Source organism: Streptomyces sp. NBC_01669 (assembly GCF_026339735.1).
GTDB classification, from domain to species: Bacteria; Actinomycetota; Actinomycetes; order Streptomycetales; family Streptomycetaceae; genus Streptomyces; species Streptomyces yanii.
On sequence record NZ_JAPEQG010000001.1, the window covers coordinates 4247417 to 4478102 of the forward strand.

210 protein-coding genes, 3 tRNA genes, 3 rRNA genes, 2 pseudogenes and 3 riboswitches (1 of these 221 only partly in view) are annotated in these 230686 nt (G+C 70.1%); of the genes and pseudogenes, 104 read left to right on the top strand and 114 right to left on the bottom strand.

The features are described from left to right. Positions 1-91: 91 nt before the first annotated feature. Together OG972_RS18900 and thrC are read right to left on the bottom strand one after the other, a co-directional pair. Positions 92-370 (bottom strand): MoaD/ThiS family protein, encoded by a 279-nt coding sequence (locus OG972_RS18900; RefSeq protein WP_072487929.1) that lies wholly within the window; start codon positions 368-370, stop codon positions 92-94. 33 nt (positions 371-403) lie between these two features. Then, positions 404-1705, bottom strand: a complete 1302-nt coding sequence (gene thrC, locus OG972_RS18905; protein ID WP_266983048.1) for a threonine synthase — start codon at positions 1703-1705, stop codon at positions 404-406. 17 nt (positions 1706-1722) lie between these two features. After that, positions 1723-1849, bottom strand: a riboswitch (SAM riboswitch). A 152-nt stretch (positions 1850-2001) separates the two neighbouring features. On the opposite strand from thrC, the gene OG972_RS18910 reads away from it, so the two are divergent. Both OG972_RS18910 and OG972_RS18915 read left to right on the top strand, forming a co-directional pair. Continuing rightward, positions 2002-2952: a glucosyl-3-phosphoglycerate synthase gene (locus tag OG972_RS18910; protein WP_266983050.1), complete on the top strand. Its 951-nt coding sequence runs from the start codon at positions 2002-2004 to the stop codon at positions 2950-2952. A gap of 44 nt (positions 2953-2996) precedes the next feature. Continuing rightward, positions 2997-4391, top strand: a complete 1395-nt coding sequence (locus tag OG972_RS18915; protein ID WP_266983052.1) for a trehalose-6-phosphate synthase — start codon at positions 2997-2999, stop codon at positions 4389-4391. Between the two features lie 9 nt (positions 4392-4400). Here the strand turns inward: OG972_RS18915 and otsB are convergent, their stop codons facing one another. Together otsB and OG972_RS18925 are read right to left on the bottom strand one after the other, a co-directional pair. Further along, positions 4401-5276, bottom strand: coding sequence for a trehalose-phosphatase (otsB, locus tag OG972_RS18920; protein WP_266983054.1), 876 nt, complete (start codon positions 5274-5276; stop codon positions 4401-4403). Positions 5277-5421: 145 nt separating this feature from the next. Next, entirely contained in the window at positions 5422-5715 is a 294-nt protein-coding gene (locus OG972_RS18925; protein WP_037692825.1) for a DUF3263 domain-containing protein, read from the bottom strand. Between the two features lie 468 nt (positions 5716-6183). On the opposite strand from OG972_RS18925, the gene OG972_RS18930 reads away from it, so the two are divergent. The 4 genes from OG972_RS18930 to OG972_RS18945 all read left to right on the top strand — a co-directional run bounded on the left by OG972_RS18930 (position 6184) and on the right by OG972_RS18945 (position 10303). Continuing rightward, entirely contained in the window at positions 6184-7116 is a 933-nt protein-coding gene (locus OG972_RS18930; RefSeq protein WP_266983059.1) for an ROK family protein, read from the top strand. After that, complete coding sequence (gene nagA / locus OG972_RS18935) at positions 7116-8270, top strand: N-acetylglucosamine-6-phosphate deacetylase (protein WP_266983061.1); 1155 nt, start codon at positions 7116-7118, stop codon at positions 8268-8270. The genes OG972_RS18930 and nagA overlap by 1 nt, the downstream gene beginning before the upstream one ends. Before the next feature lie 168 nt (positions 8271-8438). Beyond that, positions 8439-9365 (top strand): 1-phosphofructokinase family hexose kinase, encoded by a 927-nt coding sequence (locus OG972_RS18940; RefSeq protein ID WP_266990574.1) that lies wholly within the window; start codon positions 8439-8441, stop codon positions 9363-9365. An 89-nt stretch (positions 9366-9454) separates the two neighbouring features. Further along, on the top strand, positions 9455-10303 hold the full coding sequence (locus OG972_RS18945; protein ID WP_266983063.1) for a class II fructose-bisphosphate aldolase: 849 nt from the start codon (positions 9455-9457) through the stop codon (positions 10301-10303). A 70-nt stretch (positions 10304-10373) separates the two neighbouring features. Here the strand turns inward: OG972_RS18945 and OG972_RS18950 are convergent, their stop codons facing one another. Continuing rightward, positions 10374-11354 (bottom strand): carbohydrate-binding protein, encoded by a 981-nt coding sequence (locus OG972_RS18950; RefSeq protein ID WP_266983065.1) that lies wholly within the window; start codon positions 11352-11354, stop codon positions 10374-10376. Between the two features lie 163 nt (positions 11355-11517). After that, positions 11518-13182: a diguanylate cyclase CdgB gene (gene cdgB / locus OG972_RS18955; protein ID WP_266983067.1), complete on the bottom strand. Its 1665-nt coding sequence runs from the start codon at positions 13180-13182 to the stop codon at positions 11518-11520. A 394-nt stretch (positions 13183-13576) separates the two neighbouring features. Between cdgB and OG972_RS18960 the strand changes: the two genes are divergently transcribed. Further along, complete coding sequence (locus OG972_RS18960; protein ID WP_266983069.1) at positions 13577-14083, top strand: flavin reductase family protein; 507 nt, start codon at positions 13577-13579, stop codon at positions 14081-14083. Positions 14084-14171: 88 nt separating this feature from the next. Here the strand turns inward: OG972_RS18960 and arfB are convergent, their stop codons facing one another. After that, the gene (gene arfB, locus OG972_RS18965; protein WP_266983071.1) at positions 14172-14597 is read right to left on the bottom strand and encodes an alternative ribosome rescue aminoacyl-tRNA hydrolase ArfB; all 426 of its coding nucleotides are present in this window, start codon (positions 14595-14597) and stop codon (positions 14172-14174) included. Positions 14598-14788: 191 nt separating this feature from the next. On the opposite strand from arfB, the gene OG972_RS18970 reads away from it, so the two are divergent. Both OG972_RS18970 and OG972_RS18975 read left to right on the top strand, forming a co-directional pair. Beyond that, a complete protein-coding gene (locus OG972_RS18970) occupies positions 14789-15364 on the top strand; it encodes a TerD family protein (protein ID WP_037692840.1) in 576 nt (191 codons plus the stop codon). A gap of 304 nt (positions 15365-15668) precedes the next feature. Continuing rightward, positions 15669-17171, top strand: a complete 1503-nt coding sequence (locus OG972_RS18975; protein WP_266990576.1) for a M4 family metallopeptidase — start codon at positions 15669-15671, stop codon at positions 17169-17171. A 28-nt stretch (positions 17172-17199) separates the two neighbouring features. On the opposite strand, the gene OG972_RS18980 is transcribed toward OG972_RS18975, so the two are convergent. The 3 genes from OG972_RS18980 to OG972_RS18990 all read right to left on the bottom strand — a co-directional run bounded on the left by OG972_RS18980 (position 17200) and on the right by OG972_RS18990 (position 19835). Beyond that, the gene (locus OG972_RS18980) at positions 17200-18579 is read right to left on the bottom strand and encodes a M1 family metallopeptidase (protein ID WP_266990578.1); all 1380 of its coding nucleotides are present in this window, start codon (positions 18577-18579) and stop codon (positions 17200-17202) included. Positions 18580-18642: 63 nt separating this feature from the next. After that, positions 18643-19245, bottom strand: a complete 603-nt coding sequence (locus tag OG972_RS18985) for an ankyrin repeat domain-containing protein (protein ID WP_266983075.1) — start codon at positions 19243-19245, stop codon at positions 18643-18645. Positions 19246-19277: 32 nt separating this feature from the next. Beyond that, entirely contained in the window at positions 19278-19835 is a 558-nt protein-coding gene (locus OG972_RS18990) for a heme-binding protein (protein ID WP_266983077.1), read from the bottom strand. Between the two features lie 328 nt (positions 19836-20163). Here OG972_RS18990 and OG972_RS18995 point away from each other — a divergent pair, with 328 nt between their 5' ends. The 3 genes from OG972_RS18995 to OG972_RS19005 all read left to right on the top strand — a co-directional run bounded on the left by OG972_RS18995 (position 20164) and on the right by OG972_RS19005 (position 22584). Beyond that, positions 20164-21342 carry a sensor histidine kinase gene (locus tag OG972_RS18995; protein WP_266990580.1) on the top strand — a complete coding sequence of 393 codons (1179 nt, stop codon included), beginning with the start codon at positions 20164-20166 and terminating at the stop codon, positions 21340-21342. Beyond that, positions 21339-21965 (top strand): response regulator transcription factor, encoded by a 627-nt coding sequence (locus OG972_RS19000; protein WP_266983079.1) that lies wholly within the window; start codon positions 21339-21341, stop codon positions 21963-21965. Before OG972_RS18995 ends, OG972_RS19000 begins: the two co-directional genes overlap by 4 nt. A 121-nt stretch (positions 21966-22086) precedes the next feature. Next, positions 22087-22584 carry a hypothetical protein gene (locus OG972_RS19005; RefSeq protein WP_037692856.1) on the top strand — a complete coding sequence of 166 codons (498 nt, stop codon included), beginning with the start codon at positions 22087-22089 and terminating at the stop codon, positions 22582-22584. A gap of 22 nt (positions 22585-22606) precedes the next feature. On the opposite strand, the gene OG972_RS19010 is transcribed toward OG972_RS19005, so the two are convergent. After that, positions 22607-23293, bottom strand: a complete 687-nt coding sequence (locus tag OG972_RS19010; RefSeq protein WP_266983082.1) for a pentapeptide repeat-containing protein — start codon at positions 23291-23293, stop codon at positions 22607-22609. Between the two features lie 113 nt (positions 23294-23406). Here OG972_RS19010 and OG972_RS19015 point away from each other — a divergent pair, with 113 nt between their 5' ends. Next, a complete protein-coding gene (locus tag OG972_RS19015) occupies positions 23407-24636 on the top strand; it encodes an NAD(P)-binding protein (protein ID WP_266983084.1) in 1230 nt (409 codons plus the stop codon). A gap of 46 nt (positions 24637-24682) precedes the next feature. After that, positions 24683-25684: a zinc-binding dehydrogenase gene (locus OG972_RS19020; protein ID WP_266983086.1), complete on the top strand. Its 1002-nt coding sequence runs from the start codon at positions 24683-24685 to the stop codon at positions 25682-25684. Positions 25685-25954: 270 nt separating this feature from the next. On the opposite strand, the gene OG972_RS19025 is transcribed toward OG972_RS19020, so the two are convergent. Both OG972_RS19025 and OG972_RS19030 read right to left on the bottom strand, forming a co-directional pair. After that, entirely contained in the window at positions 25955-26428 is a 474-nt protein-coding gene (locus OG972_RS19025) for a GNAT family N-acetyltransferase (protein ID WP_266983088.1), read from the bottom strand. A 37-nt stretch (positions 26429-26465) separates the two neighbouring features. Beyond that, positions 26466-27377: an aminoglycoside phosphotransferase family protein gene (locus OG972_RS19030; protein WP_266983090.1), complete on the bottom strand. Its 912-nt coding sequence runs from the start codon at positions 27375-27377 to the stop codon at positions 26466-26468. Positions 27378-27410: 33 nt separating this feature from the next. Here OG972_RS19030 and OG972_RS19035 point away from each other — a divergent pair, with 33 nt between their 5' ends. The 17 genes from OG972_RS19035 (at position 27411) to OG972_RS19115 (ending at position 47978) form a co-directional block, all read left to right on the top strand. Next, positions 27411-28130: a rhomboid-like protein gene (locus OG972_RS19035; protein WP_266990582.1), complete on the top strand. Its 720-nt coding sequence runs from the start codon at positions 27411-27413 to the stop codon at positions 28128-28130. Further along, positions 28127-29536: an FAD-binding oxidoreductase gene (locus tag OG972_RS19040; protein ID WP_266983092.1), complete on the top strand. Its 1410-nt coding sequence runs from the start codon at positions 28127-28129 to the stop codon at positions 29534-29536. Before OG972_RS19035 ends, OG972_RS19040 begins: the two co-directional genes overlap by 4 nt. Positions 29537-29692: 156 nt before the next feature. Further along, positions 29693-30025, top strand: a complete 333-nt coding sequence (locus OG972_RS19045) for a hypothetical protein (protein ID WP_266983094.1) — start codon at positions 29693-29695, stop codon at positions 30023-30025. Between the two features lie 24 nt (positions 30026-30049). After that, positions 30050-30361: a pore-forming ESAT-6 family protein gene (locus tag OG972_RS19050; RefSeq protein ID WP_266983096.1), complete on the top strand. Its 312-nt coding sequence runs from the start codon at positions 30050-30052 to the stop codon at positions 30359-30361. A 43-nt stretch (positions 30362-30404) separates the two neighbouring features. Beyond that, positions 30405-30806 carry a DUF6507 family protein gene (locus OG972_RS19055; RefSeq protein ID WP_266983097.1) on the top strand — a complete coding sequence of 134 codons (402 nt, stop codon included), beginning with the start codon at positions 30405-30407 and terminating at the stop codon, positions 30804-30806. Next, positions 30803-33412, top strand: a complete 2610-nt coding sequence (locus tag OG972_RS19060; RefSeq protein ID WP_266983098.1) for an ADP-ribosyltransferase — start codon at positions 30803-30805, stop codon at positions 33410-33412. Before OG972_RS19055 ends, OG972_RS19060 begins: the two co-directional genes overlap by 4 nt. Positions 33413-33426: 14 nt before the next feature. Further along, positions 33427-33825: a hypothetical protein gene (locus OG972_RS19065; RefSeq protein ID WP_266983099.1), complete on the top strand. Its 399-nt coding sequence runs from the start codon at positions 33427-33429 to the stop codon at positions 33823-33825. 40 nt (positions 33826-33865) lie between these two features. Then, positions 33866-34237, top strand: coding sequence for a hypothetical protein (locus OG972_RS19070; protein WP_266983101.1), 372 nt, complete (start codon positions 33866-33868; stop codon positions 34235-34237). Positions 34238-34437: 200 nt separating this feature from the next. Then, the gene (locus OG972_RS19075; protein WP_266983094.1) at positions 34438-34770 is read left to right on the top strand and encodes a hypothetical protein; all 333 of its coding nucleotides are present in this window, start codon (positions 34438-34440) and stop codon (positions 34768-34770) included. Positions 34771-34857: 87 nt separating this feature from the next. After that, on the top strand, positions 34858-35169 hold the full coding sequence (locus OG972_RS19080) for a pore-forming ESAT-6 family protein (protein WP_266983096.1): 312 nt from the start codon (positions 34858-34860) through the stop codon (positions 35167-35169). 173 nt (positions 35170-35342) lie between these two features. Then, positions 35343-37865 (top strand): hypothetical protein, encoded by a 2523-nt coding sequence (locus OG972_RS19085; protein ID WP_266983102.1) that lies wholly within the window; start codon positions 35343-35345, stop codon positions 37863-37865. Further along, entirely contained in the window at positions 37831-38496 is a 666-nt protein-coding gene (locus OG972_RS19090) for a pentapeptide repeat-containing protein (RefSeq protein WP_266983104.1), read from the top strand. Before OG972_RS19085 ends, OG972_RS19090 begins: the two co-directional genes overlap by 35 nt. A 777-nt stretch (positions 38497-39273) precedes the next feature. Further along, positions 39274-39585: a hypothetical protein gene (locus tag OG972_RS19095; protein ID WP_266983106.1), complete on the top strand. Its 312-nt coding sequence runs from the start codon at positions 39274-39276 to the stop codon at positions 39583-39585. Positions 39586-39690: 105 nt separating this feature from the next. Then, positions 39691-41031 carry a type VII secretion integral membrane protein EccD gene (gene eccD / locus OG972_RS19100; RefSeq protein WP_266983108.1) on the top strand — a complete coding sequence of 447 codons (1341 nt, stop codon included), beginning with the start codon at positions 39691-39693 and terminating at the stop codon, positions 41029-41031. 54 nt (positions 41032-41085) lie between these two features. Further along, a complete protein-coding gene (locus tag OG972_RS19105; protein WP_266983110.1) occupies positions 41086-42465 on the top strand; it encodes a MinD/ParA family protein in 1380 nt (459 codons plus the stop codon). 37 nt (positions 42466-42502) lie between these two features. After that, the gene (gene eccCa, locus OG972_RS19110) at positions 42503-46477 is read left to right on the top strand and encodes a type VII secretion protein EccCa (protein WP_266983112.1); all 3975 of its coding nucleotides are present in this window, start codon (positions 42503-42505) and stop codon (positions 46475-46477) included. Positions 46478-46559: 82 nt separating this feature from the next. Then, positions 46560-47978, top strand: coding sequence for a DUF6177 family protein (locus OG972_RS19115; RefSeq protein ID WP_266983113.1), 1419 nt, complete (start codon positions 46560-46562; stop codon positions 47976-47978). Positions 47979-48081: 103 nt separating this feature from the next. Here OG972_RS19115 and OG972_RS19120 read toward each other — a convergent pair whose 3' ends face one another. Then, a complete protein-coding gene (locus OG972_RS19120; protein ID WP_266983115.1) occupies positions 48082-49665 on the bottom strand; it encodes an ABC transporter substrate-binding protein in 1584 nt (527 codons plus the stop codon). Positions 49666-50289: 624 nt separating this feature from the next. After that, positions 50290-50363: transfer RNA gene (locus tag OG972_RS19125), tRNA-Thr, on the bottom strand. Positions 50364-50788: 425 nt separating this feature from the next. Between OG972_RS19125 and OG972_RS19130 the strand changes: the two genes are divergently transcribed. The 3 genes from OG972_RS19130 (at position 50789) to OG972_RS19140 (ending at position 53316) form a co-directional block, all read left to right on the top strand. Further along, positions 50789-51925, top strand: a complete 1137-nt coding sequence (locus tag OG972_RS19130; protein ID WP_037692867.1) for an ABC transporter ATP-binding protein — start codon at positions 50789-50791, stop codon at positions 51923-51925. Between the two features lie 231 nt (positions 51926-52156). Beyond that, positions 52157-52570, top strand: a complete 414-nt coding sequence (locus OG972_RS19135) for a hypothetical protein (RefSeq protein ID WP_266983118.1) — start codon at positions 52157-52159, stop codon at positions 52568-52570. 35 nt (positions 52571-52605) lie between these two features. Further along, positions 52606-53316 (top strand): nucleotidyltransferase family protein, encoded by a 711-nt coding sequence (locus OG972_RS19140; protein WP_266983120.1) that lies wholly within the window; start codon positions 52606-52608, stop codon positions 53314-53316. A gap of 82 nt (positions 53317-53398) precedes the next feature. Here the strand turns inward: OG972_RS19140 and OG972_RS19145 are convergent, their stop codons facing one another. From OG972_RS19145 to OG972_RS19170, 6 genes are all read right to left on the bottom strand, one after another. Then, positions 53399-55021 carry a DoxX family protein gene (locus OG972_RS19145; protein WP_266983122.1) on the bottom strand — a complete coding sequence of 541 codons (1623 nt, stop codon included), beginning with the start codon at positions 55019-55021 and terminating at the stop codon, positions 53399-53401. 204 nt (positions 55022-55225) lie between these two features. Next, positions 55226-56182 (bottom strand): 23S rRNA (guanosine(2251)-2'-O)-methyltransferase RlmB, encoded by a 957-nt coding sequence (gene rlmB, locus OG972_RS19150; protein ID WP_266983124.1) that lies wholly within the window; start codon positions 56180-56182, stop codon positions 55226-55228. A gap of 81 nt (positions 56183-56263) precedes the next feature. After that, entirely contained in the window at positions 56264-57667 is a 1404-nt protein-coding gene (cysS, locus tag OG972_RS19155; RefSeq protein WP_266983126.1) for a cysteine--tRNA ligase, read from the bottom strand. A gap of 296 nt (positions 57668-57963) precedes the next feature. After that, entirely contained in the window at positions 57964-58461 is a 498-nt protein-coding gene (gene ispF, locus OG972_RS19160; protein WP_266983128.1) for a 2-C-methyl-D-erythritol 2,4-cyclodiphosphate synthase, read from the bottom strand. Beyond that, positions 58451-59197, bottom strand: coding sequence for a 2-C-methyl-D-erythritol 4-phosphate cytidylyltransferase (gene ispD, locus OG972_RS19165; RefSeq protein WP_266983130.1), 747 nt, complete (start codon positions 59195-59197; stop codon positions 58451-58453). Before ispD ends, ispF begins: the two co-directional genes overlap by 11 nt. 289 nt (positions 59198-59486) lie before the next feature. Further along, positions 59487-59969: a CarD family transcriptional regulator gene (locus OG972_RS19170; protein WP_006380568.1), complete on the bottom strand. Its 483-nt coding sequence runs from the start codon at positions 59967-59969 to the stop codon at positions 59487-59489. Between the two features lie 611 nt (positions 59970-60580). Between OG972_RS19170 and OG972_RS19175 the strand changes: the two genes are divergently transcribed. Further along, positions 60581-61222: a DUF461 domain-containing protein gene (locus OG972_RS19175; RefSeq protein ID WP_266983132.1), complete on the top strand. Its 642-nt coding sequence runs from the start codon at positions 60581-60583 to the stop codon at positions 61220-61222. Between the two features lie 94 nt (positions 61223-61316). Here the strand turns inward: OG972_RS19175 and OG972_RS19180 are convergent, their stop codons facing one another. Together OG972_RS19180 and OG972_RS19185 are read right to left on the bottom strand one after the other, a co-directional pair. Next, positions 61317-61997 (bottom strand): response regulator transcription factor, encoded by a 681-nt coding sequence (locus OG972_RS19180; RefSeq protein ID WP_030977814.1) that lies wholly within the window; start codon positions 61995-61997, stop codon positions 61317-61319. After that, the gene (locus OG972_RS19185; RefSeq protein WP_266983134.1) at positions 61994-63268 is read right to left on the bottom strand and encodes a cell wall metabolism sensor histidine kinase WalK; all 1275 of its coding nucleotides are present in this window, start codon (positions 63266-63268) and stop codon (positions 61994-61996) included. Before OG972_RS19185 ends, OG972_RS19180 begins: the two co-directional genes overlap by 4 nt. 196 nt (positions 63269-63464) lie before the next feature. Here OG972_RS19185 and phoU point away from each other — a divergent pair, with 196 nt between their 5' ends. Beyond that, positions 63465-64142, top strand: a complete 678-nt coding sequence (gene phoU / locus OG972_RS19190; RefSeq protein ID WP_266983136.1) for a phosphate signaling complex protein PhoU — start codon at positions 63465-63467, stop codon at positions 64140-64142. 193 nt (positions 64143-64335) lie between these two features. Next, complete coding sequence (locus OG972_RS19195) at positions 64336-64476, top strand: hypothetical protein (protein ID WP_266983138.1); 141 nt, start codon at positions 64336-64338, stop codon at positions 64474-64476. Positions 64477-64719: 243 nt separating this feature from the next. On the opposite strand, the gene OG972_RS19200 is transcribed toward OG972_RS19195, so the two are convergent. From OG972_RS19200 to OG972_RS19220, 5 genes are all read right to left on the bottom strand, one after another. Further along, positions 64720-66201, bottom strand: coding sequence for an APC family permease (locus OG972_RS19200; protein ID WP_266983139.1), 1482 nt, complete (start codon positions 66199-66201; stop codon positions 64720-64722). A gap of 145 nt (positions 66202-66346) precedes the next feature. Beyond that, positions 66347-67696, bottom strand: coding sequence for an aspartate aminotransferase family protein (locus tag OG972_RS19205; protein WP_266983141.1), 1350 nt, complete (start codon positions 67694-67696; stop codon positions 66347-66349). A 12-nt stretch (positions 67697-67708) separates the two neighbouring features. Beyond that, positions 67709-69076, bottom strand: coding sequence for an ArgE/DapE family deacylase (locus tag OG972_RS19210; RefSeq protein ID WP_266983143.1), 1368 nt, complete (start codon positions 69074-69076; stop codon positions 67709-67711). Further along, on the bottom strand, positions 69073-70551 hold the full coding sequence (locus OG972_RS19215; RefSeq protein ID WP_266983145.1) for an aldehyde dehydrogenase: 1479 nt from the start codon (positions 70549-70551) through the stop codon (positions 69073-69075). Before OG972_RS19215 ends, OG972_RS19210 begins: the two co-directional genes overlap by 4 nt. After that, positions 70548-71981, bottom strand: a complete 1434-nt coding sequence (locus OG972_RS19220) for a cytosine permease (RefSeq protein ID WP_266983147.1) — start codon at positions 71979-71981, stop codon at positions 70548-70550. Before OG972_RS19220 ends, OG972_RS19215 begins: the two co-directional genes overlap by 4 nt. A gap of 115 nt (positions 71982-72096) precedes the next feature. On the opposite strand from OG972_RS19220, the gene OG972_RS19225 reads away from it, so the two are divergent. Continuing rightward, positions 72097-72699 (top strand): TetR/AcrR family transcriptional regulator, encoded by a 603-nt coding sequence (locus tag OG972_RS19225; RefSeq protein ID WP_266983148.1) that lies wholly within the window; start codon positions 72097-72099, stop codon positions 72697-72699. Between the two features lie 114 nt (positions 72700-72813). On the opposite strand, the gene OG972_RS19230 is transcribed toward OG972_RS19225, so the two are convergent. From OG972_RS19230 to OG972_RS19255, 6 genes are all read right to left on the bottom strand, one after another. After that, entirely contained in the window at positions 72814-73965 is a 1152-nt protein-coding gene (locus OG972_RS19230) for a M20 family metallopeptidase (protein ID WP_266983150.1), read from the bottom strand. Continuing rightward, on the bottom strand, positions 73962-74639 hold the full coding sequence (locus OG972_RS19235; protein WP_266983152.1) for a DUF1028 domain-containing protein: 678 nt from the start codon (positions 74637-74639) through the stop codon (positions 73962-73964). The genes OG972_RS19230 and OG972_RS19235 overlap by 4 nt, the downstream gene beginning before the upstream one ends. Beyond that, the gene (locus tag OG972_RS19240) at positions 74636-75097 is read right to left on the bottom strand and encodes a RidA family protein (RefSeq protein WP_266983154.1); all 462 of its coding nucleotides are present in this window, start codon (positions 75095-75097) and stop codon (positions 74636-74638) included. Before OG972_RS19240 ends, OG972_RS19235 begins: the two co-directional genes overlap by 4 nt. Continuing rightward, positions 75094-76566: a 4-hydroxyphenylacetate 3-hydroxylase family protein gene (locus OG972_RS19245; RefSeq protein ID WP_266983155.1), complete on the bottom strand. Its 1473-nt coding sequence runs from the start codon at positions 76564-76566 to the stop codon at positions 75094-75096. Before OG972_RS19245 ends, OG972_RS19240 begins: the two co-directional genes overlap by 4 nt. Positions 76567-76594: 28 nt before the next feature. Continuing rightward, entirely contained in the window at positions 76595-77125 is a 531-nt protein-coding gene (locus tag OG972_RS19250) for a flavin reductase family protein (RefSeq protein WP_266983156.1), read from the bottom strand. Positions 77126-77253: 128 nt separating this feature from the next. Next, entirely contained in the window at positions 77254-78162 is a 909-nt protein-coding gene (locus OG972_RS19255; RefSeq protein ID WP_266983158.1) for a LysR family transcriptional regulator, read from the bottom strand. 179 nt (positions 78163-78341) lie between these two features. Here OG972_RS19255 and OG972_RS19260 point away from each other — a divergent pair, with 179 nt between their 5' ends. Beyond that, positions 78342-79781 carry a cytosine permease gene (locus OG972_RS19260; RefSeq protein ID WP_266983160.1) on the top strand — a complete coding sequence of 480 codons (1440 nt, stop codon included), beginning with the start codon at positions 78342-78344 and terminating at the stop codon, positions 79779-79781. A 42-nt stretch (positions 79782-79823) separates the two neighbouring features. On the opposite strand, the gene OG972_RS19265 is transcribed toward OG972_RS19260, so the two are convergent. Next, on the bottom strand, positions 79824-81131 hold the full coding sequence (locus OG972_RS19265; protein ID WP_266983162.1) for an MFS transporter: 1308 nt from the start codon (positions 81129-81131) through the stop codon (positions 79824-79826). A 207-nt stretch (positions 81132-81338) separates the two neighbouring features. Here OG972_RS19265 and OG972_RS19270 point away from each other — a divergent pair, with 207 nt between their 5' ends. Then, positions 81339-82100 (top strand): phosphoglyceromutase, encoded by a 762-nt coding sequence (locus OG972_RS19270; RefSeq protein ID WP_266983164.1) that lies wholly within the window; start codon positions 81339-81341, stop codon positions 82098-82100. Positions 82101-82226: 126 nt separating this feature from the next. Here the strand turns inward: OG972_RS19270 and OG972_RS19275 are convergent, their stop codons facing one another. Together OG972_RS19275 and OG972_RS19280 are read right to left on the bottom strand one after the other, a co-directional pair. After that, positions 82227-83225: an IPT/TIG domain-containing protein gene (locus OG972_RS19275; RefSeq protein ID WP_266983166.1), complete on the bottom strand. Its 999-nt coding sequence runs from the start codon at positions 83223-83225 to the stop codon at positions 82227-82229. A 152-nt stretch (positions 83226-83377) separates the two neighbouring features. Continuing rightward, positions 83378-84166, bottom strand: coding sequence for an IPT/TIG domain-containing protein (locus OG972_RS19280; RefSeq protein ID WP_266983168.1), 789 nt, complete (start codon positions 84164-84166; stop codon positions 83378-83380). A gap of 747 nt (positions 84167-84913) precedes the next feature. On the opposite strand from OG972_RS19280, the gene OG972_RS19285 reads away from it, so the two are divergent. Genes OG972_RS19285 through OG972_RS19295 form a run of 3 tightly spaced genes read left to right on the top strand, consistent with a single transcriptional unit; the run spans position 84914 to position 86253 of the window. Next, the gene (locus tag OG972_RS19285; RefSeq protein WP_266983170.1) at positions 84914-85705 is read left to right on the top strand and encodes a hypothetical protein; all 792 of its coding nucleotides are present in this window, start codon (positions 84914-84916) and stop codon (positions 85703-85705) included. 60 nt (positions 85706-85765) lie between these two features. Next, positions 85766-86014, top strand: coding sequence for a hypothetical protein (locus tag OG972_RS19290; RefSeq protein ID WP_266983172.1), 249 nt, complete (start codon positions 85766-85768; stop codon positions 86012-86014). Then, complete coding sequence (locus tag OG972_RS19295) at positions 86011-86253, top strand: hypothetical protein (RefSeq protein ID WP_266983174.1); 243 nt, start codon at positions 86011-86013, stop codon at positions 86251-86253. The genes OG972_RS19290 and OG972_RS19295 overlap by 4 nt, the downstream gene beginning before the upstream one ends. A gap of 10 nt (positions 86254-86263) precedes the next feature. Here OG972_RS19295 and OG972_RS19300 read toward each other — a convergent pair whose 3' ends face one another. After that, entirely contained in the window at positions 86264-87052 is a 789-nt protein-coding gene (locus OG972_RS19300) for a hypothetical protein (RefSeq protein ID WP_266983176.1), read from the bottom strand. A 102-nt stretch (positions 87053-87154) separates the two neighbouring features. Here OG972_RS19300 and OG972_RS19305 point away from each other — a divergent pair, with 102 nt between their 5' ends. Next, positions 87155-88147 carry a phosphotransferase family protein gene (locus OG972_RS19305; RefSeq protein WP_266983178.1) on the top strand — a complete coding sequence of 331 codons (993 nt, stop codon included), beginning with the start codon at positions 87155-87157 and terminating at the stop codon, positions 88145-88147. A 35-nt stretch (positions 88148-88182) separates the two neighbouring features. Here the strand turns inward: OG972_RS19305 and OG972_RS19310 are convergent, their stop codons facing one another. From OG972_RS19310 to mshA, 3 genes are all read right to left on the bottom strand, one after another. Next, positions 88183-89883 carry a glycosyl hydrolase family 28-related protein gene (locus tag OG972_RS19310; protein ID WP_266983180.1) on the bottom strand — a complete coding sequence of 567 codons (1701 nt, stop codon included), beginning with the start codon at positions 89881-89883 and terminating at the stop codon, positions 88183-88185. A 120-nt stretch (positions 89884-90003) separates the two neighbouring features. After that, entirely contained in the window at positions 90004-90513 is a 510-nt protein-coding gene (locus OG972_RS19315) for a YbjN domain-containing protein (RefSeq protein ID WP_266983182.1), read from the bottom strand. 79 nt (positions 90514-90592) lie between these two features. Next, entirely contained in the window at positions 90593-91945 is a 1353-nt protein-coding gene (mshA, locus tag OG972_RS19320) for a D-inositol-3-phosphate glycosyltransferase (RefSeq protein WP_266983184.1), read from the bottom strand. Positions 91946-92138: 193 nt separating this feature from the next. Between mshA and OG972_RS19325 the strand changes: the two genes are divergently transcribed. From OG972_RS19325 to OG972_RS19335, 3 genes are all read left to right on the top strand, one after another. Further along, positions 92139-92924, top strand: a complete 786-nt coding sequence (locus tag OG972_RS19325; protein WP_266983186.1) for a class I SAM-dependent methyltransferase — start codon at positions 92139-92141, stop codon at positions 92922-92924. A 218-nt stretch (positions 92925-93142) separates the two neighbouring features. After that, positions 93143-94204: a C40 family peptidase gene (locus OG972_RS19330; protein ID WP_266983188.1), complete on the top strand. Its 1062-nt coding sequence runs from the start codon at positions 93143-93145 to the stop codon at positions 94202-94204. 337 nt (positions 94205-94541) lie between these two features. Next, complete coding sequence (locus tag OG972_RS19335; protein WP_266983189.1) at positions 94542-95882, top strand: PP2C family protein-serine/threonine phosphatase; 1341 nt, start codon at positions 94542-94544, stop codon at positions 95880-95882. On the opposite strand, the gene OG972_RS19340 is transcribed toward OG972_RS19335, so the two are convergent. From OG972_RS19340 to OG972_RS19390, 11 genes are all read right to left on the bottom strand, one after another. Then, complete coding sequence (locus OG972_RS19340; protein ID WP_266983191.1) at positions 95864-96199, bottom strand: DUF2516 family protein; 336 nt, start codon at positions 96197-96199, stop codon at positions 95864-95866. The genes OG972_RS19335 and OG972_RS19340 overlap by 19 nt on opposite strands. A gap of 113 nt (positions 96200-96312) precedes the next feature. Continuing rightward, positions 96313-96951 carry a hypothetical protein gene (locus OG972_RS19345; RefSeq protein WP_266983193.1) on the bottom strand — a complete coding sequence of 213 codons (639 nt, stop codon included), beginning with the start codon at positions 96949-96951 and terminating at the stop codon, positions 96313-96315. 27 nt (positions 96952-96978) lie between these two features. After that, entirely contained in the window at positions 96979-97419 is a 441-nt protein-coding gene (locus tag OG972_RS19350) for a helix-turn-helix domain-containing protein (RefSeq protein ID WP_266983195.1), read from the bottom strand. A gap of 200 nt (positions 97420-97619) precedes the next feature. Further along, entirely contained in the window at positions 97620-98096 is a 477-nt protein-coding gene (locus OG972_RS19355) for an iron chaperone (protein ID WP_266983197.1), read from the bottom strand. Between the two features lie 221 nt (positions 98097-98317). Beyond that, positions 98318-98770, bottom strand: coding sequence for a pyridoxamine 5'-phosphate oxidase family protein (locus OG972_RS19360; RefSeq protein WP_266983199.1), 453 nt, complete (start codon positions 98768-98770; stop codon positions 98318-98320). A gap of 211 nt (positions 98771-98981) precedes the next feature. Then, a complete protein-coding gene (locus tag OG972_RS19365) occupies positions 98982-99605 on the bottom strand; it encodes a glyoxalase (RefSeq protein WP_266983201.1) in 624 nt (207 codons plus the stop codon). 5 nt (positions 99606-99610) lie between these two features. Next, a complete protein-coding gene (locus OG972_RS19370; protein ID WP_266983202.1) occupies positions 99611-100075 on the bottom strand; it encodes a helix-turn-helix transcriptional regulator in 465 nt (154 codons plus the stop codon). Between the two features lie 183 nt (positions 100076-100258). Next, positions 100259-100669, bottom strand: coding sequence for a VOC family protein (locus OG972_RS19375; protein ID WP_266983203.1), 411 nt, complete (start codon positions 100667-100669; stop codon positions 100259-100261). A 315-nt stretch (positions 100670-100984) separates the two neighbouring features. Beyond that, positions 100985-101401, bottom strand: a complete 417-nt coding sequence (locus OG972_RS19380; RefSeq protein WP_266983205.1) for a VOC family protein — start codon at positions 101399-101401, stop codon at positions 100985-100987. Positions 101402-101411: 10 nt separating this feature from the next. Then, complete coding sequence (locus tag OG972_RS19385; RefSeq protein ID WP_266983207.1) at positions 101412-101846, bottom strand: helix-turn-helix domain-containing protein; 435 nt, start codon at positions 101844-101846, stop codon at positions 101412-101414. A gap of 519 nt (positions 101847-102365) precedes the next feature. After that, positions 102366-103250 carry a sigma-70 family RNA polymerase sigma factor gene (locus OG972_RS19390; protein WP_266983209.1) on the bottom strand — a complete coding sequence of 295 codons (885 nt, stop codon included), beginning with the start codon at positions 103248-103250 and terminating at the stop codon, positions 102366-102368. Positions 103251-103354: 104 nt separating this feature from the next. Here OG972_RS19390 and OG972_RS19395 point away from each other — a divergent pair, with 104 nt between their 5' ends. The 4 genes and pseudogenes from OG972_RS19395 to OG972_RS19410 form a co-directional block, all read left to right on the top strand. Continuing rightward, complete coding sequence (locus OG972_RS19395) at positions 103355-104122, top strand: SDR family oxidoreductase (RefSeq protein ID WP_266983211.1); 768 nt, start codon at positions 103355-103357, stop codon at positions 104120-104122. 200 nt (positions 104123-104322) lie between these two features. Then, positions 104323-104931, top strand: coding sequence for a hypothetical protein (locus OG972_RS19400; protein WP_266983213.1), 609 nt, complete (start codon positions 104323-104325; stop codon positions 104929-104931). A gap of 332 nt (positions 104932-105263) precedes the next feature. Then, a complete protein-coding gene (gene galE, locus OG972_RS19405) occupies positions 105264-106265 on the top strand; it encodes a UDP-glucose 4-epimerase GalE (protein ID WP_266983215.1) in 1002 nt (333 codons plus the stop codon). Positions 106266-106268: 3 nt separating this feature from the next. Further along, positions 106269-106562: pseudogene (locus tag OG972_RS19410) on the top strand (DUF2199 domain-containing protein); the annotation flags it as partial. Between the two features lie 56 nt (positions 106563-106618). Here the strand turns inward: OG972_RS19410 and OG972_RS19415 are convergent. Continuing rightward, complete coding sequence (locus OG972_RS19415; protein ID WP_266983216.1) at positions 106619-107269, bottom strand: TetR family transcriptional regulator; 651 nt, start codon at positions 107267-107269, stop codon at positions 106619-106621. Between the two features lie 104 nt (positions 107270-107373). Here OG972_RS19415 and OG972_RS19420 point away from each other — a divergent pair, with 104 nt between their 5' ends. Next, positions 107374-108399, top strand: coding sequence for a zinc-binding dehydrogenase (locus OG972_RS19420; RefSeq protein ID WP_266983218.1), 1026 nt, complete (start codon positions 107374-107376; stop codon positions 108397-108399). Here OG972_RS19420 and OG972_RS19425 read toward each other — a convergent pair. The 4 genes from OG972_RS19425 to OG972_RS19440 form a co-directional block, all read right to left on the bottom strand. Further along, the gene (locus OG972_RS19425; RefSeq protein WP_266983220.1) at positions 108341-109186 is read right to left on the bottom strand and encodes a TetR/AcrR family transcriptional regulator; all 846 of its coding nucleotides are present in this window, start codon (positions 109184-109186) and stop codon (positions 108341-108343) included. The genes OG972_RS19420 and OG972_RS19425 overlap by 59 nt on opposite strands. Positions 109187-109299: 113 nt before the next feature. Continuing rightward, a complete protein-coding gene (locus OG972_RS19430; RefSeq protein WP_266983222.1) occupies positions 109300-110550 on the bottom strand; it encodes a GNAT family N-acetyltransferase in 1251 nt (416 codons plus the stop codon). Positions 110551-110622: 72 nt separating this feature from the next. Next, positions 110623-111597: an asparaginase gene (locus OG972_RS19435; RefSeq protein WP_266983224.1), complete on the bottom strand. Its 975-nt coding sequence runs from the start codon at positions 111595-111597 to the stop codon at positions 110623-110625. A gap of 50 nt (positions 111598-111647) precedes the next feature. Then, entirely contained in the window at positions 111648-112268 is a 621-nt protein-coding gene (locus OG972_RS19440) for an ABC transporter substrate-binding protein (RefSeq protein ID WP_266983226.1), read from the bottom strand. A gap of 117 nt (positions 112269-112385) precedes the next feature. On the opposite strand from OG972_RS19440, the gene dtd reads away from it, so the two are divergent. Next, positions 112386-112835: a D-aminoacyl-tRNA deacylase gene (gene dtd / locus OG972_RS19445; RefSeq protein ID WP_266983228.1), complete on the top strand. Its 450-nt coding sequence runs from the start codon at positions 112386-112388 to the stop codon at positions 112833-112835. A gap of 46 nt (positions 112836-112881) precedes the next feature. On the opposite strand, the gene OG972_RS19450 is transcribed toward dtd, so the two are convergent. The 6 genes from OG972_RS19450 to OG972_RS19475 all read right to left on the bottom strand — a co-directional run bounded on the left by OG972_RS19450 (position 112882) and on the right by OG972_RS19475 (position 117894). Next, positions 112882-113847, bottom strand: a complete 966-nt coding sequence (locus OG972_RS19450) for a folate-binding protein YgfZ (protein ID WP_266983230.1) — start codon at positions 113845-113847, stop codon at positions 112882-112884. A gap of 21 nt (positions 113848-113868) precedes the next feature. Further along, positions 113869-114351 carry a Fur family transcriptional regulator gene (locus tag OG972_RS19455; RefSeq protein WP_266983232.1) on the bottom strand — a complete coding sequence of 161 codons (483 nt, stop codon included), beginning with the start codon at positions 114349-114351 and terminating at the stop codon, positions 113869-113871. A 64-nt stretch (positions 114352-114415) separates the two neighbouring features. Further along, positions 114416-114988, bottom strand: coding sequence for an FABP family protein (locus tag OG972_RS19460; protein ID WP_266983234.1), 573 nt, complete (start codon positions 114986-114988; stop codon positions 114416-114418). A gap of 280 nt (positions 114989-115268) precedes the next feature. Next, positions 115269-116216, bottom strand: coding sequence for a hypothetical protein (locus tag OG972_RS19465; protein ID WP_266983236.1), 948 nt, complete (start codon positions 116214-116216; stop codon positions 115269-115271). Then, positions 116213-117013, bottom strand: a complete 801-nt coding sequence (locus OG972_RS19470) for a hypothetical protein (RefSeq protein ID WP_266983238.1) — start codon at positions 117011-117013, stop codon at positions 116213-116215. The genes OG972_RS19465 and OG972_RS19470 overlap by 4 nt, the downstream gene beginning before the upstream one ends. Further along, positions 117010-117894 carry a hypothetical protein gene (locus OG972_RS19475; RefSeq protein WP_266983240.1) on the bottom strand — a complete coding sequence of 295 codons (885 nt, stop codon included), beginning with the start codon at positions 117892-117894 and terminating at the stop codon, positions 117010-117012. Before OG972_RS19475 ends, OG972_RS19470 begins: the two co-directional genes overlap by 4 nt. Positions 117895-118000: 106 nt before the next feature. Here OG972_RS19475 and OG972_RS19480 point away from each other — a divergent pair, with 106 nt between their 5' ends. Further along, a complete protein-coding gene (locus OG972_RS19480) occupies positions 118001-118363 on the top strand; it encodes a DsrE family protein (protein WP_266983242.1) in 363 nt (120 codons plus the stop codon). Positions 118364-118394: 31 nt separating this feature from the next. Here OG972_RS19480 and OG972_RS19485 read toward each other — a convergent pair whose 3' ends face one another. From OG972_RS19485 to OG972_RS19515, 8 genes are all read right to left on the bottom strand, one after another. Then, entirely contained in the window at positions 118395-118655 is a 261-nt protein-coding gene (locus OG972_RS19485; protein WP_266983244.1) for a DUF3099 domain-containing protein, read from the bottom strand. Positions 118656-118801: 146 nt separating this feature from the next. Continuing rightward, positions 118802-119089: a DUF1416 domain-containing protein gene (locus tag OG972_RS19490; RefSeq protein ID WP_018490348.1), complete on the bottom strand. Its 288-nt coding sequence runs from the start codon at positions 119087-119089 to the stop codon at positions 118802-118804. Between the two features lie 49 nt (positions 119090-119138). Further along, positions 119139-119984 (bottom strand): sulfurtransferase, encoded by an 846-nt coding sequence (locus OG972_RS19495; RefSeq protein ID WP_266983246.1) that lies wholly within the window; start codon positions 119982-119984, stop codon positions 119139-119141. 144 nt (positions 119985-120128) lie between these two features. Then, complete coding sequence (locus tag OG972_RS49580; protein ID WP_353961645.1) at positions 120129-120236, bottom strand: putative leader peptide; 108 nt, start codon at positions 120234-120236, stop codon at positions 120129-120131. A 216-nt stretch (positions 120237-120452) separates the two neighbouring features. Continuing rightward, the gene (locus OG972_RS19500; RefSeq protein WP_266983248.1) at positions 120453-121142 is read right to left on the bottom strand and encodes a DUF2993 domain-containing protein; all 690 of its coding nucleotides are present in this window, start codon (positions 121140-121142) and stop codon (positions 120453-120455) included. 136 nt (positions 121143-121278) lie between these two features. After that, positions 121279-122649: a hypothetical protein gene (locus OG972_RS19505; protein ID WP_266983250.1), complete on the bottom strand. Its 1371-nt coding sequence runs from the start codon at positions 122647-122649 to the stop codon at positions 121279-121281. 10 nt (positions 122650-122659) lie between these two features. Continuing rightward, positions 122660-122914 carry a MoaD/ThiS family protein gene (locus tag OG972_RS19510; protein WP_266983252.1) on the bottom strand — a complete coding sequence of 85 codons (255 nt, stop codon included), beginning with the start codon at positions 122912-122914 and terminating at the stop codon, positions 122660-122662. Between the two features lie 41 nt (positions 122915-122955). After that, a complete protein-coding gene (locus OG972_RS19515) occupies positions 122956-123849 on the bottom strand; it encodes a S9 family peptidase (protein ID WP_266983254.1) in 894 nt (297 codons plus the stop codon). A 311-nt stretch (positions 123850-124160) separates the two neighbouring features. On the opposite strand from OG972_RS19515, the gene OG972_RS19520 reads away from it, so the two are divergent. The 6 genes from OG972_RS19520 (at position 124161) to OG972_RS19545 (ending at position 129692) form a co-directional block, all read left to right on the top strand. Further along, positions 124161-124964: a response regulator transcription factor gene (locus tag OG972_RS19520; protein WP_266983256.1), complete on the top strand. Its 804-nt coding sequence runs from the start codon at positions 124161-124163 to the stop codon at positions 124962-124964. Positions 124965-124988: 24 nt separating this feature from the next. After that, a complete protein-coding gene (locus OG972_RS19525; RefSeq protein WP_266983258.1) occupies positions 124989-126032 on the top strand; it encodes a LacI family DNA-binding transcriptional regulator in 1044 nt (347 codons plus the stop codon). Between the two features lie 147 nt (positions 126033-126179). Next, a complete protein-coding gene (locus OG972_RS19530) occupies positions 126180-127313 on the top strand; it encodes a S1C family serine protease (protein ID WP_266983260.1) in 1134 nt (377 codons plus the stop codon). Between the two features lie 11 nt (positions 127314-127324). Continuing rightward, positions 127325-127498 carry a hypothetical protein gene (locus tag OG972_RS19535; RefSeq protein WP_266983262.1) on the top strand — a complete coding sequence of 58 codons (174 nt, stop codon included), beginning with the start codon at positions 127325-127327 and terminating at the stop codon, positions 127496-127498. Positions 127499-127542: 44 nt separating this feature from the next. Beyond that, on the top strand, positions 127543-128274 hold the full coding sequence (locus OG972_RS19540; protein WP_266983264.1) for a response regulator transcription factor: 732 nt from the start codon (positions 127543-127545) through the stop codon (positions 128272-128274). Then, positions 128271-129692, top strand: coding sequence for a cell wall metabolism sensor histidine kinase WalK (locus OG972_RS19545; RefSeq protein WP_266983266.1), 1422 nt, complete (start codon positions 128271-128273; stop codon positions 129690-129692). Before OG972_RS19540 ends, OG972_RS19545 begins: the two co-directional genes overlap by 4 nt. Positions 129693-129815: 123 nt before the next feature. Here OG972_RS19545 and OG972_RS19550 read toward each other — a convergent pair whose 3' ends face one another. Then, the gene (locus tag OG972_RS19550) at positions 129816-130241 is read right to left on the bottom strand and encodes a DUF302 domain-containing protein (RefSeq protein WP_266983268.1); all 426 of its coding nucleotides are present in this window, start codon (positions 130239-130241) and stop codon (positions 129816-129818) included. A 117-nt stretch (positions 130242-130358) separates the two neighbouring features. Next, positions 130359-132194, bottom strand: coding sequence for a bifunctional UDP-sugar hydrolase/5'-nucleotidase (locus tag OG972_RS19555; protein ID WP_266983270.1), 1836 nt, complete (start codon positions 132192-132194; stop codon positions 130359-130361). A 332-nt stretch (positions 132195-132526) separates the two neighbouring features. Here OG972_RS19555 and mshD point away from each other — a divergent pair, with 332 nt between their 5' ends. The 9 genes from mshD to pstB all read left to right on the top strand — a co-directional run bounded on the left by mshD (position 132527) and on the right by pstB (position 142516). After that, the gene (mshD, locus tag OG972_RS19560) at positions 132527-133462 is read left to right on the top strand and encodes a mycothiol synthase (RefSeq protein WP_266983272.1); all 936 of its coding nucleotides are present in this window, start codon (positions 132527-132529) and stop codon (positions 133460-133462) included. Between the two features lie 89 nt (positions 133463-133551). Beyond that, positions 133552-133959, top strand: coding sequence for a GntR family transcriptional regulator (locus OG972_RS19565; RefSeq protein ID WP_266983274.1), 408 nt, complete (start codon positions 133552-133554; stop codon positions 133957-133959). Between the two features lie 308 nt (positions 133960-134267). After that, complete coding sequence (locus tag OG972_RS19570) at positions 134268-136523, top strand: RNA degradosome polyphosphate kinase (RefSeq protein ID WP_266983276.1); 2256 nt, start codon at positions 134268-134270, stop codon at positions 136521-136523. After that, a complete protein-coding gene (locus OG972_RS19575; protein ID WP_266983278.1) occupies positions 136510-137541 on the top strand; it encodes a CHAD domain-containing protein in 1032 nt (343 codons plus the stop codon). Before OG972_RS19570 ends, OG972_RS19575 begins: the two co-directional genes overlap by 14 nt. Further along, a complete protein-coding gene (locus OG972_RS19580) occupies positions 137538-137942 on the top strand; it encodes an NUDIX hydrolase (RefSeq protein WP_266983280.1) in 405 nt (134 codons plus the stop codon). Before OG972_RS19575 ends, OG972_RS19580 begins: the two co-directional genes overlap by 4 nt. A gap of 391 nt (positions 137943-138333) precedes the next feature. Further along, positions 138334-139470, top strand: a complete 1137-nt coding sequence (gene pstS, locus OG972_RS19585; protein ID WP_266983282.1) for a phosphate ABC transporter substrate-binding protein PstS — start codon at positions 138334-138336, stop codon at positions 139468-139470. A 161-nt stretch (positions 139471-139631) separates the two neighbouring features. Then, positions 139632-140630, top strand: coding sequence for a phosphate ABC transporter permease subunit PstC (gene pstC / locus OG972_RS19590; protein ID WP_266983284.1), 999 nt, complete (start codon positions 139632-139634; stop codon positions 140628-140630). Continuing rightward, positions 140627-141712, top strand: coding sequence for a phosphate ABC transporter permease PstA (pstA, locus tag OG972_RS19595; protein ID WP_266983286.1), 1086 nt, complete (start codon positions 140627-140629; stop codon positions 141710-141712). The genes pstC and pstA overlap by 4 nt, the downstream gene beginning before the upstream one ends. 27 nt (positions 141713-141739) lie before the next feature. Further along, on the top strand, positions 141740-142516 hold the full coding sequence (pstB, locus tag OG972_RS19600) for a phosphate ABC transporter ATP-binding protein PstB (RefSeq protein ID WP_266983288.1): 777 nt from the start codon (positions 141740-141742) through the stop codon (positions 142514-142516). A 182-nt stretch (positions 142517-142698) separates the two neighbouring features. Here the strand turns inward: pstB and OG972_RS19605 are convergent, their stop codons facing one another. Further along, on the bottom strand, positions 142699-143697 hold the full coding sequence (locus OG972_RS19605; protein ID WP_266983290.1) for an inorganic phosphate transporter: 999 nt from the start codon (positions 143695-143697) through the stop codon (positions 142699-142701). Positions 143698-143702: 5 nt separating this feature from the next. Further along, positions 143703-144323: a DUF47 domain-containing protein gene (locus OG972_RS19610; RefSeq protein WP_266983291.1), complete on the bottom strand. Its 621-nt coding sequence runs from the start codon at positions 144321-144323 to the stop codon at positions 143703-143705. 200 nt (positions 144324-144523) lie between these two features. Here OG972_RS19610 and OG972_RS19615 point away from each other — a divergent pair, with 200 nt between their 5' ends. Further along, the gene (locus OG972_RS19615; RefSeq protein ID WP_266983293.1) at positions 144524-144883 is read left to right on the top strand and encodes a metal-sensitive transcriptional regulator; all 360 of its coding nucleotides are present in this window, start codon (positions 144524-144526) and stop codon (positions 144881-144883) included. An 85-nt stretch (positions 144884-144968) separates the two neighbouring features. Here the strand turns inward: OG972_RS19615 and OG972_RS19620 are convergent, their stop codons facing one another. Then, positions 144969-145163 (bottom strand): hypothetical protein, encoded by a 195-nt coding sequence (locus OG972_RS19620; RefSeq protein ID WP_266983295.1) that lies wholly within the window; start codon positions 145161-145163, stop codon positions 144969-144971. A 129-nt stretch (positions 145164-145292) separates the two neighbouring features. After that, the gene (locus tag OG972_RS19625) at positions 145293-146201 is read right to left on the bottom strand and encodes a hypothetical protein (RefSeq protein WP_266983297.1); all 909 of its coding nucleotides are present in this window, start codon (positions 146199-146201) and stop codon (positions 145293-145295) included. A 133-nt stretch (positions 146202-146334) separates the two neighbouring features. Here OG972_RS19625 and OG972_RS19630 point away from each other — a divergent pair, with 133 nt between their 5' ends. Next, on the top strand, positions 146335-146529 hold the full coding sequence (locus OG972_RS19630; RefSeq protein ID WP_266991053.1) for a hypothetical protein: 195 nt from the start codon (positions 146335-146337) through the stop codon (positions 146527-146529). Positions 146530-146619: 90 nt separating this feature from the next. Further along, on the top strand, positions 146620-148209 hold the full coding sequence (locus OG972_RS19635; protein ID WP_266983299.1) for an FAD-binding oxidoreductase: 1590 nt from the start codon (positions 146620-146622) through the stop codon (positions 148207-148209). A gap of 63 nt (positions 148210-148272) precedes the next feature. Here the strand turns inward: OG972_RS19635 and OG972_RS19640 are convergent, their stop codons facing one another. The 8 genes from OG972_RS19640 to OG972_RS19675 form a co-directional block, all read right to left on the bottom strand. Beyond that, entirely contained in the window at positions 148273-148992 is a 720-nt protein-coding gene (locus OG972_RS19640) for a phosphatase PAP2 family protein (protein ID WP_266983301.1), read from the bottom strand. A gap of 308 nt (positions 148993-149300) precedes the next feature. Continuing rightward, positions 149301-150311 carry a bifunctional lytic transglycosylase/C40 family peptidase gene (locus OG972_RS19645; RefSeq protein ID WP_323135877.1) on the bottom strand — a complete coding sequence of 337 codons (1011 nt, stop codon included), beginning with the start codon at positions 150309-150311 and terminating at the stop codon, positions 149301-149303. Positions 150312-150445: 134 nt separating this feature from the next. Continuing rightward, a complete protein-coding gene (locus OG972_RS19650) occupies positions 150446-151012 on the bottom strand; it encodes a hypothetical protein (protein ID WP_266983303.1) in 567 nt (188 codons plus the stop codon). Beyond that, complete coding sequence (locus OG972_RS19655) at positions 151009-153354, bottom strand: alpha/beta hydrolase (protein WP_266983305.1); 2346 nt, start codon at positions 153352-153354, stop codon at positions 151009-151011. The genes OG972_RS19650 and OG972_RS19655 overlap by 4 nt, the downstream gene beginning before the upstream one ends. Before the next feature lie 265 nt (positions 153355-153619). Further along, positions 153620-154075, bottom strand: a complete 456-nt coding sequence (locus OG972_RS19660) for a hypothetical protein (protein WP_266990586.1) — start codon at positions 154073-154075, stop codon at positions 153620-153622. 83 nt (positions 154076-154158) lie between these two features. After that, positions 154159-155949, bottom strand: coding sequence for an alpha/beta hydrolase (locus OG972_RS19665; protein ID WP_266983307.1), 1791 nt, complete (start codon positions 155947-155949; stop codon positions 154159-154161). After that, a complete protein-coding gene (locus tag OG972_RS19670) occupies positions 155946-156350 on the bottom strand; it encodes a hypothetical protein (protein ID WP_266983309.1) in 405 nt (134 codons plus the stop codon). The genes OG972_RS19665 and OG972_RS19670 overlap by 4 nt, the downstream gene beginning before the upstream one ends. Positions 156351-156514: 164 nt before the next feature. Next, positions 156515-156949: an SgcJ/EcaC family oxidoreductase gene (locus OG972_RS19675; RefSeq protein ID WP_266983311.1), complete on the bottom strand. Its 435-nt coding sequence runs from the start codon at positions 156947-156949 to the stop codon at positions 156515-156517. A gap of 98 nt (positions 156950-157047) precedes the next feature. On the opposite strand from OG972_RS19675, the gene OG972_RS19680 reads away from it, so the two are divergent. Beyond that, entirely contained in the window at positions 157048-158052 is a 1005-nt protein-coding gene (locus OG972_RS19680; RefSeq protein WP_266983313.1) for a sigma-70 family RNA polymerase sigma factor, read from the top strand. A gap of 58 nt (positions 158053-158110) precedes the next feature. Here OG972_RS19680 and OG972_RS19685 read toward each other — a convergent pair whose 3' ends face one another. Further along, a complete protein-coding gene (locus OG972_RS19685; RefSeq protein ID WP_266990588.1) occupies positions 158111-158905 on the bottom strand; it encodes a hypothetical protein in 795 nt (264 codons plus the stop codon). A 215-nt stretch (positions 158906-159120) separates the two neighbouring features. Between OG972_RS19685 and OG972_RS19690 the strand changes: the two genes are divergently transcribed. From OG972_RS19690 to OG972_RS19705, 4 genes are all read left to right on the top strand, one after another. After that, entirely contained in the window at positions 159121-160152 is a 1032-nt protein-coding gene (locus OG972_RS19690; RefSeq protein WP_266983315.1) for a DUF1259 domain-containing protein, read from the top strand. A gap of 199 nt (positions 160153-160351) precedes the next feature. Continuing rightward, a complete protein-coding gene (locus OG972_RS19695) occupies positions 160352-161557 on the top strand; it encodes a cytochrome P450 (protein ID WP_266983317.1) in 1206 nt (401 codons plus the stop codon). A 744-nt stretch (positions 161558-162301) separates the two neighbouring features. Further along, positions 162302-163366 carry a type III polyketide synthase gene (locus OG972_RS19700; RefSeq protein WP_266983319.1) on the top strand — a complete coding sequence of 355 codons (1065 nt, stop codon included), beginning with the start codon at positions 162302-162304 and terminating at the stop codon, positions 163364-163366. Positions 163367-163581: 215 nt separating this feature from the next. Then, positions 163582-164088, top strand: coding sequence for a GNAT family N-acetyltransferase (locus OG972_RS19705; protein WP_266983321.1), 507 nt, complete (start codon positions 163582-163584; stop codon positions 164086-164088). A gap of 13 nt (positions 164089-164101) precedes the next feature. Here OG972_RS19705 and OG972_RS19710 read toward each other — a convergent pair whose 3' ends face one another. After that, positions 164102-164578, bottom strand: a complete 477-nt coding sequence (locus OG972_RS19710; protein WP_266983323.1) for an ATP-binding protein — start codon at positions 164576-164578, stop codon at positions 164102-164104. Positions 164579-164791: 213 nt separating this feature from the next. On the opposite strand from OG972_RS19710, the gene OG972_RS19715 reads away from it, so the two are divergent. The 10 genes from OG972_RS19715 (at position 164792) to OG972_RS19760 (ending at position 174486) form a co-directional block, all read left to right on the top strand. Next, positions 164792-165643: a Scr1 family TA system antitoxin-like transcriptional regulator gene (locus OG972_RS19715; protein WP_266983325.1), complete on the top strand. Its 852-nt coding sequence runs from the start codon at positions 164792-164794 to the stop codon at positions 165641-165643. Between the two features lie 11 nt (positions 165644-165654). Next, the gene (locus tag OG972_RS19720; RefSeq protein WP_266983327.1) at positions 165655-165843 is read left to right on the top strand and encodes a DUF397 domain-containing protein; all 189 of its coding nucleotides are present in this window, start codon (positions 165655-165657) and stop codon (positions 165841-165843) included. Then, on the top strand, positions 165836-166087 hold the full coding sequence (locus OG972_RS19725; RefSeq protein WP_266983329.1) for a DUF397 domain-containing protein: 252 nt from the start codon (positions 165836-165838) through the stop codon (positions 166085-166087). The genes OG972_RS19720 and OG972_RS19725 overlap by 8 nt, the downstream gene beginning before the upstream one ends. A 176-nt stretch (positions 166088-166263) precedes the next feature. Next, positions 166264-166920 (top strand): DUF402 domain-containing protein, encoded by a 657-nt coding sequence (locus OG972_RS19730; RefSeq protein WP_266983331.1) that lies wholly within the window; start codon positions 166264-166266, stop codon positions 166918-166920. A 303-nt stretch (positions 166921-167223) separates the two neighbouring features. Further along, complete coding sequence (locus OG972_RS19735; RefSeq protein ID WP_030924923.1) at positions 167224-167538, top strand: hypothetical protein; 315 nt, start codon at positions 167224-167226, stop codon at positions 167536-167538. A 187-nt stretch (positions 167539-167725) separates the two neighbouring features. Further along, entirely contained in the window at positions 167726-168601 is an 876-nt protein-coding gene (locus OG972_RS19740) for a hypothetical protein (RefSeq protein WP_266983335.1), read from the top strand. After that, on the top strand, positions 168591-169970 hold the full coding sequence (locus OG972_RS19745) for a hypothetical protein (RefSeq protein ID WP_266983337.1): 1380 nt from the start codon (positions 168591-168593) through the stop codon (positions 169968-169970). The genes OG972_RS19740 and OG972_RS19745 overlap by 11 nt, the downstream gene beginning before the upstream one ends. Next, positions 169967-171517 (top strand): SCO6880 family protein, encoded by a 1551-nt coding sequence (locus OG972_RS19750; RefSeq protein WP_266983339.1) that lies wholly within the window; start codon positions 169967-169969, stop codon positions 171515-171517. Before OG972_RS19745 ends, OG972_RS19750 begins: the two co-directional genes overlap by 4 nt. Before the next feature lie 19 nt (positions 171518-171536). Next, positions 171537-172955, top strand: coding sequence for an ATP-binding protein (locus tag OG972_RS19755; protein ID WP_266983341.1), 1419 nt, complete (start codon positions 171537-171539; stop codon positions 172953-172955). Between the two features lies 1 nt (position 172956). Beyond that, a complete protein-coding gene (locus OG972_RS19760) occupies positions 172957-174486 on the top strand; it encodes a type IV secretory system conjugative DNA transfer family protein (protein ID WP_266983343.1) in 1530 nt (509 codons plus the stop codon). A gap of 81 nt (positions 174487-174567) precedes the next feature. Here OG972_RS19760 and OG972_RS19765 read toward each other — a convergent pair whose 3' ends face one another. Next, complete coding sequence (locus tag OG972_RS19765; RefSeq protein ID WP_266983345.1) at positions 174568-175128, bottom strand: GNAT family N-acetyltransferase; 561 nt, start codon at positions 175126-175128, stop codon at positions 174568-174570. 83 nt (positions 175129-175211) lie between these two features. On the opposite strand from OG972_RS19765, the gene OG972_RS19770 reads away from it, so the two are divergent. Next, positions 175212-176000, top strand: a complete 789-nt coding sequence (locus tag OG972_RS19770) for a GNAT family N-acetyltransferase (protein ID WP_266983347.1) — start codon at positions 175212-175214, stop codon at positions 175998-176000. Positions 176001-176059: 59 nt separating this feature from the next. Here the strand turns inward: OG972_RS19770 and rrf are convergent. The 4 genes from rrf to OG972_RS19790 form a co-directional block, all read right to left on the bottom strand. Then, positions 176060-176176, bottom strand: a 5S ribosomal RNA gene (gene rrf, locus OG972_RS19775). Between the two features lie 79 nt (positions 176177-176255). Next, positions 176256-179380 (bottom strand): 23S ribosomal RNA (locus tag OG972_RS19780). A gap of 299 nt (positions 179381-179679) precedes the next feature. After that, positions 179680-181205, bottom strand: a 16S ribosomal RNA gene (locus OG972_RS19785). The 16S, 23S and 5S rRNA genes sit together here, the layout of an rRNA operon. Before the next feature lie 722 nt (positions 181206-181927). Further along, entirely contained in the window at positions 181928-182485 is a 558-nt protein-coding gene (locus tag OG972_RS19790; protein ID WP_266983348.1) for a MarR family winged helix-turn-helix transcriptional regulator, read from the bottom strand. 133 nt (positions 182486-182618) lie between these two features. Between OG972_RS19790 and OG972_RS19795 the strand changes: the two genes are divergently transcribed. Next, entirely contained in the window at positions 182619-183986 is a 1368-nt protein-coding gene (locus OG972_RS19795) for an MFS transporter (protein WP_266990590.1), read from the top strand. Here the strand turns inward: OG972_RS19795 and OG972_RS19800 are convergent. Both OG972_RS19800 and OG972_RS19805 read right to left on the bottom strand, forming a co-directional pair. Further along, positions 183980-185695, bottom strand: coding sequence for a SpoIIE family protein phosphatase (locus OG972_RS19800; protein ID WP_266983349.1), 1716 nt, complete (start codon positions 185693-185695; stop codon positions 183980-183982). The two genes, OG972_RS19795 and OG972_RS19800, sit on opposite strands and share 7 nt — an antisense overlap. Positions 185696-185913: 218 nt before the next feature. Beyond that, positions 185914-187320, bottom strand: a complete 1407-nt coding sequence (locus tag OG972_RS19805) for an NAD(P)/FAD-dependent oxidoreductase (RefSeq protein ID WP_266983351.1) — start codon at positions 187318-187320, stop codon at positions 185914-185916. A gap of 340 nt (positions 187321-187660) precedes the next feature. Here OG972_RS19805 and OG972_RS19810 point away from each other — a divergent pair, with 340 nt between their 5' ends. Beyond that, positions 187661-188527 carry a TetR/AcrR family transcriptional regulator gene (locus OG972_RS19810; RefSeq protein ID WP_266983353.1) on the top strand — a complete coding sequence of 289 codons (867 nt, stop codon included), beginning with the start codon at positions 187661-187663 and terminating at the stop codon, positions 188525-188527. A 463-nt stretch (positions 188528-188990) separates the two neighbouring features. Beyond that, on the top strand, positions 188991-190955 hold the full coding sequence (locus tag OG972_RS19815; RefSeq protein ID WP_266983355.1) for a sigma-70 family RNA polymerase sigma factor: 1965 nt from the start codon (positions 188991-188993) through the stop codon (positions 190953-190955). Here the strand turns inward: OG972_RS19815 and OG972_RS19820 are convergent. Next, complete coding sequence (locus OG972_RS19820) at positions 190942-191205, bottom strand: hypothetical protein (protein WP_266983357.1); 264 nt, start codon at positions 191203-191205, stop codon at positions 190942-190944. The two genes, OG972_RS19815 and OG972_RS19820, sit on opposite strands and share 14 nt — an antisense overlap. Positions 191206-191352: 147 nt before the next feature. Then, a complete protein-coding gene (locus OG972_RS19825; RefSeq protein WP_266983359.1) occupies positions 191353-193464 on the bottom strand; it encodes an asparagine synthase-related protein in 2112 nt (703 codons plus the stop codon). Between the two features lie 1064 nt (positions 193465-194528). Here OG972_RS19825 and OG972_RS19830 point away from each other — a divergent pair. The 4 genes from OG972_RS19830 to OG972_RS19845 all read left to right on the top strand — a co-directional run bounded on the left by OG972_RS19830 (position 194529) and on the right by OG972_RS19845 (position 200042). Next, positions 194529-196055 (top strand): sporulation protein, encoded by a 1527-nt coding sequence (locus tag OG972_RS19830; protein WP_266983361.1) that lies wholly within the window; start codon positions 194529-194531, stop codon positions 196053-196055. A gap of 161 nt (positions 196056-196216) precedes the next feature. After that, positions 196217-197473 (top strand): L-2-hydroxyglutarate oxidase, encoded by a 1257-nt coding sequence (gene lhgO / locus OG972_RS19835; RefSeq protein ID WP_266983363.1) that lies wholly within the window; start codon positions 196217-196219, stop codon positions 197471-197473. Continuing rightward, on the top strand, positions 197466-198275 hold the full coding sequence (gene trmB, locus OG972_RS19840; protein ID WP_266983365.1) for a tRNA (guanosine(46)-N7)-methyltransferase TrmB: 810 nt from the start codon (positions 197466-197468) through the stop codon (positions 198273-198275). The genes lhgO and trmB overlap by 8 nt, the downstream gene beginning before the upstream one ends. A 117-nt stretch (positions 198276-198392) precedes the next feature. Then, positions 198393-200042 (top strand): PrsW family intramembrane metalloprotease, encoded by a 1650-nt coding sequence (locus OG972_RS19845; RefSeq protein ID WP_266983367.1) that lies wholly within the window; start codon positions 198393-198395, stop codon positions 200040-200042. Here OG972_RS19845 and OG972_RS19850 read toward each other — a convergent pair. The 6 genes from OG972_RS19850 to OG972_RS19875 all read right to left on the bottom strand — a co-directional run bounded on the left by OG972_RS19850 (position 199961) and on the right by OG972_RS19875 (position 206076). Beyond that, positions 199961-200905, bottom strand: a complete 945-nt coding sequence (locus OG972_RS19850) for an aldo/keto reductase (protein ID WP_266983369.1) — start codon at positions 200903-200905, stop codon at positions 199961-199963. The two genes, OG972_RS19845 and OG972_RS19850, sit on opposite strands and share 82 nt — an antisense overlap. Before the next feature lie 155 nt (positions 200906-201060). Continuing rightward, complete coding sequence (locus OG972_RS19855; RefSeq protein ID WP_266983371.1) at positions 201061-202167, bottom strand: M23 family metallopeptidase; 1107 nt, start codon at positions 202165-202167, stop codon at positions 201061-201063. A gap of 11 nt (positions 202168-202178) precedes the next feature. After that, positions 202179-202331: riboswitch (cyclic di-AMP (ydaO/yuaA leader) on the bottom strand. Between the two features lie 261 nt (positions 202332-202592). Then, positions 202593-203747 carry a PP2C family protein-serine/threonine phosphatase gene (locus tag OG972_RS19860; RefSeq protein ID WP_266983373.1) on the bottom strand — a complete coding sequence of 385 codons (1155 nt, stop codon included), beginning with the start codon at positions 203745-203747 and terminating at the stop codon, positions 202593-202595. A gap of 225 nt (positions 203748-203972) precedes the next feature. Continuing rightward, positions 203973-204046 (bottom strand) — tRNA-Met (locus tag OG972_RS19865). A 512-nt stretch (positions 204047-204558) separates the two neighbouring features. After that, complete coding sequence (locus OG972_RS19870) at positions 204559-205755, bottom strand: flotillin family protein (RefSeq protein ID WP_266983375.1); 1197 nt, start codon at positions 205753-205755, stop codon at positions 204559-204561. Positions 205756-205854: 99 nt separating this feature from the next. Continuing rightward, a complete protein-coding gene (locus OG972_RS19875; RefSeq protein WP_266983377.1) occupies positions 205855-206076 on the bottom strand; it encodes a hypothetical protein in 222 nt (73 codons plus the stop codon). Between the two features lie 196 nt (positions 206077-206272). Here OG972_RS19875 and OG972_RS19880 point away from each other — a divergent pair, with 196 nt between their 5' ends. Further along, on the top strand, positions 206273-206689 hold the full coding sequence (locus tag OG972_RS19880) for an SHOCT domain-containing protein (RefSeq protein ID WP_266983379.1): 417 nt from the start codon (positions 206273-206275) through the stop codon (positions 206687-206689). Here the strand turns inward: OG972_RS19880 and OG972_RS19885 are convergent. Continuing rightward, positions 206643-207835, bottom strand: a pseudogene (locus OG972_RS19885) (sulfite oxidase). The gene OG972_RS19880 and the pseudogene OG972_RS19885 overlap by 47 nt on opposite strands. Positions 207836-207991: 156 nt before the next feature. On the opposite strand from OG972_RS19885, the gene OG972_RS19890 reads away from it, so the two are divergent. Further along, positions 207992-209377 carry an FAD-binding oxidoreductase gene (locus OG972_RS19890; RefSeq protein ID WP_266983381.1) on the top strand — a complete coding sequence of 462 codons (1386 nt, stop codon included), beginning with the start codon at positions 207992-207994 and terminating at the stop codon, positions 209375-209377. 73 nt (positions 209378-209450) lie between these two features. Continuing rightward, a complete protein-coding gene (locus OG972_RS19895; protein ID WP_266983383.1) occupies positions 209451-209699 on the top strand; it encodes a hypothetical protein in 249 nt (82 codons plus the stop codon). Positions 209700-209831: 132 nt separating this feature from the next. Here the strand turns inward: OG972_RS19895 and OG972_RS19900 are convergent, their stop codons facing one another. Together OG972_RS19900 and OG972_RS19905 are read right to left on the bottom strand one after the other, a co-directional pair. Further along, positions 209832-210335 carry a DUF5994 family protein gene (locus OG972_RS19900; RefSeq protein WP_266983386.1) on the bottom strand — a complete coding sequence of 168 codons (504 nt, stop codon included), beginning with the start codon at positions 210333-210335 and terminating at the stop codon, positions 209832-209834. Positions 210336-210380: 45 nt separating this feature from the next. Next, entirely contained in the window at positions 210381-210983 is a 603-nt protein-coding gene (locus OG972_RS19905) for a DUF5994 family protein (RefSeq protein WP_266983388.1), read from the bottom strand. Between the two features lie 257 nt (positions 210984-211240). Here OG972_RS19905 and OG972_RS19910 point away from each other — a divergent pair, with 257 nt between their 5' ends. The 3 genes from OG972_RS19910 (at position 211241) to cobM (ending at position 213864) form a co-directional block, all read left to right on the top strand. Further along, positions 211241-211648 (top strand): SSI family serine proteinase inhibitor, encoded by a 408-nt coding sequence (locus OG972_RS19910; protein ID WP_266983390.1) that lies wholly within the window; start codon positions 211241-211243, stop codon positions 211646-211648. A gap of 189 nt (positions 211649-211837) precedes the next feature. Continuing rightward, positions 211838-213118 carry a precorrin-6y C5,15-methyltransferase (decarboxylating) subunit CbiE gene (cbiE, locus tag OG972_RS19915; protein ID WP_266983392.1) on the top strand — a complete coding sequence of 427 codons (1281 nt, stop codon included), beginning with the start codon at positions 211838-211840 and terminating at the stop codon, positions 213116-213118. Beyond that, positions 213115-213864, top strand: a complete 750-nt coding sequence (cobM, locus tag OG972_RS19920; RefSeq protein ID WP_266983393.1) for a precorrin-4 C(11)-methyltransferase — start codon at positions 213115-213117, stop codon at positions 213862-213864. The genes cbiE and cobM overlap by 4 nt, the downstream gene beginning before the upstream one ends. Before the next feature lie 18 nt (positions 213865-213882). On the opposite strand, the gene OG972_RS19925 is transcribed toward cobM, so the two are convergent. After that, positions 213883-214998 (bottom strand): cobalt-precorrin-5B (C(1))-methyltransferase, encoded by a 1116-nt coding sequence (locus OG972_RS19925; protein ID WP_266983395.1) that lies wholly within the window; start codon positions 214996-214998, stop codon positions 213883-213885. A gap of 15 nt (positions 214999-215013) precedes the next feature. Here OG972_RS19925 and OG972_RS19930 point away from each other — a divergent pair, with 15 nt between their 5' ends. After that, positions 215014-215760 (top strand): cobalt-precorrin-6A reductase, encoded by a 747-nt coding sequence (locus tag OG972_RS19930; protein ID WP_266983397.1) that lies wholly within the window; start codon positions 215014-215016, stop codon positions 215758-215760. Between the two features lie 7 nt (positions 215761-215767). On the opposite strand, the gene OG972_RS19935 is transcribed toward OG972_RS19930, so the two are convergent. The 3 genes from OG972_RS19935 to cobG are packed head-to-tail and all read right to left on the bottom strand — an operon-like array spanning position 215768 to position 219260. After that, positions 215768-217282 (bottom strand): precorrin-2 C(20)-methyltransferase, encoded by a 1515-nt coding sequence (locus OG972_RS19935; RefSeq protein WP_266983399.1) that lies wholly within the window; start codon positions 217280-217282, stop codon positions 215768-215770. 2 nt (positions 217283-217284) lie between these two features. Next, positions 217285-217911, bottom strand: a complete 627-nt coding sequence (locus OG972_RS19940) for a precorrin-8X methylmutase (RefSeq protein ID WP_266983401.1) — start codon at positions 217909-217911, stop codon at positions 217285-217287. A 56-nt stretch (positions 217912-217967) separates the two neighbouring features. Further along, complete coding sequence (gene cobG / locus OG972_RS19945; protein ID WP_266983403.1) at positions 217968-219260, bottom strand: precorrin-3B synthase; 1293 nt, start codon at positions 219258-219260, stop codon at positions 217968-217970. Positions 219261-219364: 104 nt separating this feature from the next. Then, positions 219365-219440: riboswitch (cobalamin riboswitch) on the top strand. A gap of 92 nt (positions 219441-219532) precedes the next feature. Between cobG and cobN the strand changes: the two genes are divergently transcribed. Together cobN and OG972_RS19955 are read left to right on the top strand one after the other, a co-directional pair. After that, positions 219533-223132 carry a cobaltochelatase subunit CobN gene (gene cobN, locus OG972_RS19950; RefSeq protein ID WP_266990592.1) on the top strand — a complete coding sequence of 1200 codons (3600 nt, stop codon included), beginning with the start codon at positions 219533-219535 and terminating at the stop codon, positions 223130-223132. A 356-nt stretch (positions 223133-223488) separates the two neighbouring features. Beyond that, a complete protein-coding gene (locus OG972_RS19955; RefSeq protein ID WP_266983405.1) occupies positions 223489-225120 on the top strand; it encodes an adenosine deaminase in 1632 nt (543 codons plus the stop codon). Between the two features lie 169 nt (positions 225121-225289). Here OG972_RS19955 and OG972_RS19960 read toward each other — a convergent pair. The 5 genes from OG972_RS19960 to OG972_RS19980 form a co-directional block, all read right to left on the bottom strand. Continuing rightward, positions 225290-225362: transfer RNA gene (locus tag OG972_RS19960), tRNA-Lys, on the bottom strand. Positions 225363-225453: 91 nt separating this feature from the next. Beyond that, positions 225454-226974: an amino acid permease gene (locus OG972_RS19965; RefSeq protein ID WP_266983407.1), complete on the bottom strand. Its 1521-nt coding sequence runs from the start codon at positions 226972-226974 to the stop codon at positions 225454-225456. Between the two features lie 296 nt (positions 226975-227270). Then, complete coding sequence (locus OG972_RS19970) at positions 227271-229505, bottom strand: DEAD/DEAH box helicase (RefSeq protein WP_266983409.1); 2235 nt, start codon at positions 229503-229505, stop codon at positions 227271-227273. Positions 229506-229714: 209 nt separating this feature from the next. Further along, positions 229715-230296, bottom strand: a complete 582-nt coding sequence (locus OG972_RS19975; protein ID WP_266983410.1) for a hypothetical protein — start codon at positions 230294-230296, stop codon at positions 229715-229717. 149 nt (positions 230297-230445) lie between these two features. Beyond that, a protein-coding gene (locus tag OG972_RS19980; protein ID WP_266983411.1) for a metallopeptidase family protein crosses the window boundary here: on the bottom strand, positions 230446-230686 show its 3' portion. 110 nt of this gene lie beyond the right edge of the window; the window shows 241 of its 351 coding nt (coding positions 111-351); its start codon lies beyond the right edge, outside the window — the gene reads right to left on this strand; it ends in the stop codon at positions 230446-230448.

The following is a 230686-nucleotide window of genomic DNA, read 5'->3' on the forward strand; positions in this document are numbered from 1 at the left end:
CTCAACCATGCAGAATTGCCCCCTCCGCTTAGCTCGCAGAGGGGGCAATTCCGGTAACGCTGCGAAGTCGGCCGCAGGGGCCGACTACAGGTCAGCAGCCGCCCGCGACCGCCGGGATGATGGAGATGCCCGCACCGTCCGGGGTGGCCGTCTCCAGGCCGCCCTCGAAGCGCACGTCGTCGTCGTTGACGTACACGTTCACGAAGCGGCGGAGCTTGCCCTGGTCGTCCAGGACACGCGCGGCGATGCCCGGGTGGTTCTGCTCCAGCGACTCGATGACCTGGGAGAGGGTCGAGCCCTCGGCCGGGACCTCGGCCTGGCCGCCCGTGTAGGTGCGCAGGATGGTGGGGATACGGACCTTGACGCTCATGTGGGTGCCTTCCTTACGTCTCGGGTGGTCGGGTCAGCCGTTGGCGAGGCCGGCGTCGCGGAACGCGTCCAGGCTGGGCCGGATGGTCGCGGTCGGGCCGGTCGTCGGGGCGACCGCGTCCAGAGTCTTCAGACCGTCACCGGTGTTCAGGACGACCGTGGTGAGCGTCGGGTCCAGCAGACCCGCCTCGATCAGCTTCCTCGTCACGCCGACCGTCACGCCGCCCGCCGTCTCGGCGAAGATGCCCTCGGTGCGGGCCAGCAGCTTGATCGCGTCGACGATCTGTTCGTCGTCGACGTCCTCGACCGCGCCGCCCGTGCGGCGGGCGATGTCCAGGACGTACGGACCGTCGGCCGGATTGCCGATCGCCAGGGACTTGGCGATCGTGTTCGGCTTCTGCGGGCGCACGACGTCGTGACCGGCCTTGAAGGCCGTGGAGACCGGGGAGCAGCCCTCGGCCTGGGCGCCGAAGATCTTGTACGGCTTGTCCTCGACGAGACCGAGCTTGATCAGCTCCTGAAGACCCTTGTCGATCTTCGTGAGCTGCGAGCCGGACGCGATCGGGATGACGAGCTGGTCGGGCAGCTGCCAGCCGAGCTGTTCGCAGATCTCGTACGCGAGCGTCTTGGAACCCTCGCCGTAGTACGGGCGCAGGTTGACGTTGACGAAGCCCCAGCCCTCACCGAGCGGGTCGCCGATGAGCTCCGAGCAGAAGCGGTTGACGTCGTCGTAGTTGCCCTCGATGCCGACCAGCTCACCGCCGTACACCGCGGCCATGACGACCTTGCCCTGCTCCAGGTCGTGCGGGATGAACACGCAGGACCGGAAGCCGGCCCGGGCGGCGGCCGCGCCCACCGCACCGGCGAGGTTGCCGGTGGAGGAGCAGGAGAGGGTGGTGAAACCGAAGGCGCGGGCGGCCTCGACGGCGATCGCGACGACGCGGTCCTTGAAGGAGTGCGTCGGGTTGCCGGAGTCGTCCTTGACGTACAGACCGCCGGTGACGCCCAGCTCACGGGCGAGGTTGTCGGCCTTGACCAGCTTGGTGAAGCCGGGGTTGATGTTGGGCTTGTCCGCGACATCGGCGGGGACGGGCAGCAGCGGCGCGTAGCGCCAGATGTTGTTCGGTCCGGCCTCGATGCGCTTCTTCAGCTCGTCAGGGGAGCCGCTCGGCAGGTCGTACGCCACTTCGAGCGGCCCGAAACAGGACGCGCAGGCGAAAAGGGGACCGAGCTCGAAACGCTCTCCGCACTCGCGGCAGGAGAGTGCCGCTGCGGGGCCGAGGTCGACGGCGCCGGTGGAAGAATCGGTGCTTACTGCAACAGTCTGCGCAGCCATGATGGCGAGGCCCTTTCTCCTCATCTTCCTCGCGGCGCATTTCGCCACGAGACGGAATTGGCACCTTCCCCACCTGACCTCGCGGTCGGCGGGAGGGTTGCCGGGACTTCAACGGGCCGTTCCCTCAGTCCCTCTGGATGAGCGCTATGACACTGGATCATCGACCCAGGCATTTATTGGCGGAGGACCCCGACATGCGACGGTCATCCGCGTTGTTCAAGACTGTAACCGAAGCATCGGACGGTTGAGATAGTCGTCCGAACCGCGAGATGGATCACATACAGGGAGTATCGACCGTGCTGGAAGAGGTCGAACGCTGGCTGGCCAGGCGTTCCTGGTCGGCAGCCGACCGCCCGCTGGACCGGCTCGTCGCCGCCAAGGGCCGGGACCCGCGGCGCGGGAGCGTGAGCGTGGTGCTGCCCGCCCTGAACGAGGAGGCGACGGTCGGCGCCATCGTCGAGACGATCCGTGTCGAGCTGATGGAGAAGGTGCCGCTGGTCGACGAGCTGCTGGTGATCGACTCCGGCTCGACGGACGGCACGGCGGAAGTCGCCCGGAAGGCGGGCGCCCGAGTGGTGCACCGCGACGCGATACTCCCGCGCATACCCACGCTCCCCGGCAAGGGCGAGGTCCTGTGGCGCTCGCTCCTGGTCACCAGCGGTGACATCGTCTGCTTCATAGACGCCGACCTGAGGGACTTCTCCGCGGACTTCGTCTCCGGCATCGTCGGCCCGCTGCTCACCGACCCCGGGGTGCAGTTCGTCAAGGCGATGTACGACCGCCCCCTGGGCGACACCGCGGGTCAGGGCGGCCGCGTCACGGAACTGGTGGCCCGCCCGCTGCTCAATCTGCACTGGCCACAGCTGGCCGGCTTCGTCCAGCCGCTCGGCGGCGAGTACGCGGTGCGGCGCTCGCTGCTGGAGCGGCTGCCGTTCCCCGTCGGCTACGGAGTGGAACTCGGCCTGCTGGTGGACGCCCTGCACACCGTCGGGCTGGACGCGCTGGCACAGGTCGACGTGGGGGTGCGCAGACACCGCCACCAGGACGGCCAGGCGCTGGGCCGGATGGCTGCGGCGATCTATCGCACCGCTCAACTCCGGCTGTCCCGAGGCCACTTGGTACGTCCGGCCCTGACCCAGTTCGAGCGGGGCGAGGACGGCTTCGTACCGCGCACCCATCCGGTGGACACGGAGGAGCGGCCCCCGATGTGCGAGATCACGGAGTACGTTTCGCGCCGCGCGGCCTGACTTCGCACGTTTGGGTGGTTCGCGATCGGGCTAGATTCCGCAACATGGTCTCCGAGCACGCGGTCACGTCGGCTGCCCAGGTACTCGTCGCGTCCAACCGCGGCCCCGTCTCGTACGCGCTGCGCGCGGACGGTTCGATCGGCGCCAGACGGGGCGGCGGCGGACTCGTCTCCGGCCTGAGCGCGGTCGAGGACAAGCTGTGGGTCTGCGCGGCACTCGGCGAGGGGGACAGGGCGGCGGTCCGGCACGGGATCGCCGAGCCGGGCGTACGGATGCTCGACATCGACGCCGACGTCCACGCCGACGCGTACAACGGCATCGCGAACTCGGTGCTCTGGTTCATCCACCACATGCTGTACCAGACACCGCTGGATCCGGTCTTCGACGCGGAGTTCCGCCGGCAGTGGGCGTCATTCGAAACGTACAACCTGGCCTTCGCGCAGGCGCTCGCCGAGGAGGCGGGCGAGGGCGCCGCGGTGCTGGTGCAGGACTACCACCTGGCGCTGGTCCCGGGCATGCTCCGCGAGCTGCGGCCCGACCTGCGGATCGGCCACTTCTCGCACACCCCGTGGGCCCCAATCGACTACTTCCGGCTGCTGCCCGACGACATCGCGGAGCAGCTGCTGCGCGGCATGCTCGGCGCGGACCGGGCGGGCTTCCTGACCCGGCGGTGGGCGGACGCGTTCATCGGCTGCTGCACGGGGATCCTGGGCGGCACGGGCCGGACGAGGATCGGCGTGCACGGTCTGGGCACGGACGCGGACTTCCTGCGCCGCCGCGCGCACGAGGCGGACGTGGACGAGCGGATGGCGGTGCTGCGGGAGCAGGTGGGCGGCACCGGCCGGAAGACGATCGTGCGGGTGGACCGTACGGAGCTGTCCAAGAACATCGTGCGCGGGCTGCTGGCGTACCGGGAGCTGCTGAACACCCGCCCGCAGTGGCGCGAGCGGGTGGTGCATGTGGCGTTCGCGTACCCGTCGCGGCAGGACCTGACGGTGTACCGGGAGTACACGGCCGAGGTGCAGAGGCTGGCGGACGATATCAACTCGGCGTACGGGACACCCGATTGGACCCCGGTCCTGCTCCATGTGAACGACGACTTCGCGCGCTCGCTGGGGGCGTACCGGCTGGCGGACGTGGCGCTCGTCAACCCGATCCGCGACGGCATGAACCTCGTCGCCAAGGAGGTCCCGGTGGTCTCCGATGCGGGCTGCGCGCTGGTGCTGTCGCGGGAGGCGGGTGCGTACGAGGAGCTGGGCGCCGACGCGATCGTGGTGAACCCCTACGACGTGTCCGCGACGGCGGCCGCCCTGCACGAGGCGCTGACGATGCCGGACGGGGAACGGGCGGAGCGCTCGAAGCGGCTGGCCGCTGCCGCGACGGCGCTGCCGCCGCAGCAGTGGTTCCTGGAACAGCTGGAGGCGCTGCGGCAGGGATGACGCCGCTCGTCACACCTCGGTGGGACCCGACGGGAGACGGTGCGCCAAGGCCGAGAGAAACTCCACGACGGCTCCCGGTCCCGGCAGCAACAGGTCGGCGCGTTCGGCCAGTTCGGGCACTTCCGCGCTGCCGCTGCAGACCAGCAGGCCCGGGATGCCGTCGGGGCCCTCGGCGCGCAGCTTCTCCACGGCCGCGTAGGCCGCGAGGTCGCCCAGGTCGTCGCCGGCGAAGAGAACGGACTCGGCGTCCGTCTCCCGGACGAACTCCGTGAGCACTACACCCTTGTCCATGCCCGGCGGTCGCAGCTCCAGGACGAGACGGCCCGGTTCGACGATCAGCCCGTGCCGGGCGGCGAGCGCACCGAGCGGGCCGCGCAGCGCGTCGAACGCGGCCTGCGGGTCGGCGGCACGGCGGGTGTGGACCGCGAGCGCCCGGCCCTTCTCCTCGATCCAGGTACCCCGCCAGGAGGCGAACCGTTCGAGCAGACCGGGGAGTTCGGCGCGGACTGCGGCGACGCCCGGGTGCGGGGCGGGGGCGTGGACGGTGCCGGAGACGGCGTCCCAGCGTTCGGCACCGTAGTGGCCGAGAACGACGAGGTGGTCAAGGCCCGGGACCCCGGCGAAGCCGCCGTGCCGGACCGCGACGTCGGCCGGGCGCCCGGTGATCACGGCGACGGAGGCGACCTTCGGAGCGAGCGCGGCCAGGGCCGGGACGGTGCCGGGGTGGGCGCGGGCCTGTTCCGGGTCCGGGACGATCTCGGCGAGGGTGCCGTCGAAATCGAGCGCGACAACCGCGCGCTCGGGGCGGGCGAGGAGAGCGGCGAGGCCTTCGCGCCCGGCCGGGGTGGTGGGGGTCGGCAGGGAATGTTCCGGAGTGCTGCCCATGGGTCGAGGGTATCGGGGGTGGTGCGGTGCGGCTACGGCCCGCGCCCGCGGCCGGCCTGTCCCCCTTCCCGGAATCGGTGGCTCCGCACCGGGGCACCAGCTCCTCCGTCGCCGGAGGAGCTGGATGCGCGGCGATGCCGCGACATCACCGCCGCCCCCGCCGAGCCTCCCGGATCCGTCGCAGCCGGTTCACCGTCACCGGGTCCTCCTCCAGTGCCCGCCGGTCGTCCAGAAGCGCGTTCAGCAGCTGGTAGTAGCGCGTCGGCGAGATGCCCAGGCCCTCCCGGATCTCCCGCTCCTTCGCCCCCGGGCCGGGCCACGAGCGCCGTTCCACGGCCAGGACCGCACGCTCCCGGTCGGAGAGCCCGGTGCCGGGGTGGTCGGCGGGGCTGTCGGCAGGGGGCTCCGCTTCGGCGGAGCCGTCGTCGGGGGCGGTCATATGAGCCAACATATCGCCCGCCCCCGGACCCGCTACCCGGCCACCCGCACCTCCGCGCCCTCCGCCTTCGACGCCTCCGCCGCGATCGAACCGAGCACGGCGGCCGTTTCGTTGAGTGTCTGTGTCCGACCCGCGGTGAGCTGCGATTCCCCACCCCTCACTCGATCGAGCGACCCACCACGCCCGCGGCGACACGCTGTGAAGATCACGCCGCAGCCGACCCGATGGCGGGTCCGATCCGGGCGCAGCGCCTCGCGGTCGAGATCACGGAGTCGAAGGGGGTACGACCCGGACCACCCCGCAATCTGTCGCGCAGCGTGATCCTGGCTCCCCGGGATCGGCAGAAGGCCCGGTCGAAGGCGCGCTCCGGGGCGCACTCCGGGGCTTTGCCACACTTTTGTATGGATACTCAACAAACAGCAATAGTGGACTAGACCTATCGGGGGTCCTCGGGCGAAACTGTCTCCCGTGAAACACGTCATCGCCCTCGATGTGGGCGGCACCGGAATGAAGGCCGCACTGGTCGGGGCCGACGGCACTCTGCTGCACGAGGCCCGGCGCGCAACCGGCAGGGAGCGCGGACCCGACGCCGTCGTGGAGTCGATCCTCACCTTTGCCGCGGAACTGCGCGCCCACGGGGAGGAACACTTCGGCGAGAGCGCCGTCGCGGCCGGTGTCGCCGTGCCCGGCATCGTCGACCCGGAGAACGGGGTCGCGGTCTACGCCGCGAACCTGGGCTGGCGCGACGTCCCCCTGCGCACCCTGCTCGGCGAACGGCTCGGCGGCGTACCCGTCGCGCTCGGCCACGACGTCAGGACCGGCGGCCTCGCCGAGGGCAGGATCGGCGCGGGCAGGGGCGCCGACCGCTTCCTGTTCGTCCCGCTCGGCACCGGCATCGCCGGAGCCATCGGCATCGCGGGCACCATCGAGGCGGGCGCGCACGGGTACGCGGGCGAGATCGGGCACATCGTGGTCCGGCCGGACGGACCGGACTGCGGGTGCGGGCAGCGCGGCTGCCTGGAGACCCTCGCGTCCGCCTCCGCCGTCAGCCGCGCCTGGGCCGCCGCGTCGGGGGACCCGGAGGCCGACGCCGCGGACTGCGCGAAGGCCGTCGAATCGGGCGATCCCGCGGCCGTACGGGTATGGCAGGACGCGGTCGACGCGCTCGCCGCCGGTCTGGTCACCGCGCTGACCCTGCTGGACCCCCGCACGCTCATCATCGGTGGCGGTCTCGCCGAGGCAGCGGAAACCTTGTTCGTACCACTCCGTGCGGCCGTCGAGGAACGTGTCACGTTCCAGAAGCTGCCCGACATCGTCCCGGCGGCCCTCGGGGACACCGCCGGATGCCTGGGTGCAGGGCTGCTCGCCTGGGATCTTCTCTCCACGGAGGTATCCGCCTGATGGCCGGACCCGCAGACAGCACGGTTCTCGCCGGGGCCCGGGTGGTTCTTCCCACCGGCACCGTCGAGAACGGCCGGGTGATCGTCGAGGGAACTCGGATCGCCGAGAATCCGGCGGAGGGCGCTCGGACCATCGATCTGACCGGCCACTGGGTCGTCCCCGGCTTCGTCGACATGCACAACCACGGCGGCGGCGGCGCGTCCTTCACCTCCGGCACCGTGGACGAGGTCCTCACCGGCGTCCGCACCCACCGCGAGCACGGCACCACCACCCTGGTCGCCTCCACCGTCACCGGCGAGATGGACTTCCTCGCCGAGCGGGCCGGCATCCTCTCCGAGCTGGTCGAGCAGGGCGACCTGGCCGGGATCCACTTCGAGGGCCCGTTCATCTCGCCGTGCCGCAAGGGCGCGCACAGCGAGAAGCTGCTGCGCCACCCGGACCCGGCCGAGGTCCGCAAGCTGATGGACGCGGCGCGCGGCACCGCGAAGATGTTCACGCTCGCCACCGAACTGCCGGGCGGCATCGAGTCGGTGCGGCTGCTCGCCGAGCACGGCGTGATCGCCGCGATCGGGCACACCGACGCGACGTACGAGCAGACCGTCGAGGCGATCGACGCGGGCGCCACCGTCGCCACCCACCTGTTCAACGCGATGCCGCCGCTCGCCCACCGCGAGCCCGGTCCGATCGCCGCCCTCCTGGAGGACGAGCGGATCACCGTCGAGCTGATCAACGACGGTACGCATCTGCACCCGGCCGCCCTGGAGCTGGCGTACCACCACGCGGGCGCCGCCCGCGTCGCGCTGATCACGGACGCGATGGACGCGGCCGGGTTCGGCGACGGCCAGTACCAGCTGGGCCCGCTCGCCGTCGAGGTCAAGGACGGCGTCGCCCGGCTCGTGGAGGGCAACTCGATCGCGGGTTCCACGCTCACCCTGGACACCGCGTTCCGCCGGGCCGTCACGATCGACCGGATCCCGGTCGAGGACGTCGTGCAGTCCATCTCCGCCAACCCGGCACGGCTGCTCGGCGTGTACGACAGGGTCGGCTCGCTCGACCCGGGCAAAGACGCGGACCTGGTCGTCCTGGACGCGGACTTCGCACTCAAGGGCGTCATGCGCAAGGGCGAATGGGTTATTGAGCCCGAACTCGGGTGATTTCAGCCATTCTTGACAGTGGGCCGAATACGTAACGAAGAGACAGCGGTTGGCCCGGAGGTCTGGGCCGACCGCTTGCTCTTTGGCATGATCGCTTCCGTAAACAGCAGGGAAAGCGCGTTCTGGCAAGGGATCCGCGCTCCGGCACGGATCGAAGGGGTGACCGAGGTGATCCTCACGGTCACGCTGAACACGGCACTCGACCTGACGTACGGCGTACCGGCGCTGGTCCCGCACACCAGCCACCGCGTCGGTGACATCTCCGAACGCCCCGGCGGCAAAGGACTCAACGTCGCCCGGGTGCTCTCCGCACTCGGCCACGAGACCGTGGTCACCGGCTTCGCCGGAGGCGCCACCGGAGCCGTACTCCGCGAGCTCCTGGCGGACCTCCCGCCGCGCGACGCACTCGTCCCCGTCGCCGGGAACACCCGCCGCACCATCGCCGTCGTCGATGCGTCCACCGGCGACACCACCCAGCTCAACGAACCCGGCCCACTCGTCAGCGCCGACGAGTGGGCCGCCTTCCTCGCCACGTACGAGAAGCTCCTCGCCGACGCGGACGCGGTCGCACTCTGCGGCAGCCTGCCGCCCGGCATCCACGTCGGCGCCTACGCCGAACTGGTCCGCATCGCCCGCGCCGCCGAGGTCCCCGTTCTCCTCGACACCAGCGGCGAACCGCTGCGCCGGGGCATAGCCGCCCGCCCCGACCTGATCAAGCCGAACGCCGACGAGCTCGCCCAGCTCACCGGCTCCCGCGACCCGCTGCGCGCCACCCGTGACGCCCGCCGCCGGGGCGCGCACGGCGTGATCGCCTCGCTCGGCGCGGACGGCATGCTCGCCGTCACGCCCGAGGGCGCCTGGCGGGCGGCGCCGCCGGACCGGGTCGCGGGCAACCCCACCGGAGCGGGCGACTCCGCGGTGGCCGGGCTGCTGTCCGGTCTCGTCGAGGGGCTGAGCTGGCCGGACCGGCTGCGCAGGGCGGTGGCACTGTCGACGGCGACGGTGCTGGCGCCGGCGGCCGGGGAGTTCGACCGGGCGGCGTACGAGGAGCTGTTGCCGCGCGTCGGCATCGAGGAACAAGCACCGGCGGTCTGAGCGGCGCGGAACCAGCCCGCATCGCACGCCCGGCACCGTCCCGGACCACCCAGCACCATCCCGCAGCACACGAAGTCCCAGGGGGCAGCATGCCGCTCGTCAGCACCGGTGAACTCGTCTCGGCCGCCCAGGCCGACGGACGCTCAGTCGCCGCCTTCAACGTCATCACGCTGGAGCACGCGGAGGCCATCGCCGCGGGCGCGGAACGCGCCGGGGCGCCCGCCATCCTGCAGATCTCCGAGAACGCCGTGAAGTTCCACGGCGGCCGGCTCTCGGCCATCGCCGCCGCGGCCGCCGCCGTCGCCCGCGCCTCCCACGCGCCGCTCGCGCTCCACCTCGACCACGTCGAGTCCGTGGAGCTGCTGCACCAGGCGCACGACGAGGGCTTCGGCTCGGTGATGTTCGACGCCTCGAAGCTGACCTACGAGGAGAACGTGCGGGCCACGGCCGACGCGGTCGCCTGGGGCCACGAGCGCGGGATCTGGATCGAGGCAGAGCTCGGCAAGGTCGGCGGCAAGGAGGGCGAGGCCCCGCTCGACGCCCACGCCCCCGGCGTCCGGACCGACCCGGCCGAGGCCGCCGCCTACGTCGCGGCGACCGGCGTCGACGCGCTGGCCGTCGCGGTCGGCTCCTCGCACGCGATGACGGAACGCACCGCCGCCCTCGACCACGCCCTCATCGGCCGGCTGCGCGACGCAGTCCCGGTCCCGCTGGTGCTGCACGGCTCCAGCGGCGTCCCGGACGAGGAGATCCGCCAGGCGGTCGCCTCCGGCATGCGCAAGATCAACGTGGGTACGGCGCTGAACACGGCGTTCACCGGCGCGGTGCGCGCGTACCTGGCCGACAACCCGACGGGCGTCGACCCGCGCAAGTACATCGTCCCGGGCCGCGAGGCGATGGCCACGACGGTGGCGGGGTTCCTGAGCCTGATGGGCTGACCCGCCCGGCACATACGAAAACCGGCCCTACCGCCCCTTTCGGGTGGTGGGGCCGGACCGCGTTCGGGGTTCAGCGTGTCTGGTGGCCGGCCTTCAGCGACAGCTGGTCCAGGTTGGCGTCGCACTGGTCGCCCTCGTTGCACGAGATCATCAGCGTGTTCGAGCCCTTGCTGAGGTTGACCCAGGCGAAGGTGGTCGTCCAGCCCTTCGACAGGTCGCCCTCCGCGGCATGCGCGAAGTTCTTCATGTTGATGGACCGGGGACTCTCGGAGTTGACGGTGAGCGACGTCTTGGCGTCCTTGCCCGGCACGCCGTACGTCACGTAGAGCGTGTACTCGCCGGCCTCCGGTACCTGGACCGACCAGGTCGCGGACCGGCCGACCTCGTTCAGATTGATGTACTGGCCGTTCGCGCTCTTCGCGCCCTCGACCGAGTTGTCGAGCGTGGCCGTGCCGCCGAGCTTCAGCGTCGCGGCGTCCTGCTTCGGCAGCTCCGCCGGGGCCTCGGAGGACGTCTCGGACTGCTTCGGCTTCGGGGACTCCTCGACCTGACCGGCGGGACCGGACGAGGTGGCGGCCTCGTCCTTCTTGTTGCTGTCCTTGCCGTCGTTCGTGATCATCGCGACGCCGATGCCGACGAGCACGACCGCGACGACCGCGATCGCACCGATCAGCAGGCCCTTGGTGTTCGGACCGCCGCTGCCGGAACCGCCGCTGCGGCCATGGCCGCCCTGCACCGGGACGTGCGCGGTGGGCCCGCCGCCGGGATACGTCTCGGGGGCGGCGTACTGGGCGTTCGGCGCGCCGTACTGCGCCTGCTGCTGCCCGCCGTACGGCTGCTGCTGCGGCATCTGCTGCCCGTACTGGCGCTCGCCGACCGTCCGCACCTGGTTGTACGAGGTTCTGGGCACGCCGGGCTGCGAGACGGGACCCGGATAGCCGTAGCCGCCCTGCCGTGGCGACTGGGCGCCGGACGCCTGTCCGTCCTCGTACAGGTAGCCGAACGGATCGTCGTCCTCGGGTGTGCTTGCGCCGTTGTTCCCGGCCGTCATCCCTGGGTCACTCCTCACCATGTCGCCAGCCGTCGCCGAATATCGCCAGCCGTCGCCGACCGGCCGAGCCTACCTCGAACGGAGCACACCAAGAATTGCCGTCGGCCTTCGGGGTGCCGTACCGGGACCTGGGCGGGGTACGGGAACGGGCCGTCCGTGAACGTCAGCCGGCCCTGCGGTGAACCTTCGACCGGGACCGCTTCTCCACATACATCCGCTGGTCGGCGGAGCGCAGCACCTCTTCGACGGTCATGCCGCAGCCGGCCCAGCCGATCCCGAAGCTCGCCCCGACGCGCACCGCACGGCCGTCCACCCGAATGGGGGGAATGATGGCGTTACGCAACCGTACGGCCAGGTCCGCGGCGTCCGCGGCGCCGAGCCCGTCCGCGAGGACGACGAATTCGTCACCCCCGAGCCGGGCGACGGTGTCGCCGTCGCGCACACACGTGGTGAGCCGCCGGGCGACCTCGATCAGGACGGCGTCGCCGGTGTGGTGCCCGAAGCGGTCGTTGATGGACTTGAAGCCGTCGAGGTCGCAGAAGAGGACCGCGAGCCCCTTCGTCCCGTCGTCCTGCTCGCTGTCGGGCGCCACCGCGTGCACATGGTGGTCGTACGGGACGCCGCCCGCCACCGCGTCCGCCTCGAAGCCGTCGGCCCGGAAGCCGTGCGTCCGGGCGTCCACGTCCTCGACGTCGCCGTACGCCGCGTCCAGCGCCTCCACGGCGGTGGCCGCCGTCGTCGAGTGCGGGCGCTCGCAGAGCCGGGCGCTGAGCCGGGCGCGCAGCTCCGCGCTGTTGGGCAGGCCGGTGAGCGCGTCGTGCGAGGCACGGTGCGCGAGGTGCAGCTCGTGGCGCTTGCGCTCCTCGATGTCCTCCACATGGGTGAGGAGGAAGCGGGGTCCGTCGGTGGTGTCCGCGACGACGGAGTTGCGCAGCGAGACCCAGAGGTAGGTGCCGTCCCGGCGCCCGAGCCGCAGCTCGGCGCGGCCGCCCTCGGCGGACGTGCGCAGCAGGGTGCCGATGTCCTCGGGGTGCACGAGGTCGGCGAAGGAGTAGCGGCGCAGGACGGAGGCGGGGCGGCCGAGGAGCCGGCACAGGGCGTCGTTGGTGCGCAGCAGCCGGCCGTGCTGGTCGCCGCCCATCTCGGCGATGGCCATGCCGCTGGGTGCGTACTCGAAGGCCTGGCGGAAGGATTCCTCGCTGGCCCGCAGCGCCTGCTGCTCCCGTTCGAGCCGGACCAGGGCACGCTGCATGTTTGCCCGGAGCCGGGCGTTGCTGATCGCAATGGCCGACTGGGACGCGTACATCTGGAGGGCCTCGCGCCCCCAGGCGCCGGGGCGGCGGCCGTTGCGCGGGCGGTCGACGGATATGACGCCGAGGAGGTCCCGGCCGCCGCCGGACGCGTACATCGGGGCGTAGAGCCGGTCCTCCGGATGCCACTCGTCCTCGAAGCGGGGCTCGGGACCTTCGGTGTGCCACTGCGGTACGTCGTCGTCGAGGAGGACCCAGCCGTCGGTGTGCGGTATGAAACAGAGCTCGTCCCAGCACTCACCCATGGAGAGCCTGCGCTCCCAGGAGGCGCGCGAGCCGACGCGGCCGGTGATCAGGGCTTCGGCGGCGGAGTTGCCCGCGAACGCGGCGACGACGAGGTCGCCGTCGGGGCGGACGAGGTTGACGCAGGCCAGCTCGTACCCGAGACCGGCGACGATTCCGTCGGCCACGGCCTGCAGTGTGTCGGCCAGGCTCCGCGCCGTGTTGAGATCGGCGACGGCCTGATGCAGCTGCCGCATCGTCGCTAGACGAACGTACGGCTCCGACTCGGCCTCCATTGCTCGCACTCCCCGAGACCTCGACAGCACTCCAGGTTTCGTATCGACGTACTTGTTCGCAGTGTCACGGCCACTGAATCACAGTGAGCTGTGCACCCGGTACACAGGGTCAACAAATATCGCTCTCTGTGACTCAAGTCACAACAGATGATGAAGGGGACTGAGTGGTCTACGGAAGAGGTCCGTCCTTTTCTTGAACGCACATCTGTAGGTCGCACGGCGGCGCGCCCCGTTGCATTGTGCCGTGGCGGTGCGCCCTCATGCGGCCGGAGTCCTAGGACCCGGCTGGTCCCCTGGCCCGATGCGACCGCGCGCGGGCAACGGCTAGCGTGCCCGTGTGTTGCAGACGAAACCCCCCACCCCGCGATCCGAGCCCATCCCCCATGCTGAAGGGGTGAGCAACGAGGAGTTCCGCGGCGCCCTCGCCCGGCTGGCCGCAGGCGTGGTCCTGATCACCGCCCAGGAGCCGCCGCTCGACGAGAACGGGCGCGGCGAGGACGTGGGAATGACGGCAACCGCCTTCATGTCCGTGTCACTGGACCCACCCCTGGTCCTGGTGAGCCTGCGCAACGGCTCCCGGATGGACGACCTGCTGGACGAGCAGCCGTTGTGGGCGGTCTCCGTGCTCGCGGAGAGCCAGCGGCACATCGCGGGACGGTTCTCGATGAAGGGCCGGATCAGCGATCGGCTGCTGTTCGACGACATCCCCTATGTACGGGGAGAGGTGTCCGGCGCCCCCCTGGTCGGCGGCGCCCTCGCCACTCTGGAGTGCCGCACGGAGCAGCGGGTGCTCGCGGGCGACCACACCCTGGTGATCGGGCGGGTGGTGAGCGCGGCGCTGCCGAGCGCGGACGGCGGGCCGCTGACGTACTTCCGGGGGCGCTACCGGCAGCTGAGCTGACCCGGAGTCACCGGCGCCCGCCGGTCGGGGCCGGAGCGGATCGCGGGTGCGGCCCACCCGCCACAGCCGGAGCGGCCGGGGACACCGCCTACCAGTCGCGGCCGGAGCGACCGCGCTTCGTGTCACCGCGCTGCTTCTTCTCGCGCAGCCGCCGCTCGTTGATCCCGCGCGGGATCCTGGTCTTGCGGCGCGGCTTGGGGGGCGGGGCGGTGGCTTCGGCCAGCAGGGCGGCGAGGCGGACGAGTGCGGTCTCGCGGTTGCGCCACTGGGAGCGGTGCTCCGACGCCCGTACGGTGACCACGCCGCCCACCAGCCGGCTCTCCAGTCGCTGGAGCGCCCGCTCCTTCCACACCTCGGGAAGCGACTCGGTCGCCGCGAGGTCGAAGCGCAGCTCCACCTGGGAGTCGCTGGTGTTGACGTGCTGACCGCCGGGCCCGGAGGACCGCGAGAAACGCCACATGAGTTCGGCCTCCGGCAGGGAGACCGAACCGCGGATGACATAGGGCCCGGACATGACACCCATGTTCCCTGGCCGAAGCCCCGTTCGTCACCTCTTTTTGCCGCACCCTGCCGTCGGCCCGGCTGGGAATTCGGTAAAGAAAGCAAAGAGACCAGGAACCTCCCGGTCCTCCGCCTGCGTTAGGACGGGTGACGGTAGCTTCGTGAAGGCATGAAGCCCGCACACGACGATGAAAGGGACTTCCCATGGCAGTAAGCCTGTCCAAGGGCGGCAACGTCTCGCTCACCAAGGAGGCCCCGGGCCTGACCGCCGTCACGGTCGGCCTCGGCTGGGACGTCCGTACCACCACCGGCACCGACTTCGACCTCGACGCCTCGGCGATCGCGGTGAACGCGGCGGGGAAGGTCGTCTCCGACGGCCACTTCGTCTTCTTCAACAACAAGTCGACGCCGGACCAGACCATCGTCCACACCGGCGACAACGTCACGGGCCAGGGCGAGGGCGACGACGAGCAGATCAACGTCAACCTGGCGGGCCTCACTGCCGACGTCGACAAGATCGTCTTCCCGGTCTCCATCTACGACGCCGAGACGCGCAGCCAGAACTTCGGCCAGGTGCGCAACGCGTTCATCCGCATCCTCAACCAGGCCGGCGGCGCCGAGATCGCCCGCTACGACCTGAGTGAGGACGCCGCCACCGAGACCGCGATGGTCTTCGGCGAGCTGTACCGCAACGGCGCGGAGTGGAAGTTCCGCGCGGTGGGCCAGGGATACGCCTCGGGTCTGCGCGGCATCGCGCAGGACTTCGGCGTCAACCTCTGACGCAGAGCCCCAGGGCCTGAAGGCCCGAACAGCGGGAGCCCCCGGCCGATTGTTTTCGGCCAGGGGCTCCCGTTCGTCTGTCTGCCGTCGGCCACCCGCTGCGGCACCGACCGCCGCATGACGCATATCGGATGACGCTCCCTCACAGACGGACAAGATCCGGTCAAATCATTGACGCGCCCCTGCCAATAGCGGCGCGTCGGTGCCACTCTCACCGCACCCCCCTCACGGAGCTCATGGATCGAGTGAAGGAGAACGAGTGAGAACCACTCTGCGTGCCGCCGCTCTTGCCGCTACCGCCGCCATGGTCGTCATCGGCGTACAAGCAGGTCCGGCCGGTGCGGCCCAGGACCGCGAGCCCGGGGCTACCGCCCTGCCGCTCAGTGCGTCCCAGCGGGTCTCGGCCCTCAAGGAGGCCCAGGCCGGGGCCGCCTCGACCGCCGCCAAGATCAAGCTCGGCGGCAAGGAAAAGCTCGTCGTCCGCGATGTGATCAAGGACGCCGACGGCACGGTTCACACCCGATACGAGCGCACCTACGACGGACTGCCCGTCCTCGGCGGCGACCTCGTCACCCACACCCGTAAGGACGGTTCGCTCAAGGGGGTTTCCAAGGCCACCGCCGCCGACATCGCCGTCCCGTCGACGACCGCCGCACTCACCGCCGAGGCCGGTGCGCGGAAGGTGATCTGGGCCGCCACCGGCAAGCCGACGCTCGCGTACGAGAACGTGGTCAAGGGCGTCCAGGACGACGGGACTCCCAGCGAACGCCACGTCATCACCGACGCCGCGAGCGGCAAGGAGCTCTACGCATACGAGGCCATCGACACCGGGTCCGGCACCAGCCAGTACAGCGGCACGGTGAACCTGGGCACCACGGCCTCCGGTTCCGGCTACAACCTGACCGACGGCGGTCGCGGCGGCCACAACACGTACGACCTGAACGGCGGCACCTCCGGCACCGGAACCCTCTTCACCGACGCCGACGACATCTGGGGCAACGGTCTCGCGACCAACCGTCAGACCGCCGCCGTCGACGCCCACTACGGCGCCGCCGTGACCTGGGACTTCTACAAGAACGTCCTGGCACGCAACGGCATCGCGGGCGACGGCAGGGCCGCGTACTCCCGGGTCCACTACGGCAACGCGTACGTCAACGCGTTCTGGTCGGACAGCTGCTTCTGCATGACGTACGGCGACGGCTCGGGCAACCTCAAGCCGCTCACCTCGCTGGACGTCGCCGGACACGAGATGAGCCACGGTCTGACCGCGGCCACCGCGAGGCTCAACTACAGCCGCGAGTCAGGCGGTCTCAACGAGGCGACCAGCGACATATTCGGCTCCTCGGTCGAGTTCTACGCGGGCAACAGCAGCGACGTCGGCGACTACCTCATCGGCGAGAAGATCGACATCCGCGGCAACGGCACACCGCTGCGCTACATGGACAAGCCGAGCAAGGACGGCGCCTCCGCCGACTCCTGGTCGAAGACCGTCGGCCGCCTCGACGTCCACTACTCGTCCGGGCCCGCCAACCACTTCTTCTACCTGCTGTCCGAGGGCAGCGGCGCGAAGACCATCAACGGGGTCTCCTACAACTCTCCGACCTCCAACGGCTCCACAGTCACGGGGATCGGGCGCGACAAGGCCATTCAGATCTGGTACCGGGCCCTCTCCACCTACATGACGTCGACCACCGACTACGCCGGGGCGCGGACCGCGACCCTGAAGGCGGCGACCGATCTGTACGGGGCGGGGGGCGCGGAGTACGCGGCCGTCGCCGCCGCCTGGTCCGGAATCAACGTGAAGTAGCCCCTGCCTCTGCGGTTCCGGGAGCCGGTCAGCCCTTCGCGGCAGGCCGGCTCCTGCCGTACAGCCAGGTGTTCCACAGGTCCGTCAGATCCCGGCCGGTCGTCTTCTCCACATAGGCGGTGAAGTCGGCCGTCGACGCGTTGCCGTGCCGGTGCGCCTTCGTCCAGCCCCTGACGAGGGCGAAGAACCGCTCGTCGTCGCCCACCGCCTGCCGGATCTTGTGGATCACCATCGCCCCGTGCCCGTACACCGGCGGTTGCGAGATGTCCGCGGCCGTCGGCGGATCGGCCGGCGGGAAAGCCCAGTTGGCATCGCTCGCGAAGGCGCGGTCGAAGCTGTCCTGGACGGGGACGCCCTCCTTGTCCGCCTGCCACAGCCACTCCGCGTACGTCGCGAAACCCTCGTTGAGCCACATGTCCCGCCAGCTCTCGGGCGTGACGGAGTCCCCGAACCACTGGTGGGACATCTCGTGGACGAGGAGCCCGACGTCCGGCGGGCCGGGGAAGAACGGACGGTTCTGGGTCTCCAGCGCATACCCGGCGTCGTTCGGGCGGTCGACGATCGCACCGGTCGAGGAGAACGGATACGGCCCGAAGCGCTCGGCCTCCCACTGCACGACCTCGGGGATCCGGGCCAGGGTCCGGGCACTCGCCGCCGCCGACTTCGGGTCCACGGCCGTGAACACCTTGATGCCGTCGGGGGTCGTCGACGCCTTCGTGTCGAAGCGTCCGATGGCGAGCGTCGCGAGATAGGTCGCCATGGGCGCGGCGGTGTGCCAGTGGTACGTGGTGGTGCCACCGGAGGTCCTGCGGGACGTCAGCTCGCCGTTGGACACGGCGGTCAGGCCCTTGGGAACGGTGACCGTGAGGTCGTAGGACGCCTTGTCGCTCGGGTGGTTGTTGCCGGGGAACCAGGCCATCGCCCCGACCGGCTCACCGAGCGCCACCGATCCGTCCGCCGTCCGCAGCCAGCCCTCCTTCGAGTTGTCCGGGTCGGTGAGGGTCAGCGGGGAGCCGGAGTAGCGGACGACCGTGCGGAACGTCCTGCCCTTGTGGAGGTGGCTCTCCACCTCGGCATCGGGGCGCAGCGTCAGTTCGTGGGCCGCCCGGTTGACGGCGGCCGGGCGCCCCTCGACCTGCGCAGACTCGACGGTCAGCCCGGCCAGATCGAGATTGAAGGCGCTGAGGTCCTGGGTGGCGCGCGCGGTGATCACGGCAGTGCCGATCAGGTGCTGGGCGGCCGGGTCGACGTCGAAGGTGAGGTCGTAATGGGTGACGTCGTACCCGCCGTTGCCGGCCTTCGGGAAGTTCGGGTCGCGCAGACCGGCGGCGCCGGGGGTGCCCTCCACACCGCCGGAGCAGCCGGCGGTGAGGGAGACGACGGTGGTCGTGGCGAGGGCCAGGATCAGAGCGGTGGGGCGCACACCGATGATCCTATGTGCGGAATGTCGGTTTGGCGGATCGGCGGATGCTCACCTCGGATCCCGGTTCCGCAGCAGCGCCGCGATCTCCGCGAACCCGCGCCGCTCCGCGTGTTCCAGCGCCGTCACCCCGTCGCCGTCCGGCAGACCGGGGGTCGCGCCCGCCGCCAGCAGCAGTTCGACGATCTCCTGGTGCGCCCGGCCGCCGTCGCCCAGGATCACGGCCTCCAGCAGGGCGGTCCAGCCGAGCCGGTTGACGTGGTCGACATCGATGTCCGTGACGCGGAGCAGCTCCCGTACGTAACCGACATGGCCGCGCTCGCTCGCCGGGATCAGCGCGATGCCGCCGAACCGGTTACGGAGCTTCAGATCGGGACCGGCCGGCAGCAGGGTGCGCAGCATCGCGACGCTGCCGGTGACGCCGGTCGCCAGCCAGGGACTGTCCTCGCGCCGGTCCTGCGCATCGGGGTCCGCACCCGCCTCGACGAGCAGCCGTGCGAGCTCGACGTGGTCGCCGTGGACGGCGAGGAGCAGCGGGGTACGCCGCTCCTCGTCGCGGGCGTCGACGCGGGCGCCGCCCTCGATCGCGGTGCGTGCGGCATCGGCGTCACCGGTGCGCGCGGCTCGGAGCAGGTCGTGATCGAGGGCGTTCATCCGTGGTCTCTCCCGGGCTGTGGTCGGCTGTCCTACTTCGCGAGCGCGGCGACGCCCGCCTGGGCGAACTTCTCGTCGAGGTCGCCGCTGGGGGCACCGGCCACTCCGATGCCGGCCACCGGTGCACCCTTGACCTGCACCGGGGCGCCGCCCGCGAGGAACAGGGTGCCAGGGATGTCCTTCAGGTTCGGGGCCTGCGCCAGACGGCCGGCGAGCACGGAGGTGGGGGCGTTCCAGGAGACGGCGGTGTACGCCTTCTTCTCGGCGGACTCGTACGCCTGCGGGCCGGAGCCGTCGCCGCGCAGCGTCACGACGGTGTTGCCGTTCCGGTCGACGACGGCGACCGAGACACGCTGGTTCTCCTTCTCGGCGGCGTCGAGGGCCGCGCGCGCGGCCTCGGTGGCGGCGGCGACGGTCAGATGGGTGGTCTGCTGGAGGTTCCGGTTCGCCGTGTCGGCCGTGACGGCGGCGGCCGGGGCAGCGGCCGGGGCGGAGGCGCTCGCGGACATGGCACCGAAGGTTCCGGCACCGAGCGCGGCGGCGACGACAGCACCGGTGAGGACACGGGTGCGCAGCGACATCTTCTTCATGGTGGGGCTCCTCGACGATTCGACGGTGTTTCCGCCCGGGCGGTGTTCCGGTCAGGCGGTGTTCCGGTCAGGCGGTGTCCGGCTCTGCGTTCGATCCTCCGGCCGGATCCGGTCCCGTAACGTCGACGTACCGGCTCGACACCGCGGGCAGGACGGCTGACGGCCCCATCAGCCGATCGGTTGATGCGGGGGTGGCCCCACCGGGTCACCATGGATGTATCTGCGCAGGTCAGCAGCAGCTCTTCGGCAGTCGGCAGGGAGGACGAGGTACGAGGTGGAGCACCCAACCGAAGCCGCCGACCCGGATGCCCGGTGGCTCGCGCTGCTCATGCACGCCGCGTTCTTCCTGCTGCTCGGCGCCTCCCTGGCCCGCTTCCTGCTCCGCCACCCGGGCGAGGACCGCACCCCGTGGATCATCGCGCTGTCCGTCGCGCTCGCCGCGCTGTATCTGCTGGGCCCGGTGCTCGGCTCACGCCCCACCCCGCGCCGGCTGGCCTGGCTCGCCGTGCTCGTGGCCGTGTGGATGGTGCTCGTCGTCCTCGCGCCGAGCTTCGCCTGGTGCGCGGTGCCGCTCTTCTACACCGGGCTGCGGCTGCTCCCGCCGCGCGCCGCGCTCGCCCTCGTCGCCCTGCTCACCGTGTTCGTCGTGGCCGCGCAGCTGCGGCTGGCCCACGGCTTCGACCCGAATCTGGTACTCGCGCCCCCCGCCGTGGCGGCCATCGCGACCGCGGTCTTCGTCCATATGCAGCGCCAGGCCGTGCACCAGCGCGAACTGATCGACGATCTGCTGCGTACCCGCCGCGAACTCGCCGCCACCGAACGCCGCGAAGGCACCCTCGCCGAACGCCAGCGGCTCTCCATGGAGATCCACGACACCCTCGCGCAGGGCCTGTCCAGCCAGCAGATGCTGCTCCAGGCCGCGGACCGCACCTGGGACGCGGACCAGGCGACCGCCCGCCGCCACGTCCGTACGGCCACAGGCATCGCCGAACGCAACCTCGCCGAAGCCCGCCGCTTCGTCCACGACCTGGCACCGGCCGATCTCGCGGAGGGCGGCGGCCTGGAGGCGGCGCTGCACGCACTGGCCGCCCGCGAAACGGTGCAGGGCCAGGGGCTGTTCACGGTCCGCTGCCATGTGGAGGGGACGCCGCACGCGGCACTGCCCGACCGGGTGCAGTCCGCACTGCTGCGCATCGCCCAGGGCGCGCTGGCCAATGTGAGGGAGCACGCGGACGCCACGGAGGCCGCGCTGACACTGACCCACCTGGACGACCGGACCGTCCTGGACATCGCCGACAACGGCCGCGGCTTCACCCCGCCCGCACCGGCCGCCCTGCGTCCGGCAGCGGGCGTACGCGGCCACGGGCTGCCCGCGATACGCGCCCGGCTGCACCAGCTCGGCGGCACGCTCACGATCGAATCGGCACCGGGCGAGGGAACCGTCGTCTCCGCCGCGGTACCCCTGCCCGCCCCCGCCCCGTCGCCCTCGTCGGAGGAACCCTCATGACCTCACCCGCCGTACGGATCCTGCTCTGCGACGACCACGCCGTCGTACGCGCCGGACTGCTCGCCCTCCTCGGCAGCGAACCGGACATCGAGGTCGTCGGCGAGGCGGGAAGCGGCGAGGAAGCCGTCGCCCTGGCCGCCCGGCTCACCCCGGACGTCGTCCTGATGGACCTCCAACTGGGCGAAGGAATCGACGGCGTCGAGGCCACCCGTCGCATCGCGGCGACCGGCGTCCACGTCCTCGTCCTCACGACGTACGACACGGACGCCGACATCACCCGCGCCATCGAGGCGGGCGCCACCGGCTATCTGCTGAAGGCGGAACGCCCGGAGGAACTGTTCGCCGCGATCCGCTCGGCGGCCCAGGGCCGCACCACCCTCTCCCCACCGGTCGCCAGCCGTGTCATGGCCCGCATGCGCCGTCCCCTGCCGACGCTCACCGACCGCGAACGCGACATCCTGGGCCAGCTGTCCCAGGGCCTGGGCAACCGGGACATCGCCCGGGCCCTGTTCATCAGCGAGGCCACGGTCAAGACGCACCTGGGCCGCATCTACGACAAACTCGGCGTCGACACCCGCGCGGGCGCCGTGGCCGTGGCGAAGGAGCAGCGGCTGCTGCCGTGAGCCGGGCCGCCTGCGACAAGGACCGCCGCAGCGCCACGCGCCCGCGGTCCCGGGGCCGTGGGACGTGGGGCAACCCGCCGCTCCGGCGTTGACGCACCCCCGGGCATGACACCATCGAACTGTGCTCGACATCGGCTACTCCCTCTCCCGACGCTTCCCCGATCCCCCGCAGACCGACTACCGCCGCGCGGACGTCCACGCCCTGCGGCACGATCTGTTCTCCGGGGACGTCTACCTCGCGGACACCAAGGCGGACCGCGAGGTATCCACAGCCTGGGGATGGGTGCCCGTGCTCGACTTCGCCTGGGCGCTCTGCGACATCGTCGAGCAGATCGACCAGGACCCCCGCGGCAGCCGCTCGCACCGGCGGCAGTTCGCCGAGCTGGACTTCACTGAGTCGTCCGACCGGATGCTCTTCGAGCGCCGCTTCGGCTGGGTCGATGTCGAAGCCGACTGGATGCCCGGCGACGAACCCCCGCTCACCTTCAGCCACTCCCTGCTGCGCCGCGAGGCCCGCGACTTCCTGCACGACCTGATCGCGGACCTCGCCGACATGCACGAGGGGCTCGCCGACAACCCCGTGATCTGGGACCTCCAGGCCCGCTTCCCCCGGGTCTGACGAGCAGATCCGGGCACACCCCCTACGCCTCCACCCGCACCCCGATCTGCGCCGCGAACGCCGGGGCCAGTTCCATCAGCTGCACCGGGCTGATCACCGCCCCCGCCAGCCGCTCCACCCCACGCGCGATGTCCAGCTCGGCGGCCGTCCGCAGGTCCACCGACTCCATCCGTACCGAACTGAAGTCGGCCCGTTTCAGCACACAGTCCCGGAACTCCACTCGCACCAGCTGCGCGTCCCCGAAGTCCGGCTCCGACAGCACACAGCCCTCGAAGACCACGTCCTTCAGCCGTGCTGTGCGCAGGTTCAGATAGTCGATCTTCCCGCCGCGCACATGGACCCTCTCCAGCACCGCGCCGTGCAGCTGCACCCCGCCCAGCCGCGCGTCCACCACCTCCACATCGCGCAGCGACGCCCCCGCGAGATCGGTGCCCACCCCCCGCACCCCCGTCAGGACCGAGTCGATGAAGCGGGCCCTGATCAGCTCCGTACGGTCGAGCGCGCATCCCTCCAGCGCACAGTCCATGAACCGGGCGCCCGGACCCGACTCGTCCGCGAAGTCCGTCCCCTCGAACCGCACACCGTCATAGTCCCCGTCCGGTTCCAGCCCCTCCCCGTCGTACGGAACGAGCGGCGGCAACCGCACCTCCGGCCGCCGCGCCGCCGCCACGGCATCCTTCCCGCCACCACTCCTGCTGTTACGTGCCATGGCCCCATCGTGACCCACGCCACTGACAACGCCCCCGCGCCGATGTCACACCCAGGCCCTCTTCGGACGTCACCTCTTTGTCATCGTTCACGACGACGAGGAGACAGGGACGCATGCAGCGCATCCACATCATCGGCGGCGGACTCGCCGGGTTCACCGCAGCGATCACAGCCGCCGAGTCCGGCGCCCTGGTGACAGTCCACGAGGCCCACCACACGCTCGGCGGCCGCGCCAGGACCACCGAGGGCCCGTACCGCACCAACGAAGGACCCCACGCCCTCTACCGCCACGGACCGCACTGGGCCTGGCTCGCACAGCGCGATCTCATCGGCCCGGTCGCCACGGTGCCGCTCCTCCGAGCCACCCGGCTCCGTTTCCGGCTGGGCGGCACCCTGCGCCGCACCCCGCCCCCCGGCCTCCTCCGGCTCACCCGCCGCCGCGCCGGACAGGCCCCCGTCGACACCGACTTCCGTACCTGGGCCACCGGCCGGGCCGGCGAGGAGACCGCCCGCGCGGCCGCGCACTACGCCGCCGTCGCGCTCTTCCACCACGACCCCGGTTCGCTCTCCGCCGCGTTCGTCCAGGAACGGCTGCGCCGCGCCGCCGCGCTGCCGCCCGAGGCGCGCCACCCGGTCGGCGGCTGGGCGCAGATCATCGACCGGATGGCCGCCCGCGCCTGGAACATGAGCGTCCGGATCGAGACGGCGACCCGGATCGCCCCGGGCACCCTCGACACCCTGGCCCGGACCGGCCCGGTCGTCGTCGCCACCTCCCTCGACGCCGCCCGCGGCCTGCTCAACGACCCCACCCTGACCTGGGACAGCGGCAGGACCGCCCTCATCGACCTGGCCCTGCGCACCCGGCGCGGCGACGCGTCCGCCGTCTGTGACCTGGACGCCCCCGGCTGGATCGAACAGGAGGTCCCGGGGCGTCCACCGGGAAAGCACAGCAGCGCCCAGGAGCGCACCCTCGCCCCGGCGGGCCGACGGCTCGTCCAGGGCCAGTTCCCCGTCGCCCCCGGCGAGTCGAAGGCCGCCGGAATCGCCCGCGCCGAAGAGCTCCTCGACTTCGGCCACCCGGGCTGGCGCGACCGCATCGAGTGGCGGCGCGAGGCCCTTGCCGTCGGCCGTACGGGCGCGGTCGACCGGCCCGGCGCCACCTGGCGGGACCGTCCCGCCATCGACCGCGGCGACGGCATCTACCTGGCGGGCGACCAGGTCGCCGCGCCCGGACTGCTCAGCGAGGTGTCGTTCAACAGCGGGCTGGAAGCGGCCCTGCTCGCCGTCGGAGCGAGCGCACGGTCCCGGACGTCCCGACCCGCCCTTGACCTCGAGCAGGGTTGAGGTCGGAGGGTGATCCCCGAGAGCCAGCCGACCTGGGGAGCCCACCATGCATGCCGTCCGCCTCCACACCTTCGGACCCGCCGAGAACCTCACGTACGAGACGGCCGACGACCCGGTGCCCGGCCCCGGCCAGGTCCGGATCGCCGTCGCCGCGGCCGGTGTGCACCTCCTCGACACCGCCCTGCGCGAGGGCATGACAGGGCCGTTCCCGGCCCCCGCCGAGCTGCCCACCGTCCCCGGCCGCGAAGTCGCCGGAACGGTCGACGCGCTCGGTGAGGGCACCGACCCCGGCTGGCTGGGCAGGCACGTCGTCGCCCACCTCGGCATGGCCCCCGGCGGCTACGCCGAACTCACCGTCACCGACGCCGACAAGCTCCACCCGATCCCGCCCGGCCTCGACGAGGCCGAGGCCGTCGCCATGATCGGCACCGGCCGCACCGCCCTGGGCATCCTGCAGTTCACCGAGCTCGGCCCCGACTCGGTCGCCGTCGTCCCCGCCGCGGCGGGCGGCATCGGCACCCTGCTCGTCCAGTACGCCAAGCACGCCGGAGCCACCGTCATCGGCCTCGCCGGCGGACCCGCCAAGGTCGCGGCGGTGAAGGACAACGGCGCCGACCTCGCCGTCGACTACACCCTCCCCGACTGGCCGGCCCGGGTCCATACCTACCTCGACGGCCTCGGCCGCCGCGCCACCGTCGTCTACGACTCCGTCGGCGGCGTCACCGCGCGCACCGCCGTCGACCTCCTCGGCAAGGGCGGGCAGCACATCGTCTTCGGCTGGTCCGGCGAGGGACTTCACGACGGGTCCCCGCTCACCTTCACCGACGAGGAGCTCGCCGAACGCGGCATCACCTCCCGGGGCGTCCTCGGCCCGGCGATGATGCAGAAGGCGGGCGGCCTGCGCGTCCTCGAAGAACGCTCGCTCGCCGAAGCCGCCGCGGGCCGCCTGCGTCCCGCCGTCCAGCGCTTCCCGCTCGCCGAGGCGGCCGCCGCCCACCGCGCCCTGGAGACGCGCGGCACGATGGGCAAGGTCGTCCTCGTCCCCTGAGAGCCTGTCGGGTGACCTTCGATCGGATAGCGGACGTGGCCTGGTGCGTGCGATTCCAAGGCGGCGGGATGTCCTCGGATGGGGTCTCCCCTGCTCGAACGAAGCTGAGAGCTTGGGGAAGGAGCTACTAGGACATTTCGGCAACGCGGGAAGCGTGCGTGCCAGGGCGTGGCCGCCCGATCAGAGGTCACCCGACAGGCTCTGAGGGCTCTTGTCGAACCGCCGTCGTCGTCCGCAGACGGCAGTCCGACGACAGGACCTAAGGGAAGGTCAGCCGCCGAGCTCCGCCAGCGCCCCGTCCGTCAGCCGGTACACCGTCCACTCGTCCTGCGGCCGCGCGCCCAGCGACTCGTAGAACGCGATGGACGGGGCGTTCCAGTTCAGCACCGACCACTCCAGACGCTCGTACCCCCGCTCCACACAGATCCGCGCCAGCTCCCTCAGCAGCGCCTTGCCGTGCCCGCCGCCGCGCCGGTCGGGGCGTACGTACAGGTCCTCCAGGTAAATGCCGTGCACCCCGCGCCACGTCGAGAAGTTCAGGAACCAGAGCGCGAAGCCCACGATCTCCCCGTCCTCGTCCGACTCGGCGATGTGCGCATACGCCGCGGGCCGCTCGCCGAACAACGCCTCGTGCAGTTGCTCCTCGGTGGCGTTCGCCTCGTGGAGCGCCTTCTCGTACTCGGCGAGTTCGCGGACCATGGAATGGATGACAGGGACATCGGCAGCAGTAGCAGTACGAATCATGGGGGCAGCGTAAGCAGCCGCCGCCACCGACTTCCCTCTACCCCCGGCCCAGCAGCTGCCGGGCGATCTCCGCCTGCTCCGGCCCCAAACGGCTCTCCCCGTCCGTCACGTCCCAGATGCTGTTCTGCAGCGCCCGCCCCAGCGTCCAGGCACGCGCCCGCTCCCGGTCAAGACCGAGGACCTCCGTCATCAGGTCGAACCGCCACCGCACCGTCGACGCGTCGAACCGGTTGTGCAGGGCGGGCATCAGATCGAAGCCGGGGTCCCCGGCCAGCGGTTTCGGGTCCAGCGCGACCCACTCGTGCGCCCGGCCCTCCTCCGCCCGTCCGGCCAGGATGTTGTCGTAGTGCAGGTCCCAGTGGAGCAGCCGGTCCCCCGGCTCGCCCGCCACCTCCCGTACGGCCGCCGCACAGTCCACCAGCAGTCGCCGCTCCTCCGCGTCCGCCAGCCCCGCCACCGCCCGCTCCACCCCGTCCAGTATCCGCTCCACGGCATCCCCCAGCCGTCGCAGCCCGTCCGGCGCCGGTACGGATGTCAGCCGGGCCAACAGCCCCGCGAGCACCTCGACCGCCGCCCGCTCGTCCGCCACAGCCGACAGCGGCCGCCGCTCGTCCAGCCGTTCCAGCAGCATCGTGCCGGTCCCGACGTCGTGGCCGAGCAGTCCCACCGCCCCGGCGCCCGCCTCGCCCCACGCACGCAGAGCGACCGGCTCCCCCGCCGTCTCCTCGTCCGCTGCCTGGAGCTTCAGCGCCGCCCGCCGGCCGTCCGACGCGCGGACCACCGGCAGCACCAGCGCGCACATCCCGTGCATCGCGGCCCCGTCCAGCCGCAGCCCCCACTCGCCCAGGAACCGGTCCGCGAGCCCCGGGAGCGCGGCCAGGAACGCCCGCCCGGTCTCGCCGCTGTCCTTGGACCGGGTGGCGATCAGCGCGTCCGGAATGTCAATCACGCACCCGATCGTAGGCCCGTGCGTCAATCGGTTATGCCCCCCAGCAGCCCGGCCCCGCCCACGAACCCGCTCCCCCTCCCGACGCGCACCCTGCGCGCCGTCCACTTCTGGATCCGCAGCGCGCCCGGCACGTACATCTGGCTGGCGATCCTCTTCGTCACCACCGTCGTGGTGCATCAGATGTCCCCCGACTTCGAGGAGGACTTCCTGCGTCAACACTCGACCAACATCCACGAGCTGGTCCGCGACCCGGTACGCGTCCTCATCTCCAGCGCCTTCTGGATCGACGGCGGCAAGTGGTTCCCGTACGCCTTCCTCTTCACCGCCTTCCACGCCCCTGCCGAACGCTGGCTCGGCACGCTGCGCTGGTTCGCGGTCGCCGCGCTCGCGCACGTCCTGGCCACCCTCGTCAGCGAGGGCGTCCTCGCCTGGGCCGTCCGCCACGGACAGGCACCCGTGTCCGCGGTCAACACGCTGGACGTCGGGGTCAGTTACGCACTCGCGGGCGTCGTCGCCGTCCTCACGTACCACGCCCCCCGACCCTGGCGGTACGCCTACCTCTTCGCCGTCCTCGTCGTCTACGGCATCCCCCTCCTCACCGACCGCACCTTCACCGACCTCGGCCACATCACCGCCGTCCTCATCGGCCTCGCGTGCTATCCGCTCACCCGGGGGAGGACGGAACCGCCTCCGCGCAGTAACGTCCCGCCCCACAGGAACTCGGCTGCACACAAACAAGCAGGGGCAACATGAGCACCGTCAGCACGGTCAACGGCGGAATATCGTTCTGGTACGCGGACCAAGGCACGCCCGTCCCGCGTGAGCCCCTGCCCGGCGACACCACCGCAGACGTCTGCATCGTCGGCGGCGGATACACCGGACTCTGGACGGCGTATTACCTCAAGAAGGCCGTCCCCTTCCTGAACATCACCGTCCTCGAGGCGAAGTTCTGCGGCTACGGCGCCTCCGGCCGCAACGGCGGCTGGCTCTACAACGGCATCGCAGGCCGCGACCGCTACGCGAAACTCCACGGCCACGACGCCGCCGTCCGCCTCCAGAAGGCGATGAACGACACCGTCGACGAGGTCGTACGCGTCGCCGCCGAAGAGAACATCGACGCCGACATCCACCAGGGCGGCGTCCTCGAAGTGGCCTGCACACCGGCCCAGCTGGCCCGCCTCAAGGACTTCCACTCCGTCGAGATCGCCTTCGGCGAGACCGACCGGGTCCTGCGCGGCGCCCGCGAGACCGCCGAACGCATCCGCGTCACCGGAGCCGTCGGCTCCTCCTGGACGCCGCACGGCGCCCGCCTGCACCCGGTCAAACTCGTCAAGGGGCTCGCCGACGCCGTCGAGGCGCTCGGCGTCACCATCCATGAGTCGACCCCCGTCACCGAGATCAAACCCAAGCACGCCCACACCCCGTACGGCACCGTCCGCGCCCCGTACATCCTGCGCTGCACCGAGGGCTTCACGGCCAACCTCAAGGGCCAGAAGCGCACCTGGCTCCCGATGAACTCCTCGATGATCGCCACCGAACCGCTCCCGAAGTCGGTCTGGGACACCATCGGCTGGGACGGCCGCGAGACGCTCGGCGACATGGCCCACGCCTACATGTACGCCCAGCGCACCGCCGACGACCGCATCGCACTCGGCGGCCGGGGCGTCCCCTACCGTTTCGGCTCGGCTGCCGCCCACTTCAACGACACAGCGCGCACCCAGCCCGCCACCATCGAGGCCCTCCGCGAGATCCTGGTCCGCTTCTTCCCCACCACCGCGGGCGCCCGCATCGACCACGCCTGGTCCGGCGTCCTCGGCGTCCCCCGCGACTGGTGCGCCACGGTCACCCTCGACCGCTCCACCGGACTCGGCTGGGCCGGCGGCTACGTCGGCTCCGGCGTCGCCACCACCAACCTCGCCGCCCGCACCCTGCGCGACCTGATCCAGCAGGACTCCGGCCAGTCGGGCCCCACCGACCTGACCACCCTCCCCTGGGTCAACCACAACGTCCGCCGCTGGGAACCGGAACCCTTCCGCTGGATCGGCGTCCACGGCATGTACGCGGCCTACCGCACCGCGGACCGCCGCGAACTCACCTCGGCCGAAGCCACCACCGACCCGATCGCCAAGGCGGCGGACCGGCTGGCGGGACGGCACTGAAAAACATTCGTTCGCCGATGTCCTTGTTCGGGCGCATTGGGTCCCCCGCAGATCTGTCATGTGTTGGTCACAGCGGGGCCCCTCGGTTGCACCGCCTGGCCAGGGTTCGCAAGGATGGCGTCCTATGGGATCAGCTGGTGTGGCAGGGGGAAGCGAATGAAGTTCGACATGGGGGCGCAGGTTCTGTCGAATCTGACGTCGAAGTCGCGTGGTTCGAGTGATGACTTGGGCACGTTGATCCGTCAGCTGGTGCAGGCGGCCGCGCCGTTGGAGGGGAAGTTCAACGGTGCGGGGCGGGTGGCGTTCGACTCGTTCAAGAACCGTTCGGACGAGATCACGGCGGCGTTGAACGGTTCGCTGTCGGCGCTGCTGGGTGGTCAGTCGGGCATGGAGCAGGCGTTCGGCTCGGGTGACCAGGAGCAGGGTGACAACGCCCGGCAGCAGCAGGGTGCGGCGAACTTCGACGCGGCCCGCTTCGGCGGACGCTGATCTTTCGAGGGGTAGGGGTTTGTGATGGCTGGTGGCAGTGACCGTCGTGCGTACGACACGGGTGCGTCGGCGGATGCGCAGGGCAACATCCAGGTCGTGATCGCACGTCTGGAGGAAGTGATCGCGGCGCGGGACGGCCAGGTCAAAGCGGCGATGGCGGACTTCACCGCGGACGGCGTCTCGGACGAGTACCACGGCAAGGAACTGCGGTGGAACCGGGCCTCGCAGGAGGTCAAGAGCATCATCCAGCTGCTGAAGACGACGCTGGAGAAGAACGACGGCACCGCGCAGCACACCATCACGCGCGCGAAGGCCGCCGTCGACAACATCGGCTGACCTGAGCGGGCGCCAGGCGGTAACGGGGAGCATGAGGTAGCGCATGACCGGGTGGGATCTGAAGCCGCAGGGTATTCAGGGCGTGCTGAAGACGACGGGTGAGACGGCAGGGAAGATCGAGACGTACGCGAAGTCGTACGGCGAGCATCTGACGTCGGCGGCGACGAGTGCGGGCACGATCACCGCCGAGGGCGGCGACGGCGGGGGCAAGGACGGCGAGAAGGCGGCCGGTGGTCTCGTCGCACTGGCGTTGTCTCAGTACGCCGAACACGCCACGAGCGACCTGAAGTTCATCGCGGCACGGGCCGGGAAGTCGCTGACCGGTGCGGTCGACGCGACGACCGCCTACCTCAACGGCGACCTGGAGATGGCCGCCGAGTCCCAGCGCAAGGCGCTCGGTGTGCCCGATCTGGATCTCACCAAGCCCGGAGTGCAGACCAAGTGATCAAGCCGGAGGCGATCCCGCAGTTCACCGGTGATCTGGGCCAGCTGGAGAAGGACTACGCGGGGCTGAAGGCGGACGCCGGGCACATCCGCGGCACCGGCTCGGACGTCCACACCCAGTTCCAGGGCCTGTCCGCCTACTACATAGCCCCCGAGGCCGAGAAACTCTTCGACTCCACCAAACCCGTCCAGGACCGCGCCGACACCTTCGGCGACGACCTGGAAAAAGTCTCCACCGCCCTCTCGGACTACGCCACCGAAGTCCGCCCCCTCGTCACCAAACTCGCCCAGCTCAAGACCGACGCCACGAACTTCGTGAACAAGGTCAAGGACGACGACGACTGGGAATACGACGAAGACAAGATCGACGAGCACAACCAGCTCCGCGACGACGTCACCAACACCGTCGCCGCGTTCTGGGCCGCCGAACGCACCTGCCACAACAAAATCACCGCCCTGTTCGGCGGAACCCAGATGGTCGCCGGCGACGGATCCGACCGAAAAGACCAGTACGGCTTCAACGCCGACGACCTCAAGAACGCGAAACTCCCCTGGGGCGACCCCATGGAGGAGAAACACCACGTCTGGGAAGTCGGCCACTGGGTCAAATCATTCGTCTGGGACGGCCTGATCGTCGACGGGATCTGGGGCACCATCAAGGGCCTCGGCACCCTGGTCGGGTTCGGCGGCTGGGACGCCATGGGCCAGGCCTGGAAAGGCCTCGCCCAACTCGCCACCGGCCTCGCCATCAGCACCATCCCCGGCGCCAGCACCCTCTTCTGGACCCTGCCCGACGACAAACTCCCCTCCTGGCTCCGCGACTCCCGCACCGCGATGAAGGAAACCGGCAAGGCGCTGGTGGCGTGGGACGAGTGGGGCAAGAACCCCGGACGGGCAGCGGGCGCGGTCACGTTCAACGTCCTGACCACCGTCTTCACCGGCGGCGCAGGCGGCGCCGCAGCCGGAGCCGGCAAGGCCGGAGCCGTCGCCAAGGTCCTCTCCGTCGCCGGCAAAGCCGGCAAGGTCATCGACCCCATGACCTACATCGCCAAGGGCGCAGGCGCCGGCATCTCCAAAATCGGCGACATCGCCAAGGGCCTCAAAGGCATCGGCAACATCGAGATCCCCAAGCTGCCCGACGGCTCGTTCCAGTTGCCCGACGGGCACCTTCTGGACCCCAACGGCAACCTGATTCCCCCCAACAGCACGATCCCGCACGCCACCGTGCCGGGAACGTCGGGCCTGCCGACGTCCTGGCAGATTCAGCCGACGGCAGGGCCGGGAGTCCATGCGGGCGGCTTCGACAATGTGCCTGGTGGCGCGGACAGCCATGTCCCGAGTACGGGCAGCCATGTCCCGGGCGGAGCACCCGCACACGTACCGAACGGCTCGTTCGGACCCGCCCCGGCGTCCTTCGACCCGGCAGGCCACGTACCCGGCGGACCGGCCGCACACGTACCGAACGGCTCCTTCGGACCCGCCCCGGCGTCCTTCGACCCGGCAGGCCACGTACCCAGCGGCCCCGCAGGCCACGTACCCGGCGGACCGGCCGCACACGTACCGAGCGGCTCCTTCGGACCCGCCCCGGCGGCGTTCGATCCGGCGGGCCACGTACCGGGCGGCCCCACGGGGCACGTACCCGGCGGACCGGCAGCGCATGTACCCGGTGACCACCTCCCGGCGGGCGCAGGGCACGACGTGCCGGGCACGACCCCGCACGGCCCGGGACACGACGTGCCGGGCACGCACGGGCACGACGCCCCGCACAGCGGCGCACACGCCGACGACGCGGCTGCACACGCCGACGACGCCGCGCACGCCGGGGACACCGGCGGGCATGTCGACCCGCACGGCGCCGCCGGAGACGCGCTGCACGGCGCCGACGACGCGGCGACGGGCAGCCACCCCGGTACCGACGGTCCGGGTGTCGGAAGTGCGGCAGGCGACTTCAAGTACACCCCGCATGTGTCGGAAGCCGACTTCGACGCCCTCACCACTGCCGAGAAGCACCAGGTCGCCGCAGCCGAACTGTCCGATGGCACTGTTCCGTTCGCCGATGACATGGATGCGATCGACTACGGCCGGGAGTACTGGAACGACTACGTGAGGGACCTGGACCCGTCCGCGCAGCAGGCGCTCCGGGACTACACGGGCGACTCGTTCCCCTCGTACAAGGACATGAACGGCTACCTGCGTGGCGACCCTTACTGCGGCCCGAGGCCCGAGGTGCTGCACGACATCAGCGAGATGGACCGGGTGATGTCGACCCGCCCCGTCCCGGAGGACGTCATGGTCGTGCGTGGCACGGGTATCGACCACCTCGACCTCGACTCGCCCCTGGACATGCAGGGCGGCACCTTCACCGACGAGGGCTACTTCTCCACGTCGCTCGGCAACCACCCCGTTCCGAGCTTCAAGGGCAAGCCAGCCATCTTCCACCTGCGGGTCCCGAAGGGGACGCCCGCGCTGTGGCTGGAGAAGGTCAGCAAGTACGGCGTGGACGAGCGTGAGATCCTTCTCGGACGTGGCTCCGAGTACCGGGTGACCCGGGTCTTCCTGGACGAAGCCGGCAAGGTCCAGGTATACGGCGAAGTCCTGCCGAAGTGACAGAGGAAACACTCATGACCAGCGAGAACCAACCCAATCCGCGCTTCGAAGAGGACATGCAGCTCAAGCGGGTCGCCGGGCCGCCCCGCTACAACCGTGTCGCGCAGGGGCCTGTGCAGTACGTGCGGGTGGCCGCCGACAGCGGCGAGACACTCGGGTATGTGTGGGCGAACGACGAGGGCGACGCCGCCGGCTGGGTGACACCGCCGGGGCTCGGGCCCAACGAGATCAACGCCGGTGCCGCGTGGCTCAGGAAGCTGCGGGACGCGAAGTCCCGCGGGCTCGCACCCACCGCCCTGCTCGCGGAGCTGGTCCGGGACACGAGCGACATCAAGGGCAGCGGTGTCGTGCCAGGCTCGCTGACCGAAGCCCCGACGCTCAACGTTCTCAAGGAACTGGCGAGCAAGGGCTGACCTTCCACCTATGAACAGGGAACAGCGACCCAATCCGCGCTTGAACGAGGATCTGTTGTTCAACGTGGCGCCCGGTGGGCCGCCGCGCTACAGCCATCTGTCCAACAAGCCCGTTCGGTACCTGACAGTGGCGGACAGCCATGGTCAGGTGATCGGCTACGTATGGGCGAACGACGAGGACGACGCCGCCGGGTGGGAAGTCCGCAAGGCGGGCGGTGACGAGGCATTCAACAAGGGCGCCAGATGGGCCAGGAAGCTCCACGACGCAAAGGCCCGAGGCCTCGCACCGACCGCCGCCCTGGTCGAGATGATTCAGGAGTCGGACCCCACGAAGAGCAGCCACGTCGTGCCCGGGGCACTGACCGAGGCGCCGAACGCGGACGTGGTCAGGCGACTGGCCAACCCGACCTGAGGGCCTGGGCTCCCGCGGATACCAAGACCACGCGATTGCACCCGCCACCTTGCTCGGCGAGCTCGCCCGGGACACACGCGATCGATGTCGCCCGGCTCTGTCCTGTGTTGGTCACAGCGGGGGGCCGCTGGTTGAAGCGATGAGCCGTAGCAGTAAGGATATTGTCGTATCAGATCAGTTGGTGTGGCAGGGGGAAGCGGATGAAGTTCGACATGGGGGCGCAGGTTCTGTCGAATCTGACGTCGAAGTCGCGTGGTTCGAGTGATGACTTGGGCACGTTGATCCGTCAGCTGGTGCAGGCGGCTGCGCCGTTGGAGGGGAAGTTCAACGGTGCGGGGCGGGTGGCGTTCGACTCGTTCAAGAACCGTTCGGACGAGATCACGGCGGCGTTGAACGGTTCGCTGTCGGCGCTGCTGGGTGGCCAGTCGGGCATGGAGCAGGCGTTCGGCTCGGGTGACCAGGAGCAGGGTGACAACGCCCGGCAGCAGCAGGGTGCGGCGAACTTCGACGCGGCCCGCTTCGGCGGACGCTGACCTGACCTGTGCCCTGCTCGAAGGTGCACAGACCGAACGAGTTTCGCCGGTTCGCTGATTTCATGAATTCACGGGGAGTGTTTGTTGATGGCTGGTGGCAGTGACCGTCGTGCGTACGACACGGGTGCGTCGGCGGATGCGCAGGGCAACATCCAGGTCGTGATCGCACGTCTGGAGGAAGTGATCGCGGCGCGGGACGGCCAGGTCAAGGCGGCGATGGCGGACTTCACCGCGGACGGCGTCTCGGACGAGTACCACGGCAAGGAACTGCGGTGGAACCGGGCCTCGCAGGAGGTCAAGAGCATCATCCAGCTGCTGAAGACGACGCTGGAGAAGAACGACGGCACCGCGCAGCACACCATCACGCGCGCGAAGGCCGCCGTCGACAACATCGGCTGACCTGAGCGGGCGGGCAGATGGCCTGATCGCTTTGATGGACTTTTGGCAGTTGGGTAGTTGGGCACGGGGGTGTGCTGGGTGACCGGGTGGAATCCGAAGCCGCAGGGTGTGCAGGGTGCGTGGAGTGCGACGGACCGAGATCGTGATCTGACCATGTCCGGGGGGCGGTCCAAGTGATCAAGCCGGAGGCGATCCCGCAGTTCACCGGTGATCTGGGCCAGCTGGAGAAGGACTACGCGGGGCTGAAGGCGGACGCCGGGCACATCCGCGGCACCGGCTCGGACGTCCACACCCAGTTCCAGGGCCTGTCCGCCTACTACATAGCCCCCGAGGCCGAGAAACTCTTCGACTCCACCAAACCCGTCCAGGACCGCGCCGACACCTTCGGCGACGACCTGGAAAAAGTCTCCACCGCCCTCTCGGACTACGCCACCGAAGTCCGCCCCCTCGTCACCAAACTCGCCCAGCTCAAGACCGACGCCACGAACTTCGTGAACAAGGTCAAGGACGACGACGACTGGGAATACGACGAAGACAAGATCGACGAGCACAACCAGCTCCGCGACGACGTCACCAACACCGTCGCCGCGTTCTGGGCCGCCGAACGCACCTGCCACAACAAAATCACCGCCCTGTTCGGCGGAACCCAGATGGTCGCCGGCGACGGATCCGACCGAAAAGACCAGTACGGCTTCAACGCCGACGACCTCAAGAACGCGAAACTCCCCTGGGGCGACCCCATGGAGGAGAAACACCACGTCTGGGAAGTCGGCCACTGGGTCAAATCATTCGTCTGGGACGGCCTGATCGTCGACGGGATCTGGGGCACCATCAAGGGCCTCGGCACCCTGGTCGGGTTCGGCGGCTGGGACGCCATGGGCCAGGCCTGGAAAGGCCTCGCCCAACTCGCCACCGGCCTCGCCATCAGCACCATCCCCGGCGCCAGCACCCTCTTCTGGACCCTGCCCGACGACAAACTCCCCTCCTGGCTCCGCGACTCCCGCACCGCAATGAAGGAAACCGGCAAAGCACTCGTCGCCTGGGACGAATGGGTCAAGAACCCCGGACGGGCAGCAGGAGCCGTCACGTTCAACGTCCTGACCACCGTCTTCACCGGCGGCGCAGGCGGCGCCGCAGCCGGAGCCGGCAAGGCCGGAGCCGTCGCCAAGGTCCTCTCCGTCGCCGGCAAAGCCGGCAAGGTCATCGACCCCATGACCTACATCGCCAAGGGCGCAGGCGCCGGCATCTCCAAAATCGGCGACATCGCCAAGGGCCTCAAAGGCATCGGCAACATCGAGATCCCCAAGCTGCCGGATGATGCGATCGTGCTGCCGGAGGGCTCCCTCAAGCTGCCCGACGGCGCCATACACCTGCCCGAGGGGGCGGCGACCCCGGACGGGGCGGTCAAGCTCCCCGACGGCAACATCAAGCTCCCCGACGACGTGCCCGTCCTGCCCGAGGGCGCCACCAAACTCCCCACCGAGCCCGGCGCACCGGCCCAGTACTTCGACGGCGAGGGCAACCTCCTCGACGACAAGGGCAACATCGTCCAAAAGGCCGCGGACGCCCGCCCGGAACCCTCCCCGGACATCACCCCGGACACCGGCGCGGACACCCCACACACCGGCTCCCCCTCCCCCGACAGGCAACCGGCCCTGGTCGGCGCGGGCGCCCACACCGCCGACAACACGGCACACGTCGGTGCCAACGCCGGCGACCATGCCATCCACCTCGGCGACAGCTTCGGCAACGACCTCGGCGACATCGGCCGCACCGGCGACAACCTTCCTGGCAACAACATCGGCGACAACCTCCCCGGAGGCAACGCCGGCAACCACCTCCCCGGAGGCGGAGTCGGCGACCACATGCCCACCGGCCACGCCGGCGACAACCTCCCCGGGGGTCACGCCAACGACCTCGGACACGGCCCCTCAGCCAGCCACGAACCGCCCAGCGGCGGTGGCCACGGCGACGGGCCCAGCGGCGGTGGCCACGGCGACGGGCCCACCGGTGGCAGTCACACCGATGCCGGACAGAGTGCCCCTTCGGGGCACGAGGCGGGCACGGGCCAGCCAGGCGGCCCGGCTGAAGCAGCGCACGAGCAGCCTCCCGGTCACCACGACTCCGATTCCGGGGGGCGCGACGCCGAAGGTGCGGACCCGGCCAGTGGCAGCCCTGCGGAACGCGTGAATGAACCGCTCCCGGAACTCACTCCGCAAGAGCGGGCCGATCACTGGGGTCACCTCGACGAGGTGGAACAGCGCAGCCCTGAGGACTTCGATCACCTGCAACGCGACCCGGACAAGAACGGCGGCATCTCGGAACCCTCGAAGGATGAAGCGCGGGTGGGTCTGGACCTTCGTGACAGCGGGCGACTTCCCGACGACATCCAGCGTCCGACCCAAGCCGATCGCGGTGAGTTCTACTCACCCAGCGCGGACAGGTATTACGATATTAAGGGTGTCCACTCCGACTGGCCGCCATTCAATAACGTTCGCGACAAGTCGCTGCCCTTCAAGGGAGCGTACGACCCCGCCAACAACGGCAAGTGGGTCAAGAAACTCTCAGAACAGATAGTCGATAAACACCGCGCCGTTATCCTCGATGTCCGTAACGCAAATCAGGCAGCGATCGACGATATTAAATCCATCGTCGAGAAGAATGGTTGGGAAGATGATGTCATCTGGTACCCGTAAGGGCTGGGCGCCGCGCGAATTCCCTGCCGACCGAGCCGCCGCCGAACGACTGCACGAATGGCTCAAGGAATCGGACGGTAAAGGGCTCGACGCCGTGGGCCTCGACTTCAGCGCCGCAGACCTGTCGGGCGGAAACTTCTCCGAATCATGGTTCACCGAGGCCAGGTTGGTCGGTACGAACCTGACTGAAGCAGATTTCTACCGTGCAGATCTCGAGGGAGCCGATCTCTCCGGAGCGAACCTGACCAACGCCTCGCTGGTACGGGCAAACTTCGACGATGCGACGCTCCGGGGTGCAACTCTTGACGGAGCCGACCTCGTCAAGGCTTCGTTCTACGACGTCGATGCCTCAGGGGCGAGTTTTCGCGGTACGCGACTGATGGGTGCATCCCTGTTGGACGTGAACCTCTGCGGGGCCGATCTGACGAATGCGGTGGCGGACGAGAACTCCTTCAAGGTCAAGATCGACGAGAACACCATCCTCAACGGCTTCTCAGGAACAATCTTCGGCCCGGTCGAAGTTCTTACCGAAGAAGGCACCAAGGAACTGGGCGGTGGCGAGCTCGAGCAGTGGATTCGCGAGAGGAACGGGAATGTGAGGGTGATTCCTTCGCGAGCCGGAACGCAGTGATTGTCCGAGTGCCCCGGCACGCCTGAGGACATGAATGTCCACCCTTCTGCGATCCCCGCACGGATTCGCTTCGTGGGATTGCCGGTCACGGCACCAGTGAGAGGAGGGGTGGTGGTCACGCGCATTCCCCGCCACGACTTCCCTACGGACAACGCGGCCGAAACCATGGCACCGATCGCCAAGGCCGACGAAGAGGTGCTCGACGACCTTGAGACGTCCGAGTTCGACCGCTTCGACGCCTTGGGCTACACGCTGACTGCGGCGAAGTGGTACTGCCTGACGGACCCCTTGGCGACGGAGTTCCCGACGTGGGAGGCATGGGTCACGGCCATGCAGGTCGACTCCGCCCTGTTCCGATCGAGGTCGAGTCCGAGTACCTTCCCAAGGCTCTTCTGCAGCGCAGCCGGATCGGCGAGTTCCCCACCTGAGCCCGGGCCTCTCCAGTCGCAGGCTTCTCGTCGGTATCGCCCTGCTTCCTGGCCTTTGGCTCCGCTTCGTGATTGTCCGGGGTCTGTCCCACTCCCGGATCCGGGTTGTACTGCTGACTTGTCCATGCCTTATGTTGCGGAGGCAATGCAAGGGGGAATCCGTATGCCGCAACACACGCAGACAGTGGCTCGACGAGGCAACGTTCATGCAGGGGACGTACGACGCCTTACGCGCCTCGCGCGACGGCCGACGCGGACACGTGCCGCCGTACGGGAGTACCTCCGGCCGGAGACCGACGGTTCACCGACCATGACTGAGGCAACGGACGACTGAGGCAGCGGACGACTGATGGCACGGGATTACGACAGCCAGCTTCTGGAGTCGGTGGCGGTACGCCGCCGCAGGATGCGGGACGCACTGCTGTTCGGCGTGCAGCGGTCGCGACGCACGGCGGACGAGCGGCTCGGCAAGGTGTTCGCCGGGATCGCCATCGCGGCCGTCCTGTGCGCGGGATGCATCGGATGGTCCTTCCTGCAGCACACGCTGGCGAAGCAGAAGGCCGAGCAGGAGAAGCAGCAGCGCCAGGAACAGCAGTACGAGCAGCCGACGCCGACCGCGAAACCTGACAAGTCCGGTAAATCCAGCCCAGGTTCGTCCTAATCCCGACCGCCCGACGACCCCCGTGAGCAACCGCATGGGCACGTCCGGTCCGCCCCCGTCCTCGATGTCGCGACGATAGGTTCCCGTAAAGTGGTGAGCACAACAATGACTTCCCGGGCTCAACTGAGCCGGGTGACCCTGGTCGGCGAGCGACGCCGGGCCGACATCGTCCTGCCCTCGGACACCCCGATCGGTCAACTGCTTCCGGACATCCTGCAGTTGCTGGACGACCGGGCCGCATCGCGCCCGATGACACGGCAGTTGATCACATCGGACGGCTCCGCGCTGCCGCACGACAGCACCCTGTCCTCGGCCGAGATCGCGGACGGCGCCGTGCTCCGCCTCGTCCGTGCCCACTCCGCGCCGCCCGCCCCGGTCGTGCACGACGTCACCGACCTGGTGGCCGACGACCTCGACCTGCAGGCGTGGCGCTGGCGTCCCGCCGCGCGCCGGGCCAGCGCGGGCGTGGCAACCGTCACCTTCGCCGTCGTCGCCGCACTGCTCGCCCGTCAGGAGTTCGAGCTCGGCGCCCTCGCGGGCGCGCTCGTCGCGGTCACGCTCGTCCTCCTGGCGGCCGGTGCGCTCGTCGCCAGGATCGGCCAGGGCAACCTCGGACTCGCCACCGCGCTACTGCTCGCCTCCGGCGGGCTCGGCATCCTCACCGCCTGGACCGCCGCCGACGCCTACAACTGGCCGGGCACCGCACGGCTCGCCGCCGTCGCGGCCGCGCTCGTCGTGGTGCTCCTGCTCCTCGGCTACTTCTCGCCGCTCGGCCGCGGCGGACTCATCGGCGCCGCGGCGACCGCCGCGATCACCGTGGTGTGGGAGGCCGCCGCCGCCGTCCAGAGCGACCTGTCCCGGCTCGGCGCCGTGATGGCCGTCTTCTCCGTGGTGCTGCTCGGCCTGCTGCCCCGTCTCGCCCTGATGGCCTCCGGGCTCACCTCACTCGACGACCGCCGCTCCGGCGGCATCTCCGTCAGCCGCCACCAGGTCGGCAACGCGCTCGCGGCCACGCACCGCGGCCTCGCTCTGGCCACGACGGTCACCGCAGTCTCCGCGACGGCCGGCGGCTGGCTGCTCACCCAGGCGGACAAGCCCACGGTGTGGACCATGGCGCTCCCCTCTCTCGTCGCCCTCGTCCTGCTCTCCCGGGCGCGGGCCTTCCCGCTCGTCGCCGAGGTCGTGGCGCTCTTCGCCGCCTCCGCGGTCCTCGTCGTGCGCCTCGTGATGGTGTGGATGCACCACTCCGGCGGCGCCGGACCGCTCGCCGTACTGTGCGCGGCCGCGCTCCTGCCGCTGCTCATCCTGGCGGTGCAGCCGCCCGAGCATGTGCAGGTCCGGCTGCGGCGCATGGGCGACCTGGTCGAGTCCATCGGTGTCGTGGGGCTCTTCCCGCTCGCCGTCGGTGCGTTCGGCCTGTACGGACAGCTGCTCAACAAGTTCTGAGTCGACGCTCAGGCGCTCCGAGCGGGGCAGCAGGGCGGAAAAAGAAGGGCTGACATGCCGAACGCAGAAAACTGGCAGGGTGACGTGCTGCGCGACCTGCGCGGCGCCACCCCGCAGGGCACACCGCAGCAGGGCCCGCAGGGCCCCGCCGGACAGCCGCAGGGCGCCCCCGCCGGACCCGGCTTCCCCACACAGAGCGCACCCGCGCCGGACGCCGGCTACGGATACCCGCCGGTGCAGCACCCCGGCCACCAGGCCGCTCCCGCGGAGCAGTACCAGCAGGCGGAGCAGTACCGGGCGCAGCAGTACCAGCAGGAGCAGTACCAGGCACAACAGGCCCAGCAGTACCAGGCGCAGCAGGGACAACAAGGGCAGCAGTATCAGGCGGATCAGTACCAGGCACAGCAGTACCAGGCACAACAGGCCCAGGCGCAGGCACAGGCGCAACACGCTCAGTCGTACCAGGGGCAGCAACCCCAGGCCGCCTACACGCCCTCCACCAGCGCCCACCGCACCCCCGACTCCCGGCCCGTCGTGGACAAGAGCCTCGTCACCGCCGGACGCAAGCCGCGACACGGGCAGTCCTTCGTCTCGCGTGCCACCCGCGCCGTGCGCCGTACCGTTTCCTCGTCGGCCGCGAAGGAGGTCGCCGAGATCACCCGGGTCGCCGAGGTACTCCAGCAGCCCGTGACCACCGGACGGCAGATCGCCGTCACCTCCATCCGGGGAGGCGCCGGCAAGTCGACCGTCGCCGCGCTGCTCGGCACCACGTACGCGCACTACCGGCAGGACCCGGTCCTCGTCGTCGAGGCCGACCCGGCGCTCGGCTCGCTGCCGCTGCGGCTCGGCGCGGAATCGCTCCGCTGGACCATCGGCGACTTCGCGGACATCGTCGAACCGCAGATGTCACTGCTCGACATCACCGGCTATCTCGTCCAGCTCCCCGGCAACGCCTGGCTGCTGCCGGGCAGTCAGGGGCAGATCGGCGCGATGCTCGGCAGCAGGGCGTACGAGGGCGTCATGGTCTCGCTGCGCCGCTACTTCGGGGTCACGGTCGTCGACTGCGAGACGCTGCCCGCCGAGGTCGCCCGCGTCGCGCTCTCCGCCGCCCAGGCCCGCATCCTGACCGCCCCCGCCACTCTGGAGGGCGTCACCAGCACGTACTCGGTGCTCCAGTGGATGCAGGGGCTTCCGAAGCATGTGATCGCCGGCACGGTCGTCGTCCTCACCGAACTCGTGCCGCACCCGGGACTCGACCTCGCCGAAGCCGCCGAGAAGCTCAAGTCGACCGGGGCGAGCGTCCAGGTCCTGCCGTACGACCGGCATCTGGCGGCCGGCGGCCTGATCCGTACCGAGCTGCTCGCCCACTCGACCAGGGAAGCCGCCACCCGCCTCGCCGCGGACGTCTTCCAGCTCTCCCAGAAGCGCCACTGACCCAGATGCCGAGCCCGACCGTGAGTGACGGACGCCGATGAGTACCCGACTGATCCACCGCCCGGCCAGGACCACCCGGCCCGCGGCCCCCTCCGAGGCACGCACCATCGAGGCACCGCCCAACCTCCCCGAGGGGAAGTCGGGCAACATCGCGATGTCGCTCCTGCCCGTCGCCGGCGTCATGTCGTCCGTCGTGATGATGACCGTCGTACGGAACAGTCAGTTCGCCGGGCTCGGTGCGATCATCCTCGTCGTCACCGTCATCGGATCCGTCGCGCTCGTCTTCTCGCAGCGCGGCAAGGCGCAACGCACCCGCCGCACCCAGCGCGAGGCGTACCTCGCCTATCTGGAGGACCTGCGCGAGGAACTCTCCGGCGAGGAACGTGAGCGGCGCGAGCGGACCGAGATCCTCACCCCGCCGCCGAACGCCCTGTACGACATCGTGCGCGACCCGGCCCGGCTGTGGGAGCGCCGCCGCGCCGACGGCGACTTCCTGCGGGTGCGTGTCGGCACCGGTGAGATGCCCGTACGCGATCTGAAGGTCGCCCAGCAGGGCTCCTCTGTCCTCACACCGCCCGACCGCTTCATGCTCAACGAGGCGTCGGCCCTGATGGCCCGGTTCCGTACCGGCACCGAACTCCCGCTCACCGTCCCGCTCGACCGCGTCGGCAACGTCAGCGTGATCGGCCCCCGCGAGGACTGCCTGCGCGTCGCCCGCGCCCTGCTCGTCCAGACCGCCGCGACCCACGCCCCCGACGACGTGGCCATGGCACTGGCCGTGCCCGGCGACCGGCTGGCCGACTGGGAATGGGCCAAGTGGATGCCGCATCTGCTCGACACCGAACAGCTCGACGGCCCCGTCGCCGCCCGCCGCATCGCCCCGTCCGCGCCCCAGCTCGCCCGGCAGATCGGCGCCGAACTGCGCCGCCGCGCCTCGTACGCGGCCGAGGTGCGCCGCGGCCTGTCCGGCAAGGACGCCCTGTCCATGACGTCGCGCCTCCTCGTCGTGGCCGACGGGCACGGCGAGGACGCCGTGGACCTGCCGTGCCCCGACGACGCGGTGGGGCTGCGCGACATGGGCGTCACCATGCTGCACCTGCTCGAACAACGCATCCAGGAACCGGGACACGTCGGCGTACGCATCACCGTCGACGGCGACCAGGTACTCATCGAGGACCTGCGCGAGCAGGAGCCGATCAGCGCCCACGGCACCGTCGACGAGGTCAGCATCCCGTTCGCCGAAGGTCTCGCCCGGATGCTCGCACCGCTGCGCCTGGCCGCCGAATCGCTCGTCGACGCCCCGCTGTCCGGACCCGTCGACTTCGCCGACCTGCTCGGCATCGACGACGTGGCACGGCTCGACCTGTCCCATCTGTGGGCACCGCGCGGCGAACGCTCCTTCCTGCGCGTGCCGATCGGCGTCAGCGACTCCCGCGAACCGGTCCTCCTCGACCTCAAGGAGTCCTCCGAACTCGGCATGGGCCCGCACGGGCTGTGCGTCGGAGCCACCGGTTCCGGCAAGTCGGAACTGCTCCGCACCCTCGTCCTCGCCCTCGTCGCCACCCACCCGCCCGAGGACCTGGCGCTCGTCCTCGTCGACTACAAGGGCGGTGCCACGTTCGCCCCGTTCGCGGACCTGCCGCACGTCGCCGGCGTCATCACCAACCTGGAGAACCAGGCCGGCCTCGTCGAACGGGTCCACGCCTCGCTCGCCGGCGAGGTCAAACGCCGCCAGCAGGTCCTCAAGGACGCCGGCAACGTCGCCGACATCGGTGACTACGCCGCGCTCCGCGCCGACAAGCGACCCGACCTGGACCCGCTGCCCCACCTGTTCGTCGTCATCGACGAGTTCGGTGAACTCCTCACCGCCAAGCCGGACTTCATCGACCTGTTCCTGTCCATCGGCCGTATCGGCCGGTCCATCGGTGTGCACCTGCTGCTGTCCAGCCAGCGCATCGAGGGCGGCAAGCTCAAGGGCCTGGACACCTACCTCTCGTACCGGCTCGGTCTGCGGACGTTCTCCGCCGACGAGTCCCGCACAGTGCTGGACACCACCGACGCCTTCCACCTGCCGCCGCTGCCCGGTTTCGGCTTCCTCAAGGTCGACACCAGCCACTACGAACGCTTCAAGGCGAGCTACGTCTCCGGCGCCTACCGCGGCCCCGTACAGCGCGCCGAGGAAGCGGAGTCCGGACCCCTCGCCCTCGAGTACGAGGCGTTCAACACCCTTGCCAAGAACGAGAACACGGGCGACCGGGAGCCCACGGTCCGACGCCGCGAGACCGGACCCACCGAGATGGGCGTCATCGTCGACCAGCTGCAGAACGCCGCCGATCCGGTACGCCGCATCTGGCTGCCCCCACTGCCCTCCGCCATCTCCCTGGACAAGGTCGCAGGCCCCCTGGACGTCGGCCCGCGCGGCATGCAGCTCGCCAAGCGCCGCGGCCCCCTCCAGGTACCGCTCGGCCTGCTCGACGACCCCACCAAGCAGTGGCAGGGCCAGTGGTACCTGGACCTCACCGTGGCAGGCGGTCACGCCGCCGTCATCGGCGGCCCGCAGTCCGGCAAGACGACCCTCCTGCGCACCCTCGCCCTCTCCCTCGCACTGACCCACACCCCGCAGGAAGTCGGGATCTACGGCCTCGACCTCGTCGGCGGCGGTCTCCAGGCGCTGGCCGACCTGCCGCACGTCGGCGGCGTCGCAGGCCGCGCCGACCGTGAGCGCGCCGGACGCACCGTCGAAGAGGTACGGGGCGCCCTCGCGGTCCGTGAGGACCTCTTCCGCGAACACGGCATCGACTCCGTCGAGCAGCTGCGCACCCTGCACGCGGCAGGCCGGCTGCCGCAACTGGCCTCCGCCGAGATCGTGCTCGTCATCGACGGATTCGGCGCGCTGCGCGACGACTTCGAGGAGCTGGACGACGCCGTCGTCGACATCCTCAAGCGCGGCGGCGGCTACGGCATCCACGTCGTCGCCGGCATGCTCCGCTGGAACGACGTCCGCATCGCCACCCAGTCCAACTTCGGCACCCGCGTCGAACTGCGCCTGAACGACCCCAGCGAGTCCAGCATCGACCGCAAGCTCGCACAGACCCTGGCACCCGACGAGCCCGGCCGTCTCCTCACCGACGGCAAGCTCTTCACACAGGTCGCGCTCCCCCGCACGGACGGGCTCGCCGACACCTCGGACCTGGGCGCCGTCCTGGAACGCACCGCCCGCACGATCCGTGCCACCTGGAGCGGCGACGTCGCCCAGCCGGTACGGGTACTGCCGCACATCCTGGAGCCGCACCTGCTGCCGGGCCCGGTCGCCGAGCCCAAGCGGGTACCGATCGGCCTGGACCAGACGGCGCTCGCGCCCGTACTGCTCGACCTGTTCCACCACGACCAGCACCTGCTGATCATGGGCGACAGCGAGTGCGGCAAGACCAACCTCCTCAAGACCATCGCCGGCGGACTCATCGAGCGCTACAGCGAGGACGAGCTGGTCTTCGCCGTCATGGACCCGCGCCGCGGACTGCGCGGCGCGATCCCCGAGGAGTTCCGCGGCGGCTACGCGTACAACGCCAAGATGTGCGCGGGTCTCGCCGCCGGTATCGCCACCGAGCTGGAGAAGCGGCTGCCCGACGACAGCGCGGACACCGAGGACCTGGAACCCGGCAGCTGGGGCAGCGGACCACGGATCGTCGTCCTCGTCGACGACTACGACGTACTGACCACTGCGGGACTGGCCCCGCTCGCCCCGTTCCTGCCGTACATCCCGTCCGCGGTCGACATCGGGCTGCACTTCGTGCTGACCCGCCGCGTCGCCGGTGCCTCGCGCGGCATGTACGAACCACTGGTGCAGGGCCTGCGCGAGTCCGGCGCCTCGGCGATCCTCATGGCGGGCGACCGCAGCGAAGGCCAGCTGTTCCCCGGCGTGTACGCCACCCAGCAGCCCGCGGGCCGCGGCGTCCTCATCCGCAGGGGCCAGTCGAACCGCCTGATCCAGACCGTGTACACCACCGAGTGACGCACCCGGGAACCGTCCCCGTCACGACGGCCGCACGACGCAGAACAACCACGCCACGGACGACGAAGGACCGGACGACCACATGACCAAGGACGTCATCGCCCTCACCCCGAGAATGCCCGATCCGCTCAGCGTGATCGCGGGCCTGCTCTCCGGAGGCCCCGACAAACTGGTGGAAACGGTCGGCGAGGACGCCGTCGTGCAGCTCTGCGACACGGTGGGCCGACCGCTCGTCTCCGTCGAGGCACCCCTGCTCGTCCAGGTCGCCGGTGAGGCGGAGCGGCTCCTCGGCGCGACCGCGCCCGAGGTCCCGTTCTGGTGGACGGAGGCACGCGCCACCACCGGCGTCGAGGAGGCCGAGCGGATCGCGGGCACCTTCGCCGCCCGACTGGTCGCCCTGGCCGGCGGCTCCGCCTGGCCGCCGGAGGCCGCGCGCTCCATCGCCGTGGTCAAGACCGACGGCGTCAGCGTCGCACCCACACCCGCCGCCGCACAGCCCGCCGTCGACGCCCTCACCGACAAGGTCGCCGTCGTCATCCAGGACCGCCCGGTGGTCGCGATGACGGCCTGGCTCTCCGACGCCTTCCGGGCCACCGCAAACGCCGAGCTCGGCCTCCAGATCGTCACCGCCCCGGGGGTCACGCTCTCCCCCGCCGTACGGGGCAGCCTCCCCGGCTGGCCGTCGCGCTGGGTCGTGCAGGACGAACGGGACGGCTACTACGACGGGCTGTCCGGGGCCGTGCTGCGCTGGCAGAACGGCCTGTTCGCACCGGTCGAGGCAGCCGACGCCACGCCCGAGGACCCGCGCACCCCGGTGGCCGCGTCGTTCAAGGAGGTCGCCGACACCGGCGAGCGCCAACTGGCCGTCTCGTTCCGCACCGTCCACCCCGCCGACGAGCGCCTCGTCCTCGGCGGCTCCATCGAGGCGGTGTGGCGCGAGCTCACCGGAGCACCCCCGGCGGGCTGGGGCACCGCGGAACCCGCCAACCTGCCCTGGTCACTGCGCCAACTGACCGACGTCGCCTACGACCGGGCGCCCCAGCCGACCTGGGCCGTGGTGGTCGGCAGCCCGGACCGGCCCGCTCTCGCCACGGTCCGGATCAGCCGGACGACGGGCGGCGTGGAGGAGGACGTCACCCTGGCGCTCGGCTACGGGGCCGACGAGGACATGCCGCTGGACGCCTTGCCCAGGGCCGCGGAGATCCTCGCCACCCGCCACCACCTCCAGTCGATGCTCGTCCAGATCCGCAAGGCCCGCCGCGACCTGGCGGTGCCGCCCCGCTTCGAGGGCCCCGGAGTCCCCCTGGCCTTCGTGCTGGGCGCCGAGGAGGTCCGCGAGATGCCGGGCGACCGCGCCCGCCGCACCCCCCTGTCCGAACCCCCGGTCCAGCTCGGCCCGAAGACCCGCCCCGCGCTGTACTACCCGCTGCCGGGCGACCCGTCGGACCTGTCGGGCTGGCAGGACTTCGAACGCCTGATGCGCCATCTGAAGGGCGCCTGACCGCCATCGTGGTGAGGCGCGAGGGCCTCCCGGTCGCCGGTGCGGATGTCGCCATCCCCACCGGACCTCGAAGGCCCTCGCGCTTTCAGGACGGACAGAAAACCTAATACTTGCTGATCTCCCAGAAGCGGAAGACGGTCGAGGCGTCCAGGGTCCACTCCAGGCCGGAGATGTTGTCGTGCGCCACCGCATACTGCTTGCCCTGCCACAGCGGAAGGATCGGCAGGTCCTCGGCCACGTCGTCCTGGAGCTCGTTGAAGGCCCTCTCGGTGGTGCCCCGTTCGGCCCGGGAAGCGGCGTCGGGGATGATCCGGCCGGTGATGTCGCCGTTCACGTAGCCGTTCTGCAGGACGTTGTCCTTGCCGAAGAACGGCTGGGTGAAGTTGTCCGGGTCGGGGTAGTCCGGAACCCAGCCCTTCACGTAGACGCCGAGCCTGCCGGCCGCTATCTGCTTCTCGTACTGGTCGAAGGGCAGGGACTTGACGTCCGCGTCGAACAGTCCGCTCGCATTGAGCTGCTGGGCGATCGCCCGGAACTCGTCGTCGGTGGCGGGGCCGTAGCGGCTCGGCGTGGACCACAGCGTGAGCTTCACCTTGTCGGTGATGCCCGCGCTGCGCAGCGCCTGTTCGGCCTTGGCAGGCTGGCTCCCGCCGTACTTGTCGAAGAACGCGGTGTTGTGGGCCGTGATGCCGGCCGGGACGATCGAGTACAGCGGGGTGGCCGTCGAGTGGTAGACCTGGCTGACGAGGGCGTCACGATTCACCAGGTACGCGATGGCCTTGCGCACGGGAAGCTGTCGGACCACCGGGTCCTTCATGTTGAAGACCAGATGCTGCACCTCGGCGCTGGTGCCTTCGACGACGTCGATGCCCTTGTCGGCCGCGGCGGTGGATTCCTCCAACCGGGAGATGTCCCGCGCGGTCAGACCACGGTAGGCGACATCGATGTCGCCCTTCTGCAGTGCGGACGCCAGTTTCTTCTGGTCGCCCCGGAAGAAGTCGAGGGTGATGCCCGAGTTCTTCACCCGCGCTGTGCCCCGGTAGCTGGAGTTGACCGCGAAGACGGCCTTCGACTTGTCGAGGGACTTCAGCTTGTAGGGACCCGACCCGACGGCCTTGCCGTCCTTGCGCAGGCTGTTCGCCGGGTACTCGCGGTGGTTCACGATGGAGCCGGCGCCCGAGGCGATCTTGCTGGGGAAGGTGGCGTCGGGAACGTTGAGCTGGAAGACGACCGTTCGCGCGTCCGGAGTGGTGATCTTCGCGATCGTGGAGAGCAGCGGTGCGGGGCCGCCGGGGTCGTCGATCCTGATCGCCCGCTCGAAGGAGTACTTGACGTCCTCGGAGGTGAGGCTGTCGCCGTTGCTGAAGGTCAGGCCGTCGCGGAGAGTGCACCGATAGGTCCTGCTGCCGTCCTCGAACGAGCAGGACTTCGCCGCTTCCGGCTGAGGGGTCGATTCCCCGCGGGGAAAGCTGAGAAGGGACTGGAAGACATTGTTGAACAGCAGCCAGGACCCCGGGTCGTAGCCCGAGGCCGGATCCGCGGCCAGGACGTCGTCCGACATGCCCACGACGATCGAGCCGCCGGACTCGGCGGCGTCTCCTCCGGACTGGAAGTCGCAGCCGCCCAGCAGGGCCACCGCGAGACCGGCCCCGATGGGAGCGCTCGTCCACCGTTTGCGTATGTTCACAGAACTGCCTCGTGCTCTCTGTCGGCCGCGCGCGGGATCCTGCGCGGCCGGGATTGATCAGGAACCGCCGGTTGCGGATCTGGTCGGCCCGTTCGGGGATGGTGTGGCCGCTGCCCCGCCGCCTGATCCAGGTCCGGATGAGCCGGGAGCAGTAGTCCCTGCCGCCCAGGACTCGGTCAGGCCGGACCCGCCGCTGTCCCGGGCCGGTGCCGAGGCATCCGGAACTCCTCCATCACGGCAGTGAACCGGGTGCAGTCGTTGCTGTGTCCAGCCTCCGTCCGCGGTCCCCTCCAGACGCGTGGATGCTCCGCGCATCCGGACCAGGGAGGCGAGCATCTTGTCGCCTGATCATAAAGGCGGGGTGGCAGCCCCTCCTTATTCCCCCGGTAGTTGGTGGCGGTCCGGCCGCCAACCGGTGTCTTCGGCTCGAACACGTGCCGTCCACCGCTCTGCACGCCCGCCGGCCGGGGCCGGTCACGGTGCCCGGGACGGGGGTTCGGGAGCCACGGCCGACGGGCGAGGAAAAACGAAAAGAACCAGGACCTTGCTCCGACCACGTGCCCCGCCACGCCCCGGACAGCAGAAAACCCCAGGTCACGAGCTGTGTGACCTGGGGTTCCTCCGAGCCCCCTGTCGGATTCGAACCGACGACCTACGCATTACAAGTGCGTTGCTCTGGCCAGCTGAGCTAAGGAGGCAACGCGGACAGCAAAGCCGCGCGCGCAAGTTCCCTCACTCTACACAGCAGCCCGACTCCTGATCCACGAAGTTCTTCCACACCCGTGACTACTCGGTCATCGGCCGTCGGCCGACATGCCTGTGGAGCCCCTGCGGGAACGGCCGGGTCTGCCCCTCAGGGTTGCGCCGGGTCAGCGGCGGGCGTTGAAACAGTGAGCGCTGCGTGCACGGCGGGCCAAAAACTCCGTGGCTCTGCCCGCGTGCACGAGACCAGAGGCGCGTTGTTCCACCCGCCACGTCCCGATGCGAGATTTCCGTCGCCCGCGAACTACTGACAGATTCGAAATGGCCAGGTAGCGTCGCGGAAGGTTCACCCAGGTGGACCAGACCACTCCCTTACTCGGATCGTCCGGCACGTTCCTGCCGGTGGAGGAGAAGATTCAGCATGGCCAGTGTCACGTTCGACAAGGCGTCCCGCGTCTACCCCGGCTCCACCAAGCCCGCCGTGGACCAGCTCGAGATCGACATCGCGGACGGTGAGTTCCTCGTCCTCGTCGGCCCTTCCGGTTGTGGCAAGTCGACCTCCCTGCGCATGCTCGCGGGTCTCGAGGACGTCAACGGCGGCGCGATCCGCATCGGTGACCGCGATGTCACGCACCTGCCGCCGAAGGACCGGGACATCGCCATGGTGTTCCAGAACTACGCGCTCTACCCGCACATGTCCGTCGCGGACAACATGGGCTTCGCGCTGAAGATCGCCGGTATCAACAAGACCGAGATCCGGGCGAAGGTCGAAGAGGCCGCCAAGATGCTGGACCTCACCGACTACCTGGACCGCAAGCCGAAGGCGCTCTCCGGTGGTCAGCGTCAGCGTGTCGCGATGGGCCGCGCCATCGTGCGTGAGCCGCAGGTCTTCCTCATGGACGAGCCGCTGTCGAACCTCGACGCCAAGCTCCGCGTCTCCACCCGTACGCAGATCGCGTCGCTCCAGCGCCGCCTCGGCATCACGACCGTGTACGTCACGCACGACCAGGTCGAGGCCCTCACCATGGGTGACCGCGTCGCGGTCCTCAAGGACGGTCTGCTGCAGCAGGTCGACTCGCCGCGCAACATGTACGACCGCCCGGCCAACCTCTTCGTCGCCGGCTTCATCGGCTCCCCGGCCATGAACCTGGTCGAGGTCCCGATCACCGACGGTGGCGTGAAGTTCGGCAACAGCGTCGTCCCGGTCTCCCGCGAGGCGCTCACCGCCGCCGCGGACAAGGGCGACACCACGGTCACGGTCGGCATCCGCCCGGAGCACTTCGACATCGTCGAGCACGGTGGCGCCGCCGCCAAGTCGCTCTCCAAGGACAGCGCCGACGCCCCGGCCGGTCTGGCCGTCTCGGTCAACGTCGTCGAGGAGCTCGGCGCCGACGGCTTCGTCTACGGTTCCGCGCGCGTCGGCGGTGCCGACAAGGACCTGGTCGTCCGCGTCGGCGGCCGCGCCGTGCCGGAGAAGGGCACCACGCTGCACGTCGTGCCGCGCCCGGACGAGCTGCACGTCTTCTCGACCTCGACGGGTGAGCGTCTCACCGACTGACGTCACACACGCCGTACGACGGCCCCGCACCCCTCGTGGTGCGGGGCCGTCCGCGTACCGAAGCGCGTGTACGGGTTTGAGCCCGGGCGTCCGGCATCTTCGGCAAATACCCTGGTACTTCGGTCATTTCACCGGCGGTCGTCAACGCGGGATTCGAAAAGCACCCTCGAACCATCCCTCGCAAGGGTGACGCAATGTCGCCGAATCATCACTGCCCGCTACGCTCGCTGCGTGACCCACACCGCGCGCCGCATCGGCCGAACTCTCGCTCTCGTCCTGCCCGTCGTCATGGTCCTCTCCGGGACTCTCGCGGTCACCCGTGTGCCGTGGGCAGCGCACAACTCCGAGTCGCAGGTCCTCACCGCGTCGGCTCGGACCGTATCGAAGCACGCCGCGTCGCACGCCCCGCAGGACGTCCTGCGCGACCGGCTGCTCGTGGAGCTTCAGGAGAAGGACCCGGGCGTCGCGCTGACGGCCCTCCAGCGCGCCGTCGAGGGGCGCCCCTCGCTCGCCCGGCACTGCATGTCGATCGCCAGGGCGCTGGGCCGCGCCGCGGTCGAGCAGTACGGTCCGACGCGGGCGCACCGGTTCTCCCGCCCGGTCTGCGACACGTCGTTCGCCTCGGGTGTCGCGCAGTTCAGCTGAGCGGCACGGTCCGGGCACGGCCTATCGTGCCCGGCATGCATACGTATCCGACGCAAGCCGTGATCCTGGCAGGTGGCCAGGGGTCGCGGCTGCGCCCGTACACCGATGACCGCCCCAAGCCGATGGTCGAGATCCCGGGTACCGGGACCCCGATCATCGGCCATCAGCTTTCCTGGCTGGCCGCCGAGGGCGTGACCGATGCCGTCGTCTCGTGCGGTCATCTGGCCGAGGTGCTCCAGGAGTGGCTCGCGGAGGCCGTCCTGCCGCTCCGGGTGACCACTGCGGTGGAGTCGGAGCCGCTGGGCCGCGGCGGCGGCCTGAAGTACGCCGCCGCCCGGCTGCCGGACCCGTCGGAGCCCTGGTATGCCACCAACGGCGACATCTGGACCCGTTTCTCGCTGCGTGAGATGGCCGCGTTCCATGCGGAGCGCGATGCGACCGCCACGCTGGCTCTGGCCCGTCCCCGTATCCCGTGGGGTGCCGTGGAGACGGACGCGTTCGGGCACATCACCGACTTCATCGAGTCGCCGCCGTCCCCGTATCTGATCAACGCGGGTGTGTACGTCTTCTCGCCGGCGTTCACGGCGCTGCTGCCGGAACGCGGCGACCATGAGCGGACGACGTTCCCGCGGCTGGCCCGCGAGCGGCGGCTGGCCGGGTATCCGCTGCCGCACGGGGCGTACTGGCGGGCCATCGACACGGCGAAGGACCTGGCCGAGGCGGCGAAGGAGCTGGACGGTCGGTAGCGCCGCGAGGCGGCGCGGCGGGCACGGCGGGAGGGGCGGTCACCGGAGTTCCGGTGACCGCCCCTTCCGCGTGGCGTGCGGTTCAGCCGAGCAGGCCGCCGATCGGATTGCGGCCGCCGCCCGACGTGCCGCCGGACGTCGAGCCCGTGGAGCCGCCGGTCGAACCACCACCGGTGGAGCCACCGCCCGTGCCGGTGGAGCCGGAGGAGCTCGGTCCGGCGCTGGTCGTCGGGGGCTGCTGCGGGGTCGTCTGCTGCGGGGGCTGCTGCCCGGTGCCCTGTGTCTGACTGGGCTGTCCGGCGTCGGCGCCGGCGGCCCGGCCGGACTCGCGGACGCTGTCCGTGCCCGGCGTGGACGCCTGTGCGGAGGGCGTGGCAGCGGCGCTGGAGCGCGACGGGGAGGGCTTCTGTCCGGCGGGGCTGCGCGAGACCCTGCCCTTGCCCGACTCCTGCGGGAGCGGGGAGCCGGGGAGCTGGTTGGTCGGGTTGTCGTTCGGTCCGGGCACGGTGACGACCTCGGAGGAGCGGACGGCGCCGCCGAGCATCGAGCCGATGAGCAGGGTGAGCCCGACGACGACGGTGGCGACGACGGCGCCGCGGCGCAGCACTCGGCGGCGCAGGTCCCAGATCGCGGTGCGCGGGCCGAGCCTGCGCCATGCCTCGCCGGCCAGGCGCCCGTCGACGGAGTAGACGGGGGCGCCCGCGATGACGAGCGGGCTCCACGCGGCGAGGGAGATGATGTCCGGTGCGTCGTAGACGGCGACGGTCCGCCAGCTGACGGTGACCAGCAGCGCGGCGGAGAGCAGGGCGCCGACCGAGGCGGCGACCCGCTGCCAGAGGCCGAGGACGGTGAGGACGCCGACGATGACCTGGAGGAAGGCGACGGTGAGTCCGGCGCCGACCGGGTGCGAGAGTGCGAAGTCCCGCAGCGGTTCGGCAAGTCCCCAAGGGTGCAGCGAGGTCAGCCACTTGACCATGGAGCCGCGCTCGCCGCCGTCGAAGTAGACGGGGTCGCAGAGTTTGCCCATGCCCGCGTAGATGGAGATGAAGCCGAGGAACACCCGCATCGGCAGGAGTACGACCCCGAGGTTCATCCGGCGTCCGGGGTAGTACGCGTGGCGGACGGTGTCGGCGCTGTGCCGTTGCGACCTGCTCCCGACGGTCTGGTCGAACTCGTCGTCCTCGTACGGCTCATGGTCGTACGGACCGGTGTCGACGGCGTCGTAGGCGCCGACCGCCTGTCGCATCGGGGGAAGCAGCGGACCTCTGCCGTGGCGGCCGCCGGAGCGGTGGGGGGCGGGGATGACGGGGGTGGGCTGGGTCTCGTCCAGGCGCGGGATGACCTGGGTGGCGCCCGAGCCGGCGTCGAACTCGTCGCCGTACGGGCCGTACCCGCCGTCGAGGCCGACCGTGGTGGAGTTCCGGACGGCCTGGAGGAGTCCGGTGGCGCCGGGGTCGCCGGGGGCGGACTTGCCGCTCCACACGACGGGCGAGCGCCTGGGGCGTCCCGCCCCGCTGCCGCTCATGGCGGGGACCCTGACGGACCCCGCTGGGGCGGCACCACGCACCCGTGCGCGCTGGCCGGGGGCGAGCTGCACCCGGAAGCTGGCGTGGTTGACGATGACCTGCGCTGGGTCGCAGTCCACCTTGGCCATGCTCAGGGCGGGTAGTTCGTCGAACCGAGGCGTTCTGGTGTCCACACTCATCTAACCGAGTGATGTGTGATTAGGACACTGCCTTGACGGCCCCGATGTGTCCGAGACCCGTCAACAGACCCGGGCGGTGCGGAGGCCGGGGTGCGCGCGGCGGTCGGTGCCGGCGCGTCTGCCGAGGTCGGAGCCCTGCGCTGCCGTCCGGCAGTACGGGCTCCCGGACGGGCCGGTCTCGGGCCCGTCCGGGAGCCGTCCCGGTCAGACGCGGCGCCGAGCCGCCTCGTACAGCACGATGCCCGCGGCGACGCCGGCGTTCAGCGACTCCGCGCCGCCCGGCATCGAGATACGGACCCGGTAGTCACAGGTCTCGCCGACGAGACGGCCCAGGCCCTTGCCCTCGCTGCCGATGACGATGACGACCGGACCGCCCAGGGCGTCCAGGTCCTCGACGGTGTGCTCGCCGTCCGCGGCGAGGCCGACAACCGTGATCCCGGCCTTCTGGTAGCCCTCCAGGGCGCGCGTCAGGTTCGTCACCCGGGAGACCGGCGTACGGGCCGCCGTGCCCGCGGAGGACTTCCAGGCGCCCGCCGTCATCCCGGCCGCACGGCGCTCCGGCACGACGACGCCGTGGCCGCCGAACGCGGAGACGGAGCGGACGATCGCACCGAGGTTGCGCGGGTCGGTGACGCCGTCGAGGGCGACGATCAGCGGGTCCTCGCCGTTGTCGTACGCGGCAGCGGTGAGGTCCTCCGGGTGCGCGTACTCGTACGGCGGGACCTGCAGGACGAGGCCCTGGTGGTTCAGGCCGTTCGTCATCCGGTCGAGCTCGGGGCGCGGCGCCTCCATGAGGTTGATGTTGCCGCGCTGGCCGGCGAGCTGGAGCGCGTCACGCACCCGCTCGTCGTTGTCGATGTACTGCTGGACGTACAGGGTGGTCGCCGGGACGCCGTCGCGCAGCGCCTCGTAGACCGGGTTGCGGCCCACGACCATCTCGGACGTGCCCTTGGCGCCGCCGCGCCGCGGGGCGGGCCGGCGGGCCGCGGCCTGCTTCGCCTGGGCGTTGGCGATCCGGTTCTTCTTGTGTCCCTTGCGGGCGGAGGCGGGCGGCGTCGGTCCCTTGCCTTCGAGACCACGGCGTCGGTTACCGCCGCTGCCGACCTGCATGCCCTTCTTGTTGGACGTGCGGCGGTTCCTGCGCTGGCTGTTCCCGGCCATGACCTACCTGTTTCGTTGCTTCAGACATGCGTATGTAAGTGAAAGTGTGCCGCCCGGAACGCCGGGCGGCACATGGGCGGACTACTGGCGCGGGCCGAGCGTCCACCGTGGGCCCGTCGGACTGTCCTCGATGACGAGGCCCGACTGGTTGAGCTGGTCGCGGATGGCGTCGGCGGCGGGCCAGTCCTTGCGTTCGCGGGCCGACTGACGCTGGTCCAGGACGAGGCGTACGAGCGTGTCGACGACCCCGTGCAGATCGTCGCCGCGGTCGCTCTCGCCCGCCCACTGTTCGTCGAGCGGGTCGAGGCCGAGGACGCCGAGCATCGCGCGGACCTCCGCGAGTCTGGCGACTGCCGCTTCCTTGTCGTCGGCGGCGAGCGCGGAGTTGCCCTGCCGGACGGTGGTGTGGACGATCGCGAGCGCCTGCGGGACGCCCAGGTCGTCGTCCATCGCCTCGGCGAACGCGGGCGGCACCTCGGCGGCGGCCACGACTTCGCCGCCGGCCTTCTCGATGACCCGCTGGACGAAGCCCTCGATCCGCGCGAACGCGGACTCCGCCTCGCGCAGTGCCTCCTCGCTGTACTCGATCATCGACCGGTAGTGCGGGGTGCCGAGGTAGTAGCGCAGCACGATGGGGCGCCACGCCTTGACCATCTCGCTGACCAGCACCGAGTTGCCGAGCGACTTCGACATCTTCTCGCCGGACATGGTGACCCAGCCGTTGTGCACCCAGTACTTCGCGAACTCGTCGCCGTAGGCCTTCGCCTGGGCGATCTCGTTCTCGTGGTGCGGGAAGATCAGGTCGATGCCGCCGCCGTGGATGTCGAAGGCGGTGCCGAGGTACTTGTGCGCCATGGCGGAGCACTCCAGGTGCCAGCCGGGGCGGCCGCGGCCCCATGGGGTCTCCCAGCTGGGCTCGCCCGGCTTGCTCGCCTTCCACATCGCGAAGTCGCGCTGGTCGCGCTTGCCGGTCTCGCCCTCGCCGGACGGCTGGCGCAGGTCGTCGAGGTCCTGGTTGGAGAGCTCCAGGTAGCCGGGGAAGGACCGCACGTCGAAGTAGACGTTGCCGTCGGCCTCGTAGGCGTGACCGCGCTCGATGAGGCCGCGCATCATCTCGATCATCTCGGTGATGTGGCCGGTGGCACGCGGTTCGTAGGTGGGCGGGAGGCAGCCGAGAGCGTCGTAGCCGTCGTTGAACGCGCGCTCGTTCTCGTACCCGATCGACCACCAGGGGCGGCCCTGCTCGGCCGACTTTCCGATGATCTTGTCGTCGATGTCGGTGACGTTCCGGATGAACGTGACGTCGTAGCCGCGGTAGGCGAACCAGCGGCGCATGATGTCGAAGTTCAGCCCGGACCGGATGTGCCCGATGTGCGGGGCGGCCTGGACGGTCGCGCCACAGAGGTAGATCGAGACGCAGCCCGCTGTGAGCGGGACGAAGTCACGGATCTGCCGGGCGCTGGTGTCGTACAGGCGAATAGTCACCCCTCAAGGGTAGTGGGCCCGCACCTGTGCGCAGTGCCCCCTTGGGGCTAGCGGAACAACTTCGTGTCGTCGACGCCCGAAAGTACCTGCCGTCTTTGTCCTCAATCGCCGGACGGGCTCCAATTTTCGGCCCCGTTTCCCGGGGCGTCTTCGCCCCTGCCCGCTGGTGGGGCAGGCGACGGTGCCACCAGGGGCCAGGCCGACACCTCAAGCCCGTCCGGCGATTGAGGACAAAACCCCCGCCCCGGACCCGGGGCACCGCACCACGCAACGCCCCGTCCAGGGGCCCCGCACGGTCAGCCCACCCGGTAGACCAGCGCCGTCGCGAGCCCCGCGAGCCCCTCCGCACGGCCGGTGAATCCGAGCCCGTCCGATGTGGCGGCCGAGAGCGAGACCGGGGCGCCCACCGCTGCCGACAGCACCTTCTGCGCCTCGTCGCGCCGCTTGCCGATCTTCGGTCGTACGCCGATGACCTGTACGGCGACGTTCCCGATCTCGAACCCCGCAACCCGTACGATCCGCGCCGCCTCGGTCAGCAGCGTGACGCCCGCGGCGCCGGACCACTCGGGGCGCCCTGTCCCGAAGTGCTGTCCGAGGTCGCCGAGCCCGGCGGCCGAGAACAGCGCGTTGCAGGCGGCGTGCGCCACGACGTCGGCGTCGGAGTGGCCGGCGAGACCGGGCCCCTCGCCCTCCCAGAGCAGGCCCGCGCACCACAGTTCGCGGCCCTCCTCGAAGGCGTGGATGTCCGTGCCGATGCCGACCTGCGGAATCACCGGCGCGTGCTCAGAACCCATCGTTCGCCCGCCTGCGCGCGAGAACCGCCTCGGCCAGCACCAGGTCGAGCGGCCGGGTCACCTTGAATGCCTCTTCGTGCCCGGGTACGACCACGACGGGCGCCCCGAGCTGTTCGACCATGCCCGCGTCGTCGGTCGCGCCGTCGCCGTCGACGGCGACGCTCTCGTGGGCGCGGACCAGAGTGTCCCGGTCGAAGCCCTGCGGGGTCTGCACGGCGCGCAGCCTGGCCCGTACGGGCGTGCCGAGCACGGGCTCCGGGTCGCCGGGCGCGCCGGGCTCGACCTCCTTGACGGTGTCGGCGAGCGGCAGCGCGGGGACGACGGCGGGCGCACCGTCGCGTACGGCCTCGATCACCGCGTCCACGGTGTCGACCGGCACCAGCGGGCGTGCCGCGTCATGGACGAGGACGGCGGAGATGTCCTCGGGGAGCGCGGCGAGGCCGAGGCCGACCGATTCCTGGCGGGTGTCGCCGCCCGGCACGACGAGGTAGTCGGTGCGCTCGGGCAGGGCGTGTTCGTCCAGCAGGTTCTTGACCTCGGACGCGCCGTCCGCCGGGGCGACGACGACGACGAGGGAGACGGACCGGGACGCCGCCATGGCCCGTACCGCATGGATGAGCATGGGCGTGCCGCTCAGTGCGCGGAGCGCCTTGGGGGCGCCCGGGCCCAGCCGTACGCCTCGGCCGGCGGCGGGAATCACCGCGGCGGTGCGGTACGGACGCGATTGATCAGACATCGGTTGCACTCCGAAGCATCAGCATGTTTGTTTCCACGGCCGACATGGGTATGGCCACAAGCGAGCCGGGCGCGACGCCTTGACTTGGCCGGGACCCTTCCGTGACACCCGGTCGGGTTCGGGCGAGCCGCAGCGGCTGCTCGGGGTCGGCTTTACAAGATCGCAAGCAAAGTATCGATGGGATAGCCGGATCCGAATCCGGACATGCCGCAGCGCCCGACGACGCACCGTGAATACGGCTGGTCAGCGGGCACCGCGGCACATTTATTTACGACCGGTGCGATCCGGGTCAGGACGCGAGAACCTCGTCGAGCAGAGCCTCGGCCTTGTCCTCGTTCGTGTTCTCCGCGAGAGCGAGCTCACTCACCAGGATCTGGCGAGCCTTGGCAAGCATGCGCTTCTCACCTGCGGAGAGTCCGCGCTCACGCTCACGACGCCACAGGTCGCGAACAACTTCGGCGACCTTGATGACATCGCCGGAGGCGAGCTTCTCCAGATTTGCCTTGTAGCGCCGGGACCAGTTCGTCGGCTCTTCGGCGTACGGTGCGCGCAGCACCTCGAAGACCCGGTCCAGGCCCTCCTGCCCGACTACGTCGCGCACGCCCACGAACTCGGCATTGTCCGCCGGGACACGAACCGTCAAGTCACCCTGGGCGACCTTGAGCACCAAGTAGGTCTTGTCCACGCCTTTGATCTGGCGAGTTTCGATAGCCTCGATCAGCGCGGCCCCGTGATGGGGATAGACCACGGTGTCGCCAACCTTGAACGTCATGTGACAGGTACCCCTTCCGTGGCTATCAAGAGTAACACGAGAACAGCTTCTCCTGAATGGCGTTTTCGCAGGTCAGGGCATATCTCGGGGCTTGACAACAGCAACACGAACGTGCTGCGGAGGGGATCGGGAAGGCGGTAATCGCAGGTCGGAGCGGCTGTACGGGTGGGGCGAAACGCGTACGTCACACACGCCCGAACCCCCTCCGAAGTGGCCGAACGTCCCGGTTTGCCGGATTCCAGATGGTGAACTTTCCATACTCCGTTCGGAGATCGATCACCCGTACGGACGTAAGTACCGACGGCCAATAGAATTGATCAACGGCCGGGGATCGCGGAGATTATGCGCAAGGAATACGCCACGGTCCGAGAAATTGATCAAGCCTGTTATGTGAACAGCACACGAATCGCGGGGGCGGGCGGCGTACCGGCTGATCGCGAGACCTGGCTGCGGACACGACTCGTGATGCCCGGGGCCCGTAGGGGCGGGTCGGGTGCGGGGCGGGGACGACGGCTCGGTAACCTAAGCCCGCTGACACACCCTTAGGGCGGCTTTACGCCGCTCGCCCCTCCCGTCCGTGAAGTCCGTACGTTCAAGGAGTTGCCGCAGCCGTGAGCCGCAGCCTTCGACGCGGCGCCCTTGCCGCCACTGCCATCGTGATCTCGATCGGTGCACTTTCCGCGTGTGGTGCCGGCAATGACGCGCAGACGCTCGAAATCAAGCCGGACAACGCTGCCACCACCATCGGTGACATCCGGATCCAGAACGCGAACGTCATCACCCAGCCGGAGCGCAAAGCCAAGGGCCCGGCCGTCGTCACCGCGACGCTGTTCAACAACGGCGTCGCACAGCAGACGCTGGACTCGATCACCCTCCCGGGCACCGGCGCGGCGGTGCAGCTGCACGCCGCCAAGGGTGCGGGACCGATCGTCGTCCCGGCCGGGGGCAAGGTCGTCATCGGCGGCAAGGGCAATGCCGCCGCCGTGATCGAGAACGGCCGCGAGGCCGCGCAGAACGGCAACGTGCAGTCGGTCGTCTTCAAGTTCAGCAGGACCGGTGAGGTCCCGCTCGGCGTGTTCGTCGTCCCGGCCACCAGCTACTTCACCGGCTTCGGCCCGAGCTCGCTGCCGGCGCTGCCGTCCGAGACGCCCGCAGCGACGCCGTCCGGATCCGCGACGCCGGGCAACCCGTCCGAGTCGCTCGGAGCGGAGGGCCCGACGGACGCCGCGTCGGCCTCTCAGCCGGCCGAGTGACGTCCGCGGACACATACGACGGAGGCGCCTCCCGAGCAGGAGGCGCCTCCGTCGTATGTGCTCCGCCCGGCAGCCTGCCGTACGGACCTGGGGTTTACGGCTCGAACTTGTACCCCAGGCCCCGCACCGTCACCAGGAAGCGCGGCGCCCCCGGGTCGGGCTCGATCTTGGCGCGCAGGCGCTTGACGTGGACGTCGAGGGTCTTGGTGTCGCCCACGTAGTCCGCGCCCCAGACACGGTCGATCAGCTGCATCCGGGTCAGCACCCGGCCCGCGTTGCGCAGCAGCATCTCCAGCAGGTCGAACTCCTTGAGCGGGAGGTCGACCTTGCCGCCGGAGACCGTGACGACGTGGCGGTCCACGTCCATACGGACCGGGCCCGCCTCCAGGGCGGCCGGGGTGACCTCCTCCGGCTCCCCGCGGCGCCGCAGCACCGCGCGGATGCGGGCGACGAGCTCCCGCGAGGAGAACGGCTTGGTCACGTAGTCGTCGGCTCCTATTTCCAGGCCGACGACCTTGTCGATCTCGCTGTCCTTGGCCGTGACCATGATCACGGGGACGTTGGATCTGCTGCGCAGCTGGCGGCAGACCTCGGTGCCGGGCAGGCCCGGCAGCATCAGGTCGAGAAGGACGAGGTCGGCGCCGTTGCGCTCGAACTCGTCGAGTCCGTCGGGGCCCGTGGCCGCGATCGCGACCTCGAAGCCTTCCTTGCGGAGCATGTAGGACAGGGCGTCGCTGAAGGATTCCTCATCCTCGACGACAAGCACTCGGGTCACGGAAGGACCTCCGGGGCAGGGAATGAATCGAGAGTGTCGGGGTCGGCGGTCCGGTAGGTCCCGTCGTCACCGTTGACGATGAGCGGTCCGCCCGATGTGCGGTCTCGGTCCCGTACGGAGCCCGCTTCGGGCAGCCGCAGGGTGAAGGTGGAGCCCTGTCCTTCCGAGCTCCAGACCGTGACCTCCCCGCCGTGCGAGGCGGCCACATGTTTGACGATGGCGAGGCCGAGACCGGTGCCACCGGTGGCCCGTGAGCGGGCCGGGTCGACGCGGTAGAAGCGTTCGAAGACCCGCTCGCGGTCCTTCTCCGAGATGCCGATGCCCTGGTCGGTCACGGCGATCTCGATCTGGTCCCCGCCCGGTACGGCCAGGCGCCTCGCGGCGATGCCGACGCGGGTGCGGGCGGGGCTGTAGTTGACGGCGTTCTCCACGAGATTGCCGAGCGCCGCGGCGAGCTGGCCGCGGTTGCCCCAGATCCGGAGCTCCGCGGTGCCGCCGGCGGCCATGGTGATCTGTTTCGTGCCGGCCTGCTGCCGGCAGCGGTCGATGGCCTCGGCGACCAGTTCGTCGACCCGGACCGGCTCGGCGTCCTCCAGCGGGTCGTCGTTCTGCACCCGGGAGAGGTCGATGAGTTCCTGTACGAGGTTGGTCAGCCGGGTCGCCTCGATCTGCATCCGGCCCGCGAACCGCTCGACCGCCTCCGGGTCGTCGGACGCGTCCATGACGGCTTCGGAGAGCAGCGAGAGGGCTCCCACCGGGGTCTTGAGCTCATGGCTGACGTTGGCGACGAAGTCGCGTCGTACCGCTTCGATACGCCGGGCCTCGGTGAGGTCCTCGACCAGCAGGAGCACCAGCCGGGAGCCGAGCGGGGCGACCCGTGCCGAGACTGCGAGAGCCTCGCCCCGGCCCGTACCGCGCCGGGGGAGGTCCAGTTCGACCTGCCGTATCTCACCGTCCCGGCGGGTGTCCCTGGCCATGTGCAGCATGGGTTCGACGGCCAGCCGGCCGCCCCTGACCAGTCCCAGCGCATACGCGGCGGAGCTGGCCTTGACGACACTGTCGCTCTCGTCGAGCACGACCGCGGAGGAGGAGAGCACGGAGAGCACCGTGTCGACCCCGGGGGGCAGTGCACCGTTGCTGTCGGGCCGCAGGGACGTGCGCGTGGGTTTCTTCTGGTCACGCTCGCTCCAGCGGAACGCCAGCATGGCGATCACACCGGTACACAACCCGGCGATCGCTGCAGCTGCGGCGACCGCCGCGTTCACGTCCATACGTCAAGGTTAAGCAGGTGCGGCAGTGCTCTCCCAACCGTCCGAGTGCGTACTCGAACACTCGTCGCCCAGAGTTCACCGAGGAGCAAGGGTTGGTTCACTTGGTCGGCCGGATCCGGACGCGTACGCCCCACAGGGTGAGAGCGTGGGGTTCAGATCTGGCCCCGGCCTTAGTGAGGACTGGAGAGGGACTTCCATGCGCGACGCTTATCACGAGGAACTCGACTCGATCGGAGAGGGCCTGGTCGAGATGGCCCGGCTCGTCGGGTCGGCGATCGGCCGGGCGACGACGTCCATGCTCGACGCCGACCTCAAGCTCGCGGAGAGCGTGATCGCCGCGGACCAGAAGGTCGACGACCTCCAGCACGACCTGGAGGCGCGGGCGATCGCCCTCCTCGCGCGCCAGCAGCCCGTGGCGACCGATCTGCGGATCGTGGTCACGTCGCTCCGGATGAGTGCCGACCTGGAGCGCTCGGGCGACCTGGCCCAGCACGTGGCCAAGCTGACCCGGCTGCGCTTCCCGCAGTCGGCGGTGCCGCACGACCTGCACGCCACCATTCTGGAGATGGGGCAGCTGGCGCAGCGCCTGATGGCCAAGGCCGCCGAGGTGATCATCACGAAGGACGTCGACCTGGCGCTCCAGCTGGAGCAGGACGACGACGAGATGGACCTGCTGCACCGCACGCTGTTCCAGCACCTGATGGACGACCGCTGGAAGCACGGCATCGAGACCGCGGTCGACGTGACGCTGCTCGGCCGTTACTACGAGCGCTTCGCCGACCACGCGGTGTCGGTCGCCAAGCGGGTCGTCTATCTGGTGACGGGTGAACACGCGGACGACATCCAGAATGCGGCGTCGGTAGAGGGCGCGTAGCGGGTAGGAGACCGCACGTTTTGCGCGGGTGTGCCTTGGATGCGCCGTCTGTGCGCCGTTGATGGGACGGCCGGAGTGGGCATGAATGGGGTGGGGCGGCAGGCGGTACGCCTGGTGGTACGCCCCGGTCGTACGTCGCTGTCGGTCGTACGGCCCTGCCGTACGCCTGGATGTACGTCCTTGAGGAGGAACGATGGCCGACTCCCCCACGACCGACCCGCAGCAGGAGACACCCGCTGAAGTGGTCCATCTGACGGTGCTCGGTGCCTGCGGCTGCGGTTCGGGCTGCGGGTGCGGCTGCCAGTCGGGCGCCCCGTGCCAGTGCGGCGGCTGACTGAGAGCCTGTCGGGTGACCTTCGATCGGATAGCGGACGCGGTCTGGTGCGTGCGATTCCAAGGCGGCGGGATGTCCTCGTAGCGGAGCTACTAGGACATTTCGGCAACGCGGGAAGCGTGCGTGCCAGGGCGTGGCCGCCCGGTCAGAGGTCACCCGACAGGCTCTGAGGCTGCCCACAACGCCGCCGGACCGGCGCCCCATGCGGGGCGCCGGTCCGGCGGCGTTGTGGGCAGTGCCGTTTCAGGCGGTGACGGGCTCCGGGACGCGGCGGATACGGGCCACCGTGTGACCGACGGCGCCGATCAGCAGCAGCACCAGCACCGTGCCCAGGGTGAAGACCTCGAACGACAGCCGGGACACGCCCCACACCTCGTGGAAGTCGTACGGGATGCCGAGCACCGGCTCCAGCGTGCCCGGGAAGAGCGCCGACCACGATCCGACCAGGATCCAGGCGTAGACGAGTCCGGCGCAGATCAGGAACCCGGGCGTGCCGAACGGCACCCGGTACGGGCGCGGTTCGTCGGTGTGCCGCAGCCGCAGCACCACCAGGGCCGGGACGACCATCAGGTACGACAGCAGCAGCGTGGTCACGGCGACGGTGAGGACGACGCCGAAGACCGCTGCCGCGTCCCCCGCCGCCAGCCGCATCGCGACGAGCATGAAGAGCGTCGCGATCACGCCGGAGAGCAGGTTCGTCCGGACCGGCGTGCCGAGCTTCGGGTGGAAGGCGCCCAGTGAGCGGCTGAAGAAGCCGCCGTCCGCGGCGGCCATCGCCTGCATCCGGTCGCTGACGATCATCCAGGCGCTGCCCTGGGTGAGCAACGCGAAGACGAACATGACGGCAACCGTGGTGAGGACCGCGCCGCTCGCGGAGCCGTACACCCCGAAGACCAGCCGGGCGCCCTCCATGAAGCCTCCGATGCCGGTGACCTGCCCGGCCGGGACGACGGCGAGGATCGCGAAGACCGGCAGCAGGTAGCAGGCCGCGGCGATCAGGGCGGACCGGCCGAGCGCCGCGGGGACGTCGCGCTGCGGGTCGTGCATCTCCTCGCCTGCCGCGTTGGGCGCCTCGAATCCGACGTACGCGAAGAGCAGGACCGGGACGAGCGCCAGGAAGCCCGCGGTGGTGGGCGGGAAGGAGGCGCTGTCGAGGCCGCGGAAGCCGTGACCGATGCCGTACGCGACGGCGGTACCGGTGAAGAGGGTGAGCGCGAGGACCTTCACCGCGGCGCCCGCGGTGGTGATCCACTTGCCGCGGCGCAGCGAGACGACGGCGGTCAGGATCGCGATCCAGATGAACAGCAGCTTGAACGCGTAGTCGGAGAGCGTGCCCTCACCGAGGTGGAACACGAAACCGTCCCAGGTCTCGGCGGCGATGAAGACGAGGGAACCGCCGAGCCAGATGGGGTTGGTGACCCAGTAGAAGAGCGTGGTGAGCGCGGCGGGCAGCCGGCCGAAGGCGCGCTTCACCCAGACGTACGGTCCGCCCTCCTGCGGGAACGCCGCCCCCGTCTCGGCGAAGAGCAGTGCGTACGGGACGAGGAAGAGGACTGCGATCACGGCGGTCCAGGTGACTGCCTCGCCGCCGCCGGTGGCGATCTGGCCGACGGTGTCGAACGAGATGACGGCGGCGACACCCATCGCCGTGATGTCGAAACGACGCAGGCTGCGGTGGAGGTGGGGAACGGGGGTGTGGGTGCGTGGCGAGGGAGCTTGGGGCACGGTCGGTCCTCACGGCGGTCCGGGGGTGACGGGAGGGGGGAGCGGTGGTGGCGGGATCAAGCCCCTCCGGTGATCGAGGAGCGGGGGGCCGGGGGCGGAACTCCTGGTGGGGCGGCGCCCCCGGCCGTGGTGTCCGGGCGGTGGGTCAGCCCGCGATCATGCCGTCCGGGCCGGTGCGCTCCAGTACGGACCTCAGCGCGACCGCTGCCTCCTTCGCCTCTGCCTCCGTCATGATCAGCGGCGGCGACAGCACCAGGCTGTGGGCCGAGTCGCGCACGATGACGCCCGTCTCGCGGCGGATGACGTCGTGCGGCATCCGGGCGGGGTCGAGTGGCAGCGGTGTGCGCGACTCGCGGTCGGTGACGAGTTCGACGGCGAGCATCATGCCCACCGAGCGGATCTCGCCGACGATCGGCAACTCACCGAGCTGCGCTTCGAGTTCGGCGTGGAGGTGGGCGCCGAGACCGACCGCGCGCGCCAGCAGCCCCTCGCGCTCGATGATGTCGAGGTTGGCGAGGGCCACAGCCGCGGCGACGGGGTGGCCGTTGTACGTGTAGCCCATCGGGAAGCCGTGGTCGAGCAGGAGCGCCTCTGCGACGTGGTCGGCGACCAGCAGGGCACCGAGCGGGGTGTAGCCGGAGGTGATGCCCTTGGCGGTGGTGATGATGTCGGGGACGACACCGAAGTGCTGGGCGGCGAACCACTCCCCGACCCGCCCGTACGCGGTGACGACCTCGTCGAAGATGAGCAGGATGCCGTGCCGGTCGAGGACGTCGCGGACCCGCGGCCAGTAGTCGGCCGGCGGTACGAGCATGCCGCCGACGCCCATGATGGGTTCGCCGATCATCGCCGCGATGTTGCCGGGTCCGATCTCGGCGATGCGTGCCTCCAGCTCCCGGATCAGGAAGTCGGTGGGGTCCTCGCCGCCGTACAGCTCGGTGCGGTAGGGCCACGGCGGGGTGAGATGCGAGACGTGCGGCATCATCGGGGCGAACCCCTCGTGGTAGACCGGGAATCCGGTGGCGGAGCCGCCGCCGTAGCCGATGCCGTGGTACGCCTTGTCGCGGGCCAGGATCCAGGTGCGGGACGACTCGCCGCGCCGGTGGTGGTAGTAGCGGGCCATCTTGATCGCGGCCTCATTGCCCTCGGATCCGCCCGAGGTGAAGTAGACGTGGTTCAGGCCCTCGGGGGCGAGGGAGGCCAGCCGGGCGGCGAGCTCGATGGCACGGTCGTTGGAGAACTCCCAGAAGCTGGTGAAGTACTCCAGCTGCTTCATCTGCTCGAAGGCGACCCGGGCGATCTCCTCGCGGCCGTGGCCGACCTGGGCGAGCCAGAGCCCACCGGTCGCGTCGAGGTACGAGCGTCCCTCGGCGTCGGTGAGGCGGCAGCCGGAGCCGCCGGTCATGATGACGCGCTCTTCGGCGGTGCCGGGGAGGTAGGGGTGGATGATGTGCGCCCGGTCGGTGGCGGCGAGTTCTGCGTGGGTGAGGGTCATCGTCGTACGTCCTTACGCGTGCGGGTGCGGGTGCTGTGCGGGTGCCGTCATCGAGAGCGCGGCCAGTGCCAGCGCCTTCGCCGTGTCGATCAGGTCGGCGACCTCGATGTATTCGTCGATGGTGTGGAGGGTCGGGGAGCCGTCCGGGCGGGTGGCCGTCGGGCCGAGGCAGACGGCGGGCGTGTTGCCGAGGCGGGTCAGGGTCGCCGCGTCCGTCCAGGAAGGTTCGCCGAGCACGCGCGGGGTGCGGCCGAGTGCGGTGGCGGACGAGGCGAGTGCGTGGACGAGCGGGTGTCCGGCGGGGACTTCGGCGGGCGGGAGTTCGGTGTCCCAGGCGAACCGGGGCGGGTGCGCGGTGAGCCAGCCGTCACCGGCGCAGGCGTCGCGGACGGCCCGTTCGATGTCGTGCCGGACCCGGCTCGCCCAGCCGCCGCCGTCCGCCTGGACCGGCAGGTAGGTGATGTCCAGGGCGACTTCGCAGGACGCCGGGTAGGTCACCCACCATTCGCCGCCCTTGATGGTGGTCGGCACGATGGACGGCGGCGGGAGCAGCGGGTGCCGGTGCGCCGGGTCGTCGGCCCAGCGTTCGCGCAGCCGCCCGAGGGCGGCGAGGACCGGCAGGGTCTTCTCGATGGCGTTCACGGCGCCGCCGCTGCGCCAGTCCCCCGGCGGGTGTTCGGCGTGCCCGGGGCGGCCGGCGACGGTGACCCTGCCGCCGAGGATGCCGCGCTGTGCGGTGACGACGTCGAGGTCGGTGGGCTCGGGGACGACCGCCGCGTCGGCGCGTACCCCGTACCCGACGGAGGCGAGGGTGCCCGCGCCGTTCCACTCCTCGTCGGTCGCCGTGTTGATCAGCAGGTCGCCGGGGAGCCGGATGCCGAGGGCGGCAAGCGTCTCGGCGGCGATGACGGCTGCGGCAATGCCGCCCTTCATGTCGCAGGTGCCGCGCCCGTACAGCCGTCCGTCGCGGACCTCGGCACGGAACGGGTCGCTGGTCCACTCGCTCCTCGGTTCCGCGGACACGACGTCGATGTGGCCGTTGAAGAGGAGCGAGCGGCCGCCGCCGGTGCCGGGAAAGCGGGCGATGAGCTGGGGGCGGCCGTCGAAGCCGAGGCCCGGCGGAGTCTGCGGGGAGCCGGGCAGGTCGCCCGGTTTCGGGGTGAAGACGTCGACGGTGGCTCCGGCCCTGCGCAGCCGGCCGGCCAGGTACTCCTGGAGGTCGGCCTCGTCCCGGGCGGATTCGGAGGCGTCGCCGCGCACGGTCGTGTCGAAGCGCACCAGGTCGCAGGTGAGGCCGATCAGGTCGTCGGCGCGGCGGTCGATCTCGGCCAGGAGCCCGGCGGCGCCGGGTGTGGTTGCGGTGGCGGGGACTGTGCTCATGCGTACGCGATCCAGGTCGTCTTGAGGCCGGTGTACTTGTCGAACGAGTGCAGGGAGAGGTCGCGCCCGAACCCGGACTGCTTGAAGCCGCCGAAGGGGGTGGCGGGGCTGAGTGCGTCGACGGTGTTCACGGAGACCGTGCCCGCGTGCAGCGCGTCGGCGACCCGGTGGGCGCGGGCCAGGTCGCGGGTCCAGACGGAGGCGGCCAGCCCGTACAGGGAGTCGTTGGCGATCTGTACCGCTGCCGCCTCGTCGGTGAACGGGAGCACGGTCAGGACCGGGCCGAAGAGTTCGTCGCGGGCGAGCGGTGCGTCAGGGGCGAGGCCGGTGACGACGGTCGGATCGAGGTAGGCGCCCGGGCGGTCGGGGCGGGTGCCGCCGCAGGCGATGTCGCCGCCGGACTCCTTGACCGCCTCGATGATGCGGCTGACCTGGTGGTCGTCGACGAGCGGGCCGAGGAGGGTGGCCGGGTCGAGCGGGTCGCCGGGGACGTAGGCGGCGGTGTGCTCGACCACCCGGGCGGTGAACTCCTCGGCGATCGAGGCGTGGACCAGGAGGCGGGTGTTGGCGGAGCAGACCTGGCCGGCGTTGTAGAGGAAGCCCCAGGCGGCGCGTTCGGCGGCGGCGTCGAGGTCGGCGTCGGCGAAGACGAGGTTGGGGCTCTTGCCGCCCGCTTCGAGCCAGACCTGCTTCATGTTGGACTCGGCCGCGTACGCCAGGAACCTCTTGCCGACGGCTGTGGAGCCGGTGAAGACGAGGGTGTCGACGTCCGGGTGCAGGCCGAGGGCGCGGCCCGCGGTCTCCCCGGGGCCGGGCACGACGTTCAGGACACCGTCGGGCAGACCGGCCTCGGCGGCGAGTTCGGCGAGGCGCAGGGCGGAGAGCGAGGACTGCTCGGCGGGCTTGAGCACGACGCTGTTGCCGGCGGCGAGTGCGGGGGCCAGCTTCCAGACCGCGATGTCCAGTGGGAAGTTCCACGGCACGACGGCGCCGACGACGCCGAGCGGTGCGCGGCGGACCAGGGCGAGGTTGCCGGGCGGGGTGGGGGCGACCTCGTCGTACAGCTTGTCGGCGGCCTCCGCGTACCAGGCGAAGCAGCCCGCGGCGCCGGGCACATCGGTGCCGTACGACTCGGCGATCGGCTTGCCCATGTCGAGGGTGTCCAGGAGCGCCAGTTCGGGTGCGTTGGCCTCGATGAGGGCGGCGAGGCGCAGCAGGGGGCGCTTGCGCACGGCGGGGTCGGCGCGGGACCAGCGGCCGTCGTCGAAGGCGGTGCGGGCGGCGCGGACGGCGGCGTCGATCTCGTGGGCGCCGCACTCCGCGAGGTGCGCGGTGGTCCTCCCGGTCGCCGGGTCGACGGTGGGGAAGGCGGCCCCGTCGGCGGCGTCGGTCCAGCGGCCGTCGATGAAGGCGCGGGTGCGGAAGTCGAGGGCGGTGGCGCGTCGTTGCCAGTCGGCGTGGGTGAGGGCGCTCATGTCGTGGGTGCTCCGGAGGTGGGTGCGGGTGCGGGTACGGGCGTCGGGAGCCCGCTCCTTGTCGCAGGGGAGGCCGTGAGGCGGGCCGCCAGCAGATAGGCGGGGACGGTGACGACGAGGCCGGCGATCCAGCCGAGGTCGGTGTCGCCGAGGGCGTGCGCGAGCGGCCCGGTGTAGAGGGACTGCGCCATGAACGGGATCTCGGCGAGGATGCCCAGCGCGTAGACGGCGAGCGCGGTGACGTTCCAGCGGCCGTAGATCCCGCCGTCGCGGGCGAAGAACGACGCCACGTCGTACGAGCCGTGCCGGACCAGGTAGAAGTCGACGAGATTGATCGCCGTCCATGGGATCAGTACGTACTGCAGGACGTAGATCAGGTTGAGATAGCTGGTCATGAACGAGTCGGCCAGGGCCAGGGCCAGGACCACGGACAGTGCGGTGAGTACGGCTCCGATGACGGCGCGGCCGGTGGCGCGTGGCAGCCAGCGGTGGGCGAACGTCTGCACGGCTGTGACCGCGCAGAGCACCGCCCCGTACAGGTTCATGGAGTTGGTGAGCATCGTGACGACCGCGAAGCTCCACAGGGTGATCTGGCCGAGCGGGGAGCCGAGCAGGTCGCTCTGGGCGGCGATCGGGTCGTCGCCGCCGGCCAGCCCGATCGCCGCGCCGACCACCATGGGGAGCAGGCTGCCGAGCACACAGCCCGCGTAGGTGCACCAGAGCGTCGAGCGGACCCCGGCGCGGTCGGCGGGCATGTAGCGCGAGTAGTCCGAGACGTACGGGGCGTACGCGATCTGCCAGAGCGCGCCGACGGAGACCATGCCGAGGAATCCGGAGAGGCTGAAGCCGCCGCGGTCCAGGAAGCCGTCGGGGAGCCCGCCGAACAGCAGCCAGGCCGCGCCGGCCAGCTGTACGGCTCCGAAGACCCAGCTGGTGAGCGCGCCGATCCGGTGCATCAGCCGGTAGCCGACGACGGCGACGGCCAGGCTGACCAGGGCGCCCAGTACGACGCCGGTGCGCTCGCCGACGGGGGCCACCTGGCCCAGCGACTGGGCGCCGACGACCAGGTTCGAGGCGAAGAACCCCTGGTACATGACGATGACGACGAGGACGACGGCGAGTGCGCCGACGTACCCGAACTGGCCGCGGCTCTGGACCATTTGCGGCACCCCGAGCTGCGGGCCCTGCGCCGAGTGCAGTGCCATCAGGAAGCCGCCGCCCAGATGTCCGGCGAGCAGCGCGGCCAGGCTCCACCAGAAGGAGAGCCCGAAGGCGGTGGGGGCCAGGGCTCCGGTGACGACGGTCAGCGGGCCGAGGTTCGCGGAGAACCAGATGGTGAACAGGTCGCGCGTGCGGCCGTGGCGTTCGGAGAGAGGTACGGCGTCGATGGTGCGCCGTTCCACAATCGTCCCTGTGTTGTCGCCGGTCATCCGACCCCCTTCGCCGTTCTTTGAAGATGGATTCAAACAACGCGCCAGGAAGCCGTCAATGACTTGGGCACAACCAACTTGCCTTATTTGAACGAAGTAACAGAGAATTAACCGCATGGGGAGACCGAAGAACCAGACAGCACGACGCGAGGCCCTCGTCGACGCCGCGGGACGCGTGATCGCCGAACGAGGGCTGGAGGGTCTGCGGATCAAGGACATCGCCGCCGAGGCGGGGGTGTCGGCAGGCTCGGTCCTGTACTACTACCCGGAGATGGACGAGCTGGTCCTGGAGGTGCACCGGGGCGCCGTCGAGCGCTACGTGTCCGCGCGCCACGACCGTACGGACACGGTCGGTGACCCCGTCGAGCGGCTGCGCGCCCTGATCGGCAGCGGACTTCCCGCCGCGGCGGGCGACCCGCAGCACGGCCTGCTGTACGAGCTGCACCGCCGCGCGGACCGCAGCTCCGGGCATGCCGCGCTGATGGCCTCACTGTTCGCGCGCGAGGTCGCGCTCTACACGACTGTGCTCGAAGTCGGCGCGGCGACCGGGGTGTTCACGCTCACGGGAAGCGCGGCCGATGTGGCACGGAACCTGGTGGCGCTGGAGGACGGGTACGGGCTGCACATCGTCAGCCGGAACACACAGCTGACACCGGAGGAGGCGCAGCGGCTGATCCTGGGGTACGCGAGGGCCGCGACGGGCCGCGCGGAACTGTGAGGGGCCCCGGGATCGAGCGGGCGCCGGGTCCCCGCGCCCGGGTCGAGCAGGACATCAACGGCCGCGCGGAGCCGTGACGGGGCGAGGCGGGGCAGCCCCGCCCCGTGACTTCCCTCAGCCCCGCCCCGCGATCAGCCGTTCCCGCTGGACCGGGTCCGCGGCGACCGTGGCGGCGGTCAGGGCCATCGCCGCGGCCCCGTCCAGCACCGCACGGTCCGCGGCCGCGCCCACGCAGTGCGCCGCGAACTCCTTCTGGTGGTTGACGGCGGGCAGCGAACCGATGCCCAGGTACGGGTGGATGGCGGGCAGCACCCGGGACACGTTGCCCATGTCCGTGGAGGCCCGGTTCATCCGCGCGGCGGGCGTCCCCGTCTCGAAGCGCCGGCCCAGTTCCGTCGCCGTACGCCGGTACATCGCCAGCAGTTCCGCGTCATTGCGGAACTCCGAGTACGGGCGGCTCTCCGGCTCGATCTCCAGCTCGCAGCCGGACGCAAGAGCCCCCGCCTCGAAGCACCGCTCGACCCGCGGCTGGAGCTCGGCGAGCTGTTCCAGGGTGTCGGCGCGTACATACCAACGCCCCTCCGTCAGCTCCGGGATGGCGTTCGGGGCCTCGCCGCCGCGCGTCATCATGCCGTGCACCCTGGTCCGCCCCGGCAGCTGCTGACGCAGCAGTCCGATGGCGACCTGGGCGACGGTGAACGCGTCGGCCGCGTTGCGCCCCTGCTCCGGGTAGGCCGCCGCGTGGGCCGCCTTGCCGTGGTAGCGCACCTTGAGATGGGCGACGGCGAACGGGTCCGCCTCGGCGACGTCCACCGGCCCCGGGTGCACCATCATCGCGGCGTGCACCCCGTCGAAGGCGCCGCGTTCCAGCATCAGGATCTTGCCGCCGCCACCCTCCTCGGCCGGGGTGCCGAAGACGGTAAGGGTGAGCCCCAACTCGTCGACGAGGGGCACCAGTCCGGCCGCGGCGCCGACCGCGGCCGCCGCGATGATGTTGTGCCCGCAGGCGTGGCCGAGGCCGGGCAGTGCGTCGTACTCGGCGCAGATGCCGAGGTGCAGGGGCCCGGACCCGAGGGTGGCGGTGAAGGCGGTGGGCAGACCGGCCGTCCCCGACCGGACGTCGAAACCGAGGTCGTTCAGCGCGTCACCGACCCAGCCGGCCGCCTTCTCCTCCTCCCACGCCACCTCGGGGTGGGCGTGGATGCGGTGGCTGAGGGCGAGCAGCTCGTCGGCGACCCCGGCAACTGCCGTGCGTACGGGTTTCATTCGTCCCCCGGTACGCCGTACGAGGGTGCGTCGCCGGGGGCGAGTGCACGGCGTACGTACGCATCGGCCTGCGGCTCCCACACCGTCCACAGAGTGGCGAGTTCGACGACCGGGTCGCCGTCCGTCCAGTCGACACGGAGGTCGGTCACCGGCCAGGCGACCTCGTCGGCGACGAGCAGTCCGGCCGAGCGGACAGGTCCTTCCTCGCCACCCGCCGCGGCGCCGGCGGCCAGCGCGTCCACCAGGCGTCGGCCGAGCGGGGCGGCCGGGTCGGCGGCGAACGCGTCGAGCATGGCCTGCGGGACTCCGGGGCCCGACAGGAGGTTCCCGGCGGCGACGGCGTCCGGGCCGACGGCCTCCGCGTACCGGCCGAGCGCCCGCGCCCCCGAGTACACGGCGCCCGGACCCTGAGCCCCGACAGCTGTCAACTGCCGGTATTCCACGCAGGGTTCCGTGACAACGACCTCGCGCACGGCCGCGGTCGCCGAGCCGCCCGCGCCCAGCAGGTCGAGCAGTCGGGTGCCGAGCCGCGGATCGGTGACGTTCTGCGAACAGACCGCGCCGACGCCCGCCCGCACATGGGCGCAGCGCGCGGCCACGGCGGGCGAGGAGGAGGTGACGGCGACGCCGAACTGTCCGGTCCGGGTGCAGCGGGCGGCGATCGAGAAGGTCACCGAACCCCCTTGGCCCGTACAGCGGCGGCTTCCGCCCGCCGTTCGGCCGGGATCACCGCGGTGGCGTCGATCTCGACCAGCCACTCCGGGCGGGCCAGCGCGGAGACGACGAGCCCGGTGGAGACGTAGTGCACGCCCTTCAGCCACCGCCCCATGGTCCGGTAGACGGGCTCGCGGTAGCGGATGTCCGTCAGATAGACGGTGATCTTGACGATCTCGTCGAGCCGGCTGCCGCACTCGTCGAGCAGCATGGCGATGTTCGCCATGGCCTTCTCGGCCTGGGCCGCGACATCTCCGACGCCGACGTTCTCGCGGGTGTCGAGGTCCTGGCCGATCTGCCCGCGCAGATAGACGGTGCCGTCGGCGACGACGGCCTGCGCGAGATCGTTGGACAGGTCCTGCTCGGGATACGTGTCGGCGGTGTTGAAGGACCGGATCCGGTCGTGCACGGGGCTCACTTGGCGGACCTCCCCAGCGAACCGAGCACGTTGTCGGAGAGCCCCGCCGCGTCCTTGACCAGGTCGAGCGGGCCGTCCCAGTCGAAGTTGCGGTAGACAGCGCCGAGGTGGGCGAAGGGCGGCGACTGCGCGAACAACTGGAAGGTCAGCCGGTGCCCCGCGTAGTCGGAGTTCAGCAGGTCACGGGCGTACGCGAGAAGCTTGCGGCGGTCCTCGGCGACCCAGTGCTCGTTGATCGAGTAGAACTTGTCCAGCCACGGCTTGGTGTCCGGGTGGTCGAACGACGCCTTGTCCGGGGTGATGCAGATCTGGCCGCCGCACAGCTCACGGGCGATGTGCATCATCTCGTGCAGCTGCGAACAGGCCAGTACCCGGCCGGTGTAGAGCAGCGACTGGTTCGGCATGAGCAGCCCGCCGGGGCTGGGCTCGGCCATCGCGATCGCGGCCGTGAGGTGCGCGTTGATGCCTTCGCGGTAGCAGGCGAGGGTGGCCAGCTTCTCCTGGATGGCCTGCTGCTTCTCCAGACCGGTCTGCTTCACGTTCCACAGCGCGGCGCCGATCATGAGGTCCGCGAGCCGCAGATTGCGCTGGGTGAAGGCGAAGGCGCTGTAGCGGTGCAGGGTCGCGCGGATGAAGGTGGCGGCCTTGGTGTCCCGGTAGAAGAGGACGTTCTCCCAGGGGATCTCGACGTCGTCGAAGACGACGAGCGTGTCGACCTCGTCGAACCGGTTGGAGACCGGATAGTCCTCGATCGGCTTGGCGCCGGCGAAGCCCGTACGGCAGATGTACTTCAGACCGGGGGCGCCCATGTCGAGCATGAACCCGAGTGCGTAGTCGGAGAGTTCGGAGTCGCCCCAGTTGGCGATCGTCGGCTTGGTGAACGCCTGGTTGGAGTAGGCGGCGGCCGTCTCGTACTTGGCTCCGCGCACCACGATGCCGTTGTCCGTCTCCCGCACGACATGCAGCAGCATGTCCGGGTCCTGGTCCTGCGGGCGCTTGGAGCGGTCGCCCTTCGGGTCGGTGTTGGCGGAGACGTGGAACGGGTCGCCGTAGCAGGCCAGGTCGATGTGGCGCTTGACGTTCTCGGCGTACGTCGGGTTGATGGCGTTCAGGACGTCCTGGCCGTCGATCAGCGACCAGACCTCGCCGATCGTCTCGTCGCCGACGCGGGTGACGACACCGCCGACATCGCTGAGCACGGCGTCGGTGGCGGCGCGCTTGGCGTCCCAGTCCTCGCGGGTCCGTGGCGGCTTCTGCTGCACGGCGTTGACCTCGCCCGTCTCCGGGTCGGTGTACGTCATGGTGTCCCGGGTCGCCGGCTCGTGGGCCATGTCGTAGATCCGGGCGCGGATGTCGACGAGCGGCTTGAAGGCGGGGTGCGCGGGGACGTCCGCGACCTTCTCGCCGTTGATCCAGACGTCGCGTCCGTCGCGGATCGACTCCCGGTACTGCTCTCCGGTGCGGATCATCTCCGTACTCCTTCTTCGGTGCGGGTGGTCACAGGGGGCGGTGCGCGCCGTACGTACGGGCGTGGTGGACGAGCGGGCGGGCCGTCGTGGAGACGGCGCTGGCGAGGACGGCGCCGAACAGGACCCGGTGCGTGCCGGAGACGACGGCATCGGTGAGCCGGCAGTCGAAGGCGGCGGCGGCGTCGCGCAGCAGGAGCGACCCCGTGGTGTGCGTGTCCCAGTCGGCGCAGCCGAAGTCGTACGGAGCGGTGGCGGTTCCGGGACCGGGCCGACCGGCGAAGACGTCCGAGACATGCGCCTGGCCGAGACCGAGGACGCTGACGGCGAAGTGGCCGTTACGAACGGCGGCCGCGGCGAGCGGGCTGCGCTCGTTCACGCAGACGAGCAGCGACGGCGGGTCGGCGGTGACGGAACACATGGCGCTCACGGTCTGGGCGAACCGGCCGGCCGGACCGTCGGTCGTGACGACGGTGACACCGGTCGCGGCGTTGCCCATCGCGGCGATGAAGTCGGCGCGGTCGGTGGCCGGTTGGACCGGGTGGTGCGGAGCGATCGTCATGGGCTGCGGCCTCCCCTGGAGTGGTGCGGTCCTGGTGGTTGACCACTATGGGAGGGCAGCCCGTCATCCGTACAGCAGATCTTTTAGCGCTATTGCATAGATTTTCCAGATGCAGGGATTCTCGGAGGTCAGCCCCGCAGCGCCTCCCGGCACACGGCGGCGAACGCCTGCGCCCGGCCGGTCAGCCGGACGCCCCGGAGCCCCGCGAGGACCACCGGCAGCGCGGGCAGATGGTCGGCCAGCGGCAGGTCGACGACGCGGGCGCCGTCGTACGTGCGGTCGTGCGCCGGCCGCTGGTTGAGCAGCGCCCAGCCCTGTCCGGCCGCGACCAGCGCACGTACCGTCTCGTAGCTCCGGGTCCGGTGGCGCACCCGCGGCTCCCCGCCCGCCTTGGCGACGACCGACTGGAAGTAGTCCCGGCTGACCGGCAGGTCGAGCAGGATCATCGGCTCCTCGGCGAGGTCCGCAAGGCGCGCCGAACCGCTCCCGGCCAGCCGGTGCCCCTCCGGGACCAGGGCGTAGGGCGGGGCCATCGCCAGCACCTCGCGCTCGATGTCGTCGTCCAGCTCCAGGTCGTACAGGAGCGCCAGCTCGCACTCGCCGGTCCGCAGGCTCTCCTGGAGCGCGGGGGTGTCGCCCTCGTGCACCTCGATCCGCACCGCAGGATGGTTCTCGCCGAACTCTCGCAGCAGACGCGGCAGATAGAACGGGGCCAGGGTCTGGAAACAGCCCACGGCCAGCTCGCCGACCAGGTCCGAGCCGAGGCTGCGGGCGGACTCGGCAAGCTCGTCGGCATGGGTCAGAAAGCCACGCAGCTCATGCAGGAACCGCTCCCCCGCCCCGGTCAGCGACAGCCCCTTGGCGTGCCGACGGATCAGCAGCTGGACCCCGAGCTCGCGCTCCAGATGGGTGACGGCCGTGGAGACCGCCGACTGCGACACGTTGATGCGCTGCGCGGCGGCGGTCATCGAGCCGAGCTCGGCGGCGGCGAGGAAGTACCGGAGCTGTACGAGGGTGAAGTTCGCGTCCTTGGCCATGACCGGATTCTGGCCCCTGGCCGGACCGGTTGCATCAATAAATCCGATGCACGTGCTGCGAAATCACTATTTGACCGCTGACTGAAACCGTTCGAGACTCACCGACCACCCGCACCTGTACGCCATGGAGTCCGCCTCACCCCCGTTCCCGCCCCCGTCCCCGTCCCCAGGGAGTCCGCATGCCCGGTCCCGCAGAACCGACCACGCCCGCGGCGCCCGCCGCCGTCGAACAGCACACCATCGACCACGTCCCCGATCATGAACGGCACGGCCGGGTACGGGACCTGTTCACCATGTGGTTCGGCACGAACATCGCGCCGCTGCCGCTGGTCACCGGCGCGATGGGCATCCAGGTCTTCCACCAGTCGTTCTGGTCGAGCGTCCTCGCGATCATCGTCGGGCAGCTCGTCGGCGGCGTGTTCATGGCGCTGCACTCGGCGCAGGGCCCGCAGCTGGGCGTCCCGCAGATGATCCAGAGCCGCGCCCAGTTCGGTGCGATCGGCGCCCTGCTCATCGTGGTCGTCGCGGCCGCGATGTACATCGGCTTCTTCGCGTCGAACATCGTGCTCGCGGGCAAGTCCCTGCACGGCCTCGCGCCCGCCGTCCCGGTCGACGCGGGCATCCTGCTGGGTGCGCTCGGCTCTGCGGTGATCTGCTGGATCGGCTACCGGCTGATCCACACCCTGAACAAGGTGGCGACCTGGGTCCTGGGCATCGGCGTCGTCGCCGGCCTGGCGGTCGTGGTCGCGCGCGGCCTGCCGGACGACTTCTTCACCCGGGGCGGCTTCACGTTCGCGGGCTGGCTGGCCACCGTCTCGCTCAGCGCCCTGTGGCAGCTGGCGTTCGCCCCGTACGTCTCCGACTACTCCCGCTACCTGCCGCGCACCGTCCGCACCGCGTCCACCTTCTGGGCCACGTACTGGGGTTCCTGTCTGGGCTCGACCCTGGCGTTCCTCGCGGGCACGGTGATCGGACTCGCGGCACCCGGCACGGACGACACGGTGGCCGGCTTCGACTCGGCGGCGGGCTCGTTCGGCCCGGTGATCCTGGTGCTGTTCCTGTTCAGCGTGGTCAACCACAACGCACTGAACCTGTACGGGGCGGTGCTCTCGCTCATCACCATCGGCCAGACCTTCCGTACGGACTGGCAGCCCCGCCAGGCCGCACGCGGTGCGGTGTCCGCCGTGGTCCTGGCGGCGTCACTGCTGATCGCGGTCGGCCTGGCCGGCGACTTCGTCTCGCAGTTCGTGAACCTCGTGCTGGTGCTGCTGGTGGTCCTCGTCCCGTGGACGGCGATCAACCTGATCGACTTCTACCTGGTCCATCGCGGCAGTTACGCACTCGGCGACCTCTTCCTCCCGGACGGCGGCCGCTACGGCCGCTTCAACCCGGTGGCCCTGGTCTCGTACGCGATCGGCATCGCCGTCCAGCTCCCGTTCGTCGCCACGTCCCTCTACACGGGACCGCTGGTCGCACCGCTCGGTGGCGCGGACCTGTCCTGGCTCGTCGGCCTGGCCGTGACGACACCGGTGTACTACCTCTGGGCCCGGAACCGGGGCGAAACGGCACCGGCATCCGCACAGCGGAACGCACCGCGCGAACCGGCGACAAGCGCGTAGCGAGCAGGTGGGGGCGGGCCGCGCACCCGCCCCCACCCCCGGTCAGACCGCGCGCTCCACCGCACCCTGCGGCGCACCCGAGGCCGCGTCCGGCTCGGCCTCCGCGGCCGTCACCGCCACCACCTCGGTCACCTTCTCCTCCGCCGGAAGCCCGCGCATGAGCACCCAGTACCCGAGCGCCGCGACCGTCCCCAGCACCCCGCACATCCCCCACAGCCACGTCGCCCCGTAGTGGTCGATCACCAGACCGGACATCAGCGGAGCGACCAGCGCGGCAGCCGACCACGACAGCGTGTACATGCCCTGGTAGCGGCCCCGGCCGTGGGCCGGGGAGAGGCGGACGACCAGGCTGCTCTGGACCGGTGCGTTGATGATCTCGCCGACCGTCCAGACACAGATCGTCAGCGCATACACGGCGACCGACCCGGCGAACGCGGTCAGCCCGAATCCGTACCCCGCCAGCAGCGACGACACGACCAGCAGCCGACGTGGGTCGCGGTGCTGGATGAAGCGGGTGGCGGGGATCTGGAGCGCCACGATCAGCACACCGTTGACGGCGATCGCGGTACCGAAGTCGGAGCTGGAGAGCCCGTCCGTACCCATCGCCACCGGCAGCCCCACGTACCCCTGCTGGAAGATCAGCGCGACCACGAAGGACAGTCCGACGACGCTCATGAAGCGGCCGTCGCGCAGCACGGTGGAGAGCCGGACCTCGGACGCGGCCGCCTCGCTCTTCACGATTCCCGGTGTCCGCTCCGGCCGGGACTCCGGCACCTTCAGGAAGACGACGACCGCGCAGAACAGCGTCATCGCGGCCTCGGCCATGAACCCGGCCCGATAGCTGTACTCGGCGATGAACCCCGCGCCCGCGGACGACACGGCGAAGCCCAGGTTGATCGCCCAGTAGTTCAACGAGAAGGCCCGCACCCGGTCCTCGGGCCGGACGATGTCGGCCATCATCGCCTGCACGGCGGGCCGGGACGCGTTGCTCGTCATGCCGACGAGGAACGCGACCGCGGCGATCGCGACCGGATGGACCATGAACCCGAGCAGGGCGACCGACGCGGCGGTCGAACTCTGCGCGATCAGCATCGTGGGCCGCCGCCCGAGCCGGTCCGTCATCACCCCCGCGCCGAGCGAGGAGACGACCCCGCCGAGCCCGTGCAGCGCGACGACCAGCCCCGCGTACGAGGCGGAGTAGCCCCGGTCCAGGGTCAGGTAGAGGGCCATGAAGGTGGCGACGAACGCCCCGAGGCGGTTGACCAGGGTGCTGGTCCACAGCCACCAGAACTCCCTGGGGAGGCCGGACACGGTCTCGCGTGCGGCCCGTCTGAGACCGGCGACAGACATAACGGTTCCCCCCGGGGACGTACGGAACGGGTTCGAGCGGTAAGTGGCCCGACGACTATGAGCACATTACGAAGCTCTGCTTGCGGACCGCTACTCGTTTGACGGCTGCCGTCAATCGAAGCCGCCCCACCCGCCACTTCCCCCGACGCCTGTCCGCCCTGTGACCGGCCGCGCGAAGCCCGTACGGGTTCGATTACGCTCGGGCGCATGGCCGACGCACCGTACAAGCTGATCCTCCTCCGCCACGGCGAGAGCGAATGGAACGCAAAGAACCTGTTCACCGGCTGGGTGGACGTCAACCTCACCGAGAAGGGCGAGAAGGAGGCAGTCCGCGGCGGTGAGCTGCTCAAGGACGCCGGTCTGCTCCCCGATGTCCTGCACACCTCCCTCCAGAAGCGCGCCATCCGCACCGCGCAGCTCGCGCTGGAATCCGCGGACCGCCACTGGATCCCGGTCCACCGCTCCTGGCGCCTGAACGAGCGCCACTACGGCGCCCTCCAGGGCAAGGACAAGGCGCAGACCCTGGCCGAGTTCGGCGAGGAGCAGTTCATGCTCTGGCGCCGCTCGTACGACACCCCGCCGCCCGTCCTCGAGGACGGCGCCGAGTTCTCGCAGAGCGACGACCCGCGCTACGCGTCGATCCCGAGCGAGCTGCGTCCGCGCACCGAGTGCCTCAAGGACGTCGTCGAGCGCATGCTGCCGTACTGGTACGACGGCATCGTCCCGGACCTGCTGGCCGGCCGCACGGTCCTGGTCGCCGCCCACGGCAACAGCCTCCGCGGCCTGGTCAAGCACCTCGACGGCATCTCGGACGCCGACATCACGGGCCTGAACATCCCGACCGGCATCCCGCTCGCCTACGAACTGGACGCCGACTTCCGCCCGCTGAAGCCGGGCGGCACGTACCTCGACCCGGACGCGGCGAAGGCCGCCATCGAGGCCGTGAAGAACCAGGGCAAGAAGAAGTAGTACGTCCGCAACAAGCCCCCTACCTGCGGTTCCTCCGCGCGTAGGGGGCTTGTTGCCGCACTGGGGCCGTCGCCGGGGTGGGTTGAGGCAGAGAAGCCTGCACGGTCGGGCTCACCCGCCCGGAGTTCAGGCGAGGTACTGGTACGGGATGCCTGCGCTGTTGCCTGCCGGGGTGTGTACGACAACGGTCACTGCGCCCGGCGCCCCGCCCGGGGCGACGGCGATGACCTGGGTGTCGGAGACCGCGGCGAAGGACACCGGCACGCCGCCGAAGCGCACTTCGTCGGCGTAGGTCAGGCTGCTGCCGGTGAGGGTGACGGTGTTCCCGCCGAGGGCCGGCCCCTGTGAGGGTTTGAGGCTGCTGACGACCGGAGCCGCGAGATAGGTGTAGTAGGCGTTTCCCGGTCCCGGCATGCTGGTGCCGCCCGGCGTGGTGACGGTGACGGTCACCGAGCCCGATCCAGCCGGGGCGTTTGCGGTGATCTGACTGTCGGAGACGACGCTGATACCGGTGGCCGTACCGGCTCCGAAGTGGACGGCGGTGGTGAGAGTCAGGTTGCTGCCGCTGATGGTGACCGTGTTTCCCCCGGAGGCCAGGCCCTGGGTGGGGCCGAGCAGGGTGATGGTCGGCGTCGGGATGTAGTAGTAGGGAAGTGGATTGCTGGCACCGCCCGGCGTGGTGACCGTGACGTCGGCGGGGGCCGCAGGCGCCGCCGGCACGGTGGCGGTGACTTGGGTGGAGGTGTTGCCGGTGATGGTGGCCGGACGTGTATCGAACTGCACCGCGGTGGCTCCTGCGAGGCCGGTGCCGGCGATGGTGACCGTGTTCGCCCCCGTGGTCGGACCCCGGCCGGGTGTCAGAGAGCTGATCACCGGGACCGAGACGTAGGTGTAGGCAACTGCGTTACTGCCGCCTCCCGTTGCGGTGACAATGACGTTGACCGTGCCCGAGCCCGGAGGTGAAGTGGCGGTGATCTGGCTGCTGCTGACCACCGTGAAGGAGGCCGAGGCCGCCCCGAACTTCACCGCGGTGACACCGGAGAAGCCGCTGCCGTTGATCGTCACCGCCGTGCCTCCCGCAGTCGGTCCCTGGGTGGGACTGACACTGCTCACTACCGGGGCCATGATCCGTTCCTTCCCGCGCTGCTCAGGATGCCGCGTCCTGGCTGACGCACGTCGGCCAGGACGCAGCGGTTTCGTGTCGACAGCTCGTCAGGACGTGTCCGAGCGCCGGCGATGTGCTGATGACTCGTTCGGCCCCGGGCGGGGCAGCGGGGTCAGACGACGCTGAACACGTCGCCGGCGACGACCGTCGTCTGGCCGCCTGGAGTGGTGGCCTGGATGTCGTACGTGCCCGCGGCGAGTCCCGCGGGCACGCTGGTGACCAGGTTGGTGGCGGAGAAGCTGGAGAAGGTGGCCTCGACCGAGACGCCTCCGCCGGTGGGCGTGAAGCTCACGCTGCTGACATCCACCAGGTTGGTGCCGGTGACGGTGACGCTGTCGCCGACCGACCCCGATGTGGGAGCCAGGCCCGTGACGGTCGGGACGTCGTAGTAGGTGTACTGGGTGGGGGCGCCGAGCGGGAGGCTGGTGCCTCCGGCGCTGGTGACGGTGCAGTTCACCGTGTCGGTGCTGGCACCGCCGAAGGCGCCGTGCGCGGGGCAGGTGACGGTCAGTTGGGTGTCCGACACGACGGTCAGACCGGTTCCGGTGCCGACGGCGCCGAAAGTCACCCCGGTCGCGGTGAGCAGGTTGCTGCCGAAGACGGTCAGGGATGTGGCGGTCGCCGGACCCATGTTGGCACTCAGAGCGCTGGGCTCCGGGGGGTCGATGTAGAAGAACGACAGCGAGTTGCTGGTCGTGAGCCCCGCAGTGACGCTGACGTTGACCTGGCCACCGCACAGCACCGGGACGACGACGGTGACGGTGGTGGAGCCGACTGTGGCGGGGCTGACCGACTTCGTGCCGAAGTTCACCTTGGTCGTGCCCGACAGGCTCGTGCCGGTGAGGGTGAGAGTGAGCCCGTTGTGGCTCTGGGTGGGGGTCAGCGAGGTGAGGGTTGGCATGGCGGGTCTCCTTGCGCTCGTGGTGCTCCCGTGGCAGGCATGGGACGGCTGACCGTAAGTGGTACGACTCCACAACTTCGCGGAATATCCCGGGCTTTCCGGTGGGATATGAAACCCAGTGATGGAATCGGTGGTTCGGCCGCAGTGCGGAGAGCGCGAACGGCGGGACCCATTACGGTGGGCGAGGCTGAGGTGTGTCACAAAGATGTCGGACGTTGCACGACGGAAAGGTCCCGCATCTCACTGCGACGGTCGCCCGGTCCTCACACAAAAGGGCAGGCCATCCGGTTCGAAGCGTGGACCTGGCCGGCTGATCCGGGTGGTCCGTCTCGCTTGATTTCCATTCAATCCGATGGGCACCAGGACCAAAAGAGCGTAATGAGGGCACTCGGAAGTTAATGCGATAGTAGCAACAGCCAAGAATTACTCTTTCTGCGCGCCGGAGCGCGCTGTTCTCATTGATGATGGCCGAAGGCCGATCGCCGCCACGTACGAATGACCAAGCGCTTTCCGCCACCTGACGCGCCCTCGAATATGCGCCTGTCCATCGTGGACGCTCCACATCGCCGAGGCTGCCGAAACCTGACACCTCCACCGTGCAGCCGGCCGGTCAGGCCCCCCGACAGTCCCGCTCCTGACCGAAAAGTGGGTGAAACGCCTTTGCACGGTCGGACACCAACAGCCCCCCGCTGACTGCGCGGAGAAATCCGGCGCCGCTTCCGATCCGCTCCGCTAGGGTCCAGCCTCATGTCCGCACAGACCGCTGATCACCATTCGATCATCGACGCCATAACCGCCAACGCCGCCCGCTCCACTCTGCCGTACCAACGAGCCCATCGCGGGACGGACTTCGGGACGGCGTTCTGGTTCAACGACCTCGTCGACAAGCAGGGTGACACGGAGACCGTCCGGCAGTATCTGGTGACGGCGCGTGCGTTGACCCGGTACGACATCGCCGAGGTGCGGCTGCGGCCCGAGCTGTCGAAGTCGGCCACGAGCGCCAACGCCCTGGCGATGCTCGCGTTCGAGGACGGGTGGATCCCGCTCGGTGACTCCGGTGTCGCGGTGATGCCCGCCGCCCCGCTGCACGCGCTCGCCCGCCGCAAGCGGTGGGAATGGGCAACTGACGAGATCACCGACGGGCTGGCGGCGAAGGAGCAGGACGTCGCCGGTATCGGGGACGAGCCCGTTCCCGCCTATGTCCTGGGGCACGATGTCGGGCCGGACCGGACCGACCGGCCGCAGGCCGTCGTGGTGGGGACCGTCGTACGGGACGCTGTCGACGGGCCGGTGTGGTGGAACGGCACCGTTCCCGTGGGATGTGTCGGGGCCCCTGTCTTCGTCGGGATCCACCTCGACGGCCGGCAGTTCAGACTGGTCTGCCTCGGCGTGATCCTGCCGGAGGACGGCTCGCGGCATCCGGTCGCCACGTTCGACCGGATCCGGTCCGCCGTACGGGAACTGCCCGAGTCGCCCTCTCCTTCGGCTTCTGACGACCCGGCACCTCGTTCCAGGAGGTGGTGGCGGCGCGCCGGATGACGGCCCGTACCCACCGACGTACTGTGTGGCGCAGCACGTTGGGCGATCGGGAGAACGGTCATGGGCGAGCCACTGAAGACCTTTGTCGGCGGCACCGAAGTCGACGTGCCGAACAGCATTCCGGACATCCGGGCCACGCTGCCCGAGGAGAGACGCGAGGAATTCGACCGCGCCATCAACGGGGCCGGAGTGCAAGAGATCCAGGCCGTGATGCGGCACTGGATGCTGGAGGCCGTGCCCGATCCCGAGGCCGAGCGGATCCTGGACCGGCTGGCGCAGGACGAGGCCGAGAGGCGGAGCGTCGCTTGAGCTTCCGTATCTCCTACGCTCCGCCCGCCGACGACACCCTGGCCAAGATGCGGGAAGGCGACACCTTCCGCGACGAGATGGCGCGCACCCTGGGGAGCGACCCGTACGGGCACGGGTCGTCCGCCGTCAAGAGTGAGCACGACCGCCGTGAAGCGACGGTCGCCGGGGCCATCGTGCTCTATTACGTCTCCGGCTCCGTCCTCACCGTCACCGTGGTGAGGCTGGTCCCGCTCCCCTGACTTCCGCCGCTCAGGCGAGCTTCGCGAGCTGCGCGTCAACCACCGCGGTCGGCAGTTCGAAGTCCTGACCCGTGCCGGAAGCGGCCAGGTTGAGAGCGCTGAACGACGCGACCGTGGCGCCCTGGCGTGCGACGACCAGCTTGAGCGGGGCCTTCTCGCCGTCCTGTTCCACCGTCAGCGTCCAGGCGGCGGCCTCCTCGCCGCCCGAGATCTTCTCCTCCTTGATCGTGACGACCTTCTGCTTCGTCCCGGCCGCGGTGAGGGTGAAACCGCCGGAGCACGCGGTCGCCGCGGTACGCAGGCTCTCGACGGTGTCCTGGGCGCCCTTGCCGTCGTACGAGGCGAGGGACGTCAGCGTCGTCGTGATGTCGAAGGCGGCGGCGAAGGCCTCGCCCGCGTCCTCGCTGTCCAGCTTGTCCTTCTGGTCCTTCTTGGGCTCGCTGATCACCTTGCGCCGGTTGACCGCCGCGGGCTTGCCGAGCTCGGCGCCCATCAGTGCGTCGGCGAGAGGCTCACAGGCCTCCTTGTCCGCAGTGACGTCGGAGGCGGCGACGACATCGGCCTTGCCGGTCTCGGCGACCTTGTGCCCCTTGACGTCGCCCTGGACCAGCGCGGCCTTGTCCAACTCGGCGGCGGTCAGCGCCTTGGCAGCCGGCTGGGCGGCTGCGCTCTCCTTGCCCTTGCCGTCCGCTGCCTTGCTCCCGGAGTCGGAGTCTCCGCCACAGGCGGTGGCCAGCAGGGTCAGGGACATCGCGCAGGCGGCGGCAACGGCGGTACGGCGTATGGCAGTAGGTCTCATGGCCCAACCCTATGAGCGAGCTATGGTTTGACGATCAACCAATTAGGGCACACCACTTGATCGTGATTGCGTTGTGATCATCCCGTGAAGGAACTCTCTCCCATGCCGAGCCGAGCAGCCGTCCGGACCGTGCTCAATGCCGTCGGCGTCGGCGCGGACGACGTCGCCGCCTGCCTCCCGCTCGCCGGCGGCACGTACAACACCGTCACTCGTGTCACGCTCACCGACGGCCGGGACTGGGTGGTGAAGATACCGCCGCCGCCCACTGCCCCGGGGATGAGTTACGAGCGCGGCCTGCTGGTCAACGAGGTCACGTTCTACACGGCTGCGGAGATTCCCGCGGTCCCCTCAGTCGTGCACAGCGCACTGGACCCGGGCGCGGCGACCGGTCCGTACCTGATCATGTCGACCCGCCCCGGACAGCCCTGGCACGAGGCCGCCGCAACCATGAAGCATGGTGAAGGGTCAAGGCTCAGACGGGAGTTGGGGGAGCTGGTCCGGCGGCTGCACGCCGTCACGGGCGCCTCCGGCGGTTTCGGCTACCCCGGTGGGGCGATGGGTCCGTTGGCCCCGACCTGGCGCGCGGCGTTCACCGCGATGACCGATGCCGTCCTCGCCGACGCGGACACGTACCGCGCCCGGCTGCCGCGCCCGACGGACCGGATCCGGGCGCTGCTCGCCGCCGCGGCGCCCGTCCTCGACGACGTCACCCGGCCCGCTCTCGTCCACTTCGACCTGTGGCAGGGCAATCTGCTTGTCGACGGGGAGCCGGGCGCGCGGACCATCGGCGGTGTCATCGACGGGGAGCGGATGTTCTGGGGCGATCCGGTGGCCGACTTCGTGTCGCTCGCCCTGCTCGGGAATGTGGAGGAGGACGAGGACTTCCTCGCCGGGTACGGGAGCGGCCTGGTGTTCGACGCTTCCGTGCGGCTGCGGCTCGCCCTCTACCGCTGCTATCTCTACCTGATCATGCTGGTGGAAACCGTCCCGCGCCGCGTTCCGCAGGAGAACCGGGACTGGACGTGGTCGGAGGTCGGCCCGCAGCTCGTATCGGCTCTGGAGGACGTGGAGGCGGCGCTGCGGTCACGGGGGTGACGTGACCGGCAGAGGCTGCGATCCGCGTACGGGCGTCAGTGCGCCAGTGCCCGCTGTGCGTCGTGGAGGTTCTGCGGCCATACCGCTTCCGGTGTGCCGTACGCCTCCAGGCGCGTGTGCAGATCGCCGGTGAAGTCGGGGACGTCGATCTGGTCGAACTCCGTCACCTCGCTGACGCCGACGGTCGCGCTGTACGGGGCGAGCCCGTCGATCCGCATCAGGCCGGCCCGCCCGTTGGTGACCCGGATGTTCCAGTGCGTGAAGCGGGCGCCGAAGAGCGGTCCCGCGCTCGCGTCGCCACCGTGCCGCCCGTTGTTGTTGACGGTGATGTCGGTGCGGACGTTGGCGAACGGCATCCCGCGGTGCGAGTCGAAGGTCCCCATCTCCATCTCGCCGCGCGACCAGACGTTGTAGCTGGACAGCCCCTCGACATTGATTCCGTGCAGCTGCGTCCCCGCGGGTGCCGGGACGGTGCGCCGGGCGATGGTGAAGTCCTCGATCAGGTTGTCGTGCGAACCCTCACGGCAGTAGTACGGGTGGTGGGAGCCCCGCCCCTCGACCCGCGTACGGCGCAGGGTGCAGGCGGACGCGCCGATCAGCCCGAAGCCGTTGTCGACGTGGCGGACGGTGATGTCGTCCGCCCAGCAGTCGTACGCGCACTGGAACGCGACTCCGTTGTACCCCTTGTCGAGCAGGTGTTGCGACTGCGGGGTCTCGACCGCTTCGAGGGTGAGCCCCTCGACGCCCGAGCCGGTGAGGGGGGTGGCGAGCATGGTCAGGCGCGGGTCCCACTCGGGGCGGACGTCGAGCGGGAGCGGGCGCTCCAGGGTGACCCGGTCTCCGTGCACGGCGGTGATGCGGACGGGCCACTCGTAGGGGACGTACGAGGTCAGCTTGGTCTTGTCGTCCCAGTGGTACGCCTCCGGGCCGGGGCCGCCGCCCGCCATGTGCTCCAGGAGGGTGTGGTCGGCGTCGTCGGCGAGCCGGAGCAGGACGAGTTGGCCCCGCTTCAGCCGCTTCGTGGACTCGACGGTGATCGTCCGGTCGCCGCGACGGGCGGGGGCGACCGTCGTCAGGGTCTGCCACTCGTCGCGCTTGTTGCCGGTCCAGCCCTCGAAGGGCCAGGCCTTCGCCCTGATCGCGTCGGTGAGCGAGGCCCAACGTTCCTTCGGGCAGAGCCAGATGAGGCCGCCGGCCCAGGACCAGCTGGACTTGTCGCCGCCGTAGCGGCTGCCGTAGACGCCGATCAGGTCGGTGAGATTCTTGGTCGCGTACAGCTTCGTGCGCCCGCTGCCCGCACCGCGCACCACCACATTGCTGTGGCCGATCCGGATGATGTCGTCGATGCGGTACGTGCCTGCGGGGATGAGCACCGTGCCACCGCCACGCTCTCCGGCAGCGGCGATGGCACGGTTGATCGCGGGGGCGGCATCGGCGGAACCGTCGGGTACGGCGCCGTGGTCCAGGACATTGGCGACGACATGATGGCGGCGGGGAAGCTCGGAGCCGCCCCGGTAGCCGGCCCGGCCGATGAAGGGGATCTGGGCGTGGGCGAAGGGGGCGGCCGCGAACTCCCGCCAGAGGGGGGAGGCGTCGCCCGGGGTGTGACCGCTGCGCGCGTCCTGCGTCGCCGCCCGGGCGGTGCCCGCGCCGATCACGCCGGTCGCCGCGGCTGCGGCCACGGCGACCGCGCTGCCGAGGAGTCCTCGCCTGCTGATGTTCCCCACAGAAGCCATCGAACCGACCCGCCTTTCATGCATGTGAACGACGTTCATATCTGCGTCGGCGGTGAGCATGCCACGGCCCTCTGGTGCCGTGAAAGACTTGTGCAGTGGGGATTCTTCAGGCGAGGGAGGTCAGTTGGCGGGCCGCTGAGTCAGATGCGTGAACGCATCCAGGTTCCGCGTGGACTCGCCGCGCGACACCCGCCACGCGTACTCCTTGCGGATCGCGCTCGCGAAGCCCAGCTCCAGCAGCGTGTTGAAGGAGCCGTCGGCCGCCTCGAGGACCGTTCCGAGCAGCCGGTCCAGTTCCTCGGGCGTGACCACCGAGAGCGGCAGCCGGCCGGCGAGGTAGATGTCGCCGAGCCGGTCGATCGCGTAACTCACGCCGAAGAGGCGGAGGTTGCGCTCCAGCAGCCAGCGGTGGACCGCCGCGTCGTTCTCGTCCGGGTGGCGGATGACGAAGGCGTTGAGGGAGAGCGAGTGCTTGCCGACGATGAGCGAGCAGGTGGTGGACAGCTTGCGGGTGCCGGGAAGCTTCACCACGTAGGTACCGCGGTCGGGGCTCTCCCATTCGAGCCCGGCGTCCTTCAGCGTCGCCTCGATGACCTGCGCTGTTGCCGCTTCGGCGGATACGTCAGCCATGGGGTGAGCGTACGTGAGGTGGGGTACGGGCGTACGTCGCCCCGGCGCGGGTGCGCGCCGGCCGTGGTGGGCGGGTACGTCAGACGTGGTGCACGCGGACGCGACGGCGGTGTTCGTGCATCGCCGCCGTGTACACGTCCGCGGTCGCGGACGCGGCCGTGTCCCAGCCGAAGCCCTGCGCATGCGCGGCCGCCGCCCCGCCCATCCGGGCGACGAGTTCCGGCGACTCGGCGAACCGGGCCAGCGCCTGTGCGTACGCCTCCGGGTCGTGCCCGGGGATCAGGAAACCGCTCGCCCCGTCCCGTACCGCCACCGGCAGCCCGCCCACGGACGCCGCGACGACGGGGGTGCCCGCCGCCTGCGCCTCGATGGCGACCAGGCCGAAGGACTCGCTGTACGAGGGCATGACCAGCACGGATGCCGCCCGGAACCAGTCGGCGAGCTGGTCCTGGCCGACCGGCGGGTGGAACCGTACGACATCGGCGATCCCCAGCCGCGCCGCCAGCTTCTGCAGCCCCTCCGGCTTGGCGAGCCCGCTGCCGCTGGGGCCGCCGACCACCGGAACGACGATCCGGGAACGGAGCGAGGGGTCCCGGTCCAGCAGCGCGGCCACCGCGCGCAGCAGCACATCGGGGGCCTTCAGCGGCTGGATGCGACCCGCGAAGAGCGGGATGAGTGCGTCCTGCGGCAGTCCGAGGCGGGCCCGGGCGGCGGCGCGCCCGTCGGCGGGGCGGAAGCGGTCGAGGTTGACCCCGGGGTGAACGACGGCGACCGCCGCCGGATCGGCCTCGTAGAAGCGGACGAGCTCGTCCGCCTCCTCCGCGGTGTTCGCGATCAGCCGGTTCGCGGCACTGACGATCTGCGTCTCACCGATGACCCGGGCGGCCGGCTCGGGGGTGTCGCCCTCGGCGAGCGCGGCGTTCTTCACCTTCGCCATGGTGTGCATGGCGTGGACGAGGGGAACGCCCCAGCGCTGCGCGGCGAGCCAGCCGACATGGCCGGAGAGCCAGTAGTGGGAGTGGACCAGGTCGTAGTAGCCGGGCCGCTGGCCGGCCCAGGCCTGCATCACGCCGTGCGTGAAGGCGCAGAGCTGGGCGGGCAGGTCCTCCTTGGCCAGGCCTTCGTAGGGTCCCGCGTCGACATGCCGGACCAGGACGCCGGGCGACAGTTCGACCGCCGGGGGCAGTGCGCCGGTGGTGGCCCGGGTGAAGATCTCCACCTCGATGCCGATCGCGGCGAGCCGCTCGGCCAGCTCCACGATGTAGACGTTCATGCCGCCCGCGTCGCCCGTGCCCGGCTGGTGCAGCGGGGACGTGTGGACGGAGAGCATCGCGACGCGGCGGGGTTTGCGGTGGCTGCCGGGAAAGGTGCCGGGGAACCTGAGGCGCGGCGCCATACGGCCGCTGCCGAGCCGAGAGACGTACTGGCTCACGTCGTCCGGTCCTCCTCGCTCGGGGCATGACACCGAAGGGGCACGGAGCCCCTTCGAAAGGCTGGAACAGCGGAATGCGTCCTTTCATTTCCGCTTTACCAAATCATTACGCTCGGCCACGGCGCGTCACCGCGCCTGCCCGGACGCGACAGTCCTGCAGGTCGCCACCCCGGGGGTCGTTAGGCTCGCTGTCATGCGCCCCATCGGCACCGCGACCCGCGGGACCACCAACCCGAACCGGCTCCGCCGCATGGACCGCTGGATCGCCGCCACGCACGGCCCGGCCCTGCGCCGCTCCGACGCCCCCGTCGCCGTCGACCTCGGGTACGGGGCCGCGCCCTGGACCGCCGTGGAACTGCTGCACCGCCTGCGCACCGCCGAACCGCGCACGGCGGTCGTCGGCATCGAGATCGACCCGGAGCGGGTCGCGGCGGCGAAACCGTACGAGGAAGAGGGGCTCACCTTCGTCCACGGCGGCTTCGAGATCCCGCTGGCCGGCCGCCCCACCCTCATCCGGGCGGCGAACGTGCTGCGCCAGTACGACGAGGGCGAGGTCGCCGCGGTCTGGCAGAGGCTCTGCGCCCGGCTCGCACCCGACGGGCTGCTGGTGGAGGGCACCTGCGACGAGATCGGGCGCCGTCATGTGTGGGTGGCGCTCGGCCCGGAGGGCCCGCGCACGATCACGTTCGCGACCCGCCTCGGCTCCCTGGACCGCCCCTCCGACCTCGCGGAACGACTCCCCAAGGCGCTGATCCACCGCAATGTGCCGGGCGAACCGGTCCACGCGTTCCTGCGCGACTTCGACCGGGCGTGGGCCGCGGCGGCGCCGTACGCCTCGCTGGGCGCGCGGCAGCGCTGGATCACCGCGGTGCGTTCGCTCTCGGGCGACTGGCCGCTGACGGACGGGGTACGGCGGTGGCGGCAGGGCGAAGTCACGGTGAAGTGGGCGGCGCTGCGGCCCGAACCCGACAGGCCCTGAACAGGAGTGCTCCGAGGGGCACCCGGGAACGCGGACGGGGCGTCGTTCGTCCCAGACAAGGGGGAGCGATCCCTGCGCGACCGGCATGACCCGTGTGACCCGAGTGCCCGTCAGGACAGGGCCTGTATGCCTCTGTTGCTTTTCGGTAGGGCATGGCACGATCTCGACGTCGCGAAAAGTTACTGACGGTAAATCAGATCTGTTCGGAGGGGGAGCTCGTGAACCGACGCCACTGTGCCGCTGCCGCGATCACTCTGGTCTGCACGCTGACCGTACTGACCGCGCCGACCCAGGCATTCGCGGCGCCCGCACCACCTCCCCCCACCGCCTCCCCCGGGGCGCCGAAGAAGAGCCTCGAAGAGGTGCGCAAGGAGATAGACGCCCTCTACCTCAAGGCCGGGGCGGCCACCGATGCGTACAACCTCGCCGACGAGCAGACCAAGAAGCAGTCCGGCGAGATCGTCGAACTGGCGAAGGCGATCGTCGAGGGACAGGCGAAGATCGCCGACCTCAAGAGCAAGGCGGGCGCCCAGGCCCGCGAGCAGTACCGGACCGGCGGGCTGCCGCCGGGCGCGCAACTGATGCTCAGTGACGACCCGCAGATGTTCATGGACGGCATGAACCGGGTCTGGCAGGGCCAGCAGGCAGCCAAGGGGGTCCTCGGTGAACTGACCAGGACCCAGGCGGACTTGGAGATGTACACCAAGGACGCGAGCACCAACTGGAAGAAGCTCGAAGCCAACCGGATCAAGCAGGCCAAGGCCAAGAAGCAGATCAACGCGCAGATCGCCGCCGCGAAGAAGCTGGAATCACAGCTGGAGAAGGAGGAGCGGGCCCGCCTCCTCGAGCTGGAGCAGGAGGCGGAGTACCGGGCACAGACCGCCTGGCTCGGCTCCGGCGCCCTCAAGGAGATCAACCGCGAGGCGAGCGAGCGTGGCAAGAAGGCGGTGGCCTTCGCGACGTCGCAGATCGGCAAGCCGTACGTATGGGGGGCCGAAGGCCCGGGGTCGTACGACTGCTCCGGGCTGACGTCCCAGGCGTGGGCGGCGGCGGGACGGCCGATCCCGCGCACCTCACAGGAACAGTGGCGGCAGCTCACGCACATCGCGATCAAGGACATGCGCCCCGGCGACCTGATCATCTACCACGGTGACGCGAGCCATGTGGGGATGTACATCGGAGACGGCGCGATCGTGCACGCACCGCGCCCGGGCCGGAATGTCACGCTGGCGGGCGCGGGCTCGATGGAGATCCTCGGGGTGGTCCGCCCGGACAAGTGAGGGCCCTCCCACCGGCCACCCCCGTCCAGTGACCCGGACCACGCAACCACGCGCCCGCACCCAGTGACCCGGTCCACGCGCCCGCGCGCCCGCGCCGTGAGCCACGCCACCCCAGGCCCCGCAGCAGGGTGATGTTTGTCATGGCCCCCCACCGGGCCCCGGACAGGCGCATCGCGCCGGATCCGTGACGGGACGCGGCTTATGGCTCCGCATATGCCAGGGGTCGGTTGCCGTTCGCCATTCCGTTCGCCTGTCCGGTACCGCTATCGTCCCGGTCTGGCGGGTCGTCGATCGTCGTTCCGCCGCGCCCTCGGGGGGAGGGAAGGAAACCGAACCGATGCCCGTACCCGTACCGCAGCAGCGCGCCGTTCCCGCTGTGGAAACCACCCACGTCGCCGACCTCACCCTCCTGGTGATCGAGGACGACCCGGCGGGCACCTTCACCGTCCCCGAGCTCCCGGCCGCGGCCGGCACCCGGGTGCGCATCCGCACCGCCCGCAACCTGACCGAGGCGGCCCGGCTCCTCACGGACGACGTCGACTGCATCCTGCTGGACCTGGCTCTGCCGCCCAGCAGCGAGACACGCGCCGGCGAGGGCGTCGAGGGGCCTGCAGAGCTCGCCACCCTCAAGCACGTCCTGCGGATCGCGCCACGCCACGCCGTCCTCGCGCTCACCGCGGAGGACGACACCGAGCTGGCCGCCGAGGCGGTGCGTGTCGGCGCCCAGGACTATCTCTTCCGCGGCGAGCTCGACGGACGGCTGCTCACCCGCGCCATCCGCTACGCCGTCGAACGCAAACGCGCCGACGTGGCGCAGCACCAGCTCACCGAGTCGAAACTGCGCGCCCAGGAGAACGCCCGACTGGAACGCGGACTGCTGCCCACCCCCCTCCTCCAGGGCTCCGACCTCCGCTTCGCCGCCCGCTACCGCCCAGGACGCAGCCGCGCGCTGCTCGGCGGGGACTTCTACGACACGGTGCGTACGCCCGACGGCACCGTTCACGCGATGATCGGCGACGTCTGCGGCCACGGCCCGGACGAGGCGGCGCTCGGCGTCGAACTGCGCATAGCGTGGCGGGCATTGACGCTCGCCGGCCTCTGCGGGGACGAGCTGCTCTCCACACTCCAGCAGGTCCTGGAGCACGAGCGGGAGAGCGAGGAGATCTTCGCGACGCTCTGCACCGTCGACATCACTCCCGACGGGCGCCACGCCGGTCTCTGCCTGGCGGGGCACCCCGCGCCGCTGATCGCCCGCCACGGACGGGCGGCACAGCTGCTCCCGTACGAGAACGGCGGCCCGGCCCTGGGGCTGCTGCCGCGTGCCCGCTGGCCGCGCAGGCAGGTCGAACTGGGTGGCTCCTGGAGCCTGATGATGTACACGGACGGGCTGATCGAAGGCCGCGTCGGGGCGAACGAGACGCAGCGGCTCGGCCAGGACGGCATGGTCGCGATGATCAACCGTCAACTGGCGGAGGGGCTCACCGGAGAGGCGCTGCTGGAAGCCGCCGTGGCCGAGGTCCGGGAGCTGAACGGCGGCGAACTGACCGACGACGTGGCGGTCCTGCTGCTCGACCGCGACCGGAGCGGCAACCGGGGCCGGAGCCGGAGCACGTCGTTCCCCCGCCCCCGCCCCGCATCGGCGCCGTCACCCGCGAGCGCTCAGCGCCCGCCGTTGTAGGGCCCGTACGGCCCGTCGCTGCTGGAGCCGCCGCGCCGGCCACCGCCACCGGAGACCGCCTTGAGCGCGGGCCGAACGTCGACCATGAAGACGATCGACGCGACCGCGCCCGCGAGCTGCAGGAACAGCATCGGCACGAAGAGGTTCACGGCAACGGTGATGCCGAGAATGATCAGCCAGAAGGACTTCTTCTGCTTGTCCGCGGCGCGGTACGCGTCCTCGCGGGCCGTCGCGGCCAGGAACAGTGCGACCACGGCCAGGACGAGCATGATCATGTAGAGCAGCCAGACGAGCGTGCTGAATCCTGTGAGCAACATGGTGTGCACCGCCTAATAAGTGGATGAGCGCCTCGCGGCCAAGGTACCGGGACAACGAGCCGGCCACCCCGAAAGGTGCCCGCCCCGCGCCCCGGTACACACGGTCCGCAGTGCTACTTGGCGGTCGGCGGCGTGGTCTTCTTCGCCGCGGGCTTGCGCGCGGGCGCCTCCGCGGGCTTGCGCGCGGGCGCCTTCTTGGCGGGCGCGGGCGACGTGTGGGTCTCCGCCTTGGCAGCGGTCTTCGGCTCGCTCTTGGCGGCGGGCTCAGCCTTCGGCTTCGGCTTGGGCTGGGACTCGCGCCGCGGCTCGACGACGACGGCGATCTCGACGATCTCCTCGGCGGTCTCGCCGCGCCACGTCCGCACCGTCTGCTCGCCGCGCTCGGCAACCTTCTCGTACGTCTCCCGGGCCCGTACCGCGTACTCCGCGGCCACTCCCAGGCTGCGCAGCGCCAGGTCCTGGGCCGACTCGCCGAGCTTCTTCAGATCGGTGTCGAGCGACCCGAGCACCTCGGAGACCTTGGCCTGCACAGTGGCCTGCGCCTCCCTGGCCTGCGTGGTCACCTTCTCCTGCACGGCCTTGGGGTCCGTGTTGCGCACGGCCTCGATCCGCTCGGGCGCCTCGGCCCGGAGCTGCTCGATCAGGGCCGGAACCTTCCGGGCCTGCTCGACGGCGAGGTCCGCCGTACCGGCGGCGAAGTAGAGGGGGGTCGGGTCGGTGAGGGTCTTACGCAGGTCATCGGTGATGGCCATGACTGTGGTCCTCCCGGATCATCAGACTCAGTGTGAGGGTGGTGAAGGCTTTGAAGCTGTATCGGCATCCGTGCCGTCCGCGCTGAGGCCGGATTCGTCACCGGGGTCCCCCGGGACGGTCTCGAACCCGTTCTCCTTGCGGAAGGAGTCGTAGATCTGCAGCAGCACGTTCTTCTGCCGCTCGTTTATCGAGGGATCGGCGAGGATGACCGCCCGGGTCTCCAGCTCCTCCCGCTCCCGCTCGTCCAGAATCCCGGCCCTTACGTAAAGGGTCTCGGCGGAGATCCGCAGGGCCTTGGCAACCTGCTGCAGCACCTCGGCGCTCGGCTTGCGCAGCCCGCGTTCGATCTGACTGAGATACGGATTGGACACGCCGGCGGCATCGGCGAGCTGCCGCAGCGACAGCTGCGCATTGCGACGCTGCTCGCGCAGGTACTCACCGAGATTGCCGACGTTGAGTGATGCCATGACTCGATAGTGCGCCATCGCTGCTAACTTTTGCAAGCACACGCTTGCAAAAGTGTTCCGGGTGGACAGCCGGCTCCGCGGGCTCTGCCTGGAGTTCCTCCACCCGACACGGCAGAAACAAGCCGCCCGCCGGCTGGTCATCCGTCGGGCCGGGCTGCGGGTCAGGCCGGCGATCGCTGCGCTCATGAGGAGCACCGGTCTCAGCTCACCGCTTTCTTGATGAGCGCGCCGATACGCGCCTCGTCGGCGGCGGTCAGCTCCGTCAGGGCGTAGGTGGTCGGCCACATGGTGCCTTCGTCGAGAGCCGCCTGGTCGCTGAAGCCGAGCGTCGCGTATCTCGTCTTGAACTTCTGCGCGCTCTGGAAGAAGCAGACGACCTTGCCGTTCTTGGCATACGCGGGCATCCCGTACCAGAGCCTCGGCGAGAGGTCCGGCGCGCCGGCTTTGACGATGTCATGGAGCCGCTCGGCGAGGACGCGGTCCGCTTCCGGCATCTCGGCGATCTTCGCGAGTACCTCGCTCTCCGCGTCCGCCTTGGCCGCGCGCGGGCTGCGGCGCGCGGCCGTCCTCAGCTCCTTGGCGCGCTCCTTCATCGCGCCTCGCTCCTCGTCCGTGAATCCGTCGTGCTTCTCGTCGACCGCGCTGGTGCTCTTGGCGGACGTCTGCGTGCTCTTCATGGCAGGTTTCCTCTCGTGCAAGGCTTGATCGCGGCCATCTCATGCCAGGAATGCGCCGCGGCGGTGGCTTCTTCGAAACTGGTCGGTTGTTGTCCGGGTGGGAGCAGCGACGGTGCCGGGGAAGAGGCCGACCACCTGACACCCCTGCCGTCACGCAACAACACCGCGTTCCGCAGGAAGAGCCAGGTCGGGGGTACGGAGTCGGCGTTCCCGTGCGGCGGTCAGCCGAGCCAGCGGCCGTCGCGCATGAGGTCTCGTCCCTGCAGTTCGTTCGCCTCCCGCCAGGCCTGGATGCGCCGCGGCCTGATCAGGAAGTACTGATAGGGCTCGTCGAGTTCGCGCGGGTCGAAACCGGTCTTGGCCGCGAACGTGTCAGCCGTCTCCGGCGCGAGGTCGGCGATGTCCACCGGCTCGGCGGTGCCGTCGACGACGACCACGTCGCGCGTCGGCCCGAGGCCGAGTCGCACCTGGCCGTCCACGAGCAGGTTGCGGCCGGTGACCGAGGCACGCGGCGTCGAGATGAGGAACGCGGTCCCCTCCCAGAGGTACGAGAGCGGGATGAGGTGGACGCCCGGGGAGCCCGGCGTCGCGACCCAGAGATCGACGTCGCTCTCCAGTTTCGCGCGAGTGTCCCGCAGCCTCTCCTCGAGCCCACGCGGCGGCGTGCCTGTCATGCTTCCTCCTGTCACATCGTGGATTGCCCTTCCTCCGAGGGAGGGGATCCGTCGGTCATCGGTCGGTCCATCGAGGCCGCGGGCTTCGCGGACGGCATGGCCTCCGGCGCCCTGATGGCCTCGCGCACACCGCCCATCTCATGGGCCCGGTGGACACCGAGGGAACGCATCCGTTCGACGGCGACAGCACCCGAACCCCGGCAGTGACGGATCAGGGCGTGGGTGCCGGCGACGCGGCCTCCCAGTCAAACCCGTCCGGGTCGGTGAAAGACCCGGCATCGCCGCCGAGCATGAGCCGGTGCGATCCGGTGCCGTCGGCAGGAACGCCGACATCCTTGGCGAGGGCGCGGCGCCCGTACAGCGCCAGCTTGACGGGACACGACGGAGCGGCGAACTCGACGTACTTGCGGCCGAAGCTCTTCGCCACGGCGAGGCCGCGGTCGACGTAGAACTGCTTGCTCGCGGCCACGTCCGCGGCTCCCAGCAGGAGCACGATCTGCTCGATCTGCCTGGTGGCCGGGCCGGTGTCCTTCCTCGCCGACGTGGCGACCTTCCAGATCGTCCCGTCCGGGGCCTGTACGACACCGCCGTAGCCCCAGAGCGACTTCGAGGCAGGCTTCAGCGGCGTGGCACCGGCGTCGAGGGCGGCGCCGATGAAGCCGTTGACAGTGGCCGGCTGGGACACCGTGAGCGACAACGCGAACCCACGGAAGCCGGTCGTCGGCGCCTCCGAGGCCCGCAGGCGCACCTGAGTGCCCAAACCGAAAGCGGTGTAGAAGCGGTTGGCGGCCGTGGGGTCGGCCACCTCGAGGGTGACGGATTCGATGGAGGTCATGTCCGTCACGCTAGTTGCGGCTCGGCCGCCGGTGCTTCTCGATTCCTGACCGGTCTGGTCACCTGTTTCGTCACGCACGACGGCATCCCCGCCGCAGCGCCCGCCGCGCGGCGCCGGTAGACGCTGGGCGCCATGCCGACCAGCTCGGTGAAGCGGGTGCTGAAGGTGCCCAGCGACGAGCAGCCGACCGCGAAGCAGACCTCGGTGACGCTGAGGTCGCCGCGCCGCAGCAGCGCCGTCGCGCGCTCGATGCGACGCGTCATCAGATAGGCGTACGGCGACTCGCCGTAGGCGAGCCGGAACTGCCGGCTGAGGTGTCCGGCCGACATGTTCGCGCCGCGGGCGAGCGCCTCGACGTTCAGCGGCTGCGCGTACTCCCGGTCGATCCGGTCGCGGACGCGGCGCAGTCGCGCGAGGTCGCTCAGGCGCTGCGCAGCGGTCAGTGCGCGCATCCACGCGGGATGGCACATGAGAGAACTCCTTTCATCCATGTGTGCGGACACCTGGGTACAGGCTGAGGGCGGAGCGGGCGGTGGCCAGGTGGGGGCCGGTGGTCGGCTCGCCGGGACGTAGGAGCACGAAAGCGCCGACCGCCGCATTCCCCGCAGTGGTCGCGACACCGGCCACCGAGAGCAGATCGGTTACCGAACGGCTCAGCGAAGCTCTTGGATGCGGATCAGGTTGCCCGCGGGATCACGGAAGGCGCAGTCGCGAACGCCGTAGGGCTGATCGGTCGGCTCCTGGACGACCTCGGCGTCGGCGGCCTGCACCTTCTCGAAGGTGCCGTCGAGGTCCCGGGTGGCCAGCAGGATCCAGCCGTAGGTGCCCTTGGCCATCATCTCGACGATGGTGCGGCGCTCGTCCTCGGTGACCCCGGGGTCGGCGGCCGGCGGCGCCAGGAGGATGGAAGTGCCGGGCTGATCGACGGGGCCGACCGTGATCCAGCGCATCTTGCCGTGTCCGACGTCGCTGCGGACCTCGAAGCCGAGGGTGTCGCGGTAGAAGGCCAGGGCCGCGTCCGGGTCGTCATGCGGGAGGGAGGTCGTGTGAATGGTGATGTCCATGGCCGTCACGGTAGCTGCGGCTCGGCGCCCGACGCTTCTCGATTCCTGATCCGTCCGGCCACTTGTCGCGCGCACCGCCTGACGTTGCGTCACCCAGCATTCCCGAGCGGGCAACGCGAGCGGGCGCAGCGGAGTCGGGGCGCGACCCGGGGCGTCCGCGCGTAGGCGCGGATGGGCGGACGGGCGGATGGGCGGAGACCGCGAGTTCGCCGAGGCGACGGATGCGAGCGCGGATGGTCGCGCTCGTGCCTTCCGCCGTCGGAACGTGACACCGGAGACGGCGGGAGCTGAAGCGCGCTCCAAGGCGCGCGGATGTCACCGAGCGCGCGGCTGGTTGAAGCGCAGCAGGTTGCCGGCCGGGTCGCGGAAGGCACAGTCGCGGACACCGTAGGGCTGGTCGATCGGCTCCTGGAGCACCTCGCCGCCCGCGGCCCGGATGCGCTCGAAAGTGGCGTCGCAGTCGTCGGTGGAGAAGATCACGCCGCGCAGCATGCCCTTGGCCAGCAGTTCCGCCATCGCCTTCTTGTCGGCCGGTGAGGCATTCGGGTTCGCGGCCGGCGGCTCGAGGACGATCTCCACGTCCGGCTGCGCGGGTGAGCCGACGGTCACCCAGCGCATCCCCTCGAACGCCACGTCGTTGCGTACCTCCAGGCCGAGAACGTCGCGGTAGAAGGCGAGTGCCTTGTCATGGTCGTCGACCGCGATGAAGCACTGGGAAAGCTTGATGTTCATGCCTTCGACGCTACGGGCGGGCGGCGGTTTCCGCTTCTCCGCTACTGGCCGGTGCGTTCCTGACCGGTCGCGTGTGGATCTTGGCGACGCAGGCCGGGATGGCCGCGCCCTCGTCATGGCTGCGGGCCCGGTACGCGCTCGGACTCTCGCCGACCAGCTCGGTGAAGCGCGAGCTGAACGACCCCAGCGATGTACAGCCGACCGCGAAGCAGACCTCCGTCACACTCAGGTCGCCCCGCCGCAGCAGCGCCTTGGCCCGCTCGACACGGCGGGTCATCAGGTAGCTGTACGGGCTCTCCCCGAAGGCAGCCCGGAAACTGCGGGAGAAGTGCCCGGGCGACATGAGGGCGACGCGCGCCAGCGCCGGGACGTCGAGGGGCCGCGCGTAGTCGCGGTCCATCATGTCCCGGGCCCGGCGCAGCCGTACGAGGTCCTCAAGCGTCACCGGGCCAGCTTAAGGCCGGCAGGCCAGTGCCGTCCGGGCCGTCGGGCGGCGGGCGGCGGGCGGCCGCAGGCCCATGCCCACGCCACCTCCGCAGCCGCCGCAGAGCTCGAGATGCTCCGCCTTGATCAGCGGCCTGGGCCGCACGCCGAACCGTCGCCAGGTGAACCCCCGCATCGGCCCGCGACCCGCCACCGGCACCTGTCCCAGGTGCCGGTGGCGGGCCCGTCACGCGGGAGCCTGCGAGGTCCGAGCGGGAGCGCTTCTCCCGTAGGCCGCAGGGCCGTCGACGGTGCCGTGAACGGCCACGTCGGCGGCCCCGCGGCGGGCGGGCGTGCTCCTCTGGTGGCCCATGTCCCAGAAGGAGGAGCCGCTGCATGTCCGCCCATGGATTGGCCTTGGCCGGCCTGGTGACCGCCGCCGCGATGGCGCTCCCCGTCTCCTGCACGCCCGGCCCGGCCCTGTTGCCGTTCCCGCGTCTCGCACGGGCGACTCGGTACGGCACCGGGCGTGGACATCGAGTCAGGCGTCGAGCACGGCGATATCGACCTGGCTGAGGCGGCCCCGGTCCGCGATCACGTCGATCTCGGTGATCCCGTCCGCCGTGACCGTGAAGCCGAGTACCAGGGCCAGGCGGCCGAGCGGAGCCATGATGAGACCCACCGCGCCGTTGACCAGTCCGGGCTGGGTGAACCGGGCCCGGCCCATGGCGGCCATCGCGCCCTGCGCGACGGTGCGGGCGCCGCGGACGACGATCGGTTCGGGGGTCGGCACGACCGCCGGGTCGGCCCGGAGGACGACGTCCGGATGGAGCAGCCGGACCAGTGCGTCGAAGTCCCCGCCGCGGGTGGCAGCGAGGAAGGCGTCGACCACGTGACGCTGGCGGGCCAGGTCGGCGTCGGGCACCGGGGTGGCCCCCTTGACCCGGCGGCGGGCGCGGCTCGCAAGCTGTCTGGCCGCTGTGGGGGAACGCTCGATCATCGGGCCGATCTCGTCGAAGGGCACGGCGAACAGGTCGTGCAGCACGAAGGCGATGCGCTCGGCCGGCGTCAGTGTGTCGAGCACCACCAGCAGCGCCAGTCCGACCGAGTCCGCGAGCAGCGCTTCCTCCTCGGGGTCGCACCCGTCCTCCTGGCCCACGCTGGTTTCGGGCACGAGTGCCGCGAGGGGATCCTCGCGCCGGGACTCGCGCGCCCGCAGCATGTTCAGACACACCCGTGCCGTCACCGTCGTCAGCCACCCACTGAGGTTCTCGACGCCGCTGATGTCGGTGCGATGGAGGCGCAACCAGGTTTCCTGAACGGCGTCATCGGCCTCACTCACCGAGCCGAGCATCCGGTACGCCACGGCTCGCAGACGGGTCCGGTCCTCCTCGAAACGCTCCGTCAGCCCCGCGTGCTCGTCCATCCGGTCACATTCCTTCCCCATGGCGGGTCATATCAACAGACCCGCGAAACCCCGCTGATTGTGTCCGGGAGATCGACTCCCGGACGAACGAATTGGAGACGACCATGGCCACCTCCCCCCTTCTGGTCACCGGCGGCACGGGCACGCTCGGCCGCCTCGTCGTACCGCTCCTGCGGGACGCCGGGTGTCACGTACGGGTCCTGAGCCGGCACAGCCGCGAGTCCGGGGACGGCATCGAGTACGTGACCGGCGACCTGCTCAAGGACGAGGGCGTCGAGTCCGCGGTGGCCGGGGCCGGGACGGTCCTGCATCTCGCGGGCGGTCCCAAGGGAGACGACGAGGCGACCCGGAACCTGGTGCGGGCCGCATCGCGAGCCGGAGTCCAGCACCTCGTGTACATCTCGGTCATCGGGGCGGACCGGATGCCGATCGGCTACTTCAGGTCCAAGCTGGGCGCTGAGCAGGCCGTGGCCGACTCGGGCCTTCCGTGGACCACGCTGCGTGCCGCCCAGTTCAACAACCTGGTCCTGACCGTCGTGGAGAAGATGACGAAGCTGCCGGTGATACCGGTGCCCGGCGGACTCCGGTTCCAGCCGGTCGACGCGCGCGAGGTGGCGGCCCGGCTCGTGGAGCTGACGCTCGGCAAGCCGGCCGGCCGGGTGCCCGACCTGGCCGGGCCGAACGTGTACGGAGTGGCCGAACTGAGCCGCGGATACCTGCAGTTGCGCGGTAAGCACCGGCTGATGATGCCGGTCCGGGTGCCGGGGAAGGCCGGGTTCGCGTACCGGGCGGGCGAGAACCTGTCGCTCGGCGAGGGGACTTCCGTGGGTGCGCGGACCTGGGAGGACTTCCTGACGGAGCGGGTGGGCTGACTCCCGGCGGACGCTCAGGACGCCGCCGCGGCGATGCGGGTGGATGAAAGGCGTACAGGTTTTCCGCAGCGCTTCAGCGGCTCGGACCTCGGTGCTCCCCTCCGGCTCGTCGTGCGCGACCGACGCGGGGCAGACGGCCCGGAGCGACCCTCATCCTGAGTAATGTGTACGGAAATATCCCATTTCGGAGAGGGGTTCTCATGGCTGACGACGCCACCCGCTCCGCAGGCGCGAGCGGAGGCGCGCCACCCGCGCCCCTCAGCCGGAGCGGCGTCGGCCAGGTGGTGCCGAAGACCGCCGTGATCGCGGGCGGTGGAGCGCTGGCGGTCTGGGAGCCCGCCTTCACGCTCGGCGCCTACAACGTCATCTTCTACGACCAGATGCTCACCCTCTGGGCGGTGTCGACCGCCGTGATGCTGACCGGCCTGTTGGTGCCCACGCGTCGGCAGCATCACGGCTGGGTGTACTGGTCCTGCCTGGCCCTGCCCACCGTGTGGCTCGTCATCGCCGCCATCGTGCCGCGCAGCGGCAGCTGGCCGGGCGAGACGCTCTTCCTGGCGGGCGGCATCCTCAGCATCATCGGCACCCCGCTGCTGGCCTGGGTGCTGCTGCAGCTCCTGCTGTTCGGGGAGACGGAACTCACCGACCGCCAGCGCCGGACGGTCGTCGGTGTCGTCGTGATCGTCGGCGGACTGGCCTACGCCCTCGGCAAGTTCAACCATGTCTTTCTCACCTGCGGGGATTTCGACATCAGCGGCAACAGCGTCCCTTCCGGGTGCCGGCCGGGGCGCGCCTCCCCGCTCGGTTGACGCCGACCGGGACGGTGCCCCTGCCCGAGCGGACCCGAGCGGTGGCCGGCGGATCATGGCCGCGGCGGCGCTCGTCCAGTGCCGTGACCGGCCATGTTTGCCCCAGAAGGAGCGTCGTCCGGGGCGTGCGACCGCAAGGCGGCCTGACGTCCTGGTAGCGCTACCGGGGCTTTTGGCCAACGCGGAAGGGGGTCCCCCCTGGCCCTTAAGGCCTTGGGGGAGGGCGTGCCGGACGGTGCGACGGGGCGAAGCTTGCCGGGAGGGGGCACTAGGCTCCGGACAGCACCACCTGGCCTGCCAGGCAGACAGGCGGGTCGACGGAGAGGTACGGCATGAAGGTTCTGATCGCCGGGGGCGCGGGCTACATCGGCAGCACGATCGCCTCTGCCTGCTCGGACGCCGGGATCAGTCCGGTGATCCTCGACAACCTCGTGACGGGCAGGCGGGAGTTCACGTCCGGGCACCCCTTCTACGAGGGCGACATCGCCGACGGCCCGCTGATCGACCGCGTCTTCGCCGAGCATCCGGACATCGACGCCGTCGTCCACTGCGCCGCACTGATCGTGGTCCCCGACTCGGTGGCCGATCCGCTGGGTTACTACCGGGCGAACGTCACCAAGAGCCTGGAGTTCGTCTCCCATCTGCTGCGCAACGGCTGCGAGCGCCTGATCTTCAGCTCCTCCGCCTCCATCTACGCCGCGGACGAGGACCTGACCGTCGACGAGGAGTCTCCCCTCGACCCGCAGAGCCCGTACGCCCGGACCAAGGCGGTCTGCGAGGGGATGTTCGCCGACATCGCCGTCACCCGGCCGATCCGCGTGCTGTCCCTGCGCTACTTCAATCCGATCGGCGCGGATCCCAAGATGCGTACGGGACTTCAGCTCCGGCGGCCCAGCCACGCCCTGGGCAAGATGATCGAGGCACAGGAGGAGGGCGTCGCGTTCCAGGTCACCGGCACCCACTATCCGACGCGTGACGGGTCGGGCATCCGGGACTACGTCCATGTGTGGGATCTGGCCGCCGCGCATGTGGCGGCGCTGGACAGGTTCGACGCACTGCTGCCCGGGACGGACGGCTCCCGCTCCACCGTCATCAATGTGGGCACCGGCACGGGTACCACGGTGCGCGAACTCCTCACCGCCTTCAACAGCGTCACCGACGTCCCGGTACCGTCGGTCGACGTCGACGCGCGGCCGGGCGATGTGGCGGGGGCGTACACCCGCAGCGAACGCGCCCACCGCCTGCTGGACTGGCAGCCGCAGCACTCGGTGACGGAGGGCATCCGTCACTCGCTGCAGTGGGCCGCCGTCCGCGACGCCGTGCTGAGGCCGTAGTCCGTCTCACTCAGCCGGGAGAACTTCACCCGCGCCCTCCATATGTGTGGGAGACGCCGGGACGCGAGTCGGAGAGGCCCTATTCCGGCTGGCTGAGCACCGAGTTGGGGTTGTACTCGCCGCGTACGACCAACCTCACGACGAACGCGCACACCCGCCATCGGCCGGCGCCCCTTCATCGAACTGGAGCCCACGGACCACCCGCTCGCCGTGGAACAGCGGACGGGCATCACCCGGGACCGGGTGCGGGAAATCGCGGAAGCGGTACTGCACCCCGGGGACGGCCCCCTTGTCTGAGCCGGACGGGCCGAACGAGCCGAACGAGCCGAACGAGCCGGACGGCGGCGTCCGCCCTACCGGTCCCCCTCGATCCCCGACCTCAGCTGCACGAAGGCGAGTTCGGCCGCCCGTACCGCGTCCCCGTACACCTCGTCCGCGCTCTCCCCGGCATCGATCCGCCGCCAGTTCTCCAGCGCCAGGATCCGTTGCACGGCAATGATCTGCCCCGCCGCAAGCCGGTCCCGCACCCCGTCGCCCAGCGCACGCGCGAGCGCCGCCTCCGAGCGGCTCTGGTACCCGTACATGCGGGCCACCAGCGACGGCGTCCCGTACAGCATCCGGTGGAACGCCAGCACCTCGGGCGCATCGCAGAGCCCCGTCACCGGGTCGCGCCGCTCCAGGCCGTCGAGGAGGTGGCGGCGCAGGGCGTCCAGCGGTGATTCGCCCTCCGGGCGGGCCGCGACCACCCTCGCCGCCTCGTCCTCGTGGTCGGCGAACCGGTGCAGCGCCAGGTCCTCCTTGGCCGGGAAGTACCGGAACAGCGTGGGCTTGGAGATGTCGGCGGCGGCCGCCACCTCCGCCACCGAGACCTTGTCGAAGCCCCGCTCCAGGAACATCGCGATCGCGGCATCGGAAACCGCCTGGTACGTCAGCTGCTTCTTCCGCTCCCGCAGGCTGATCAGCGGCTGAGCCGTGGTCCCGGGTCGGGCCTTCTCTCCGTTCATGACCACGAAGCGTACGCCCTTGACCTCAACCGGACTTGACGTCCGAGAGTGGGAGGACGGGCACCGGGCGGCCGGCCGCCCGAATACGGAGGGGTGGGATCCGCATGCGTGTGGCGCTGGTCAGGGAGCTGGGCGGTCCGGAGGTACTGGTTCCGGCCGAGCGGCCCGACCCGGTGGCGGGGCCCGACGAGGTGGTGATCGACGTGAGTGACGTTGACACGCTCTTCGTGGAGACCCAGATCCGGTCGGGCGCGTTCCGCGACCACTTCCCGGTCGTCCCGCCGTACGTGCCGGGCGGCGGGATCGCAGGCACGGTCCGTACGGTCGGCGAGGGCGTCGACGTGCGTTGGACCGGCCGCCGGGTCGTCGCCTCCCTCGGCTTCACGGGCGGCTACGCCGAGCAGGCCGTGACCCCCGCGGACCACCTGGTACCGGTCCCCGACGGACTCGGGCTGCGCGAGGCCGCCGCCCTGATCCACGACGGGGTGACCGCCGCCGCGCTGCTGGAGGCGACCGCCCCCGAACCCGGCGAACGCGTACTGGTCCTCGGTGCCTCCGGCGGCATGGGCACCCTGCTCGTCCAGCTGGTGCACGCGGCCGGTGCGCATGTCGTCGCGGTCGCGCGAGGCAAGCGGAAGACGGAGCTGGTACGGGAGCTGGGCGCCGATGACGTGGTCGACGGCGCGGACGCGGAGTGGGCGGAGCACGCCCGTGCAGCCCTGGAGAAGGCCGGCGGCCCTGCGGACGTGGTCCTGGACGGGGTCGGGGGCACGATGGGCGCGGCGGCTTTCGCGCTGGTCGCCGACGGCGGCCGCTTCTCCGCCCACGGGGCGCCGACGGGCGCTTTCGCCCGGATCGATGCCGAGGAGGCTGCGCGGCGCTCCGTCTCGCTGCGCTCCATCGCAGATGTGCAGCTGACGGACGCGGAGCACGTGCGCCTGGCCGGACACGCACTGGCCGAAGCGGCGGCCGGGCGTCTGCGCCCGGTGATCGGGCAGGTCTACCCGCTGGAGCAGGCGGCGCAGGCGCATGCGGCGATCGAGGGGCGCGGTCTGCTCGGCAAGGTGCTGCTCAGTACACGGAAGGCGAGACGGGCCGGGGATCCGGAACCTCCGCGCCCGCGCCCCTGACCGGTCCGGGCTCCGCCCGCCCGGTCAGGCCCTGCAGCAGGACCTCGACCCCGTCCAGCACCCGCTCCAGTCCGAAGGCGAACTCATCGTCCGGATCGTCCGGCGTGCCCAGCACCCCGGACGCCAGCAGCCGCGAGAGCGCCGGGTGCCTCGCGGGGTCGATCAGCCGGTCCAGTGTCCGCGCGTACCCGTTCATCACTTCCTGCGGCGAGACGCCCCGCGCCTCGACGGCGGCGGCGAGGTCCCCCCTCAGCAGCGCCTCGTTCCGTACGAAACCGGCGACGAGAAGGATCACGGAGACCCCCTCCCTCTCGCTGAGACCGGTGCCGTCGAGCGCCTGGAGGCCCTGCTCCCACCAGGCGAGGCTGTTGGGGCTGGCCGGCGGACCCACGACCGGGATACGGAGCATCCACAGATTGCGGTGGAACACCTCGCGCTGCGCCCACGCCCACTGCCGGAGCGCCTCCCGCCAGCCCGCACCGCTCTCCGGCGCGGGCAGCGGGGGCGGCGGGCCCAGGGCCGCCTCCTGCATCAGGACGTAGAGCTCGTCCTTGGCCGATACATAGCGGTAGAGCGACATCGTCGAGGCGCCGAGGTCCTTCGCGACCCGCCCCATCGAGACCGCGCCGAGCCCCTCGGACTCGGCCACCGCCACCGCGGCGTCCACGATGCGGGCCAGACTCAGGCCGGGCTTCGGTCCCTTGACCGGGCGCTCCCGCAGCCCCCAGGCGGCTTCGATGCTGGCCGGCAGGCCCGTACCGCCCGACGAACCGTATGTTCCAGTCACCTGAACCACCTTCCGCGCCGCCCCGGACCGCGGCCCCCGGGCCTACGACGTCCCCCACCCGGGGCGGAGATCCGCCCTTGGATCCATCCTAGGAGGGGGTACGCGGCACGCGGTCAGAACACATCCGGGCACCATGCGCGCCGCCCCGCCCGGAACACCCCGTCCGCCACCGCCGCCGCGCCCGGCGTGAGTTCGTCGATCCGGCCCAGTGCCGCGAGCCGGAGTACCGATTCGTCGCCGAGGTAGAGCGTCCCCAGCTCCCGTACGTCCAGGGCCAGATCGGCACTCTCCGCGGTCGGCGTGCAGGACGCGCCGTCCGGGGAGGCCTCCAGGCGGAAGCGGCCGCCGGCGAGGCCCGCCGGGTCGCGGACGTCCAGGGTCAGGGTGGCCGGGACGGCGTAGGTGCGCGCCTCCAGGGCCCGTACGACATCCAGAACGCGCACCCACATCCAGTCCGCCTGCGTGACGGTGCGGGCCGCGCGGGGGTCCGGGAGGAGGAGGGGGAGCAGGTCGTCGGGGGCACGGTAGCCGGAGCGGACCGTGGTGACCCAGTCGATCGAGCAGACGAAGTGCCACAGCGCCCGTTCCGCGGCCGGGGTCTCGGCGATCAGACCGACGACGGACGCCCGGTTCAGCGGCTGCTTCGCATCGCCCCACTTGTCGTCGGCGCGGTAGACGAGCAGGCCGTCGACCTCGCCGTCCGCGTTGCGGTACACCGCGTGGAACGGTTCCGTCCATGAACCCGGCACGGGCACGTCCTCGCCGGTGCTCAGCTGCCACCAGCGGTCTCCGCGACTGACCACGCCGTGCTGCCGGGCGCGCAGCCGGTCGTGCAGGGCGGGGCCGAGCTTGCGCACCTCGGCGCCGTCCACCAGGTCGATCCGGCCGCCGTCCGCCGCGGACGGGCCCGACCAGCGCGGGTCCAGGCCGGCCCGGGGGATGTCGATCTCCCACTCGGTGGTCCAGGTGGCCGGGCCGAACCCGTACCGCCCGTAGATCGGGTACTCGGCGGCGATCAGCGTCGCGACCACATCGCCGCGCTCCTTCGCCGCCGCCAGGTCCGTGGCCATCATCCGGCTGAGCAGCCCGCGCCGGCGGTGCGTGGGCGACACCGTGACGTTGGTGACCGCGTCGGACGGCACGGTGACTCCGCCGACGACCGTCAGCTCCTGGGCGAACGACCGGAACGACGCCACGCACCGCCCGTCGTCGAACACCCCTTGGGTACGGGCCAGATCCACGTGCGGGAGGCGGCTCGCGACCTCCCCGTCCGTCACCGTCGGCGGTCGCAGAAAGCCGGTGTTCACGGCGCTCAGCCAACTGGGGAACTCGGACGCGGTGACGGTACGGACCTCAGGACTCATGCGCCCCACGCTAGGCACACGGGACGGGGAATGTCGCCAGGTTTTCCGGGCCTCCCAGGGAGACCCGGACGGTCAGAACGCCGCCCGGATCACGCCCACTTCCGCGCCGCCGCCCATCAGCGGCGCCCGGCCGATCCGGTCCACCACCGGCGCGTCGATGCCGAGCAGCTCCAGTGCCCTGGCCAGCACCGGGCCGAGCGCCCGTCCGCCGCCGTCGGCGATCTTGAATGCCACCGCCCGGCCGTCCGCCAGCGCCACCGCCTGGACCGCCTCCGCGCCCATCTTGGAGAGCGTGCCCGGCACTTCGCGCATCAGCCACGTATCGGGGCGCCGGGTGCCCGCGACGTACTCCGGGTGGGCGCGCATCGCATCCGCCACCCGGCGCTCCGCGGTGCCCTCCTCGGCCAGCACGAACGAGCGGAACGCCCGCGCCAGACCGACCAGGCTGATCGCCATCAGCGGGGCCCCGCAGCCGTCCGTACCCACCGCCGTGACCGGCTCGCCCGCCGCGTCCTCGACCACCTGGTGGACCAGCTGCTGGAGCGGGTGGGCGGGGTCCAGATAGGTCGCCTGGTCCCAGCCGTTGCGTGCACACACCGCGAGCATCGCCGCGTGCTTGCCGGAGCAGTTCATGGTGATCCGCTCACGGACGCCGCCCGCGGCGAGATAGGTCTCCGCCTCATCCGGGTCCAGTGGCAGATCGGGCGGGGTCTGCAGATCGTCCGGGGTCAGCCCGTGCTCGGCAAGCATCTTGCGTACGAGATCGAGGTGGAACCCCTCGCCCGAGTGGCTCGCGGCGGCCAGCGCCAGCCGTTCCCCGGAGAGGTCGAGCCCGGCCCGCAGCACGGCGGCGGCCTGCATCGGCTTGTTCGAGGAGCGCGGGAAGACAGCCGCGGCCGGGTCCCCCAGCGCCTGCTCCACACTGCCGTCGGCGGCCAGCACGACCAGCGAGCCCCGGTGGTGGCCCTCGACGAAGCCGGACCGTACGACCTCGGCCAGAACGGGCAGCGCGGGGGCCGCCGGGGATATGAAGGGTGTGGAGCTCATCGTGGCGGCCTTCCGGGGTTGTGCGGGGGACCTGCCCCGGAAGGATCGCTTCAGGCGAGCAGGTCGTCTACTTGTGCTTCCCCGTCACGGTACCTGCGGGCGATCTCCGCACTGCAATCGTCCGCGGTGCACTGCAGCCGGTGACGGCGGCGGGAGACCTGTTGCTCGTAGCGGACGAGCCGTCCCATCGCGGTGTGCAGCTCTTCGTCGGTACGGGCGTCGAGGTCGGAGAGTTCGACCTCGGCGAGTGTCTCGGCGGCCAGCCGGCGGAACTCGTCGCTCCGCGGCGTGGTCAGCGTCACGTGCCGGGCGGACGAGCGGTGCCGCGACGGCGTGTCGGCGAGGATCTCGGAAAGCCGGTCCACAACCGGTGCCTCGGGGTCCCGGCGGCGGGCCAGCTCGGCCCGCAGGATGTCGATCCGCCCCTGGACCAGACGGCGTACGTAACTGAGGTCTGCCTCATCGCGCTGCGCGTCACGGCGCAGCGCGCGCAGTTCCGGCAGGCGCAGGGTGCCCAGCTCCGGCTGCGAGGGCCCGGGCAGGCCGTCGTCGAGGCCGGGACCGGTCCGTTGCACGGGCGGGCGCATGGTGCTGGTGCTAGTACTGGCACCGGCGGCGGCACGCGTCACCGGTACGACACCCGGGGATTGCCCGGCTCCATATGTACTCATGCTCTGTCCATCCCCTCGACCGGTGCGTCGGCACACCGCCTTCCGTGCATGGTGCCACCCCACACCGCGCCTACGCAGGTGCTCTGTACCCGTTCAGCCCAAGATAGGTTGGTCTGTATGCGTGCAGTGATACAGAGAGTGGACGGCGCGAGCGTCACGGTGGCCGACGGCGCGGGCGACGGAAACGGGCCCGAAGTGGTCGGCGAAATCGTCGGCGAGGGGCTGTGTGTGCTGGTCGGAGTCACCCACGGGGACACCGCGGAGAAGGCGGCGCAGCTCGCCCGCAAGCTCTGGTCGGTGCGCATCCTGGAGGGCGAGAAGTCCTGCTCCGATGTGAATGCACCGCTTTTGGTGATTTCGCAGTTCACTCTCTACGGGGACGCCCGGAAGGGGCGCAGGCCCACCTGGAACGCCGCGGCGCCCGGCGAGATCGCCGAACCGCTGGTCGACGAGGTGGTGGCGCAGCTGCGGGCGCTGGGCGCGCAGGTGGAGACGGGCCGGTTCGGAGCGGACATGCGTGTCTCGCTCACGAACCATGGCCCGTTCACCGTACTGATCGAGGTCTGAGCCGGGTTCGGCCGTGCGCGTCCGTAGACGGCCGCGCGTAGCAGATCTACGGCTCGACGACCGTCTCCTGGGCCGCCGCGGTGTCCCCCGCGAGCAGTTCCGCGTCCACCGCCACGTTGCGCTTGACCAGCGCCAGCGCGATCGGGCCCAGCTCGTGGTGGCGGGCGGACGTCGTGATGAAGCCGAGCTGACGTCCCTCCGCCCCGTCCGCTGCGAGCCGCACCGGAGTGCCGTGTCCGGGCAGGATCACGTCGCTGCCGTCCAGGTGCAGGAAGACCAGCCGGCGCGGCGGCTTCCCCAGGTTCTGCACCCGGGCCACGGTCTCCTGACCGCGGTAGCAGCCCTTCTGGAGGTGAACGGCGGTGCCGATCCAGCCCAGCTCGTGCGGGATGGTGCGGTGGTCGGTCTCGAAGCCGAGCCGGGGGCGGTGAGCCTCGACGCGCAGCGCCTCGTAGGCCAGGATGCCGGCCGCCGGACCGTTCTCGGCGGCGTAGGTCTCCAGGTCGGCGCGGGGCAGGAACAGGTCACGGCCGTGCGGCGCCTCCCGTACGGCGATGCCCTCGGGGACCTCCGCGATGGAGCCGGCCGGCAGGTGCACCACGGCGAAGTCCTCGGTGCGGTCGGCGACATCCACCCGGTAGAAGAACTTCATCGACTCCAGATAGGCGATCAGGTCGCCCTGGGTGTCCGGTTCGACGTGCATCCACACCGTCTCGCCGTCGTCGACGAGATAGAGGGCGTGCTCGATGTGCCCGTGCGCGGTGAGGATCAGCGCCTCGGTGGCCTCTCCCGGGGCGAGTTCGCTGACGTGCTGGGTGATCAGCAGGTGCAGCCAGGCCAGCCGGTCGCTTCCGGTGACGGTGACGACGCCGCGGTGCGAGAGGTCGACGAGGCCGGTGCCGTCGGCGAGGGCTCGCTGCTCGCGGAACAGGTCGCCGTAGTGCGCGGCGACGCCTTCGTCGCGGCCCTCGGCGGGGACGGCGCCGGGCAGGGACAGCAGGGGGCTCTTCATGCGACCAGCGTACGACTCGGTCTACTGCGCGGAAGCGGGCGGCCGGGGCTGATCGGCCGCCCGGTCGCCCGGCTCACCGTCCGCCTTCTTCGCCGTGCAGCCGGCGCAACGGCCGAAGATCGCGAAGTGCTTCATGTCGGTCTCGAAGCCGAAGCTGTCCCGCAGCTTCGCGGTGAATTCGGCGACGACGCCGACATCGGCCTCGATGATGTCCCCGCAGTCCCGGCAGACCAGATGGATGTGGTGGTGGCGGTCGGCCAGGTGGTACGTCGGCGCACCGTGCCCCAGATGGGCATGGCTGACCAGCTGGAGCTCCTCCAGGAGCTCCAGGGTCCGGTAGACGGTCGAGATGTTCACACCGGACGCCGTCCTGCGCACCTCGGCGAGGATGTCGTCGGGCGTCGCGTGTTCCAGTGTGTCGACGGCTTCCAGGACAAGCTGCCGCTGCGGCGTCAGCCGATAGCCGCGCTGCCGAAGATCGGTCTTCCAGTCGGTGCTCACCACAGGCCCAGTGTAGGACCGGGTGAGCACCTGACCGCAGATCGTGCGCGTACCTGGATGCGTGCGGCTACTTGAAGAACGCGATGCCGTCGTCCGGCAGGTCGCCGAGGCTCTTCGCCATCGCCTCGACCTCTTCCGGGGTGACGACCTTCTTCAGGTGCGCCGACATGTACGGGCGCAGCTCCACATCGGGGGTGGCCTTCTCGCCGACCCACATCAGGTCACTGTTCACATAGCCGTAGAGGCGCTTGCCACCGTTGTACGGGCCGGAGGCCGCGGTCCGGGCCACCGCGTCGGTGACCAGGTCGATCTGCGGCTTCTGGTGGGCGAGCTCGCCGTACCAGATCTCGATGACCCCCTGGTCGCGGACCATGACGACCTCGACCTTGCGGTCCTTGTCGATGCGCCAGTAGCCGGACTCGGTCTCCAGCGGCTTGACCTTGTTGCCCTCGGCGTCGAGCACCCAGGAGCGCGAGACGTACTCCAGGAAGTCCCGGCCGTCGTGGCTGAAGGAGACTTCCTGGCCGAAGTTGCACTTCTCGGCGCCGGGGAAGTCGGACACGCCCGCGCCCGCCCAGTTGCCGAGCAGGAAGGCAAGCGGGACGAGGTCCGGGTGGAGGTCGGACGGGATCTCGATCATGAGCGGCTCAGACGATCTGTGAGGGAGTGGTGAGTGGTGCGGACTCGGGTCAGCGCTGGCCCTGGTACAGCTTCTTCACGGTCAGGCCGGCGAAGGCGAGAACACCGACGCAGACCAGGACCAGCAGGGTGGAGAAGAATGCCTCAAGCACGGGAGCTCCTCGGACGAGCGATAACGAGCGGTATGGCGGCAGTACGGGGCCGAGCCCCAGCCTAATGGGTAGGGGCCCGGCGCGACGGTTCGGGGCGTGCCGAGGAAGCGGGGCTCCCCGGCCTGCGGATCAGCCCAGCAGCTGGTTCTGCAGAATCAGCGTCTGCCGGAACGGGATCTGCTCGGCGATCTTTTCGCCCTGCTGCGAGTGGATGACCAGGGCGAGCGTGTCACCGGCCTGGATGTAGGCCTCGTGGATCCGTCCCTTCCCGGTCTTCGTCTCGCCGAACGTGTAGACCACGGTCTCCGGCACCTTGCCGCCGTTCCAGCTCTCGTCCATCTGCAGGTCCGTCGGCCAGTCGAGCGGTATGCCCGGGGTGCTGCTCACATAGGTGTCGTCCCGGAGCCCCTGGGCGTACGCCGTCGAGTTGAACTGCAGCAGATAGACCCTGGACCTCGTGCCGTCCGGCATGGTCCAGCCGCGCGCCGCGATGTGACGCAGGGCCGAGTCGTCGAGCAGCTGCGTGAGCTCGCCGCGCTTGTCCTTGCGGAACTCGCTGACGAACTGCGCCGTGCTCACCCAGCCGCCCGTCAGCTTCTTGTCCGCCGTTGCTCCGGCCGGGGCGGGGATCAGCAGCTTCCGCAGGTCGGCGTGGTGGACCTCGGCGACATTGGCCTCGTTGAGCGGGCGCGGCGAACCGGCCGGCAGCGCAGGCAGGCTGAGCTCCGGGTAGTCCCAGCGTCCGTCGCCCTCGGTGGCCAGGCCCGGTACGTCGGTGCGCTCCATCGAGGTGATGCCGAGGGCCGTACCGGTGCCGAGACCGCCGAGCACCAGCACGGCGGCGGTCCAGCGGGCGACGGCCCGCAGGACGCGACGGGACGGCTTCGGAGCAGGTACGGGCTCCGCCACCGGAAATGCCTGCTCGGGGGCCGCCGGGGGCTCGGCGGTCGGGACGGGCTCCGTGGCCGGTACGGGCTCGGCGGCCGGTACGGGCTCCGCTCCCGTCGACGGAAGCTCCTGCTCCGGGGCAGCGGGCTCCTCGGTCGCGGCGGTCGGTGTCGCCGTCTGCTCGGTCATACGTACTCCCCCGGGGACTCGATGTGGTCGAGCTGGTCCTTCACGAGATCGGCGACGTCGGACGCGCTGAACGGCTTGGTGCCGTACGCGTCGACGGTGAGGGACAGCTCCCCGTCGTACGCGAGGCAGGACAGGCCGTCGAGCTTCACCTTGGTCCGCACGGGCTCCCGGAAGCACCGGGCCTTCTTGTGGCCCTCGACCTTCGGCCCCGCGCGGAAGTCGCCGTAGGTGTCCATCAGCTCCGTCTGGAAGCCGTACAGGTCATGGACGGCCCTCTTGTCCTTCATCTTCACGATCTGGATCTCGACCGTCAGATCGCTGTCGTCCGAGGTGTACGAGCGCTGCGCGATGCCCTGGAGGTGGAGCCGGTCGATGCGCCGGTCCCGTTCGCGGCGCTGCTTGCCCGCGATCCCCCGGCCGCTCTCCTTCATCTGGGCCGTGGCCTTCTTGCCGCTGATCTCGTCGTCGTTTCCGTACTCGCCCATGTCCGGGCCGAGACGGTAGCCCTCCGGGACCGGCAGCAGCAGCTTGCTGAGCTCGGTGTCGGCCCTGCCCCGGCCGACGTCCCCGGCGGGGTCCTTGGCAGGCTTGTGCGCGCCCCCGCCCCAGACCTTGGTGGTGACCGTGCGGTCGGCGCTGTCCACGGTGACCTTGGTGTAGGCGGCGGCACCGCCGACGGCGCCGAGGACCAGGACCGCGGGGAGCACGGTGAGCACCACGCGCCGGGCCCGGCCCTTCGGGGCGGGCGGGGCCGGCTCGGCGGGCGGGGCGGTGTCGGGTGTCACGTCGTCGTTCACAGCCGCTCCAGCTGTCGCTCGGCCAGGGTCCGGATGTCCTTCTTGCTGATCGGCGTGGTGTCGAAGATGTTGATGTCGAACATGACGTCGCCGCGCTGGGCGATGGCCCGCGCCTGGTAGACAGGCAGGTAGCCCGGCTTGTTCACCACCTTGTACAGGAAGTAGCGGCCGTTGCCGCTGCCCTTGATCGGATCGCCCTCGTTGCCCGCGCCGTCCTTGGCGTAGGGCATGTAACTCAGCTGATCGTTCGCATGGTCGGACGCCCCGAGCTCTGCACCGGAGCGGAACTGCACGAGGCGGATGCCTACATCGCGGTACTGCCCCTGCGACCAGTTGGCGGCCGCGATCCGGCGGATGTCGGCCTCCGCGAGCGATTCGAACATGTAGTCCTCGCTCTTGAACTCCCGCGCGTACGCGTCCAGGGACATCCAGCCCTTGGTCGGCAACGGGAACCTGGCGTTGCGCATCCCCGAGGGCTTGCTGACGAGCAGCTCGCGCAGATCGCCGTCCGTCTTCAACTGCCGGTCCTGCGACACGGGCAGCGGGTCCGGGACCTTGTCCGCGGGCAGCGCCCTGGCCGGGTAGGCCAGGTTCGGCTGTGACAGGGCGGGCAGCGGTGTCGGCGCCCGGTCGGCCTGCACGCCGTAACCGACGGCGGTGCCGCCCGCGATCCCGAGCACCGCGGCGGCGGCGATCAGCAGGGTCGTACGACCACGGGGCCGCGGCTTCACCGGCGCCGGAACGGGACCTGGCTCGGGGCCGGCAACAGGAGCGGGAACGACTGCGGGTGGTGCTGCGGGCGGCTCTACGGCCTGGACCGCCACCTCGACCTGCGCGGGCGGCTCGGCCGGCCCGTCAGGAATGGTGTCTTTCGGTTCCAAAATGGGTCCCCCCACGAGACCTGAGGCACAGATGCCATTACCTGCGCACCCAACTGACCCATGGCGGTGGGGTGGGGTTGTGCGGCCGACGATTACAGTTCGGCATATGCCGAAGAAGCTCGTGATCAAGGTGACCGCAGGTGCCGACTCCCCCGAGCGCTGCTCACAGGCGTTCACGGTGGCGGCGGTCGCCGTCGCCAGCGGTGTGGAGGTCTCGCTCTGGCTGACCGGCGAATCCTCCTGGTTCTCCCTGCCGGGCCGCGCCGCCGAGTTCGAACTGCCGCACGCCGCACCGCTGCCGGACCTGATCGAGTCGATTCAGGCGGGCGGCCTGATCACCCTCTGCACCCAGTGCGCGGCTCGGCGCGACATCACCGAGAACGACGTACTGGAAGGTGTACGGATCGCGGGCGCCCAGGTCTTCGTCAGCGAGGTCATGGCGGACGGCGTCCAGGCCCTCGTCTACTGACGGTTCTTCCTGCCGACGGCGGACGGTTCCGCTACTGGCGGCGCTTCTTGCCGTCGAGCTCGTCCCACCACTCGTCCGACTTCGGGTCGCCGGACGGATCGTCCCACCAGCGGTCCTCCGGCCCCCGCCGGTTGGCGACCATCGCCGCGAGGGGCGGGATGACCATGGCGACCACGCACATTCCGACGGCGACGGGCATCGACCAGAGCCGCACGAAGGCCCAGGCGGAGACGAAAAGGACGATGCATCCGCCCATCATCAGGAAGTAGCGCCGACGGCGCCGGGCGTACATGACTCAAGCGTAGGCCCGATCCCGGCCCGTGCGCCCGGCACGGACGGGCCCGCGCACACCCGGTGGACGGCGCGAAGGGCCGTACCCCGGTTCAGAAGGCGTCCAACCCCCTGGGGTACGGCCCTCCGGCCGATCTGTGCCGCGGATCAGACGGCGATGGCCACCTCGGAGAGGCCACCGGTCTGCGCGACGACCGTGCGGTCGGCGCTGCCGCCCGGGACGAGGGCGCGCAGCGTCCAGGTGCCTTCGGCCGCGTAGAAACGGAACTGTCCGGTCGCCGAGGTCGGGACCTCGGCGGTGAACTCGCCGGTCGAGTCCAGCAGACGGACGTAACCGGTCACCGGCTCGCCGTCGCGGGTCACGCTGCCCTGGATCGTGGTCTCACCGGGCTTGATCGTCGAAGCGTCGGGGCCGCCGGCCTTTGCTCCACACATGGTGTTCTGTCCTTCTGGTCGGGGTCGGGGTGGTCCAGGTCGCGCGGAGTTACTTGTTGGCGCCGAGCTCGATCGGCACGCCGACGAGGGAGCCGTACTCGGTCCACGAGCCATCGTAGTTCTTGACGTTCTCCTGGCCGAGCAGCTGGTGCAGCACGAACCAGGTCAGGGCCGAGCGCTCACCGATGCGGCAGTACGCGATGGTGTCCTTCGACAGGTCGACCTGCTCGTCCTCGTAGAGGGCCTTGAGCTCGTCGTCCGACTTGAAGGTGCCGTCGTCGTTGGCGTTCTTCGACCACGGGATGTTGCGCGCGGTCGGGACGTGACCCGGACGCTGCGACTGCTCCTGCGGGAGGTGCGCCGGGGCGAGCAGCTTGCCGCTGAACTCGTCGGGCGAACGGACGTCGACCAGGTTCTGGTTGCCGATCGCTGCCACGACGTCGTCGCGGTAGGCGCGGATCGACTGGTCCTGGGCCTGGGCCTTGTACTGGGTGGCCGGGCGGGACGGGATCTGGTCGCCGTCGACCAGGTCGCGGGAGTCGAGCTCCCACTTCTTGCGGCCGCCGTCGAGCAGGCGGACGTCCTGGTGACCGTAGAGCTTGAAGTACCAGAACGCGTAGGACGCGAACCAGTTGTTGTTGCCGCCGTAGAGCACGACCGTGGTGTCGTTGCCGATGCCCTTCTCGGACAGGAGCTTCTCGAAGCCGGCCTGGTCGATGAAGTCACGGCGGACCGGGTCCTGGAGGTCCTTGGTCCAGTCGATCCGGATCGCGTTCTTGATGTGGTTCTTCTCGTACGCCGAGGTGTCCTCGTCGACCTCGACAAGAGCAACCTTCGGGTCGTCGATGTGGGCCTCGACCCAGTCGGCGTCTACGAGGACGTCACTGCGGCTCATTCTGTTCTCCTCCGGGGCAGTCTGCGGCGAGATGGTGCGGGGTGCGGATGTACGGGGGCGCGTTTCTGCGCGTACACACATGCACGGAAATGGGCCCTGACAGTGGTCGAAGGGCCGGGGGAATGCGGGATGTGACGATCCCGCTCAGACAGTGCGACAGAGCATGGCGGCGACGCGGCACAGGTCTACTGCCCGCCGCTTCGTGAGATCCGCCTGGCCCCGCTGAGGGAGACCGCTAATAGAGCACTGCATGGGACCGATCGTAGGGACGTGTGGGCGGACATGTCACCGCCGTGTCGCATCATGAGACACGATCGTCCGCAATGTGGGACAGTGGATCGATTACGGTGCCGCCCGGACCGGCACCGGGCGGAGCGTGTCCTTCAGCCATCTGCGGGTCGGACGAGTCCGTCTCACTATGTGGCGCAGCAGCTGTGGAACGTCCTACCCAGCCTGCGCGCGGTTCATCTATCCCGCGAGCCGGATGTCCGAGCCCGTCACCGAGATCTCCAGACCGTCCTTCGTCGGCTCGATCCGCTGCAGCTTCAGCCCGCTCGGCAGGGCGCCGATCTCCCGCTCGAAGTCGGTCTTCCTGCGCACCAGGCCTTCGAGTCCGGGAATGCCCTCGCCCGGCACCTTGTCCGCGTGCACCCGCACGGTGCGGCCGTCGACGAGGGTGACGGTGGAGGTCACGCTGCGCGTGAGGGTGCGGCCGAGGATGTCGACGGCGCCGGTCACCTTCACCTTGCCGTTGCCGCCGTACTCGACGACGACGCCGTCGTCGGCCGCGTGCGTCAGGTCCTCGTACGAGATGGTCGCCGTGCCCGTGGCCCGGGCGGCGGTGGCGGCGGCGAAGCCGTCGGCCAGCGTGACGTCGTGGAGTTCGGCCTTCATCTCGCTGATCCGGATCCTGCGCCCGCCGGCGGCGGTCTCGATGCCGGTCAGCTTGATGTCGACCTGGTCGAGCGCCGATCCGGCGACCTGGGTCAGAAAGGGGAAACCCCTGATGGAGACGTCCGTCGAATCGACCGTGCCCCCGCGGACCTCGATCCGGCCCGCGGCCTCGGACTCGGCGAAGTACACCGCGGCCCGGTCGACGACGATGAAGATGCCGCCCAGGACCACCACGACGACCAGCAGTATTCGCAGTGCACGCATGCCCGTTCTTCCCCCCACCCTGCCGTCCGCCCGGACCCCCTGGCGGCCGTGAGCCCACTGTGGCCGCACGACACGCCCGGGGTGATCGACGAGCCCGGGCCCCTCCGCGGTTCCCGGTCCGCGGCGGTCCCGCGGGTCAGGAGACCGCGCGGCCGATCAGATACACGGCGGGGGCGGCGGCGGTGAGCGGCAGCGCCACCCCGGCCGTCATGTGCACAAAACGTGACGGGTAGTCGTAGCTCGCCACCCGCAGCCCGATCAGCGCGCAGCCACCGGCCGCGAACCCGAGGAAGGCACCCTTCGCGCCCAGGTCGGTGAGCCCACCGGCCGCGACACCGGCGCCCGCGGCGGCGAGCAGCGCCACCACGACCGAGGCGGGTCCGGGCACCGGCAGCGCCCTGGCGAGCACGGCGACCGCGACAGCCACACAGCCGACTGTCACGGCGTCCGGCGCCGCCGCGAGATGCCCGGCGGCGAGGATCGCCAGGGCGGCCGAGGCGACGGTGGCCATCAGCCCGTACATCCGCTCGTCGGCGCCCGCATGGCTGCGCAGCTGCAGGACGACGGTGAGCAGCACCCAGATGCCGAGGGTGCCGAGGATCGCCGCTGGGGCGTTGTCCCGGCCCGCGACGAGCAGCACGACATCGGCGACGAACCCGCCGGCGAAGGCGAGCGCGATGCCCTGCCGGGCGGGCCACATGCCGTTGAGCCGGAACCAGCCGGCGGCGGTCACGGCCTGGAGGAGCACCAGCGGCACGAAGAGCGCGTACTGCCCGATCGCGGCGCCGAGGGCGAGCAGCAGCCCGAGCCCCGCGGTGATCGCCGCAGGCTGCATCCCCGGCGCGATGATCGGCGAACGGCCCTCGGCGCGGGCGCGCTGGGCGTCGGTGATGCGGCTGTTGCCCAGGGTGGTGGGCGCGGTGTAGCCGGAGGCGTCCTGCGCGGCCGCCGCGGCCGGTACCGGGGCGGCCGCCGGGACCTCGGGGGGCAGCGGGTACGAGCCGGAGGCGCCCTGCGGAATCGGATATCCGGCGTCGACGGCGGGGCCGGCGGCGGCCGCGACGGGCTGCTGCGGCGCCTGCGCCGGGTACGACTGCTCGTACTGGGGCTGCTCGTACTGGGGCTGCCCGTGCTGGGGCTGCTCGTGCTGCTGGGCGTAGGGCTGCCCGTGCTGAGGCTGCGCATACTGCTGGGCGTAGGGCTGCTCGTACTGAGGCTGCGCATACTGCTGGGCGTAGGGCTGCTCGTACTGAGGCTGCGCATACTGCTGCGGCTGCCCGTACTCGGGCTGCTGCGGCTGCTGCGTGGGCTGGACGGCCGGCTGGTACTGGGTGTCCCAGGTCTGGCCCTCCCAGGTCTGTGCGACCCCGGGGTCCTGGACCGCCTGGTTCTGGTCGTACGGGACCTGCTGCCCGTACGACTGCGGTTCCAGGCCGTTTCCGTATCCGTAACCGGTCCCGGTCCCGGGCTCCTGCCCGTACGGACGCTGCTGATCGCTGTTGCTCATGTGCTGCGGTTCACCCTCCTGCGAACGGCGGGAGCACCTCGACCGTGCCGCCCTCGGCAAGGCGTACGGTCTCATGGCTGCGGGTCCCCACGGGGTCACCGTCGATCAGGAACGAGCACCGTTGCAGCACTCGGGTGAGCTCACCGGGGTGCCGCTTACGCACCGCGTCGAGCGCCTCGGCGAGCGTCGCGGCTGCGTATGGCTCCTCCGCGGTCCCGGCGGCGGCCTTGGCGGCGGCCCAGTAGCGGATGGTTCCCGCTGGCATGGCGACGCTCCCTTCGTCTCGCATCAGCTGTCCATGATGAATCACTCCGCCACCGCCCAGTCCGCGATCCGGGTGAGCAAGCTCTCGTCCGCCGCGTTCTCGGCGTGCCCCATGCCGGGCTGCAGCCACAGTTCGGCACCGCCCTGTGCCGCGTCGGCCAGCATGCGGGGGTGGTCGAGCGGGAAGTAGGGGTCCTGGTCGCCGTGCACGATGAGCAGCGGCGCCGGGGCGATCAGCGGGACCGCCTCGACCGGGGAGAGCGGCACGGGGTCCCACTCCTTGCGGTCGATCCGGGTGCGGAAGCCGTACCGGCCGACCAGCCGACCGGTGGGCCGGGTCACCACCCAGTGCAGGCGCCGCATCGGGGCCGTACCCCGGTAGTACCAGCGGGCGGGAGCACTCACGGCCACCACCGCATCCGCGTGCGCTTCGATGCGCCCCCCGTGCGCGGAAACCGGACGAGCGAGCTGTGCCGTGTCCGGAGAGGTCCCGGGAGCCGTATACAGCGCCCCGTGCCGGAGCACCACGGACCCGCCCATCGAGAACCCGACCGTCACCACCCGCCGGTGTCCGAGCGAGCGCGCCCACGCCACCGCGGCCGCCAGATCCAGCACCTCGCGGTCACCGACCGTCGACCGGCCCCCGGATCCTCCGTGCCCCCGGAAGGAGAACGTGATCACGGCCGCACGCTGGGCGAACACCCCCGCCGCGCGCCGCACGGCCGGCCGGTCCACCGAACCGGTGAATCCGTGCGCGACCACGATCGCCGTGCCGGCGTCCCCGCCATCGGCGCCGGGGGCGGCACCGGTCGTACACGGTTCGTACACCGCCTCGATCGGCAGCCCGTCATCCGTCCGCAACGTGGTGCGCCGGGCTCCCGGCGTGATCAAGCGAACAGAAGAACCCCGAAACGGACTCTCGGACACAGAACTCATGTGGGCTATTCTGCTGGGAAGAGGATCCGGGCAATGCAGCCCCCGGGTCCTTTTGTGCTTTACGCGCGTTGTTACGACGACGTTTCGACAAGCTCAGCGGTCGCAGGGCGCGGGACCGCACCGTAAAACACGTATGACAACCGTCGTACGGCAGCAGCACGAAAAACGTACGAAGAAGTGCCGCAGATCTCCCCCGGGCCCCACCCGGGAGTGCCCCTCTCGCAGGGAACGAGGAGGACCGACGTAATGGGCGAGCAAGGCAAGCAAATCGTGCACGATCATCGACCGACGACCCGGGCAGGTGGGCGGCGATGAGTTCACTGCTGCTTCTCACCAACGCTCTTCAACCGTCGACGGAGGTGCTTCCCGCCCTCGGCCTCCTGCTGCACAACGTGCGGGTGGCCCCCGCCGAGGGACCCGCTCTCGTCGACACCCCGGGTGCCGACGTCATCCTGGTCGACGGCCGCCGCGACCTGCCGCAGGTGCGGTCGCTGTGTCAGCTGCTGCGGTCCACCGGACCGGGCTGTCCGCTGATACTCGTCGTGACGGAGGGCGGTCTCGCGGCCGTCACCGCCGACTGGGGTATCGACGACGTGCTGCTGGACACCGCGGGACCGGCCGAGGTCGAGGCCCGGCTGCGGCTGGCCACCGGCCGGCAGCAGCTCACCTCCGACGACTCCCCGATGGAGATCCGCAGCGGTGATCTCTCGGTCGACGAGGCGACCTACAGCGCAAAACTGAAGGGCCGGGTCCTCGACCTGACCTTCAAGGAATTCGAACTGCTCAAGTACCTCGCACAGCACCCGGGCCGGGTCTTCACCCGCGCCCAGCTGCTGCAGGAGGTCTGGGGCTACGACTACTTCGGCGGTACCCGGACGGTCGACGTCCATGTCCGGCGGCTGCGCGCCAAGCTCGGCCCCGAGCACGAGTCGCTGATCGGCACGGTCCGCAACGTCGGCTACCGCTTCGTCACACCGGAGAAGGTGGAGCGCGCCGCCGAGGAGGCGAAGTCCCAGGCGGCGGCGAAGGCGGCCGCCGAACCACCCACCCGTTCGGAGCAGCCCTCCGTGGCCGAGGTCATGGAAGATGCCCCGGTCCGGCCTGCCAACAGGTAGGTCCATCCGCGTAGACTGCCGCGCGTGGCCAAGGTGACGCGGGATGATGTGGCGAGACTGGCGGGGACGTCGACCGCGGTCGTCAGCTACGTCATCAACAACGGACCCCGGCCGGTTGCCCCGGCCACGCGCGAGCGGGTACTCGCCGCGATCAAGGAGCTGGGCTACCGCCCCGACCGGGTCGCCCAGGCGATGGCCTCGCGGCGGACCGACCTCATAGGGATGATCGTTCCGGACGCCCGCCAGCCCTTCTTCGCGGAAATGGCGCACGCGGTCGAACAGGCTGCAGCCGAGCGCGGAAAAATGGTTCTCGTCGGCAACTCCGACTACCGCGACGAGCGCGAGGTCCACTACCTCCGCGCCTTCCTCGGCATGCGCGTCTCCGGACTGATCCTCGTCAGCCAGGGACCCAGCGAGCGGGCCGCGGCCGAGGTGGAGGCATGGGACGCCCGGGTCGTGCTGCTGCACGAGCGGCCCGAGGCGATCGACGACGTCGCGGTCGTCACCGACGACATCGGCGGCGCGCAGCTCGCCACCCGGCACCTCCTGGAACACGGCAACGCGTACGTGGCGTGCCTCGGCGGCATGGAGTCCACCCCGGCGGTCGGCGACCCGGTCGCGGACCACGTCGAGGGCTGGCGGCGGGCGATGCACGAGTCGGGGCGCTCCACGGAGGGCCGGCTCTTCCAGGCCCCGTACAACCGCTACGACGCCTACCGGGTGGCGCTCGGACTGCTCGCCGGTCCGGACCGGCCCCCGGCGATCTTCTGCTCGACGGACGACCAGGCCATCGGGGTGCTCCGGGCCGCGCGCGAACTGCGGATCGATGTGCCCGGGGAGCTCGCGGTGGCGGGCTTCGACGACGTGAAGGAAGCGGGGCTGACCGATCCGCCGCTGACGACGGTCTTCTCGGACCGCCCGGCGATGGCCAGGGCCGCGGTGGATCTGGTGCTCGACGACTCGCTGCGGGTCTCGGGCTCGCGGCGGGAGCGACTGAAGCAGTTCCCGTCGGCGCTGGTGGTGCGGCGCTCGTGCGGGTGCGGGGAGCCGGCGGCCCAGGGCCGGTAGACGGGGCACCTCCCCGGCCCGGGGCGCTCGCCTTCCGCCCACCCGCACGACGTTCCCGGTGGCTCTTATATGGGGCATACACGGTTCTGTCGGGCTTCTCAGGGCACACTCAGGGTTCTCTCATGTTCGCTGGACACAGTCGTAGACATGACTGAGAGCCAGCGCCCGAGCGGCGAGTACCCGATGTACCCCTCGTACGGCAACGGCGACGCGGCCTACCCGCCGCCGCCCTCGTACCGGCCCGCGCAGCCGATCGCCACGGGCCCCGGGACGACCGTGTGGCCCGGCGGCGGCGGCGCCGACGGTCACAGCGGCGGCGGCGGTGACGACGGCTACGGCGACTTCCACGGGCTGCCGCAGCCCGCACCCCAGCCGCCCGCACGCGGCAGGCGCCGGGTCGGACGGCCGGTCGCCCTCCTGACGGCCGTGGCCGTCGCGGCGGCGGTCGTCGGCGGTGTCACCGCCACTGCCATCGGTCAGTTCACCGACTCCGGTTCCAGCGGCAGCGGCACCAGCAGTGCGGTCAGCGGCACGACCGTCTCGCAGAGCAGCGCAGGCACCGTCGCCGGAGTGGCGCAGGCGGTGTCACCGACGATCGTCGAGATCGGCGCGAGCTCGAACGCGGGCCAGTCCACCGGGTCCGGCGTGATCATCACCTCCGACGGCGAGATCGTCACCAACAACCATGTCATCGCGGGCGCCTCGACGATCAAAGTGACGCTCAGCACCGGCAAGACGTACACCGCGAAGGTCGTCGGCACCGACGCCGCCAAGGACCTCGCGCTCATCAAGCTGGAGGGCGCGAGCGGGCTGAAGACGGCCACGCTCGGCGACTCCTCCTCGCTCAAGGTCGGTGACCAGGTCGTCGCGATCGGCTCACCCGAGGGCCTCACCGGCACCGTCACCAGCGGCATCGTCTCCGCACTGGATCGCGATGTCACCGTCGCCAAGGACAGCAACAGCGGTCAGGGACAGCAGGGCGGGGGCCGCAGCGACTGGCCGTTCGAGTTCGGCGGGCAGCAGTTCAACGGCGACACCGGCAACTCCACCACCACCTACAAGGCCATCCAGACCGACGCCTCGCTCAACCCCGGCAACTCCGGCGGTGCGCTCATCAATATGAACGGCGAGATCATCGGCATCAACTCCGCGATGTACTCCGCGAGTTCGTCCGACGGCTCGAACAGCGCCGGCGCGGGCAGCGTCGGCCTCGGCTTCGCCATCCCGGTGAACACGCTCAAGGCCGACCTGGACACCCTGCGGTCCGGCAACAGCTCCTGAGGAGATCAGCCATGAACCACCCTTCCGACACCCCCACCGGCCCGGCCGCCCTCGCGCTGCCACTGATGCTCGCGACGGAGTTCGCCGCCGTGGCGCGGCGCTCGCCGGAGGTCCGTGCGACCACCCGCAGCACCGGCCGGAAACGCCGCGCCGCCCGCCGCCGCTCCACGGCCGTGCGAGGCTGAGAAGACAGCACCACGGCAGAGCAGAGAGAAGAGGACGACGAGCGATGAGCCCCGCCGAAGACGATCCGCAGCGCATCCTGATCGTCGACGACGAGCCGGCCGTGCGCGAGGCCCTGCAGCGCAGTCTCGCGTTCGAGGGATACGGCACGGAGGTCGCCGTCGACGGACTCGACGCGCTGACCAGGGCGGAGGCGTACGCCCCCGATCTGATCGTCCTCGACATCCAGATGCCGCGGATGGACGGTCTGACCGCAGCCCGCCGCCTCCGCGCCACCGGCACCACCACGCCCATCCTGATGCTCACCGCCCGCGACACCGTCGGCGACCGCGTCACCGGACTCGACGCCGGCGCCGACGACTACCTGGTCAAGCCCTTCGAACTGGACGAGCTCTTCGCCCGTATCCGGGCCCTGCTGCGCCGCAGCTCGTACGCGGCCGCGGCGGGCGGCGGCGTCCCCGACGACAATGTGCTGTCCTTCGCCGACCTGCGGATGGACCTCGCCACCCGCGAGGTCACCCGCGGCTCGCGCCGCGTCGAGCTGACCCGGACCGAATTCACGCTCCTGGAGATGTTCCTGGCCCACCCGCGCCAGGTGCTGACCCGCGAGCAGATCCTGAAGGCGGTCTGGGGCTTCGACTTCGAACCGAGCTCCAACTCCCTGGATGTGTACGTGATGTACCTGCGCCGCAAGACGGAAGCGGGCGGCGAACCGCGACTCGTGCACACGGTGCGGGGCGTGGGGTACGCGCTGCGGGCCGGCGGGGGTGAGGGTTGACCAGCCTCTGGCAGCGGCTGCACGCACTGCCCATCCGGACGCGGCTGGCGTCGCTCGTGACCGTCGTGGTGGCCGTCGCCGTGGCGGCCGTGGCCCTGGCATGCTGGGTGACCACTCGGGACCGGCTCACCGAGCAACTCGACAGCAGCCTGAGACAGGCCCGGCCCGACCAAACCGTCGTGGACGCGCTCAGACTCAACTGCGCGGGCCAGTTGCCGCCGAGCCTGCACATCTTTCTCCCCCCGGGTTATACGGTGCAGCTCGTATCGGCAACGAGCACGGAGGCCTGCACCTCACCGGGGAAGTCGCCGATCCCGGTGCAGCGCGCCGACCGGGCCGTCGCGGCCGGAGTGCAGCGGGACGCGGTGCACACGACCGAGGCGAAGGACGGCACGAAGATGCGTGTCTACACCTCGAAGTCTCACGACGGCCCGTTGAGTCAGCTCGGGACCGCCGTCTCCGTGGCGATGCCCATGGACCAGGTCACCGACCCCCTCAACCAGCTCGCCTTCGTCCTCCTCATCGTCTCCGGCATCGGCGTCATCGGTGCGGGCGCCGCCGGTCTCTGGGTCGCCCGCACCGGCCTGCGCCCCGTCGACGAGCTCACCGACGCCGTCGAGCATGTCGCCCGCACCGAGGACCTCTCGCTCCGCATCCCCGTCGAGGGCGAGGACGAGATCGCCCGGCTGTCCCGCTCCTTCAACTCGATGACCGCTTCCCTCGCCAGCTCCCGCGACCGCCAGGCCCAGCTGATCGCGGACGCCGGCCACGAGCTGCGGACCCCGCTGACCTCGCTGCGTACGAACGTGGAACTGCTCGCCCGCAGCGACGAGACGGGCCGACCGATCCCGCCGGACGACCGCAGGGCGCTGATGAAGTCGGTCACCGCGCAGATGACGGAGCTGGCGGCGCTCATCGGCGACCTCCAGGAACTGGCCCGCCCGGACGCGGCCCAGCCCGGCCCGCTCCAGGTCGTCGGCCTGCACGACATCGCCTCCGCCGCGCTGGAGCGGGCACGGCTCCGCGGCCCCGAGCTGACCATCACCGCGGACCTCGAACCCTGGTACGTCAGGGCCGAGCCGGCAGCGCTGGAACGGGCGGTCGTCAATGTCCTCGACAACGCGGTGAAGTTCAGCCCGCAGCACGGCACGATCGCCGTGGCCCTGCGCGGCGGCGAGCTGACCGTGGTGGACCAGGGGCCCGGCATCCCGGCCGAGGAGCTCCCGTACGTCTTCGAACGCTTCTGGCGCTCCCCGTCCGCCCGCCAGCTGCCGGGCTCGGGGCTGGGCCTGTCGATCGTGGCGCGCACGGTCCAGCAGGCGGGCGGCGAGGTCGCGCTGCGTCCGTCGCCGGGCGGCGGCACGGAGGCATGGATCCGCCTGCCGGGCGCCCCGCAGCCGCCGCCGGAGAACCCCTGAGCCGCCCCCTGCCTCCGCGGGTGCCGGTGCGGGTCTGCAAGCGGGTGCCTCCGTCGGCTGTGGGGGGTCAGCTTCGGAACATGGCGGGTACACGTCACAACGGGAACAGTGCGACGACAGGACCTAAACGGCGTCGAGGGCCGGTGACGTGGCCTGGCGTACGGCGGCCACCGTGCTCGCCTCCAGCGCCGCTACACCGGCTTGGCTCTCCGGCCCCAGCCCGTGGCGCGCGGCGACCCATGAGGCGTCGTTGCAGGTCACCCAGGTGACCCCGGCGGCGTCCTGCCAGGCCAGCGCCTTCGCCGGAAGGTCGATGCCGGCGGTCTGCTTGTCCTGCATCAGGTACGTGCCGCCCTCGGGCTTGCCGAAGATGAGCAGCTCGGTCGGACGGAGTTCCAGCCCCGCACGGGCGGCGTTGTCCGCATGGTCGACCCGCGCGAACACATGGAAGCCCGCTGCTGTGATCGCGTCCTGAAGCCGGTCGATCGTCTCGCGGACAGGCGTGTTGCTGGCCACGGTGACCAGGCCCTTGTCTGCATCTTCAGTCATTCTTGCGACCATAGGCGAGACTTTTTCGGATCCCCTGATGACACCAGGGCGGTGGGCCCATCCGGCCCACCGCCCCGCTCACTCACCCGCGCACGGGCACTGCGTGTCCCGCAGGATCTACTGAACGACCGTGATCCGGTCCGTGACCGGCGGGGCCAGCGGCGCCGCCGCCGACGAGTGGGCCGACAGGTACGCGTTGAACAGGTCCAGGTCGGAGGCGCCGACCAGCTTGTTGGTGCCCTGGCCGAGCGCCGCGAAGCCGTCACCGCCACCCGCGAGGAACTCGTTCATCGCGACGCGGTACGTCTTGGCCGGGTCGATCGCCGCACCGTTCAGCTTGATCGTGTCGACGACGACGCGAGCCGCGCCGGTCTTCGTCATGTCCAGCGTGTAGGTGAGCCCCTTGGACACCTGGAGGATCTTCGGGCTGGCTTCGTTGGAGCCGCTGACCTGCTGCTGGAGTGCGGTGATCAGCTGAGCGCCGGTGAGGTCGACGACGTTCATCATGTTGGTGAAGGGCTGCACGGTGAAGGACTCCCCGTACGTCACCACCCCGTCGCCCTCACTGCCGGTCGACTTGTACACCAGGTCCGCGCGGATACCGCCCGGGTTCATGAAGGCGACGACCGCCCCGCCCTTGTCCGCCGGGGCCAGGCCCTCGAGCTGCGCGTCGGCGATCAGGTTGCCGAGCGGCTTCTCGGGGGCCGTGGAACCGCGGCCGTTGATGTCGGCGGAGATGTAGCCCTGCGGCCTGCTCGCGATGGGCGCGGCGAGGGTGTTCCAGCGGGCGATCAGGGCCGTCATGTCGGTGGCCTTGGGCTGGTCCCGGGTGACGATGTGGTTCGCCGAGGTCGGGTTCGAGGAGTTCGACGACTTCACCGACGTACGCACGATGTCCTGGGTGCGGCGGTCGTACGTGAGGGTCGTGTCCGTGTACAGCTTGCCGAACGACGACGCCGAGGTGACCAGGCGCGGGTTGCCCGCCGGGTCCGGCACGGTGCACACGTACGCCTGGTGCGTGTGGCCCGTGACCAGCGCGTCGACCTTCGGGCTGATGCCCTTGGCGATGTCCACGATCGGCCCGGAGATGCCGTCACCGGCGCCGGGGCTGTCGCAGTCGTAGTTGTACGAGGAGGAGGCGGTGGCCCCGCCCTCGTGGATGAGCGCGACGATGGACTTCACGCCCTGGCGGTCGAGCTCCTTGGCGTACTTGTTGACCGTCTCGATCTCGTCGTGGAACTTCAGGCCCTTGACGCCGTTGGCGGTGACGATGTTCGGCGTGCCCTCCAGGGTCACCCCGATGAAGCCGATCTTGACGCCGTCCTTCTTCCACACGGTGTACGGCTTGAGGACCGGCTTGCCGGTCTTCTCGTCCGTCACGTTGGCGGCGAGGTACGGGAAGTCGGCGCCCTGGAACGTCTTGCCCTTCTCGTAGCACCCCTCGACCGGGTGGCAGCCGCCGTTCTGCAGACGGGCCAGCTCGATGGCGCCCTCGTCGAACTCGTGGTTGCCGACGGTCGTCACATCGAGGTCTATCTTGTTGAGCGCCTCGATGGTCGGCTCGTCGTGGAAGAGACCGGACAGCAGCGGGCTCGCGCCCACCATGTCGCCACCGGCCGCGGTGATGGAGTAGGGGTGGCCCTGGCGTGCGGCGCGCAGCGAGGAGGCGAGGTACTCGACACCGCCGGCCGGAATCGCCTTCGTCGTACCGTCGGCCTGCTTCTCGGTGACCGTGCCGGCCGACCCGGCCGGCGGCTCCAGGTTGCCGTGCAGGTCGTTGAAGGAGAGCAGTTGGACGTCGACGGTGCGGGCCGACTCCTGGTTCCCATGGCCCTGATCGCGGCTCTGGGCATCGGCCGGCATGGCGGCTACGAGCGCGCCGACGGTGGCCAGCCCGGCTGCGGCGGCGAGCACCCGCCGGGACGCGCGGTTCTTATGCGGTGTCGCTGACATCGGTCCCCTTGTGAATTCAGCGGGAGGGTTCGGCCCGCAGCCTAGAGTCAACGCGCGTAGCGCGACAGGTGTTTCGAGTTACGAACTGGTTGCCTTGTGGTCAGTAAGGGCGCCTATCACCGCACTTCACCCGTACGGCACCCATATGCAGACAGGAACGCCACGGCATGCAGGTCACCGCAGACCGGTACGCCAGGGCCGACGGGCCGGGACCGCCCGGCGGCCGCGCTCACCCCGCGAAGGCGGTCCGACCCGCACCGCACACCGCCGATCGAGGCCGCAACGCCCCGCTCCGCCCCGCCGGCACCCCACCCCGCCGTACGCTCGTACGCATGACGACTGATGTACCCCTCCCCGCTCCGGGACGCGAGATCCAGACGCTCGACGAGCTCTCTCCCGACCAGGCCGGAGCCGTCCTCGACCTCCTCGGCGAGGCGACCCGCGCCGACGGCAGGCCCGCAGTCTCCGAACAGGGGCGACTGCAGCTGCGGGGCGGGCCCCGGGAGGGCGTACGGCACCTTCTGCTCACCAGCACAGGAACCCTCGTCGGATACGCGCAGCTCGAGGACACCGACCCCGTCGAGGCGCCCGCGGCCGAGCTGGTCGTGCATCCCGCGTACCGCGGGCAGGGGCACGGGCGTGCGCTGGGCGCCGCGCTGCTCGCCGCGACCGGGAAGCGGCTGCGCGTATGGGCGCACGGCGGGAAGTCCGCCGCCCGCCATCTCGCCCAGGTCCTGGGCCTCTCCCTCTTCCGCGAGCTGCGCCAGCTACGCCGCCCGCTAAGCCCGCTGGACATCCCTGAGCCCGTACTGCCGCCGGGCGTCACCGTCCGTACCTTCGTGCCCGGCCAGGACGACGCCGCCTGGCTCGCCGTGAACAGTGCCGCGTTCGCCCATCACCCCGAGCAGGGGTCGCTCACCCAGCGCGACCTGGACGACCGCAAGGGTGAGCCCTGGTTCGACCCGAAGGGGTTCTTCCTGGCCGAGCGCGAGACCGAGGGCGGGACCGAGCTGGTCGGCTTCCACTGGACGAAGGTGCACGCCGAGGAGCAACTCGGCGAGGTGTACGTCGTCGGGATCCGGCCCGACGCGCAGGGCGGCGGTCTCGGCAAGGCGCTCACCGCGATCGGGCTGCGCCACCTCGCCGCCGAGGGGCTGCCGACCGCGATGCTCTACGTCGACGCGGACAACCCGGCGGCGCTGACGGTGTACGAGCGGATGGGCTTCGCCACCCATGAGGTGGACCTGATGTACCGCACGGAGTCCTGAGCCCGCACACCATCCTCCGGGGCGGCGTCGCTTGACGCCGCCCCTACCTTCCGACACCCTTTCACTACTCAATTAGTGAAAGGGTGAACATGGCAGAGTCCGCGGCGATCGACTTCCGCATCGACCGACGCAGCGGCGTCGCCACGTACCTCCAGATCGTCCAGCAGACCAAACAGGCCCTTCGCCTCGGACTGCTGGAGCCCGGCGACCGGCTGCCCACCGCACGTGAGGTCGTCGAGGCCACCGCCATCAACCCCAACACCGTGCTCAAGGCCTACCGCGAGCTGGAGCGCGAGGGCCTGGTCGAGGCCCGGCGCGGGATGGGCACATTCGTGCGCCGGACCCTCGGCACCGCGGCGACCACGGACACACCCCTGCGGGGAGAACTCACCGACTGGGCCCGCCGGGCCCGCACGGCGGGGCTGGAGCGCGACGACATGGCCGCGCTCTTCACCGCCGTACTGGACAGCACGTACAAGGGGGACGACCGCACATGACAGGCGCTGCGATCGAGGCGACCGGCCTCGGCATGAAGTACCGGCGCAGATCGTCCGGGTTCGGACCGTAGAGGGGGCGGCCCGGACCCCGCACACGCAGCGCGACACCGCAACCCGCACCGCACACCGCTTCCTGCACGTCATGTCGCCGTTACCGGCCATTCAGACGCGCTTGCGACCCTCTCAGGATGCAGCCAGCTGTGCCGACCCCCCGCAACGGGAGAAATCCCGGCAGAGACCCCGTGTTTTCCGCGATCTCCGCCCCTTCCGGCGCGCCTCAGGCGCCTTCCGCGCGGAACAATAGGGCCATGAGCCAGTTGCCCAGCTCCGAGGTCCCGGTCCAGCCCGCCGTGCAGCCGTCGGTCGGCTCTCTCGTCGCGCACCGGCCGCATGCCGTCGCCTCCCCGAATTACGCGGGAGCCGGTCTTTCCATGGCCGCCGACCTCGATCCCGACCTCGACGCCGACGTGGACGTGTACGAACCCGACGTCGACGGCAGCGAGCTGCCGCAGGGCCGGTTCCTGGACCGGGAGCGCAGTTGGCTCGCATTCAACGAACGGGTGCTGGAGCTCGCCGAGGACCCGGCGACGCCCCTCCTCGAACGAGCGAATTTCCTCGCGATCTTCGCCTCTAACCTGGACGAGTTCTTCATGGTCCGGGTGGCCGGTCTCAAACGCCGTATCGCCACCGGCGTCGCCACCCGCTCCGCGTCCGGTCTGCAGCCCCGCGAGGTCCTCGACCTGATCTGGACGCGGTCCCGCGAGCTCATGGCCCGGCACGCCGCCTGCTACCAGCAGGACATCGCGCCCGCACTGTCGGACGAGGGCATCCAGCTGATCCGCTGGCCGGAGCTGACCGAGAAGGAACAGGCCCGCCTGTTCACCTTCTTCCGGCAGCGGGTCTTCCCCGTACTGACGCCGCTGGCCGTCGACCCGGCGCACCCCTTCCCATACATCTCGGGCCTCTCGCTCAACCTCGCGGTCGTCGTACGCAACCCGGTCAGCGGCCACCGCCACTTCGCCCGCGTCAAGGTGCCGCCGCTGCTGACCCGGTTCCTGGAGGCGTCGCCGCAGCGTTACGTGCCCATCGAGGACATCATCGCGGCGCATCTGGAAGAGCTCTTCCCGGGCATGGAGGTCCTCGCCCACCACATGTTCCGGGTCACTCGGAACGAGGACCTCGAAGTCGAGGAGGACGATGCCGAGAACCTGCTCAAGGCCCTGGAGAAGGAGCTCATGCGGCGTCGCTTCGGCCCGCCGGTGCGCCTGGAGGTCGAGGAGTCCATCGACCCGTACGTGCTCGACCTGCTGGTCCGCGAGCTGAAGGTGTCCGACGCCGAGGTCTACCCGCTGCCCGGACCGCTCGACCTCACCGGGCTGTTCGGCGTAGCGTCACTGGACCGCCCGGAGCTGAAGTATCCGCGGTTCATCGCGGGCACCCACCGCGATCTCGCCGAGGTCGAGTCCTCCTCGGCGCCCGACGTCTTCGCCGCGCTGCGCGAACGCGATGTGCTGCTGCACCACCCGTACGACTCGTTCTCCACCTCCGTCCAGGCGTTCCTGGAGCAGGCGGCGAGCGACCCGGACGTGCTCGCGATCAAGCAGACGCTGTACCGGACCTCGGGCGACTCGCCGATAGTCGACGCCCTGATCGACGCCGCCGAGTCCGGCAAGCAGGTCCTCGTACTCGTCGAGATCAAGGCCCGCTTCGACGAGCAGGCCAACATCAAGTGGGCACGCAAGCTGGAGGAGTCGGGCTGCCATGTCGTCTACGGCCTCGTCGGTCTGAAGACGCACTGCAAGCTCTCCCTCGTCGTCCGCCAGGAGGGCGACACGCTGCGCCGCTACTCGCACGTCGGCACCGGCAACTACCACCCCAAGACCGCGCGGCTGTACGAGGACCTCGGCCTGTTGACAGCCGACCCGCAGGTCGGGGCGGACCTCTCCGACCTCTTCAACCGGCTCTCCGGCTACTCCCGCCGCGAGACGTACCGCCGCCTCCTCGTCGCCCCCAAGTCCCTGCGCGACGGGCTGATCTCCCGGATAAACAAGGAGATCACGCACCAGCGGGCCGGTCGCCCCGCCTACGTACGGTTCAAGGTCAACTCGATGGTCGACGAAGCGATCATCGACGCCTGCTACCGGGCCGCCCAGGCGGGCGTTCCGGTGGACATCTGGGTACGCGGCATCTGCGCGATCCGCCCCGGCGTCACCGGCCTCTCCGAGAACGTCCGGGTCCGCTCGATACTGGGCCGTTTCCTCGAACACTCCCGGGTCTTCTCGTTCGGCAACGGCGGCGAACCCGAAGTGTGGTTCGGCAGCGCCGACATGATGCACCGCAACCTCGACCGCCGGATCGAAGCACTGGTCCGGGTCACCGACCCCGCCCACCGTGCCGCGCTCAGCCGGCTCCTGGAGACCGGCATGGCCGACACCACCTCCTCCTGGCACCTCGGTCCCGACGGGAACTGGACCCGGCACGCCACGGACGCGGACGGCCAGCCCCTGCGGCACGTACAGGAAATGCTCATTGACGCCCGGAGGCGCCGGCGTGCGACGCCCTGACCACCAGACGACGACCCGGACGGACGTGTCCGCGGGCGCGGTCCTCGCCCCCTACCTGCAGGAACAGGCCGCGAACTTCCTTCGCAGCCTGCGTCTGCACCGCGAGAACAGCGCCCCCACGGACGCCGGGACTCTCGCCGCCGAGCAGGCCGCCGGTGCACTGCGCCGCTCGGCCCGCCGCATCAGCGGCACCCTGCACACCTTCCGGCCGGCACTCGAACCCGGCTGGGCCGAGCAGCTCCGTACGGAACTGGCCTGGCTCTCCGGCACGTTGGCCCGCGAGCACGCGTACGCGACCCGGCTGACCCGGCTCCTCGAAGCGCTGCACGCCCTGTCCGGCACCCCGCTGCCGCCGCCCCGCACACAGCGGACCGCCGCCGGCGCCGATATCGATGTCACTCCGCACGACGCCGCGCAGGCCAAGGAACGGGCCGCACTCGGCGTCGGTGCGGCCCGGGCCGGAGCGCTTCTGGAACGACAGCTCACCCTCGCCAGGACCCGTGCCCACTCGGCGGCCCTCCAGGCGCTCGGCTCGTCCCGGTTCCACGCGGTCGCCGACGCGGTCGCCCTGCTCGCCTCCGAGGTCCCGCTCTCCGCCGCGTCCACGGCCCCGGCCGCCGACATACTGCACGGGCCCGCGGACCGGGCCGAGCAGCGGCTGCTCGGTGCGGTGGCCGCGCTCCCCTCCGACGAGGCGGTCGAGCCGTACAACGAGGCGCACGACGCGCCCTGGCACCAGGCCCGCCTTCTGCTGCGACTGCACCGGTACGCCCACGAGGTGGTACGCGGCGCCCCCGACCCGGTCCTGGTCGCCTCCGGACACGCACTCGACCTGCACCGGGACGCGGCGGAGGCAGCCGCGGCGGCGGCATCGGCGGCCCGTACGCCGAGGATCGCGCCGGCCACCGCCTACGCACTGGGGGTGCTCCACGCCGACCAGCGGCACGAGGTGGAAGCGGCCCGCGGGGTGTTCCGGGAGACCTGGCCGTACACGACGGCGGCTGTGACCGCGCCATGAGCGGCGGGACCGTGCAGGCCGCGGGGTGTGTGTTGTGGCGCCGGTCGGAGCACTCCGGGGAGCTGGAGATCTGCCTGGTCCACCGGCCCCGCTACGACGACTGGTCACATCCGAAGGGCAAGCTCAAGCGCGGCGAGCCGGCGATCGACGCCGCCCTGCGCGAGGTTCTGGAGGAGACCGGCCACCACTGCATACCGGGGCCCCCGCTGCCCACCGTCCGGTATCTCGCGAACGGCCGCCCCAAGGAAGTCCTGTACTGGGCGGCCGAGGCGACGGACGGCGTGTTCGTCCCCAGCGACGAGGTGGACCGCATCCTCTGGCTCCACCCGGAAGCGGCCCGCACCCAGCTCACCCAGCCCCGCGACCGCGACCTGCTGGACGCGCTGCTGATCAGCGGCTGACGGCCGGTGCGGTGCCCGGGTCCGGGGCGCGGGGTTCCGTCCTCAATCGCCGGACGGGCTGGATTTTCGGCGCCGTGCCCCGGGGGCGCCGCCGCACTGCGCGGTGGGTGGTGGGCGACGGTGTCACCAGGGGCCAGGCCGACACCTCAAGCCCGTCCGGCGCTTGAGGACAAAACCCCCGCCCCGCCCAGGCGCCCCGCGCCACGGCGACGAGAACCAGGCCGCCCGCCACGGTTCACCTCCTGTTCACTCTCCCCCGTAAGCCGCTTCACCTGTTCTGCCTAATTTCGGCAGTGCACGGTGCGCGGCGAAACGCCGCACCACCCACCACATCGCACGCCGTCGTAGAACGAACAAGACCTCGGCGGCTCCTGGAAGGAAAAACCCGAAAGTGAAGCTTCAGCGCAAGAACCGGCTTCGTGCCACCGCGCTCGGTGCCCTCGCCGTCTCCAGCGCCCTGGTCCTCACGGCGTGCGGTTCGGACAACAACAGCGGCGGCGACACGGGCGGCAGCAGCGAGAAGACGAGCGCCGCGTCGAACATCAAGTGCGACGACGCCAAGGGCCAGCTCCTCGCCTCCGGCTCCAGCGCGCAGAAGAACGCCATGGACCTCTGGGTCAAGGACTACATGGCGGGCTGCAAGGGCGTAGAGATCAACTACAAGTCCTCGTCCTCCGGTGAGGGCATCATCGCCTTCAACCAGGGCACGGTCGGCTTCGCCGGCTCCGACTCGGCGCTGAAGCCCGAAGAGGTCGCCGACTCGAAGAAGATCTGCAAGACCGGCCAGGGCATCAACCTCCCGATGGTCGGCGGCCCCATCGCGATCGGCTTCCACCTCGAAGGTGTCGACAGCCTGACGCTGGACGCCCCCACGCTCGCCAAGATCTTCAACAACAAGATCAAGAAGTGGAACGACCCCGCGATCGCCAAGCTCAACGACGGCGCGAAGCTTCCGGACAAGGCGATCCAGGCCTTCCACCGCTCCGAGGACTCCGGCACCACGCAGAACCTCGGCAAGTACCTCGCCGCCACCGCGCCGAACGACTGGAAGTACGAGCCCGAGAAGAAGTGGCCGGCCCCCGGTGGCCAGGCCGCGTCCGGCTCGGCCGGTGTCGCCGCCCAGGTGAAGCAGGTCGACGGCTCGATCGGTTACTTCGAGCTCTCGTACGCCTCGTCGCAGTCCATCTCCACGGTCGACATCAACACCGGTGGCTCCACCCCGGTCAAGGCCTCCTCGGAGAACGCCTCCAAGGCCATCGCCGCCGCCAAGATCAAGGGCACCGGCAAGGACCTGGCGCTCGACCTCGACTACACCACCAAGGCCGAGGGTGCGTACCCGATCGTCCTGGTGACGTACGAGGTCGTCTGCGACACGGGCAACAAGGCCGAGACGCTTCCCACGGTCAAGTCCTTCCTGAACTACACCGCGAGTGACGAGGGTCAGAAGGTCCTCACCGACGCCGGTTACGCGCCGATCCCGACCGAGATCAACGCCAAGGTCCGCGAGACCATCGCGTCCCTCTCGTAATCAGAAGCAACACCCGTAACACCAGCTGAAACCCAGCTCCACCAGCAACACCCGGCAGGCCGGCCCGGTGCACCCCTCCGGACCGGCCCGCCGGCACCACCCCCATCCGGTGCACCGCCGCCAGGGGAGCGCGTCGCTCCCCCACACAGACCGGAAAGACCATGGCTTCCTCCACACCGATAGACACGCCACCGGTACCCCCGGTGCAGCGCAAGCGCGCCAGGCCCAAAGCCTCCGGACGCGCGGGCGACAAAATCTTCCTGGGCCTCTCACGGGGTTCAGGCATTCTGCTGCTCGTGATCATGGCGTCGATCGCCGTGTTCCTCACGTACCGCGCGACCCTCGCCGTCTCCAAGGACGAGGGCAACTTCTTCACCACGCTGGACTGGAACCCGGTCGGCGACAAGCCGGTCTTCGGTATCGCGGTCCTGCTCTTCGGCACAATCGTCAGCTCGATCATCGCGATGGCCATCGCGGTTCCGATCGCTGTCGGTATCGCCCTCTTCATCTCGCACTACGCGCCGCGCAAGCTGGCCGCACCCCTCGCGTACGTCGTCGATCTGCTCGCGGCAGTGCCGAGCATCGTGTACGGCATCTGGGGCGCCCTCTTCCTGGTCCCGTACCTGGAGGGGCTGAACCTCTGGCTCGACCAGTTCTTCGGCTGGACGTACGTCCTGGAGAAGACCGAGGTCGGCGTCGCCCGCTCGCTCTTCACCGTCGGCATCCTGCTCGCGATCATGATCCTGCCGATCGTGACGAGCGTCAGCCGCGAGGTCTTCCTCCAGGTCCCGAAGATGAACGAGGAAGCCGCCCTCGCTCTCGGCGCCACCCGCTGGGAAGTCATCCGCCTCTCGGTGCTGCCCTTCGGCCGCTCCGGTGTGATCTCCGCGTCGATGCTGGGTCTGGGCCGCGCACTCGGCGAGACGATGGCCGTCGCCACGGTTCTGTCGCCGAGCTTCGTCATCTCGGCGCATGTGCTCAACCCCGGCGGCGGAACGTTCGCCCAGAACATCGCCGCGAAGTTCGACGAGGCCGACCAGTTCGGGCGCGACGCCCTGATCGCCTCCGGCCTCGTCCTCTTCATCCTCACCCTGCTGGTCAACGGCGCGGCCCGCCTCATCATCGCCCGCCGCAAGGAGTACTCGGGGGCCAACGCATGAGCCAGGCAGCCAACACCGGCATACAGGAACGCCCCGTCCCCACAGCGGCCGCTTCCCGCAACAGCCTCAGCAGCCGGTCGCTCCCCCGCTGGGCCCCGGCCGCCTTCGCGGGCGCCGCGATCGTGCTCGGCGTCGGCATCGGCGCGGCGGCGGGCTGGCAGAGCCGCATCCAGTGGGGCCTGCTCTCCGCGGTGCTCTTCGTCGTCATCTCGTACGTCACGACGTCGGTCGTCGAGAACCAGCGCCAGGCCAAGGACCGGCTCGCCACCAGCATCGTCTGGGTGTGCTTCCTCCTCGCCGTCGTGCCGCTGGCCTCGCTGGTCTGGACCACGGTCAGCCGCGGCGCGAAGGTCCTGGACGTCTACTTCCTCACCCACTCCATGGCCGGTGTGCTCGGCACGGCGCCGGGTGGCGGTGTCTACCACGCCCTGATCGGCACCCTGGAGCAGGTCGGCCTCGCCACCTTGATCTCCGCCCCGATCGGCCTGCTGACCGCCGTCTATCTGGTGGAGTACGGCAAGGGCGCGCTCGCCAAGGCCGTGACGTTCTTCGTCGACGTGATGACCGGTATCCCGTCCATCGTCGCCGGTCTCTTCATCCTGTCGATCATGCTGATAGCGCAGCTCCAGCCGTCCGGCCTGATGGGTTCGCTGGCGCTCACGATCCTGATGATCCCGGTCGTGGTCCGCTCCACCGAGGAGATGCTCAAGCTCGTCCCGAACGAGCTCCGCGAGGCATCACTCGCCCTCGGCGTCCCGAAGTGGCGCACCATCCTGAAGGTGGTTCTGCCCACCGCGATCGGCGGTATCACCACAGGTGTGATGCTCGCCATCGCCCGGATCGCCGGCGAGACCGCACCGATCATGCTGCTGGTCTTCGGCAGCCAGCTGATCAACCCCAATCCCTTCCAAGGCGCGCAGTCGTCGCTCCCCTTCTACATCTGGGAGCAGTACAAGATCGGCAGCGAGGCGTCGTACGACCGCGCCTGGGCCGCCGCTCTGGTCCTGATCGCCTTCGTCATGATCCTCAACCTGGTGGCCCGCGGTATCGCCCGCTGGAAGGCCCCGAAGACCGGCCGCTGACGCGGCACGAAAGAAGCAGTGATTCAGATGGCCAAGCGCATCGACGTCAGCGGCCTGTCCGCCTATTACGGCTCCCACCTCGCCATCGAGGACATCTCGATGACCGTGGAGCCCCGCTCCGTGACCGCCTTCATCGGCCCGTCCGGCTGCGGCAAGTCCACCTTCCTCCGCACCCTGAACCGGATGCACGAGGTCACCCCCGGTGGCCGCGTCGAGGGCAAGGTCCTGCTGGACGACGAGAACCTGTACGGGTCCCACGTCGACCCGGTCACCGTGCGCCGCACGGTCGGCATGGTCTTCCAGCGGCCGAACCCGTTCCCGACCATGTCGATCTTCGACAATGTCGCGGCGGGCCTGAAGCTGAACGGTTCGTACAAGAAGGGCCGGCTGGCGGACGTCGTCGAGAAGTCCCTCCGTGGCGCCAACCTCTGGAACGAGGTCAAGGACCGCCTGAACAAGCCCGGCTCCGGCCTCTCCGGCGGTCAGCAGCAGCGCCTGTGCATCGCCCGCGCGATCGCGGTCGAGCCGGATGTGCTGCTGATGGACGAACCGTGCTCCGCCCTGGACCCGATCTCCACCCTCGCCATCGAGGACCTGATCGGCGAGCTGAAGGAACGCTTCACGATCGTCATCGTGACGCACAACATGCAGCAGGCGGCCCGCGTCTCGGACCGCACGGCGTTCTTCAACCTCGCGGCGGTCGGCAAGCCCGGCAAGCTCGTGGAGATAGACGAGACGGAACGGATCTTCTCCAACCCGTCGGTCCAGGCGACGGAGGACTACATCTCCGGCCGCTTCGGGTGATCAAGGACGGCCTTTGGGGTGCTGCATGGCGGTGCCACCCTCAAGGCAAAGGGTCCGCCCCCGCTCCTCACAAGGGAGCGGGGGCGGACCCCTTTCACTTCAAGCCCGTGGGGGCGTCTCAGGTGCGTCCGGCAGCTGAGGACGAAGCGGCCACCGGGCAACCCCGGCAGAGCCCACCTCGCTCACCCGAACAGCAGCACGACGACCCCGTAACTCGCGGCAGCGACCAGAGCCGCGGCCGGCATCGTGATGAACCACCCGAGGACGATGTTCTTCGCGACCCCCCACCGCACCGCGTTGACCCGCTTCGTGGCCCCCACACCCATGATCGCCGAGGTGATCACATGCGTCGTGGAGATGGGCGCGTGGAACAGGTAGGCCGAGCCGAACATGATCGACGCCCCGGTCGTCTCCGCGGCGAATCCCTGCGGCGGGTCCAGCTCGATGATCTTCCGGCCGAGCGTCCGCATGATCCGCCAGCCACCCGCGTACGTACCCAGCGAGAGCATCAGCGCGCAGACGAGCTTCACCCAGACCGGGATCGGGTCGCTCGGACTCTCGACATCGGCGATGACCAGCGCCATCACCACGATGCCCATCGTCTTCTGCGCGTCCTGCAGACCGTGCCCGAGCGCCATGCCTGCCGCCGAGACCGTCTGCGCTATGCGGAATCCGCGCTTGGCCTTGTGCGGGTTGACCTTCCGGAACAGCCACATGATCGCGACCATCACCAGATAGCCCACGACCAGACCGACGATCGGCGAGACGAACATCGGGATGACGATCTTGTCGAGCACCCCGTTCCAGTGCACCAGCGTTCCGCCGGCCAGCGCCGCACCGACCATGCCGCCGAACAGCGCGTGCGAGGACGACGAGGGCAGACCGAAATACCAGGTGACGAGGTTCCAGATGATCGCGCCGACCAGGGCGGCGAAGAGGATTCCCATCCCCTTCTGCCCCTCGGGCGTCGCGATCAGGCCCTCACTGACGGTCTTGGCGACTCCCTGTCCCAGGAAGGCACCGGCGAGGTTCATCACCGCGGCCATCGCCAGGGCCGCCCGCGGGGTCAGCGCCCGGGTGGAGACCGAGGTGGCGATGGCGTTCGCCGAGTCGTGGAAGCCGTTCGTGTAGGTGAAGCCGAGCGCGACACCGATGGTCACGATCAGCGCAAAGGTGTCCACGTGGTTCAGGACTCCTTGACCGCGATGGTCTCCACCGTGTTGGCGACGTGCTCGAACGCATCGGCCGCCTCTTCCAGCACATCCACGATCTGCTTGAGCTTCAGCACCTCAATGGCGTCGTACTTGCCGTTGAAGAGATGGGCGAGCAGCTTGCGGTGGATCTGGTCGGCCTGGTTCTCCAGGCGGTTGACCTCGATCCAGTACTCGGTGAGGTTGTCCATCGTGCGCAGGTTGGGCATCGCCTCGGCGGTCAGCTCGGCCGCCCGCGCCAGCACCTCGATCTGCTGCTCGACGCCCTTGGGGAGTTCTTCGATCTGGTACAGCACGACCAGGTCGACGGCCTCCTCCATGAAGTCCATGATGTCGTCGAGCGACGATGCGAGGTTGTAAATGTCCTCGCGGTCGAACGGCGTGATGAAAGAGGAGTTCAGCTGGTGGAAGATCGCGTGGGTGGCATCGTCCCCTGCGTGCTCCGCTGCCCGCATACGTTCCGCGATCTCGACTCGGGAGGCAGAGTCCGCCCCGAGCAGTTCCATGAGGAGTTTCGAGCCCGTGACGATGTTGTCCGCGGATGCGGAGAACATGTCGTAGAAGCTCGTCTCCCTGGGGGTCAGACGAAAGCGCACGTGGGGTCCTCGGGATGCTTTGGATTCGGTCAGGCTGATGCTAGGCGCATCATCCGGCCACGGCTAACCGGCATTCTTCAGTGTCGCGCATCGAACACGGTGATCAGCACGGGCCCCCGGTCACGGTTCAGCTGAATTCGTTAGGATATACCCACCCGGGGTATATAAAGCGCAGGGTAAAGGGAAAACGGGAGGCAGCAATGACCACCACCGAGACCACAGAGGCGACGGAACCCACCGAGGAAACGGCGGAGATCCTCACCGACCACGACCGCGGCATACACGGCTACCACCACCAGAAGGCCGACCACGTCAAGCGGCTGCGCCGGATCGAGGGCCAGATCCGTGGTCTGCAGCGGATGGTCGACGAGGACGTCTACTGCATCGACATACTCACGCAGGTCTCGGCGTCCACCAAGGCCCTCCAGTCGTTCGCGCTCCAGCTCCTCGAGGAGCACCTGCGCCACTGCGTCGCCGACGCGGCGGTCAAGGGCGGCGAGGAGATCGACGCGAAGGTCGAGGAAGCCACGAAGGCCATCGCCCGCCTGCTCCGTACCTGAGGCGGCACCGCTGGAGGTCGCACCGTGTACGGTCGCATCGCCTGGGGCATTGTCCGAGGCACCCCCTGACGTGCGCTTTTGTCCGTCAACCCCGGCGGTCGCCCTGCCGGGGGACGGCGGTGAGTTCGGTGCCCGCCCCGACGTTGAGCACCTCGTCGATACGGTCCGCACTGAGCCGTTCCCCGATCGCGGCCGACGCCGCGATCATCAGCTCACCGCATAGCTCGATCTCGGCGAGGGCCACATGGTCCTGAACGGTCCGAGTGCTGAGCGTCACCACGTACGTCACCTCTCACTGCCGTCGCCGACTTCCTAGCGTAGGGAGCGGACCACTCGCCGCGCATGGCACGGACGGACCATTTCGGCCCCGCCGGATGCCTACGCACCTGGCCCGCCGCCTCCGCCGCCGCTACCGCTGCCCCTGCTCGATCTGCCCGGTGTAGATGTCGCGATCGTCCGGAAGCTGCACATTCACGGGCACCCCGAACCCGAACAGCAGCGTCGTCGACACCACCTGCACCGCCGGTCCCCCGTTGGCGAAAGTGAACCGGTGCCGCACCTTCCGCAGCCGCCCCGCCTCGTCCAGATACGCGTCGAACGGCACCGCGTCCGTGCGGAACCCTTTCGCCGCCGCGCCAAGTGCGCCCCGCGATTGCGGCGAGGCGGCCCGTGCCGCGCGTCCGAGGTCCGCGGTCCCCCGGTAGTGCCGGACCATGACCCCGGCGAGCTCGCTCTCCCCCACGTACGTCACTTTGTCCGCCCCGCGCAGCAGTTCGGCGGCCGCCATGGGATCGGTGACCCCGCCCGTGACGAGATTGCCGTCCTCCAGGGCCGTCGTATCGACCCTGACCCACTTGCCGACGGGGACTCCGGCACCACGGTTCTTCATGTAGAGCGCACCGGGGGCGAGGAGTTCGGTGATGGGGCGGTGTTCGTACTCGCCCGCGGCGTCCTTCGGCAGCACCACGGTGAGCCGGCCGAGCTGCCTGCGGAAGTCGTACGTCCCCCGGCCGGTGATCGTCACCCGTGTCCCGCCTGCCGCGGTCTCCATCGACGTACGCACCTCGGCGCTCCCGGCGACGTCGCGGCTCCCTGGCCGATTCCCGTCCCTCGTCCCGGCGAGCACCGCCGCCGCCCGGTGGATCGCATCGAGGGAATCGCCCCCACCCCGCTCGTCCACCACGCTCCGGCCGCCGGCATCGATCCCGTCCCGGCCACCGCTGTCCGAGCAGCCGGCGGCCGCCGCCATCACGCCCACCACGGCGAGGGCGCAGACAGTGCGCGCCCCGCCACCGGACCTGTGCTGCTGCACCACCATCGCCTGCCAACCCCCAACGACGTACCGCTTGTCCGAGCCCCCCACCCGCCCCGCATAACGACCACCCGTGTCCCCCGTCACGCCGTCCTCGGGGGCCTCACGGACGGGTGTCCGTCCCCAGTACCGTGGACGCGTGTACGACCAACACACCGCGGAGGTCATGCCGACCGCTCCCGCCGCCCCGCCGACGCCCCCCGCCCACGAGCCCTTCACCATCGAACGCGGCTCGTTCTGCATCGCCCGCTGCGGATGCGGGTGGACCGGCCCGGCCCGTCGCTCCCGCGACCGCGCCCGCACCGATGCCGAGGAACACCGCACCGCCCGCTGATCACGGATCACGGATCACGGATCACCGACAACCGATCCACCCGACGGTCACCCGACCGATCGACCCGCGAGGCCATGACCCGGAGGTCCGATGAACCTGCCGAACCGGCGCACCCTGCTCACCGCGGGCGCAGCAACAGCCCTGGCCGGCGCCACGGCCACCGCCTGCAGAGGCACCGGCACGGATTCCTCGGCCGCCACCTCGGCCACCGCCACCCGCACGTCGCCCACACCAGTCGGCTCACCGTCTGCCACAACCGGCAAGGCGAACTGGCCCGCCCTGGCCAAGAGCCTCGACGGCACCCTCGTGCGCCCCGAGGACGCGGCGTACCGGACGGCCCGCCAGCTGTACAACACCCGCTTCGACGGCCAGAAACCGGCAGCCGTCGCGTACGTCCGGCACGAGGCGGACATCCGTGAGTGCCTGGCCTTCGCCCGCCGCAGCTCCACCCCCGTCTCGATCCGCAGCGGTGGCCATTCCTACACGGGCTGGTCGAGCGGCAACGGGCGCCTGGTCATTGACGTCTCGTCACTCTCCCGGGTCGACCGGGACGGCACCGTCGGCGCGGGCGCCAGACTCATCGACGTCTACCGGGGGCTTGCCCGGCACGGTCTGACGGTCCCCGGAGGCTCCTGCCCCACGGTCGGCATCTCCGGTCTCACGCTCGGCGGCGGCCACGGCGTCGCGTCCCGCGCGTACGGCCTGACCTGCGACAGCCTCACCTCGGCAACGCTCGTCACCGCCGACGGCACAACCGTGACCGCCGACGCCAAGCACCACCCCGACCTCTTCTGGGCGCTGCGCGGCGCGGGCAACGGCAACTTCGGCGTGGTCACCGAGCTGACGTTCCGCACCCGCCCGGCCCCGCAGACCGTCACCGCGTACATGTCGTGGCCGTGGTCGCGAGCCCGGTCGGTCATCGCCGCCTGGCAGGAGTGGGGCCCGGACCAGCCGGACGAGATCTGGTCCTCCGCACATCTCGCGGCGGGACCGGGCGGCGGCAACCCGACCGTGTCGGTCGCCGCGTTCAGCCTGGGGACCTACGGCGACCTCCAGAACGCCGTCGACCGCCTCGCCGACCGGATCGGCGCACCGGCGTCCTCGGTGTCGCTGCGCCGCCGCAGCTACGAGGAGGCGATGCTGGTGTACGCGGGCTGCTCCGGCATCAGCGACGCGCAGTGCCACCTGCCGGGTACGACACCCGGCCGCACCGCGCAGGGCGCGCTCCAGCGCGAGACGTACGCCGCCGCGTCCGACTTCTTCGACCACTCCCTGTCCCCGGCAGGCATAGGGGCTCTGCTCGACCGGACCGAGGCGTTCACCCGGATCAGTGTGACCCCGAGCGGCGGCGGCGGATCGATCGCGCTCACCGCGCTCGGCGGGGCGATCAACCGGGTCGGCCCACAGGCCACGGCGTTCGTCCACCGCCGCTCACGGATGCTCGCCCAGTACATCGCCGCCTGGCGACCCGGCACGGCGGGCACGGCCCAGCAGGACTGGCTGAAAAACACTCACGGGGCGCTGCGGCGCTACGCGTCCGGGGCGGCGTACCAGAACTACACGGACCCGACGCTGACCGACTGGCGGCAGGCCTACTACGGAACGGCGGCCGATCGGCTCGCCCGGGTGAAGAAGCAGTACGACCCCGAGCGCCTCTTCACTTTCCCGCAGGCGCTGTAACGCAGAACCGGGGGGCGCGGACGCCCCCCGGTTCTCCCTCTGACCATTCAGGCAGCTGACCATTCAGGCAGCCAGATCCTTCTCGCCACCGCTGCCCGACCGCGGGCGCGGCTCCGGGATCCCGAGCGGACGCCCCTCAGCCGCGGCCGGCACGGGCCGCCGCGACCGCACGAGCCACCCCACCCGCTCCGACCGCGAGACGGCGGCGACGACCGGCGTCAGCAGCGCCATCGCGAGCGGGGCGAGCAGCAGTGCGGCAGCCGTGCCGAGCGCGAATCCGCCGATGACGTCGGTGGGGTAGTGAACCCCCATGTAGATCCGGCAGAACCCTTCCACCAGCGCGAGGGCGATGGCGGCGAGCCCGAATTTCCGGTTGGCCACGAACAGCCCGACGCCGAGGGCCATCGCCATCGTGGCGTGGTCGCTCACGAACGAGAAGTCGTTCTTTCCCGACACCAGGACATCCAGGCCCTGGTGGTCGCGGAACGGGCGCGGACGCTCCACGAAGCCCCGGATCGGAATGTTGACGAGCAGCGCGATCCCGGCGGCGAGCGGCGCCCAGACGATCCCGGCGACCGCAGTCACCGAGTCCTCGGCCGTGCCGCGCCGGCGGACGCTCCACCAGCACCACAGAACCACGAGGACCATGCCGAGCATGATCCCGTACTCGCCGACGAACTCCATGACCCGGTCGAACCAGGTCGGAGCGGACTTCGCGAGCCCATTGATGTCGTAGAGCAGGCTGACGTCGGGGTTCGACCCATCCAGTGCGAGTCCAGCCATCTGCTGCGGCCCCTTGCCTTGTCTGCTGCCGCGGCGCACGCCCGTGTGCACCGCATTTGACGAACCCCCGTGTTCGGTTCGACCACTACTTCGATCACTGCTTCGATCACTGCTGCGTGAGGTACGCGACTGTGCCGGTCAGCGTCGCATGGTCAGTGCGCATGCTGTCCCAGTCCAGGGAACGACGCTCTCCGTGTGTACGTTCCACTCTCCACCGAATGATCACCATGACGTTATCGAAGCGAGACTCGTCGTCGCAGCTCAGGGCCCAGGCTTCACGGAGAGTTCCAGCCACGGCCGACTCCCCGTCACGCCGCCGGCTGGGCGGTCGGGAGTGCTGCGGCGCCGTCCTTCGTCACCCGTGTCGCACCGAAGTAGTCGGGCGTGTCGATCTTGTCGAAGCGGATCACGGCCCCGGTGTACGGCGCGTTGATCATGTACCCGCCGCCGACGTACAGCCCGACGTGGTGGATTGCCCGGGAGTTGGTCAGGTCGTCCGAGAAGAAGACCAGGTCACCGGGGAGCAGCTCGTCCCGTGAGGGGTGCGGCCCGGCGTTGTACTGGTCGTTCGCCACCCGCGGCAGCTCGATGTCCACGGTCCGGTACGCGGCCTGCGTCAGCCCGGAGCAGTCGAACCGTCCACCCTGCTCAGCCGTGCCGTTCCCGCCCCACAGGTACTTCGTACCGAGCTTCTTCTGCGCGAAGTAGATCGCCCCGGCCGCCTGCCGCGAGGGCTCGACCCGCCCGACCGGCCGGGCGAAGCTCTTCTCCAGCGAACGGATGATCTTGACGTAGTTCTGCGTCTCCGCGATCTTCGGTACGCCGCCCGACCTGATGACCCGGTACGCACCGGCGTTGTAGGCGGCCAGCATGTTGTCGGTCCGATCCCCCGGCACGTTCTTGACGTACCCGGCAAGTTCGCAGTCATAGCTGGCGGCGGAGGGGATGGCGTCGGCCGGATCCCATACGTCCCGGTCCCCGTCCCCGTCCCCGTCGATCCCGTGCCCGGACCAGGTCCCGGGGATGAACTGCGCGATGCCCTGCGCGGCGGCCTTGCTCTGGGCGCGCGGGTTCCACCCGCTCTCCTGGTACAGCTGCGCGGCGAGGAGCGCGGGGTTGATGGCCGAGCAGAGGTTGCCCCACTTCTGCACGAGCGGCTGGAACTTCGCCGGCACGGCCCCCTTCGCCAGCCCGACGGCCGCGTTGCTGCCGGCGCTGCCGAGGCCGGCGGCAGCGGAGTACGTACCGACGACGAGCAGCGCCACGAAGCACATGGCGACCCCGATGCCGATCCCACCGACCACCCAGAATTTCCGCACCCCTCAACCATCCCCCATCGGGGGCGGGTTCAAGGCCGGTTTCGCGGGTGTGTGCGAGTCGTTCGGGGCACAGGCAGACTCACCGGGGTCACCGATCACGCGGTCGAGCACGGACTCCGTTCACTGACGCACTTTCAGGATCCTTGAGCGGACCAGTAGTCGGAGTGCACGTTGGGACGCGGCAGCGGGTAGACACCCTCGTACGCCGGACCGTTCGGCTTGGACGTGGAATCGGCGACCTTCGACTCCTTCACGCAGGGACTGTCCGCCTCGAAGAACGCCTGCCCCTTTCCGCGGAAACTGACACTGATACCGAACCCGGCGTCCGTCTGCGCATAGACGGCCGGAAACTCCGTGTCATTGTTGATCGCCTTGATCCGGTAATCGCTCCTCCGCCAGAACGTCTCCACCTGATCCAGGAAATCCGCCCGGCGCGACGCCGACACGATGGTCATCACGGTGCGCCTGCGGGTCACATCGCACGTCCCCGCAGTCGTCGGCCCGTGCGCCCACTGCACCTCGGGATCAATGGCCTTCAGCACCGCGTCGAGCATGCCGTCGGACCGCTCGGCGGCTTGCTGCATGTCCATGCGCCCCTTCTTCCCTCCGGAGTCCCCTTGTACCCGGTGGTCGCTCCCGCACGCGGACAGGGAGAAGCCGAGGGCCAGGGCCACCGCAACGATCTGGAACCGTCGCTTCATCGCTGTGCCTCCATCTTGAGCCTGTCGGCATGTCCCGACACGATCAGAGCGATGCTGTCCGCCGAGACGGCGTCCCTGACCGGATCGAAGTAGAGAGAGTGGGCATCGAAGCTCAGGCCGGAGCCACTGACCACCGGTGGCCCGTCGCCCACAGGGAAGCGCCTGGCGCCGAATGCCTTGCTCGCCGGGTCCTTGCCGAACCAGAGATCGTCGTCCCCCGGGTCGGCCAGATCCCCGGCGAAGTATGCACCAGCAGGACCGAGGGCCAGCATCCCCAGCACACCCACGGCGGACTGCAGCTTGGACGGGAGCTTGGTCACCGGGTCGTTCGCCGCGGCGCCGACGAAGACGTGTCCGGCACCGACCCCGAGATCCACGGCCTGATCCACGCCCACCCCCGGGCTGCCGACCAGGATGATGTCGTCGACCCCTGGGATTCCGCCGACATGCTGCGCAGCAGCTCCCACGGTCCGCGAACCGTACGAGTGCCCGATGGCCGTCAGATGCGGATCCTTGTTCTGGTTGGTGGCGACCAGCCCGCTCATGAAGTCGTTGTACGCCACGCCGCCCTTCTCCGCCCGCCCCGTACCCATGACCGCCAGGCTGCTCAGCCCGTCCGGCGTCTGCGGCGCGTCGTAGCCGAGCCAGACGATCGCCGCACTGGACTGGTCGTACCCCTGGGCACCGATGGCCGTGTCGCGAGCCCGCTTGAGATCGTTCTTCGCGAATTCCTCGTCCAGAGAGGTATTCAGCCCGGGCACATACGCCGACACGTTCTTCGACGTGTCCGGATTCCCGAACGAGACGATCGCCCGGCCGTTTCCCTCGTCCGATATGCCGAGCAGGTACATCGGCGGCTGCTTCCCGTTCTCCTTCAACTGCCGCTCGATCTCGCGCAGTCCGGCGAGCTGCTTCTGCGACTTCGCGTCGTCCTGCCCCGACAGCTTCCCGATCAGCTGAGTCAGGTTCTTCCGGTTGGCCGCGTCCCTGGTCGCCGCGGGGATCCCGTCGAGGCTGCCGATCTGATCCGGGGAAAGGGCGAGGTACTGGTCACGCTGGTCCTGCGTGAGCCCGTCCCACCACGCCTTGCGCCCGGCAGCAGTGCCGTTGCGCGGGATGCGGGCGTTCAGATAGTCGCGCTGGTCCGCCTGCACGGCCGCCCCGACACGGGAGCCGGAACCGGGCAGCCCGGCGCCGACGCCACCGACCCCGGTGGCCCCCTTGATCAGCTCCCCCGCCGCACCGGCACGGTCGCCCTGGGACCACTTGTTGCTTGCGTTCTGCGCGTACTGGGCGACCTGGTTGCCGAGGTTCCTGCCGTTCGTGACGGGGTGGAGAACGGCGTCCGCGGCACCGCTGACATCGCCCCAGAGACCGTCGCCGACGAGCCCGGTGAAGAAGCTGCCGTCCGATGCGTGACCGGCGGCGCTCGAACCGTCGCCACCCTGGGCGGCCTGGGTGGCGCTGCCGCCGTCTCCGCCGGATGCGGCGGACCCGCCCGAGGCATCCGTGCCACCCGAGTCCGAACCACCCGACGCTGCGGAACCGCCGGAGTCCGATCCCCCGGAGTCCGATCCACCTGAGTCCGATCCACCTGAGTCCGATCCACCGGATGCTGCGGAGCCTCCCGAGTCCGTGCCCCCGGATGCGCCCGACCCACCGGACGAGGAAGTCCCTCCGGCCACGGTCGAACCCCCGGAGTCCACACCGCCGGACTCCGTACCGCCACCGCCAGAGGCACCACCACCACCGCCATCGGTGCCATGGCCGGCCACCACGCCGCTGCCCGCGGCCGGACAGGCGCTACCGGTCAGCTGGCAGATCGCACTCCGGATCTCACCGGTCAGCTGCCCGCCGATCTGCGTCGCCATGAGCGCACCGACAAGGGCCACGACCACCAGGACCGCGCCGAGGTACTCCATCGCGGTCTGGCCACGGTCACGACGGGCCCTGATCATCCGCGTGAGAATGAACGGCCTCTGCGCGGCGCGCTGTTCAGGATCCAGATCGAACCACGCGCGTAGACTCCGACGAAGAAGCAGGCCAACGACGACGACCGGCACCACCAGTTGGGGCACACCCTGCCTGCCACCGTCCCCGCTCAACGTCGCCAGCGCACCGAGCGCGAGCCAGATATGGACGGCGAGAAGTCCACGCCGGATCCACACGCCGCCGGTCCGGACGTACAGCGACAGCACGAATCCGGCGGCGCCCGGCAACACCGCGTACAGCAGCATCCCCAGCAACCGGCCGTCCACCGCATCGACCGAGGACGCCACCGACAGCACGTCGATCGCGCCCACGACTGTGACCACGAAGAGCACCCGGACGAGGATCAGCACTGCTTGCAGTGTGCTCGGCAGGGGCTGCCTGCCCGGATGGGCCACGACAGCATCTGCGTCGACGCCACCCGGAACCGCTAATCCTCGTATGCCAGACACGGCAAGTCCCCTACCTGGTGAGTGGGTGCAGTGAGCAGTGACAGAGCCGCCACTCCACGTATGCGACCACACCGGCACCGGGCGGGGCATGGGCCCCAGGGCCCAATGCGGGACTCAAAGTGCTTGGTACATCCGGAGGTTCAGGTCACCTTGTCCTGATGTGACGTCAGGTTGATCCGGTGGACCAGAAGTCGGAGTGCACGTTGGGGCGGGGAAGGGGATAGACGTCTTCGTACGCAGGGCCGTTGGGCTGGGTGGTGGACTCGGCCACCGCTGATTCCTTCACGCAGGGGCTGTCGACTTCGAAGAAAGCTTGCCCCTTGCCGCCGATGCTGAGGGTGACGCCGAAGCCGTCCAGCGTCTGGGCATAGATCGCAGGAACGTCCACATCATTATTGATTGCCTTGATCCGATAGCCGCTTTTACGCCAGAAGCGATCCACCACTCCTAGGAAGCTACCCCGGCGCTGTTCGGACACAATCGTCATCACGACGCGCATCCGGGACACGTCACAGCTACCAGTACTAGTCGGGCCATGCGCCCATTGAACCTGAGGTTTGATTTCAGTCAGCACTGCGTCAAGAATCTCATCAGCTCGATTCGCCGCGCCTTGCATGTCCATATCGGATCGCTTCTCTTTTTTCGAACATCCGACAAACGCCAAACAGAGCAGCGTTGCCAACCCAATGACTTGAAGTCGACGACTCAACGTGACTCCTCCATCTTTACTTTCTCCGAACGACCCGCAGCGATGAGAGCAATGCTGTCTGCCGAAACGGCATTCCTCTTCGGATCGAAGTACTGGGAGTGCGCGTCGATAGAGAAGCCATGCCCACTGATCAGCCGCGGCCCTTCACCCACAGGGAAACGCCTCGCACCGAATGCCTCGCTCGCCGGGTCCTTGCCGAACCAGAGATCGTCATCCCCCGGATCTGCGAGGTCGCCGGCCACGTAGGCAGTGGACGGTCCTCCAGCGATCAATCCCACAACGCCGACAGCCGCCTGCTGCTTGGAGGGGAGCTTGGTCACCACGTCATTCTCAGCCGCACCGACGAAGACGTGATCCTTCCCAACCCCGAGATCCTCAGCGTGATCCACACCGACTCCGGGACTGCCAACGAGCACGATGTCGTCCACCCCGGGAATCCCGCCACCTTGCTGAGTTGCAGCACCAACAGTGCGCGAACCGTAAGAATGCCCAATAGCCGTCAGGTGCGGGTCCTCGTTCTCGTTCGTAGCCACCAGTCCACCCATGAAGTCATTAAATGCACTTCCACCTCTTTCGGCTCTATCATTGCCCATTACCGCCAGGCTCCCCAATCCGTCCGGGGTCTGCGGTGCGTCGTAACCGAGCCAAACGATCGCCGCGCTCGAATGGTCGTACTTATTGGTCCCCTTAGCTGTATCCCAAGCACGCTTAAGATCCCCCTTAGCGAATTCCTCATCCAGCGACGTATTCAAGCCCGGCACATAAGCCGACACGTTCCGAGCCGTATCCGGATTCCCGTAAGAAACAATCGCCCGCCCATTCCCCTCGTCCCCAATCCCGAGCAGAAACATCGGCGGCTTCCGGCCGTCATGCAGCTGCCGGTCAATCTCCCGCAACCCCGCCAACTGCGTCTCCGCCCTTTCCCCTTCTTGCCCTTCCAGCTTTCCGATGAGCAGTTGCAGGTTGTCCCGGTTGGCGGCGTCCCGTACGACCGCCGGGATTCCGTCCAGGTTGCCGATCTGGTCCGGGTACACCGCGAGGTACTCCTCGCGCTGTTCCTCTGTCAGCCCGGCCCACCACGCCTTGCGTTCGGCCGGGCTCGCGTCGTGCGGGATGGCTTCGTTCAGGTAGGCGCCCGCCGCGTTCCGTACCGCTGCCGCGTCCGTCGCCGCGTCCGTCCAGGTCGAGTCGGGGACCTTCAGGCCCTCCTCGGCCTTCAGCTTCCGCAGGATCCGCGTGTACCGCCAGTCGATGTCGGCCGCTGTCCGCAGGGCCTTGGCCACCCGGTCGGCGATGTCCTGCGCCTTGGCCACGTTCGGGTTGGGGGCGACGAGTCCCGAGGGCGGCAGCAGCCCCGGTACTCCTCCTCCGGTCGCCGTCCCGCCCGGCATCGGCTTGCCGTCGATCAGCCCCTCGCCGGCCTCCGGGTAGGTCACCGACCCGTCCGGGTGCACGGTGAACTTCAGGGCTTCCGCGTCGTCCAGCGCTTCCTGCAACGCCCTTTGCTGACCCTTGATTTCGTGGGCCATGCTGTTCAGCGTGGTGCGGAGCAGACCACACTCCGTGTACACGTACTGGAAGTTCCGGCTGAGTTGCCGCAGCCGTCCGACGGCCGCGTCGGCCGCCTCGCCCTGCTGCGTCCCGCGCAACCCGTTCAGCAGTTGCTTGTCGATGCGGTCCCGGCCGGTGTCGGCCAAGTTACTCGCCCGGCCCCATCCGTCGGCCGCGCCTTCCAGTTCGGCGCAATTCACGTCGCGCAGTTGGGCCCACGTGATCTTCGAGGTCATTGCCCACCGGCCCGCGACGCGACCCGCGCGAAGGACGACTTCACGGTCTCGTTCGTGACGCCCTGGGCCCGTGCGACGGCGCGCAGTTTCCCCGCGAGGCTCCCGCACTCGCTGCGCGCGGCTTCGATCCGTCGCTGCCACGACTCGCGTACGGCGCCGAGTTCGGCCAGCGCCTCCAACCCGACGGTCCCCGTCACGACCCCTTCGTGCGCGGTCTCCAGCTCGGTCCTTACCGGCCCCAGCAACGTATGCAGCGACTCGGCTCCCCCGGCGGCCTGCAACCAGGGGCCGTCGCTGTGCTTCAGCTCATCCCCGCCACCACCACCCGCACCGCCACCAGCCCCGCCCGCCCCGCCCAGATCGCTCAGCCTCTGCCGGCTCACCACGGCCACGCCGCTCACCCCGCTCCTTGATCGTGGAGCGGCACTGTCCCAAAGACGGCGCACCCGACATGCCATGCGCATCGGCCCCGGGGGCGGGCGTTCGGCCCTGAATTGCGGGGCCGAACGCCCGCCCCGCCCCAGCGGAATTTCACCCGATCGGTGGGCGGCCGGAGGACGTGCGGTCAGGAGGTGCCGGTCGGGCAGTTGTGGTATCCGGCGACCAGCCATCCCTCGCCCTGCCCTTCGCCGGCCGCCTTTGCCAGGACCCATGTGGCGAGCACGAAGCGGTCGGCGGGGACCGTGGACTCGCCCGCCGGCAGGATTCCGCTGCGGCTGATCACCACGGCGGCGTCCTCGCCGATAAATCGAATGCTCCGCACCTCGTCGACAACGGTCGAGCCCTTGAGCGGTCCCGCGAATCCGGCTGCCATCCGCGCACGGATCGCCTCTTTTCCGTCGCTGTACGAACCGGGCAGCACCGAGGTCGCATCCTGCGTGTACAGCGCCGCGAAGGCGTCCGCGTCGTTGTCGGCCCAGGCCGCGTAGACACGGTGCAGCACCTCTCGTACGGCAGCCTCGGACTGCGTCGAAGCAGCAGTGCCGATGTTCTCGATCACGGTCTTCCTCTTCTCTCCAGGATGGACACTCGTACGTACCGAGCAGCCCCAGGGAACTCATCGCTCTGCCGGCCACCGATTCACGAGAGGCACACCCTGTGGTCACATCGCCGAACGAGGACTTCGCCGTCCGCACCGACCCCTTCAGACGCGAACTGCTGGTGCACTGCTACCGGATGCTCGGTTCGGTCCATGACGCCGAGGACCTGGTCCAGGAGACGTATCTGCGGGCATGGCGCGCGTACGAGCGGTACGACGACCGCCGGGCCTCCCTGCGCACCTGGCTGTACCGCATCGCCACCAACGCCTGCCTGAACGCGATCGAAAGCCGCAGCCGCCGCCCTCTGCCGTCCGGTCTCGGCGCTCCGAGCGAGGACCCCGAGCAGCCGCTGGTCCCCGGGCGGGAGGTGCCGTGGCTGCAGCCGTTCCCGGACGGCCTGCTCGACGCGGGCCGGGGCGACCCGGCCGGCGCCCTGGCCGTACGCGGCACCTTGCGGCTCGCGTTCGTCGCCGCCGTACAGCTTCTGCCCGCACGTCAGCGGGCCGTACTGCTCCTGCGTGACGTCCTGGAGTTCCCGGCGGCCGAAGTCGCCGGGCTGCTGGACACGACGACGGCCGCGGTCAACAGCGCACTCCAACGTGCCAGGGCCCGCCTGGCAGACGCTGCGCTCACCCAGGACGGCTCGTTCACCGAGTCGGCCACCGGCGTCGACGAGCCCACCGATCCGGAGCGGCGCGCCCTGATCGACCGCTATGTGAAGGCGTTCGAGGCCGCCGACATCGCCACCCTCACCACCCTTCTCACCCACGACGCCATCCTCGAAATGCCGCCGTTCCTCACCTGGTACGTCGGGCGCGAGCTCTACACCCGTTTTCTGGCCCGGATCTTCGCCCTCCGGGGCACCGACTGGCGGATGCGCCCGACCGGTGCCAACGGGCAGCCCGCCGTCGCCGCCTATGTACGCGACGCCGAAGGCACGTACCGCCTGCACACCCTCCAGGTCTTCACCGTCACCGTCTCCGGCATCAGCCGCACCACCGTGTTCCAGGACCCGGACGTCTTCGCCACGTTCGGCCTGCCGCCCCAACTGTCGCCCCTCTGAGGTGAAGAAGGTTCCGCCCAGGCAGAACCACGTGTGAAGTCGATGGCCTGCACCCACCTCATCGAGAACCCGGTGCAGGCCCTCCCGCGGACCATGTCCCCAGCGCCCGCGCCAGCCGCTCGCTCTGCTCCGCAGTGATCCCCTGGGCAAGCCGCATCCCCAACCGCGGGCTCAGGTAGCCGTCGCACTGAAGGATCCCGTCGCACGACGGCGCGCCACCCCCGCTGAGCGGCGACGGCCCGGGTATCTCCCATCGGGCCGGCTCCCACAGCGGATGGTCGAGCAGAAGCCGCTCCGCCACATGCGTCGCCTCGCCCGCCGGCGCACCGGCCACCCTGACCAACGCCTCGCCCACTCGCTCCACCGCGTCTCGCGGCAGATCCTCGTCGCCGAGCGCGGGCAACAGCAACAGCAGCCGGGCGTACGGATCATGGACCCCCGGGTCGTGCGCGTCGGACGGCACGCTGTTCACGATATGAACCAGTTCACGCCAGGACAGACCGGGGCCTGCCTGATGCCCGTCCAGTGTGGCGAGGAAGCCATGCCGCGATCCCCATTCCGGATGGGTGACGAAGTACTCCGTGCCCTGGTCCTCGGGGAAGTTGCGGTTCACCACCACCACGCTGTGCCCGCCGCCGAACGGAATCCGGAGCACCGGCCACTGCCCCTCGTCCACCAACTCCTCGTACGCCGCGTCGAGATCGGCCTCGTCCGCGCCGAACCACTCGGCGGCAGGCTCACCGTCCTCGTCGTCCGTCTCGCACATCCACATGAGGTACGCGGCCCAGAAGCCCGGCCGCGAGAGCAGCCCCTCACCAGCGACCAGCGGGTCGTCCTCGTATCCGGAGATCATCACGGTCCAAGACTGTCATTTCCACCGGTCATGACAGGACCGCCCAATGCCGTATCCCCACAGGCCCACCGGGATACGAGCCGCGTGCCGGACGCTCGCGCGCCCCGTTGGCCGGAGGGTGCACCACACGTTTGGTCCATCCGGACCCGCCTCATGACGAAGCATCCGCCTTCTTATACTTTCGCATGGTTTCATCTCGCCATGGAGGCGATCAGATGATGGCTGAAGATCGACAGCAGGACATGCGCACACAGGTGACTACGTCGCGGCGGCGCATGCTGGCCGCAGCGGCGCTGGCACCGATGCTGGCCGGAGCCGGGGCGGGGGCGGCCGCCGCTCAGGCCCCGACCGGCGGCATGCGCGAGACGCACGGGCCCGGGAGACACCGGCCGGTCAAGCCGGTGCACACCAGCGCATCGGACTGGGCGGACGTGGCGGACGCGCTGGGCCGCAGCGGCAACATGCTGCGCGGAATGATCTACCACACCGGCTTCCCCCGCCAGGATCTGCACGTGGTCTCCGACGGCGTCGCCGTCAGACCGGGGCTCGCGCTGGGCGCGCACGTGGCCTTCGTCCGTTACGCCGACGGCAGCACGATGACGATGGGCGACGTGGTGGTCGCCGAGAACGAGCTGCAGCAGGCGAGCGACGCCTGGCAGACGCACGGAATCGCGCAGACCGCGCTCCACAAGCATCTGCTCTCGCAGACCCCCGAAATCTGGTGGACCCACGTCCACGGGCACAGCCACGACCCGGTGGCCCTGGCCCGCGGCCTGCGCGCGGGGTTCGACCGGACGAGAACTCCGCCGCCGCAGCCGACCGGCGGCCCGCCACCCCCCATCGACCTGGACGTTGCCGCAATCGAGGCCGTACTGGGCAACAAGGGTTCCAACGAGGGGGGCATCTACAAGAACCTCTTCGTCCGCCGCGAGATCATCACCGACGGACATCTGATCCTGCCGCCCGGCCTGGGGTCGACCAGCGCGTTCAACTTCCAGCCGCTGTGTGACGGCCGGGCCGCGCTGAGCGGCGACTGCGCCATGACCGCAGGCGAGGTCCAGGACGTACTGAGGGCTCTGCGGCGCGGCGGCATCAAACTCGTGGAGCTGCACAACCACCACTTGACGGACAACCCCCGCCTGTTCTTCGTCCACATCTGGGCCGTGGACGACGCCGTCAAGATCGCCCGGGCCCTGCGCGCCGCGATGGACGCCACCAACGTCGTACCGGCCGGAGTGGGCGACTGAAAAAGACGGGGGTGGGGGCGGGCTGCGGGTCCCTGTCGGGTGGACCCGCGCCTTCGCCATCACCGCGGGGCGGGTCGGCACGTCATATGGGCCAATTGCCCCGGAACGGTGCGTGCCTCGGTGACTGATCGGGTACCTACGACCTGTTCATCCCGCTGAGTCACTGAACGCCCATGAGATCCCCTATCTGGAGCTCCGTATGGAACCAGTAGCCACCCCGCAGCACTGCCCGTTCGACTACGCCGAAGCCCTCGAATTCGACCCGCTGCTCAGGCAGCTGCAGACCGAAGCACCCGTTTCCCGCATCCGCCTGCCCCACGGCGACGGGGAAGCATGGCTCGTCACCGGCTACGACGACGTACGCACGGTGACCACCGACCGGCGTTTCAGCCGCAGCGCCATCATCGGCCGGAACTTCCCGCGGATGACCCCTGAACCCATCGTTCAGGACGAGGCGATCAATGTGATGGACCCACCGGCCAGCAGCCGCCTGCGCAGCCTGATCTCCAAGGGGTTCGCGCCGCGCCACATGGAACGCATGCGGGTCCGTACCCAGCATGTCGTGGATGAGCTCCTGGACCGGATGGAGGAGCACGGTTCCCCTGCCGACCTCTTCGAGCACCTCGCGGCCCCCCTGCCCCTGACCACCATCTGCGAGGTCCTCGACATTCCCGAGGGCGACCACGCGCAACTGCGCGCCCACGCGCGGACCATGATGGACGTCGGCATCGACAACCGGGAGAACGCGGTACGCGCCAAGGCCGATCTCCGCGCCTACTTCGCGAAGCTGACGGCGCACCGGCGCGAGAACCCGGGCGACGACCTGATCAGCGCGCTTGCCGCCGCCCGCGACGGAGATGAGCTCCTCGACGATCAAGAGCTGACCGTCATGGCCATGGTCCTGCTCATCACCGGACAGGACACCACCACGTACGAGATCGGGAACATCGCATACACCTTGCTCACGCGTCCCAAGGAGCTGGCCATGCTGCGCGCCCGCCCCGAGATGCTCCCGCAGGCCATCGAGGAACTGCTGCGCTTCATCCCCTTCCGCAAGGGCGTCGGCATCCCCCGCGTCGCCACCGAGGACGTGGAACTGAGCGGGGTGAAGATCCGGGCGGGAGACATCGTGCACGTCTCCTACCTGACGGCCAACCGGGACGGCCGGAAGTTCGACCGGCCCGACGAGCTGGACCTGGAACGCACTGGTCCAGCCCACATGACCTTCGGCTGGGGTGGCCACCACTGTCTCGGCGCCCCGCTCGCCGCCACGGAGCTCCACGTCGCACTCGGAACCCTCCTCAAGCGCTTCCCTGACCTTCGGCTGGCAAAGCCCGCCGAAGAAGTGGCCTGGAACAAGACATCGATCTGGCGTTATCCGCTCGCACTGCCCGTCGCCTGGTGACATCGATACCCCGAGTAAGGCACCGGGCTCTTCGTGCAACCGCAGTACAGCGGTCAGGGCCACCGCTGAGGCGACGCGCCCATGGAGACCCAACGCGCTCCGGCCCGGGTCCGGCCATGGCGCGGGAACGCCCGGACTGCCACGCGCAGCCCGGGCGCCGCCGAGCGGGTGAATCGATGCCACCCGGGCGGCCCGTGCCCGGCTTCGTCACTCGCACCGTGCGACGGCACGGGGGCGGCCCGCCCCGCCGGTGATCACCGGTCCGCGGGATGGGTGACCGCCGCCCGCAGCGGTGCGTCTTTCGGCGTGGGCCCCTCGGCGGGCCGGTCGTACACGCGCTGGGCGGTGCCGGCCGCGGATGGTCCGCCCGCCATGGCCAAGGACAACAAGGTGGTCAACGGTGCCGCATCGGCCCTCGGAGGGCGGAAACCGCAGGCCAATCCGGGGCTCCCGCACAGCGCGTTCCGTCCGACGTGCGACCCCCATCCGCCTGTCGTAGCGTGATCTCCAGGGCCGATCAAAGGTGCGACCGAAATTCGTCTGCCCATACGGTGAGAATTCAGCGCATTCGTCGATCGGCCCGTCCATGCCCATCCCAGGGGCATGGAATTCGGCGCCGCGACCAAAAGGTCTGTCCCGCGCCGCTCCACGCACGGTGCCGCAGTGGCTACCGTCGGCCGACACCTGCCCCCGTATCCGGTCAGGGCTCGGCCGTGTGGTTCATCGTCCGCTAGGAGGAGATCCATGGCGGTACTCTGCAAGCCCGCAATCGCAGTTCCCGAGTATGTCATCACCAACGACGAAACCCTCGAACTGGCACAACGGCTGCACGGCGACCATCCGCAGCTCGATCTGGTCCTCCGTCTGATCGAACACACCGGGGTTCAGAAGCGGCATCTGATCCAGCCGATCGAAAAGGTGCTGCAGCACCCGGGGTTCGATGCGCGCAGCGAAATCTACGAGGCGCAGACCAAGGCCCGCGTCCCGGCTGTTGTCCGCCAGGCACTGGACCAGGCGGAGCTCGAGCCGTCGCAGATAGACTTGATCATCTACGTCTCCTGCACCGGCTTCATGATGCCTCCCCCGACCGCGTGGCTCATCAACACGATGGGCTTCCGGCCGCAGACACGGCAGATGCCGATCGCCCAACTGGGCTGTGCAGCGGGTGGCGCGGCCGTCAACCGGGCCCACGACTTCTGCACGGCATACCCCGACGCCAACGTTCTCGTCATCGCTTGCGAGTTCTGCTCGCTGTGCTACCAGCCCACCGATCTGGGCGTGGGGTCCCTGCTGTCCAACGGCTTGTTCGGCGACGGGATAGCCGCCGTCGTCGTACGGGGCAGCGGTGGCACCGGGGTCCGCCTGGAACGCAACGGGTCGTACATCATCCCGGACACCGAGGAATGGATCTCCTACGCGGTCCGGTCCACGGGCTTCCACTTCCAGCTCGACAAGCGCGTGCCCGGAACCATGGAGCCACTTGCCCCGGCCCTCAGCGCCCTCGCGGAACAGCACCAGTGGAACGCCAGCAAGCTGGACTTCTACATCATCCACGCCGGCGGTCCGCGCATCCTGGACGACCTGAGCCGCTTCCTCGATGTGCCGCCCGAAGCGTTCCGCTTCAGCCGGGCCACACTCACCGAATACGGCAACATCGCCAGCGCGGTGGTACTCGACGCCCTGGCCCGCATGTTCGATGAGGCGTCGACCCTGCACGGCCAGCGCGGCATCATGGCCGGCTTCGGGCCGGGCATCACCGCCGAGATCTCCCTGGGAACGTGGACCTCGGAGCCCGAGACAGTGGGCTGAGCCGCACCACAGCATGGCGTGCTCGCCGGGCAACCTGACCGGGAAGCCCGCAACCACACCACCACCCGGCCCCGGACCTCAAGCGCCGTCTGCAGCTTGAGGACCGGGGCCGGCCCCATGAGGTGCGCACCCCGGCTCCCGGCCCGCAGGGTCACCCGTCAGATCCTGCGTCCAGCGCACCCGGCATCACGCATTCTGCTCAGTACGATCCCTGCATGGCTGAACTGCAGCGTCTTCGTCTCGACCATGCCCCGGCTCTTCTTGCGTTCGAGCAGGAGAACCGAGCCTATTTCGCCGCGTCGGTCACCGATCGTGGCGACGACTACTTTGCCCACTTCGATGCGCGCCATCACGACCTGCTCGCGGAACAGGCTTCGGGGCTGCACTTCTTCCATGTGCTGGTGAACAGCAGCGGTGCGGTGCTGGGGCGGGTCAACCTGGTCGACGTGGCGGACGGTTCGGCCGAGCTCGGATACCGGATCGCCGAGAAGAGCGCCGGACAAGGACTGGCTACGGCCGCCGTCCGTGAGATCTGCGCCCGTGCCGCCGCGGAGTACGGTCTGACGGCGCTGCGGGCCGTCACGACCCTCGACAACGCCGGGTCACGAGCCGTACTGGCCCGGACCGGATTCATACCCACCGGCGAGGTCCGGCTCGACGGCCGCCCGGGCCTTCGCTACGTACGGGATCTGGGGGAAGTGCTTGAAGACACCGCTCCGTGACCGACGCAACGACTCAGGGCGATTCTCCCGATGAGACGCGGCCCAGCAGGGCCTCTTCCGGTCTCCACGCGCACTCCACCCAGAGCAGTTTCCCGCCGTGCCCCGGCAGCCCGCCGCGCAGGGGGTACGCGCCCCAGCTGTCGGCCCACAGGGTGATGAGATGCAGCCCCCGACCGCACTCGGCAAGAGCCGTCGGCGCCTTTCCGCCGCCCTGGAACGGTGGCGGGATGTCCGGGTTGGTGTCCCAGACACTGAGCCTGATCCGGTGCCGCCCGGCGTCGCGCAGCCGGAGTGAGTACGGCCCGGAGGAGTACCGGTACGCGTTGGTGACGAGCTCGCTCGCCAACAGCTCGGCGGTGTCGATGAGATCGCCCATGCCGTGCACGCGGAGTACGGAGCGGAGTGTGGCTCGGGCGATGCCCGGAGCGCGGGGATCTTGCGGGAGTTGGAGGGTGTACGCCCAGGGCGGCGTTACGGTGGCCAGGACCATGGAAGTCTCCGATCACGGAGGGACATTGGATCTCGCGCATCTGGTTGCCCGGTGACGAGGCCGCTCCGTCGAGCGGGGTACTTCCGGGCGGGTGGCCTGGATCAGAGACTAGGCTTTGGCAAGGATTCTTTGCGCCTTCTGACCGTAATCTTTGACGAGATCCACTCGTGTGAGTGACAGGCCAACTCAGTTGATTTCTGGGGAGAGTTCGAGATGGCAGGCAGGACCGCCCCTACCGCGCGCCGCACCCGACTCGGCGCCGAGCTGCGCAAGCTGCGCGAGCGGGCCGGGATGACCACCACGCAGGCAGCTGATCTCCTCGGCACCAGTTCGGGGCAGCTGAGCAACATCGAGGTGGCGCGATTCGGTGTGAGCGCCGACCGCGTACGCGTCATGGCCCACACCTACTCGTGCACGGACCAAGCGCTGATCGAGGCTCTCGTCGCCATGACAGGTGACCGCAAGCGTGGCTGGTGGGAGGAGTACCGGGACATCCTGCCGCCCAGACTCCTCGACCTCGCCGAGATTGAGCACTACGGCAACAGCCTGCACGCAGCGCATAGCATCCACATCCCTGGGCTGCTGCAGACTGTCGATCACGCTCGGGAGATCTACCGGCAGGCAGTGCCCGAGATGTCACCGCCGGAGATCGAACACCGTGTCTCGTACCGCGTCAAACGCCAGGCGGTGCTGTACGGGGAGGGTGCCGCCCCCTATCGCGCAGTCATTCATGAGGCCGCGCTCCGGATGAGGTTCGGGGGCCCGAGTGTGGCTCGCGCTCAGCTCCAGCACCTGCTCAAGGTGAGCGAACGGACCCACGTGACCATCCGCGTGGTCCCCTTCGAAGCCACGTATTACCCGGGCTCGGGTCAGTCGCTTTACTACGTACGCGGACCGGTGCCCGCACTCGATACCGCCCAGCTCGATCAGTCCCACGGCCCGGTGTTCATCGACTCCGAAGCCCAGCTGACGCAGTACCGCCTCCTGTTCGAACGGCTCGACGCAGCTGCGCTGAGCACCGAGCAGTCGCGAGAACTTGTCCACAACATCGCTCGGGACCTTTGAAAGGAACAGAGATGGCCGCATCCACCTGGCAGAGGTCGTCCTACTGCGCGCAGGGCGAAGCCTGCATACACGTCGCCGCCCACGACAACACGGTCAACGTCACCGAGAGCAGCGATCCCACCGGAGCCATACTCCGCACCACACCCACCGCCTGGGCCGCTCTCCTCCGAAGCGTCAAGGCCGGCACCAACCATGGCTGACCAGCACATACCCGCCGACCTCACCTGGGTCCGCGCCGCTCCTGAGGGGGAGGACGGCCCCGGGCCCTGGATCGAGATCGCCTTCGGCCCGGACGGGCTCGTCCACCTGCGCGAGACCGACGACCCGTCCACCATCGTCACGACCACCCGGACGAAATGGGAGGCCTTCACCAAGGGCGTCATGGCCGGCGAGTTCGACCACTTCGCCGAGCCGGCCGGCGGGGGCCCGGTCACCCCGGCCTGACCGCTCGCGCTCCTGCCTGTCGGACGGCACGAACCGGTCTGCTCCTCACTGTTCGCCGCCCGTCCTGCCGACAGGCTTTTGCTACGTCACGACCTTCTCCGCGCATTGAACTTGCTCCTGACCGGGCACAACAGAGCACATCCCCACCATCGGGTCCCGGCAGCAAGGATTGATCCATGAACCGTCTCGCGCGCTTGATCAACACCACGGACGACGTACCGGGCCGGATTCTGCACTGGAACTTCTTCATCGGCGGCCACTTGAGTGCCTCGGTGCCCGTACGTCTCGTCGACCGCACGGACGAGGGCCAGCTGATATGGATGGAGACGGGCGCGCCCATGTGGCGCACGGAGCTCCCGGGAGGCGCACATCTCCGGGACATCGCCCCGGACGACCGACCCGCCACCGGATATCCGGTGGTCCCCGATCGGTGGCCGATGGGCAGCGCCCTCTTTTATCAGCCCACCGGCGCCGCACATTCCGTACTGTGGCTCTTCGGCCGCAGGGGAAAGTTCCGCGGTTGGTACGTGAATCTGGAGCGCCGCGTCCACCACGGCGACGACATCGACATCGCCGACCACGAGCTCGACATCAACGTCGCACCGGACCGGTCCTGGCAGTGGAAGGACGAGGAGTCCTTCGCCGAAAAGACCGGCCACCCCGTCTACTGGTCGGCCGATGAAGCGGCCGCCATCCGCGCCGAGGGCACCAGAGTCGCGCGGCTGGTCGAGGCCGGAACCTTTCCCTTTGACGGCTCCTGGTGCGACTTCCGGCCACCGAAGACCTGGACGACACCGCCCCGCCCGCCGGGCCCCTGTCGTTCCGTCCTCTGACTGACCCTCAACCCGCTTGCCCCGATGGGCGCGAGAAGGGACCGCAGGCGGGCTTCGGCCAGGGTGGCGAGATGACAATGATTGCCCAGAGTCACCCCCCGTGATACACAGAGTAACCATACATATGTGGTCACACACCGATTCGATCCGCAGGTCAGGGCGGTCGGACCGGTCAAACGTGCGAGATCCCATGAAAGAGAGGCGTCAAGTCGTCCCACCTGGGCGGATTCATCAGCGAAGATAGAGAGCGACCCATGCCACGTGGCAGGGGCAGTGAACTACCCAACAGGGGCGGTGACTTACATGGTCCTGGCAGCTGACACTGATAAGGGCGGCATCAGCACCATCATCAACGGCATCGCTCCCAAGTGGGGGCCGTTCGGAGCCCTGGGCGACGAAGCCAAAGTGATGATCGAGGTCGTCATGGCCGTTGCCATCCTGCTCTGCTTCGGCATCGCCATCTGGGGAGCAGCCAAGCAGCGTATCGGCGCGACGGCGCTGCGCGACACGTTCAGCGCAGAACAGGGCAAGGGCCTGATCGTTGCCGGTCTGACCGGTGTGTTCATCATCGGATCGCTGGGAACCCTGTTCACCATCGTCTACGGCATGGCCATCTAACCATCAGTCAGCCTGCCCGGAAGGCTGCCGCTGCCCCCGTTCCGCTTCCACCCCATCCGTCCGTCGTGCCCACCGGCAGAGGTTGCGTCTCCCTGATGTCGAGTCACCACACCGCGTCCGCGCGGGAACCAGCACGGCTACCGTCGTACTACGCGGAATCGCACACGGTTGAGGGGGCCTACGCAGCATGAGTGCCGGCGACGATCACGGCTACAGCGACTCGGGCACAGGCCGTACGGACGATGGATACAGCACACTGGGCGGAACGCGCCAGACCCGTACACGATTCCCCGACGGCGGGGGCGGCGACGGCTACGGCGGCTCCCGTCGGCCGGCCCGCAGTTCACGGTCCCTGATCACGGTGGTCGGCGTGGTCGTCCTCCTCATCGCGGCTATCGCCTTCGCGAACATGGGCGGGGGCGGGAACGACGGCGCCTCGTCCGGCGGGAACGGCGGCGGCAACAAGGCGGGTGCGGCACCGACGGCGGCGACGGGCACGAAGCCGGTGACGGGGAAGAACGGCACGATCGCGTCGGGGTTCGCGCACGACGAGCAGGGTGCGCAGAGCGCTGCAACTAATTACGCCGTAGCACTCGGTTCTGCCGACATGTTCAATGCCGCCGCACGCCGGGGAATCCTGCAAGCCACTCACGACCCGGCTGTGGTCGACCGCCTCCAAGCCGACATGGACAAGGCATACTCCGCAAGCCTCTTCACCAATGTCGGGTTGAACGAAGATGGCAGCACACCCAGTGGACTGACGTTCATCTCCCGGACGGTGCCTGTGGGCACCAAAGTGACCAAGCAGACCGGGGACACAGCCACCGTCGAGGTCTGGTGTACAGGCCTTGTTGGGATGGCCGGTCAAGGCTCCACCAAGCCCGTCACTGAGACCTGGTTCACCATCACCGAGAACCTGAAATGGGTCGGGAACGACTGGAAGATCGAGTCGTCGAACCAGACAGAAGGCCCGACACCGGTCAGCGGCGGCAACCGGGCATCGACTGCAGACGACATCGCCGGTGCGGTTGAGCAGTACGGAGGCTTTACCTATGCCCGCTAGCCGTCGCTCCCATGCGATCTCTGTCGCGTCCGTTCTGGGAAGCGTCCCAGCCACGATCGTCCTCTTGGCGTCCCGTGCCACTGCTGCACCGAGCCCGACGCCGAGCCCATCTCCGAGTAAGAGCAACAACGCCTGCGACCTCATCGTCGGACTCGCCAAGGACTACTGCGAAAACGGCGACGCAGGCGCCCCCAAAACCACCTCCCCCGACGACGCCGCCAACGCCCTGGACCCCCTCTCCTCCCTCGCCCGCGGCTGCGCCGACGCCGCGGCCTGGATCGTCGGCAAGCTCAGCGACGCAGTCAAAGGCACCGCGAACGTCGACTTCACGAACCCCAAGTTCCTCCAGCAGTACGCGGTCATCTTCGCCGCCTCCACCGTGCTCACTCTCGTCCTCTGGCTGCTCGCCGTCGCCAAGCGCGCCATCCGTGGCGTTCCGGTGGCCACCGCGATCTCCGAGGCTGTCGGGTTCCTCTGGCTGACCGTCCTCGCGTCCGCGTTCACGCCGCTCATCCTCTACACGGTCGTGTCGGCGACCGACGGCGTCACGGACGTCATCGCGTCGTCCTCCGGCGGGCAGACCGATGTCTTCTTCGGTTCGTTCGCCGAGGCGCTGAGCAAGGGCTCCGACATCGGCGGCGGGCCGATCATGCTGATCGTCGTCTCGCTCGTGTCGATCCTCGCCGCGGGCGTGCTCTGGCTGGAGCTCGTGATCCGGGCCGCCCTGCTCTACGTCGGCGCGCTCCTCGGCGTCGTCGTCTACTCGGGGCTCGTCGACAAGAACATGTGGGGTCATGTCCGCCGCTGGGCGGGCATCATGATCGCGGTGATCATGGTGAAGCCGGTCATCGTCATCGTGCTCGGACTGGCCGGCGCGCTCTCCTCCGACGGGGGACCGAACGCGTTCTCCGCCGTCGTCTCCGGGCTCGCCATCATCCTCCTGGCGATCTTCGCCTCGGCGATGATCTACCGCTTCGTCCCCGGCTTCGGCGACGAGATCCAGGGCGCCCGTACCAACCGCAAGCAGGCCACCGACGGCGCCCAGGCCGCCGCCCTGATCAGCTCCCCGGCTGCTCTCGTCTCCCAGGGCATCAAGACCCACAGCAGCCGGAGCGGCGGCGACAACGGCGGACAGGGCGGCGGCAACAGCGGCGGCAGGCCCGCCAACCCGGTCAGCGGCGGTGTGGCCGCGCACAGCTCCCGCAACACCGGCGGGAGCGGGGTCGGCGGCGGATCTGTCCCCTCCGCCGCACCTCCGCCCCGCAGCGGATCGGGACCCACCTCCGGCACCCCGCACAGCAGCCGCACCGGCCGGGGCGGCGGTACAGGCAATGCAGGTAACAACAGCACAGGAGGTGGAGGGCGTTGACGACCCAGTCCCATCCGGTCGCGCCCCGCCGTACGTATCTCATCGGCCGGGCCCGGCCGAACGCGATCGTCGGCAAGAACCGCGAGACCGGCGAGATCGCGCTGATCATCGTCGGCGCGTTCCTCGGCATGATGAGCGGGCTGATCGTCCCCGCCCTGTCCCTGCGGATCGTGCTGCTCACAGGATTCCCGCTGCTGGCGCTGGCGATCGTGTACGTCCCGTACAAGCACCGCACCTTCTACAAATGGTTCGAGATCAACCGCAGCTTCAAGCGGTCCGTGCGCCGCGGCGCCGCCTACCGTTCCTCCGCCATGGAAGCGGGCGTACGGGGCGACGGCCGCGAGGTCGAGGTCGGGCCGCCCCCGGGCATCGGCCGGATCAACTGGCTCGCCGCCCCCTTCGGTCCTGACGAGATCGCCGTACTGCTGCACGCCGACCGCCGCACCGTCACCGCGGCGATCGAGATCGAGGGTCCCGGCGTCGGGCTGCGCGACAGCGAGGACCAGGAGGCACTGGTCGACCGGTTCGGCACGCTGCTGAAGCATGTGGCGAACGGCGACGGCTTCGTGACCCGTATTCAGATGCTGGCCCGCACCCTGCCCGCCGACCCCGACGCGCACGCGAAGGACGTCGCCCAGCGGGGCGACAAGACGGCCCCGGGCTGGCTGCAGGAGTCGTACGACCAGCTCCAGTCGATGGTCTCCACCTCCAGCGAACAGCACCGCGCCTACCTCGTCGCGTGCATGCACTTCAACCGCGAGCTGGCCGCCGAGGCAAACGCCATGGCCCGCGCCGCCCGCCCCCAAGCAGGCCGCAAGCTCGACCGGGACGCGGGGCTCGCCGTCGTCATGGCGCGCGAACTGACCGACATCTGCGCCCGCCTCGCCGAAGCCGACATCCGGGTGCGCCAGCCGCTCGGCCAGAGCCGGCTCGCCTCCCTCGTGCACTCGATGTACGACCCCGACCACCCCATCGACCACATCCAGGCGATGACGAAGCGCAACGCCTGGCCCGCCGAACTGGATGCGGTCGAGCCGACGTATCTGCAGGCCAAGACCCGCGAGTCGGCGACACGTGCGCCCTGGTGCCACGCCACGGCGTGGGTGAAGGAATGGCCGATGACGCCCGTCGGCGTCAACTTCCTCGCCCCGCTCCTCGTCCACACCCCGGACGTCATCCGTACGGTCGCGGTCTGCATGGACCTCGAACCGACCGAGGTCGCCATCGAGCGGATGCTCACGGAGAAGACGAACGACGAGGCCGAGGCGAGCCGCCAGGCCAAGATGAACCGGACCGTCGACCCGCGCGACATCGCCGCCCACGGCAGGCTCGACCAGCGGGGTGAAGATCTCGCGAGCGGCGCGGCCGGAGTGAACCTCGTGGGGTACATCACCGTGTCGTCGCGATCACCCGAGTCCCTCGCCCGTGACAAGCGGACGATCCGGGCCTCGGCCGGCAAGTCGTACCTGAAGCTGGAGTGGTGCGACCGCGAGCACCACCGCGCCTTCGTGAACACCCTGCCGTTCGCCACCGGCATCCGTCGCTAACCGAGAGGGCAGTCACGCCATGCGAGATCCGCTGTCCGCGTTGTCGGATGCCTTCACCTCCTTCCTCTTCGGGAAGGTGGAGACGACCAGACTGCCCGTGCGTACCTCCACCGGCCAGGCCCAGGCGGTGTACCTGCCCACCGCCGCGCCCGGTCTCGGCGACTCCGGCGTGATCATCGGCCGCGAGGTGTACTCCGGCAAGGGGTACATCTACGACCCCTTCCAGCTCTACGGGCAGCAGCTCCCCGCCCCCCACTGGCTGGTGCTCGGAGAGTCGGGCAACGGCAAGTCCGCGCTGGAGAAGACGTACGTGCTCCGTCAGCTCCGCTTCCGCGACCGCCAGGTCGTCGTCCTCGACGCCCAGGGCGAGGACGGCGTCGGCGAGTGGAACCTCATCGCCCAGGAGCTCGGCCTCACCCCCATCCGCCTCGACCCGACCGCAGCCCTGAACGGCGGCATCCGGCTCAACCCGCTGGACCCGTCGATCACCACGACGGGCCAGCTCGCCCTGCTCCGTACGATCATCGAAGTCGCGATGGGCCACGGCCTCGACGAACGGTCCGGCTTCGCGCTGAAGGTCGCGCACGCCTACGTCAACCAGACGATCAACGAGCGGCAACCCGTACTGACCGACATCGTCGAGCAACTGCGCCACCCGGAACCCGATTCCGCCGAGGCGATGAACGTCGACATAGACGACGTGCGCGCCTGGGGCCTCGACGTCGCCCTCGTCCTGGACCGGCTCGTCGACGGTGACCTGCGCGGCATGTTCGACGGCCCGACCTCCGCCGGCATCGACCTGGACGCGCCCCTGATCGTCTTCGACCTCTCGCACATCGACCGGAACTCGATCGCGATGCCGATCCTGATGGCGATCGTCGGCGTCTGGCTGGAACACACCTGGATCAGGCCCGACCGGAAGAAGCGCATCTTCCTGGTCGAAGAGGCCTGGCACATCATCAATTCACCGTTCGTCGCCCAGCTCTTCCAACGGCTGCTGAAGTTCGGCCGGCGGCTGGGGCTGTCGTTCGTCGCCGTGGTCCACCACCTCAGCGACGTGGTCGACGGGGCCGCGGCACGCGAGGCGGCGGCGATCCTCAAGATGGCGTCGACCCGGACGATCTACGCGCAGAAGGCCGACGAGGCCAGAGCGACCGGGCGCGTACTAGGCCTGCCCCGCTGGGCGGTCGAGATCATCCCCACCCTCACCCCCGGCATCGCGGTATGGGACGTCAACGGGAACGTACAGGTCGTCAAACATCTGATCACCGAGGCGGAACGGCCACTGGTCTTCACCGACCGGGCGATGACCGAGTCGTCCGCAGTCGATCTGCTCCCGGAGGACGTACGGGCCGCAGAGCTGGAGACCGAACAGCGCGCGGCACGCATCGAGCACCAACAACGACTGAACGAGTCGTCCGAGTCAACGGTGGCATGACATGGCAGGGCGTACAGAGCAGCAGACCGGTCCGAGCACCGGCGGCATCCCGGACGGTCTGCTGGTCGGCCTGCTGGGCTTCCTGCTCGGGCTGGCCCTCCTGGCCTGGACGGCCACCGGTCTGTCCGGGCTGTTCACGCACGGCGCGTGGCCGAAGGGCGTCACCTTCACCGAGACACCGCTTGCCATGCGCCGGCTGGCGGCGGCCCCGCACGACATCCCGGCAGCCTGGCCCGACACACCGGCGGACGAGCTCTCCGGGTACGGGCTGTTCTGGGGCCTGTTCATAGGCGAACTCATGGTGCTCATGGTGCTGACAGTGTTCGTGATGGGCGTGGTGGCCCGCTGGCGCGCGGTACGAGCACGTCGGCGGGAAGAGCGCCGCGAGGAGCGTTACGCGCGACACGCGGCGCACCCGAAGCGCGAGGAGCCCGCCGGGGTGGAAGTCTCCGCCCCCGCGCCGCTCCCCACCCCCGCCCCCGCTCCCGCTCCCCCGGCCACGACCACCCCGGCCACCCCGGCACCGGCCACTCCGGCCACGGCCACCCCGGCACCGGCCGAATCCGCCGAGGACCCCGCGCCCCCTCTCCTCGTCCCGGCCGTCCCTTCGCCCCGCACACCTCTCGTCGTCTACGGCCCGGCCGCCACCCGCCGGCCCACGGTGGTCCAGGCCATCCGGGAGGCGGACGGACCCGCCCTCGTCATCACCTCGGACCCCACCGTCTGGGCGGAGACGAAGGACGCCCGCGCCAAACTCGGCCCGGTCCTCGTCTACGACCCCGGCCACCTCTGCGACACCCCGGCCCGCCTCCACTGGTCCCCCACCGCCGGATGCGAACAGCCCGATACGGCAGCCGCCCGCGCCGCCGCGCTCCTCGCCCCGGTCCGGCCGCAGGCCCGTATCGACGCGATGACGGCCGAGACCGCGGAGACCCTGCTCCAGTGCTGGCTGCACGCCGCCGCCATAGACGGTCGCCCGTTCCGCCAGGTCCACCGCTGGGCCCTCGGCGGCAACGCCCATGAACCCGTACGCCTGCTCCGTACCCATCCCAAGGCGGCCTCCGGACTCGCCGGCCTGCTGGAGTCCGCGCTCACCGGTCACCCCGAACGCCGGGAGATGGCCCAGGAGCTGACGGTACGGGCGTTCGCCGCACTCTCCTCGGTCCACATCCGCGAGGCCTGCACACCGAACCGGGCCGATTCGCTGGTGCTGGAATCTTTTGCGGGCGAAGGGGGCACGCTCTATGTGGTCGGTGAATCCATCGAGGATCCTCGCTCCACACCCGGTGCGATGCCCCTGCTCACCGCCCTCGCCTCACACGTGGTCGAGCACGGCCGCCGCATGGCCGCACGGTCAACCGACGGTCGGCTCGACCCACCAATGGCCTTGGTCCTCGACGACGTCGCGGCTGTGGCACCACTCCCCCAACTCCCTGAACTGCTGTCGACCGGCCAGGACCAGGGCCTGCCGACGCTCGTCCTGCTCCGCTCGAAGGAACAGGCCCGGGCCCGCTGGTCGTCCCCGCTCTAGGAGTTACGTGACGGGTATCGAGGCTCCCGGAAAAGCCCGGCCGCTCGGGGCGACAGCCGGCCGGGCCGGTGCGGCACGCCATCAAAGGGGACGGATGATCTCGTACTCCAGGTCCAGCGCCGTCGGATCGTTCGGCTCGGCGAGGGTCTCCCCGGTCGGTACGAAACCGAACCGGCGGTAGAACGCACCGGCCCGCGGATTGTTCTCGTGCACATAGAGACGCACCCGCTCGATACGCGGCTCGCCCAGTGACCACGCCCAGTCGACCCCGGCCCCGAACAACTGGTCGGCCAGCCCGCTGCCCCGCGCCTCGGGCCGGACATAGACCCCGACCACATGGGCCTGGTGGACCTTGGCGGGCGCACCGAACCGCAGGTCCCCGTCCGGTCGCTCGATGAGCACGCTGATCGTGCCGGCCCAACTCCCGTCGGGCGCCTCAGCGATGAACTGACGTGTCTCGTCGCCACTGGACTCCGCCCCACCGGCCGCGCGCCCCTGCCAGAACTCGTCGGGCTGAGCCAGGCCCTGCTCGTACGTCTCCAGGAACGCCACCGGAGCCGCGGGATCCTGCAGGGCGGCGAGCCGTATGTCCTTGACCAGCGCCCATTCCTCGGCGCGTACAGGGCGAATCACATAGTCCATACACCGATCCTGTCCGGCACTCCGTCCTCAAGCAATCGAATTCGTATACCCGTGCGGTACGCCATCTCATACTGTCTACTCCCGTGACAGACACGAAAGGCCTGCTCGCGGCCTATGACGAGCAGATGCGCGGCGCGCCGCCCCACCCCCCGGCAGGGGTCAGCCACGAACAGGACGGCCCCCTGACACGGACCGTCGGCCAGTTCCGCGGTTTCATCAGCGCTCCGCGCGACCTGGGCGTCCGGGGCACCGAACTGGACGAGTTGATCGCCCGTCAGCGTGACTACTTCGCTGCCCGGGGGGAGGCGGTGGAGTGGAAGATACGGGGCCATGACCGCCCGGCCGACCTCACCGACCGCCTGCGCGCCGCCGGCTTCGCCGCAGAGGACGAGGAGACCATCCTCATCGGCCTCACGAAGGACATGGCGTCACCGCCCGTACTCCCGGACGGCGTCGCACTCCGCCGGGTCACCGAAGCCGCGGACATGCACCGCATAGCGGCGATGGAGTCGGTGATCTGGGGCCAGGACCTGAGCATGATCGGGGACGACCTGGCGGGCCGGATCGCCGCTGCCCCGGACGACATCACCGTCCTGGTCGCCGAAGCAGACGGCGAGCTCGTCTCAGCAGCCTGGCTGGTCGTCAGGCCAGGAACCGAATTCGCCGGTCTGTGGGGCGGCTCCACACTCTCCGCCTGGCGAGGACGCGGCATCTATCGCGCGCTGGTCGCCGCCCGCGCCGAAATCGCGGCAGCCCGCGGAGTCAGCTATCTCCAAGTGGACGCGTCCGACGACAGCGCACCGATCCTGCGCCGCCTCGGCTTTCACGAAGTGACCACGACGACCCCTTACGTATGGTCGCCGTCGGACTGAATGCCCCGTGAACGCAGAAAAGCCCCGCACCAGAGGTGCGGGGCTTTCCCGGAATAATTGTTCGGCGGCGTCCTACTCTCCCACAGGGTCCCCCCTGCAGTACCATCGGCGCTGAAAGGCTTAGCTTCCGGGTTCGGAATGTAACCGGGCGTTTCCCTAACGCAATGACCACCGAAACACTATGAAATTAACCAACACCGGGCAACAACACGGCCGTTCGTTATTTCAGAACTAACACAGTGGACGCGAGCAACTGAGGACAAGCCCTCGGCCTATTAGTACCAGTCAGCTCCACCCGTTGCCGGGCTTCCACATCTGGCCTATCAACCCAGTCGTCTACTGGGAGCCTTAACCCCTCAAAGGGGTGGGAATACTCATCTCGAAGCAGGCTTCCCGCTTAGATGCTTTCAGCGGTTATCCTTTCCGAACGTAGCCAACCAGCCATGCCCTTGGCAGGACAACTGGCACACCAGAGGTTCGTCCGTCCCGGTCCTCTCGTACTAGGGACAGCCCTTCTCAATATTCCTACGCGCGCAGCGGATAGGGACCGAACTGTCTCACGACGTTCTAAACCCAGCTCGCGTACCGCTTTAATGGGCGAACAGCCCAACCCTTGGGACCGACTCCAGCCCCAGGATGCGACGAGCCGACATCGAGGTGCCAAACCATCCCGTCGATATGGACTCTTGGGGAAGATCAGCCTGTTATCCCCGGGGTACCTTTTATCCGTTGAGCGACAGCGCTTCCACAAGCCACTGCCGGATCACTAGTCCCGACTTTCGTCCCTGCTCGACCCGTCGGTCTCACAGTCAAGCTCCCTTGTGCACTTACACTCAACACCTGATTGCCAACCAGGCTGAGGGAACCTTTGGGCGCCTCCGTTACTCTTTAGGAGGCAACCGCCCCAGTTAAACTACCCATCAGACACTGTCCCTGATCCGGATCACGGACCCAGGTTAGACATCCAGCACGACCAGAGTGGTATTTCAACGGCGACTCCACAACCACTGGCGTGGCTGCTTCAAAGTCTCCCACCTATCCTACACAAGCCGAACCGAACACCAATATCAAACTGTAGTAAAGGTCCCGGGGTCTTTCCGTCCTGCTGCGCGAAACGAGCATCTTTACTCGTAGTGCAATTTCACCGGGCCTATGGTTGAGACAGTCGAGAAGTCGTTACGCCATTCGTGCAGGTCGGAACTTACCCGACAAGGAATTTCGCTACCTTAGGATGGTTATAGTTACCACCGCCGTTTACTGGCGCTTAAGTTCTCAGCTTCGCCGACCCGAAAGTCAGCTAACCGGTCCCCTTAACGTTCCAGCACCGGGCAGGCGTCAGTCCGTATACATCGCCTTACGGCTTCGCACGGACCTGTGTTTTTAGTAAACAGTCGCTTCTCGCTGGTCTCTGCGGCCACCCCCAGCTCACCGAGTAAATCGGATCACCAGTGATGGCCCCCCTTCTCCCGAAGTTACGGGGGCATTTTGCCGAGTTCCTTAACCATAGTTCACCCGAACGCCTCGGTATTCTCTACCTGACCACCTGAGTCGGTTTAGGGTACGGGCCGCCATGAAACTCGCTAGAGGCTTTTCTCGACAGCATAGGATCATCCACTTCACCACAATCGGCTCGGCATCAGGTCTCAGGCTCAATGTGTGACGGATTTGCCTATCACACGCCCTACACCCTTACCCCGGGACTACCACCGCCCGGGCTGGACTACCTTCCTGCGTCACCCCATCGCTTACCTAGTACAAGTCTGGTTCGTCGGCTCCACCACTACCCTCAACTCCGAAGAGATCGGGCCGGCTTCACGGACTTAGCATCGCCTGATTCAGTATTGGGCGTTTCAAAGCGGGTACCGGAATATCAACCGGTTGTCCATCGACTACGCCTGTCGGCCTCGCCTTAGGTCCCGACTTACCCTGGGCAGATCAGCTTGACCCAGGAACCCTTAGTCAATCGGCGCACACGTTTCTCACGTGTGTATCGCTACTCATGCCTGCATTCTCACTCGTGAACCGTCCACAACTCGCTTCCGCGGCTGCTTCACCCGGCACACGACGCTCCCCTACCCATCCCAGCAGGCGTTGGCCCTATATGCTGGAATGACACGACTTCGGCGGTACGCTTGAGCCCCGCTACATTGTCGGCGCGGAATCACTTGACCAGTGAGCTATTACGCACTCTTTCAAGGGTGGCTGCTTCTAAGCCAACCTCCTGGTTGTCTCTGCGACTCCACATCCTTTCCCACTTAGCGTACGCTTAGGGGCCTTAGTCGATGCTCTGGGCTGTTTCCCTCTCGACCATGGAGCTTATCCCCCACAGTCTCACTGCCGTGCTCTCACTTACCGGCATTCGGAGTTTGGCTAAGGTCAGTAACCCGGTAGGGCCCATCGCCTATCCAGTGCTCTACCTCCGGCAAGAAACACACGACGCTGCACCTAAATGCATTTCGGGGAGAACCAGCTATCACGGAGTTTGATTGGCCTTTCACCCCTAACCACAGGTCATCCCCCAGGTTTTCAACCCTGGTGGGTTCGGTCCTCCACGAAGTCTTACCTCCGCTTCAACCTGCCCATGGCTAGATCACTCCGCTTCGGGTCTTGAGCGTGCTACTGAATCGCCCTATTCGGACTCGCTTTCGCTACGGCTTCCCCACACGGGTTAACCTCGCAACACACCGCAAACTCGCAGGCTCATTCTTCAAAAGGCACGCAGTCACGACTGTTGCTCCGAAGAACAACAGCGACGCTCCCACGGCTTGTAGGCACACGGTTTCAGGTACTATTTCACTCCGCTCCCGCGGTACTTTTCACCATTCCCTCACGGTACTATCCGCTATCGGTCACCAGGGAATATTTAGGCTTAGCGGGTGGTCCCGCCAGATTCACACGGGATTTCTCGGGCCCCGTGCTACTTGGGTGTCTCTTAAACGAGCCGTCAATGTTTCAGCTACGGGGGTCTTACCCTCTACGCCGGACCTTTCGCATGTCCTTCGCCTACATCAACGGTTTCTGACTCGTCTCACAGCCGGCAGACCGTGAAAAAGAGATCCCACAACCCCGCATGCGCAACCCCTGCCGGGTATCACACGCATACGGTTTGGCCTCATCCAGTTTCGCTCGCCACTACTCCCGGAATCACGGTTGTTTTCTCTTCCTGAGGGTACTGAGATGTTTCACTTCCCCTCGTTCCCTCCACACTGCCTATGTGTTCAGCAGCGGGTGACAGCCCATGACGACTGCCGGGTTTCCCCATTCGGACACCCCCGGATCAAAGCTCGGTTGACAGCTCCCCGGGGCCTATCGTGGCCTCCCACGTCCTTCATCGGTTCCTGGTGCCAAGGCATCCACCGTGCGCCCTTAAAAACTTGGCCACAGATGCTCGCGTCCACTGTGCAGTTCTCAAACAACGACCAGCCACCCATCACCCCACCCGAAAAGGGCGAGTTCACTGGGGCCGGCAACTGAAGGCGACCACACGGCCGTACCCTCAGATACCCAACAACGTGCCCGACACAACCGATCCCTTCCCACGTTCCACGCCGAAGCAGTACTAGTGAAAAACAACCTGTCGTGCCGAATAGTCAACGTTCCACCCATGAGCTACCACCGTCGAACATTTGCCGACGTAGTGGCCTCTGACCAAGCAGGCTTGGTAAGAAGTGCTCCTTAGAAAGGAGGTGATCCAGCCGCACCTTCCGGTACGGCTACCTTGTTACGACTTCGTCCCAATCGCCAGTCCCACCTTCGACAGCTCCCTCCCACAAGGGGTTGGGCCACCGGCTTCGGGTGTTACCGACTTTCGTGACGTGACGGGCGGTGTGTACAAGGCCCGGGAACGTATTCACCGCAGCAATGCTGATCTGCGATTACTAGCAACTCCGACTTCATGGGGTCGAGTTGCAGACCCCAATCCGAACTGAGACCGGCTTTTTGAGATTCGCTCCGCCTCGCGGCATCGCAGCTCATTGTACCGGCCATTGTAGCACGTGTGCAGCCCAAGACATAAGGGGCATGATGACTTGACGTCGTCCCCACCTTCCTCCGAGTTGACCCCGGCAGTCTCCTGTGAGTCCCCATCACCCCGAAGGGCATGCTGGCAACACAGAACAAGGGTTGCGCTCGTTGCGGGACTTAACCCAACATCTCACGACACGAGCTGACGACAGCCATGCACCACCTGTATACCGACCACAAGGGGGGCACCATCTCTGATGCTTTCCGGTATATGTCAAGCCTTGGTAAGGTTCTTCGCGTTGCGTCGAATTAAGCCACATGCTCCGCTGCTTGTGCGGGCCCCCGTCAATTCCTTTGAGTTTTAGCCTTGCGGCCGTACTCCCCAGGCGGGGAACTTAATGCGTTAGCTGCGGCACCGACGACGTGGAATGTCGCCAACACCTAGTTCCCAACGTTTACGGCGTGGACTACCAGGGTATCTAATCCTGTTCGCTCCCCACGCTTTCGCTCCTCAGCGTCAGTAATGGCCCAGAGATCCGCCTTCGCCACCGGTGTTCCTCCTGATATCTGCGCATTTCACCGCTACACCAGGAATTCCGATCTCCCCTACCACACTCTAGCCTGCCCGTATCGACTGCAGACCCGGGGTTAAGCCCCGGGCTTTCACAACCGACGCAACAAGCCGCCTACGAGCTCTTTACGCCCAATAATTCCGGACAACGCTTGCGCCCTACGTATTACCGCGGCTGCTGGCACGTAGTTAGCCGGCGCTTCTTCTGCAGGTACCGTCACTTTCGCTTCTTCCCTGCTGAAAGAGGTTTACAACCCGAAGGCCGTCATCCCTCACGCGGCGTCGCTGCATCAGGCTTTCGCCCATTGTGCAATATTCCCCACTGCTGCCTCCCGTAGGAGTCTGGGCCGTGTCTCAGTCCCAGTGTGGCCGGTCGCCCTCTCAGGCCGGCTACCCGTCGTCGCCTTGGTAGGCCATCACCCCACCAACAAGCTGATAGGCCGCGGGCTCATCCTTCACCGCCGGAGCTTTTAACCCCGTCCCATGCGGGACAGAGTGTTATCCGGTATTAGACCCCGTTTCCAGGGCTTGTCCCAGAGTGAAGGGCAGATTGCCCACGTGTTACTCACCCGTTCGCCACTAATCCACCCCGAAGGGCTTCATCGTTCGACTTGCATGTGTTAAGCACGCCGCCAGCGTTCGTCCTGAGCCAGGATCAAACTCTCCGTGAATGTTCTCCCGTAATCGGGATGACACACGAGAGCGGAACGACCGGTCGGAATAGGACCGATCGTTCACAGCGTCCTCGCTGTGTAATTGCCTACCGGAACCGTGAGGCCCGGCAGGACTTTCAAAGGAACCTCGAACCTGCCGAAGCAGGCCGGGGTATCAACATATCTGGCGTTGACTTTTGGCACGCTGTTGAGTTCTCAAGGAACGGACGCTTCCTTTGTACTCACCCTCTCGGGCTTTCCTCCGGGCTTTCCCTTCGGTCTTGCGTTTCCGACTCTATCAGACTCTTTCGTGTCCGATTCCCGGTCGAAGCGGGCCCTCTGCGAAGCAGAAGATTTGTCACTGCGCTTTCCAGTTCTTCGCTTTCGCGTTTCCCTTTCCGGCGAGTCCGACTCTATCAGATCCTTTCGGGCCTGATTCCCAGTCAGTGGGGTTTGTCTTCCCGGCTGTTGGGCCGTTCCGACGTCCAAACTCTAGCGGATTTTCCCGGCGGCTCATAATCGAGCCTTCGAAATGAATTCCGGCATGCCGAAATCTTCCCGAGTGGGAGATCGTGCTGAGTTTGAGTTGCCGCATTCGCGGCGGGATCGGTTGTCGCAGAACCGTTCCGGCCCGTGACAACTCGAAGAACCTTACGGATCGGGGAGGGGCGTGTCAACTCCGCCAGGTCAAGCCGTTTTCCGGCGTGTCCCCTGCCTCGCGTGTCCCCGTCCGGTGCGGGTCAGTCCAGGTCCGTGAGCCGGCCGCCGGCGTCCGGTTGGGTGTGCTCGACCCTGCGCAGGAGGCGGATCAGCATCTCGCCGAGGGCGCCGCGCTCCTCGCCCGAGAGGTCCTGGAGCAGGTCCTCCTCGAAGGCGGATGCCATGCGCATCGCCTCCAGCCACTTCGTACGCCCCTCATCTGTCAGTTCGACGATGACGCGTACGCGGTTGTTCTCGTCCCTGTCCCGCGTGACCAGACCCTCGTTCGCCATGCGGTCGATGCGGTGGGTCATCGCCGCCGGGGTGAGACCGAGGCGCTTGGCCAGCTCCCCCGGGCCCAGCCGGTAGGGGGAGCCCGCCACGACGAGGGTCTTGAGGACCTCCCACTCGGCGTTGCTGATGCCGAGGTCGGCCAGCTGGCGTCCGTACCCGACGTTCATCCGGCGGTTCAGCCGGCCGAGGGCCGAGACGACCTGCTCGACCTGGGGATCCAGGTCGCGGAACTCGCGCTGATAAGCGGCGATCTGCTCGTCGAGGCTCGGCTCCTGGAGGCCGGAGGGCTCGGTGGTGTCAGGCATGGCGGGCAGTATGGCACGCCTTTCATTGGCGTCGAAGTCCTTCGGTCTGTATTGTTGAGGTTCGAACTTTACTATTGAAGTCTTTGGACGTGAGTCCTTCGTGAGCTTGAGGTAGGTGAGTGTGACCAGGGAAATGGGCGCAGCGCTGCGGCGGATCCAGCTGGGGAGCGCGCTGAGCGCGTTCGGTGTGGGGTTCACCGTTCCGTATCTGTATGTCTATGTGGCACAGGTGCGGGATCTGGGCGCCGGTACGGCGGGAGTCGTGCTGGCTGTCTTCGCCATGGCAGCGCTGGCAGTCCTGCCGTTCACCGGGCGGTCCATCGACCGGCGCGGTCCGATGCCGGTACTGATCGTCGCCGCCGTGGTGGCGTCCGTGGGCGCGGCGGCCCTCGGGCTTTCGTCGAACGTGACGACCGCCGTGCTGTCGGCCGCCGTCCTCGGTGCGGGCACGGCCGTCATGTCGCCGGCGCTCGCCACGATGCTCGTCCAGTGTTCCGGCGCCGCCACCCGTACGCGCGCCTTCGCGATGCAGTTCTTCCTGCAGAACCTGGGGCTCGGCATCGGTGGTCTGGTCGGCGGGCAGATCGTCGACACGAGCCGGCCGGAGACCTTCACGCTGCTGTTCCTGATCGAGGCGGCGATGTTCATCGTGCTCGGCGTCGTCGCGGTGACGGTGCGGATGCCTCGTTCCCCCGCGTTCGCGGACGCCAGGCCCACCGACGGGTCCGCCGCGAAGGGCGGGTTGCGGATGCTGCTCTCGCACCGGGCGATGGTGCAGCTGTGTGTGCTGGGCTTCGTGCTGTTCTTCGCCTGCTACGGACAGTTCGAGTCCGGTCTTGCGGCGTACGGCACCGAGGCTGCCGGGATCGAGCCCTCGACGCTGGGCATCGCGCTGGCCGCCAACACCGCGGTCATTGTCGTGGCGCAGTTCGTCGTGCTGCGACTGGTGGAGCGCCGCAAGCGCAGCCGGGTCATTGCCGCGGTCGGGCTGATCTGGGCGTTCGCCTGGATCGTGGCGGGGTACGCGGGGCTCGGGCACGGCAGCCAGACCATGGCGACGGCCGCGATGATCTCCACGTACGCCCTGTTCGGACTCGGTGAGTCGATGCTCTCGCCGACGGTCGCGCCGCTGGTCGCCGATCTGGCGCCGGAGTCGATGGTCGGTCAGTACAACTCGGCCTTCGCCCTGGTCAAGCAGCTCGCGCTGGCGGTCGGTCCGGCCGTGGGCGGGCCGATGGGGGCCTCGCTGCACGGGCCGTACATCGTGACGTTCGTGCTGTTCTCGCTGGGCATCACCGTGCTCGCACTGCGGCTGGGGCGTCGGCTCACCCCCGTACAGGATCAGCCTTCGCTCGCGGTGGTGCCGTCGCGGGTGGTGGCCCTGTCGGTGCCGGACGCCGAGGCGACAGCCACAGCGACGGCCGAGCCGGCGACCGCCCCCGTTGCGGCCCCTGTTGCGGCTCCTGTGGTTTCAGCCGCGGCTCCTGCTGCCGCTCACTGAGGCAGCGCGAACTCGCACCAGACCGCTTTGCCGCCGCCGGGTGTGCGGCGGCTGCCCCAGGACGAGGCGATCGTCGCGACGATGGAGATGCCGCGGCCCGCTTCGTCCACCGGCTCGGCGCGGCGGCGGCGCGGCAGATGGTCGTCGCCGTCGGTCACCTCGATGATCAGGCGGCGGTCGGTGCGGCGCAGCCCCAGGCGCATCGGCGGGGTGCCGTGCTGGAGGGAGTTCGCCACCAGTTCGCTGGCGGCGAGGACGCCCAGGTCGCACAGTTCCACCGGAAACCGCCACGACGTCAGGACGCCGGTGGCGAAGGCGCGGGCGCGCGGGGCCGCTTCGATGCCGCCGAGGAGATCGAGCGAGGCGTTGTGGAACAGCTCCGCGTTCGCCCCCGTGCGGGCCGGGTGCTGGACCACCAGCACCGCCACGTCGTCGTCGTGTTCGGCGGTGACCCCGAGGGAGCGGATGAGACGGTCGCAGACCACCTGCGGTGATCCCTTGGCGCCGGAGAGGGCGCGCTCCAGGGCCGCGACCCCCTCGTCGATGTCCTCGCTGCGGCGTTCCACGAGACCGTCCGTGTAGAAGACGGCGGTGGAGCCGGGTGGCAGCGCGATCGTGCCCGACGTGTGGATCCAGCCTCCGGTGCCGAGCGGCGGTCCGGTCGGATCCTCGGCGCGGCGCACCGAAGCGTCCTCGTCGCGGACAAGGATCGGGAGGTGGCCGGCGGAGGCGTAGACGAGCCGGCCCTCGTTCGGATCGTGGACCGCGTAGGCGCAGGTGGCGATCTGACTGGCGTCGATCTCGGCGGCGAGCCCGTCGAGCAGCTGCAGCACCTCGTGCGGCGGGAGGTCGAGGCGGGCGTAGGCGCGGACGGCGGTGCGGAGCTGGCCCATCACCGCGGCGGCGCGCACCCCGCGGCCCATCACGTCCCCGATGACGAGCGCGGTGCGGCCCGCGCCGAGGGTGATGACGTCGTACCAGTCGCCGCCGACCGCCGCGTCCGTGCCGCCCGGCTGGTACGTGGCGGCGATCCGCAGGTCGTCGGGCTGCTCCAGCTCCTGCGGGAGCAGGGAGCGCTGGAGGGTGACGGCTGTCTCGCGGTGGCGGCGCTCGCTGGTGCGGAGGCGCTCGGCCGCTTCGGCGTGGTCGGTGACGTCGGCTGCGTAGACGAGAACACCGCTCTCGCTCCCCTTGCCGCTGCCGTCCTTCTTGCCGTGGGCGGCGGGCGTGGCGACGGGGGTGCAGGTCACGGTGTACGAGCTGCCGTTGCGGACCTTCCGGGACTTGACCGTACGGGGCGTGCCGCTGCGCAGGACCTGGTCCATGAGGGGCAGCAGGCTGAGCTCGTCGAGCTCCGGCATCGCGTCGGCCGCCGTGGCGCCGGTGGGGCGGGGACCGAAGGCTGCGGCGTAGGCGTCGTTGACGTAGGCGATGCGGTGGTCGGGGCCGTACACCAGGGCGACCGGAGCGGGCAGCCGGCCGAGGAGCTCACGGGCGGAGAGATCCTCCAGCGCGGGTCCGGGGGCCGGTTCGGAGGCCGGTCCGGAGACCTCTCCGAAGGCCTTGGGGGTGTTTCCGTCCGGTGCGGCGGACCCTGGCCCGGCCCCGGCGTACTCGCCGCGGGCCGCGGGCACCGAACTGCGGTTGTCCCGGGCGGCGGCGCGACGCTGCGTTCCTGGTAGGCGGGCGCTCCAACGCGTGAAGTTCACGGAAATTCTGGCCTCGTGTGTCGGTCTGGTCCGCTCGGGCGGGCTGCTTCCTCTGCCGGCTCTCTTCCGCCGGGGTCGGGGGCACCGGGGGCCGGACCCCCGGTGAGGCGCAGCCGGGCCTCGTACTGGTCACTGTTGGTCACGGTCCGCCGGGTCACTCTGTGCAGGTGTGGACCCACCTATGGTCACACGTCCAGTGTGCCGGACCGTACTGACAGTCAGCCATCCTGCTTGGGCGGACCGTCGTCCCCGGTGCGTCTGCCCCCGGCGGCGAGTTCGAATTCGGCGCGCGGGTGTTCCAGCGAGCCGAGGGAGACGATCTCGCGTTTGAAGAGTCCGGCGAGGGTCCATTCGGCAAGGACGCGGGCCTTCCGGTTGAAGGTCGGGACCCTGCTCAGGTGGTACGTACGGTGCATCAGCCAGGCCGGATAGCCCTTGAGCTTGCGTCCGTAGACATGGGCGACGCCCTTGTGGAGGCCGAGCGAGGCGACGGAGCCCGCGTAGCTGTGCCGGTACTCCTCGAGCGGTTCGCCGCTGATCGCCGCGAGGATGTTCTCGGCGAGGACTTTGGCCTGGCGCACGGCGTGCTGGGCGTTGGGCGCGGTCTCCTTGCCCGGTTCACCGGCCGTCAGATCGGGAACGGCCGCGGCGTCCCCGGCGGCCCAGGCGTGTTCGGCGCCCTCGACGGCGAGCTGCGCGGTGCAGCGGAGCCTGCCGCGCTCGGTGAGGGGCAGATCGGTGGCGGCGAGGATCGGGGCGGGCTTGACGCCTGCGGTCCACACGAGCGTGCGGGTCGGGAAGCGGGAGCCGTCGCTGAGGACGGCGACCCGGTCCTCGCAGGAGTCCAGCCGGGTGCCGAGGCGTACGTCGATATTGCGGCCGCGCAGCTCCCGTACGGCGTACATGCCCATCACGTCGCCGACCTCCGGCAGGATCCGGTCGGACGCCTCGACGAGGATCCATTTCAGGTCCTCTGCCTTGATGTTGTGGTAGTACCGCGAGGTGTAGCGGGCCATGTCCTCGAGTTCGGCGAGCGCCTCCACGCCCGCGTAGCCGCCGCCGACGAAGACGAAGGTGAGGGCGGCGTCGCGGATGGCCGGGTCGCGGGTGGCGGAGGCGATGTCCATCTGCTCGATGACGTGGTTGCGCAGGCCGATGGCCTCCTCGATGGTCTTGAAGCCGATGCCGTGGTCGGCGAGTCCGGGGATCGGGAGGGTGCGCGAGACGGAGCCGGGTGCGATGACGATCTCGTCGTACGGGATCTCCAGGGCGCCGGTGCCGTCCTCGCCGGTGGCGAGCGTGGTGACGGTCGCGGTGCGCTTGGCGTGGTCGATGCGCTGCGCCTCGCCGATGACGATCGTGCACTGCGCCAGCACGCGGCGGAGCGGTACGACGACATGGCGCGGCGAGATCGAGCCTGCGGCCGCCTCGGGCAGGAACGGCTGATACGTCATGTAGGGCTCGGGTGTGACGACGACGATCTCGGCCTCGCCGGACTTGAGTCTCTGCTTCAGCTTCCGCTGGAGACGCAGCGCTGTGTACATCCCGACGTAGCCGCCGCCGATGACGAGGATGCGCACACCCGGCGGCGGGCCGGGGGGTGTCCCCCGGGAATCTGAAGCCATCACCTCCCCATGACGCAACGTGCTCAGGAATTTGTCCACAGCCCCGGCAAATTGTGTGACCGGAGGTTCCGGATGGGCCCCTGGGGTCGGCCACCGGGGCAATACGGAAGCTGCGCAGGTCAGACGTTGCAGTGGGGGTGATGGCGAGGGGTGGAATCAGGAATCAACCGGTCGTTGCTCCGATCGGGGGGCGCACCGTGCGGAACTGCCCTCTTCTGAATTGACCTGGGCTCAACTATGTTCGTATGTCGTCGGGGTGTCGGGCTGGGACGATGATCCACGCCCCGACTGACACGGCGGGAAGTCTCCGGGGGGAGACGTCATAACCGGGGGAAAAGTTATGCATATTCAGGATTCGCATTGGCAGACTGCTGCTGTCTCGTCCGACGGAAACGGACGAATCGGCACAGTCGGTACGGTGAGCACGGCGGGAACGACCGTCGGCTCCAGCTCCACCGCCGGCCGCTCGGCGCCGCTGCGCGTGGACGCACAGCGAAATCTGGAGCATGTACTGCGGGCCGCACGCGAGGTGTTCGGCGAGCTGGGGTACGGGGCTCCGATGGAGGACGTGGCACGCCGCGCCCGGGTCGGGGTCGGCACGGTGTACCGGCGTTTCCCGAGCAAGGACGTGCTGGTACGCCGAATAGCCGAGGAGGAGACCTCCCGGCTGACCGACCAGGCGCGGACCGCGCTGGGGCAGGAGGACGAGCCGTGGTCGGCGCTCTCGCGCTTCCTGCGGACCTCCGTGGCCTCGGGCGCGGGGCGGCTGCTGCCGCCGCAGGTGCTGCGGGTCGGGGTCGATGTCGACGACTCGACGGTGGTCGGGGACACGGGAGTTGCGCAGGATGTGGGCGCGGCCTCGGCTGCGGTCTCCGGCGATGTCCGGGATGCCCGGGATGAGGCACGGGTTCCTCATCAGCGGCAGGGGGCGGGCCAGGCCGACCCCCGGGTCGCCAGTCGGCACCCGGCCGACGACGACGGGCTCTCGGACGAGAGCGCGGGCACGGCCGAACTGCTGGAGGTCGTGGGCCGCCTGGTCGACCGTGCGCGGGCGGCGGGTGAGCTGCGGCGTGATGTGACGGTGGCGGACGTGCTGCTGGTCATCGCGACGGCGGCGCCCGCCCTGCCGGATGCGGCTCAGCAGGCTGCCGCTTCGGCCCGACTGCTGGACATCCTGCTGGAGGGGCTGCGCTCGCGCCCTGCGTGACCGGGACGACATGAGCGGGACCGCATGACAGGTGAACTCGGGTATGCGTGAGCCCGGGTTCGCGGGCGGGCTCGGGCTTGCGCGTGGGCTCGGGCGTGCGGGCAGTTCGGCGGGCCTTCGGTCGCCCGGGCTGTGGCCGCTCGGGCCGTGGCCCGATCCGCCGGGCGAGGCGCCTGGCGGCGCGGGTCGGCCAGGCGGTCGGGCGTCGTCGGGCCCCCGCGCGGGGCGTCGGGTCCGTGCCAGGTGGCGTGAGGGGTCGGCGTGGTCCTCGTGCGCCCGCCAGGGGCCACGGGACTGCCCTTACGGCCTGGTGCACGATAGCGAGCGGATCAGGTCGTTAGTGCTCGCATTCGGGAAAACGCCCCGGACGAGTGGTTGCCGTGATGGAACGTTCGCCGTGATTGCGCCGTGTGGCACGCTGGCCCGGTGTTCGGGTCCGAAAGCGCATACGGGGGCTTCCGCGATGAGCGGTGACGGGCAGCAGGAAGAACCGCTCGACGACGTCTCGGTCGTGGGTGAGGGCGCGGAGGCCGGTGAGCCGACGTTCCGGCAGGTCCCGAGCCAGGCCGGCCCCGGGCGGTCGGGCGCTGACGCCGAGGGCGGAACCGTGCTGCCCGGACCCTGGCCGTCCGCGCCGGCGGGCGGCAATGCCGATGTCAGTGCCGGTGCCACCGTCGGGGCCGAGACCACCGTGCCGATGCAGCGGGACGGCGGGAGCAGTGCCGGATCAGCCGGACTCGCGCTCTCCGACGCCCAGTTGATCCAGCACATGCGGTCCGGGGACGACCTCGCGTACGAGGAGTTGTTCCGGCGGCACTCGGGCAGTGTGCGGCGCTACGCCCGGAGCTGCTGTCGGGACGCCCACACGGCCGACGACCTGACGGCCGAGGTCTTCGCCCGCACTCTGCAGGCGGTGCGGGGTGGCAAAGGCCCCGAGGAGGCCGTGCGGGCGTACCTCATGACGGCGGTACGGCATGTCGCCGCTGCCTGGACGAGAACGGCGAAGCGGGAGCAACTGGTCGATGACTTCGCGGTGTTCGCCGTGCAGGCGTCCCGCTCCTCCGGGGTGCCGGACACGGACACGCTGGATCTGGGCGCGGACGTCATGGCGATGCACGAGGCCGAGCAGTCGATGGCCATGCAGGCGTTCCGCAGTCTGCCGGAGCGTTGGCAGGCGGTGCTGTGGCACACCACCGTCGAGGAGGAGTCGCCGAGCGAGATCGCGCCGCTGTTCGGGCTGACCGCCAATGCCACGGCGGTGCTGGCCAGCCGGGCCCGTGAGGGGCTCAAGCAGGCGTATCTGCAGGCGCATGTGAGCCAGTCGCTCACCTCGGGCGGCAACTGTGCGCGCTATGCCGACCGGCTCGGCGCCTACGCCCGGGGCGGCCTGCGGATGCGGGCCGAACGCGGGCTGCGCAAGCATCTGGACGAGTGCGCGAAGTGCCGGGTCGCCGCGGGCGAGCTGGCGCATGTCAACGCCGGGATTCCGGCGCTGCTCCCGGTCGCGGTCGTCGGCTGGTTCGCCGCCGGATACGCGCTCAAGGCCGCCGGGATCGTGGCGGGCGGCGCGGCGGGTGCAGGTGCCGCGGCGGCGACGGGCGGGAGTTCGTCCGGCGGTACGGCCGGTGGCGCCGTGGCCTCGGAGGGGCTCGGCGCCCCGGTCAAGGCCGGTATCGCGGCGGCGGTGGCTGTCGCGGCCGCGGCCGGTCTGGTCTGGGCGCTGGTCGGTGACGAGCAGCCGAAGCCGGAGGCCAAGCCCGTGGCCAAACCGCCGGTGGTGGCACCCGCGGTGCCGTCGCCACCGCCCCCGAAGCCGACGCCGGAGCCCGAACCTCCGCGCGCGCCCGCCCCGCCCGCGCCCACACCGACTCCGCCGCCGAGGGCGAAGCCGACGCCCACGCCCACGCCTACGCCGACGCCCACGCCTACGCCCACACCCACGCCGAAGCCGCCGAAACCCACGCCCACGCCTCCGCCACCCGCGCCGCCGGCCGTCGTCTACCAGGTCAGCGAGTTGCGCTACTCCTTCCTCGGCGACCACACGGAGCCGGAGGTGTCGATGGGTGAGAGCAGCTGGGTCTGGCGGCGCTCAGGCCTGTCGATCGGCGGCACGCGGTACGCGCACGGGGTGACCGTGCACGGCCGTTCGTCGGTCACCATCCAGCTGAACCGGGCATGCACCCGCTACGAGGCGATGGTCGGGGTCGACGATCTGACGGCGGGGCTCGGCTCGGTGCGCTTCTCCGTGTTCAACGGTGCCGGGGTGCAGCTGTGGCAATCCCCGTTGATGAACGGCACCGATCCGGCCGTACCCATGGGGGTCGGCATCGCGGGGCAGCAGCGGATCCGGCTCGTCGTGGAACCGGCGGCCCCGTTCGGCGGGGTGACGCTGGCCGACTGGGCGGAGTCGAGGATCAGCTGCCGCTGATCCGGGGGCCGGAGCCGTCGGAACCGTGCGGGGATCCGAGCCGCTCCCCTGGGCGCCGGCGAACTCCGCGGTGCCCAGGGCAGAAGTTCGAGGATCGTCGACGGTCAGCTGGGTGCCCGGGGAAGCGGGCGGAATGCGGACCCGTCGTGCTGAACGCGTCCCGGACGGTGCGGACAAGCTCCTGGATGCGGTCGTCGTCACGGACGTCGTCGGACACCCGGCTCTCCACGGCGAGGAAGAACTGCAGCATGCGCAGTTCCATCCGGGGCCAGCAGGAGGGACCGGTGGGGTCGTTGCCGAGCGAGAGGGTCCGTTCGGTCCGGGCGAGGCCCTCGCTGCGGAGATTGCGCAGCCACCGGAACCAGCCCGTGCCGAGCGGCGTCGGGTATCGGGGCGGTCAGCGTTGCAGGGGGCGGCGGGCCGGGACCACTCCGCCCGCCACCGCGCGCTGGCGCGGCGCCGCCGTGCCCGTCCAGCAGGTGCCGCGGCGGGAGACGAGGCGGCGGAGCCAGAGCTCCGTGGCGGCCAGGTCGGCGAGGCCGTCCAGGGGCAGCGGTTCGCCCTCGGAAGCCGCGCGCAGGGCCTTTCGTACGACCCGGGCCTCGATCAGGCCCGCGTCGGCGAGCAGCGGGGCGTCGAAGAGGGCGATCAGGTCGGGGAGCGCGGTGCGCAGACCGGTGCGGCTGACCGCGGTCGAGGTCGCCTGGGAGGGGGTGCCCCAGCCCGGCGGCAGTTCGTGGATGCCCGCGCCCGCGAGAACGCGGCGCAGGATGGCGGCGCGGGCGCCCGGCTGGACGCGGAGCGATTCGGGCAGGGCGCGGGCGGCCCGTACCACCTGGTTGTCGAGGAACGGGGCGTGCAGCCGCTGGCTGCGGATCTCGGCGGCCTGTTCCAGGATCCGGTGGTCGGCGGCGTGCCGGGCGAGCGCGGCGCGGGCGCGGGCCTCGCCGGGGCGCTGGACCGAAGTGGGGCGGATCGCCGCCTCCTGGAGGCGCACCGACACTTCCGCGAGCGCCTCCCCGGTCAGCCAGCGGGCGGCGGGCCCCGGCCGTGACCAGGTGAGCGCGGCGAGCGAGGCGTCGGCGGGGGTGCCGAGGTCGGGCGTGCGGCGGTTGGCGTCCGGGAGCCGGTCGGCAGCCGTTTCGAGACCCGTGCGGTACGACGTACGGGCCAGGCGGCGGGCCGCGCGGTAGACGGTCAGCGGTACGAACAGCGAGTGTGCGGACGGTCCTTCGGCTCTGGCGAGGGCGGCGACCGGGCGCAGCAGGTGGCGTCGGCGGCGGTCCATCAGGAGGTCGGCGAGGCGGGCCGGGTGGGCGTCGAGGACCTGCCGGGCGCCGTCGCCGACGAAGTGGTCGGCGCTGCCGGCGGCGAGGCGCCTGCGGTGGCGTTCGGCGACGACGAGGGACGGGGCCGGTTCGTCGGTGAGCGGGCCACTGCCCAGGTCGGCGTAGGGCAGTGCCTCCTCGCCCGCGGCGACGACGACGTGGTGCAGCCGCGGGTTGGCGGCGATGACCGCGGCGCGTTCGAGTTCGTCCTCGTGGTCGCGGGTGGTGAGGTCGTTGAAGGTGACGGCGAGCAGCCGCTCGCCCGCGCCCGTGCCGTGGCCGAGGAGGGTGCCGGGGAGTCCGGGCAGGCCCGCGGCGAGCAGGGCGAGGGTGGCGGAAGCGCTGCCTCCGGAGAGGTCGGCGCCGATGCCGGGGACGGGCGCGCCGCGGGCGGCGCGACGTTCGGCGGGCCCCATGCCGGGGACCGGTCCCGGGTCGGGCGGCAGCGTCTCGGGCGCGTGGCGGGGCGCCAGGAGCCTGGCGCGTACCGCTTCGAGCAATGCGTCGCGCACCCCGTCCACGGCGCTCACCGGGTCGAGCTGGGGGGCGGCGACGGCGAGGGAGGCGACCGGCTCGTACCCGGTGATCTCGCGGGAGCCCTCGCGGAGGATGAGCGCGTGCCCCGGCGGGATGCGCTTCACACCCACGTACGGAGTGCCGTCGCGCAGTGCCTCCGGCGTCTCGGGGCAGGCGAGGAGCGCGGCCAGGTGGCCGATGTCCAGCTGCGCCTCGATGAGGTCGGCGAGCGGGAGTGCGGCGGTCGCGTACGCCGTACCGCTCGCCCAGGGCGTGTAGAAGACCGGGCGGGCTCCGGCGAGGTCCCCGACGACGGTGATCCTCCGGCCGATCTGGACGACGGCCGTGTAGCTGCCCGGCCAGGCGGTGAGATGGCGCAGGGCGCCGCCGCGGGCGGCGAGGAGGCCGAGCCGGAGCTGCTCGTCGGTGGCGCTGCAGCAGCCGAGGACGGCGAGGCGGGCGGTGGGTGCGCCTTCGGCGGTCTCGACGGAGGCGATCCGGATCTCGTCGGGGCGCCAGTCGCCGACCGCCCAGAGCGGATCCGGATCGCCCCACAGGAGTTGGGAGCCCACGGGGTGCACCGTGCGCCCCTCGTCGGCTGCGCCGACCGCGCCGACCGTGCCGAAGCTCGCGGCGATACTGCTCCACCCCACCAACCAACGCATCGCCGCCTCCACAGGCTGTGGACAAAAACGGCGCACCTGGTTCGTACCGGGAGAACTGCGAGAACATGCAGCGCCGTTGCGGAACATGCTGCCACGACAACGGCGCGCAGGAGTGGCTACGGAGGGCGCACGTCGCAAGCGCATGCGCCCCTGGCAAAAGCCGGAGGGCGACCGGGGGCCGGCCGATCCCCGCACGCTGGGGGGCGCCGCAACGGACCTACAGGTTCCGCTTGTTGCCTTCCCCGTTGCCCCCGGGTCGTACCGGCCGAAATCCGGCCACCTCCGGAACTACCCGCCGACCGCAGGCCGGCAGCCCGCCGGGTGTCCGCGAATCGCCCGCCCAACCGCGACGGACCGACGCCATTCGGCCATTCTCGGAGAGAACGGCAAGTCCCGGAACCGTTTTCCGGCGCGCACGATGTCCCGTTCCACCCTGCTTTGATGCGAGGTCGCCCGGCCGGTTCCGCGACGACCCTCTGCCGCTCCCGTACCGGCTCCCCGCCCGCCCTCACGTCGGCCCCGGTCCGCTCCGGCGGCCCGCCGAACGCACAGTCCGGGAGACGTGGTTCGCCTCCCGGACCGGTCCGCCGCCTGCGGGGAATGAGGCGGCGGTGTCCCCCGGCCCACTGAGTCCAGTGCAGTGGGCCGACCCACGCAGCACCCATGGAAGCGCTGCCCCGTCGGCCGGGCCAGAGCGCACGGCCGGGCGCACGACCACACGCCAGGAGCACGTGGGGAGCTCGCCCGGCGGCGCCCCCAGCGGCGTCCGGGCGGGTCCGGCAGGGCGGCCGGAGCGTCGCGGTGGGACCGCCCCGTACGCCGATCGTCCGCCCACCGCACGTACGGACAACAATCCCGCCATACGGACGTCTGCCCCTTAACGGTAGGGATGCGGCGAACTACGCTGGGTTTACTGAGGTTCTCGGCAGGAGGCATATTCCTCGGGGCTCGGCCACATGCGTGTGCGGTCGGAGTGCCGAGGCCCGTCCCTGGGGAGAACACGGTACGAATGCCGCGCGCCTCCTCGGTGACGCGGCTGCCGTCTGTGTGTCGAGGGGTGGCGCATGTCCAGGGAGCAACGCGGGCCGAACGAGAAGCTCGGAACCGTTCTCGCCCTCGCGGGAATCAGCAACGCCGGGCTCGCCCGGCGGGTCAACGACCTCGGGGCGCAGCGCGGGCTGACACTTCGCTACGACAAGACCTCGGTGGCGAGATGGGTCTCGAAGGGCATGGTGCCGCAGGGTGCCGCACCCCATCTCATCGCCGCGGCGATCGGCGCCAAGCTCGGCCGGCCGGTCCCGCTGCACGAGATCGGGCTCGCGGACGCCGATCCGGCGCCGGAGGTCGGTCTGGCCTTCCCGCGCGACGTGGGCGAGGCGGTGCGTTCGGCGACCGAGCTGTACCGGCTGGATCTGGCCGGGCGCCGCGCGGGCAGCGGCGGGATCTGGCAGTCGCTGGCGGGCTCGTTCTCGGTGAGCGCGTACGCGACGCCCGCGTCCCGCTGGCTGATAACCCCCGCCGACCCGTCGGTGGCACGCGACTCGTCGGTGGCCGAGGCGGCGATCCTCGGCACGCAGGGCGCGCACGGTGCACCGCCACCGCCGGGTGCGCCGGGCGGTGCGCCCGGCATTCCCGTACAGCCGGGACCGGACTCCATGAACGACATCTCGCCGCTGCGCGTCGGCCACAGCGATGTGACCAAACTCCGCGAGGCGGCCCAGGACGCGCGCCGCTGGGACTCCAAGTACGGCGGCGGCGACTGGCGCTCCTCCATGGTTCCGGAGTGTTTACGGGTGGACGCTGCGCCGCTGCTCCTCGGCTCGTACAGCGACGAGGTGGGCCGGGCACTCTTCGGCGCCGCCGCCGAGCTGACCAGACTCGCCGGGTGGATGGCGTTCGACACCGGGCAGCAGGAGGCCGCCCAGCGGTACTACATCCAGGCGCTGCGGCTCGCGCGGGCCGCGGCCGACGTGCCGCTCGGCGGCTATGTCCTCGCGTCGATGTCACTGCAGGCGACCTACCGCGGCTCCGCCGACGAGGGAGTCGACCTCGCGCAGGCGGCCGTCGAACGGAACCGCGGACTCGCCACCGCCCGCACCATGAGTTTCTTCCGTCTTGTCGAGGCGCGGGCCCATGCGAAGGCGGGCGACGCCCCGGCCGCGGGGGCCGCGCTGAAGGCCGCCGAGAGCTGGCTGGAGCGTTCCCGGGACGGCGACGCGGACCCGTCGTGGCTGGGCTTCTACTCGTACGACAGGTTCGCCGCCGACGCCGCGGAGTGCTACCGCGATCTGAAGGCCCCGCGGCAGGTGCGGCGCTTCACCGAACAGGCACTGTCCCGGCCGACCGAGGAGTTCGTGCGCTCGCACGGGCTGCGGCTGGTGGTCTCGGCCGTCGCCGAGCTGGAGTCCGGCAACCTGGACGCGGCCTGCGCGGCGGGCACCCGGGCGGTCGAGGTGGCCGGCCGCATCTCGTCGGCGCGGACCACGGAATACGTACGGGACCTGCTGCACCGCCTCGAACCGTACGGGGACGAGCCACGCGTCGCCGAGCTGCGCGAGCGGGCACGGCCGCTGCTGGTGGCGCCGGCGTAGCGGCCTCCCCGGGGGCGCCCGCAGCCTCTCGGATGCACGCGCGGAGTCCTCCGGGCGACGCGCAGGCGGCCGGGGGCGGAATTCCGGGCGCCACGCTGGCCTTCGCTGGTTTGAGTGCGATGTCAGTGGGTCAGTGCACTATCGGGGTGGGAGGTGGCGTGATGACGACTCACGCGGCGTACGACTGCGATGTGCTGGTGATCGGCGGCGGGATCGTCGGCCTGTCGACGGCGTATGCCCTCACGCGGACCGCTCCGGGCACGCGGGTGACGGTACTGGAGAAGGAGTGGGGCCCGGCGCGCCACCAGACGGGGCGCAACAGCGGGGTGATCCACAGTGGCATCTACTACCGCCCCGGTTCGCTGAAGGCCCGCTATGCGGTGCGCGGCGCCGCCGAGATGGTCGACTTCTGCGCGGAGTACGGCATTCCGCACGCGGTGACCGGCAAGCTGATCGTCGCGACCGAGCGGTCCGAGCTGCCCCGGCTGCACGCCCTGGTGCAGCGCGGCCGGGAGCACGGGCTGCCGGTGCGGGAGCTGGGGCCCTCGGGGATCGCGGAGTACGAGCCGCAGGTCCGCGGGCTCGCGGCGATCCGGGTCGGGACGACCGGGGTGTGCGACTTCAAGGCGGTTGCCGAGCGGCTCGCGGCCGAGGTGCGCGGCGCGGGCGGGCTGATCAGGTTCGGGGCGGAGGTCACCGCGATCGACCGCCGCCCGTGGGGTGTGGCGGTGCGGACGGCGGACGGCCGCGTCGTGCGGGCCCGGGTCCTGGTCAACTGCGCGGGGCTGCACTGCGACCGGGTGGCGCGGCTCGCGGGCGACGAGCCGGGCATGCGGATCGTGCCCTTCCGCGGGGAGTACTACGAGCTGACCAGGCCGGAGCTGGTGCGCGGGCTGGTCTACCCGGTGCCGGATCCGGCGTTCCCGTTCCTCGGGGTGCACCTGACCCGGGGCCATGACGGCGGCGTCCACGTCGGGCCGAACGCGGTGCCCGCGCTGGCCCGCGAGGGGTACGGCTGGCCGGTCGTACGCCCACGTGAGCTCGCGGACACGCTGACCTGGCCGGGCTCCTGGCAGATCGCACGCAGACACTGGCGGTACGGGGCGGGCGAGGTGCACCGTTCGCTGTCGAGGAGCGCATTCACCGCGGCCGTCCGGCGGCTGCTGCCCGAGGTCACGGAGGACGACCTGCGCCCCGCCCCGTCCGGTGTCAGGGCCCAGGCGGTGCTGCGCGACGGCACGCTGGTGGACGACTTCCTGATCCGTGAGGCCCCGCACACCGTGCACGTGCTGAACGCCCCGTCGCCCGCCGCGACGGCCTCTCTGCCCATCGGGCGGGAGGTGGCACGCAGGGCGCTGCTCCGGGCACAGGGAACGGGGTGGAAGCCGCCCGCCGTAGAATCGGGGCATTGTGTCTGAGTCCTTGAACCCCGCCCCCGAGACCGACGAGGCCCACGATCTGCGTGCCGCCGCCTTCGAGCGGCAGCGCAGGCTGCGTCAGGAGCCGCGCTTCCCCGGCGGGCCCGCCGCCGATCCGGCCGGTTCGCACCACGAGCGCCGGATCCGCAGCTTCCAGCCGCGCCGCAGCCGTGTCACACCCGGCCAGGAGGACGCTCTGCAGCGGCTCTGGCCGAAGTGGGGCCTGGACATCGACGGGCAGTCGGTCCTCGACCTGCCGGAACTGTTCGACGGGCTTCCGATCGTGCTGGAGATCGGCTTCGGGATGGGTGAGGCCACCGCGCAGATGGCGGCAGACGACCCGGGCACCGGCATACTCGCCGTCGACGTGCACACCCCGGGCCAGGGCAATCTGCTCGGTCTCGCGGACCGGAACGGACTGTCCAACATCCGGGTGGCCAACGGTGACGCGATCATCCTGCTGCGCAAGATGCTGCCGCCGGACTCGCTCGACGGGCTCCGGGTGTACTTCCCCGACCCGTGGCCCAAGAAGCGCCACCACAAGCGGCGCCTGATCCAGCCGGAGTTCCTCGATCTGGCGGCGCAGCGGCTGAAGCCGGGAGCCGTGCTGCACTGTGCGACCGACTGGGAGCCGTACGCCGAGCAGATGCTCGAGGTGCTGACCGCGCACCCCCTGTTCGAGAACACGGCGGCGGACGGCGGCTACGCACCGCGGCCCGCGTTCCGTCCGCTGACCCGGTTCGAGGGACAGGGCCTGGACAAGGGCCATGTCGTGCACGACCTGCTCTTCGCCCGTAGCTGATCTTTCCACCGCTGCCGGCTCCTCACCCGTGGCTGAGCTGCGGATTTCCTGACGGGGCGGCACGCGCACCTCGTCGCCCCATGGTCAGCTGTCAGTCCCCCTCGTTAGGGTCATGGGGTGTCCGACGGGTCTGTCCAGCAGCAACAGTCGCAGCCGGCCGTCCCGCTCCTCGAGGAGCAGCGGGTCGGCGAGATCCTGGCGGCCGTGCCGGAGCGGGGTCAGTGGCGCTACCGTCCGCGCCGCGTCGGCATGGTCTGGCGGAGCAAGACGTTCCGTATCGCTGCGGTCTTCACGGTGCTCGCGCTGTGCGGGCTGGTGATCCTGGCCCTGGTCCGCGCCCAGACCGGCACCGAAGGATTCCTGGTCGGGCTCGGTCTGGCCGTGCTGCCCGTCCCGCTCCTGATGACGGCGTTCCGCTGGCTGGACCGGGTCGAACCCGAACCCTGGCGGAATCTGCTGTTCGCCTTCGCCTGGGGTGCGTGCGCCGCCGCCCTGGTCGCGATCATCGCCAATTCGTTCGCGACCCGCTGGATCGCGGCGGCCACGGCGGACCCGGCGAGCGCGGACACCCTCGGGGCCACAGTGATAGCGCCGGTCGTCGAGGAGAGCGCGAAGGCGGCGGCCGTCCTGCTGATCTTCCTGTTCCGGCGGCGGGACTTCGGCGGTGTCGTCGCCGGCGTCGTCGTCGCCGGCTTCACCGCGACGGGCTTCGCCTTCACCGAGAACATCCTCTATCTGGGCAACGCGTTCGGCGAGGACCAGCAGATCGGCAACTCGGGCCTGGCGTCGGTGACGGCCGCGACCTTCTTCGTACGAGGGGTGATGACGCCGTTCGCACATCCCCTCTTCACCGTGCTGACCGGCCTGGGCTTCGGCTTCGCGGCGCTCAGCGCACGCCGCCACCGCATCCGCCGCATCGCACTGCCGCTGCTCGGACTGGTCCTCGCCATGGGCATGCACGCCCTGTGGAACGGCTCGGGGACGTTCGGCCCGTACGGCTTCTATGTCGTGTACGGGGTGTTCATGGTCCCGGTCTTCGGACTGGTCACCTGGCTGGCGATCTGGTCGCGCCAGCGGGAGCTGCGCACCCTGGCGACCGAGCTGCCCGCGTACGCGGCCGCCGGCTGGCTGACCCCCGCCGAGCCGCTCGCGCTCTCCTCGATGCGGGCCCGCGGCCTGGCCCGGGACCTGGCGCGCCGGCAGCACGCGCAAGCGGGGTACGGAGCCCCGGGTTACGGGTACGCCGCTGCCTACGGCCCCGCCCACGGCGCTCACAGCCGGATCGCGGCGCAGGTACGCAGTCACGCCAAGGCGCAGGCCAGGGCGCGCGGCAAGGCGGCGGCCCGGGCGGTCGCCGAGTACGAGTCGTTCGCGACGTCCCTGGCGTTCCTGCGCCGCCGGGCAGGCCGCGGAGCGGCGGAACCGGACTTCACCGCACGTGAACTGGAACTGCTGCACCATCTCTGGCAGCGCCGGGAGGTGGCCGCCCCCGCCCTGGCGTACGCGGCACAGGCGACGGGCCGCCTGCGCCCGCGGTACATGGCCCCGGCGCCGGTTCCCGCAGCAGTACCAGCCATACGGCAGCCACAACCCGTACCTGTCACCCCCTGGGCAGCCGTATCACCAGCCGCCCCACGGACAGCAGCGCTACGGGAACCGGCCGCCCCGGCATCCCTGGTGACGGGTCAGGCGGACGCCTCGGTGAGTTCCGCCAGCTCCTGCTCGGTCAGCCGGAGGCCGGCGACGGCCACCAGTGCGGGCAGCTGATCGACCGTGCGGGCCGAGGCGATCGGGGCGACTACGGTCGGACGGGCGGCGAGCCAGGCCAGGGCGACGGTCGCGATCTCGGCGCCGCGCTCCTGGGCCACCTTGTCGAGTGCGGCCAGGACCTTCCGGCCCCGCTCCGACTCCAGGTGGCTGCCGGCCTTCTCGGCCCGGGCGCTCTCCACCGACGTGCCCGGACGGTACTTGCCGGTGAGGAAGCCGGAGGCCAGGGCGAAATACGGGACGGCGGCGAGCCCGGCGCGGGCGGCGGTGTCCTGGAGCTCGCCCTCGTAGGTGTCACGGGAGACAAGGTTGTAGTGCGGCTGCAGGGCGACGTAACGGGCCAGTCCCTCGCGCTCGGAGAAGTCCAGGGAAGCCTGGAGGCGCTCCGGGCTGATGTTGGAGGCGGCGATGGCGCGCACCTTGCCGTCCTTCACCAACTGGTCGAGAGCAGTGATGATCTCCTCGACCGGGACGGTCTCGTCGTCGAAGTGCGTGTAGTAGAGATCGATGTGGTCGGTGCCGAGGCGGCGCAGTGACTGCTCGGCCGCGGCCTTGATGGTGGTCGCGGAGAGGCCCTTGTACGCGGGATGGGCGCCGACCTTCGTCGCGACGACGATGTCGGAGCGGTCGGAGCGTGCGGCGAGCCACTTGCCGATGACGGTCTCCGACTCGCCGCCCTCGTTGCCCGGGACCCAGGCGGAGTACGCGTCGGCGGTGTCGATGAAATTGCCGCCCGCCGCGGCATACGCGTCGAGGACGGCGAACGACTGCGCCTCGTCGGCGGTCCAGCCGAAGACGTTGCCGCCGAGGGCGAGCGGGAAGACCTGAAGGTCGGAAGAGCCGAGCCTGCGGAGAGAAGTCATAAGTGGATCAACGAAATCCACCGATGCCGCTATTCCATGCATGGCACACGGGAAAGCCGTGGAGAAACGGACCGGCAGCCCTGACGTCGGGGGGTGAGCGTCAGGACTGCCGGGGATCGGTGGCGGGCCGGCGGGACCGGCTCGCGTTCCTCGGGTCAGACCGTGAGGCCCTTGTCGCGCAGCCAGGTCATCGGGTCGATGCCCGTGCCGCTCGAGGTGTGGACCTCCAGGTGGAGGTGAGGTCCCGTCACGTTTCCGGTGGCGCCGACGCGGCCGATGGTCTCACCGGTGGTGACCTTCTGGCCGACGCTGACGTTGATCGACGACTGGTGACAGAACCACAGCTCCGTACCGTCCTCGAGCTCCAGGACCGTGCGGTAGCCGTAGGAGCCGGACCAGCCCGCCGACTTGATGGTGCCGGTGTGGATGGCCTTGATCGGGGTGCCGGTCGGCGCCGCGAAGTCGAGACCGGTGTGGTAGCCGGAGGACCACATCGAACCGGCTTGGCCGAAGGTCGAGGTGATCGTGTACGAGGAAGTGGGGATGGCGTAGCTGGCGGCAAGTTTGGCGAGCCGCTCGGCCTCGGCCTTCGCCTTCGCCTCTTCCTCCGCCTTCTTCTTCGCGGCCTCGGCCTTGGCCTCCGCGACGTCCTGCTTCTGCTTCGCCTCGGCTGCCGCCTTCTCCGCGGCGGCCTTCTCCTCAGCCGCCTTGGCCTCCGCGTCGGCGGCGTTCTGCTGCTGCTCGGCCTGCTGGAGGATGCGGGCGCGGAGCGCCTCGCCGGCGTCGGTGGCGCCCTGCTCGGCCTCGGCGGTGGTGATGCCCGCGCTGGTCAGCGGTGCGGCGGCGGTCTTGACCTGGGCCTGGTCGGTGGCGGACTCGTCGGAGAACAGCGCGCCCACACCGGGGAGGGAGCCGGCGTCGGGGAGATTGTCCGCGATGGAATCGGGAAGGGAGATGGAGACCGGCGGCTTGCTCTGCGCGGTGGCCATGCCGCCCGCGCCGACGGCCGCGATGACGCCGACACCGAGAACCGTGGAGCTACGGGCGAGCCCGTTGCGCTGCTTGGCGACGCGGTGCCTGCCGCGTACGGGGCGGACGGACTCCTCGGTGGGGTTCCATTCCTCCCAGGCCCGGTCGGTCTCTCCGAAGCCTTCGGTCCCGAACTCGGTGGTGAACTCGGGATCCGTCCCGGATCCGTACTCAGTGGTGAAGTCGGAGCCGAACCGGGAAGGGGCTTCGGGGGCAGGCTTGTTGGACGCCACGGGGGCGCGCTCCTTTCCTTCCTTCTCGCCTACCGGGTTAGCTGACGGGTTCGGAGCAGGAAGGTCTCCTACGGATTCCTCTGCCTCTCACGAGACACAGGTGTCCGATTCACCCCATGTAGGTGGTTCCCCGGTTCCCTTGCGGAATTCGGCGCTCGCGCACGGGTGCCGCCACTGACGACGGCTGGGACGACCGCGCTGCGTTATCGAACGTTAATAGACACACGGGTCCGATTCCAAGCCGTTCCCACTGATCGTTGACGACCTTGGCCTGGACTTTACGGGACACAACCGGGTGGAATCGGGCTAATTGACCCGGTCTCAGTCACTACCGTCTTTCTGACGTTGCGTCAAATGTTATGCGGAGCGGCACTCTTCGATTACGCACGGTGGCATCGCCCTCGTGTGCTCACCGCGGTCGCGTCTCATTCCTGCCCGCGCCCCACGATCTTCACGGTCCTGCGCCGCTCCGGCTGCCCCTCTGCGGGCCGTGCGACCGCGACCAGCGCCAGGTCGTCGGTGGACTTGCCGCCCGTGTGCAGCCGTACGTCATCGGTCAGTGCGGACAGCAGCTCCTCGGGCCCGGGGAAGAGCGATCCGCGCAGCCGGGCCGCCGGATCGTAGAAGATCCCCTGTTTGTCCCGAGCCTCGGAGAGACCGTCGGTGTAGACGAGCAGCGTCGTCCCGGCGGCCAGACTCCAGACGTCGGCCTGGTCCGGCCATACCCCCAGGCCCATGCCGAGCGGCAGCGCGGGCACGCTCGGCACCAGCACCTCCACCCCGCCGTCGGCGTGGAGCAGCAGCGGCTCGGGATGGCCGCGGTTGACGATCCGTACCTCGGCAGCGCCGTGCGGGATCTCGGCGAGTGCGGCGGTGACGAACCCCTCAACCGGATCGATCCCGCCGCGCCGCTCCCCCTCCCGCGCCAGCGCCCGCTCCAGCCGCTGCGCCACGTCCTCCAGCGAAGCCTCCTGCTCGGCGGCCTCCCGGAACGCGCCGATGATCACCGCCACCGCCTCGACCGCGTCGAGCCCCTTGCCCCGCACGTCCCCGACCACCAGCCGCACGCCGTGCGGGCTGTCCACCACGGCGAACAGGTCGCCGCCGACGAACTCGTCCGCCTGCGCCGCCTCGTACCGCGCGGCGATCTGCAGCCCGCCGATCCAGTCGTTCGGCTTCGGCAGCACGGCCCGCATGGCGGTCTCCGCGATGACCCGCGCCGAAGCAAGCCGCTCGTTGCCGCGGCGTACGACTCCGTTGACGAAGAGGGCGAGGATCGAGACGGTGAGCACGGTGACGACCTCGATGAACGGCACGACGTGCGGAAGCGAGCCACTCTGGCTCCGCAGGACGAGGATCGAGAGCAGCGAGGCGGCGCTGATACAGACGGTGCTCGCCAGCGAGAAGAACGGTGCGGCGACCAGCGGGGCCGCCACGAACAGCGGCACGGCGGTGAACGGCGGTGGAGTGAGCATGTCGAACACGAGTCCGACGACGATCATCAGAGCCGGCAGCACACGGATGAACCGCCGGGAACGACTGCCGTCTCCAACCCACCCCCCGCGCAGCTTCTCCGCCATCCCCACCTGTGGTCTCCTGCCCGGTACGCGCAGCGGTTCCTGCGGTCTCCTGCCCGATACGCCTGTGGTCTCCTGCGGTACGCGCCCGGCTGCGGACGGTGCCGCGCCCCACTCCCCCAGGCTTGCCGGAGCGGCGTCGCGTGGCGACTCCGCATCGGCCAATGGGGGACGGAAAACACGAATCAGGCCCGGCATGCTTCGTGCATGCCGGGCCTGTTTCTTCAGTAGCGGGGACAGGATTTGAACCTGCGACCTCTGGGTTATGAGCCCAGCGAGCTACCGAGCTGCTCCACCCCGCGTCGGTAAACACAACTCTACGCCATCCGGGACGGACGGTTGACCATTTACTGATCCGCCTGCGCCCATCCACGCCCGCCGCTGCCCCAAGATGGCGAACTCGAGAAGCAGTTGCCGGCGAAGTGCCTTCTGCCGCAAGGCATCTGCCGCACCCTCCGGACCGGTGGGCCGCCCGTGCGAGAACGCCGCTGGGCACGCGCCGTCGCCTTGCCCGACGGCGCCCTCCCGGCCTCTCGTCGCAGCCTGCCCGGAGGGCCTCCGACGATGAACCGCGCCGCTCGCCCTGCCCGTACCGACCACACCCCGCAGCCGCCCGTGCGCGGGCAGTCATCAGCGGCCTCGGTTCATCGCGGGGTTCATGGGGCCTCTGCTGTATCAGCGAAAGGTTTCCGCAGCCGCGCAGGCAGCGACCGATGCGGGTGCCACCACCCCCGCAGCGGAAGCCCCCACAACGAAATCCCTCGTGGCGGAATCCTCCGTACCGGAGGCCTCCGGTACGGAGAAGCAGCCCGGCTCAGCTCGAGTCGGTGATGCGCGGCGCCCGCTTCGCGTCGACCGCCGGCTTCGCCGCCTTCGCGCCGCGCTGGAGTGCGTGGAGGATCGCCAGCCCCTGGCTGACCACGCCCGCCGCCATCTCGTTGACACCGTTGGTGCCGTTGAGCACGGTGAGGTCGGCCCCCGACATCCCGCGGGCGGCCGCGTCGGCCAGGGCCGGCAGGTTCTCCACGATGCGGTTGGCCGCGATCAGCTCCTGATTGCCGTCCCGGAGCGAGGCGGCACGCGCGGTGTTGGCGTCGGCCTGCGCCTGGGCAAGGGTCCTTTCGGCGTACGCACTGCCGTCGGCCTGGAACTTCGCCTGGTCGCGGGCGGCCTCGGCGAGCGTGCGCTGCCGGTACGCCTCGGCGTCGGCCGGACGCCTGACCTCCGCCTCCAGCCGTTGCGCGGCCAGCGACGCCTGCCGCTCGGCCAGTGCGGTCTGCTCCTCGACGACCTCGTGCGAGGCCCTGGCCTGGGCGAGCGGTCCGGCCTGGGCGGCGCGGGCGTTGCACTGCTCGGTCTCGGCGAGGAAGCCGGCCCGCTTGATCGCGGTGTCCCGTTCGTACTCGGCCTTGAGCGCCGCGGCCTGCTGCTCCCGCTCGGCCGCCTCCTGGTCGGCCCTGGCCTGGGCGATCCGCGCCTGGCTGGCGACGGCGGCCGCGTGCGGGGCGGCGAGGTTCTTGATGTAGCCGGTGGAGTCCTCGATCTCCTGGATCTGGAGGGCGTCCACGACGATGCCGAGCTTCTCCATCTCGCCGTGGCTGCCCGCGATGACCTCCTGGGACACCCGGTTCCGCTCCCGGATGATCTGCTCGACGGTCAGCCCGCCGACGATGGAACGCAGGTGTCCGGCGAAGATCCGGCCGGCGAGCTCCTCCATCTGGTCCTGTTCGGACAGGAAGCGGCGGGCGGCGTTCGCGATGGAGACGGCGTCGTCACCGACCTTGAAGACGGCGACGGCGCGGACGTTGAGACGGATGCCCTGCTGGGTGACGCAGTCCTCGGTGATCTCCGCCTCGCGCAGCGCCAGGGAGAGCATGCGCACCTTCTGCTTCACCGGCACGACGAAACTGCCGTGACCGGTGACGATCCGGAACTGGGTGTCGTGCGTCTGCCGTTTCGATCCGGAGATGAGCATCGCCTCGTTGGGGGCGGGAACGTGCCAGAACAACATGAGCGGACTCCTGCCGTACGCCTTTTCTCGACGTGATGTCCCGGTGCGGCGGCGCTCATCGCTGTCCCCCGGCGTCGTTCCCCGGCGTCGGTTCGCAGTTCAGGACGGCAGGCGTTCGACGATCACGCCGCGTGCCGAGACCGAGTCGACGACAACGACGCGTACGTCCCTGTCGATCGACATCGCCGACCATGCGGTGTAGGCCTCCGACCCACCCCGTACGGCCACCAGTACTTCGCCGGGGCCGTTCGGCGGGATCGGCACGGTGACGCGGCCGATCGCCCCGATCGGGCTCCAGGCGGACCCATCTGCGGCGCTCATACGCCACACGCCTCCCTCGGTCATTCCACGGTACTCCGCGCCGCCTCTGCGGGAACGGCCCCTGAGGAACGGTCCGTACGACAGCGAGCAGGGTCCGAAATCTGATGATATGACTGATTGAGGATTCAGTCGTTCAGGGGCTGTGTCACCGACACGAAGCGACGAACCGAACGACGCGACGACCAGGGAGCGGAACGTGGACGACTACCCTCTGCTCAACCTCTTCTGGACCATGCTCTGGTTCTTCCTCTGGATCATGTGGCTCTTCCTCCTCTTCAAGGTCATCGCGGACATCTTCCGCAGCGACGACCTCGGCGGCTGGGCGAAGGCGGGCTGGCTGATCCTGGCCCTGGTGCTGCCGTACCTCGGCGTCCTGATCTACGTGATCGCCCGCGGTAAATCCATGGGGAAGCGCGACGTCGCGGAAGCCAAGGAGCGGGAAGCCGCCTTCAAGGCGTACGTACGGGAAGCCGCCGCCACCGGAGACACGACCGGCGCGGCGAAACGCGGCGGCAGCAGCGTCGAGGAACTGGCGAAACTCGCCGAGCTGAAGGACCGCGGCGCGATCACGGACGAGGAGTTCCAGCGGGCGAAGACGAAGCTCCTCGTCTGAGCTCACCCCGCTCCGCAGTGGGCTCGCCCCACCCACAGTGGACGACGATCCGCTGGACCAGGTTGTTGCCGAAGTCGCCGCGGTTCCACGGCTGGGTGAGGGGCTGGACCCGGCCCCCGGCATCGGTGGCACGGGCGCTGAGGACATGGGTGCCGGGCACCGCCTTCCACGGCGCCTGCCACCGTTGCCAGGCCCACGTGTGCCTGCCGTCCCCGTCCGGCGGGGCGAGCTCGGCGTCGTACCAGGAGCGGCCGTCGTCCGTGCTCACCTCGACCCGGGCGACCGGCGGCTCCCCCGACCAGGCCCGGCCCCGGAGCAGCACCCGGCCGGGGCGTACGAAACGGGTCCGGGACATGAAGTCCGGGAACCCGGGCGGGATCATCAGCGCCCGTGGGGCCATCCGGGTGACGGCTTCACCGGGATCGTCGGGCTCCTGCCGGTAGCGGTAGGCGGTCGTCTGCTGGAAGCCGGTGAACGGGGTCTCGGTGAGCCGGATCTCCCGAAGCCATTTCACGTGCGCCATCCCGTACCAGCCGGGCACCACCAGCCGCAGCGGATGGCCGTGCTGCGGCGGCAGCGGACCGCCGTTCATCGCGTACGCCACCAGCACCTCCGGTGTGTCGCCGGTGGCCACGTCCACCGGCAGGCTCCGCCGGTAGTCCTGCTCGACGCCCCGCTCGATACCGTGGTCGGCACCGCAGAACACCGCCTCGACGGCGTCCGGCTCGACCCCGGCCTCGGCGAGCAGCAGCCGCAGCGGCACGCCCGTCCACTCCGCCGTACCGACCGCCTCGACCAGCCACGGCTGGCTCACCGGCCGCGGTACGAGCCGGGCCCGGCCATTGCCCGCGCACTCCATCGTGACGCGCAGTGTGACGGCCGGGAACGACCGCAGCGCGTCCAGGTCCAGTGCCAGCGGCGTCCGGACCCTGCCGTGCACGGTGAGCTGCGCGGAGCCGTCCCGGATCTCGGGATGTCGTAGTGGACCAGCACGTAGTGCAGTCCGGGCGGGGTGATGTCGTAGCGCAGCGCCTCCAGCGGCAGACCGTGGTTGCGGGCGGCGAGCGCGAGTTCCTCCGGGCTGATGCCCTCGCCGGGCTCTGCGAGGCGCCCCGGCGGGCTCACATCACCAAGGGGTCCGTCCATGGATTCATGGTGCGCCCGTCCGGGCAACCCGCCACCGCTCCTGACCTCCCGCACACCGCATCCCGCTCTTTGCGCCGCGCCTGCCGATTGCACGGCCCTCCGACCGGCGGGAGCGTGGAGAGGACAGCGGTCCGCACCCGCGGCAAGGAGATGGTCATGGACTCCACCACGCTCGCAGCGATGAGGGCCGCGTTGCGCGGTCCGGTCATCGGCCCGCAGGACCCGGAGTACCGCGACGCCCGCACGATCTACAACGGCATGATCGACCGGCGTCCGGCCGCCGTGGTGCGGTGCGCGGACGCGGCGGACGTCATGGCCGCGGTGGACTTCGTCCGCGACGAAGGTCTCGAACTCGCCGTGCGGGGCGGCGGACACAGCGGAGCCGGTCTGTGCCTGGTGGACGACGGCGTCACCCTCGACCTGTCACCGATGCGCTGGGTGCACATCGATCCCGCCGCCCGGACCGGCCGGGTCGGCGGCGGCACCCTGCTCGGCGATCTCGACCACGCCGCCCACGCGTTCGGCCTGGCCACTCCCTCCGGAATCCTGTCGACGACCGGGGTCGTCGGCCTCACCCTCGGCGGCGGCCACGGCTATCTCACCCGCAGGTACGGCCTGACCGTGGACAACCTTCTCGCGGCGGACGTCGTCCTGGCCGACGGCAGCCACGTCACCGCGAACGAGAACGAGAACTCCGACCTGTTCTGGGCGCTGCGCGGCGGAGGCGGGAACTTCGGCATCGTCACCTCGTTCGACCTCCGGCTGCACCCGGTGGACACCGTGGGCGTCGCGATCACCGTGTGGCCGGTCGACCGGATCCGCGAAGTCCTCGAGTGGTACCGGGACTTCCTGCCGCAGGCGCCCGAGGACCTGAACGGCTTCTTCTTGGCGCTCACCGTCCCGCCCGGCCCGCCGTTCCCCGAGGAGATCCACGGCCAGAAGATGTGCGGCGTCGTCTGGTGCTGGACCGGCGACCCCGAGCTCCTCGACGCCACCCTGAAGGTCGTGGACGAACCGGGTCCGCCCGCCTTCCACTTCACCTCGCCGATGCCCTACCCGGCGCTCCAGACCATGTTCGACGCACTGCTCCCGAGCGGACTGCAGTGGTACTGGCGGGGCAACTTCTTCGACCGGATCACGGACGACGCCATCGCCGTCCACGCCAAGTACGCCGAGAACCTCCCCACGGACCTGTCGACGACGCACCTGTACCCGGTCGACGGGGCCGCCCACCGGATCGGCCCGGACGACACGGCCTGGGCGTACCGGGACGCCGTCTGGTCCGGCGTCATCGCGGGCATCGACCCCGACCCGGACAACGCCGAGGCGATCAGGCAGTGGTGCGTGGACTACTGGGAGGAGCTGCATCCGCAGTCGATGGGCGGGACGTACGTGAACTTCATGGGCGCGGGCGAGTCCCAGGACCGGGTACGGGCCACCTACGGCGACCACTACGACCGGCTCGCGGCCGTCAAGCAGGTGTACGACCCCGACAATTTCTTCCACGCCAACCAGAACATCGCGCCGGCCGGCCGGCACTGACCGCCCTCCGGTTCCTCGGCCGTCGGGTGCCGCCCGGCGAGCGCGGCGGCCTCGGCGGTCCTACCGTCAAAGCATGGGTGTTTTCATCAAGTTGGTGGAGAATCGTCCCCCCAAGGAATACGCGGAGGGGGGCGTGGCGGACATCTCCTATGCGGACATCACGGAGCGCGACTCCGAGATGGTCTACGAGTACGACGTGCTCCCGAGCGGAATTTTGAGAATCCTGCAGGTGGCGAAGGGGGAAGCCCCGGTCATCCATGCAATCTATGCGCCGGGGCTCTGGTTCCGTGTCGAGGGGCAGTGGCACGGCAATGCGGAGTAGGCGGAGTAGAACGGGAAATGACCCATTTAAGACCGAATTATGGGTGTACTATAAAAGGCAGTAACACTCTCACGTGTGGCGCCCTGGAAAGGCTCCGGTGGCGAGACCATCGGAGTCGCTTCCATGTGCGCGTCAGCTCGGTGGAGCGGGAACGATGCCCGTGCCCATGAGGATCTGCTCCGCGGACGCGCTGTTGCCGTCCTGCACGGCCATGGCCATCGCTACGCGCGCGGCGGCCGCGCCGGCCTGTGGCGGGATCACCAGGAACGAGAAGTGGTCCTGATGGCCACGCGTGACGATCATCGTGCTGTCGTCGACGGCGGACCAGTCGATACGGACGGTCCGACCACCGATCACCAGGTGGCCCGGCGCATCGTCCCAGGCGCTCGCGTCCAGACCGACCCGCGCGACGGGTCCCAGCCGGGCGACCAAGGCGTCGATCAGGCAGGGCAGCTGGGACGCTATGTCGCGGGAACGCGGCCACCACGCACCGTCGAAGGTCCCCTCACGGTTGGAGGTCGTCTCCATCCGCAGCACCGCGGTCCCGGGAACGATCGGCTGGCTGCTCGTGTCCGAGAGGAGCAGGAGCGGCGCCGCGTCATCGGTACGGGTATGAGCGTGCGCATCCGACGTCATGGCGAGCCACTCCTCCGCACGCGCAGGTCGATGAAAACCATGCCCTCACATCCCTTCCGTCGGGCCCGGCGCCCGGGCGACGGCTGCTCCGACAAGGCGTCGTGAGGCCGGACGGGCGCTGTGGCCGCCTTCGGAGTCCCAGACCGTCTCACGGACGAGGTCCCAGTCGGCCTCGGCCGCGGCCCGGAAGAGTTCGGCCTCCCGCATCAGCCCGCTCGCGGTGAGGCTCCGCGCCGGATCAGCGGCTGCGGTCAGCAGCCAGGCGGCGGTACCCGGGTCCGTCTGCGGCGGGATCACCAGCAGGTCCCAGCGGCCGATGGTGTAGGAGAGGAGCAGCAACGTGTTCGGGTCCTGTTCGGGCTTGAACCAGCCGACGTGGACCACGTGCCCCTGGACGGGCACCTTCCGTGGGATCACGGGCCAGACGGTGGGGTTCACCGTCACGCGGGTGATCCGCCCCCACAGCGGGTCGAGCACCGCTGTCAGCGCGGGAAGTTCCGCCGTCAGATCGCGAGAACGCGGCCACCACGCACCGTCCAGCAGAGCAGGAGCGGTGCCGGCCGGGGCCAGCGAGAGGCGCGGCGGCAACGAGGACGAAGAGAAGGTCCGGTCGTCGACCGCGGGCGTGTACACAATGGTCGCAGTCATGACGCGGACCCTGCCCCGGGCCGGTGTACACCGGCCCGGTGTGGTGAATCGCCGAGAACGACACAGGCTCGGAAACTCATGTACGGAATGTCCTCGGTACGTCCAGGATACTCCGGCGGGGCACCCGGCTGAGTGCGGCGGCCCTACGGACATGAGCTGTCCCCAACGGATCGAACGGCATGCCGGAGGCCTCCGCTCACTCCTCCCGGAAAGGACGCCGCTCGTGTCCTCGCGACCGGCTGTTCGTTACTCAGACCATGATCGTCTCTTCCGTCGCCCGGTGTCTGGCCGCGGCCTCGCTGGCCGCAGCCGCCCTGGCCACGCCCCTGCTCCTGACTCCCGCGGCGCACGCCGACGCCCGGGAGAGCAGCCTCTTCCTGACGGTCTCCGGCAGCGAAAACACCTGGATCCGCGGCATCGGCCTCCAGTGTCCGCTCACCTCCCGGAGTCACCACCCGAAGGCGGCGGAGGCCTGCGCCGCCCTGAACGAGGCCGGGGGCGACCTCGACGAACTGCCCGGCAACCCGCACCCGTGCCCCCTGATCCACGACCCCGTCACGGTCACCGCGCAGGGGACGTACAACGGCGCCGCGTTGGACTGGCAGCGCACCTACCCGAACGCCTGCGTCATGGAGGCGACCGCGGGGCCCGTCTTCGACTTCTGAGAGCCTGTCGGCCCCGAACGCCCCTGCCCGGCGCGCGGACCGGGCAGGGGCGTCAGGAGAAGCGTCGGCCGGCCCGAGGCGTTCCGACGTACGTATGGCGATGCTCACCTGCCGGGAACGATCTCAGCGGTCAGCGCGAACAGTAGAGTTTCGGCTGCGTCAAACCCCCCGAACACCGAGGTACCGGCCGTGATCCCCGCAGAGCCCGCAATACCCCCGCCCCCTGCGCCCACCGTCGTCGGGATCGGTGCCGACGGGTGGGAGGGACTGCCCGGGACCTCGCGCACGGCACTGCTCCGCGCCGAGGTACTGATCGGCGGCGCACGGCAGTTGGAGCTGCTGCCGCCGGAGTGCGCGGGACAGCGGGTGCCCTGGCCCTCGCCGCTGCGGCCCGCCGTGCCCGGTCTCCTGGCCGCGCACCAGGGGCTCCGCATCGCCGTACTCGCCAGTGGCGACCCCATGTTCTACGGCATCGGGCGCGCCCTCTGCGAGGAGTTGGGCGCCGGGAACCTCCGCGTCCTGCCGCATCCGTCCTCCGTCTCCTACGCCTGCGCCCGGCTCGGCTGGCCGCTGGAGGACACCGAGGTCGTCACGCTGGTGGGCAGGCCCGCCGCCCGCCTGGCCGCCGCCCTGCACGAGGGCCGACGCCTGCTGGTGCTGAGCGCGGGCGCCGGAACCCCCGCCGACGTGGCCGCGCTGCTGCGCGAACGCGGCTTCGGCCCCAGCCCGATGGGGGTGCTGGAACAGCTCGGCGGCGAGGCCGAGGACTGTGTCATGGGTACGGCCGACGGCTGGGCGCATCCGGCGGGCGATCCGCTCAACGTCATCGCGGTCGAGTGCCGTCGTGCGCCGGACGCGCTGCGGCTCGGCGCCGTACCCGGGCTGCCGGACGACGCGTACGAGCACGACGGTCAGCTCACCAAGCGGCATGTCCGCGCCGCCACGCTCGGGGCACTGGCCCCGGCGCCCGGCGAACTGCTGTGGGACATCGGCGGCGGTTCCGGGTCGATCGCGGTCGAGTGGATGCGCACCCACCCGTCCTGCCGTGCCGTCACCGTCGAACGCGACCCGGTGCGGGCCGGACGCATCGCCCGTAACGCGGACCGGCTCGGCGTCCCCGCGCTGCGCGTGGTCACCGGCCGGGCACCGGAAGCACTGGCCGGACTGCCGGTGCCGGACGCCGTCTTCATCGGCGGCGGGCTGACCGTGCCGAGGCTGCTCGACGCCTGCTGGGACGCGCTGCCCCCCGGCGGACGGCTGGTCGCCAACACCGTCACGCTGGAGTCCGAGGCGCTGCTCGCCGAGCGGTACCGGCGCCACGGCGGCGAGCTGGTGCGGCTCGCGGTGGCGCACGCCGTGCCGGTCGGCGGCTTCACCGGCTGGCGCCAGGCCATGCCGGTCACCCAGTGGTCCGTGCGCAAGCCCGTCGGCACCCCCTCGATACCGTCCTCGTCAGGAGAGAACAGATGACCGTGTACTTCATCGGCGCCGGGCCCGGCGCCGCCGACCTGATCACGGTGCGCGGCGCCCGCACGCTCGCCGCCTGTCAGGTCTGTCTGTACGCGGGCAGCCTGGTCCCCCGCGAACTGCTCGCCGAATGCCCGCCGGACGCCCGCCTCGTCGACACCGCGCAGCTCAACCTCGACGAGATCACCGACGAGTTGGTGCGCGCCCACGGGAACGGGCAGGACGTGGCCCGGCTGCACTCCGGCGACCCGTCCGTCTTCAGCGCGGTCGCCGAGCAGATGCGGCGGCTCGACACGGCAGGTGTGCCGTACGAAGTGGTGCCCGGTGTGCCGGCGTTCGCGGCGGCCGCCGCGGCCCTCAAGCGGGAGCTGACCGTGCCGACCGTCGGCCAGACCGTCATCCTCACCCGGATCGCCCACCGCGCCACCGCCATGCCGGAGGGCGAGGACCTGGCCACGCTCGGCCGCAGCGGTGCGCTGATCGTGCTGCACCTGGCCGCCCGGTACGTCGACCGGGTCGTCGAGGAGCTGCTGCCGCACTACGGGGCCGACTGCCCGGCCGCCGTGGTGGCCATGGCGTCCCGCCCGGACGAGCTGATCCTGCGCGGTTCGCTGAGTGACATCGCCGAGCAGGTGAAGGCCGCGGGGGTGATCCGTACCGCCGTCATCATGGTCGGCCGCACGCTCGGCGCCGAGCAGTTCCGCGACAGCCACCTGTACTCGGCCGAGCGCGACCGGCACGTCTGCTGACGGGCGGCGCCGACCGCGTCAGCGCACGTCGCTGCGGCCGACGACCGTGCCCGCCCGGTCGATGCAGATGACGTCCACGGCCACCGGCGCCCCGCGCAGCACCGACAGCGCCTGGTCGCGGGCGGCCGCCGCGACCAGGTCACCCAGCGGGACCCCGGCCGCCGCGCACAGCTGAAGAGCGGCCAGACCCGTGTTGGCGTCCGCCACCTCGGCGGTCAGCGACGCGTCCGCGCCGCCCTGCCGGGATAGTTCGGCGAGGAACCCCTTGTCGACCTGGGAGCGGGCGGAGTGCAGATCCAGATGGCCCGCCGCGAGCTTCGACAGCTTCGCGAAGCCGCCACAGACCGTCAGCCGGTCCACCGGATGCCTGCGTACGTACTTGAGCACCGCCCCCGCGAAGTCGCCCATGTCGAGCAGGGCGATCTCCGGCAGGCCGTACTCGGCGACGACGGTCTTCTCCGAGGTCGACCCCGTGCACCCCGCCACATGCGTGTGCCCCGCGGCGCGGGCCACGTCCACGCCCCGGCGGATCGAGTCGATCCACGCCGAGCAGGAGTAGGGGACGACGATCCCGGTCGTGCCGAGGATCGACAGGCCGCCCAGGATGCCGAGGCGCGGATTCCACGTGGACCGGGCGATCTCCTCGCCGTGATCGACGGACACGGTGATCTCGACGTCGCCCGTGTCCCCGTGGTCCGCCGCCACGCGCGCGATGTGGTCGCGCATCATCTGCCGCGGCATCGGGTTGATCGCGGGCTCGCCGACGTCGAGCGGCAGACCGGGGCGGGTCACAGTGCCCACGCCCGGACCGGCCCGGAACACCACGCCCGAACCCGGCGGCAGCCGGCGCACCGTGGCCCGTACCAGCGCGCCGTGCGTCACGTCCGGGTCGTCTCCCGCGTCCTTGACCACGCCGGCCGTCGCCCGGTCGCCGGCGAGCTCCTCCACCGCCAGCGCGAACGCCGGGCTCTGGCCCTTGGGCAGGACGACGGTCACCGGATCGGGGAAGTCGCCGCTCAGCAGGGCGGTGTACGCGGCGGTCGTGGCCGCGGTCGCACAGGCACCGGTCGTCCAGCCGGGCCGCAGACCGGTGTGTTTGAGTTGGGCGCTGCGCCCGCCCCTCGCCTCACTCATGTCTGGACCGATCCCATGCACGTACTCGTCCTCGGTGGCACCACGGAGGCCCGCCGTCTCGCCGAGCATCTGGCCGGGGCGCTCCCGGCCGGGGCCCGGGTCACCAGTTCGCTGGCCGGACGGGTGGCCAGTCCGAAGCTGCCGCCCGGCGAGGTGCGGGTGGGCGGGTTCGGCGGAGCCGAGGGGCTCGCCGCGTGGCTGCGTACGCACCGGGTCGACGCGCTCATCGATGCCACCCATCCTTTCGCCGGGACGATCAGTTTCCATGCGGCGTCGGCCGCCGCCGCTGCCCATGTTCCCCTGCTCGCTCTGCGCCGCCCCGGCTGGGTGCCCACGGACGGCGACCGCTGGCACCCGGTCGGATCCCTGGCCGAGGCGGCGCAGGCGCTGCCCGGGCTCGGGCAGCGGGTCTTCCTGACCACGGGCCGGATGGGGCTCGCCGCCTTCGCCGGTCTCGACTCGCAGTGGTTCCTGATGCGGTCGGTGGACGCCCCCGACGGACCGCACCCGGCGCGGATGGAGGTCCTGCTGGACCGGGGGCCGTTCACCCTCGACGGGGAGCGCGAACTGATCCGCCGTCACCGCATCGATGTCCTCGTCACCAAGGACAGCGGGGGCGACGCCACCGCGCCGAAACTGACCGCGGCCCGGGAGGCCGGTGTTCCGGTGGTGGTGGTCCGCCGGCCGCCGGTCCCGGACGGCGTTCCCGTGGTCCCCACGCCGGAACTCGCCGTGGACTGGCTGTCCGTCCTGCACGGCTGAGATGCCGTCAGACCTCCGGATACCGTCGCGGTGTCCACACGATCTGCTGACCGTCCCCCCGCCGCACCGACCGCGTCTGCGAGGACCCGACCAGCAGGATCGTCCGCATGTCGACCTCGGCCGGTTCCAGCTCCGCCAAGGTGACGATGCGTACGCTCTCCGAAGGCCCGCCCACATCCCGGCCCACCACCACCGGAGTATCCGGCGAACGGTGCTCCAGCAGCAGGTCACGGGCCTTGCCGACCTGCTCGGTGCGGGTGCGCGAACCCGGGTTGTACAGCGCCAGCACCAGGTCCGCCGCCGCGGCCGCGCGCAGCCGGGTGGCGATCACCTCCCACGGCTTGAGCCGGTCGGAGAGCGAGATCGTGGCGTAGTCGTGGCCGAGCGGCGCGCCCGCGCGGGCTGCGGCGGCGTTGGCCGCGGTCACCCCGGGCAGCACCCGCACGGGCACCTTCGCGTACGCGTCCTGCGAGGCGACCTCCAGGACGGCGGTCGCCATGGCGAAGATCCCCGGGTCGCCGCCCGAGACCACGGCCACGCGGCGTCCGCGCCGGGCCAGGTCGAGGGCGAACTCGGCACGCTCCGACTCCACCTTGTTGTCGGAGCCGTGGCGCGCCTGTCCCGGGCGGACCGGGACGCGGTCCAGGTACGTGGTGTAGCCGACGAGATCGTCGGCGGCGGCCAGCGCCCCGCGGGACTCCGGGGTCAGCCACAGCGGACCGGCGGGACCGGTCCCGACGACCACGACCTCACCCACGCGCTCCGCGTCCTCGGCCGCCTCCGGCCGGGGCGCGTCGATCCGGCTGGGCAGCACCGCAACAGCGAAGTACGGAACGGAATCCGGGTCGGTGCCCGCGAGATCGCCGGTGCGCTCCCCGGCCATCGTGGCGCGCTCCACGTAGTGCGCCTCGTCCAGTCGCCCGGAGGCCTCGAAGGCGCGCCGCACGGCGGGGAACGTGCGCCCCAGCTTCATCACCACGGCGGCGTCGGTGGCGGCCAGGCGGGCCGTCAGCTCCTCCTCCGGCAGCGTGCCGGGCAGGATCGTCAGCACCTCCTCGCCCTCGGCGAGCGGGGTGCCGAGCCGGGCGGCGGCGGCGCTGACCGACGTGACCCCGGGGATCACCTCGGTGGGATACCGGTCGGCGAGCCGCTTGTGCATGTGCATGTACGAGCCGTAGAACATCGGGTCGCCCTCGGCGAGCACCGCCACCGTCCGCCCGGCGTCCAGGTGCACCGCCAGCCGGGCCGCGGCCTCGCTGTAGAACTCCTCCATCGCACCCCGGTAGCCGCCCGGGTGGTCGGTGGTCTCCGTCGTGACCGGATAGACCAGCTTCTCCTCGATGTGGTCCGCGCGGATGTGCTCGGCGGCGATGGAGCGCGCGATGGACCGTCCGTGACGGGCGCTGTGGTAGGCGATGACATCGGCCTCGGCGATGGTCTGCACGGCGCGTACGGTCATCAGTGCCGGATCGCCGGGACCGAGCCCCACCCCGTACAGCCGGCCCGTGTTCTGCTCGCTCACTCTTACTCTTCCTCGCTGGCGATCGCGTTGAGCGCGGCCGCGGCTATGGCGCTGCCGCCGCGACGGCCCCGCACGACCAGGTGTTCCAGACCGGACGGGTGGTCGGCCAGGGCGTCCTTGGACTCGGCGGCTCCGACGAAGCCGACGGGCACACCGATGACGGCGGCCGGGCGCGGAGCGCCTTCCTCGATCATCTCAAGCAGCCGGAACAGGGCGGTCGGTGCGTTGCCCACGGCCACCACCGCCCCCTCCATGCGGTCCCGCCACAGCTCCATCGCGGCGGCGCTGCGGGTCGTGCCGAGCTTCCTGGCGAGATCGGGGACCGTGGGGTCCGACAGGGTGCAGATGACCTCGTTGTCGGCGGGCAGCCGCTTGCGGGTGACCCCGCTGGCGACCATGGCCACGTCGCACAGGATCGGCGCACCGGAGCGCAGCGCCGCGCGGGCACCGGCCACGACCCCCGGGGTGAAGTCGATGTCGCGTACGAGGTCGACCATGCCGCAGGCGTGGATCATGCGGACCGCGACCTGGCTGACGTCGGCGGGCAGCCCCGCGAGATCCGCCTCGGCGCGGATGGTGGCGAAGGACTGGCGGTAGATCGCCGGTCCGTCCTTCTCGTACTGGAACACGGTGGTTTCGCTCTCTCCGGTCGGTGGTCGGGCTGCAGCGCCCTCGGGTCGGTGGTTCAGATACGTGTGCGGCGGGCGGCGTTCACCGCGGCGGCCAGGTCGGACGGGCTGCCGTGGACCGTCACGGGAGCGTCCCGTTCGCCGCCGCGGACCCGGGTCACCCGGTGCCCGCCGGGAACGGCGACGACGTCGGCCCAGGCGCCCTTGGGGTGACCGCAGCGGCGTTCGCAGCCGGACCAGTGAACGGGGAGCTGCCCGGCAAGGGGCTCTCCGGCGGTCCGTACGAAGGCCTCCGCGTCGCCCCGCACATCTGCCAGGGACTTCGCACAGCCGGGCCGGCCGATGCACGCACCGACCCCCGTCCACGCGGAGTCGGGTCCAACGATCAGTCCGGCCGCGCCCCACTCGCGCAGCCGCGCAGCCGCGCCGCCGGGCGTCACGCCCGTCACGACGACGCTCCGCCACGGGGTCAGCCGCACCTCGCGGCCCACGCGGGACAGGCTCTTCCACTGCGCACCGGTGAGCCGCCCGAGCGGCACCCCCACACAGGCCGCGGTGCCGACGACGCCGTACGCGGGCTCCTGCGCCGCCGCCGGCGGCGGTACGCGCTCCGCAGCACCGGCCACCCGCAGCGCCGCCCTCATCGGCTCCAGCAACTCTGCGGCAGCGAACGGCAGTTCACTCACCCGCCAGGCGCCCGTCTCCTGCGCTGCCTCCAGAAACGTCTCGGCGGCGATCAGCGCCGCGCGCGGCGCATCGTCCCCGGAGACCCTCAGCACTGCCTCCGCAGCCCCGATCCGCAGGAGCGCGCTCCCGTCGCTCTGCCCCAGCAACGTCACATCCGCACCCAGGGCATCGACGTCACCACGGCCGTCGTCCAGCGCGAAGAGAAAGCGGCCGGACAGTCCGGCCGCTTTGTCACTTCCGCACAACAGCGCGTCCAGCGCGGTCAGCCACGGCCTGACATCCCGGTGTCCCCGGCCGTCGAGCCCGGAGAGCGGGGAGGCCACGACGTTACGTATCCGCTCATGGCTCCGGGACGGCAGCAGCCCGGCCCCGCCCAGGAGTTCGGCGAGCCGTCCGCCGCACTCCTGGCCGAGGCCGCGCAACTGGACATTGCCCCGCGAAGTGAGATGCAGCTCACCGTCGCCCAACTCCCGCGCGGCCCCGTGGAGCGCGTCCGCCTGTCGGGCAGTCAGCACGCCGCCGGGGATCCGGACCCGCGCCAGCGCCCCGTCGTCCGCCCGGTGGAGCCGCAGCGACCCCGGGCAGGCATCGCCGCGGTCACGGGAGACGGGCTCCCCCGGGGCCGAAGGCGGGGTGTCGGAAGTGGACATGGCGGCGAGCATACCGACCAATCATTCTGAGCTGTATGAATCCCATCTGATGCAAGGCCCTTACTATGCCTAGCAGCGGGCCACCCGGCCCGGCATCGCCGGAGACGGCGATAGGGGAGGAAGCCCGGTGCAAGTCCGGCGCGGTCCCGCCACTGTGAGTCCGGCCTGGGCGGCCGGGCGAGTCAGGAACTCCCTTCCCCGAGCTCTCGATCCCGCTCGAGCAGGGGAGACCCCATTCCGACACCGCCCGGGGCGTGGACACCCCGAGGAAGGCCCGACGCCGCATGATCCTGCTCCTGTCGACGTCCGACACCGACCTGCTCAGCGCCCGCGCCGCGGACGGTCCGGTGACCTACCGCTACGCCAACCCCTCGCGCCTGCCGCTCGACGACCTCCCCGCTCTCCTCGACGGCACCGACCTCGTCGTCGTACGCCTCCTCGGCGGTGTCCGCGCCTGGCAGGAAGGGCTCGACCACGTCCTCGCCACCGGCAGGCCGGTCGTCGTCCTCACCGGCGAACAGGCCCCCGACGCCCAGCTGATGGCCGCCTCCACCGTCCCGATCGGGATCGCCGCCGAGGCCCACGCCTACCTGGCACACGGCGGCCCGGCCAATCTGGACCAGCTGGCCCGGTTCCTCTCCGACACCGTGCTGCTGACCGGCCACGGCTTCGAACCCCCGGCACCCGCGCCGTCCTGGGGCCCCCTGGAGCGCACCGCGCGCGCCACCGAAGGCCCGACCATCGCGGTGCTCTACTACCGCGCCCACCACATGAGCGGGAACACCGCGTTCGTCGACACGCTCTGCCGGTCGATCGAGGACACGGGCGCCCGCGCCCTCCCCCTGTACGTCGCCTCGCTGCGCACCCCGGAACCCGCACTCATCGACGAACTGCGCGCCGCCGACGCCATCGTCACCACCGTCCTCGCCGCGGGCGGCACCCGGCCCGCCGAGGCATCGGCGGGCGGCGACGACGAGTCCTGGGACGCGGGTGCGCTCACCGGACTCGACGTGCCGATCCTGCAGGCTCTCTGCCTGACCAGTTCGCGCAGCGACTGGGAGGACAACGACGAGGGCGTCTCCCCGCTGGACGCGGCCAGCCAGATCGCGGTCCCCGAGTTCGACGGCCGGCTGATCACCGTCCCGTTCTCCTTCAAGGAGATCGACGAGGACGGGCTGCCCGCGTACGTCGCCGACACCGAACGCGCCGCACGCGTCGCCGGAATTGCCGTACGCCACGCACGGCTGCGCCACATCCCGGCCGCGGACAAGCGCCTGGCGCTCGTCCTCTCCGCGTATCCGACGAAGCACTCCCGTATCGGCAACGCGGTCGGCCTCGACACTCCGGCCAGCGCGGTCGCCCTGCTGCGCCGGCTGCGCGCCGAGGGCTACGACTTCGGCCCCGAAGCCGACCTCCCCGGCCTGGTCTCCGGCGACGGCGACGAGCTGATCTACGCCCTGATCGAAGCCGGCGGCCACGACCAGGAGTGGCTGACCGAGGAGCAGCTGGCCCGCAACCCGGTCCGGATCCCGGCCGCCGACTACCGGCGCTGGTACGCCACACTGCCGGAAGAACTCCGCGACGCCGTCGAGCAGCACTGGGGCCCGCCCCCCGGCGAGATGTTCGTGGACCGCTCCCGCAACCCCGAGGGCGACATCGTGCTCGCCGCCCTGCGCCGCGGGAACCTCCTCATTCTCATCCAGCCGCCGCGCGGCTTCGGCGAGAACCCGATCGCGATCTACCACGACCCCGATCTGCCGCCCTCGCACCACTACTTGGCCGCGTACCGCTGGATCGCGGCGGCGCAGGACGACGGCGGTTTCGGGGCCGACGCGATGATCCACCTCGGCAAGCACGGCAACCTGGAGTGGCTGCCCGGCAAGAACGCGGGCCTGTCCGCCGCCTGCGGCCCGGACGCCGCACTGGGCGATCTCCCGCTCGTCTACCCGTTCCTGGTGAACGACCCGGGCGAGGGCACGCAGGCCAAGCGCCGCGTCCACGCCACCCTGATCGACCACCTCGTGCCGCCGATGGCCCGCGCGGACAGCTACGGCGACATCGCGCGCCTGGAGCAACTCCTCGACGAACACGCCCAGATCGCCGCGATGGACCCTGCGAAACTACCCGCGATCCGCGCTCAGATCTGGACCCTGATCCAGGCCGCCAAGCTCGACCACGACCTGGGGCTCGACGACCGCCCGGACGACGAGGGCTTCGACGAATTCATCATGCATCTGGACGGCTGGCTCTGCGAGATCAAGGACGCCCAGATCCGCGACGGGCTGCACGTCCTGGGCGGCGCCCCGGCCGGTGCGGACCGGGTCAACCTGGTCCTGGCGATCCTGCGCGCCCGCCAGATCTGGGGTGGTACGGCGTCGCTGCCCGGCCTGCGCGAGGCACTCGGGCTGGACGAGTCCGCCGCCACCCGCACCACGGCGGACGAGGCCGAGGAGCAGGCACGCGCACTGGTCCAGGCAATGGAGGACGCGGATTGGGACCCGGCGGCGGTTGCGACCGTGGCGGCGGCCCACCCTCAAGCGGTCAGGGACATCCTCGACTTCGCCGCCCGCGAGGTGGTCCCCCGGCTGTCCGCCACCACCGCCGAACTCGACCACACCGTCCACGCCCTGAACGGCGGCTTCGTGCCGGCGGGCCCGTCCGGCTCCCCGCTGCGCGGCCTGGTCAACGTCCTGCCGACCGGCCGCAACTTCTACTCCGTCGACCCGAAGGCGGTCCCGTCCCGCCTCGCCTGGGAGACCGGCCAGGCCCTGGCCGACTCGCTCCTGGAGCGCTACCGCACCGACAACGGCGAGTGGCCCACCTCGGTCGGCCTCTCCCTGTGGGGCACCAGCGCGATGCGCACCTCCGGCGACGACGTCGCCGAGGCACTGGCGCTGCTCGGCATCCGCCCGGTCTGGGACGACGCCTCGCGCCGCGTCACCGGCCTGGAACCGATCGACCTCGCCGAGCTGGGCCGCCCGCGCATCGATGTGACGCTGCGCATCTCCGGCTTCTTCCGGGACGCGTTCCCGCACACCATCGGCCTGCTCGACGACGCGGTACGCCTCGCCGCGTCCCTCGACGAACCGGCCGAGCAGAACCACATCCGGGCGCACGCCCAGGCCGACCTCGCCGAACACGGCGACGAACGCCGGGCCACCACCCGCATCTTCGGCTCCCGCCCCGGTACGTACGGAGCGGGTCTCCTCCAGCTCATCGACAGCCGCGACTGGCGCACCGACGCCGACCTCGCCGAGGTCTACACCGTCTGGGGCGGGTACGCCTACGGCCGCGAACTCGACGGGCGCCCGGCCCGCGACGAGATGGAGACGGCGTACAAGCGCATCGCCGTGGCCGCCAAGAACACGGACACCCGCGAGCACGACATCGCGGACTCGGACGACTACTTCCAGTACCACGGCGGCATGGTGGCCACGGTCCGCGCCCTGCGCGGCACGGCCCCGGAGGCGTACATCGGCGACTCCACCCGCCCGGAGACGGTCCGCACCCGCACCCTCGTCGAGGAGACGTCCCGCGTCTTCCGCGCCCGCGTGGTCAACCCCAAGTGGATCGAGGCGATGCGCCGCCACGGCTACAAGGGCGCCTTCGAACTCGCCGCGACGGTCGACTACCTCTTCGGCTACGACGCGACGACGGGCGTGGTCGCCGACTGGATGTACGACAAGCTCACCGAGACGTACGTCCTGGACCCGACCAACCGCGAATTCCTGCAGCAGGCCAACCCCTGGGCCCTGCACGGCATCGCGGAACGCCTCCTGGAGGCCGAGTCCCGCGGCATGTGGGCCAAGCCGGACCCTGCGGTACTGGAGGCGCTGCGCCAGGCGTTCCTGGAGACGGAGGGGGACCTGGAGGGCGAGGACTGAGGGCCGACAGGCGTACGTGGGTGTGGCGCCCCGTTCCGCACGGGGCGCCACACCCACCCGGCGCCGTCCTCTCGTCGACTCCCCCGGCGCGCCCGGTCCGACCGCCGACGGTCATGCGTGAGCCGCGCGGCCGGCCATCCCCCCGACGGACGGCCGGCCGTCCGCGAGGGCACAGGCCGTACCGGACCCGCACCGGCCGAGGAGCAGGCAGCCGACGGACAGGTGCGTGCGCCAGGCGCTCGTGGACCGCCGGGAGGGGACAGCAGGACGTGGGCGTGATCACTCGGCCGGGTGGTCCCGGCCAGGTGCCCGCCCGTCGCGCGTTCAGCGCCGTCCGAACTCGGGATCATGCGCAGGTGATCTTCGTGAACCGCCGCTCCGTGCGCCGCCCGCGTGGCCCCCTGGCCCCGATCGGTCTCGGCGCCCTCGCCGTCCTGACCCTGCTGCCGGGCTCGCTGCCCGCCGCCGCGCAGCCGGTGGCCGCCACGCGGTCCCCCGCTGCCGCACCCCTGCCCGCGCCCACCCGTGGGGAGTCCCTGGCCTCCGCGCGGCTCGCCACGATCCGGCACGATCCGGCCGCGCTGAAGGCCTTCTTCACAGCACTGCCGAAGGGAGGGGACCTGCACAACCACCTGTCCGGTGCCGTTTCGACCGAATACCTCATCTCACTCGCCGCGGAAGACGGACTGTGCATCGACGGCACGACGCTGACCGCGGTGCAGCCGCCGTGCGGCCCCGGCCGGCGACCGGCTTCGGACGCCCTGTCCGACGGCCCCTTCCGCCGCTCGGTGCTGCAGGCGTGGTCCATGCAGGACTTCCCGCCGGGGCAGTCGGGGCACGACCACTTCTTCGACACGTTCGGGAAGTTCGGCGAGGTCACCTGGCGCCACCGGGGCAAGCTCCTCGCCGAAGTGGCCGACACCGTCGCGAAACAGAACCAGTTCTATCTGGAGACGATGGTGACCCCCGCGTCCGACGGCGCGAGGGACCTGGCCGCCGAGGTCGGCTGGGACCCGGACCTGGCGAGGCTGCACAGCAAGCTGCTGGCCGGCGGCAAGCTCGACAAGCTGGTCGCCGAGGCGAGCCGGGAGACGGACGAGTCCGACGCGGAGTTCCGCACAGCAGCACAGTGCGGCACGCCCCGCGCGGAGGCCGGCTGCCGGCTTCCAGTGCGGTGGATCTCCCAGGTGTCACGCGGCAGTTCGCCCGAGCGGGTCTTCACGCAGATGGCCCTGGGACTGCGCCTCGCCGAACGGGACAAGCGGTTCGTCGCCGTGAATCTGGTGCAGCCGGAGGACTGGGACAGCTCCCTGCAGAACTACAGCCTCCAGATGCGGATGCTCGACTACCTGCGCCGCGTGTACCCCAAGGCGCACATCACCCTGCACGCGGGCGAGTTGTGGCCCGGCCTGGTCAAGCCCGAGGACCTGACCTTCCACATCGGTGAGGCCGTGAACGTCGCTCACGCCGAGCGCATCGGCCACGGTGTCGACCTGGTCCACGAGGACAACTGGCGGCAGCTCGCCCGCACCATGGCCGCCCGGCAGATCGCGGTCGAGGTCCCGTTCAGCAGCAACGCACAGATCCTCGGGGTCAAGGGCGCCGACCACCCCTTCACCACCTACCGCGCCTACGGCGTGCCCGTCGTGCTGGCCACCGACGACCCCGGCGTCTCCCGGATCGACATCAGCCACGAGTACCAGTACGCCGCCACGACGTACGACCTCGGCTACCGCGACCTGAAGGACCTCGCGCGGGCCTCCCTGGAGTACGCCTTCCTGCCGGGCGCCGGCCTCTGGCGGGGCAACCCGACCCGGGACGGCTACCGTCTCGCCGGCCCCTGCCGCCACGACAGGCCCGGTACGGACCACCCGCGGCAGCAGTGCCGACGCCTGCTGGACGCCAGCGCCAAGGCGCGGGTCCAGTGGCGTCAGGAAGCCGCGTTCGCGGCCTTCGAGCGGCGGATCGCCACCACCACGGGTGGCTGACGGACACACACCCGCTCCGGACACCACGGGCGCCCTCCGGCACACGCAAGTGCCGGAGGGCGCCCGTGCACGTAGCGGGTACCCGTCAACGAGGGAGCGCCCCGCCCGGTCGAAACCGGGCGGGGCGCTCCCTTGCAGGTCAGAGGCCGAAACCCCTCCCCATCTCGCGTAGGCCGTGTGGGACTCGAACCCACAACCAACGGATTAAAAGTCCGCTGCTCTGCCAATTGAGCTAACGGCCCTCGGCGAATCACCCCTGAGCATAGCCCGCCGTGGCCCGGCAGCCGATCGGGTATCGGCTGCCGGGCCCGTCGAGCCGCCTTTGGGGGTCGTTCATTCGGCGGTGATGTCCGCGCTCGTGTGCTTGTGATCCGGTTTGAGGAACCAGTGACGGGCCGACACGACCCACCACGTCGCCGCGAAACCCAGGACGGCCAGGACGGCGATCGGGGCGTAGTTGAATGTCTCCCAGGTGACGGGGGACAGCTGCGGCAGCATGAAGAGGACCGTGATGACCCCCACCCACACCACCGCGACGATCCCGATGGGCCGGGACCAGCGGCCGAGGTGCCAGGGACCCGGGGTGAAGTCGTCGCCGCGCAGGAGGCGGAGCAGGGTGGGGATGACGTACGCGATGTAGAGGCCGATCACCGCGATCGAGGTCACTGCGGCGTACGCGGTGACGTTGATCAGGTACGGGAGGCCGAGGGCCAGCGCGCCGAGTGCGGCGAGCCAGACCGCGGCCACAGGGGTGCGGGTGCGGGGGCTGACCGTGTGCCAGACGTGGGAGAACGGGAGTGCGCCGTCCCGGGAGAACGCGTAGATCATGCGACTGTTGGCGGTCACCGACGCCATCCCGCAGAACAGCTGCGCGCCGATCACGACCAGCAGCAGGAGCTTTCCGGTGGTGGCGCCGAGGGCGTCCAGGAGGATCTGGGCGGGCGGGGCGCCGGTCGGGGAGTTCAGGGCTCCGTCGTACGACTGGATGGCGAAGGTGAAGCCGAGCAGGAGGACGAAGCCGGCGATCCAGGAGGTCCAGATCGACTGGACGATGCCGCGCGGCCCCGCCGTCGCCGCGTCGTGGGTCTCCTCCGTCATATGGGCGGAGGCGTCGTAGCCGGTGAAGGTGTACTGGGCCATCAGCAGGCCGATCATCACGACGTAGAAGCCGCTGCCCCAGCCGGTGTTGTTGACGAACTCGGTGAAGACGAACGACGCCGACTGGTGCGAATCCGGTACGAAGGTGAGGGCGCCGACGATGACGGCGACCCCGAGGACGTGCCACCACACGCTCACGCTGTTCAGGATCGCGACGATGCGGACCCCGAACGTGTTCAGGAGTCCGTGCAGCAGCAGGATCGCGGCGAACAGCAGGATCGTCCGGCCGGGCGTCACCTCGAAGTCGAACTGAAGGTTCAGATAGGCCCCGAGGAACGATGCCGCCCCGAAGTCGATCCCTGCGGTCACGGCGACCTGGCCGAGCACGTTGAACCAGCCCGTGAACCAGGCCCAGGCCGCCGCCGAGCGCGGCGGGGCCAGCCGGTGCGCCCAGAAGTAGAGCCCGGCGGAGGTCGGGTACGCCGAGCAGATCTCCGCCATCGCCAGGCCGACGAACAGCGTCATCAGGCCGACGCCGACCCAGCCCCAGGTGATGACGGCGGGGCCGCCGGTGTTCATGCCGAACAGATACAGCGTCAGGCAGCCCGAGAGCACCGAGATGATCGTGAACGAGACTGCGTAGTTGGCAAACGCCGACATACGCCGGGCCAGCGTCTGCGTGTAGCCGAGCTGCGCGAGACGCTCCTCGTCGGAAGCGCCCGGCGGTGGCTTGTCCTCGCCGATGTCTGTTGTCATGACCCCAGCGATGCCCTCGCCCCGGAGTACGCATGCCGCCGCCGTGGTCACGACTGGGAAAACATGGCGCAGCACGACGCAAGGGCGCGGCCCGCAGGCCGCGCCCTTGTACTGAGGAGTCGCCTCCGAGGAGGTGTGTACGTCAGGTGAGCCTGGAGTACATCTGCCGGCCGGTTCCGACCTTCACCCGTGTGGCGAAGCGGGTCCACCCGTCAATCAAAAGCGGGCCCAGCTCCTGGAGAGCGGGCCCGCTTTCGGTTCACTTGTTCAGCTGTTCAGCGACGTGCGCGTGAAGGTCAGCCGTTGCGCTTCCAGCGCGGCTTGTCGTCGCGGCGGCCGAAGGAACCGGTGTTGGTGCCGGTGCCCGTGCCACCGCGGTGGTCGTCGCGGCGGCCGGTCGGACGGTCGCTGCCACCGGAGCGGAAGCCGCCCGAGGGGCGGTCGTCACGACGGTCGCGGTTGAACGGACGGTCGCTGCCACCGGAGCGGAAGCCACCGGACGGACGGTCGTCACGACGGTCGCGGTTGAACGACGGGCGGTCGTTGTCGCGGTTGAACGACGGACGGTCGTTGTCGCGGCGGAAACCACCCGACGGGCGGTCGTCACGACGCTGGAAACCACCACGGTCACCACCGCGGTCGTCACGACGGTCCCGGTTGAACGACGGACGGTCGTTGTCACGGCGGAAACCACCCGACGAACGGTCGTCACGACGCTGGAAACCACCACGGTCACCACCGCGGTCGTCACGACGGTCCCGGTTGAACGACGGACGGTCGTTGTCACGGCGGAAACCACCCGACGAACGGTCGTCACGACGCTGGAAACCACCACGGTCACCACCGCGGTCGCCGCCGCGGTACCCACCGCGGTCGCCGCCCCGGTCGTCCCGGCGGTTGTCCCGGCGGTCGAAGTTGCCGCGGTCGTCGCGACGGTCGTCGCGCGCTGTGGGCTGCTCCGGTACGGAGGCGGCGGCCTCGATCGCGGCCTCGGCCTCGGCGGCGACCTCGGCGACTGCTGCCTCGGGGTCGTCTCCCCGCTCGCGCGCGGCACGGGCGACCAGGCGGTCGGCCTCCTCGCGGAGCTCACCGGCGCGGCGCTGGACGCGCTCCAGCTGCTTGGTCAGGTCGGCGACCTCGCGCTCCGCCTGCTTGGCGGCGTTGTTCGCGGAGTCGGCCTGAACCTCGGTCAGCGAACGGGCGCCGGTGATCTCGGCGACCTCCGGGTCGAAGGCGCCCGCGCCGCCGACGATGTGGCGCGAGGCGTCGACGCCCGCGTCCTCCATCAGGCGGAAGATCTGGCGACGCTGGTGCGGCAGCGCCAGGGAGACGACGACACCGGACTTGCCGGCACGGGCGGTACGGCCCGAGCGGTGCAGGTAGTCCTTGTGGTCACCGGCGGGGTCCACGTTCAGCACCAGGTCGATGCCGTCGACGTGGATACCGCGGGCGGCGACGTCGGTCGCGACGAGCGCGTTGACGTAACCGTCCTTGAAGTCGGCGAGCACGCGGGTACGGGCACCCTGCGTCATGCCGCCGTGCAGCGCGTCCGCCTTCACGCCCGCCTCGACGAGCTGCTCGGCGATGCGGTCGGCGCCCAGCTGGGTGCGGACGAAGATGATCGTGCGGCCCTTGCGGGCGGCGATGGCGGAGGTGACCGGCGCCTTGTCCTTCGGCTTCACGACGAGGACGTGGTGCGTCATGGTGGTGACGTTGCCCTGGGCGCTGTCGACCTCGTGGCTCACCGGGTTGCTCAGGTAGCGCTTGACCAGGGTGCCGATCTCGTTCTCCATGGTGGCGGAGAAGAGCATGCGCTGACCGCCGACCGGAACCTGGTCGAGCAGCTCGGTGACCTCGGGCAGGAAGCCCAGGTCGGACATCTGGTCGGCCTCGTCGAGGACGGCGACCTGGACGTTCTCCAGGGAGCAGGCGCCCCGGTTGATGATGTCGCGCAGTCGGCCCGGGGTGGCGACGAGGATGTCGACACCGCGCTCCAGCGCGTAGATCTGGTTGCCCATCGACGTACCGCCGCAGACGACCTTCATCTTCAGGCCGAGCACGTCGCCGTAGGGCTGCAGCGCGTCCGCGACCTGCATCGCGAGCTCACGGGTCGGGGTGAGGATGACCGCGCGGGGCTTCTTCTTCTCGGTGTGACCGCCGGCCAGCGTGGCCAGGGTCGGCAGACCGAAGGAGAGCGTCTTGCCGGAGCCGGTACGGCCGCGGCCCAGGATGTCCTTGCCGGCCAGCGCGTCCGGAATGGTCGCGGCCTGGATCGGGAAGGGCGCGGTCACACCGTTCTGCGCGAGCTTGCGGACGATGCCCTCGGGCAGGCCCAGGTCGGCGAAGGTGATGGTCGGCTCGGCGTCGGTGGCGGAGTCGGTGGTGGCCTCGGTGGAGCCGGTGAAGTCGACGGACTCGGCCGTCTCGATCGGCTCGGACACCTCGGCGGCCTCGGCCACTACGGCCTCGGCTTCGGTGACAATCTCGTCGTTCTCGGGCACGACGGTGTTGTCAGAGCTGAAATTGGACATGCGAAATGCGAAACCTTCCGGAGTCTCGGCACGCGCCCATAACTCCGTGATTCGCAATTTCGACCGCCTCAATGCGGTCCAGCCACGGCAAGGGAGAGTACGCGCCACACGGCGCTCTTCTGTGTCGGCGCCGGGCAATGGGATCAAACGATCTACTACCATACGCACTCGCACCCGCATCGCGCAAACCACACGCTCCGGACCACCCGCTACACCGGCCCCACCTGGGGTGATGCCTCGGGAGTCCGCAGCGCCTCCATGTCGTCCGGCGCACTCATCGCGTCACTGCGGAACTGCGCGGCCGGAGACGCGGAGGGCACCGGAGGCGGATCCGAGGGTTCCGGATCGAGTGAGCCCGACGGCTCCGGGGTGACCGGCGCGGACGGACCGGAGGGCACCGACGGCTCCGCGGACGGCCCCGGCTGCTGCGGCCCCCCGCCCCCCGGCGGGGACGGCACCGGCAGATGCCCGCCCCGGGTCGGCAACGGATCACCGGACCCCACGCCCGCATGCGCGCCACCGGGTCCGACCGAGGCACGCGCCGACGCGCTCGGGCTCGGCGATTCGGCGGTCTCCCGGTCGGAGTGCGCCTCCGCGCCCCCTCGGGTACGGGCCCGTCCCGTACCCGCCACCGTGGAGCCGTCCGGTTCACCCGACGAGCCCCTCTGCTCGGCCGACCGCGACGGGGCCGGCTTCCCACCGTCGTCGCTGATGCTCATGCAGCCGGTGGACGCGGCAATCGTCACTGCGGTGACGGCTGCCCATCGGACAGGGGCGGGCAACTGGCGCACGGGTGGCACCTCCGGGAGGCGAGGAGCGAAGAAGGGCGGGAACGGACGGGGGCACAGTGCCCAACTCCCGTTCCCCCGCATGGGACACGCCCCACGGACCACCGACCCCTTCGCCGCCGGCCCCTTCGCCGCTGCCCTCCCGGGCGTACTCAGCCGTAACCGAGCGCGTGCAGCCGCTCGTCGTCGATGCCGAAGTGGTGGGCGATCTCATGGACGACCGTGATTTCCGTCTCGGCCACGACGTCCTCGCGCGACTCGCACATCCGCACCGTCGGCCCCCGGTAGATCGTGATCCGGTCCGGCAGCACCCCGGCGTACCACTCGCCGCGATCGGTCAGCGGCGTGCCCTCGTACAGCCCGAGCAGCTCCGGATCACCAGGATCCGGTTCG

Coding starts and splice junctions, on each gene's coding strand:
- OG972_RS18900 (WP_072487929.1), bottom strand. CDS start 370: ATGAGCGTCAAGGTCCGTATCCCCACCATCCTGCGCACCTACACGGGC.
- thrC (WP_266983048.1), bottom strand. CDS start 1,705: ATGGCTGCGCAGACTGTTGCAGTAAGCACCGATTCTTCCACCGGCGCC.
- OG972_RS18915 (WP_266983052.1), top strand. CDS start 2,997: ATGGTCTCCGAGCACGCGGTCACGTCGGCTGCCCAGGTACTCGTCGCG.
- otsB (WP_266983054.1), bottom strand. CDS start 5,276: ATGGGCAGCACTCCGGAACATTCCCTGCCGACCCCCACCACCCCGGCC.
- OG972_RS18925 (WP_037692825.1), bottom strand. CDS start 5,715: ATGACCGCCCCCGACGACGGCTCCGCCGAAGCGGAGCCCCCTGCCGAC.
- nagA (WP_266983061.1), top strand. CDS start 7,116: ATGGCCGGACCCGCAGACAGCACGGTTCTCGCCGGGGCCCGGGTGGTT.
- OG972_RS18945 (WP_266983063.1), top strand. CDS start 9,455: ATGCCGCTCGTCAGCACCGGTGAACTCGTCTCGGCCGCCCAGGCCGAC.
- OG972_RS18950 (WP_266983065.1), bottom strand. CDS start 11,354: ATGACGGCCGGGAACAACGGCGCAAGCACACCCGAGGACGACGATCCG.
- cdgB (WP_266983067.1), bottom strand. CDS start 13,182: ATGGAGGCCGAGTCGGAGCCGTACGTTCGTCTAGCGACGATGCGGCAG.
- arfB (WP_266983071.1), bottom strand. CDS start 14,597: ATGTCCGGGCCCTATGTCATCCGCGGTTCGGTCTCCCTGCCGGAGGCC.
- OG972_RS18970 (WP_037692840.1), top strand. CDS start 14,789: ATGGCAGTAAGCCTGTCCAAGGGCGGCAACGTCTCGCTCACCAAGGAG.
- OG972_RS18975 (WP_266990576.1), top strand. CDS start 15,669: ATGGTCGTCATCGGCGTACAAGCAGGTCCGGCCGGTGCGGCCCAGGAC.
- OG972_RS18985 (WP_266983075.1), bottom strand. CDS start 19,245: ATGAACGCCCTCGATCACGACCTGCTCCGAGCCGCGCGCACCGGTGAC.
- OG972_RS18990 (WP_266983077.1), bottom strand. CDS start 19,835: ATGAAGAAGATGTCGCTGCGCACCCGTGTCCTCACCGGTGCTGTCGTC.
- OG972_RS18995 (WP_266990580.1), top strand. CDS start 20,164: ATGCACGCCGCGTTCTTCCTGCTGCTCGGCGCCTCCCTGGCCCGCTTC.
- OG972_RS19000 (WP_266983079.1), top strand. CDS start 21,339: ATGACCTCACCCGCCGTACGGATCCTGCTCTGCGACGACCACGCCGTC.
- OG972_RS19010 (WP_266983082.1), bottom strand. CDS start 23,293: ATGGCACGTAACAGCAGGAGTGGTGGCGGGAAGGATGCCGTGGCGGCG.
- OG972_RS19015 (WP_266983084.1), top strand. CDS start 23,407: ATGCAGCGCATCCACATCATCGGCGGCGGACTCGCCGGGTTCACCGCA.
- OG972_RS19020 (WP_266983086.1), top strand. CDS start 24,683: ATGCATGCCGTCCGCCTCCACACCTTCGGACCCGCCGAGAACCTCACG.
- OG972_RS19025 (WP_266983088.1), bottom strand. CDS start 26,428: ATGATTCGTACTGCTACTGCTGCCGATGTCCCTGTCATCCATTCCATG.
- OG972_RS19035 (WP_266990582.1), top strand. CDS start 27,411: ATGCCCCCCAGCAGCCCGGCCCCGCCCACGAACCCGCTCCCCCTCCCG.
- OG972_RS19040 (WP_266983092.1), top strand. CDS start 28,127: ATGAGCACCGTCAGCACGGTCAACGGCGGAATATCGTTCTGGTACGCG.
- OG972_RS19045 (WP_266983094.1), top strand. CDS start 29,693: ATGAAGTTCGACATGGGGGCGCAGGTTCTGTCGAATCTGACGTCGAAG.
- OG972_RS19050 (WP_266983096.1), top strand. CDS start 30,050: ATGGCTGGTGGCAGTGACCGTCGTGCGTACGACACGGGTGCGTCGGCG.
- OG972_RS19055 (WP_266983097.1), top strand. CDS start 30,405: ATGACCGGGTGGGATCTGAAGCCGCAGGGTATTCAGGGCGTGCTGAAG.
- OG972_RS19065 (WP_266983099.1), top strand. CDS start 33,427: ATGACCAGCGAGAACCAACCCAATCCGCGCTTCGAAGAGGACATGCAG.
- OG972_RS19075 (WP_266983094.1), top strand. CDS start 34,438: ATGAAGTTCGACATGGGGGCGCAGGTTCTGTCGAATCTGACGTCGAAG.
- OG972_RS19080 (WP_266983096.1), top strand. CDS start 34,858: ATGGCTGGTGGCAGTGACCGTCGTGCGTACGACACGGGTGCGTCGGCG.
- OG972_RS19090 (WP_266983104.1), top strand. CDS start 37,831: ATGGTTGGGAAGATGATGTCATCTGGTACCCGTAAGGGCTGGGCGCCG.
- OG972_RS19095 (WP_266983106.1), top strand. CDS start 39,274: ATGGCACGGGATTACGACAGCCAGCTTCTGGAGTCGGTGGCGGTACGC.
- eccD (WP_266983108.1), top strand. CDS start 39,691: ATGACTTCCCGGGCTCAACTGAGCCGGGTGACCCTGGTCGGCGAGCGA.
- OG972_RS19105 (WP_266983110.1), top strand. CDS start 41,086: ATGCCGAACGCAGAAAACTGGCAGGGTGACGTGCTGCGCGACCTGCGC.
- eccCa (WP_266983112.1), top strand. CDS start 42,503: ATGAGTACCCGACTGATCCACCGCCCGGCCAGGACCACCCGGCCCGCG.
- OG972_RS19115 (WP_266983113.1), top strand. CDS start 46,560: ATGACCAAGGACGTCATCGCCCTCACCCCGAGAATGCCCGATCCGCTC.
- OG972_RS19130 (WP_037692867.1), top strand. CDS start 50,789: ATGGCCAGTGTCACGTTCGACAAGGCGTCCCGCGTCTACCCCGGCTCC.
- OG972_RS19140 (WP_266983120.1), top strand. CDS start 52,606: ATGCATACGTATCCGACGCAAGCCGTGATCCTGGCAGGTGGCCAGGGG.
- OG972_RS19145 (WP_266983122.1), bottom strand. CDS start 55,021: ATGAGTGTGGACACCAGAACGCCTCGGTTCGACGAACTACCCGCCCTG.
- rlmB (WP_266983124.1), bottom strand. CDS start 56,182: ATGGCCGGGAACAGCCAGCGCAGGAACCGCCGCACGTCCAACAAGAAG.
- ispF (WP_266983128.1), bottom strand. CDS start 58,461: ATGGGTTCTGAGCACGCGCCGGTGATTCCGCAGGTCGGCATCGGCACG.
- ispD (WP_266983130.1), bottom strand. CDS start 59,197: ATGTCTGATCAATCGCGTCCGTACCGCACCGCCGCGGTGATTCCCGCC.
- OG972_RS19170 (WP_006380568.1), bottom strand. CDS start 59,969: ATGACGTTCAAGGTTGGCGACACCGTGGTCTATCCCCATCACGGGGCC.
- OG972_RS19185 (WP_266983134.1), bottom strand. CDS start 63,268: ATGGACGTGAACGCGGCGGTCGCCGCAGCTGCAGCGATCGCCGGGTTG.
- phoU (WP_266983136.1), top strand. CDS start 63,465: ATGCGCGACGCTTATCACGAGGAACTCGACTCGATCGGAGAGGGCCTG.
- OG972_RS19195 (WP_266983138.1), top strand. CDS start 64,336: ATGGCCGACTCCCCCACGACCGACCCGCAGCAGGAGACACCCGCTGAA.
- OG972_RS19205 (WP_266983141.1), bottom strand. CDS start 67,696: ATGACCCTCACCCACGCAGAACTCGCCGCCACCGACCGGGCGCACATC.
- OG972_RS19210 (WP_266983143.1), bottom strand. CDS start 69,076: ATGAGCACAGTCCCCGCCACCGCAACCACACCCGGCGCCGCCGGGCTC.
- OG972_RS19215 (WP_266983145.1), bottom strand. CDS start 70,551: ATGAGCGCCCTCACCCACGCCGACTGGCAACGACGCGCCACCGCCCTC.
- OG972_RS19220 (WP_266983147.1), bottom strand. CDS start 71,981: ATGACCGGCGACAACACAGGGACGATTGTGGAACGGCGCACCATCGAC.
- OG972_RS19225 (WP_266983148.1), top strand. CDS start 72,097: ATGGGGAGACCGAAGAACCAGACAGCACGACGCGAGGCCCTCGTCGAC.
- OG972_RS19230 (WP_266983150.1), bottom strand. CDS start 73,965: ATGAAACCCGTACGCACGGCAGTTGCCGGGGTCGCCGACGAGCTGCTC.
- OG972_RS19245 (WP_266983155.1), bottom strand. CDS start 76,566: ATGATCCGCACCGGAGAGCAGTACCGGGAGTCGATCCGCGACGGACGC.
- OG972_RS19250 (WP_266983156.1), bottom strand. CDS start 77,125: ATGACGATCGCTCCGCACCACCCGGTCCAACCGGCCACCGACCGCGCC.
- OG972_RS19255 (WP_266983158.1), bottom strand. CDS start 78,162: ATGGCCAAGGACGCGAACTTCACCCTCGTACAGCTCCGGTACTTCCTC.
- OG972_RS19260 (WP_266983160.1), top strand. CDS start 78,342: ATGCCCGGTCCCGCAGAACCGACCACGCCCGCGGCGCCCGCCGCCGTC.
- OG972_RS19265 (WP_266983162.1), bottom strand. CDS start 81,131: ATGTCTGTCGCCGGTCTCAGACGGGCCGCACGCGAGACCGTGTCCGGC.
- OG972_RS19270 (WP_266983164.1), top strand. CDS start 81,339: ATGGCCGACGCACCGTACAAGCTGATCCTCCTCCGCCACGGCGAGAGC.
- OG972_RS19275 (WP_266983166.1), bottom strand. CDS start 83,225: ATGGCCCCGGTAGTGAGCAGTGTCAGTCCCACCCAGGGACCGACTGCG.
- OG972_RS19280 (WP_266983168.1), bottom strand. CDS start 84,166: ATGCCAACCCTCACCTCGCTGACCCCCACCCAGAGCCACAACGGGCTC.
- OG972_RS19285 (WP_266983170.1), top strand. CDS start 84,914: ATGTCCGCACAGACCGCTGATCACCATTCGATCATCGACGCCATAACC.
- OG972_RS19290 (WP_266983172.1), top strand. CDS start 85,766: ATGGGCGAGCCACTGAAGACCTTTGTCGGCGGCACCGAAGTCGACGTG.
- OG972_RS19300 (WP_266983176.1), bottom strand. CDS start 87,052: ATGAGACCTACTGCCATACGCCGTACCGCCGTTGCCGCCGCCTGCGCG.
- OG972_RS19305 (WP_266983178.1), top strand. CDS start 87,155: ATGCCGAGCCGAGCAGCCGTCCGGACCGTGCTCAATGCCGTCGGCGTC.
- OG972_RS19310 (WP_266983180.1), bottom strand. CDS start 89,883: ATGGCTTCTGTGGGGAACATCAGCAGGCGAGGACTCCTCGGCAGCGCG.
- OG972_RS19315 (WP_266983182.1), bottom strand. CDS start 90,513: ATGGCTGACGTATCCGCCGAAGCGGCAACAGCGCAGGTCATCGAGGCG.
- OG972_RS19325 (WP_266983186.1), top strand. CDS start 92,139: ATGCGCCCCATCGGCACCGCGACCCGCGGGACCACCAACCCGAACCGG.
- OG972_RS19335 (WP_266983189.1), top strand. CDS start 94,542: ATGCCCGTACCCGTACCGCAGCAGCGCGCCGTTCCCGCTGTGGAAACC.
- OG972_RS19340 (WP_266983191.1), bottom strand. CDS start 96,199: ATGTTGCTCACAGGATTCAGCACGCTCGTCTGGCTGCTCTACATGATC.
- OG972_RS19345 (WP_266983193.1), bottom strand. CDS start 96,951: ATGGCCATCACCGATGACCTGCGTAAGACCCTCACCGACCCGACCCCC.
- OG972_RS19350 (WP_266983195.1), bottom strand. CDS start 97,419: ATGGCATCACTCAACGTCGGCAATCTCGGTGAGTACCTGCGCGAGCAG.
- OG972_RS19355 (WP_266983197.1), bottom strand. CDS start 98,096: ATGAAGAGCACGCAGACGTCCGCCAAGAGCACCAGCGCGGTCGACGAG.
- OG972_RS19360 (WP_266983199.1), bottom strand. CDS start 98,770: ATGACAGGCACGCCGCCGCGTGGGCTCGAGGAGAGGCTGCGGGACACT.
- OG972_RS19365 (WP_266983201.1), bottom strand. CDS start 99,605: ATGACCTCCATCGAATCCGTCACCCTCGAGGTGGCCGACCCCACGGCC.
- OG972_RS19370 (WP_266983202.1), bottom strand. CDS start 100,075: ATGTGCCATCCCGCGTGGATGCGCGCACTGACCGCTGCGCAGCGCCTG.
- OG972_RS19375 (WP_266983203.1), bottom strand. CDS start 100,669: ATGGACATCACCATTCACACGACCTCCCTCCCGCATGACGACCCGGAC.
- OG972_RS19380 (WP_266983205.1), bottom strand. CDS start 101,401: ATGAACATCAAGCTTTCCCAGTGCTTCATCGCGGTCGACGACCATGAC.
- OG972_RS19390 (WP_266983209.1), bottom strand. CDS start 103,250: ATGGACGAGCACGCGGGGCTGACGGAGCGTTTCGAGGAGGACCGGACC.
- OG972_RS19395 (WP_266983211.1), top strand. CDS start 103,355: ATGGCCACCTCCCCCCTTCTGGTCACCGGCGGCACGGGCACGCTCGGC.
- OG972_RS19400 (WP_266983213.1), top strand. CDS start 104,323: ATGGCTGACGACGCCACCCGCTCCGCAGGCGCGAGCGGAGGCGCGCCA.
- galE (WP_266983215.1), top strand. CDS start 105,264: ATGAAGGTTCTGATCGCCGGGGGCGCGGGCTACATCGGCAGCACGATC.
- OG972_RS19415 (WP_266983216.1), bottom strand. CDS start 107,269: ATGAACGGAGAGAAGGCCCGACCCGGGACCACGGCTCAGCCGCTGATC.
- OG972_RS19420 (WP_266983218.1), top strand. CDS start 107,374: ATGCGTGTGGCGCTGGTCAGGGAGCTGGGCGGTCCGGAGGTACTGGTT.
- OG972_RS19430 (WP_266983222.1), bottom strand. CDS start 110,550: ATGAGTCCTGAGGTCCGTACCGTCACCGCGTCCGAGTTCCCCAGTTGG.
- OG972_RS19435 (WP_266983224.1), bottom strand. CDS start 111,597: ATGAGCTCCACACCCTTCATATCCCCGGCGGCCCCCGCGCTGCCCGTT.
- OG972_RS19440 (WP_266983226.1), bottom strand. CDS start 112,268: ATGAGTACATATGGAGCCGGGCAATCCCCGGGTGTCGTACCGGTGACG.
- dtd (WP_266983228.1), top strand. CDS start 112,386: ATGCGTGCAGTGATACAGAGAGTGGACGGCGCGAGCGTCACGGTGGCC.
- OG972_RS19450 (WP_266983230.1), bottom strand. CDS start 113,847: ATGAAGAGCCCCCTGCTGTCCCTGCCCGGCGCCGTCCCCGCCGAGGGC.
- OG972_RS19460 (WP_266983234.1), bottom strand. CDS start 114,988: ATGATCGAGATCCCGTCCGACCTCCACCCGGACCTCGTCCCGCTTGCC.
- OG972_RS19465 (WP_266983236.1), bottom strand. CDS start 116,216: ATGACCGAGCAGACGGCGACACCGACCGCCGCGACCGAGGAGCCCGCT.
- OG972_RS19480 (WP_266983242.1), top strand. CDS start 118,001: ATGCCGAAGAAGCTCGTGATCAAGGTGACCGCAGGTGCCGACTCCCCC.
- OG972_RS19485 (WP_266983244.1), bottom strand. CDS start 118,655: ATGTACGCCCGGCGCCGTCGGCGCTACTTCCTGATGATGGGCGGATGC.
- OG972_RS19490 (WP_018490348.1), bottom strand. CDS start 119,089: ATGTGTGGAGCAAAGGCCGGCGGCCCCGACGCTTCGACGATCAAGCCC.
- OG972_RS19495 (WP_266983246.1), bottom strand. CDS start 119,984: ATGAGCCGCAGTGACGTCCTCGTAGACGCCGACTGGGTCGAGGCCCAC.
- OG972_RS49580 (WP_353961645.1), bottom strand. CDS start 120,236: ATGCAGTGCTCTATTAGCGGTCTCCCTCAGCGGGGCCAGGCGGATCTC.
- OG972_RS19500 (WP_266983248.1), bottom strand. CDS start 121,142: ATGCGTGCACTGCGAATACTGCTGGTCGTCGTGGTGGTCCTGGGCGGC.
- OG972_RS19505 (WP_266983250.1), bottom strand. CDS start 122,649: ATGAGCAACAGCGATCAGCAGCGTCCGTACGGGCAGGAGCCCGGGACC.
- OG972_RS19510 (WP_266983252.1), bottom strand. CDS start 122,914: ATGCCAGCGGGAACCATCCGCTACTGGGCCGCCGCCAAGGCCGCCGCC.
- OG972_RS19515 (WP_266983254.1), bottom strand. CDS start 123,849: ATGAGTTCTGTGTCCGAGAGTCCGTTTCGGGGTTCTTCTGTTCGCTTG.
- OG972_RS19520 (WP_266983256.1), top strand. CDS start 124,161: ATGAGTTCACTGCTGCTTCTCACCAACGCTCTTCAACCGTCGACGGAG.
- OG972_RS19530 (WP_266983260.1), top strand. CDS start 126,180: ATGACTGAGAGCCAGCGCCCGAGCGGCGAGTACCCGATGTACCCCTCG.
- OG972_RS19535 (WP_266983262.1), top strand. CDS start 127,325: ATGAACCACCCTTCCGACACCCCCACCGGCCCGGCCGCCCTCGCGCTG.
- OG972_RS19540 (WP_266983264.1), top strand. CDS start 127,543: ATGAGCCCCGCCGAAGACGATCCGCAGCGCATCCTGATCGTCGACGAC.
- OG972_RS19550 (WP_266983268.1), bottom strand. CDS start 130,241: ATGACTGAAGATGCAGACAAGGGCCTGGTCACCGTGGCCAGCAACACG.
- OG972_RS19555 (WP_266983270.1), bottom strand. CDS start 132,194: ATGTCAGCGACACCGCATAAGAACCGCGCGTCCCGGCGGGTGCTCGCC.
- mshD (WP_266983272.1), top strand. CDS start 132,527: ATGACGACTGATGTACCCCTCCCCGCTCCGGGACGCGAGATCCAGACG.
- OG972_RS19565 (WP_266983274.1), top strand. CDS start 133,552: ATGGCAGAGTCCGCGGCGATCGACTTCCGCATCGACCGACGCAGCGGC.
- OG972_RS19570 (WP_266983276.1), top strand. CDS start 134,268: ATGAGCCAGTTGCCCAGCTCCGAGGTCCCGGTCCAGCCCGCCGTGCAG.
- OG972_RS19580 (WP_266983280.1), top strand. CDS start 137,538: ATGAGCGGCGGGACCGTGCAGGCCGCGGGGTGTGTGTTGTGGCGCCGG.
- pstC (WP_266983284.1), top strand. CDS start 139,632: ATGGCTTCCTCCACACCGATAGACACGCCACCGGTACCCCCGGTGCAG.
- pstA (WP_266983286.1), top strand. CDS start 140,627: ATGAGCCAGGCAGCCAACACCGGCATACAGGAACGCCCCGTCCCCACA.
- pstB (WP_266983288.1), top strand. CDS start 141,740: ATGGCCAAGCGCATCGACGTCAGCGGCCTGTCCGCCTATTACGGCTCC.
- OG972_RS19615 (WP_266983293.1), top strand. CDS start 144,524: ATGACCACCACCGAGACCACAGAGGCGACGGAACCCACCGAGGAAACG.
- OG972_RS19625 (WP_266983297.1), bottom strand. CDS start 146,201: ATGGTGGTGCAGCAGCACAGGTCCGGTGGCGGGGCGCGCACTGTCTGC.
- OG972_RS19635 (WP_266983299.1), top strand. CDS start 146,620: ATGAACCTGCCGAACCGGCGCACCCTGCTCACCGCGGGCGCAGCAACA.
- OG972_RS19640 (WP_266983301.1), bottom strand. CDS start 148,992: ATGGCTGGACTCGCACTGGATGGGTCGAACCCCGACGTCAGCCTGCTC.
- OG972_RS19650 (WP_266983303.1), bottom strand. CDS start 151,012: ATGAAGCGACGGTTCCAGATCGTTGCGGTGGCCCTGGCCCTCGGCTTC.
- OG972_RS19660 (WP_266990586.1), bottom strand. CDS start 154,075: ATGGACATGCAAGGCGCGGCGAATCGAGCTGATGAGATTCTTGACGCA.
- OG972_RS19665 (WP_266983307.1), bottom strand. CDS start 155,949: ATGACCTCGAAGATCACGTGGGCCCAACTGCGCGACGTGAATTGCGCC.
- OG972_RS19685 (WP_266990588.1), bottom strand. CDS start 158,905: ATGATCTCCGGATACGAGGACGACCCGCTGGTCGCTGGTGAGGGGCTG.
- OG972_RS19690 (WP_266983315.1), top strand. CDS start 159,121: ATGATGGCTGAAGATCGACAGCAGGACATGCGCACACAGGTGACTACG.
- OG972_RS19695 (WP_266983317.1), top strand. CDS start 160,352: ATGGAACCAGTAGCCACCCCGCAGCACTGCCCGTTCGACTACGCCGAA.
- OG972_RS19700 (WP_266983319.1), top strand. CDS start 162,302: ATGGCGGTACTCTGCAAGCCCGCAATCGCAGTTCCCGAGTATGTCATC.
- OG972_RS19705 (WP_266983321.1), top strand. CDS start 163,582: ATGGCTGAACTGCAGCGTCTTCGTCTCGACCATGCCCCGGCTCTTCTT.
- OG972_RS19710 (WP_266983323.1), bottom strand. CDS start 164,578: ATGGTCCTGGCCACCGTAACGCCGCCCTGGGCGTACACCCTCCAACTC.
- OG972_RS19715 (WP_266983325.1), top strand. CDS start 164,792: ATGGCAGGCAGGACCGCCCCTACCGCGCGCCGCACCCGACTCGGCGCC.
- OG972_RS19720 (WP_266983327.1), top strand. CDS start 165,655: ATGGCCGCATCCACCTGGCAGAGGTCGTCCTACTGCGCGCAGGGCGAA.
- OG972_RS19725 (WP_266983329.1), top strand. CDS start 165,836: ATGGCTGACCAGCACATACCCGCCGACCTCACCTGGGTCCGCGCCGCT.
- OG972_RS19730 (WP_266983331.1), top strand. CDS start 166,264: ATGAACCGTCTCGCGCGCTTGATCAACACCACGGACGACGTACCGGGC.
- OG972_RS19735 (WP_030924923.1), top strand. CDS start 167,224: ATGGTCCTGGCAGCTGACACTGATAAGGGCGGCATCAGCACCATCATC.
- OG972_RS19740 (WP_266983335.1), top strand. CDS start 167,726: ATGAGTGCCGGCGACGATCACGGCTACAGCGACTCGGGCACAGGCCGT.
- OG972_RS19745 (WP_266983337.1), top strand. CDS start 168,591: ATGCCCGCTAGCCGTCGCTCCCATGCGATCTCTGTCGCGTCCGTTCTG.
- OG972_RS19755 (WP_266983341.1), top strand. CDS start 171,537: ATGCGAGATCCGCTGTCCGCGTTGTCGGATGCCTTCACCTCCTTCCTC.
- OG972_RS19760 (WP_266983343.1), top strand. CDS start 172,957: ATGGCAGGGCGTACAGAGCAGCAGACCGGTCCGAGCACCGGCGGCATC.
- OG972_RS19765 (WP_266983345.1), bottom strand. CDS start 175,128: ATGGACTATGTGATTCGCCCTGTACGCGCCGAGGAATGGGCGCTGGTC.
- OG972_RS19790 (WP_266983348.1), bottom strand. CDS start 182,485: ATGCCTGACACCACCGAGCCCTCCGGCCTCCAGGAGCCGAGCCTCGAC.
- OG972_RS19795 (WP_266990590.1), top strand. CDS start 182,619: ATGGGCGCAGCGCTGCGGCGGATCCAGCTGGGGAGCGCGCTGAGCGCG.
- OG972_RS19805 (WP_266983351.1), bottom strand. CDS start 187,320: ATGGCTTCAGATTCCCGGGGGACACCCCCCGGCCCGCCGCCGGGTGTG.
- OG972_RS19810 (WP_266983353.1), top strand. CDS start 187,661: ATGCATATTCAGGATTCGCATTGGCAGACTGCTGCTGTCTCGTCCGAC.
- OG972_RS19815 (WP_266983355.1), top strand. CDS start 188,991: ATGAGCGGTGACGGGCAGCAGGAAGAACCGCTCGACGACGTCTCGGTC.
- OG972_RS19820 (WP_266983357.1), bottom strand. CDS start 191,205: ATGCTGCAGTTCTTCCTCGCCGTGGAGAGCCGGGTGTCCGACGACGTC.
- OG972_RS19825 (WP_266983359.1), bottom strand. CDS start 193,464: ATGCGTTGGTTGGTGGGGTGGAGCAGTATCGCCGCGAGCTTCGGCACG.
- OG972_RS19830 (WP_266983361.1), top strand. CDS start 194,529: ATGTCCAGGGAGCAACGCGGGCCGAACGAGAAGCTCGGAACCGTTCTC.
- lhgO (WP_266983363.1), top strand. CDS start 196,217: ATGACGACTCACGCGGCGTACGACTGCGATGTGCTGGTGATCGGCGGC.
- OG972_RS19850 (WP_266983369.1), bottom strand. CDS start 200,905: ATGACTTCTCTCCGCAGGCTCGGCTCTTCCGACCTTCAGGTCTTCCCG.
- OG972_RS19860 (WP_266983373.1), bottom strand. CDS start 203,747: ATGGCGGAGAAGCTGCGCGGGGGGTGGGTTGGAGACGGCAGTCGTTCC.
- OG972_RS19870 (WP_266983375.1), bottom strand. CDS start 205,755: ATGTTGTTCTGGCACGTTCCCGCCCCCAACGAGGCGATGCTCATCTCC.
- OG972_RS19875 (WP_266983377.1), bottom strand. CDS start 206,076: ATGAGCGCCGCAGATGGGTCCGCCTGGAGCCCGATCGGGGCGATCGGC.
- OG972_RS19890 (WP_266983381.1), top strand. CDS start 207,992: ATGGACTCCACCACGCTCGCAGCGATGAGGGCCGCGTTGCGCGGTCCG.
- OG972_RS19895 (WP_266983383.1), top strand. CDS start 209,451: ATGGGTGTTTTCATCAAGTTGGTGGAGAATCGTCCCCCCAAGGAATAC.
- OG972_RS19900 (WP_266983386.1), bottom strand. CDS start 210,335: ATGACGTCGGATGCGCACGCTCATACCCGTACCGATGACGCGGCGCCG.
- OG972_RS19905 (WP_266983388.1), bottom strand. CDS start 210,983: ATGACTGCGACCATTGTGTACACGCCCGCGGTCGACGACCGGACCTTC.
- OG972_RS19910 (WP_266983390.1), top strand. CDS start 211,241: ATGATCGTCTCTTCCGTCGCCCGGTGTCTGGCCGCGGCCTCGCTGGCC.
- cobM (WP_266983393.1), top strand. CDS start 213,115: ATGACCGTGTACTTCATCGGCGCCGGGCCCGGCGCCGCCGACCTGATC.
- OG972_RS19925 (WP_266983395.1), bottom strand. CDS start 214,998: ATGAGTGAGGCGAGGGGCGGGCGCAGCGCCCAACTCAAACACACCGGT.
- OG972_RS19930 (WP_266983397.1), top strand. CDS start 215,014: ATGCACGTACTCGTCCTCGGTGGCACCACGGAGGCCCGCCGTCTCGCC.
- cobG (WP_266983403.1), bottom strand. CDS start 219,260: ATGCTCGCCGCCATGTCCACTTCCGACACCCCGCCTTCGGCCCCGGGG.
- cobN (WP_266990592.1), top strand. CDS start 219,533: ATGATCCTGCTCCTGTCGACGTCCGACACCGACCTGCTCAGCGCCCGC.
- OG972_RS19965 (WP_266983407.1), bottom strand. CDS start 226,974: ATGACAACAGACATCGGCGAGGACAAGCCACCGCCGGGCGCTTCCGAC.
- OG972_RS19970 (WP_266983409.1), bottom strand. CDS start 229,505: ATGTCCAATTTCAGCTCTGACAACACCGTCGTGCCCGAGAACGACGAG.